Origin of the sequence: Clostridium beijerinckii (assembly GCF_018223745.1) — a bacterium.
Taxonomy (GTDB): Bacteria; Bacillota; Clostridia; order Clostridiales; family Clostridiaceae; genus Clostridium; species Clostridium beijerinckii.
Genome location: NZ_CP073653.1, coordinates 2,872,744 through 3,103,429, shown reverse-complemented (window position 1 = coordinate 3,103,429; position 230,686 = coordinate 2,872,744). Strand labels below are relative to the sequence as shown.

At 29.9% G+C, this 230,686-nt stretch carries 195 protein-coding genes, 1 pseudogene and 1 other annotated feature (2 of these 197 running past the window's edge); of the genes and pseudogenes, 149 read left to right on the top strand and 47 right to left on the bottom strand.

Annotated elements, in window-relative coordinates; translation table 11 throughout:
• From KEC93_RS14045 to accC, 7 genes are all read left to right on the top strand, one after another.
• Nucleotides 1–579, top strand: partial view of a putative hydro-lyase gene (locus KEC93_RS14045; RefSeq protein ID WP_077867969.1) — the 3' portion only. 210 nt of this gene lie to the left of the window's left edge; only the last 579 of its 789 coding nucleotides appear in the window; its start codon lies off the left edge, out of view; its stop codon occupies nucleotides 577–579.
• Nucleotides 580–615: 36 nt separating this feature from the next.
• Entirely contained in the window at nucleotides 616–1,383 is a 768-nt protein-coding gene (locus tag KEC93_RS14040) for a LamB/YcsF family protein (protein ID WP_012058965.1), read from the top strand.
• A gap of 22 nt (nucleotides 1,384–1,405) precedes the next feature.
• Nucleotides 1,406–2,536: an alanine racemase gene (alr, locus tag KEC93_RS14035; protein ID WP_012058964.1), complete on the top strand. Its 1,131-nt coding sequence runs from the start codon at nucleotides 1,406–1,408 to the stop codon at nucleotides 2,534–2,536.
• A gap of 67 nt (nucleotides 2,537–2,603) precedes the next feature.
• The gene (gene pxpB / locus KEC93_RS14030; protein ID WP_031275989.1) at nucleotides 2,604–3,314 is read left to right on the top strand and encodes a 5-oxoprolinase subunit PxpB; all 711 of its coding nucleotides are present in this window, start codon (nucleotides 2,604–2,606) and stop codon (nucleotides 3,312–3,314) included.
• Nucleotides 3,314–4,315: a 5-oxoprolinase subunit C family protein gene (locus KEC93_RS14025; protein ID WP_077867970.1), complete on the top strand. Its 1,002-nt coding sequence runs from the start codon at nucleotides 3,314–3,316 to the stop codon at nucleotides 4,313–4,315. The genes pxpB and KEC93_RS14025 overlap by 1 nt, the downstream gene beginning before the upstream one ends.
• 14 nt (nucleotides 4,316–4,329) lie before the next feature.
• The gene (locus tag KEC93_RS14020; RefSeq protein WP_077867971.1) at nucleotides 4,330–4,791 is read left to right on the top strand and encodes an acetyl-CoA carboxylase biotin carboxyl carrier protein; all 462 of its coding nucleotides are present in this window, start codon (nucleotides 4,330–4,332) and stop codon (nucleotides 4,789–4,791) included.
• A 22-nt stretch (nucleotides 4,792–4,813) separates the two neighbouring features.
• Nucleotides 4,814–6,157, top strand: a complete 1,344-nt coding sequence (gene accC / locus KEC93_RS14015; protein ID WP_077867972.1) for an acetyl-CoA carboxylase biotin carboxylase subunit — start codon at nucleotides 4,814–4,816, stop codon at nucleotides 6,155–6,157.
• A 402-nt stretch (nucleotides 6,158–6,559) separates the two neighbouring features.
• On the opposite strand, the gene KEC93_RS14010 is transcribed toward accC, so the two are convergent.
• Nucleotides 6,560–7,651, bottom strand: a complete 1,092-nt coding sequence (locus tag KEC93_RS14010) for a glycerol dehydrogenase (RefSeq protein ID WP_077867973.1) — start codon at nucleotides 7,649–7,651, stop codon at nucleotides 6,560–6,562.
• A 456-nt stretch (nucleotides 7,652–8,107) separates the two neighbouring features.
• On the opposite strand from KEC93_RS14010, the gene KEC93_RS14005 reads away from it, so the two are divergent.
• The 10 genes from KEC93_RS14005 to KEC93_RS13960 all read left to right on the top strand — a co-directional run bounded on the left by KEC93_RS14005 (nucleotide 8,108) and on the right by KEC93_RS13960 (nucleotide 23,135).
• Entirely contained in the window at nucleotides 8,108–11,503 is a 3,396-nt protein-coding gene (locus KEC93_RS14005; protein ID WP_077867974.1) for a DUF4132 domain-containing protein, read from the top strand.
• A 34-nt stretch (nucleotides 11,504–11,537) separates the two neighbouring features.
• On the top strand, nucleotides 11,538–11,780 hold the full coding sequence (locus KEC93_RS14000; protein ID WP_238892897.1) for a hypothetical protein: 243 nt from the start codon (nucleotides 11,538–11,540) through the stop codon (nucleotides 11,778–11,780).
• Nucleotides 11,781–11,786: 6 nt separating this feature from the next.
• Entirely contained in the window at nucleotides 11,787–11,924 is a 138-nt protein-coding gene (locus KEC93_RS13995; protein WP_172462716.1) for a hypothetical protein, read from the top strand.
• Between the two features lie 173 nt (nucleotides 11,925–12,097).
• Nucleotides 12,098–15,604 (top strand): DUF4132 domain-containing protein, encoded by a 3,507-nt coding sequence (locus tag KEC93_RS13990; protein ID WP_077867975.1) that lies wholly within the window; start codon nucleotides 12,098–12,100, stop codon nucleotides 15,602–15,604.
• Nucleotides 15,605–15,614: 10 nt separating this feature from the next.
• Nucleotides 15,615–16,418 carry a DUF2262 domain-containing protein gene (locus tag KEC93_RS13985; RefSeq protein ID WP_077867976.1) on the top strand — a complete coding sequence of 268 codons (804 nt, stop codon included), beginning with the start codon at nucleotides 15,615–15,617 and terminating at the stop codon, nucleotides 16,416–16,418.
• Between the two features lie 24 nt (nucleotides 16,419–16,442).
• On the top strand, nucleotides 16,443–17,288 hold the full coding sequence (locus KEC93_RS13980) for an ATP-binding protein (RefSeq protein WP_077867977.1): 846 nt from the start codon (nucleotides 16,443–16,445) through the stop codon (nucleotides 17,286–17,288).
• A complete protein-coding gene (locus KEC93_RS13975) occupies nucleotides 17,263–19,710 on the top strand; it encodes a DUF5682 family protein (protein ID WP_077867978.1) in 2,448 nt (815 codons plus the stop codon). Before KEC93_RS13980 ends, KEC93_RS13975 begins: the two co-directional genes overlap by 26 nt.
• Nucleotides 19,711–19,847: 137 nt before the next feature.
• On the top strand, nucleotides 19,848–20,978 hold the full coding sequence (locus KEC93_RS13970) for a VWA domain-containing protein (protein ID WP_077867979.1): 1,131 nt from the start codon (nucleotides 19,848–19,850) through the stop codon (nucleotides 20,976–20,978).
• Nucleotides 20,954–22,720 (top strand): SWIM zinc finger family protein, encoded by a 1,767-nt coding sequence (locus KEC93_RS13965; protein ID WP_077867980.1) that lies wholly within the window; start codon nucleotides 20,954–20,956, stop codon nucleotides 22,718–22,720. The genes KEC93_RS13970 and KEC93_RS13965 overlap by 25 nt, the downstream gene beginning before the upstream one ends.
• 118 nt (nucleotides 22,721–22,838) lie before the next feature.
• Nucleotides 22,839–23,135, top strand: a complete 297-nt coding sequence (locus KEC93_RS13960; RefSeq protein WP_023975435.1) for a hypothetical protein — start codon at nucleotides 22,839–22,841, stop codon at nucleotides 23,133–23,135.
• A gap of 404 nt (nucleotides 23,136–23,539) precedes the next feature.
• Here the strand turns inward: KEC93_RS13960 and KEC93_RS13955 are convergent, their stop codons facing one another.
• Together KEC93_RS13955 and KEC93_RS13950 are read right to left on the bottom strand one after the other, a co-directional pair.
• Complete coding sequence (locus KEC93_RS13955; protein WP_023975434.1) at nucleotides 23,540–23,869, bottom strand: DUF3784 domain-containing protein; 330 nt, start codon at nucleotides 23,867–23,869, stop codon at nucleotides 23,540–23,542.
• A 141-nt stretch (nucleotides 23,870–24,010) separates the two neighbouring features.
• Nucleotides 24,011–24,499: a GNAT family N-acetyltransferase gene (locus KEC93_RS13950; protein WP_077867981.1), complete on the bottom strand. Its 489-nt coding sequence runs from the start codon at nucleotides 24,497–24,499 to the stop codon at nucleotides 24,011–24,013.
• 254 nt (nucleotides 24,500–24,753) lie between these two features.
• Between KEC93_RS13950 and KEC93_RS13945 the strand changes: the two genes are divergently transcribed.
• From KEC93_RS13945 to KEC93_RS13895, 11 genes and pseudogenes are all read left to right on the top strand, one after another.
• Nucleotides 24,754–25,470 carry a transaldolase gene (locus KEC93_RS13945; RefSeq protein WP_077867982.1) on the top strand — a complete coding sequence of 239 codons (717 nt, stop codon included), beginning with the start codon at nucleotides 24,754–24,756 and terminating at the stop codon, nucleotides 25,468–25,470.
• 22 nt (nucleotides 25,471–25,492) lie between these two features.
• Complete coding sequence (locus KEC93_RS13940) at nucleotides 25,493–25,942, top strand: PTS sugar transporter subunit IIA (protein ID WP_023975431.1); 450 nt, start codon at nucleotides 25,493–25,495, stop codon at nucleotides 25,940–25,942.
• Between the two features lie 45 nt (nucleotides 25,943–25,987).
• Complete coding sequence (locus KEC93_RS13935) at nucleotides 25,988–26,272, top strand: PTS sugar transporter subunit IIB (RefSeq protein ID WP_017210617.1); 285 nt, start codon at nucleotides 25,988–25,990, stop codon at nucleotides 26,270–26,272.
• 11 nt (nucleotides 26,273–26,283) lie between these two features.
• On the top strand, nucleotides 26,284–27,642 hold the full coding sequence (locus KEC93_RS13930; RefSeq protein WP_077867983.1) for a PTS ascorbate transporter subunit IIC: 1,359 nt from the start codon (nucleotides 26,284–26,286) through the stop codon (nucleotides 27,640–27,642).
• A 228-nt stretch (nucleotides 27,643–27,870) separates the two neighbouring features.
• Nucleotides 27,871–30,015 carry a BglG family transcription antiterminator gene (locus tag KEC93_RS13925; RefSeq protein ID WP_077867984.1) on the top strand — a complete coding sequence of 715 codons (2,145 nt, stop codon included), beginning with the start codon at nucleotides 27,871–27,873 and terminating at the stop codon, nucleotides 30,013–30,015.
• A gap of 309 nt (nucleotides 30,016–30,324) precedes the next feature.
• Nucleotides 30,325–31,476 carry an ABC transporter ATP-binding protein gene (locus tag KEC93_RS13920; RefSeq protein ID WP_077867985.1) on the top strand — a complete coding sequence of 384 codons (1,152 nt, stop codon included), beginning with the start codon at nucleotides 30,325–30,327 and terminating at the stop codon, nucleotides 31,474–31,476.
• A complete protein-coding gene (locus tag KEC93_RS13915) occupies nucleotides 31,469–32,332 on the top strand; it encodes a carbohydrate ABC transporter permease (RefSeq protein ID WP_077867986.1) in 864 nt (287 codons plus the stop codon). Before KEC93_RS13920 ends, KEC93_RS13915 begins: the two co-directional genes overlap by 8 nt.
• A gap of 59 nt (nucleotides 32,333–32,391) precedes the next feature.
• Nucleotides 32,392–33,231 carry a carbohydrate ABC transporter permease gene (locus KEC93_RS13910; protein WP_373866463.1) on the top strand — a complete coding sequence of 280 codons (840 nt, stop codon included), beginning with the start codon at nucleotides 32,392–32,394 and terminating at the stop codon, nucleotides 33,229–33,231.
• Between the two features lie 121 nt (nucleotides 33,232–33,352).
• Nucleotides 33,353–34,705 (top strand): ABC transporter substrate-binding protein, encoded by a 1,353-nt coding sequence (locus tag KEC93_RS13905; RefSeq protein WP_077867988.1) that lies wholly within the window; start codon nucleotides 33,353–33,355, stop codon nucleotides 34,703–34,705.
• Between the two features lie 297 nt (nucleotides 34,706–35,002).
• Nucleotides 35,003–35,734 (top strand): annotated as a pseudogene (locus KEC93_RS13900) (glycerophosphodiester phosphodiesterase).
• Nucleotides 35,735–36,303: 569 nt separating this feature from the next.
• Nucleotides 36,304–37,773: a leucyl aminopeptidase gene (locus tag KEC93_RS13895; protein WP_077867989.1), complete on the top strand. Its 1,470-nt coding sequence runs from the start codon at nucleotides 36,304–36,306 to the stop codon at nucleotides 37,771–37,773.
• 132 nt (nucleotides 37,774–37,905) lie between these two features.
• On the opposite strand, the gene KEC93_RS13890 is transcribed toward KEC93_RS13895, so the two are convergent.
• Nucleotides 37,906–39,027: an IS4 family transposase gene (locus KEC93_RS13890; protein WP_172462699.1), complete on the bottom strand. Its 1,122-nt coding sequence runs from the start codon at nucleotides 39,025–39,027 to the stop codon at nucleotides 37,906–37,908.
• A gap of 524 nt (nucleotides 39,028–39,551) precedes the next feature.
• Here KEC93_RS13890 and KEC93_RS13885 point away from each other — a divergent pair.
• Entirely contained in the window at nucleotides 39,552–41,585 is a 2,034-nt protein-coding gene (locus KEC93_RS13885) for a Na+/H+ antiporter (RefSeq protein ID WP_077870037.1), read from the top strand.
• 121 nt (nucleotides 41,586–41,706) lie between these two features.
• Here the strand turns inward: KEC93_RS13885 and KEC93_RS13880 are convergent, their stop codons facing one another.
• Nucleotides 41,707–42,957 (bottom strand): hypothetical protein, encoded by a 1,251-nt coding sequence (locus tag KEC93_RS13880; RefSeq protein ID WP_039768562.1) that lies wholly within the window; start codon nucleotides 42,955–42,957, stop codon nucleotides 41,707–41,709.
• Nucleotides 42,958–44,006: 1,049 nt separating this feature from the next.
• Here KEC93_RS13880 and KEC93_RS13875 point away from each other — a divergent pair.
• The 13 genes from KEC93_RS13875 to eno all read left to right on the top strand — a co-directional run bounded on the left by KEC93_RS13875 (nucleotide 44,007) and on the right by eno (nucleotide 61,851).
• Entirely contained in the window at nucleotides 44,007–45,446 is a 1,440-nt protein-coding gene (locus KEC93_RS13875; RefSeq protein ID WP_039768559.1) for an ATP-binding protein, read from the top strand.
• Nucleotides 45,447–45,571: 125 nt separating this feature from the next.
• Nucleotides 45,572–47,515, top strand: a complete 1,944-nt coding sequence (locus KEC93_RS13870) for an NAD(P)/FAD-dependent oxidoreductase (RefSeq protein ID WP_023975422.1) — start codon at nucleotides 45,572–45,574, stop codon at nucleotides 47,513–47,515.
• A gap of 119 nt (nucleotides 47,516–47,634) precedes the next feature.
• On the top strand, nucleotides 47,635–49,266 hold the full coding sequence (locus tag KEC93_RS13865) for a thiamine pyrophosphate-binding protein (protein WP_023975421.1): 1,632 nt from the start codon (nucleotides 47,635–47,637) through the stop codon (nucleotides 49,264–49,266).
• 4 nt (nucleotides 49,267–49,270) lie between these two features.
• The gene (locus KEC93_RS13860) at nucleotides 49,271–49,639 is read left to right on the top strand and encodes a carboxymuconolactone decarboxylase family protein (protein WP_077869885.1); all 369 of its coding nucleotides are present in this window, start codon (nucleotides 49,271–49,273) and stop codon (nucleotides 49,637–49,639) included.
• Between the two features lie 555 nt (nucleotides 49,640–50,194).
• Nucleotides 50,195–51,496 (top strand): PAS domain-containing sensor histidine kinase, encoded by a 1,302-nt coding sequence (locus KEC93_RS13855; protein WP_023975420.1) that lies wholly within the window; start codon nucleotides 50,195–50,197, stop codon nucleotides 51,494–51,496.
• Complete coding sequence (locus KEC93_RS13850) at nucleotides 51,489–52,664, top strand: HDOD domain-containing protein (protein ID WP_023975419.1); 1,176 nt, start codon at nucleotides 51,489–51,491, stop codon at nucleotides 52,662–52,664. The genes KEC93_RS13855 and KEC93_RS13850 overlap by 8 nt, the downstream gene beginning before the upstream one ends.
• A gap of 1 nt (nucleotide 52,665) precedes the next feature.
• Nucleotides 52,666–53,691, top strand: coding sequence for a response regulator (locus KEC93_RS13845; RefSeq protein ID WP_023975418.1), 1,026 nt, complete (start codon nucleotides 52,666–52,668; stop codon nucleotides 53,689–53,691).
• A gap of 12 nt (nucleotides 53,692–53,703) precedes the next feature.
• Nucleotides 53,704–54,975, top strand: coding sequence for a sensor histidine kinase (locus tag KEC93_RS13840; protein ID WP_077869884.1), 1,272 nt, complete (start codon nucleotides 53,704–53,706; stop codon nucleotides 54,973–54,975).
• A 35-nt stretch (nucleotides 54,976–55,010) separates the two neighbouring features.
• Complete coding sequence (locus KEC93_RS13835; RefSeq protein WP_077869883.1) at nucleotides 55,011–55,466, top strand: PAS domain-containing protein; 456 nt, start codon at nucleotides 55,011–55,013, stop codon at nucleotides 55,464–55,466.
• A gap of 81 nt (nucleotides 55,467–55,547) precedes the next feature.
• Nucleotides 55,548–56,870 carry an IS3 family transposase gene (locus KEC93_RS13830; protein ID WP_077870076.1) on the top strand — a complete coding sequence of 441 codons (1,323 nt, stop codon included), beginning with the start codon at nucleotides 55,548–55,550 and terminating at the stop codon, nucleotides 56,868–56,870.
• Between the two features lie 41 nt (nucleotides 56,871–56,911).
• Nucleotides 56,912–59,116, top strand: coding sequence for a PAS domain S-box protein (locus KEC93_RS13825; protein ID WP_077870051.1), 2,205 nt, complete (start codon nucleotides 56,912–56,914; stop codon nucleotides 59,114–59,116).
• Between the two features lie 147 nt (nucleotides 59,117–59,263).
• Nucleotides 59,264–60,181, top strand: a complete 918-nt coding sequence (locus tag KEC93_RS13820) for a 2-thiouracil desulfurase family protein (RefSeq protein WP_077870050.1) — start codon at nucleotides 59,264–59,266, stop codon at nucleotides 60,179–60,181.
• Nucleotides 60,182–60,558: 377 nt separating this feature from the next.
• Nucleotides 60,559–61,851, top strand: a complete 1,293-nt coding sequence (eno, locus tag KEC93_RS13815) for a phosphopyruvate hydratase (RefSeq protein WP_077870040.1) — start codon at nucleotides 60,559–60,561, stop codon at nucleotides 61,849–61,851.
• A 73-nt stretch (nucleotides 61,852–61,924) separates the two neighbouring features.
• Here the strand turns inward: eno and KEC93_RS13810 are convergent, their stop codons facing one another.
• Entirely contained in the window at nucleotides 61,925–63,250 is a 1,326-nt protein-coding gene (locus KEC93_RS13810; RefSeq protein ID WP_077870041.1) for a sensor domain-containing diguanylate cyclase, read from the bottom strand.
• 262 nt (nucleotides 63,251–63,512) lie between these two features.
• Here KEC93_RS13810 and KEC93_RS13805 point away from each other — a divergent pair, with 262 nt between their 5' ends.
• The 10 genes from KEC93_RS13805 (at nucleotide 63,513) to KEC93_RS13760 (ending at nucleotide 71,552) form a co-directional block, all read left to right on the top strand.
• On the top strand, nucleotides 63,513–64,055 hold the full coding sequence (locus tag KEC93_RS13805; RefSeq protein WP_077870042.1) for an NADH peroxidase: 543 nt from the start codon (nucleotides 63,513–63,515) through the stop codon (nucleotides 64,053–64,055).
• A gap of 264 nt (nucleotides 64,056–64,319) precedes the next feature.
• Nucleotides 64,320–64,535 carry a hypothetical protein gene (locus KEC93_RS13800; protein WP_023976407.1) on the top strand — a complete coding sequence of 72 codons (216 nt, stop codon included), beginning with the start codon at nucleotides 64,320–64,322 and terminating at the stop codon, nucleotides 64,533–64,535.
• Nucleotides 64,536–65,276: 741 nt separating this feature from the next.
• A complete protein-coding gene (locus KEC93_RS13795; protein ID WP_039768544.1) occupies nucleotides 65,277–66,308 on the top strand; it encodes a helix-turn-helix domain-containing protein in 1,032 nt (343 codons plus the stop codon).
• A gap of 158 nt (nucleotides 66,309–66,466) precedes the next feature.
• Nucleotides 66,467–66,829, top strand: a complete 363-nt coding sequence (locus KEC93_RS13790; protein ID WP_077869850.1) for a YkvA family protein — start codon at nucleotides 66,467–66,469, stop codon at nucleotides 66,827–66,829.
• Nucleotides 66,830–67,155: 326 nt separating this feature from the next.
• A complete protein-coding gene (locus KEC93_RS13785) occupies nucleotides 67,156–67,563 on the top strand; it encodes an EFR1 family ferrodoxin (RefSeq protein WP_241394818.1) in 408 nt (135 codons plus the stop codon).
• A gap of 74 nt (nucleotides 67,564–67,637) precedes the next feature.
• Nucleotides 67,638–68,258, top strand: coding sequence for a GyrI-like domain-containing protein (locus KEC93_RS13780; RefSeq protein WP_077869851.1), 621 nt, complete (start codon nucleotides 67,638–67,640; stop codon nucleotides 68,256–68,258).
• A 62-nt stretch (nucleotides 68,259–68,320) separates the two neighbouring features.
• Nucleotides 68,321–68,779, top strand: coding sequence for a hypothetical protein (locus KEC93_RS13775; RefSeq protein ID WP_023976402.1), 459 nt, complete (start codon nucleotides 68,321–68,323; stop codon nucleotides 68,777–68,779).
• Between the two features lie 85 nt (nucleotides 68,780–68,864).
• Nucleotides 68,865–69,320 carry an AraC family transcriptional regulator gene (locus tag KEC93_RS13770; RefSeq protein WP_023976401.1) on the top strand — a complete coding sequence of 152 codons (456 nt, stop codon included), beginning with the start codon at nucleotides 68,865–68,867 and terminating at the stop codon, nucleotides 69,318–69,320.
• A gap of 146 nt (nucleotides 69,321–69,466) precedes the next feature.
• The gene (locus KEC93_RS13765; protein ID WP_077869852.1) at nucleotides 69,467–69,754 is read left to right on the top strand and encodes a putative quinol monooxygenase; all 288 of its coding nucleotides are present in this window, start codon (nucleotides 69,467–69,469) and stop codon (nucleotides 69,752–69,754) included.
• Between the two features lie 352 nt (nucleotides 69,755–70,106).
• A complete protein-coding gene (locus KEC93_RS13760; RefSeq protein ID WP_039768537.1) occupies nucleotides 70,107–71,552 on the top strand; it encodes a lipase family alpha/beta hydrolase in 1,446 nt (481 codons plus the stop codon).
• 206 nt (nucleotides 71,553–71,758) lie between these two features.
• On the opposite strand, the gene KEC93_RS13755 is transcribed toward KEC93_RS13760, so the two are convergent.
• The gene (locus KEC93_RS13755) at nucleotides 71,759–71,965 is read right to left on the bottom strand and encodes a DUF5808 domain-containing protein (protein WP_039768535.1); all 207 of its coding nucleotides are present in this window, start codon (nucleotides 71,963–71,965) and stop codon (nucleotides 71,759–71,761) included.
• 326 nt (nucleotides 71,966–72,291) lie between these two features.
• Entirely contained in the window at nucleotides 72,292–73,452 is a 1,161-nt protein-coding gene (fliB, locus tag KEC93_RS13750; RefSeq protein WP_077869853.1) for a flagellin lysine-N-methylase, read from the bottom strand.
• 491 nt (nucleotides 73,453–73,943) lie between these two features.
• Here fliB and KEC93_RS13745 point away from each other — a divergent pair, with 491 nt between their 5' ends.
• The 27 genes from KEC93_RS13745 to KEC93_RS13610 all read left to right on the top strand — a co-directional run bounded on the left by KEC93_RS13745 (nucleotide 73,944) and on the right by KEC93_RS13610 (nucleotide 103,947).
• Nucleotides 73,944–75,851 (top strand): BglG family transcription antiterminator, encoded by a 1,908-nt coding sequence (locus tag KEC93_RS13745; protein WP_077869854.1) that lies wholly within the window; start codon nucleotides 73,944–73,946, stop codon nucleotides 75,849–75,851.
• Nucleotides 75,844–76,905, top strand: coding sequence for an aminopeptidase (ypdE, locus tag KEC93_RS13740; RefSeq protein ID WP_077869855.1), 1,062 nt, complete (start codon nucleotides 75,844–75,846; stop codon nucleotides 76,903–76,905). The genes KEC93_RS13745 and ypdE overlap by 8 nt, the downstream gene beginning before the upstream one ends.
• A complete protein-coding gene (locus tag KEC93_RS13735; RefSeq protein WP_077869856.1) occupies nucleotides 76,898–77,221 on the top strand; it encodes a PTS sugar transporter subunit IIA in 324 nt (107 codons plus the stop codon). Before ypdE ends, KEC93_RS13735 begins: the two co-directional genes overlap by 8 nt.
• Nucleotide 77,222: 1 nt before the next feature.
• Entirely contained in the window at nucleotides 77,223–77,561 is a 339-nt protein-coding gene (locus tag KEC93_RS13730; protein WP_077869857.1) for a PTS sugar transporter subunit IIB, read from the top strand.
• Between the two features lie 12 nt (nucleotides 77,562–77,573).
• Entirely contained in the window at nucleotides 77,574–78,893 is a 1,320-nt protein-coding gene (locus KEC93_RS13725) for a PTS sugar transporter subunit IIC (protein WP_077869411.1), read from the top strand.
• A 289-nt stretch (nucleotides 78,894–79,182) separates the two neighbouring features.
• Complete coding sequence (locus tag KEC93_RS13720; protein ID WP_077869410.1) at nucleotides 79,183–80,271, top strand: M24 family metallopeptidase; 1,089 nt, start codon at nucleotides 79,183–79,185, stop codon at nucleotides 80,269–80,271.
• Entirely contained in the window at nucleotides 80,272–81,453 is a 1,182-nt protein-coding gene (locus KEC93_RS13715; protein ID WP_077869409.1) for a MalY/PatB family protein, read from the top strand. It begins immediately after the preceding gene.
• Between the two features lie 12 nt (nucleotides 81,454–81,465).
• Nucleotides 81,466–82,065 carry an RDD family protein gene (locus tag KEC93_RS13710; protein ID WP_077869408.1) on the top strand — a complete coding sequence of 200 codons (600 nt, stop codon included), beginning with the start codon at nucleotides 81,466–81,468 and terminating at the stop codon, nucleotides 82,063–82,065.
• Nucleotides 82,066–82,807: 742 nt separating this feature from the next.
• Nucleotides 82,808–85,981: an efflux RND transporter permease subunit gene (locus tag KEC93_RS13705; RefSeq protein ID WP_077869407.1), complete on the top strand. Its 3,174-nt coding sequence runs from the start codon at nucleotides 82,808–82,810 to the stop codon at nucleotides 85,979–85,981.
• Nucleotides 85,971–87,227, top strand: a complete 1,257-nt coding sequence (locus tag KEC93_RS13700; protein ID WP_077869406.1) for an efflux RND transporter periplasmic adaptor subunit — start codon at nucleotides 85,971–85,973, stop codon at nucleotides 87,225–87,227. Before KEC93_RS13705 ends, KEC93_RS13700 begins: the two co-directional genes overlap by 11 nt.
• Nucleotides 87,228–87,699: 472 nt before the next feature.
• Nucleotides 87,700–88,866, top strand: a complete 1,167-nt coding sequence (locus KEC93_RS13695) for a stalk domain-containing protein (protein WP_077869405.1) — start codon at nucleotides 87,700–87,702, stop codon at nucleotides 88,864–88,866.
• A 695-nt stretch (nucleotides 88,867–89,561) separates the two neighbouring features.
• The gene (locus tag KEC93_RS13690) at nucleotides 89,562–90,053 is read left to right on the top strand and encodes an RNA polymerase sigma factor (RefSeq protein WP_017210572.1); all 492 of its coding nucleotides are present in this window, start codon (nucleotides 89,562–89,564) and stop codon (nucleotides 90,051–90,053) included.
• Entirely contained in the window at nucleotides 90,040–91,203 is a 1,164-nt protein-coding gene (locus tag KEC93_RS13685) for a hypothetical protein (protein WP_077869404.1), read from the top strand. The genes KEC93_RS13690 and KEC93_RS13685 overlap by 14 nt, the downstream gene beginning before the upstream one ends.
• A gap of 258 nt (nucleotides 91,204–91,461) precedes the next feature.
• Nucleotides 91,462–91,956 carry a kinase gene (locus tag KEC93_RS13680; protein ID WP_077869403.1) on the top strand — a complete coding sequence of 165 codons (495 nt, stop codon included), beginning with the start codon at nucleotides 91,462–91,464 and terminating at the stop codon, nucleotides 91,954–91,956.
• Nucleotides 91,957–92,111: 155 nt separating this feature from the next.
• Nucleotides 92,112–92,504, top strand: a complete 393-nt coding sequence (locus KEC93_RS13670; protein WP_077869402.1) for a cytidine deaminase family protein — start codon at nucleotides 92,112–92,114, stop codon at nucleotides 92,502–92,504.
• A 78-nt stretch (nucleotides 92,505–92,582) separates the two neighbouring features.
• Nucleotides 92,583–93,059: a hypothetical protein gene (locus KEC93_RS13665; protein ID WP_077869401.1), complete on the top strand. Its 477-nt coding sequence runs from the start codon at nucleotides 92,583–92,585 to the stop codon at nucleotides 93,057–93,059.
• 173 nt (nucleotides 93,060–93,232) lie between these two features.
• Complete coding sequence (locus tag KEC93_RS13660) at nucleotides 93,233–93,466, top strand: hypothetical protein (RefSeq protein ID WP_077869400.1); 234 nt, start codon at nucleotides 93,233–93,235, stop codon at nucleotides 93,464–93,466.
• 13 nt (nucleotides 93,467–93,479) lie between these two features.
• Nucleotides 93,480–93,743 (top strand): hypothetical protein, encoded by a 264-nt coding sequence (locus tag KEC93_RS13655; RefSeq protein WP_023976378.1) that lies wholly within the window; start codon nucleotides 93,480–93,482, stop codon nucleotides 93,741–93,743.
• A 157-nt stretch (nucleotides 93,744–93,900) separates the two neighbouring features.
• Entirely contained in the window at nucleotides 93,901–94,833 is a 933-nt protein-coding gene (locus KEC93_RS13650; protein WP_077869399.1) for a homocysteine S-methyltransferase family protein, read from the top strand.
• A complete protein-coding gene (locus KEC93_RS13645) occupies nucleotides 94,830–95,522 on the top strand; it encodes a GNAT family N-acetyltransferase (protein ID WP_077829498.1) in 693 nt (230 codons plus the stop codon). The genes KEC93_RS13650 and KEC93_RS13645 overlap by 4 nt, the downstream gene beginning before the upstream one ends.
• Before the next feature lie 111 nt (nucleotides 95,523–95,633).
• On the top strand, nucleotides 95,634–95,981 hold the full coding sequence (locus KEC93_RS13640; protein ID WP_012058897.1) for a TIGR04076 family protein: 348 nt from the start codon (nucleotides 95,634–95,636) through the stop codon (nucleotides 95,979–95,981).
• Nucleotides 95,982–96,175: 194 nt separating this feature from the next.
• Nucleotides 96,176–96,691, top strand: coding sequence for a GNAT family N-acetyltransferase (locus tag KEC93_RS13635; RefSeq protein WP_077829499.1), 516 nt, complete (start codon nucleotides 96,176–96,178; stop codon nucleotides 96,689–96,691).
• A gap of 253 nt (nucleotides 96,692–96,944) precedes the next feature.
• Nucleotides 96,945–97,421: a hypothetical protein gene (locus KEC93_RS13630; protein WP_236897929.1), complete on the top strand. Its 477-nt coding sequence runs from the start codon at nucleotides 96,945–96,947 to the stop codon at nucleotides 97,419–97,421.
• A gap of 121 nt (nucleotides 97,422–97,542) precedes the next feature.
• Nucleotides 97,543–98,361 carry a MerR family transcriptional regulator gene (locus tag KEC93_RS13625; RefSeq protein WP_077829500.1) on the top strand — a complete coding sequence of 273 codons (819 nt, stop codon included), beginning with the start codon at nucleotides 97,543–97,545 and terminating at the stop codon, nucleotides 98,359–98,361.
• 882 nt (nucleotides 98,362–99,243) lie between these two features.
• Nucleotides 99,244–99,873 (top strand): HD domain-containing protein, encoded by a 630-nt coding sequence (locus KEC93_RS13620; RefSeq protein WP_077841049.1) that lies wholly within the window; start codon nucleotides 99,244–99,246, stop codon nucleotides 99,871–99,873.
• Nucleotides 99,852–100,547, top strand: coding sequence for an alpha/beta hydrolase (locus tag KEC93_RS13615; protein ID WP_077869398.1), 696 nt, complete (start codon nucleotides 99,852–99,854; stop codon nucleotides 100,545–100,547). The genes KEC93_RS13620 and KEC93_RS13615 overlap by 22 nt, the downstream gene beginning before the upstream one ends.
• Nucleotides 100,548–100,584: 37 nt before the next feature.
• Nucleotides 100,585–103,947, top strand: coding sequence for a HEAT repeat domain-containing protein (locus KEC93_RS13610; protein WP_077869397.1), 3,363 nt, complete (start codon nucleotides 100,585–100,587; stop codon nucleotides 103,945–103,947).
• A 213-nt stretch (nucleotides 103,948–104,160) separates the two neighbouring features.
• On the opposite strand, the gene KEC93_RS13605 is transcribed toward KEC93_RS13610, so the two are convergent.
• Nucleotides 104,161–104,712 carry a DUF5662 family protein gene (locus KEC93_RS13605; protein ID WP_077869396.1) on the bottom strand — a complete coding sequence of 184 codons (552 nt, stop codon included), beginning with the start codon at nucleotides 104,710–104,712 and terminating at the stop codon, nucleotides 104,161–104,163.
• Nucleotides 104,713–105,306: 594 nt separating this feature from the next.
• On the opposite strand from KEC93_RS13605, the gene trxB reads away from it, so the two are divergent.
• Together trxB and tpx are read left to right on the top strand one after the other, a co-directional pair.
• Nucleotides 105,307–106,215, top strand: coding sequence for a thioredoxin-disulfide reductase (gene trxB, locus KEC93_RS13600; RefSeq protein WP_077829505.1), 909 nt, complete (start codon nucleotides 105,307–105,309; stop codon nucleotides 106,213–106,215).
• Nucleotides 106,216–106,260: 45 nt separating this feature from the next.
• Complete coding sequence (tpx, locus tag KEC93_RS13595) at nucleotides 106,261–106,746, top strand: thiol peroxidase (RefSeq protein ID WP_077829506.1); 486 nt, start codon at nucleotides 106,261–106,263, stop codon at nucleotides 106,744–106,746.
• Nucleotides 106,747–106,950: 204 nt separating this feature from the next.
• On the opposite strand, the gene KEC93_RS13590 is transcribed toward tpx, so the two are convergent.
• A complete protein-coding gene (locus tag KEC93_RS13590; RefSeq protein WP_077829507.1) occupies nucleotides 106,951–107,550 on the bottom strand; it encodes an acetate uptake transporter family protein in 600 nt (199 codons plus the stop codon).
• A gap of 694 nt (nucleotides 107,551–108,244) precedes the next feature.
• Between KEC93_RS13590 and KEC93_RS13585 the strand changes: the two genes are divergently transcribed.
• On the top strand, nucleotides 108,245–109,261 hold the full coding sequence (locus KEC93_RS13585) for a pirin family protein (protein WP_077829508.1): 1,017 nt from the start codon (nucleotides 108,245–108,247) through the stop codon (nucleotides 109,259–109,261).
• Between the two features lie 126 nt (nucleotides 109,262–109,387).
• On the opposite strand, the gene KEC93_RS13580 is transcribed toward KEC93_RS13585, so the two are convergent.
• Entirely contained in the window at nucleotides 109,388–110,005 is a 618-nt protein-coding gene (locus KEC93_RS13580) for a DUF2238 domain-containing protein (protein ID WP_077869888.1), read from the bottom strand.
• Nucleotides 110,006–110,300: 295 nt separating this feature from the next.
• Here KEC93_RS13580 and KEC93_RS13575 point away from each other — a divergent pair, with 295 nt between their 5' ends.
• The 5 genes from KEC93_RS13575 (at nucleotide 110,301) to KEC93_RS13555 (ending at nucleotide 116,435) form a co-directional block, all read left to right on the top strand.
• Nucleotides 110,301–111,509 carry an aldo/keto reductase gene (locus KEC93_RS13575; protein WP_077829510.1) on the top strand — a complete coding sequence of 403 codons (1,209 nt, stop codon included), beginning with the start codon at nucleotides 110,301–110,303 and terminating at the stop codon, nucleotides 111,507–111,509.
• A 725-nt stretch (nucleotides 111,510–112,234) separates the two neighbouring features.
• The gene (locus tag KEC93_RS13570; RefSeq protein WP_077869887.1) at nucleotides 112,235–114,502 is read left to right on the top strand and encodes a discoidin domain-containing protein; all 2,268 of its coding nucleotides are present in this window, start codon (nucleotides 112,235–112,237) and stop codon (nucleotides 114,500–114,502) included.
• Nucleotides 114,503–114,928: 426 nt separating this feature from the next.
• On the top strand, nucleotides 114,929–115,105 hold the full coding sequence (rpsU, locus tag KEC93_RS13565) for a 30S ribosomal protein S21 (RefSeq protein WP_012058882.1): 177 nt from the start codon (nucleotides 114,929–114,931) through the stop codon (nucleotides 115,103–115,105).
• 252 nt (nucleotides 115,106–115,357) lie between these two features.
• Entirely contained in the window at nucleotides 115,358–115,990 is a 633-nt protein-coding gene (locus tag KEC93_RS13560) for a YkgJ family cysteine cluster protein (protein WP_077869886.1), read from the top strand.
• 196 nt (nucleotides 115,991–116,186) lie between these two features.
• Entirely contained in the window at nucleotides 116,187–116,435 is a 249-nt protein-coding gene (locus KEC93_RS13555; protein WP_023975607.1) for a hypothetical protein, read from the top strand.
• Nucleotides 116,436–116,595: 160 nt separating this feature from the next.
• On the opposite strand, the gene KEC93_RS13550 is transcribed toward KEC93_RS13555, so the two are convergent.
• Nucleotides 116,596–116,733 carry a hypothetical protein gene (locus tag KEC93_RS13550; protein ID WP_023975606.1) on the bottom strand — a complete coding sequence of 46 codons (138 nt, stop codon included), beginning with the start codon at nucleotides 116,731–116,733 and terminating at the stop codon, nucleotides 116,596–116,598.
• A gap of 675 nt (nucleotides 116,734–117,408) precedes the next feature.
• On the bottom strand, nucleotides 117,409–119,664 hold the full coding sequence (locus tag KEC93_RS13545) for an SPFH domain-containing protein (protein WP_077869530.1): 2,256 nt from the start codon (nucleotides 119,662–119,664) through the stop codon (nucleotides 117,409–117,411).
• A gap of 559 nt (nucleotides 119,665–120,223) precedes the next feature.
• Here KEC93_RS13545 and KEC93_RS13540 point away from each other — a divergent pair.
• Together KEC93_RS13540 and KEC93_RS13535 are read left to right on the top strand one after the other, a co-directional pair.
• Nucleotides 120,224–121,144, top strand: a complete 921-nt coding sequence (locus KEC93_RS13540; RefSeq protein ID WP_077869531.1) for an ATP-binding cassette domain-containing protein — start codon at nucleotides 120,224–120,226, stop codon at nucleotides 121,142–121,144.
• A complete protein-coding gene (locus KEC93_RS13535; RefSeq protein WP_077306963.1) occupies nucleotides 121,141–121,866 on the top strand; it encodes an ABC transporter permease in 726 nt (241 codons plus the stop codon). The genes KEC93_RS13540 and KEC93_RS13535 overlap by 4 nt, the downstream gene beginning before the upstream one ends.
• A gap of 994 nt (nucleotides 121,867–122,860) precedes the next feature.
• Here KEC93_RS13535 and desB read toward each other — a convergent pair.
• Nucleotides 122,861–123,907 (bottom strand): Delta(10) desaturase DesB, encoded by a 1,047-nt coding sequence (gene desB / locus KEC93_RS13530; RefSeq protein ID WP_077869532.1) that lies wholly within the window; start codon nucleotides 123,905–123,907, stop codon nucleotides 122,861–122,863.
• 315 nt (nucleotides 123,908–124,222) lie between these two features.
• Here desB and KEC93_RS13525 point away from each other — a divergent pair, with 315 nt between their 5' ends.
• From KEC93_RS13525 to KEC93_RS13485, 9 genes are all read left to right on the top strand, one after another.
• The gene (locus KEC93_RS13525; protein ID WP_077830808.1) at nucleotides 124,223–124,531 is read left to right on the top strand and encodes a PTS sugar transporter subunit IIB; all 309 of its coding nucleotides are present in this window, start codon (nucleotides 124,223–124,225) and stop codon (nucleotides 124,529–124,531) included.
• 28 nt (nucleotides 124,532–124,559) lie between these two features.
• Nucleotides 124,560–125,810, top strand: coding sequence for a PTS sugar transporter subunit IIC (locus KEC93_RS13520; RefSeq protein WP_077869533.1), 1,251 nt, complete (start codon nucleotides 124,560–124,562; stop codon nucleotides 125,808–125,810).
• An 80-nt stretch (nucleotides 125,811–125,890) separates the two neighbouring features.
• Nucleotides 125,891–127,201 (top strand): 6-phospho-beta-glucosidase, encoded by a 1,311-nt coding sequence (locus KEC93_RS13515; RefSeq protein ID WP_077869534.1) that lies wholly within the window; start codon nucleotides 125,891–125,893, stop codon nucleotides 127,199–127,201.
• A gap of 18 nt (nucleotides 127,202–127,219) precedes the next feature.
• Nucleotides 127,220–127,525, top strand: coding sequence for a PTS lactose/cellobiose transporter subunit IIA (locus tag KEC93_RS13510; RefSeq protein WP_012058871.1), 306 nt, complete (start codon nucleotides 127,220–127,222; stop codon nucleotides 127,523–127,525).
• 111 nt (nucleotides 127,526–127,636) lie between these two features.
• Complete coding sequence (locus tag KEC93_RS13505; protein WP_077869535.1) at nucleotides 127,637–128,731, top strand: N-acetylmuramoyl-L-alanine amidase; 1,095 nt, start codon at nucleotides 127,637–127,639, stop codon at nucleotides 128,729–128,731.
• Between the two features lie 24 nt (nucleotides 128,732–128,755).
• Nucleotides 128,756–130,162: a DUF5050 domain-containing protein gene (locus KEC93_RS13500; protein WP_077869536.1), complete on the top strand. Its 1,407-nt coding sequence runs from the start codon at nucleotides 128,756–128,758 to the stop codon at nucleotides 130,160–130,162.
• A 177-nt stretch (nucleotides 130,163–130,339) separates the two neighbouring features.
• Nucleotides 130,340–131,425, top strand: coding sequence for a DUF871 domain-containing protein (locus tag KEC93_RS13495; protein WP_077869537.1), 1,086 nt, complete (start codon nucleotides 130,340–130,342; stop codon nucleotides 131,423–131,425).
• A gap of 238 nt (nucleotides 131,426–131,663) precedes the next feature.
• Nucleotides 131,664–132,449: a pseudouridine synthase gene (locus KEC93_RS13490; protein WP_077869538.1), complete on the top strand. Its 786-nt coding sequence runs from the start codon at nucleotides 131,664–131,666 to the stop codon at nucleotides 132,447–132,449.
• Between the two features lie 306 nt (nucleotides 132,450–132,755).
• The gene (locus KEC93_RS13485) at nucleotides 132,756–133,094 is read left to right on the top strand and encodes a DUF2500 domain-containing protein (RefSeq protein WP_077869539.1); all 339 of its coding nucleotides are present in this window, start codon (nucleotides 132,756–132,758) and stop codon (nucleotides 133,092–133,094) included.
• A gap of 2 nt (nucleotides 133,095–133,096) precedes the next feature.
• Here KEC93_RS13485 and KEC93_RS13480 read toward each other — a convergent pair whose 3' ends face one another.
• A complete protein-coding gene (locus KEC93_RS13480) occupies nucleotides 133,097–133,888 on the bottom strand; it encodes an AraC family transcriptional regulator (protein ID WP_077869540.1) in 792 nt (263 codons plus the stop codon).
• A gap of 254 nt (nucleotides 133,889–134,142) precedes the next feature.
• On the opposite strand from KEC93_RS13480, the gene KEC93_RS13475 reads away from it, so the two are divergent.
• From KEC93_RS13475 to KEC93_RS13445, 7 genes are all read left to right on the top strand, one after another.
• Nucleotides 134,143–135,537 (top strand): MATE family efflux transporter, encoded by a 1,395-nt coding sequence (locus tag KEC93_RS13475; protein WP_077869541.1) that lies wholly within the window; start codon nucleotides 134,143–134,145, stop codon nucleotides 135,535–135,537.
• Between the two features lie 309 nt (nucleotides 135,538–135,846).
• A complete protein-coding gene (locus KEC93_RS13470) occupies nucleotides 135,847–137,481 on the top strand; it encodes a tetratricopeptide repeat protein (protein ID WP_077869542.1) in 1,635 nt (544 codons plus the stop codon).
• Between the two features lie 358 nt (nucleotides 137,482–137,839).
• Nucleotides 137,840–138,556 carry a CoA transferase subunit A gene (locus tag KEC93_RS13465; RefSeq protein ID WP_077869543.1) on the top strand — a complete coding sequence of 239 codons (717 nt, stop codon included), beginning with the start codon at nucleotides 137,840–137,842 and terminating at the stop codon, nucleotides 138,554–138,556.
• Between the two features lie 11 nt (nucleotides 138,557–138,567).
• Nucleotides 138,568–139,221: a 3-oxoacid CoA-transferase subunit B gene (locus KEC93_RS13460; RefSeq protein WP_077856355.1), complete on the top strand. Its 654-nt coding sequence runs from the start codon at nucleotides 138,568–138,570 to the stop codon at nucleotides 139,219–139,221.
• Nucleotides 139,222–139,736: 515 nt separating this feature from the next.
• Nucleotides 139,737–140,453, top strand: a complete 717-nt coding sequence (locus KEC93_RS13455; RefSeq protein ID WP_039771031.1) for a ferric reductase-like transmembrane domain-containing protein — start codon at nucleotides 139,737–139,739, stop codon at nucleotides 140,451–140,453.
• A gap of 520 nt (nucleotides 140,454–140,973) precedes the next feature.
• Nucleotides 140,974–141,123, top strand: a complete 150-nt coding sequence (locus KEC93_RS13450) for a hypothetical protein (protein ID WP_172462774.1) — start codon at nucleotides 140,974–140,976, stop codon at nucleotides 141,121–141,123.
• Nucleotides 141,116–141,346, top strand: a complete 231-nt coding sequence (locus KEC93_RS13445; RefSeq protein ID WP_111944729.1) for a hypothetical protein — start codon at nucleotides 141,116–141,118, stop codon at nucleotides 141,344–141,346. Before KEC93_RS13450 ends, KEC93_RS13445 begins: the two co-directional genes overlap by 8 nt.
• Nucleotides 141,347–141,512: 166 nt before the next feature.
• Here KEC93_RS13445 and ilvN read toward each other — a convergent pair whose 3' ends face one another.
• Nucleotides 141,513–141,818 (bottom strand): acetolactate synthase small subunit, encoded by a 306-nt coding sequence (gene ilvN, locus KEC93_RS13440; protein ID WP_012058856.1) that lies wholly within the window; start codon nucleotides 141,816–141,818, stop codon nucleotides 141,513–141,515.
• Nucleotides 141,811–143,493, bottom strand: a complete 1,683-nt coding sequence (gene ilvB / locus KEC93_RS13435; RefSeq protein ID WP_065416724.1) for a biosynthetic-type acetolactate synthase large subunit — start codon at nucleotides 143,491–143,493, stop codon at nucleotides 141,811–141,813. Before ilvB ends, ilvN begins: the two co-directional genes overlap by 8 nt.
• Before the next feature lie 145 nt (nucleotides 143,494–143,638).
• Nucleotides 143,639–143,898, bottom strand: a binding site (T-box leader).
• Between the two features lie 491 nt (nucleotides 143,899–144,389).
• Between ilvB and KEC93_RS13430 the strand changes: the two genes are divergently transcribed.
• The 8 genes from KEC93_RS13430 to panD all read left to right on the top strand — a co-directional run bounded on the left by KEC93_RS13430 (nucleotide 144,390) and on the right by panD (nucleotide 154,551).
• Nucleotides 144,390–146,330: an ABC-F family ATP-binding cassette domain-containing protein gene (locus KEC93_RS13430; protein WP_077831481.1), complete on the top strand. Its 1,941-nt coding sequence runs from the start codon at nucleotides 144,390–144,392 to the stop codon at nucleotides 146,328–146,330.
• Between the two features lie 69 nt (nucleotides 146,331–146,399).
• Nucleotides 146,400–146,609 (top strand): hypothetical protein, encoded by a 210-nt coding sequence (locus KEC93_RS13425; protein WP_012058853.1) that lies wholly within the window; start codon nucleotides 146,400–146,402, stop codon nucleotides 146,607–146,609.
• A complete protein-coding gene (locus KEC93_RS13420) occupies nucleotides 146,606–149,863 on the top strand; it encodes a DEAD/DEAH box helicase (protein WP_077868960.1) in 3,258 nt (1,085 codons plus the stop codon). The genes KEC93_RS13425 and KEC93_RS13420 overlap by 4 nt, the downstream gene beginning before the upstream one ends.
• A 33-nt stretch (nucleotides 149,864–149,896) precedes the next feature.
• The gene (locus tag KEC93_RS13415; RefSeq protein WP_077868959.1) at nucleotides 149,897–150,604 is read left to right on the top strand and encodes an MgtC/SapB family protein; all 708 of its coding nucleotides are present in this window, start codon (nucleotides 149,897–149,899) and stop codon (nucleotides 150,602–150,604) included.
• 369 nt (nucleotides 150,605–150,973) lie between these two features.
• Complete coding sequence (locus KEC93_RS13410; protein ID WP_077868958.1) at nucleotides 150,974–151,963, top strand: Rossmann-like and DUF2520 domain-containing protein; 990 nt, start codon at nucleotides 150,974–150,976, stop codon at nucleotides 151,961–151,963.
• Entirely contained in the window at nucleotides 151,963–152,790 is an 828-nt protein-coding gene (gene panB, locus KEC93_RS13405) for a 3-methyl-2-oxobutanoate hydroxymethyltransferase (RefSeq protein WP_017210511.1), read from the top strand. The genes KEC93_RS13410 and panB overlap by 1 nt, the downstream gene beginning before the upstream one ends.
• Nucleotides 152,791–152,965: 175 nt before the next feature.
• The gene (gene panC, locus KEC93_RS13400; RefSeq protein WP_012058820.1) at nucleotides 152,966–153,808 is read left to right on the top strand and encodes a pantoate--beta-alanine ligase; all 843 of its coding nucleotides are present in this window, start codon (nucleotides 152,966–152,968) and stop codon (nucleotides 153,806–153,808) included.
• Nucleotides 153,809–154,176: 368 nt separating this feature from the next.
• Nucleotides 154,177–154,551, top strand: a complete 375-nt coding sequence (gene panD / locus KEC93_RS13395; protein ID WP_012058819.1) for an aspartate 1-decarboxylase — start codon at nucleotides 154,177–154,179, stop codon at nucleotides 154,549–154,551.
• A 55-nt stretch (nucleotides 154,552–154,606) separates the two neighbouring features.
• Here the strand turns inward: panD and KEC93_RS13390 are convergent, their stop codons facing one another.
• On the bottom strand, nucleotides 154,607–154,936 hold the full coding sequence (locus KEC93_RS13390; RefSeq protein ID WP_077868957.1) for a hypothetical protein: 330 nt from the start codon (nucleotides 154,934–154,936) through the stop codon (nucleotides 154,607–154,609).
• 451 nt (nucleotides 154,937–155,387) lie between these two features.
• Between KEC93_RS13390 and KEC93_RS13385 the strand changes: the two genes are divergently transcribed.
• From KEC93_RS13385 to KEC93_RS13375, 3 genes are all read left to right on the top strand, one after another.
• Nucleotides 155,388–155,909 carry a hypothetical protein gene (locus KEC93_RS13385; protein ID WP_077868956.1) on the top strand — a complete coding sequence of 174 codons (522 nt, stop codon included), beginning with the start codon at nucleotides 155,388–155,390 and terminating at the stop codon, nucleotides 155,907–155,909.
• Between the two features lie 187 nt (nucleotides 155,910–156,096).
• Entirely contained in the window at nucleotides 156,097–156,537 is a 441-nt protein-coding gene (locus KEC93_RS13380; RefSeq protein ID WP_012058816.1) for a hypothetical protein, read from the top strand.
• A gap of 468 nt (nucleotides 156,538–157,005) precedes the next feature.
• On the top strand, nucleotides 157,006–158,538 hold the full coding sequence (locus tag KEC93_RS13375; protein ID WP_077868955.1) for a glycosyltransferase: 1,533 nt from the start codon (nucleotides 157,006–157,008) through the stop codon (nucleotides 158,536–158,538).
• 127 nt (nucleotides 158,539–158,665) lie between these two features.
• Here KEC93_RS13375 and KEC93_RS13370 read toward each other — a convergent pair whose 3' ends face one another.
• On the bottom strand, nucleotides 158,666–160,759 hold the full coding sequence (locus tag KEC93_RS13370) for a collagen-like domain-containing protein (protein WP_077868954.1): 2,094 nt from the start codon (nucleotides 160,757–160,759) through the stop codon (nucleotides 158,666–158,668).
• Between the two features lie 224 nt (nucleotides 160,760–160,983).
• Between KEC93_RS13370 and rfbA the strand changes: the two genes are divergently transcribed.
• The 5 genes from rfbA (at nucleotide 160,984) to KEC93_RS13345 (ending at nucleotide 167,009) form a co-directional block, all read left to right on the top strand.
• Nucleotides 160,984–161,898 (top strand): glucose-1-phosphate thymidylyltransferase RfbA, encoded by a 915-nt coding sequence (rfbA, locus tag KEC93_RS13365; protein WP_077868952.1) that lies wholly within the window; start codon nucleotides 160,984–160,986, stop codon nucleotides 161,896–161,898.
• Between the two features lie 2 nt (nucleotides 161,899–161,900).
• Nucleotides 161,901–162,476, top strand: coding sequence for a dTDP-4-dehydrorhamnose 3,5-epimerase (rfbC, locus tag KEC93_RS13360; RefSeq protein WP_039771014.1), 576 nt, complete (start codon nucleotides 161,901–161,903; stop codon nucleotides 162,474–162,476).
• A 422-nt stretch (nucleotides 162,477–162,898) separates the two neighbouring features.
• On the top strand, nucleotides 162,899–163,672 hold the full coding sequence (locus tag KEC93_RS13355) for a hypothetical protein (protein ID WP_077868951.1): 774 nt from the start codon (nucleotides 162,899–162,901) through the stop codon (nucleotides 163,670–163,672).
• A 394-nt stretch (nucleotides 163,673–164,066) separates the two neighbouring features.
• Nucleotides 164,067–165,206 carry an aminotransferase class V-fold PLP-dependent enzyme gene (locus KEC93_RS13350; RefSeq protein WP_077868950.1) on the top strand — a complete coding sequence of 380 codons (1,140 nt, stop codon included), beginning with the start codon at nucleotides 164,067–164,069 and terminating at the stop codon, nucleotides 165,204–165,206.
• Between the two features lie 66 nt (nucleotides 165,207–165,272).
• Complete coding sequence (locus KEC93_RS13345; protein WP_039771008.1) at nucleotides 165,273–167,009, top strand: flavin monoamine oxidase family protein; 1,737 nt, start codon at nucleotides 165,273–165,275, stop codon at nucleotides 167,007–167,009.
• 95 nt (nucleotides 167,010–167,104) lie between these two features.
• Here the strand turns inward: KEC93_RS13345 and KEC93_RS13340 are convergent, their stop codons facing one another.
• Together KEC93_RS13340 and KEC93_RS13335 are read right to left on the bottom strand one after the other, a co-directional pair.
• A complete protein-coding gene (locus tag KEC93_RS13340) occupies nucleotides 167,105–168,199 on the bottom strand; it encodes a DegT/DnrJ/EryC1/StrS family aminotransferase (protein WP_077868949.1) in 1,095 nt (364 codons plus the stop codon).
• Nucleotides 168,200–168,210: 11 nt separating this feature from the next.
• A complete protein-coding gene (locus KEC93_RS13335) occupies nucleotides 168,211–168,618 on the bottom strand; it encodes a sugar 3,4-ketoisomerase (protein ID WP_077306898.1) in 408 nt (135 codons plus the stop codon).
• A 321-nt stretch (nucleotides 168,619–168,939) separates the two neighbouring features.
• On the opposite strand from KEC93_RS13335, the gene KEC93_RS13330 reads away from it, so the two are divergent.
• Genes KEC93_RS13330 through KEC93_RS13315 form a run of 4 tightly spaced genes read left to right on the top strand, consistent with a single transcriptional unit; the run spans nucleotide 168,940 to nucleotide 172,248 of the window.
• Nucleotides 168,940–169,695: a class I SAM-dependent methyltransferase gene (locus KEC93_RS13330; RefSeq protein ID WP_065416741.1), complete on the top strand. Its 756-nt coding sequence runs from the start codon at nucleotides 168,940–168,942 to the stop codon at nucleotides 169,693–169,695.
• A 16-nt stretch (nucleotides 169,696–169,711) separates the two neighbouring features.
• Nucleotides 169,712–170,389, top strand: a complete 678-nt coding sequence (locus tag KEC93_RS13325) for an acetyltransferase (RefSeq protein ID WP_065416742.1) — start codon at nucleotides 169,712–169,714, stop codon at nucleotides 170,387–170,389.
• A 4-nt stretch (nucleotides 170,390–170,393) separates the two neighbouring features.
• Nucleotides 170,394–171,305 carry a glycoside hydrolase family protein gene (locus tag KEC93_RS13320; RefSeq protein ID WP_077868948.1) on the top strand — a complete coding sequence of 304 codons (912 nt, stop codon included), beginning with the start codon at nucleotides 170,394–170,396 and terminating at the stop codon, nucleotides 171,303–171,305.
• Between the two features lie 7 nt (nucleotides 171,306–171,312).
• Nucleotides 171,313–172,248 (top strand): GNAT family N-acetyltransferase, encoded by a 936-nt coding sequence (locus tag KEC93_RS13315; protein WP_077868947.1) that lies wholly within the window; start codon nucleotides 171,313–171,315, stop codon nucleotides 172,246–172,248.
• 194 nt (nucleotides 172,249–172,442) lie between these two features.
• On the opposite strand, the gene KEC93_RS13310 is transcribed toward KEC93_RS13315, so the two are convergent.
• From KEC93_RS13310 to KEC93_RS13270, 10 genes are all read right to left on the bottom strand, one after another.
• Nucleotides 172,443–174,068, bottom strand: coding sequence for a glycosyltransferase (locus tag KEC93_RS13310; protein WP_012058802.1), 1,626 nt, complete (start codon nucleotides 174,066–174,068; stop codon nucleotides 172,443–172,445).
• 75 nt (nucleotides 174,069–174,143) lie between these two features.
• The gene (locus KEC93_RS13305; protein WP_077868946.1) at nucleotides 174,144–175,283 is read right to left on the bottom strand and encodes a glycosyltransferase family 61 protein; all 1,140 of its coding nucleotides are present in this window, start codon (nucleotides 175,281–175,283) and stop codon (nucleotides 174,144–174,146) included.
• Nucleotides 175,284–175,506: 223 nt separating this feature from the next.
• The gene (locus KEC93_RS13300; protein WP_023976830.1) at nucleotides 175,507–176,559 is read right to left on the bottom strand and encodes a glycosyltransferase; all 1,053 of its coding nucleotides are present in this window, start codon (nucleotides 176,557–176,559) and stop codon (nucleotides 175,507–175,509) included.
• Between the two features lie 265 nt (nucleotides 176,560–176,824).
• Entirely contained in the window at nucleotides 176,825–179,737 is a 2,913-nt protein-coding gene (locus KEC93_RS13295) for a DNRLRE domain-containing protein (protein ID WP_077868945.1), read from the bottom strand.
• Between the two features lie 730 nt (nucleotides 179,738–180,467).
• On the bottom strand, nucleotides 180,468–180,716 hold the full coding sequence (locus tag KEC93_RS26520; protein WP_238953652.1) for a hypothetical protein: 249 nt from the start codon (nucleotides 180,714–180,716) through the stop codon (nucleotides 180,468–180,470).
• Between the two features lie 180 nt (nucleotides 180,717–180,896).
• The gene (gene ltrA, locus KEC93_RS13290; RefSeq protein WP_012059836.1) at nucleotides 180,897–181,811 is read right to left on the bottom strand and encodes a group II intron reverse transcriptase/maturase; all 915 of its coding nucleotides are present in this window, start codon (nucleotides 181,809–181,811) and stop codon (nucleotides 180,897–180,899) included.
• A 556-nt stretch (nucleotides 181,812–182,367) separates the two neighbouring features.
• Entirely contained in the window at nucleotides 182,368–183,780 is a 1,413-nt protein-coding gene (locus KEC93_RS13285) for a glycosyltransferase (RefSeq protein WP_012058797.1), read from the bottom strand.
• A gap of 150 nt (nucleotides 183,781–183,930) precedes the next feature.
• On the bottom strand, nucleotides 183,931–184,989 hold the full coding sequence (locus KEC93_RS13280) for a glycosyltransferase (RefSeq protein WP_012058796.1): 1,059 nt from the start codon (nucleotides 184,987–184,989) through the stop codon (nucleotides 183,931–183,933).
• 184 nt (nucleotides 184,990–185,173) lie between these two features.
• Nucleotides 185,174–185,674: a DUF4489 domain-containing protein gene (locus KEC93_RS13275; protein ID WP_012058795.1), complete on the bottom strand. Its 501-nt coding sequence runs from the start codon at nucleotides 185,672–185,674 to the stop codon at nucleotides 185,174–185,176.
• A gap of 267 nt (nucleotides 185,675–185,941) precedes the next feature.
• A complete protein-coding gene (locus KEC93_RS13270; protein WP_012058794.1) occupies nucleotides 185,942–186,706 on the bottom strand; it encodes a hypothetical protein in 765 nt (254 codons plus the stop codon).
• Between the two features lie 172 nt (nucleotides 186,707–186,878).
• Between KEC93_RS13270 and KEC93_RS13265 the strand changes: the two genes are divergently transcribed.
• The 5 genes from KEC93_RS13265 to rfbB all read left to right on the top strand — a co-directional run bounded on the left by KEC93_RS13265 (nucleotide 186,879) and on the right by rfbB (nucleotide 192,615).
• Nucleotides 186,879–188,381, top strand: a complete 1,503-nt coding sequence (locus KEC93_RS13265) for a hypothetical protein (RefSeq protein ID WP_077869116.1) — start codon at nucleotides 186,879–186,881, stop codon at nucleotides 188,379–188,381.
• A gap of 86 nt (nucleotides 188,382–188,467) precedes the next feature.
• Nucleotides 188,468–188,737 carry a putative Se/S carrier protein gene (locus tag KEC93_RS13260; RefSeq protein ID WP_012058792.1) on the top strand — a complete coding sequence of 90 codons (270 nt, stop codon included), beginning with the start codon at nucleotides 188,468–188,470 and terminating at the stop codon, nucleotides 188,735–188,737.
• A 99-nt stretch (nucleotides 188,738–188,836) separates the two neighbouring features.
• On the top strand, nucleotides 188,837–190,336 hold the full coding sequence (locus KEC93_RS13255) for a YncE family protein (protein ID WP_012058791.1): 1,500 nt from the start codon (nucleotides 188,837–188,839) through the stop codon (nucleotides 190,334–190,336).
• 329 nt (nucleotides 190,337–190,665) lie between these two features.
• Nucleotides 190,666–191,547: a dTDP-4-dehydrorhamnose reductase gene (gene rfbD / locus KEC93_RS13250; protein ID WP_077869115.1), complete on the top strand. Its 882-nt coding sequence runs from the start codon at nucleotides 190,666–190,668 to the stop codon at nucleotides 191,545–191,547.
• A gap of 18 nt (nucleotides 191,548–191,565) precedes the next feature.
• Nucleotides 191,566–192,615 carry a dTDP-glucose 4,6-dehydratase gene (rfbB, locus tag KEC93_RS13245; protein WP_077869114.1) on the top strand — a complete coding sequence of 350 codons (1,050 nt, stop codon included), beginning with the start codon at nucleotides 191,566–191,568 and terminating at the stop codon, nucleotides 192,613–192,615.
• A gap of 203 nt (nucleotides 192,616–192,818) precedes the next feature.
• On the opposite strand, the gene KEC93_RS13240 is transcribed toward rfbB, so the two are convergent.
• Together KEC93_RS13240 and KEC93_RS13235 are read right to left on the bottom strand one after the other, a co-directional pair.
• Nucleotides 192,819–193,961, bottom strand: a complete 1,143-nt coding sequence (locus KEC93_RS13240; protein WP_077869113.1) for a DNRLRE domain-containing protein — start codon at nucleotides 193,959–193,961, stop codon at nucleotides 192,819–192,821.
• 201 nt (nucleotides 193,962–194,162) lie between these two features.
• Entirely contained in the window at nucleotides 194,163–194,951 is a 789-nt protein-coding gene (locus KEC93_RS13235) for a Cof-type HAD-IIB family hydrolase (RefSeq protein ID WP_012058787.1), read from the bottom strand.
• Nucleotides 194,952–195,204: 253 nt separating this feature from the next.
• Here KEC93_RS13235 and lexA (KEC93_RS13230) point away from each other — a divergent pair, with 253 nt between their 5' ends.
• From lexA (KEC93_RS13230) to KEC93_RS13190, 9 genes are all read left to right on the top strand, one after another.
• Nucleotides 195,205–196,743, top strand: coding sequence for a transcriptional repressor LexA (gene lexA / locus KEC93_RS13230; protein WP_077869112.1), 1,539 nt, complete (start codon nucleotides 195,205–195,207; stop codon nucleotides 196,741–196,743).
• A gap of 138 nt (nucleotides 196,744–196,881) precedes the next feature.
• Nucleotides 196,882–197,517, top strand: coding sequence for an ABC transporter ATP-binding protein (locus KEC93_RS13225; RefSeq protein WP_077869111.1), 636 nt, complete (start codon nucleotides 196,882–196,884; stop codon nucleotides 197,515–197,517).
• Nucleotides 197,510–198,289, top strand: coding sequence for an ABC transporter permease (locus KEC93_RS13220; protein ID WP_077869110.1), 780 nt, complete (start codon nucleotides 197,510–197,512; stop codon nucleotides 198,287–198,289). The genes KEC93_RS13225 and KEC93_RS13220 overlap by 8 nt, the downstream gene beginning before the upstream one ends.
• Before the next feature lie 268 nt (nucleotides 198,290–198,557).
• A complete protein-coding gene (locus KEC93_RS13215) occupies nucleotides 198,558–200,018 on the top strand; it encodes an NADP-dependent glyceraldehyde-3-phosphate dehydrogenase (protein ID WP_077869109.1) in 1,461 nt (486 codons plus the stop codon).
• A 433-nt stretch (nucleotides 200,019–200,451) separates the two neighbouring features.
• Entirely contained in the window at nucleotides 200,452–201,453 is a 1,002-nt protein-coding gene (locus KEC93_RS13210; protein WP_077869108.1) for an acyltransferase family protein, read from the top strand.
• A gap of 182 nt (nucleotides 201,454–201,635) precedes the next feature.
• Complete coding sequence (gene mutS / locus KEC93_RS13205; protein ID WP_077869107.1) at nucleotides 201,636–204,422, top strand: DNA mismatch repair protein MutS; 2,787 nt, start codon at nucleotides 201,636–201,638, stop codon at nucleotides 204,420–204,422.
• 166 nt (nucleotides 204,423–204,588) lie between these two features.
• Complete coding sequence (locus KEC93_RS13200) at nucleotides 204,589–205,446, top strand: pentapeptide repeat-containing protein (protein ID WP_077869106.1); 858 nt, start codon at nucleotides 204,589–204,591, stop codon at nucleotides 205,444–205,446.
• A gap of 165 nt (nucleotides 205,447–205,611) precedes the next feature.
• Entirely contained in the window at nucleotides 205,612–206,262 is a 651-nt protein-coding gene (gene aat / locus KEC93_RS13195; RefSeq protein ID WP_077869105.1) for a leucyl/phenylalanyl-tRNA--protein transferase, read from the top strand.
• A 161-nt stretch (nucleotides 206,263–206,423) separates the two neighbouring features.
• On the top strand, nucleotides 206,424–207,587 hold the full coding sequence (locus KEC93_RS13190) for a class I SAM-dependent methyltransferase (RefSeq protein ID WP_077869104.1): 1,164 nt from the start codon (nucleotides 206,424–206,426) through the stop codon (nucleotides 207,585–207,587).
• Nucleotides 207,588–207,636: 49 nt separating this feature from the next.
• On the opposite strand, the gene KEC93_RS13185 is transcribed toward KEC93_RS13190, so the two are convergent.
• Entirely contained in the window at nucleotides 207,637–207,792 is a 156-nt protein-coding gene (locus KEC93_RS13185; RefSeq protein WP_172462776.1) for a hypothetical protein, read from the bottom strand.
• 381 nt (nucleotides 207,793–208,173) lie between these two features.
• Here KEC93_RS13185 and mutL point away from each other — a divergent pair, with 381 nt between their 5' ends.
• The 4 genes from mutL (at nucleotide 208,174) to KEC93_RS13165 (ending at nucleotide 212,805) form a co-directional block, all read left to right on the top strand.
• On the top strand, nucleotides 208,174–210,168 hold the full coding sequence (mutL, locus tag KEC93_RS13180) for a DNA mismatch repair endonuclease MutL (protein WP_077869103.1): 1,995 nt from the start codon (nucleotides 208,174–208,176) through the stop codon (nucleotides 210,166–210,168).
• A 60-nt stretch (nucleotides 210,169–210,228) separates the two neighbouring features.
• Nucleotides 210,229–211,158, top strand: coding sequence for a tRNA (adenosine(37)-N6)-dimethylallyltransferase MiaA (miaA, locus tag KEC93_RS13175; protein ID WP_077869102.1), 930 nt, complete (start codon nucleotides 210,229–210,231; stop codon nucleotides 211,156–211,158).
• Nucleotides 211,159–211,202: 44 nt separating this feature from the next.
• Nucleotides 211,203–211,448, top strand: a complete 246-nt coding sequence (gene hfq / locus KEC93_RS13170; RefSeq protein ID WP_012058774.1) for an RNA chaperone Hfq — start codon at nucleotides 211,203–211,205, stop codon at nucleotides 211,446–211,448.
• 64 nt (nucleotides 211,449–211,512) lie between these two features.
• Complete coding sequence (locus KEC93_RS13165; RefSeq protein WP_077869101.1) at nucleotides 211,513–212,805, top strand: methionine gamma-lyase family protein; 1,293 nt, start codon at nucleotides 211,513–211,515, stop codon at nucleotides 212,803–212,805.
• Between the two features lie 147 nt (nucleotides 212,806–212,952).
• Here the strand turns inward: KEC93_RS13165 and lexA (KEC93_RS13160) are convergent, their stop codons facing one another.
• A complete protein-coding gene (gene lexA / locus KEC93_RS13160) occupies nucleotides 212,953–213,558 on the bottom strand; it encodes a transcriptional repressor LexA (RefSeq protein WP_039768911.1) in 606 nt (201 codons plus the stop codon).
• A gap of 239 nt (nucleotides 213,559–213,797) precedes the next feature.
• Here lexA (KEC93_RS13160) and KEC93_RS13155 point away from each other — a divergent pair, with 239 nt between their 5' ends.
• The 3 genes from KEC93_RS13155 (at nucleotide 213,798) to KEC93_RS13145 (ending at nucleotide 215,687) form a co-directional block, all read left to right on the top strand.
• Entirely contained in the window at nucleotides 213,798–214,301 is a 504-nt protein-coding gene (locus KEC93_RS13155) for a free L-methionine (R)-S-oxide reductase MsrC (protein ID WP_017211607.1), read from the top strand.
• Nucleotides 214,302–214,448: 147 nt separating this feature from the next.
• Entirely contained in the window at nucleotides 214,449–214,883 is a 435-nt protein-coding gene (locus KEC93_RS13150; RefSeq protein WP_012058770.1) for a hypothetical protein, read from the top strand.
• A gap of 96 nt (nucleotides 214,884–214,979) precedes the next feature.
• Nucleotides 214,980–215,687: a hypothetical protein gene (locus KEC93_RS13145; RefSeq protein WP_077869100.1), complete on the top strand. Its 708-nt coding sequence runs from the start codon at nucleotides 214,980–214,982 to the stop codon at nucleotides 215,685–215,687.
• Nucleotides 215,688–215,819: 132 nt separating this feature from the next.
• Here the strand turns inward: KEC93_RS13145 and KEC93_RS13140 are convergent, their stop codons facing one another.
• Nucleotides 215,820–216,809: a tyrosine recombinase XerC gene (locus KEC93_RS13140; RefSeq protein ID WP_077869099.1), complete on the bottom strand. Its 990-nt coding sequence runs from the start codon at nucleotides 216,807–216,809 to the stop codon at nucleotides 215,820–215,822.
• 800 nt (nucleotides 216,810–217,609) lie between these two features.
• Between KEC93_RS13140 and ybaK the strand changes: the two genes are divergently transcribed.
• Nucleotides 217,610–218,095 carry a Cys-tRNA(Pro) deacylase gene (gene ybaK, locus KEC93_RS13135; protein WP_023976155.1) on the top strand — a complete coding sequence of 162 codons (486 nt, stop codon included), beginning with the start codon at nucleotides 217,610–217,612 and terminating at the stop codon, nucleotides 218,093–218,095.
• A gap of 535 nt (nucleotides 218,096–218,630) precedes the next feature.
• On the opposite strand, the gene miaB is transcribed toward ybaK, so the two are convergent.
• The 7 genes from miaB to KEC93_RS13100 form a co-directional block, all read right to left on the bottom strand.
• On the bottom strand, nucleotides 218,631–219,998 hold the full coding sequence (gene miaB / locus KEC93_RS13130; RefSeq protein WP_012058766.1) for a tRNA (N6-isopentenyl adenosine(37)-C2)-methylthiotransferase MiaB: 1,368 nt from the start codon (nucleotides 219,996–219,998) through the stop codon (nucleotides 218,631–218,633).
• 120 nt (nucleotides 219,999–220,118) lie between these two features.
• Nucleotides 220,119–220,988 (bottom strand): GNAT family N-acetyltransferase, encoded by an 870-nt coding sequence (locus tag KEC93_RS13125; protein WP_039768923.1) that lies wholly within the window; start codon nucleotides 220,986–220,988, stop codon nucleotides 220,119–220,121.
• A gap of 291 nt (nucleotides 220,989–221,279) precedes the next feature.
• Nucleotides 221,280–221,450, bottom strand: coding sequence for a hypothetical protein (locus tag KEC93_RS13120; RefSeq protein ID WP_012058764.1), 171 nt, complete (start codon nucleotides 221,448–221,450; stop codon nucleotides 221,280–221,282).
• A 48-nt stretch (nucleotides 221,451–221,498) separates the two neighbouring features.
• Nucleotides 221,499–221,720 carry a hypothetical protein gene (locus KEC93_RS13115; protein WP_077869985.1) on the bottom strand — a complete coding sequence of 74 codons (222 nt, stop codon included), beginning with the start codon at nucleotides 221,718–221,720 and terminating at the stop codon, nucleotides 221,499–221,501.
• Between the two features lie 70 nt (nucleotides 221,721–221,790).
• The gene (locus KEC93_RS13110) at nucleotides 221,791–222,282 is read right to left on the bottom strand and encodes a hypothetical protein (RefSeq protein WP_039770945.1); all 492 of its coding nucleotides are present in this window, start codon (nucleotides 222,280–222,282) and stop codon (nucleotides 221,791–221,793) included.
• Nucleotides 222,283–222,476: 194 nt separating this feature from the next.
• The gene (locus KEC93_RS13105) at nucleotides 222,477–223,115 is read right to left on the bottom strand and encodes a pentapeptide repeat-containing protein (RefSeq protein ID WP_023977070.1); all 639 of its coding nucleotides are present in this window, start codon (nucleotides 223,113–223,115) and stop codon (nucleotides 222,477–222,479) included.
• A gap of 264 nt (nucleotides 223,116–223,379) precedes the next feature.
• Nucleotides 223,380–223,523, bottom strand: coding sequence for a hypothetical protein (locus KEC93_RS13100; protein ID WP_172462777.1), 144 nt, complete (start codon nucleotides 223,521–223,523; stop codon nucleotides 223,380–223,382).
• 223 nt (nucleotides 223,524–223,746) lie between these two features.
• Between KEC93_RS13100 and KEC93_RS13095 the strand changes: the two genes are divergently transcribed.
• Entirely contained in the window at nucleotides 223,747–224,262 is a 516-nt protein-coding gene (locus KEC93_RS13095; protein ID WP_023977072.1) for a ferritin, read from the top strand.
• 112 nt (nucleotides 224,263–224,374) lie between these two features.
• Here KEC93_RS13095 and KEC93_RS13090 read toward each other — a convergent pair whose 3' ends face one another.
• Nucleotides 224,375–225,694 (bottom strand): ATP-binding protein, encoded by a 1,320-nt coding sequence (locus tag KEC93_RS13090; RefSeq protein ID WP_077869986.1) that lies wholly within the window; start codon nucleotides 225,692–225,694, stop codon nucleotides 224,375–224,377.
• 300 nt (nucleotides 225,695–225,994) lie between these two features.
• Between KEC93_RS13090 and KEC93_RS13085 the strand changes: the two genes are divergently transcribed.
• Nucleotides 225,995–227,287 (top strand): NCS2 family permease, encoded by a 1,293-nt coding sequence (locus tag KEC93_RS13085; protein WP_023977074.1) that lies wholly within the window; start codon nucleotides 225,995–225,997, stop codon nucleotides 227,285–227,287.
• A gap of 156 nt (nucleotides 227,288–227,443) precedes the next feature.
• On the opposite strand, the gene KEC93_RS13080 is transcribed toward KEC93_RS13085, so the two are convergent.
• The 3 genes from KEC93_RS13080 to KEC93_RS13070 form a co-directional block, all read right to left on the bottom strand.
• Entirely contained in the window at nucleotides 227,444–228,052 is a 609-nt protein-coding gene (locus KEC93_RS13080; RefSeq protein ID WP_023976905.1) for an NUDIX hydrolase, read from the bottom strand.
• 348 nt (nucleotides 228,053–228,400) lie between these two features.
• Complete coding sequence (locus KEC93_RS13075; protein ID WP_207717939.1) at nucleotides 228,401–230,011, bottom strand: IS1182 family transposase; 1,611 nt, start codon at nucleotides 230,009–230,011, stop codon at nucleotides 228,401–228,403.
• A 112-nt stretch (nucleotides 230,012–230,123) separates the two neighbouring features.
• Nucleotides 230,124–230,686 carry the end of a bifunctional 4-hydroxy-3-methylbut-2-enyl diphosphate reductase/30S ribosomal protein S1 gene (locus KEC93_RS13070; protein ID WP_039770935.1) on the bottom strand. It continues 1,345 nt past the right edge of the window, so the window shows 563 of its 1,908 coding nt (coding positions 1,346–1,908); the start codon falls outside the window, past its right edge; it ends in the stop codon at nucleotides 230,124–230,126.

Sequence of the window (230,686 nt, the reverse complement as noted above, 5' to 3'; positions counted from 1 at the left end):
TTAAGATATATTGCAGAAGATGCAGATATAGCTAAGGATATACCTAAATATAGAGTTTATGAAGATGGAATATTAACTGGTGAATATACTAGTGTTGATCATTTATGGAGAGATGATTTTGTGAGCTTTTTAATAGGTTGCAGCTTTTCATTTGAATCAGAGCTTTTAGAGGCTGGAGTACCTGTAAGGCATATAGAAGAAAACTGTAACGTGCCAATGTTTATAACCAATATAGAGTGTGAACCAGCGGGGATCTTTAATGGAAAAATGGTTGTAAGCATGAGACCTATTCCCTATAATCAAATTGTTAAATCAGTAATGGTCACTGGAGCAATGCCAAAGGTTCATGGAACACCAATTCATATAGGAGAACCTTCTGTTATTGGAATTTCAGACATTAGCAAGCCTGATTTTGGAGATAGTGTTAAAATAAAAGAAGGAGAAGTTCCAGTATTTTGGCCTTGTGGTGTGACACCACAATCTGTGGTTATGAATGTTAAACCTAAAATAGTGATTACACATTCTCCTGGCCATATGCTTATAACGGATACTAAAAATATAGACATTAAATTCAGTTAAGAGGCTTAACTCATAACTGATCAAACGGGGGTAATTATGTATAAAGTAGATTTAAATTGTGATTTAGGAGAAAGCTTTGGAAGCTATAAACTTGGTTTGGATGAAGAAGTGATTTCATATATATCTTCTGCTAACATAGCCTGTGGATTTCATGCAGCAGATCCGCTTGTAATGGACTATACAGTAAAACTAGCTAAGGCAGCTGGCGTTAGCGTTGGTGCTCATCCTGGCTTTCCTGATTTAGTGGGCTTTGGAAGAAGAAATATGAATGTATCTCCAAAAGAAGCTAAAGCTATGGTGCAATATCAAATTGGTGCTTTAGATTCTTTTTGTAGAGCCCAAGGAATTAAAATGCAGCATGTAAAACCACATGGAGCTTTATATAATATGGCGGGAAAGGATTTAAAACTTGCTGAAGCTATTTGTGAAGGTATATATGAAGTGAATCCTGAACTGATTTTACTTGCCTTATCTGGAAGTGAAATGATAAATGCCGCACAAAATATTGGATTAAAAGTAGCAAGAGAGGCCTTTGCTGATCGTGCTTATGAAGAAGATGGATCTTTGGTTGCGAGGACTAAAGAAGGAGCGATGATTACAGATGAAGAAGTTGCTATTAAAAGAGTTATTAAGATGATAAAAGAAAACAAGGTTACATCTATTACAGGTAAAGATATACCAATTAAAGTGGATTCTATATGTGTCCATGGAGATGGAGCTAAGGCATTGGAATTTGTAAAAAAAATTAAGCTTAGCCTTGAAGAAGAAAATATAGAAATCATTCCACTACACAAAATATATTAATATATAATAAAGAAGGCTTTTTATGGGAGAATATTTTAGAACTTATGCAAAAATAGATTTAGAGGCTATTTTGCATAATATAAATGAAGCAAAAAAACGAATAGAAAGAAATGTGAAGATTATGGCAATAATTAAGGCTGATGGATATGGACATGGCGCTGCTGAATTAGGTGATTTTCTTAAGAGTGAAGTGGATTATTATGGTGTAGCTACTTTAGAGGAAGCTCTAGAGTTACGTAAATCTGGAATAGAATTACCTATATTAATTCTCGGATATACCTCACCTAGTCAATATATAGAAGTAGTCAAAAATAATATTACCCAAACTGTGTATAATACTGAAATGGCTAAGGAAATGTCAAAGGCAGGAGCAATATGCAAAAAAGAAGCAAAAGTTCATATTGCTCTAGATACTGGTATGACTAGAATAGGTTTTGATGCAAATGAAGATGGAATAGCAGAAGTTCAGGAGATTTTAACTTTTTCAAATTTAGTAGTTGAAGGTTTGTTTACCCATTTTGCTACAGCAGATGAAGCTGATAAAAGTTATAGTAAATTGCAAATAAGCAAATATGATAAATTTGTAGCTTTACTAGAAGAAAGAGATATAAATATTCCTATTAAGCATATGTGTAATAGTGCTGGAATTATGGAATTTGATCATCATCGCTTTGATATGGTGAGGTGTGGAATAATTACTTATGGATTATATCCATCTGAAGAAGTTAATAAAAATGCTATTACATTAAAACCAGCGCTTCAATGGAAAACTCATGTGATAAATGTAAATATAGTTGATGCAGGTCATGGAGTAAGTTATGGGAAAACTTATATTACAAAAAATGAAACAAAGATAGCAACTCTTTCTGTAGGATATGCTGATGGATATCCTAGAGCTCTTTCTTCAAAGGGAAGAGTATTGATACATGGTAAATATGCACCAATTATAGGAAGGATTTGCATGGATCAAATGATGGTGGATGTTACACATATAGATAATGTGAAGATTGAAGATGAAGTAACTTTAGTTGGGAAAGATGGAGAAAATATTATTTATGTTGAGGAATTAGCTAATATGGCTGGAAGCTTTAATTATGAGTTTGTCTGCGGTATAGGGAAAAGAGTTCAAAGACTTTACAGAGAATTAGCTTAAATATTATATAGGGATAATGAAAAATAAATAAAATTAGGAAAAAGGTCTAAAGGGGTGAAACATGGATATGGAAAAAAGCAATTTTAAAGCTAAAATTTCTCAAATAAGTGAAACAGCAGCTTTGGTTGAGTTCGGAAGAAAAATTAGTGAGGATATAAATAAAAAAGTAAGAACCTTTTGTACTTATCTTGATGAGAAACCTTTTTATGGAATGGTGGAGTATGTACCAGCTTTTACAAGTGTTTCTGTCATTTATAATCCATTGGATATGAAGAGTGAATCCCCTTATGAAGTGGTAAAAGTTATTTTGGATAATATAATATCTAAACTTGATTTTTCTTTAGAAGATGAAGAACATATAGTTGAAATTCCAGTGTGCTATGGCGGTGAATTTGGACAAGATATTGAGCAAGTTGCAAAAATAAATAATATTACTGTAGATGAGGTTATAAAAATTCATTCTGAAGGAAAATATCTAGTTTATATGATTGGTTTTGCTCCAGGATTTCCATACTTAGGTGGAATGTCTGAAAAAATTGCGGCTCCAAGGCGTGAATCTCCAAGAATAGCAATACCAGCAGGTTCAGTTGGTATTGCTGGAATGCAGACAGGGGTATATCCTATAGAAACTCCTGGGGGCTGGCAGCTTATAGGAAAGACACCATTAAAATTATTTGATTTAAAGAGAAATTCTAAAAGCCTTTTAAAGGCAGGAGATATAGTTAAGTTTTATCCTATTTCTTATGAAGAATATGTACAGTTAAAGGAGGAAGAATAGTGAGTATATCTGTTTTAAATCCAGGACTGCAGTCAACTATTCAAGATTTAGGAAGACATGGATATCAAAAATATGGGGTTATAGTTAGCGGTGCTATGGATGTTTATGCTATGAAAATTGCAAACATTGCAGTTGGAAATGATGAAAATGAAGGTGTTTTGGAAATTACAATGATTGGTCCCTCATTAGAGTTAGAAAAGGGAGCCTTAATTTCTATAACAGGTGGAAATATTTCACCTACTATTAATGGAAAGAAAATTCCAATGGGAAGACCAGTTTATTTAAAGGAAGACTGTGTATTAAATTTTGGAGCGTGTATAGCTGGATGTCGTTCTTATTTAGCTATAGCAGGCGGCTTTGCCGTTCCAGAAGTTATGGAAAGTAAAAGTACATATTTAAGAGCACAATTTGGAGGCTTTAATGGAAGACCTTTGAAAAAGGGAGATATATTAAATATTGGTACTAAAAGTGTAGCAGCTATTAAAATAATAGAAAAGCTGCAAGAGATAACTCAAAAAGGTGAGTTTGTAGCTCCCAGTTGGTATATTGGGGATTCAACAGTAGAAAATATCAATAGCACAATTATTAGAGTTTTTAAAGACAGGCAATTTGATAATATTTCTGATGAAAGTATAAATAAATTTTTTAATTCAGAGTTTAATGTAGACAATAAATCAGATAGAATGGGATATCGTTTATGTGGAGAAAAAATAGAACTTAAAGAAAGATTGGAAATGATATCTGAAGAAGTTTCTGTTGGGACTATTCAAATTCCACCTGACGGTAACCCTATTATTTTATTAGCAGATAGGCAAACTACAGGAGGATATCCTAAAATAGCTCACGTAATTTCTGTAGATATTCAAAAAATAGTTCAACTTAAACCTAATGGTAAAATTAAATTTAATCTAATTACATTAAAGGAAGCTGAAATGCTGTACTTTGAAAGAGAAAAATATATTGATGAACTAAAAAAAGCAATAAGACTTACAATATTGTAATAGGAAGTGAAATTATGATTAATATAGAGGATATAGAAAAAATCATGCAAGTTGTTGATAAATTTGAGGTTTCTCACTTTGAATTTCAACATGAAGATAGCAAGATAATAATAGATAAGAATAAGATATGTGAAGGTTTAGCTGGTACTAATACGTTTACTAAAGGCGAAATTAAAGCTGCTCAGTCTAAAATTGAGAAAAGTATCAATGAGGACGTTGAGTCAGAAATTACAGAGAAGGAATATATTAAAGCCGCTTTTGCAGGGAGTTTCTATTCTTCCAAAGAAAAAAATGAACAAGCCTTCGTTAAAGTTAATGATGAGGTAGAATGTGACACTGTTGTTGGGTTGATTGAAGTAATGAAATTATTTAATGAAGTTGAAGCTGGAGTTCAAGGAACTATAGTTGATATATTAGTTAAGGATGGAGAGTTTGTAGAATACGGCCAACCACTATTTGAGATAAAAAGTAAGTAAGTGATTTGAAAAGGAGAAAGATATGTTTAAGAAAATTCTTATAGCTAATAGAGGCGAAATTGCTGTTAGAATTATACGTGCTTGCAGAGAGCTTGGAATTTCAACAGTTGCTATTTATTCAGAAACTGATAAAGATGCATTGCATGTAAAAATTTCTGATGAAGCTTATTGTATTGGTAAAACATTTGTAAAGGATAGTTATCTTAATGTGCAAAATATATTGAGTGTCGCTATACATGCTAAAGTAGATGCTATTCATCCAGGTTATGGTTTCCTTTCAGAAAATAGAAATTTTGCTCAAATGTGTGAGGAATTTGGAATTAAATTTATAGGTCCATGTCCTGGAATTATAAGTTTAATGGGTGATAAATCTAATGCAAGAGATACAATGAAGCGAGCCGGAGTGCCTACTGTTCCTGGGACAGATGGAGAAATACAAAATATTAATGAAGCAATAGCAATTGCAAAAGAAATAGGATATCCAGTTATAGTTAAAGCATCAGCAGGAGGCGGAGGTAAAGGAATGAGAGTGGTTAATTCTGAAGATGAATTAATAAGCTCCATTGAAACTGCCAAAAAGGAAGCACAAAACTATTTCGGAAATCCTATGGTTTATTTGGAGAAATATTTAGAGTATACTAGACATGTAGAAATTCAAATAATTGGAGATAATTATGGAAATGTAGTTCATTTAGGTGAAAGAGATTGTTCAATACAAAGACGTCATCAAAAGCTTGTAGAAGAATCACCATCACCAGCATTAAATGAAGATTTAAGAAATGCTATGGGTGAAGCGGCTGTAAAAGTAGCTAAAGCTGTAAAGTATAATAGTGTAGGAACTGTTGAATTTCTTTTAAATGAGGATAATGATTTTTATTTTATGGAAATGAATACAAGAATACAAGTTGAGCATGGTGTCACTGAAATGATAACTGGCATTGATCTTATGAAAGAACAAATATTAGTAGCAAGTGGTGAAAAATTATCTTTTACTCAAGAAGATGTTAAGATAAATGGATGCGCTTTAGAATGTAGAATAAATGCGGAAGATCCATCTAGAAACTTTATTCCTTGTCCAGGAAAGGTTGAAAATTATTTATCACCTGGGGGAATTGGTTTAAGAATAGATAGTGCAGTTTATCCAGGATACGTTATTTCACCATTTTATGATTCAATGGTATCAAAAGTGATTGCTTGGGGAAGAGATAGAGATGAAGCAATTTTAAGAATGAAAAGAGCATTAAATGAATTTGTTATTGAAGGAGTTAAAACAACAATTCCTTTTCACAAAAAATTAATGGATAATGAAACTTTTAGAAAAGGAAACTTTAATACAAAATTTTTGGAAATACATAAAATCTGTTAATAAATTCTTATGATTTAATTAGACTGCATATTGGGCATGGATGTTTTAGATACTCTTGGTGAAGATATTAATATTAAAGATTACACATTAATATTTTCAATATAGAGGGTTACAGAACTAAAAAAATTCATCTTTACTATAAATCCATATGAAATTAAGACTTTTAGAATAATTTAATATATAGTTATCATTAAATATATAAAATTTCTGGAAAATGTGTTTATGCTAATATAAAGAAGACTTAAAGTGAGCAAATATTTACTTACTTTAAGCCTTTTTTAGTCTTTAGGAACTTTTATTCCAGTAAACTGTGCAGACAACTTTAAAAAATTAATTGAATAGTTTTTATATTCTAAAAGGAACAAAAAAAGAAATTTTATCTGCCTGCAAATTTTTTACTTATTACATATATTCTTGTCCTAATCTGTTAGCTGTTAAAATAGCAGCGTAGACATCTTCAGGGGTAACTTCAAATGGCATATTATGTGCAGTATCTTCTTTTGAAGTAGCAGCCTTTGCAACTTCCATAATTTCTTCTGGCTTTATTTCATCGATACCTAATTGTTTTAAAGTAACAGGAAGACCGACTCTAGTACAGAAATCTAATACTTCTTCAATTTCATCCATTGGAGCATTTTCAAGAACTAATTGAGCTAATGTACCAAATGCAACTTTTTCTCCATGGTACATATGATGACAAGCTGGCAATACAGTTAAACCATTATGGATAGCATGAGCCGCTGCAATACCACCGCTTTCAAATCCAAGACCACTAAGAAGAGTATTAGCTTCAACTATTTTTTCTACTGATTTTGTACAAACTCCTTCTTCTACAGCAAGTTTTGCCTTATATCCTTCAGTAATTAATGTATCATAGCATAGTCTAGCTAATGCTTGAGCTGTAATAGTAGTAGTACCAAAAGCACATGTTCCAGCATTAGACTTTTCACAAGCTCTTGCTTCAAAATATGTCGCTAAGGCATCACCCATACCAGATACTAAAAGACGAACTGGAGCTTTTGCAATAATACCAGTATCAACCAAAACTATATTAGGATTTTGCTTTAAGAATAAGTATTTATCAAAGACGCCATCATCAGTGTATAAAACTGACAAAGCACTGCATGGAGCATCTGTAGCAGCTATGGTAGGTACAATCACAACAGGAAGATTTGCATAGTATCCAACAGCCTTAATAGTATCAATAATTTTTCCACCGCCAATACCAATGAGAACAGTTAATTGATTTTCATCACAAATTTTGATAATACGATTTACTTCAGTTATAGAGCATTCTCCGTTAAATAAATCATATTTTACACCTATATTTTTAGCCTCAAAACTTTTATCTATAGTATCTTTTACCCTTTTTAAGCCACTTTCACTAATCAAGCATAATGCTTTTTCACCAAGTACAGATACGTATTCTGCAATATTTTTCAATTCTCCATTACCTTGAATGTATTTACTTGGTGCAATCATAATTTTTGCCATAAAAAACTCCCCCTTAACTCTTTAACAATGTATATTAATTATTATGTCTTAAATTATACCAGTTTTATCAGTTATGGTAAAGTTTACATGCATCAAAAGGAAGTAATTAAAGTAATGTTACATAATACAACCATTGATGATCAAATATTTGGTGATGATGAAGCTTTGAGTGAGTAACACAATGCACATTTATATTATAAAATTTACGGAACACACTTTAGATATATAATTTTTCAACAAGACAAACTATATAGGAATTTATAGAAAAACCATTGAGAATTTAAGAAAGAACAATTTAACATATTTTAGTTTAAACTACAATTATTATGATAAATAGAAAGGTATGGTATAATTTTATTCATATAAATATCTCAGATTAAACTTGAACTTGTGAATATAGATCGCTGAAATAAGATTTATTTTAAATTTTAGAATATATAAATGGGGGAAAAATAAATGGATGAATTATTAAATTTACTAAAGGTTAAACTTTGTAACTGTACTATAAAAGATGAAGAAATTATAAAGATTAAAGCTTACATTGAAAGTGGAGAAAATTCTTTAAACTTAGAAGAATTTAATAAATATAATATGGAAAAGGCTCTTAGAAGTCACTATAACATAAGAGCAGATTTTTGGAAGCTAATGGACGGTTTTATAGAGAAAGAAGAAATTTTTAAAAGAATAATAAATGTATTCTTTGCTATAGGAGGAGAGAGCTTCTTTCAAATAATAAATGGAAGATTTTATTCTGTATCTAAAACTGTAAATTATTTAAAACCTATGGAACATAAAGAAAAGCTTCTATTATGGCTTATAAAAAATTGTCTTTATCGCAGAAATGTAATAGAAGTAATTACAATCGTTGAAGAAATGGTATCAGAAGACAAGGAAATATTATCAAAAACTTTTTTAGAAGCAGAAGACGAGTTTACTAAATTGTCATTAGCAGCCTTAGCAATTAAAAATGGCTGTAGTTTACCAGAGAATGAAGAAGAATTTATAAAACATAATTTTGAAGATGCAGATAATATAAATAAATATTTAAAGGATAAGCAAACAGCTTTAGTTGATTTTTTCTCTTATGCTTGCGATAAAAGTGATGAGTTAAAGGAAGTTGTAAGCAATATCATTAGTAAAAGCACTAATAGAAAAATGTTATTTTACGAATTAGTAGAATTTATTTGTTTTTATGATAAAACAGCACAAAGTTATGATATTGCAAATAGATTTAATATTGATAAAAAGCTATATGTACATAGATTAATAAGTATATATGTTAGAGAAGAAAATAAGAAGATACGTGAAGAGATAGAAGAAAGGATAAAAGAAATACCTTTAGTTTTTAGAGAAACTTTTGAAGCTCTAAAGAAAAAGAAGCTTGGTCAAGATAATTTTCATGATTTAGAAGTATTCTTACTTGCTTATTTTATTTATAGCTACTCTAAGGAAGAAGTAGATCTTGAAAACTTAAAAAATGCTATAGGAATAATTTTGAATCTTTTCATATGTTCTGATAGAACATTAGAAGTTTTAGAGAGAAAAGAAAAAGCTAAAATACTAGAGTATGTATTAGAAGGCAAAAATGAAGATTTATTAGAGGACTTTTTTCATAGGACTGAGAAATTTGATGGACATAGTGGCTATATATGGCGATATCATGGTCTTTGTTTTCAATTAATGTATTCTATAGAGGAAATTAGAGATATTATACATAGATTTATATATATATCAGTTAATATTGGAGAATATGCCTTAGTAGCTTCAGTTATATCATATGTGACTGGATATAATGATATAAGTTACATAAGTTTTGCAAAAAAACTTTTAAGTGAAGGTATAATTGAAAAGCACTTGATTCTAGTTGCTGATGCAGTTTTAAATCCAAAAGCCAAGGAATATTTAAAAATGTTATGTAATGAAGAAAATACTGAGATTATAAATATTGCAGAGGATTTAAAAGGTGAGTCAAAAGAAGTTGTACTTGAGGCTTTATTTAAAACTAATAAGGAAAAATATTCTGAACTTTTAGTTAGAAGTTTATCAGATAATTCAAAGTTTATTAGAGATAAAATTGCAGGACTTCTAAGTTCTTATGAAGGATGCAAAAAGCAAGTTTTAGGGATTTTAGCAAGCAAAAAGACTGCAACTAGAGAAATTGCTGCTAAAATCTTAATGAATTTTGATATGAGAGAATTTAAAGCAGAAATCGAAAAATTTGCGGAGAAAGAAAAAAATGAAAAAGTTAAGATTTTACTTTTAAACATTGTAAATGCAGATTATTTAGACACCGAAATACTTGAAAGTGCTAATAGTATAAGTAGTTACTGCAGTGAGAGGCTCAAGAAAACTTCGTATACTGCACCAGAATGGACGGTTGTAGAAGGATTCACAGACGTAAAGTATGAAGATGGAAATGTTTTGTCAAAGGATGTAATAACTTATATTATAAGTAAATACTCTCTTGAAAATGTGGTAGAAAGAAATCTTACAGCAGAAAAGGTAATAGAAAGGTGCAATAAGGCTGATTTAGACGCCATTGGAAGTGAAATTCTAAATCTTTGGATTAATAATGGTGCAGATACAAAACAAAAATGGGTACTAGCTCTAGTTTCAGCAATTGGAGGCTTCAATGTAGTAAATACATTAAAAACTCAAATAGATGTTTGGTCAAAAACTTCAAGAGGAGCTATCGCTTGTGAGGCAGTAAAAGCTTTAGCTTTAAATGGCAGTGATGATGCCTTGATAATAATAGATAGTATAGCTAGAAAATTTAAGCATAAACAGATTAAAAAAGCAGCAGCAGAAGCTTTTGTGTCAGCAGCAAAGATGTTTAATTTAACTGAAGATGATTTAGCAGATAAAATAATACCAGATTTAGGTTTTAATAAAAGAGGAGAAAGAATATTTGATTTTGGAAGCAGAAGTTTTACTGTAAGTTTCGGATTAGATTTCTCTTTAAAGATTACTGATAATACTGGAAAAGTAATTAAGACTATGCCAAAACCAAATAAATCTGATGATGAGCTAAAAGCTAAAGAGGCAGCAAATGAATTCAAAGCTTTAAAGAAACAGATGAAAACTATTGTTTCGGCCCAAAGCTTAAGACTAGAAATGGCTCTTGCAGTAAACAGACTATGGAAGAAAAAAGATTGGGAAAAACTTTTTGTAGAAAATCCCATTATGCATAATTTTTCTCTTGGCTTGGTATGGGGGATTTATGAAGATGGAGAACTAAAGGATACCTTTAGATATATGGAAGATGGTAGTTTTAATACAGTTGATGAGGAAGAATATAATCTTATAGACAATTCTTTTATAGGAGTTGTGCATCCTTTAGAACTTGAAACAGAAATGTTAGAAGGTTGGAAGCAGCAATTCGAAGATTATGAAATAGTACAGCCTTTCCCGCAACTACAAAGGAAGGTTTATACTGTGACTGAAGAAGAGAAAGAAATGAAGAATATAGAACGTTTTGCCGGAACTAAGATTAATGGGCTTTCACTTGTAGGTAAGCTTACTAAAATGGGATGGTATAGAGGTTCAATACAAGACGCAGGATGCTATTATCAGTTTTATAAGGAAGATGAAAAAATAGGAATAGGTGCAGAGCTTCAATTTGAGTATCTTGGAGTTGGTTATGAAGATGAAGAAACTACTATTTATGAACTTGTTTTTTACAAAGCAAGTACGGTCGAAAGAGGAAGCTATGTTTATGATGAAGTAACTGATGAGAATACAATTGTACCAATAAAGGTTCCAAAAAGATTCTTTAGCGAAATACTTTATGATGTGGACAGGACGTTAGAGGCTAAGACTGGCTTTACAGCTAATTGGAAAATGGATAGGTAAAAATTATGAGACGGTTGAGGTAACAGAAGATTGGTTGCGTGCTAAAGAATACTTCACTAAAGGAAAAGAAGTAGAAGGAATATTGAAAGTGTTTTGCCCTCAAGGAGTGATTATAGAATTAGAGAACAAAACAATTGATATTGCTGATTATGAAGAATGTGCCAGAAACTCAGAAGCAAAGAACTTATACCCTAATCACTTAGTATCTGCAAAGGTAAAAGATTATGATGAAAAAAATATGTGGATAATCCTTGAGGATGCAAGAGTGCAATTATAGACGGCAATGAAAATAATATACAGTTTTGGAATGGAGTATTATTTAGCTTTAAAGAATGGTGTTCTGACTAATTTGTATAAAGGTGTAGCATGGAAGTTATCAATCATGACAATTTATAGTGATGTAACAAATAATGATATTTAAAAGATATGTTCTAAAATACTGAATTGATTTTAATCATAATTATCAATATTTCAGAAGAAGCTCAAAAAATAAGAGATAGACAATACATAATTGTTAAGTAGGGAAAGTAAGATGAAGATAGAAGGTATAAAAATTATTAATGAATTATAGGTATAGGAGGAGTGTTAAGTAAAATGGGATTGGAACAGCATTTAACAGAAAAAATAAGTAATGTGTTTTTAGATTTAGGCTTAACGTATGAAGTTATTGATGATTTTAAAGAATATGTGGAAGGCAGCATCAAAGAAGAGGATTTCTTTAATAATCTTCCTAGTATAGATATGAAACAGTTAAAGAGTGATGCGGTAGAGGCAGTGGTTAGTGTATATCATTCTTTAGTCAAGCATAAAGCTAATGATTATTTGTCAAAATACTTAAGAATACTATTTCAAATGGGCAAGTCTTCTTTATTTTTTGTCTTAGATAAGACAAGTTATTATAAACCAACTTCTTATTATAAAGAGTTTTTAAAATACGGTTTAAGTCCAGTCTTTGTTATAGCTTATTATGCCACGTCTATCACTGAGCAGGAAAGAACTTTAGATCGTGGATTTATTTTGTTTTATGATAGTCTTTATGAAAAGTATAGAGATTCATTTTTAGAAGCTATTAAGATAAGCGAAATAAATGAAAAAGCTATAATAATAACTTATTTAGCTTACAAGGAAAAAGATAAAGAATATTTCCAGTGGTTAGAAAATGACATGATTGAATCCATAGGAAATTTATTTAATAATAGTATATCTGAAATGCAGAAAGACGCATTAATTGAATATTTAAAGGAAGGAACTTCCAATCTGCAAGACATAGTGGAAAATTTAAAGAATGATAGCAGATTAGTAGTAAACCTTAATAAGTATATTTTTAGGTTTTTGATAGGAACTAGTTGTACTATATGCATTGAATCTGAAATATCAAGAAGATTTACTAAATTTGCTGCAGAATTTGATTATAAAGAGTTCTTTTACGATTTACATAATTATCTAAAATATAACAGATATAATGTAATATCAAACCTTGTGGATGCGCTTCAAATTAAAAGAGAATCATACATCGCATGGCTTGGAGCGTCTAACAATTTAAATTATAACTATACCTATGGAAAAGAATTAAAGGAAGAAGCAGATAAACACATAGAAGAATTTAAAAAAGCTACAGAAATGTGTTTTGGCATGAATAAAGCTTATATGGCCTTCCTTCTTTGGAAAAAAGGAGAAGGTAAGGAATTTCTAAATGATGCAGAAGATGCTTTTATACATGAATTTTCTACGTTTATGGACAAGAATGGTATTGAAAGAGAGGTTTACGAAGATTTTATACAATACTTAGAAGGAAATATCTCTTTTAGTGACATAGATAAGTCTTTAGAAGGCTTATTTGGAAAAAGAGATATGTACATGCCTTCATTTAATTTTTCTAAAATTCTGTTTTGGTTAAAGGATCAATCTTCGATGTTTTCAAGGGCTATGGATATATTTATTACCACAGGAAATCCAGACATATTAAGAAATATGTATAATGATTATCTAAAGTACGAGGGGAAAAAGGCATCAGAAGATGATTTGAATTCTTACATTGAACTACTTGTAAGTTGTGGAGCATCTATTAAAAACTATATATGTTATTTAGGACATTGTGCATTTGGTAATTACGTCAGAAATAGCTTAAGCAGCCAAGCAGTTAAAATTATAGAAAAGTTAATTGAAACAAATGAAGAAGAGGTAATAGAAAATATCACTAATTGTGATGCTGAAAGTAGAAAGGGAATTTTAGAAACTTTAAATAAAACTCTTGAGGAGACTAAAAGTGCAAAAATTCTTATAGAGTATTTAGGCGATTCATCTAAAGTCGTAAAGGAAACAGTAATAAAGCTTTTAAGCTCAAGCAAGATAAATCAGCAGATGGTGATAACTAACTTAAGTTCAAAAAAACAGGCAGTTAGGGAATCGGCAGTAAAGGTGCTTTTAAAGAGCGGTGATGAAAAAGTTATGGAAGCCTTAAACAAAGCCTTAGAAGTAGAAAAAAGTGAAAAGATAAAAGCGCTTATAAGGGAAGCTTTAAATCTAGAAAGTGCTTTGGAAGAAAAAAATGAAGAATTAGATATTTTAAAATACTGTAAGCAGGGTTTAAAAGGTAATAAAGCAGCAACTCTAAGATGGCTGAATTGTGATACTTTGACAAAGATAAAGTTTAAGGATAGTGAAGCTTATGCAGAAAGTGAAATTATAAAATATATGCTTGTATGTTATGCTTCCTGTATTGAAATTGGATTAAGTAGTGAAGCTTTAAAGGTAGGAGAACTTTTAGATAAAAGGGACTTATCTAAACTTGCCTTAGAAGTTCTACAAAGGTGGCTGGATGCAGGTGCAGAAAGTAAGAAAAAATGGGTACTACCATTTGCTTCAGTTTATGGAGACTATGAAGTGATAAGTTTAATTAAAAAGAATATAGAAGAGTGGCCTAAGAATTCAAGAGGTGCAATAGCTAGTGAAGCAGTTAAGGCTCTTGCTCTAAATGGAAGTAATGAGGCTTTGATAATAGTAGACAATATATCAAGAAAGTTTAAATTTAAGCAAGTTAAAAATGCAGCAGCTTCAGCTCTTAAATTTGCAGCAGAGCAAATGGGAATAGACATAGAAGAGCTTTCTGATAGGATAGTTCCAAATTTAGGCTTTGATGTAAGAGGAGAAAGAATTTTTGATTATGGAGATAGAAAATTTATTGCATCACTTACTCCAGAGCTCACTTTAGAAGTAACTGATGAAAGTGGCAAAAAGCTTAAAAGCCTGCCAACTCCAGCTAAGAAGGATGATGAAGTTAAGGCAAAGGAAGCTTCTGCAGAATTTAAAAATTTAAAGAAGCAGTTAAAAACAGTTGCTAATATACAAGCGATTCGTTTAGAAATGGCCTTATCTAGCAATAGAAAATGGACAAAAGAATCTTGGATAAAACTTTTTGTTGAAAATCCTATTATGCATAAGTTTGCTATAGGTCTTGTCTGGGGGATTTATAAAGATGATGTTTTAACTGATAGCTTTAGATATATGGAAGATGGCAGCTTTAATACTAAGGATGAAGAAGAGTATGAATTAGAAGATGGAATGATAATAGGAATTGTTCACCCTATTGAATTAAATAATGAGGACATGGCTTTGTGGACAGAACAATTTGAAAACTATGAAATCAAACAGCCATTTGAACAGTTAAATAGAGAAATATTTACTGTTACAGAAGAAGAAAGAAATAGAAATACTGTAGAGCGCTTTGGTGGAGTCATGTTAAATGGTTTATCCTTACTTGGTAAATTAACGGACTTTGGATGGATTAGAGGAGCCATTGGCGATGGTGGTGGTTATTATGCTTTTTATAAAGAAGACAATAATCATAAAGTGGAAGTAGGACTAAATTTCAGCGGTGTATCTGTAGGCTATGAAAGTGAAGAGGTAACAGTATATGATTTGTGTTTTTATAAATTAGGAACCATGTCTAAGTATGCGTATATAAATGAGAAAACACAGAAACAAAATACTATATCCATAGGTACACTGCCTGAGAGATTCTTTAGTGAAATTCTTTATCAAGTGAGTAGAGCTTTGGTTTCTAAAACAGGAAACAATGATAAGTGGAGAGAAGAGAAATAAGGAGGAAACTATGAGTAAAAATGAAGAGATAAAAACCTTTGATAGCAGATTCAAAGAGGAGATATTTGAGGTAGCTGCTGTAACATCATCTCTAGGAGTTGGTGCAGGCAAAGGAGGAAAAGAAGAGTTATGGAGGGCTTCTATAAACCTTATTACTTGGAAGGATTTAAACAGCAATGAGCCATCAGTAAAAGAGGAGATTAATTTATCGTGGCTTACTGATAACGAAGGCTTAAAGGAATGGCAAAAGACTATTAAAGGAAATTCTATAATTAAACTTAAACTTAGAAAAGGCGAAAAATCCTTCATGCTTGTGGAGCTAATGGATGCAAACTACAAGGATGAGGAGCTTCAGGATATATTAGCAGAAGAACTTAAACCAGTATTTTATGAAGATGAAATCTTTGGAAAATTTCAATTAGATAAAGGTATCAAGACTTTTCAGAATGATATCATTTGGGCAGGAGAAGAAGGACGATTATATTTTGATCTAGATGAGGAAGAAAGAATGAAAGATTCTCTTAAAACTGCTCATGAGCTTTTCAAAAATCAAAAAGATTGGAGCGATAGAATTAGAGCTTATGCTGCAAGTGAACTTTTAGAACTTGCCAATGATTGGATTGATGAAGAGGATGAAATTGACGAAGTTACAGAAGAAATGTTTATTAAATCTATAGAGTTGGATACCATAAGTGTTTATCCTGAAGGTGAGTTTGAGATTTTCTTTTTTGATGGAGACTTGTTTGCAGGACACTGCATTATAGTCAGCGGAAATATAAATGGTAGTTTTGAGTCAGCAGACATCGCGGGCTAAAAGGAAGAATAAAGGAGAGTATATATGAGTGAAATAAAAGCATTAAAACCTACCGTTGAAATATTATATGCAGAGGAATTAGCTGCATTAGAAGCTAACGATGACGGGCCTAAACCAGAAAACTGGAGATTATCTCCTAAGGCTGTAAGGACTTTTATTTTAGGAAGCAGTAAGCCTTTAAAGCTAAAAAGAAAGAATGTTAATATTACAAAGAAATTTTATGGAGATGATGCTCTTATTGAGAGATGTATTATAACTTTAGCTGGAAATAGAGGACTTATGCTGGTTGGAGAGCCTGGAACAGCTAAAACCATGTTAAGTGAGCTTTTATCTGCTGCTATTTGTGGATATAGTACAAACACTATACAAGGAACTGCAGGAACAACAGAGGATATGATTAAGTATACTTGGAATTATGCTTTGCTTTTAGCTAAAGGACCAGTTAAAGAAGCATTAGTGCCTTCTCCTTTGTATATAGGCATGAAAAAAGGAACTATAACTAGATTTGAGGAAATCACTAGATGCCCAGCAGAGGTGCAAGATAGTTTAATCAGTATACTTAGTGATAAAGTATTAAATATACCAGAGTTTGGAGAAGAAGGACTGCTTTGTGCATCTCCTGGTTTCAATGTTATAGCTACTGCTAATACTAGAGACCGTGGAGTTAATGAAATGAGCAGCTTTTACTATGGAGATTCTAAAATTGATATGAGTACTATGGTACAAAACATACTAGGTTCTGTCCTTAAGGAAAGCCGTGAAGATGTGGATAAACTAAGGAGTTATTTTAACATTGTAGTTAAAGGTAAAAGTGCAAAAATGGGTGGTAACTGGAAGGATTTCTATGAAGCTAAAAAGTGGATTAAATAAAGGTGGAACTAGCATGGGTAAAAATATAGACAATCAGAATATAGATAATAGAATAAAAAACTATGTGAAAAAAGCTTACAATTTAGAAAGCAAAGTAATGTTTTTCCCAGTAAGACACCATAGTCCTGCTTGTAGTTTTCATCTGAAAAAGGTAATAGAGAGTTATAATCCTGAGATTATATTAATTGAAGGACCTGCAGAGGCAAATAAAGTAATAAAGTATATAGCTCATGAGGAAACAAAAGCCCCTGTATGTATTTACTATAGTTATTTTGATAGAAATTCATTTATAGAAGAAAATAAAGAAAAGTATAGGTGCTATTATCCCTTTTTAGATTTTTCGCCAGAGCTTTTAGCATTAAGAGAAGGAAAAAAGAAAAATATTGCCTGCGAGTTCATAGATTTATCATATGCTGAAATACTTATAAACAGCAAAAAACTAGAGGTTATGGGAAAAGCTCAGGAGAAAAATACCTATAATGATGATTATTTAATGAAGGAAAGTATTTTTATTAAAACCCTTTGTGAAAAGGAAGGCTGCAGAAATTATAATGAGCTTTGGGAAAAATTATTCGAAATAGATGGACTTAAGATAAGTACTGAGAAGTTTATAGAAAATATGATATTTTCCTGCTATCTTTCTAGGGAAAGCTATAATGAAGAAATGCTTAAAGAAGATGGATGTCTTTCTAGAGAAAAGTTTATGAGTATGAAAATAAGAGAAGCTGTTAAAAAATACAATAAAGTTCTTGTAGTAAGCGGAGGATTTCATACTTCTGCTCTTATTGATGGACTTGAATCTAATGAGGAAATAACTCTTCATAATATAGCACAAGAGGATACAGGAGTATATGCCATGTCCTATTCTTTTGAGGAAAGTGATCAATTAAATGGTTATGCCAGCGGAATGCCTCATCCTGCTTTTTATCAACGAGTTTTTGAAAATATTCAAAAAAAGATGGATAAGCCTTACGAAGAAGCAGTTCTTAATTATATTGTACACTGCGGGAAACTTATAAGAAAAAATCATGGAAATCTTTCCACAGCAGATGAAATTGAGGCCTTTAATATGGCAAAGGGACTTAAATCTCTAAGGAACAAGTATGAATGTGGAGTTTATGAGCTTAAGGATGGCATAACATCTTCTTTTGTAAAAGGTGAAATGGATGCAGAGGCACAGGTTTCTTTAAAATATTTGAGAGACCTGCTTACAGGAAATAAAATAGGTAAGCTATGCGCATTATCAGAAATGCCACCTATAGTACAAGATTTTAATGAATTGTGCAGAAAGTTTAACATAAAAACTACTACTTTAGAAAATGAAGTGCCATTAAGTATTTATAAGAGTAAAAAGCATAGGGAGCAAAGTAAGTTTTTTCATATAATGAAGTTCTTAAATACTAACTTTTGCTTCATGGAAAAGGGACCTGATTTTATTAAAAGGAAAAATACCAATTTAGTAAGAGAAGTATGGAAGTATAAATGGACTACTAAACTTCAAAGTACACTTATAGAACTTTCAGTGCATGGCGGGAGTTTAAAGGAGGCAGCGAGTTCTATACTTACAAAGAGGTTTATCTCTTGTGAAAATGTATCTGGAGAAGCTTCACTACTTTTAATAGAAGCTGCACTTATGGGCGTTGAAAGCAGTTTTCAGGGACTTCTTCCTTCCTTTGGTGAAATCTTAAATGACGATGAAGATTTTATTTCAGTTACAAATTCTTGTTACAATCTAAATTTTTTATGTAATTCAGAGGATTTGCTTAACATTACTATGAATGAAAAGCTTAAAGAATTCTTTACTGCTGCCTATAATAAAGCTGTGTCTCAAATAACAAGTTTAAGCACTGTAGATTATGACAATGAAAATGAAGTTATATCTAAGCTAAAAGATATTTATCATATTTCTAATAAAGCTGATTTTGATAGTGAAACCTTAATCGACAGCTTAAAACTGCTTATTAATAAGAAGAATCTAAACAGCGCAGTTGAAGGAGCAGCATTAGGTATATTATACGGATTAAATTCTATTAATTCTAAGGAAGTAACAGATAAGGCAATGCAGTATCTTTATGGAACTGGGGAAAAACTTATGAAGTCAGGAAGCTTTTTAAAAGGACTATTTTCTACAGCTAAAGACTTATTACTTATTGAAGAGGATTTACTTAATGGAATAGATAGCTTTATGAGAAACATAGAAGAGGAGCAGTTCATGGTACTTCTTCCAGATTTGAGATTTAGTTTTACATTCTTTAATCCTTTTGAAATTGACAGTATTGCTAAAGAGGCAGCAAAAGTGTACAGCACTGATGATATTAATATTCTATATGAAAAGGCATTAAAAGAAGAGGATATAAACCTAGCAGTATCATTAGATAAATATGCAATGGAGATTTTGAAGAAGTGGAATATACATCAATAAAACACCATATGTAAGATTCTAGATAAAGTGCAGATTAAATAACTTATATTATGGGAATTGGTTTGAGTTAACAGTTATATGATGTGAAATAATATTTGCTAAGTGTAAGTTTTACTTTAAAAGAGAAAGGGTAAGGTATGAATGAAGATTTAATTGGTTTAAATAGATGGCGATTAGTACTTGGAAAGTTTGCAGATGATAGAATAGGCTTTTCGGAAGATAGCAGCAATTACTCAGAGCTTAGTGATTTGCTAGAGTTCTTATATGATAGGGATTATGATGAAGAAAGAGGAATAAGAGTAGATGACCCAAGAGGAGGAAGAGGAAGCTCTAAGTTTACAGTGCCTTCTTGGATAACAAAGGTTAGAAGCTTATTTCCTAAAGAAACAGTGGAAATATTAGAAAAGCATGCTCTAGAAAAATATAACATGAAGGAGCTTTTAACAGATAAAAAAGTGCTAGAGGCCATGGAGCCTAATGCAGAACTTTTAAAAAATATATTGCAGATGAAACATTTAATGAAGGGCGAAGTTTTAGATACTGCAAGAAAAATAGTTAAAAAAGTAGTCGATGAAATAACTAAAAGTCTAGAAAATGAAGTAAAGCTTACTATTATGGGAAAAGTGGACAGGAACAAAAGAAGTGCTGTGAAGTCTGCTAGAAACATAGATTTTAAAAGAACTATAAGAGCTAATTTAAAAAATTATGATAAAGAAGAAGAGAGAATAATTGTAGATAAAGTTTATTTTTATGGCAGAGTAAGAAAATATAATCCTTGGAACATAGTTGTTGCTGTAGATGAAAGTGGCAGTATGCTCTCTTCTGTCATTCACAGTGCTATAATGGCAGGCATATTTTCAAAGCTCCCTATGTTAAAAACCAGCCTTTTTATTTTTGATACAGAAATAGTGGACTTAACTTCTTATGTGGATGATGCAGTTCAAACACTTATGAGTGTTCAGCTGGGAGGAGGGACTAATATAGGAAAGGCTTTAAGTTATGCAGAAAAATTAGTAGAAAGTCCTTTAAGAACTATGGTGGTAATGGTGACCGATCTTTATGACGGTTATAATTACAACATAATGTATGCAAGGGCTAAGGCAATAATTGAAACTGGAGCTAAGCTTATAATTCTTACAGCTTTGGATGATAAGGCGAATGGCTTCTATGATAAGAAGGCTGCAGCTAAAATGACTGCACTTGGAGCAGATGTTGCAGCAATGACGCCAGGAGGGTTAGCGAAATGGATAGCAAAGATAATTTCTTAAGTAAGTTAAAATCGTATATTCTTTCTATTAATGATGAGTATCTTATTGGAGTTACTAATAAAGGTATATTTAATAGAGCTTCAAAGGATTTAAGCTCTGGTGCTGGTGTTAAAATTACAGTGGAAGAAGCATCTATAAAATGTGAACTGCCAGATGGAAATTCATGCAGCGTAAATGAATATATCCAAGCCTTTAAGTGCAGCTGTCCATCAAGGAGTATTTGTAAGCATGCTGTAATGAGTTATTTATATATAAAAAATCATATAGAAGAAATCTTTGGAGAGTCCTCTTCTTTAAATGGGGATTCTAGTGAAGAAATGGAAATATCAAAACAACATGAAGAATTTAGTCCAGATTATTCAGAACTTTTAAATATAAACTTAAAGAGTATAAAAACTGCTTTGGGTGACAGAGAATTTGGAAATATTGTTAAGAGAATGGAGTTTGGATTAAGAGCAGATATAAAAGAAGATGCCCTTCTTCAGGTGGAATTTGCAGGAGAAGAAACTATAAAGTTTATTTCTGTGAATGGCGAAAAAAAGAAAGATATATCCATAAAGGATAGCAGTATAGTTAATAATGCTTTGTGCAGCTGCAAGAGTAAAGCGCTTTGTAGACATAAGGCAGAGTCAGTAATTCACTATGGTCTTTACAAAGGTACGTTAAAGAAAGAAGAAGTTATTTATTTAATTGCTAAGGATAAAATTGTAAGTAAGGAAACTTTAGAAAGCTGTATAAAAGAAGTTAGAAAAACTCTAGAGGAAATATATTTTACAGGTCTTGCAAGAATTCCTGAAAGCTTTTTAGATAAGTTGGAACAAGTATCAATTATTTGTCATAATAGCGATATTCCAAGTATTGAGAAGAAGATAAAAGCACTTCAAGGAAAACTTAGATTATATATTAATAAAAATGCTTCTTTTTCTGTAGAAAGTTTTAGGTATTTGTTACAAAGTATTTATATATTAACTATGGCTATGGAAAATTACAGCGACGAAAAAACTTTAGGAGAATTAATGGGAGAGCATAAAAGTTCTTATTATGAAATTCCTCCTATAGAACTTGCAGCAGTAGGAGCTAGCAAGTGGATAACAGAGTCAGGCTATGAAGGAACTACATTTTATTTTACAGTAGAAGGCTTTAACAAATGGTTTACTTACACTATATCTAGAAATTCATCCTACAACAATAAAAACAGCTATAGCAGAGAAAGCTGTCCTTGGGGGGTTGCTTCTGATATAGAAAGTTTCTCTAAAGCTAGAGTAAAGCTTATTAATGGAAAAATAAATGGAGATTTTAGGTTATCTTCTAGTGAAAATAGCAAAGGGGAAATTATAGGTACCACAGATATTCAAAGTATTTATCTTAAGGACAAGACCTTTAATTCTTGGAAGGATTTATTTTCAGCAGTTTCTAATAACTCAGGATTATATTTTAATGAAAGAGAAGAAAATTATGATTTATTTCTTATAAAGCCATTGAAGTTTGGAGAAAGCAGCTTTGATAAAATACAGCAGCTCTTCAAAATGCCATTATATGACGAAAAAGAAGAATGTGTAACCATTAAGGTTAAGTATTCTAGTAATAATAAAAGTCTTATAGAAAAGCTGGAGAGAATGGAAAGAATGAAAAACTATCCGTTTATGCTCTTGACTAAAGTATACCTTAACGAAACTGGATTTACTGCAGTCCCTATAACAGCTTATTATAAAAATGGTACATTAGTGAATTTGACTATGTAGATAGTAATTGAGTTAGCTTGCCTTGTCTTCTTATCTTACAGAAAAGATAGGTAATATTATAGCTATCAATATGTATACGGTAGTTTATTTAATTCAATTACATAAAGGATGTGATTTTATGGAAAATAATCAAGACTTGAAAATTATGGTTGATGACATAGAAATGCTTTTGGATGGAATTTTATTAAGTGGAGTAAGTGTAACTTTAGACGGCACTTTAAGAGAAGTTAATAGACTCGCAGTAAGTTGTGATAAGTTTGGATTAAAGGAAGGAGCATCAATGCTTTTTAAGCTGGAGGAAGCTCTAAAAATGAAAAGACACTCTTTGAATTTTGATCTGGATGAAGTGGTGAAAATTCTTGCGGTGTTTGGAAGTTATGTTAGCTTGATTAAGGATAAGATGAAAAAGCTTTAAGTTTATAAACCACCGAAATCATAAATATTTTGATTCCGAAAAACTATGAAAATATCGCTGAAGGTTCTAAGCAGCAGGTTGTATCCACTTTAGCATGCTCCAACTTTCAGTTTGACAAGCTAAAATGGAACAACCTACAGCTAAAAACCTTTAACAGCTTCATTTTCAAATGTTTTCTCCACAAATATATTTATGATTTCTAGTGAAAATATGAACTTAAAGTCTTAGAAAACTTGTAAATTTGTTTATCTATATAGTTAATACTCTGAAATATATCTAAACTAGAAATAAGAATTATGCTTTTGTGAAATGTTTCATTAGAAACCGGAACAACATCATAATCATTGTTTCGGTGATCTATATGCATAGATTCAGGTCTAAATTAAGTATCCATATAGAATATTTTATATCTTAAATTTTTCATCAAATTTCTTATAGCGTATATAAATGTGATATACTAGGGCAATTATTAAAAGTAAGAATGCAAGTTTCATTTCAGTTCCATGATAGAAGTAATCCACAAGAGCTCTTATGATAAAGAAAATTGACCATATGAAAATTGTTTTTCCAAAGTAGTTACAGATCTTTACTTCGTCATAGTTTTTTCTTTCTTCTGGAGATGCAAGGTTATATCCTGAAATAAAATAACAACATTTCCCATTGGATTTTATAAATAATACACTCATAATTACAAATGCAGCTGCAATTAATAAATCAATTGAAATATATGTCATTGCGTCACCTCCCTATAGTACAATAGTTATACACAACATAATTATAAATATTCAAGTATTTTCATAGATAAATATATAATGTTTATCTAAATTTAGAGTCATTTAATTATAGATAAGGATATTTAAGCATATTCTTATTTTTTATAGATTTAGAAATTTTTCATATCTAATTTGATCTCTATTATCAATAAATACTCTGTCTACCATCTTAAAACCATTGCTTTCGTAAAAGTTTCTCAGCCTATCTCTAAATGTACCACAATTCAACCTTAACCATTTTACATTATGCTCTTTGCAAATTAATTCAACAGATTGTATCAGTTTGTGTCCATATCCCTTTTTCACACTTTCTCTACAAACAGCTAACTTGTGCATTATTCCAGATTCATTCTTCTGTAAGTTTGCCCAAAATAGAGGATCATACCATTGCAAAATATATACTCCGATTAAGTTTCCTTTCTCGTAGCATAATTTCATATCCTCAATACTATATTTCTTTAGCAATTCCTCACTTGTTATATCTTCATACTTCCACATTGGCTGATTAATAGAATTAAGCCATGTGGCAGAGTCATTTAAAACCTTTGAAAAAATATCGATACTTTTGTGGGTTGCATTTACTACTTCCAAATATATTCCTCTTTTCTATATAGTTTTTAATTTACTTCATTATATAAATTTTGAAAAATCATATTATCCATTAGATTATAGCTTGATATAATAATTATTATATCATTACCAAATGAGACAAGCTTATAAAAATAGATTATTAAAAACTACAAAATTGCCACAATCGAAATGAAATATATTGAGCTTTACTGGTGGTTACTTGGAATATATAATTGGGTTATAAAGTAAAACAAGTAATTTGATGGAGGAGATAAATGGATTTTAGGGATTTAAATATTAAAATATTTGCAGATGGGGCAAATTTAAATGAAATGTTGGAGGTTTATAAGGGAGGTATTGTTAAAGGCTTTACTACAAATCCCTCGCTTATGAAAAAGGCAGGAATTGATGATTATAAGAAATTTGCCAAAAATGTTTTAGAAGAAATTAAAGATTTACCAGTATCTTTCGAAGTTTTCTCAGATGATTTCGAGACTATGGAAAGGGAATCAGACGTTTTATCTGAACTAGGTGAAAACGTTTATGTAAAGATACCTATCATGAACACTAAGGGAGAATCTTCAATTCCGCTAATTAAAAAGTTATCGGAAAAAGGATACCATCTTAATGTTACTGCAATTTTCACTTTGGATCAGGTTAAAGATGTGGTAACTGCGTTAAATCCAGAAGTTAAGAGTATTGTGTCCGTATTTGCCGGAAGAATAGCAGATGCTGGAACTAATCCAATGAAGATTATGATGACTAGCAGCAAGCTATGTAAAGCAAATAAAGGTGTAGAGCTTTTATGGGCAAGCTGTAGGGAATTATACAATATTGTTGAAGCAGATGAATGTGGTTGTGAAATAATTACTGTAACTAATGATATATTAAAGAAACTCCCTACTATGGGAAAAGATTTATACGAATATTCTTTGGAAACTGTACGAAGTTTTTATAAGGATGCATCAAGTTTAGGATTTTCTATTTTGTAGCATTAAGGAAGGTGGCAAGGCTATGATTGAAAAGTTATTTAATAAAGAAACAATTGAATTAAATGTTGAAGTAAATGATTGGATAGATGCTATAAGATTTTGTGGAAGTCTATTTGTTAAGAATGGAAATACTGAAGCAAAATATACTGATGCAATGATAAATACAGTAAAAAATATGGGACAATACATTGTTATTGAAAATGGAATAGCTATGCCGCATGCAAGACCAGAGGATGGAGTCAAGAAAATTGGTATGGGGCTTATAAAACTTAAGAAGCCTATAGAATTCGGTAATGAAGAATATGATCCTGTTGATATATTGATTTTTATATGTGCGATAGATAAGACTTCACATTTGAAAGCCTTGGCCGAACTTATGACACTTATTGAGGATAATGAATTTTTAAGCATTGTAAGAAATTCATCTTCAAAAGAAGATGTTCTTAGCTATATTAATTCAAAAAGCTTTTAAATTAGCTTAAATGACTTTTAGTAATATTATAAAGGAGATAGAAAAATGGAAATATTAACGGTTTGTGGCAATGGAATTGGAAGCAGTTTAATGTTAGCTATGAAGATTGAGGAAATATGCAGGGAAAACAATATAAAAGCTAATGTTGAATCAACTGATTTTAATTCAGCACAAGGGAAGAAGGCAGATTTGATAATTACTGTCAAGGAACTTGCTCAGCAGTTTGATAATAGAGATGTTGCAGTAGTGAGAAGTTATATAAATAAAAAGAAGATAACAGAGGATGTTTTGGAAATTATTAGAAAGAAGTATATGGAATTAAATAAATAGGGGGTAAGTATATGTCAGTTCTTGAGTTTTTTAGAGACGTATTGAAACAGCCGGCTTTATTAATGGGAATTATGTCATTCGTTGGACTTATTGCACTTAAGAAACCTGGTCATAAAATTATGACAGGAACTTTAAAACCTATACTTGGTTACTTGATGCTTGGTGCTGGAGCAGATTTTATCACCTCTAACCTAGATCCTCTTGGAAAAATGATACAAGAGGGATTTCATATAAATGGAGTTGTTCCAAATAATGAAGCTATTGTTTCTGTTGCCCAAAAAGTATTAGGCGTAGAGACAATGACAATTTTAATTGTAGGACTTTTAATTAATTTATTGATAGCAAGATTTACAAAATTTAAATACGTATTTTTAACAGGCCATCATAGTTTTTTTATGGCTTGCCTTTTATCAGCAGTTCTTGGAACAACAGGTATGAGTGGAACAGAATTAATATTATTTGGTGGATTCTTACTTGGAGCATGGAGTTCAATATCTCCTGCGATAGGGCAAAGATTTACTAGAAAAGTAACTGATGGCGACGATATCGCACTAGGTCACTTTGGTAGTTTAGCGTACTATATTTCAGCATGGGTAGGATCTAAGGTAGGAAAACCAGAAGAAAGTACTGAGAAAATTGAAATACCAGAGAAATGGGGATTTTTAAGAGATACAACCATTTCTACTGCATTAACAATGATGATATTTTATTTAATTGCAGCAATAGCGGCAGGTCCAACTTTTGTAGCAACTATTTCAGATGGTACTTCACCTATATTATTTGCGCTTATGGCAGGATTAAAATTTGCAGTTGGAGTAACAATTGTTTACAGTGGTGTTAGAATGATTCTTGGTGATCTTATTCCAGCATTCCAAGGTATTGCAACTAGAATTATCCCTGATGCTGTTCCAGCTGTTGACTGTGCAGTGTTCTTTACTTATGCACCTACAGCTGTTGTTATAGGATTTGTATCTTCTTTCATTGGTGGTGTTATTGGCATGATTCTTTTAGGATTTGCCGGAGGAGTATTGATAATTCCAGGACTAGTACCTCACTTTTTCTGTGGAGCAACTGCTGGAATATTTGGTAATGCAACTGGTGGTCGTAAAGGCGCTATAGTAGGTTCATTTGTAAACGGGCTTTTGATTACTTTTGCACCAGCATTACTTTTACCTGTACTTGGTTCATTAGGATTCCAAAACACAACTTTTGGTGATTTTGATTTTGGAGTTTTAGGTATTATACTTGGTAAAGCATCAGAATTAGTGGGAAAATTTGGTATTATAGCTATTGTTGTTATATTACTAGTAGTTTTAATTGTTCCTAATTTCATAAAAACTAAATCAAAAGCAATTAATAATCTAGATTGATACTTCTAATAAATTAAAGGAATTTATCTTGATGACATAATATCCCTTCTCTTCAATATAAATAATATAGTGAGTTGAAAGTAAATTAAGCTTTCAACTCATTTGCTTAAATTAATGAATATTTATGGCATTATCAAAAGAATAGCAAGTCAATGTTATATCTAAGGTTGTTATTTTCTTTCATATGCCTTAAAAAGTGAGTGATATTATTAAAAGCAGGTGTATAATATGCTAAATAGCAGGTGTTCAGATATACTAAAAATCATAGCAAACAGCAGTGTACCTATAACTATAAAGGATATTGCTCTTAAGTTTAAAATAAGTTCTAGAAGTATAAGATATGATTTAGATAGAATAGATGAATATTTAAAAGAAATAAATTTAAACCCATTAGTTAGGAAACCTAATGAGGGAATATCAATAGATTTAAGGCAAGATGAGAATAAGAGACTTTTAAACTTAATGGAATCCATAAACAGCTATGATTATGTTATGTCTCAAAAGGAAAGAATAATTTATATAATCTATAAGTTATTAGAAAAAAATAGCTATCTAACAATAAACAGCCTGGCTGAAAATATGTTCGTCAGCAGGGGAACTATTAATAATGACCTTAAAGAAGTAAGAAAATTACTTGAAGGTAATAATATAAAGCTTCAAAGTGAAAAATCCAAAGGAATAAAAGCTATTGGAGATGAGAAAGATCTTAGAAAAGTTGTTTCGAATCTTATGCTTGAAAATGTAGCTGACTCAGATTTGATTGGTGTTAATTTTAAAAAGTTATTTAAGGATATGGATATAGAATTTATTGGTAATGTAATAAAGACTGCAGAAGATCAATTAGAAAGTACATTATCTGATTATTCATTTAACAATTTATTAATTCATATTGCAATTGCCATAAAGAGGATTGAACTTGCTAAAGATATTGTGATGGATGATAATGAGCTTAAAAATTTAAGTAAAACTTGTGAATTTTCTATAGCTTCTGCAATGGCAAAAATGCTGGAGGATAGATATGATATAAAAATACCTAAAAGTGAAATTGGGTATATGACAATACATCTTCTTGGAAGTAACGTAATGTTAAAAGAAGAAAAAAATGATGATCTAGTATATATACAGCTTATTTCCGCTACATTGATAAGTGAATTTGGAAAAAGAACAAAGTATAATTTTGAAGCGGATGAGCATCTTTTAGAAGGATTAATTCAGCATATAAGGCCAATGGTTTATAGATTAAAACATGGAGTCAGTATAAATAATCCTCTTCTTGATGAAATTATATATAAATATAAGGAAGTTTTTACTTTAGTAGAAGAAAGCCTGATATTTTTGGAAAAGGATTTGAATGCAGAAATAAGCAAAGAAGAAATTGGCTATATAACTTTGCACTTTATGGCATCTTTAGAGAGGATAAAGAATTTAAACAAGATAAAGCCTAGAGTTTTAGTGGTATGTGCTACTGGAGCTGGTACATCAAAATTTGTATCAACAAAGCTTAAATCAATATTTGACATAAACATAATAGATACAGTTTCAAGCCACGATATTGAAAGGATAGCAAAAAGAGAACCTATAGATTTAATTATAACAACAATCCCAATTAGTATAATAGGTATAAGATGTATTTTAGTAAGTCCATTTTTGACAGAAAAAAATATAAGTGAGTTAAGCCTATTCTTTTCAAAATATTCGCAAGCACTTGATGATATTGAAAATAAGAAAGAGTTTGAAAGTGAAAAAAGTTTTTCTAAATGTTTTAATGAAGATGATGAATATTATAATATGAATTTGGAAGCCAAAAGAAGTGTCATAAAAAATATACTAAATATAGTTGATAAGAACTGCATAATAAATAACTACTCAAATTTAGAAAAAGAAATAGTGACATGCTTAAGTTCATACAAAGAAATAATCCAGCCTTCATTGAGTGAAATAATAAATGATAAATACATTAAACTAAATGAAGAAGCAGAAAACTGGAAAGAAGCAATAGTAAAAGGTGGACAAATCCTTAAAAGAAACAGTTGCATAAATGACTCTTATATTGATGCAATGATAAATAATGTTGAAAAATTGGGCTCGTATATAGTTATTTTACCAGGAATAGCAATGCCTCATGCAAGGCCAGAAGATGGAGTATATAAAATTGGCTTTAGTATTATGACATTAAAATATCCAATTAAATTTGGAAACCTTGAAAATGATCCGGTAAAGGTAATAATAACTATGTCAGTAATAGATAATAAAAGTCACATGAAGGCTTTGAAGGAATTAATGAAAATAATAGAACAAGATGATTTTATAGATGAAATGAATAGAACTAATTCTGTAGAAGAGGTTTTGAGAATATTTAATTTATCTAGATAAAAAGATAAATGACGATGAGAAGTTCTATATTGATGACAAAAGCAAGTAAGCGTGATTCTTTAAAGCTCAACAGTATAATTGAATAAAACTATTTTTAATATGTAAGCATTGTGCTAAATCGATATATTTAGTGCAGTGCTTTTTTGTTAAATTAAGGTAAAGGTATAGGCATATAACTGTAAAGCTTAGGTTAATACTATGTAAATACTTGTGTTAAACGTTTGCTGCAAATTGACTTTGAATTTTCACAATGATAATATTCAAATTGTTGGAAGAATTGTTAAAAGTAATGTTTAAGGAGGAAAACTGGTGTCAAAATTATTGCTCAAAAACGTATGTAAAAAATATGATGATGAATCATATGCAGTTAAAAATGTCAATTTAGAAGTTGATGATAAAGATTTTTTGATTTTAGTTGGGCCATCAGGCTGTGGTAAATCAACAACACTTAGAATGATAGCTGGCCTTGAAGAAATAAGCGAAGGTGAAATGTGGCTAGATGGACAGTTTGCAAATTATCTTACTCACAAAGAAAGAGATTTAAGCATGGTATTTCAAAATTACGCACTATATCCAATGATGTCAGTTTATGATAATATAGCATTTTCTTTAAAGGTGAGAAAAGTTGATAAAGCTACTATAAAAGAAAAAGTAAATAAAGTTGCAGAAATCTTGGGAATACAAGAATTATTAAAGAGAATGCCAAAAGAATTATCTGGGGGTCAGAAGCAAAGAGTTGCAATTGCAAGTGCAATAATTAGAAACCCTAAAATTTTGCTTATGGATGAGCCTTTATCAAATTTAGATGCAAAATTAAGAAATCATATGAGAGTTGAAATGTCAAAACTTCATAAAAAATTAAACAATACAATTATATATGTAACGCACGATCAAACTGAGGCAATGACACTTGGTACCAAAATAGTTGTATTAAAAGATGGAATAGTGCATCAAGTAGATACTCCAGAGGAATTATATAATAATCCAATCAATAAATTTGTTGCAGGTTTTATAGGATCACCGTCAATGAATTTTATAAAATGCCAATTAAAACAGGAAAATGATGAAATGCATTTTATATTCGGTAATGAAAAAGTGTATTTACCTAAAAGTAAAAGTAAGCTATTGATAAAAAAATCTTATGAAAATAAAAATGTAATTATTGGTATAAGGCCAGAGCATATTACACAAAGTGCAGATATAAAGGACGAAGATAAAGAACATGTATCTTCGGTAATTAATATTAAGGTAGAATTAAGCGAAATGCTTGGAGAAAAGACAAATGTTTATTTTAAAATTGGAAATAGTGAGCTGACAGCAATTTTTAAAGATAGCGTTAACTTAAGCACAGGAGATGAGGCTCAGATTCTAATAAATACAAAAAATATTTGTATTTTTGATGAAACAACAGGAAAGAATATTCTGTATGATGAAGTTAAAGGAGGCCTATGTGATGAATAAAATAAAAAAAACTGAAATTGGACCATATTTGTTTATTATACCAAGTCTTATAATTTTTATATTATTTTTATTTTATCCATTTTTTAAAACAGTATATTTAAGTTTATATAAAACAGATAAAATGGGACAGGCTAAATTATTTGCAGGATTTGAGAATTATACAGATTTATTTTCATCATCATCATTTTATAACAGCCTAATGGTTACATTTATTTTTGTGGCAATAGTTGTTTTAGTAAGCATAGCTTTAGGACTTATAACAGCCTTATTATGTAATAAAACCTTTCCAGGAATACGAATTTTTAGCACTGCGTATGCTCTTCCAATGGCAATTGCATCTACATCAGCATCAATGATATTTAAAATTATTCTTCACCCATCTGTAGGTATTGTAAATAAAATTCTCAATGTTAATATAAATTGGTTAACAGATCCTAAGTATGCATTAATTTGTGTTGCAGTATTAACTGCATGGCTTAACAGCGGTATTAATTTTCTATATTTTTCGGCTGGGTTAAGCAATATTGATGAATCTATATATGAAAGAGCATCAATTGATGGGGCAAGCTCACTTCATAAATTCTTCAAATTAACTTTACCTGGACTTAGTCCAATTCTATTCTATACGTTCGTAGTAAATATTATCCAAGCCTTTCAAGCGTTTGGACAAGTTAAAATATTAACTCAAGGAGGACCAGGGGAGTCAACAAATCTCCTTGTTTATTCAATTTATAGGGATGCATTTTTCAATTATCGATTTGGTAGCGCAGCCGCACAATCAGTTGTACTTTTTGCAATAATAATAATACTTACATTAATAATGTTCAGAGTAGAAAAGAAAGGAGTTAAGTATTAATGGAAGCTGTAATTAATGAAAATATAACGAAAAAGGAAATAGAAGATATTCAAACTAAGATGAGAAGAAGATATAAAAATAGAAAAAGAATTAACTATTCTTTGAGACTATTAATTAATTTAATTGTTGTCTTAATTGTACTTCTACCTCTTTTATATGCTTTAAGCATTGCATTTATGGAATCAAGTGAGGTATTTTCAGCAGATTTAAATTTGATACCTAAAAATCCTACATTATCAAACTTTTTAGATGTATTAAAAAAAGTTCCATTATTTAAATTTGTATTTAACTCATTTTTAGTAGCAGGATTAATAACAATTGGACAAATAGTATCGTCTTCACTAGCGGCATTTTCATTTTCATTCTTAAATTTTAAAGGTAAGGAATTATTGTTTATGATTGTTATGTCAACAATGATGATACCAGGAGAAGCAACGATCATTTCAAATTATTTAACAGTAAGTTCATGGAATTGGCTGGATTCATATCAAGTACTTATAGTTCCATATTTGGCATCAGCAATGGGAATATTTTTATTTAGGCAATTTTATTTGTCTTTTCCAATTGCACTTTATGAATCAGCAAAGATTGATGGATGCTCAAATATAAAGTTCATATGTAAAATTTTAATGCCTCTTACAAAATCATCGATAGGTGCAATGGCAGTTTATACATTTATAAATGCTTGGAATATGTACATGTGGCCACTTCTAGTAACTGGATCTGATAAAATGAGAACAGTTCAAATTGGTATAAGTATGCTCAATAGTATTGATTCACAGTCCATAACAATGATGATTGCAGGCGTTGTAATGGTAATAATACCATCACTATTAATCTTTGTTGCAGGGCAAAAACAACTTATAAGAGGTATGTTCTCTGGTGCTGTTAAAGGCTAAATCGAACAGTAAGATTTATTAAAGTACAGCTAATGGTTAAAAAACAGCATTTAATTAAAAAATATAAGCTGTTTAAATATAGGAATATTATGATTTTCAAAATTGAAGGGAGAAAATAAAAATGAAATTTAAAAAATTCTTGCCACTTGTTTTAACGGCTACAATGGCCTTGACTTTACTTGCAGGGTGTGGTGGTGCTAGTAAGGAAACTGGGAATAACTCGTCAAATGGTGATGATAAAGGAAAAACAACAATAACGTTTTGGCACTCTATGGGAGGAGTAAATGGAGAAGCTCTTACTCATTTAGTAGATAAATTTAACAGCGAAAATGATAAAGGAATTCATGTAGATGCACAATATCAAGGAGAATACGATGATTCAATAAATAAGCTTAAAAGTGCACAGCTTGGAAACATGGGAGCAGATTTAGTACAAATTTATGACATTGGAACTCGCTTTATGATAGATTCGGGATATATAGTTCCGATGCAGGAATTAATTGATAAGGATAATTATGATATTTCAAAAATAGAACCTAATATAGCGGCTTATTATACTGTAGATAAGAAATTATATTCAATGCCATTTAATTCATCAACACCAATACTATATTATAATAAAGATATGTTTGCTAAGGCTGGCATTAAAGATGTGCCCCAAAGTTTTTCTCAAATTGAAAGCATTTCAGACGATTTAAACTCTAAAGGTGGAGCTGCTAATGCAATTTCTCTTGGTATTTATGGCTGGTTCTTTGAAGAATTTATTGCTAAACAAGGACTTAAATATGCAGATAACGGAAATGGTAGACAAGGTGCAGCAACTGCAGTTGACTTCGACAAAAATGGTGCGGCTTTAAGTATTTTAAATTCATGGAAGAGTTTATATGATAAGGGATGTACAGCTAATGTAGGACGTGGTGGAGATGCAGGACTTGCAGATTTCTCAGCAGGAAAATCTGCGATGACATTAGGTTCAACAGCTTCATTAAAACAAATATTAACTGATGTTAATGGTAAATTTGAAGTTGGCACTGCATATTTTCCAACAGCTGTTGATGGTTCAAAAGGCGGAGTTTCAATTGGAGGTGCTTCTTTATGGGCATTAGATAATAAAGATGACGCTAAAAAGAAGGCTACATGGGAATTTGTAAAATTCTTAATCTCTCCAGAATCACAAGCTTATTGGAATGCTAACACTGGATATTTCCCTGTTACAACTGATGCTCAAAATGAACAAGTATATAAAGACAATATTAATAAATTTCCACAATTTAAGACAGCAGTTGATCAGCTTCACAGCTCATCACCAGAGTATGCAGGAGCACTGTTAAGCGTATTCCCAGAAGCTAGGCAAACAGTTGAAACTGAAATTGAAAATATGCTTAATGGAAAACAAACTCCTGAAGAAACTGTAAAAGCTATGGCAGATAGTATTAATAAGTCAATTGGCGAATATAACAAGATTAATAAGTAGTATGATTCATGTGACAATTATTATAGATATTGAACTCTAAAACTAAATTTATGTGGTAACTACCGAAATCACAAATATATTTATGATTTCTAGTGAAGATATGAACTTAAGTCTTGGCAACTTTGTAAATAATGTTCATCTAATAAGTCTAATTCTTAAGTTGTTTACCTATAAGTAATTGATTTGCAAAAAAGTTTTATAGTTTTATAAAATAGTTTAAATCTAGAAAGGGTATCAATAGTAATTAAATACTTGGTACTCTTTTGTAATATTAAATTATGTGGAAGGTGATAAAGTATGGGTGATACAAAGATATGGGCACATAGAGGCGCTTCAGGATATGCGCCAGAGAACACTTTAGAAGCATTTGAACTTGCAGTTGCCCAAGGGGCAGATGGTGTTGAATTAGATGTGCAACTTACAAAAGATGGAGAATTAGTAGTAATACATGATGAAACAATTGATAGAACAAGTAATTGAAGGGGTAATGTAATAGAATATACGTTAAAGGAGCTTAAGAATTTTAACTTTAATTGCTCTAATCCAAATTATGTTTATGCTGAAATTCCTACTCTTAAGGAAGTTTATGAGCTTTTAAAACCAACCAATTTAATTATAAATGTGGAACTTAAAACTGGAATTATATTTTATGAAGGAATTGAAGAAAAGGTATTAAAGTTATCAAAAGATATGGATTTTGAAGATAGAGTAATATATTCATCATTCAATCATTATACAATAAAGAAAATTAAAGAACTTAATAATAAAGCAAGAACTGGATTATTATATTGTGATGGATGGATAGGTATTTTAGAATATGCTAAAAAATTAGGTGTAACTGCATTACATCCCTGTAGTTACAATCTTCAGTATGAAAATCTAATAGAAGAATGTAAGAAGGAAAATATACGACTTCATGTTTGGACTGTTAATGAAGGAGATGAAATGAACTTTTTATACAAAAACAAGGTTGATTCAATAATAACTAATTATCCAGATGTAGCAAGGGGAATAAGAAACAATTTGTAAATCTAAAACTTGTAAACTAAATTTGTTATATATAAGCATTGTGCTAAATTCATATATTTAGTGCAGTGCTTTTTCTTCTTTAGGAACTACCTATTAAGGCAAAGATTTCAGAAAGTATAATAAAAATAGCTTTATCTTGTAGTAAATTATAATTTTGTTAAGTCCGTCGCTGACATACACTATTTGAAGTTATAACTTATATAATATGATTTTCAATTGGTTTGAAAAGAATCAAAAGTATAAAGATGGAAAAAAGTATTCATATTCGTATTATATGGTATAATAACTACAATAAAAGCGTAACATTAATGATAGATGTTAAGGCTTAAACAAATTATATCTATACTGTTTACAATTTTAATACGCATGTTGGAATCAAGTTTCTACATTCCAGGCTTAAGTAAGCATTTAGTTCAGATTTATTATTTCAATATAGATAACATATAAAGAGTTTATGATTGAAATAATAAACTATAAAGGAATGAAATATTTCTAGTGTTTGTACACGCAGTGAACAGTAGATATAAAATTATGAATATAAACTAATTTTTATAAATGGAGGGAATAGTATGGAATTTAAAATTAATACAATTAAAGCTAATGAAGCTGACTTGGTTATGCTTCCGGTTTATAGTGAAAATAAAGATTTGCAAGATGAAAAGCTTACAGTGATATATAAGCATTTTAAAGAAAGCAATAAATTTAAAGGTAATGCTGGAGAAATATGTGTGGCTACCAATGTAGTTGAAAGTGGAGTTCAAGACATAATATTTATTGGACTTGGAAGCAAGGATGAGTTGACAACAGAAATTATAAGAGGTTCTTTTGGAAAGGCAATAAAAAAGGCAATTGAATTAAAAGCTAAAAAAATAGCATTAAATATGACATCTAATAAGAAGTTATCAGTTGAAGATATTACGAAGTCTATGGTTGAAGGAATTGGTTTTGGAGAATATAGATTTGACAAATACAAGACTGAAGCTAATGAAAATTCGGAAATTGAAGTAAGTATCTGTACTGATGAAAATGGAAAGCCAAACTCAATAGATGAATATATAGATGAAGCTTTGATACTTGTTGAAACAACTAAATTTGCAAGGGATTTAGTTAATGAACCAGCTAATGTACTATATCCAGAAACTCTTGCAGAAAAGGTTATTGGCTCTGGAAACAAATATGGATTTGAAGTTGAAGTATTCGATGAAAAGAAAATTAATGAACTTGGAATGGAATCTTTCCTATCAGTAGCTAAAGGATCAGAACTTTCTCCTAGACTTATTGTAATGAGATATTTTGGAGATGAAAGCAAAAAGGACGACATATTAGGTCTAGTTGGAAAGGGAGTCACTTATGATTCAGGTGGATATTCTATCAAGCCAACTAGCAGCATGGATTCAATGAAATCAGACATGGGTGGAGCTGCATCAGTTATTGGAGCAATAAGTGCTATAGCAAAGAAAAAGCTAAAGATAAATGTTGTAGGAGTAATTGCTGCATGTGAAAATTTAATATCTGGCAAAGCATATAAACCAGGAGATATAATTGGTTCTATGGCTGGTAAATACATTGAAGTTTTAAATACAGATGCAGAAGGAAGACTTACTCTTATAGATGCGGTACATTATATAATTGAAAAGGAAAAAGTTAATAAGGTTATAGATTTAGCTACATTAACAGGAGCTGCCTTAGTTGCACTTGGAGTTACTACAACAGCTGTAGTATCTAATAACGATGAGTTTTATAAAGAGTTAGAAAGCGCATCACTTAAAGCTGATGAAAAAGTTTGGAGATTACCTGACTTTGATGATTATAAAAAACTTATTAAGTCCGATATAGCAGATTTAAAAAATACTGGAGGCAGGCATGCAGGTACTATTACTGCTGGATTATTTATAGGCGAATTTGTACAAAATAAGCCTTGGTTACATTTAGATATTGCAGGTACAGCATGGACTGAAAAGGAAAGTAGCTATTGTTCTAAAGGTGGTACAGGAGTTGGTGTAAGGACTCTTTACTATTTAGCAAAGAATAGGTATTAAGATCAGTAAAAGCGCTCTAACAGTTTTTATTAAATTTCTTCTAGAAAATAGAACTTATTAGCTTCTAAAAAGCTAGTAAGTTTTTTATTCTTTAGGTATTTATCACAAGTGTTGATTAACCAAATTTTTACTTTAAATTATTAACTTATTTTTGATATTTTTCAAAAATAAGTTAATAGATATATAGACTTCGACCTTAAGACTTTTTTTAAGCAATTTTCTTACAAATTGAATTAGTGATAATTTAACATATTTTAAATTTTTAGTCGTTTCAACATAAGTAAATTGAAGCAAAACATAAGCTATCAATGATATGAAAAGTTGATTATAGACAGCATTTTCAGTTGTTCCAAATATTCTTTTTACATTCAAGTTTTGTTTTATAAATTTAAAGAAGGTTTCAATTTTCCAACGTTCCTTGTATATTTCTGCTATTTTTTCTGGAGTAATGTTCATTAGGTCAGTGCACACTTTTACTGATTTACCATAATAATCAGTAAATTCAACTACTCTAAATCTATTTTGAGTTTTTTTAGTCTCTTTTCCTAAATAACATGTAACATCTCGAATTACAGAAGAATTTTCTACTACTCCTAAACTTCTCAATTTCTTTGGTTTTGAAAGTATTGTATTATTTTTTATTCTTATAACAAAAGATTGTTTTATTTCTTTAAACATATCAAATCTCTCATGATTTTCATAAGCCCTATCTTCAACTAAAATAGAGTGTACATCTATTAAACCTTCACCTATCGGTCCATCATGCTTTTTAGCAATAGTTTCAATAACTTTTTGTGGTGTAAAGTCATTAATATTTAAAGATATATGAAGTTTTATTCCAGATTTCTTCCCATTAAATTTTGCCCATTTAAGACGGTTTTCACCTACGGTCACGGTAGTTGAATCAATTGCTATTAATTGTTTTGGCAAATTTAGAATTCTTCGCATTCTACGATTACATTTAGAAACAATAATCTCAAATAAAGTTTTAGAAATTTTGTAATCTACCTTAGAGGCTTTTTTAGAAATAGTTGAATAATCAACTGGTGTTAGCCCTACTGATTCCATATGCTCAACGCCATCCCTATAACTCTTATATTCATTCGTAGCTGCTGCAATAAAGAATTTTATTAAATCATATAATGTGAATTTTCTTGCAGTATCAACATATTCTAAAATTTTACTAAATTTTTCAACTTCCTTTTCACTTAAAAATGTTTGAAATATATCAAATATAGTGGTAGTATTTTTCATGAGGGCATTCTCCTTAAGTATTATTTTGGTTCGCACTTTAATATTACTACAGAATGACCTCATTTTTTATATATTTTCACTTCTATTTTTTGGTTAATCAACACATATGGGTATTTATATTCCAGTAAGATCTGTGGGCAACTTAAAAAAGGTTACTTGGATAGTTTTGGCATTTTAAAAAGAAATCTTATTCGCCTGTATAAAATGTTCTTATATGCAGCGGAGCTGCTATTTCTGATGTGCGGATTTTTCTCACATGCATTCAAAAAGGCAGATGCGTGAAAAAAATCTACACATATGAAAAGAGTGCGAAGCACAATACGGAACTTAAATGAAAAGAGTGCGAAGCACAATACGGAACTTAACCACAGTCGCCTGTGATTTTTTTATATTTATAGGGCAAACTAGAAATGTGATACATACCTAAAATACTAATTTATAAAAAAATGTTATTGTTGAGCAATTTTATCATGTATAATAGTAATAACATATAAGTTAAAATAGACCAGAGGAGGGGATATGAAGTGGATTTACTAATGACGATATTATTGTTGATGGGATGTTTATTGATTTCAAATATTATTAGTCACTATGTTCCATCTATACCTACAGCTTTGACACAAATTGTTTTGGGTGTAATTATTGCATTTGCATTTAAACATACTTCTTTTGAATTAGAAGAAGAATGGTTTTTTCTCTTATTCGTAGCGCCGATTTTATATAATGATGGGAAATACTTTCCAAGAGAAGAGCTATGGAAAATGAGGCGTTCAATATTCGGAAATTCTTTAATATTAGTTTTATTAACAACTATAGGTGGAGGATATTTCATTCATTGGATGATACCAGGAATTCCTCTTGCAGCTGCCTTTGCATTAGCAGCTATTTTATCACCAACTGATCCAGTGGCTGTAAATGGTATAGCAAAGAGAATTCATATACCTGAAAAAGTACTAAATCTTGTTAAAGGAGAGTCTTTGATAAATGATGCATCAGGTATAGTAGCCTTTAATTACGCTATAACTGCTGTAGTAACAGGCTATTTCTCATTAAAAGATGCAATTTTAAATTTTTCATATTTATTTTTAGCAGGGGCAGTCTTAGGTGTGATTTTTGCCTTGATCTTGACATTAATAAGATTTAATTTGCGTAAAGAGGGAATAAATGATGTTGTCTTTCACTCCCTTCTGCAGATATTAGCTCCATTTGTAATATTTATAATCACTGAGGAATTTTTACACGCATCAGGAGTAATTGCTGTGGTGGTTGCAGGTATTGTTCATTCACTTATCAGCAGAAGATTTGAAACTAGCATAGCGGAAGAGCAGGTACTTACAGAAAATATATGGTCCATTATTTTATTTGTATTAAATGGAATTGTATTCTTATTATTAGGATTAAATATTCCCTTATCAATGAGTGAAACAATAGCTGATCCCAATATAGGAAATTTAAAGGCCATTGGATATGTTATTGCAATTGGATTTGTTATTTTGGCAATTCGTTTTATTTGGTCTTATATTTCAGCTTTCTATGAATATCTCCTAAGCAAAAGTAAAAATATAGAAGTGCCTAATGTAAAAATAGCGCTATTAACTAGTTTAACAGGTGTTAGAGGTACGGTTACAATGGCTGGAGTTCTATCAATGCCTTTTTTCTTGGATAACGGAGATACATTTCCAGAACGCTCACTGATACTTTTTTTAACTGCTGGCGTAATATTATTCACATTAATATGCGCAACAATATTTCTACCGTTTTTATGTAAAGGTGAATTAGAAGAAGACAAACAGATTGGGGATAAAAACCTAATTGAAGCCAAAAATAAACTTTTACTTGCTGGTATTAAAGCTGTTGAGTCAGAAATAAATGATGAAAATGAATCAGTAGCTTATGAATTAATTCATGAATATAAACGTATATCTCAAAATCTTAGATTTGAGCAAACCTCAAGCGCAGTCGAGAAAAATTTTAATCATCAAGAAATGGTTGAAATACAATTAATAGCATTAAAGGCAGAACGAAAATATATTAATGAATTAATGGGTAAAAGTGAGATTGATGAACAAGTATTTAAAGCACTTGATAAATCTTTAGATTATAGAGAAGAAGTCTTTCTAAGAAATCCTAGTCAAGATACTATGTTTCTTGTAAGAAAATTAACGAGAGCAACGAAGATTTTTTACAAAAAGTTCAAAAAGAGGAAAGAAATCAAGCTAAATAATTTGAAATTAGTAAAAGATATTCAATTAAAATCCTTTCAAGCTGCAATTGAAGCCTTAGAGGAATATCTAAGAAGTCATGAAGGATCAAACGCTGCACAAGACGTAATTCTATATTACAGAACCATGATTAATAGATTTAAAGGAAACGTAGTTAAATATAATGAGGAAAGCATAAAACAAAAGGAAGAACTAAGAATTAAAGCCATGGATATAGAGCGTTCAGCAGTTCGTAATATGTATGAATCAGGAGAAATTACTAGAGAAGAATCAAATGAATTAAGAAGGTATATAAATTATATTGAAAGTGTGATTTTGTATAAGCATGCAGAATAATTCATATAGATAAAGCAGTTTTTTATGATATGCAATTGCATTATACGTTTTAATGTTAAAGAGAACAGTGAAACGGAGAATAGAGCAGTAGCTTGATTAGCTACTGCTTTATTTCAGTATTTTATTTAGAAATTTGTATTTCACTTCCTAGATTATATCTATCTATTTGTTCTATATTATCTCTAGAAATTATATCTAATGCCTTATCTTTTTCTACATTATTAAACTCTACGATATATCCAAGAGCAACATTTGGATCTTTATAGAAACTCATATTTTTATCGCTATCATAATTAGAGTAATAAACTTGACCTTCTGTAAAATGATAATACATGCTCATGCTACTTGCCATTAATAAACTTGCCTTTTCTGAACTTCCCTTACAATATACTTTTACAGTATTATCATTTCTTTCAATATTATATATTTCCCCTTTACTTCCATCAGAGAAATCGAAAGATTTTGAATAGGTTACATTATTAGTTGTTTCTTTATTTGTATCTTCTTCTTTATTACCATTTTCATGTGTTTTTCTAAATTCGTCCCAAGTTATATTACAAGTTAAAGGTATTAGGCTTATATCTTTTTGGTCTTTAAGAATATCATAAGTAGCTGTCTTTGATTCATATCTTCCTTTTATTACTTTATCATCTGAAGAGCTTCCAGAGGATCTTAACTTATACATTTTATCTCCAACCTTTAAGATCATTGAAGAATCCATATACCTATCATCATGGTCTTTTTGAGGTTCACTATAAGTAACTGTTGTTCCTAAAACATCAGATTCTAATTTATCTAAAGTCCTGTCAGACCCAGAAATTTTTGTTGATAAATCTTTTTCGATTATATTATTAAATAATCCTGAAAAATCTGCGTTTGCATCCATTCCTATGTTAACTTTATAATTTGGAAATACTACATCGAGCCTTAAATCACCGCTTTTAGGAAATTCTTCATCATGAGTATCTTGATCTATAGTAATTAATAGAGTTTTATCATCTATAAAATCAGTTGACATGCTTTCGCCGCCTCGTTGAGTTTCACCATAAAGTAATTGAATTATCGAATTATCATTTTTAGTTTTATCAAAAGGTTGTATGCTTTCTACTTTAATTACTGCATTTAATTTATGCTTTGTTACCGTTGCCTTTACTAATGTTACTTTTAATCCATTTTGAATAACGCTCTTATTTATATCAACTGAATAATCTTTATAAGTAGCAGCAGCCGAAGTTGTACTACTTGTGTAAGAAGAAATTGCTTGTACATTATCAGCTGCTAAAGCTGGCATTTCTAATGCACTCATGGTTAACATGAATCCCATAATTCCAAAAACTGGTCCTAATAATTTACTAACTTTTTTGTTTATCATTGATAATTTTCCCCCTAACTAAATACTTAATAAGTGATAAGTGATAAGTGATAAGTGAGAGTCCAAATTTTACATTTGGTTTCTCGAACTTAGCTGACAACCGCAGGATGTCAGCCTCCTTTGAAGTTGATATTTGGTTTTTAGAACTTAGTTAAGTTGCTTAGCGACTTAACCTCCTTTACTATATTCGGTTACTCGTATTTAGCTAACAACCTCAGAGATTCAGTCTCCTTTGAAATTGATTTTGCTTGCTACAACTTAGTTAAGTCGAGTAAGTGACTTAATTTCATTTATCACATTTGGTTCTTTGAACTTAGCCAAGAATAGTATGGTATTAGCTTTATTTGTAGTTCCTTTGGTATATGAAACTTAGATAATAATATTTAAATTCGACTAAGTTTGTCTTTTTTATCATACAATTAATTATATCCCTATAATGGAAAACAATCAATTAATTTACATAATATTCATTTTACTATTATACAAAATTAATATATTCAACCATTAATTAAGAAATTGATTAGCATTTACACTTATTTTATTTGTGATTGATGGATTAAGTTAAATAATAGTAATATTTTTATATGATAAATCAAAGCGTTTAAAAGCAAGTCACAAATAAATGTTTTTTTGAACGAACATTTTTTAAAATAAAACTTTTTTACAATTTAAAAAGGAAAAAAGTTAAGAAGTTAGAAACAAAAGAAGTTAACAATGTAACAATTTTTATTAGATATAGGGTTAAGATGCATTAAAAGATTTTCTAAAAGACAATTATTATGAATTATGAAAATAGTAAAGATAGCTGAAAAATTATTTCTGCTAATTTGAATAATTTTTATGTAATATTGGTTACAATTTTACATTTTTTTGCGATTTTAAAAACGTGAAATATAAAATGTATATGAATTAATTGTAAATTATGAAATTAATTAGAATAAATATTCCGATAATAGAAACTTAGTGATATAATAGTTGGGTAAATTATGTAAAAAAGTGAATCGATATACATAAATTACTAAAGTTTTCTTTTGAGGAGGCAATATACGTTGCAAGATATAGATGAACAAGAAGCCGATTATATTATAGAATCAAAAAAGAAGTGTAGAAAATTAGGATTAGATCCCAACAAACCTAGAGTGTCTCCTAATGCTATATCAGAATTAGAATTAGCTAAAAAGAAAGATATATATAAAGAAGTTTTAGATGTTGTTAAATTTTTTGGCAATAAAATGATTAAATCTTTAGAAGGTACTCCTATATTAGTTACTATTACTGATGAGAACGGGTATTTATTAGAAATTCTTGGGGACGAAGCTATAGGAGAAACAATGTTTGAATTTGGAGTTAAGCCAGGTATTCAATTTCGCGAGGAGGATATGGGAACAAATGTTGTTAGTTTGACTCTTAAGCAAAATCATCCAATACAGATAATAGGAAAGGATCATTATCATAATTCTTTACAGAAGAGCGCATGTTATGGAGTACCATTTCACTATTCAGATGATGATAATTTACTTGGAACTATATGTATAATGACGGCTGTTATACTTCATAATCCATTTTTTCTAATGACATTAACTACTGTAGTTGATGCCATAGAACGAGAACTATTGCTTAGAAAACAAAATCGTAAGCTTAATAAGCAAAAAGAACTATTATATGAATCGGAAAAAAAGCAAAGGGAGCTTTTAGAAAAAGACCTTGTGATGAAAGATGAATTTATAACCCTTATTACTCATGAATTTAAAACACCAATAAATGTAATTTATTCAGCTATTCAATTGATTGAACAGGTATATATTAATCAGATTCCTCAATCAGTCAAAAACTTAATAGGAAGCATAAAGCGAAATGCTTTCAGGCAGTTGAGGCTTGTAAATAACTTGTTAGATATTACCAAGTTAAAAGCAGATCAATTTAAATTAAACCAAAAGAACATAGATATTGTATTTATAACACAATTGATTGCAGAATCTATAAAAATATATGCAGATCAAAAAAAGATTATGTTTGGATTTAAAACTAATACATATAGCATAAATACTTCAATAGATGATGAAAAATATGAACGCATAATTTTGAATCTTTTATCAAATGCAATAAAATTCACACCAGAAGGTGGAAGGATAACTGTTGAGATTACAGAAAATATGAAGAATAAAACAGTATCAATTGCTGTGATTGATACTGGGGTAGGGATTCCAGAAGATAAACGTGAAGTGATTTTTGAACGATTTGGACAAGTTGATAATAATCTTTCAAGACAGGCAGAAGGTAGTGGGATTGGTTTAGCATTAGTAAAGATGTTGGTAGAAATATTAGAAGGAAGCATTGAGGTAGAAAGTGAATTAGGAATTGGCAGTAAATTCACAATAACGCTACCTATTAAAGAAGTTACATTTGAGGAGAAAAATAGAGCATTTATATCTTCAGATAATGGATTAGTAAATGCCATTAATGTTGAATTTTCTGATATTTATTTTTAAAGGGATATTTATAAAAGTAATATATGAAAAAATTTTATAGACTGAGCTATTTAAGTATTGAGTTATTTATTTAATGTATCTATATAGATTTTGATAGGTATCGAGAAGGGAATGACAGAGTTATTATGGACTATAAGAAGTTATTTACACCATTTAAAATTGGAAACATGGAGGTTAAAAATAGAATAGTTTTTTCGCCTATAGGAATTAATGCATCCAATAGTGATGGTACTATTTCAAATGATGAAATTGATTATTATGAGGAACGTGCAAGAGGCGGAGCTGGACTTATAATTATGGGCGCTCAGTTTATCTCACATGATATAGCACAAGGGCCTCTTTCAGGTATATTAGAGCATACGTATGTAATACCAAAACTTACTACTCTTTGTGAAACTGTGCAAAGATACGGGGCAAGAATAGCTGCCCAATTATGTTGTGGTACAGGACGTAATGCACTTCCAAACGAATATGGAGAGCCACCGATGTCAGCATCACCTATACCAGCAGCATATAATAGAAAAGTTAATTGTAGGCCTATGAGTCATTACGATATAAAAGAAATTATTAAAAAATTTGCATATTCTGCCAAAAATGTTAAAAATGCAGGTTTTGATGCGATTGAGATACATGGACATGCTGGAGATTTAATAGATCAATTTATGTCTCCAATATGGAATAAACGTGAGGATGAGTATGGTGGAACAGATGAAAAACGCGCTCGATTTCCTATGGAAATTGTTCGTTCAATAAGAAATGCTGTTGGACCAGATATGCCAATATTATTTCGTATGTCACTTGATCATCGTTTTGAAGGTGGGCGTACTATAGAAGACAGCATGCATCTTATTAAACTACTAGAAGAGGTAGGAGTTGATGCCATAGATATAGATGCAGGATCGTCTGAAGCAATTGAATATGTTTTTCCACCTTCATATTTGGGAGATGCATGTATGGAATATTTATGTGAGCCTACACGCAAAGCTGTTAATCTTCCAATACTTAATTCGGGAAATCATACGCCCGAAACAGCAGTTAGGTTAATAGAATCTGGAAATGCTGATCTTGTCATGTTTGGACGTCCTCTAATAGCAGATCCAGAACTACCAAATAAGCTTATGTGTGGTAATCGTGAAGATATAAGACCATGCATTCGCTGTAATGAGGGATGTATAGGACGTATTGCAGCTAGATTTACTAAGTTAAGTTGTTCTGTAAATCCGCAAGCTTGTAATGAAAAGCGTTTTAATATTAAGCATACTAAAATTCCACAAAATGTCGTAGTTATAGGAGCGGGGCCAGCAGGGTTAGAGGCAGCACGTGTTGCTGCAATTGAGGGACATAAGGTTACTCTATTTGAAAAAGAAAAAGTAATTGGGGGCCAGATTGCAGCAGTTTCGACACCTGCTTTTAAGAATAAGTTATGCAGATTAATAGATTGGTATGGTGTTCAGCTTAAGAAATTGAATGTTAAAATTCAACTAGACACAGAAGTTACTGCTGCTGATGAGATATTAGCAAAGTGCGATAAAATCATCGTAGGAACAGGCGCAGTTCCAGCTAATCCTCAAATTCCTGGTATCGACGGTTTAAATATTATTAATTTAATTGAGGTACATAAAAATAAAGAATTATTAAAAGGTGAAAATATTGTTATATGTGGGGGCGGATTATCAGGCTGTGATAGTGCTTTGGAACTAGCTACTGAATATGGTAAGAAAGTTACGATTATTGAAATGTCAGATTCAGTTGCAAAGGATGCTTTGTTTGCTAATGCAGCATCATTAATACCTATGCTTTATAAATCTGGAGTGAAAATTCATACAAATAGCAAAGTTACATCAATTGATAGTAACGGTGTTTATATAGAAACACATGATGGTTCATCTGAATTTATAAAAGCTGATAGTATGATTAATGCCTTGGGCATGGTAATGAACAATAAACTGGCAGAGGCAATAAAAGCAAAATATTATACAAAAACTAGGTTTATAGGCGATTGTGAAAAAGTTGGGAACGTTGGTACAGCTGTGCGTATGGGATTCTATGCAGCAATTAGTTTGGAATAAGGTAAAACTTGATTCAGGAAGCATATAAGTGTTAGTGTAGCTGGGCATCAGATAAGATGATTAATATTCTAAAATTACTTTTTAGAATATTAATATTAATTATAAAAGGAGAGATACATATGAGAAACATAGCATCTATTTTAGTATCCAATTTTAGGAAATGGGGGATTAATAATGTTTTTGGAGTACCAGGAAGACCTCTTGCTTCTTTGATTATGGAATTGGATAGACAAGATATTAATTTTATTTTAAGTAAACATGAAAGTGGCGCTGGTTATGCAGCAGCAGGTTACTCATTAATTAACAAGAAATTGGGTGTTGCTCTTGTAACTTCTGGACCTGGAGGCACAAACGCATTAACTGCTGCAGGACAGGCTAAAGCTTACCATGTACCAGTACTATTTATTACTGGGCAGCAATCTATGCATAATATTGGGAAAGCTATAGGACAAGATTCAACAATTTTTGGTACAGATTTAGTTAGGATGTTTGAATCAGTTACTAAATTTAGTGCTAGAGTCGAAAGAGCTGATCAGTTTCAAATATTATTAAAACATGCATTAGAAAAAGCTTATTCAGGTGTCAAAGGGCCAGTTCATTTATCAATACCTCTTGACATACTTGATGAAGAAATAGATGAATTTGAACTTGATTTACCTAACAATATGGATAAACTAATATCCTCGAGATTAGATGAATTTGTTAGTAAACTAAATAATGCTAGAAAACCTGTTATATTGGCAGGCAAAGGAGTACATTCAAGTCTAGCTTACGAAGAAATTAAAAACATAGCTGAAATTTGGGACATACCAGTTATGACGACTCCAGGAGGAAAAGGAACATTTTCTGAGAACCATCCTTTATCACTTGGCGCATTAGGCTTAGGCGGTACAGATAAATCAAGTGAATATATTAAGAAAGATACAGACTTAATGATAGTCATAGGAAGTAAACTATCTGATATGTCTTTAGTAGGAATATCACCAGACAATTATCCTAAAGAAGTAGTTCATTTAGATTATGATAATACATTCATAGAAAAAGCATTACCAGTTAAAACTCTACCTATTATTGGCGATATCAAAGCTAATCTACAGCTAGTATTAGATAAAGCTAAAGATAAGAGAAGAAAAGAATATACTTTATTAGAAAAGATTTATGAATTTAAAAATAATATTAAAGAAAACAATAAGTATCTTTCATCTGCTCATGCTATGGAAATAATAAGAAAAGTATTACCAGATGATGCTGTCGTTTTTGGCGATGATGGTAGTCATTCTTTTTATGCAATAAGATATTTTAATATCAGAAAACCAGGTACATTCTTTTTTGATGACGTATTTGGAGCTATGGGACATGCCATAGGTTACTCAATTGGAGCACAACTAGCAAACTATAATTCTAGAATTGTTTGCATAACTGGTGATGGATGTACCTTTATGCAGGGAGCTGAAATTTCAACAGCAGCAAATTATAATATTCCAGTTACCTTTATAGTAATAAATAATGGAAGATTAGATATGCCAGAAAAAGCTATGATAAAGTTTTTTGGAAAGACAGTAGGGACCAATTATAATGTACCATTAGATGGTAAAAAATTTGGTGAATCACTTGGTGTAAAATCATATAGATGCTGCAATGAACTTGAATTAAAAGAAGCATTAGAAATTTCAAATTTACATAAGGAAGCAATTCTAATAGAAGTTATGGTTGATCCAAATGAAATACCACCAACTATGAAAAGGGGATAGTAAAATGAATAAAGATTATGAAAACGGAATTAATACGTTAAAACAAATGACAGATGAAAATGGTGAACAGATGATAAATTCTGTAGGAGAGATATTTCCAGACTTTTTGGATAAAATGATTTCTTTTGGATTTGGTCAAATATATGCAAGACCAAATTTGGATTTAAAAACAAGAGAAATTGTAACAATAACTGCCCTTATAACACAAGGCGCATTTGAACAATTAGATTTTCATATAAAAGGTGCTCTTAAAGCTGGATTAAAACAAGAAGAGATCTTAGAAATTATTTTGCAATGTGCAGCATATGTAGGATTCCCTAAAGCTTGTAGCGCATTAGGAATTGCAGGAAAAATTTTCGCTGGAAAGCTCTAAATTGAGGATTGCCTTCCATAGCTTCATGTTTCTACTTTTAGTGTGACAAGTACTAAATTAAATAAGCTCTAGCAGAAAATTTACTCGCGTTTGTTCGCTGATTAAGTTATTATCACACAATCAAAAATTGGAGTTATATACTTGGGAGCGTTTAAATACAACATATTTTTGCGTACTTCTAAGCCATTAATATAAGTACCAAGTTAAACAACTGCTTACTAATAAATTTAAGTGGTCAAATTTCAAATGATTATTTCTTGAAATTAAAAAATGCATATGATATCTGATTAGGATAAACAAAAAGTGTAATAGAAAATTAGTTGAGCTGAGGATTTCTAGTATTTAGAAAGTCTCAGCTTTATTTATTTTATATAAGTTTTTAGGTTTAAGTTGCTTTTATTTGACAAGAAATAGAAAAAGTAAATGAATTTTTAAAGATAGAATATAATTTATTGTGTAATAAGTTATAAATAAATGTAAAGTTGAAGGATTTTGGTATTTGATGTAGAAATTATAGTAATATAAAAGAATATTTAAAAATGGGGTTGAGTTTTTATGGAAATGAAATATTTATTTGAGACTATAATCAAAAATATCAAGCAATCCTTACTAATTACCGATTCTAATGGAAAGTTAGAATTCTTTAATGCTTCAACTGAAAAAATGTGGAATTATTCTGAGGAAGAGCTTAAAAATATGAATATTAATAATTTATTTTATTTTGAAAGTAGTTATGCAGAAGATAATAAGATACGTCAAATAAGCGATCTATTTCTATTTGAAAATTGGAATGGTGAAATTTATGCTAAAAATAAAGAAAATTCTGTATTTTGTCTAAAGGTATCTATATGCCAAATTTTTGAGGAAAATTCAAATGTTAAGAAATATCTTATTATTTCTGAAAATATTGAAGAAAAGGTAAACCTCCTAAGTCAATTGAAACTTAAAGATGAAGAATTGCAAAGGAGCATTAAAAATTTAGAAAATGCTCAATTTATGATGATTGAAGAAGATAAATTGGCAAACTTAGGTCATCTATCTGCTGGAATAGCTCATGAAATTAATAATCCTTTAGGCTTTATCATAAGTAATTTTGGAACTTTAAAAAAATATGTTGAAAAGCTTAATGAGATAATATTGCTATATAAAAGTTTACTGGCTAATTCAAAAGAAGGAATGTGCTTGGTTAAAGATGAAGTGGCAAATGTTGAGAATCTAGAAAGAAAATATAATTTAGATTTTATAATGGATGACATTGATGAGTTATTAAAGGATACAGAAGGTGGAATTGAAAGAGTTCAGAAGATAATAGCCGCAATGAGAAATTTTGCTCATTCATCTGTAGAAAAGAATTTTGAACAATATGATTTAAACTATGGAATAACAAATACTCTGGTTATAGCTAAAAATGAAATTAAATATAACTCTAATATTGAAATTGAACTAGATGAAATACCACAAGTGGAAGCAATTCCTAGTGAAATAAACCAAGTTATATTAAATCTTATTATTAATTCTTCTCACGCTATAAAGGAAAAACAAGAGAAGGCAGATTTAGACTATTTTGGATTATTAAAAATTCATACTTTTAGTGATGATTTATTTGTAAGTTGTGTTATAGAAGATAATGGGACAGGTATACCTAAAGAAAACTTAGATAAAATATTTGAACCTTTTTTTACAACAAAACCTATAGGTAAAGGTACTGGACTTGGTTTAAGTATTGCATATGATATTATAAAAAATACTCATAAGGGAGATTTGATTGTTGACAGTGTTTTAGGAGAAGGTACAAAGATTACTATAAAACTTCCTACTAGACATGAAGAACAGGAAGAGGTGACCCAAAATGAGTAAGTCTATTTTATTTGTAGATGATGAAAAAGCTATTTTAAATTCAATCAGAAGAGAATTTTTTGACAGTCCTTATGACGTATATATTGCAAACGGTGGAAGAGAAGCTTTAGATATTCTTGAAAAAAACCATATTGATCTAATAGTAAGTGATATGAGAATGCCCGAAATGGATGGGTATGAATTATTAAAAAGGGTTAAATTAGTATACCCTGAGGTAACAAGATTAATATTAAGTGGCTTTACAGATGAAAAAACGGTTTTTAAATCTATCTATAATAATTTGGCAAAGCTATTTATAACTAAGCCTTGGAAAAAGGATGATTTTAGAAGGGCTATTGATGAGGTTTTTAAAACTGAGGAATTATTACATAATAATATATCCTTAAATCATATAAAAGAAATGGGCAAGCTTCCGACAATTCCCTCTGTACTACAAGAAATAAACGATGTTGTTGAACATGATGATCACAATATAGATAGGATAGTAAGATTAATTGAGGCTGATATAACTTTAAGTTCTGAAGTCCTAAGAATTATAAATTCAGCCTTTTATGGGATAAAGACAGCTTCAATAAAGACAGCAGTATTAAGCCTTGGGCTGGTAAATTTAAAGGCAATCATGGCTACAGCAGAAGTCTTTAAATCAGAAAATGATTTTTATAATAAAAATGAAATATGGGAGCATTCAAACTTAACTAATAAAATACTAATAGAGCTATATAACAAAGCTTTAGGTAAAAAGATCCCTGATTATTACGGTACAGCAGGTCTTCTTCATGATATAGGAAAAGTAGCTTTCTTTAAGATATATGATAAGGAGTATGATGAGCTTTACAAATTAGCATCTTATAAATCATTAAATGAAATAAATAGTTTAGAGAAGGAAAAATTTAAAATTGATCATGAAGAATTAGGAGGATATCTATTACAATGGTGGGATATACCTTATGCAGTAGTAGAAAGTGCATTATATCATCATGATCCTATGTCAAGTAGTGAGGTAAATAGAGAGCTGGTATCAATGATTCACATAGCAGATTATTATTCTTGGAAAATAATAAAACCAAGTTATGCACCAAAGCTTTATCTAGAGATTTTGCAAAATTACGGAATAAATGAACAAAGATGCGAACAGATAGTAAAAAACTTATTGGAAAGGAAGAGTTAATATGGACAGATTTAATGTACTTTTTGTAGATGATGAAACTAATATATTAAATTCAATAAAGAGAATAACTATTCAAGAAGATTTTAAATCACTTTTTGCAGCTAGTGGCGAAAAGGCATTAGAACAATTTCAAGAAAATGAAATAGCTGTAATAGTTACAGATATGAGAATGCCGAAGATGAATGGTTTAGAGCTTTTAGAAAAAGTTAAAGAAATATCTCCTAACACTGTTAGAATGGTACTCTCTGGATATGCTCAAATATCTCAGGTAATAGTTACAGTAAATAAAGTAGGCGTTTTTAAGTATATTACAAAGCCATGGAATAATGAAGAGGAATTTCTTCCAGCTATTCATGAAGCTTTAGAGTATTATAAATTAGTAAAGGAAAATGAAATATTTAAAGTTCAAATAGAAGAAAAAAATAAGTTATACAAAAAGATTCTTGATAGTAATAACAATTTAGTAAAGAATAGTCAAAAGGATATTAATTATATTAAAGTGGTTTCAAAAATAATCTTTGATTTAAAAAATAATATGTATGACAATTCAAAGGATGAGTGCTCTAGGCAGAAATATATAAATCAGCTGATAGATAAAGTATATTTTCAATATTTAGAGACTATTCCAAGTATTTCTGAAACCTTCACTTTAAACTCTTTACAGTCCAAGTTTGATGAATTAAAAAGCAGAAATTTACCCATAATTTATGATAATAATAATACTGCTCAAATTAATTATTTAGGTAACAAGAGAGTATTTGAGTTAATATTTAATAATGTTTTAGAAGTTATTACTTGGGATTCGAAAGAAGACGAAATATTATTAAACTTCACACATAAAACTACTTTAAATATCAATTTCTTCATTAGAAATAAGAATAATTTCTTAAAGACTATTAGTAAGACAGAAGCTAAATTAATATTAAATTTCTTAGATAATTTGGGTAAAATGTTTGGAGGTAAGATTATTATAGTTCCTGATAAGTTCTTAATAAACATTAATACAGGTCTAAAAATTGCAGATTAGGAGTTGGGAATTATGAATATTTTAATCGTTGATGATACAAAGTTTAATATAATTACTGCGAAAGAAGTAATTAAAATCAGTGAAATTAAATGCAATATTATAACAGCAGCATCAGGAGAAGAAGCTATTGAAATTATGAATACTCAGAATATAGATATTATACTATTAGATATAGTTATGCCTAAGTTATCTGGAATAGAAACCTTGGAGATTATAAGAAGAAACAATAAGAATGTGATTATTTTGATGTTTACGTCGCTAACAGATAAAAAATACTTAGAAAAGAGTTTTGAATTTGGAGCTAATGACTACATTAATAAGCCAATCGAGCCTATTGAATTCACATCAAGATTAAAATCAGCAATAAAGATGAGGGAATATCAAAATGCTTTGATGGAATCTTATAATAATCTAAAAAATACTAATGCTCAACTTAAGGAGTCAAATGCAAAGCTCAAAACAACACAAATTGAATTAGTAAATAGGGAAAAATTATCTACTATAGGAAGGTTTTCAGCAGGAATTGCTCATGAGATTAATACACCTTTAGGGTATGTTACTTCTAATATATATACAATTCAAAGTTATGCTAAAACTCTAAAAGAATATTTAGATAAATATTTAACTTTTATTAAGGAAAATGAAGAGTGTTTTTTTGATAATAAAGAACTTAAAGAATTAGCTGATTCCAGTAGCAAATTAGAATTTATATTGTCAGACTTTGAACCAGTTATAACTGAGACTAATGAAGGTCTTGAAAAGATAAGCAGCATAATTAAAAATATTATTAGATTTTCTAATGAAGATGCTTATGATAACTTAGAAATGAATAAGATCAGTGAATTAATAGAAGAATCTATGAAAATTTTAAAAATGGAACTTAAAGAATACAAGCTTGATGATTTATTTGACTTAAAACTAGACTTAATTGAGGATGACTATATTAAGTGTAACAGGTTTCAAATTGAACAAGTTATTTTTAATATTATAAAAAACTCTATTTATTATATAGGAATTAAAGATAGAAAAGGCAATATAAATATCAAGACTTATAAGGAAGATGAGTATTTTTGTTTAGAGATAAGTGATAATGGAATCGGTATTGAAGAGGAAAATATAAATAAAATATTTGATCCTTTCTTTACTACAAGGGAACCAGGGGAAGGAACTGGTTTAGGTTTAAGCATTTGTTATGATATTGTTGTAGTCAAACACAAGGGTCATTTGTTAGCCAAAAGTGTATATGGTGAAGGATCAACCATCATCATGAAATTGCCCATTTAATAAAGAGAATTATAGTATTTTGGAGGGCACTGAGGATGAGTATATTTAAAGAAAATAAAGACTTAAAAAAAATACATTTTAATGAAGAATTTGATGATAAGATATTTAATTTAATTCCAAATCCAATGTTTTATAAAGATGTATATGGAAAATATTTGTGGTGTAATACAGCATTTGAAAAAGCAATAGGAGTAAAAAGAAAATTTATAGTGGGGAATACGGATTATGAAATTACAACCAAACAGGTAGCAGATCTATTTGCAAGCTTGGATAATCAAGTGATTAATACTAAGAAAGCTAACAATTATGAGACAACCATTTCTCATGCAGATGGGTTAATGTATGATACTATTGTAAGTCGAACGCCTAATTTGGATGAGAGTAATAAAGTATTAGGGATAATAGGGATAGTTACTGATATTACAGAGCAAAAAAGAATACACAATAAATTAAAAGAAAGTCAGTTAAATAAAATGGAACCTATGAAATAGACACTAAAAAAAGACTATTTCAATAGGTTCTTTTTTTGTACAATAAAAGATAAGAAGAAATATAGTAAGGTTGTGAAAAGAATGAGTAAAAAATTATTTTCAGATGAAGAAATTAAAAGTTTATCAAAAAATAGATATGTTAAATCTGTAAGTAAACGTGGAATTACATATACAGATGAATTTAAAATATTGTTTATCGCTGAGCGTAGCAAGGGAAAACTACCTATTCATATTTTTCAAGATGCTGAATTTGATATAGATGTTATTGGAAATAATAGAATTTGGTGTGCAAGTAAAAGATGGCGTAATGCTTATAATGAATCAGGAGAGCTTGGTCTAAGAGATTCTAGAAAATTAAACAGTGGTCGTCCACTTAAACGTGAACTAACCGTTGAAGAAATAATAGCCAAAAAGGATGCAGAAATTGCTTATTGGAAAGCTGAGGCAGAACTATTAAAAAAAATCGAGCTGCAAGAAAGGCAGGTGAAAAATAGTAAACTAAGTGCATCATCAATCTTTGTAATAATACAACATATAATTTTGACATATAACTATAAAAATATGGTTTCACATTTATGCGAAGTAGCTTTAGTATCTAGATCAGGCTATTATAATTATTTAAAATCAACAGGCAAACGTAATCGTAGAGAAGAAAAGGATTTAGAATTGAAGGATATCATTCTTAAAGCATTTAATCATAGGGGCTACAAGAAAGGTTCTCGTTCTATAAAAATGGTGTTAGAGAATGAATTTAATCTTATAATAAATCGAAAATGTATACAACGAATCATGAGAAAATATAATATTGAGTGCCCAATTAGAAAAGCTAACCCTTATCGTAGAATGATGAAAGCTACTCATGAGCATACTGTTGTACCTAATATTTTAAATAGAGAATTCAAGCAAGATTTGGTCGGAAAAGTTTTATTAACAGATATAACTTATTTAACATATGGAGCATCCAATAGGGCTTATTTGTCAACTATTAAAGATGCTTCAACAAATGAAATTCTTTCATATCAGCTTTCCAATAGCCTTACATTAGATATAGCTACCGAAACTATTAAAAAGTTGATGAAAAATCACAAAAATTTACTAAATAAAGATGCCTTTATTCATTCGGATCAAGGAGTTCATTATACTAGTCCTAGATTTCAAAAACTTCTTAAAAAATATAAAATTGGTCAGTCTATGTCTAGGCGCGGAAATTGTTGGGATAATGCCCCGCAGGAATCATTTTTTGGTCATATGAAAGATGAAATTGACTTAAAAAGTTGTTCAACATTTGAAGAATTAGAAGCTTCAATTGATAACTATATGGAGTATTATAATAATTATAGATATCAGTGGGGACTTAAAAAGCTGGCTCCTGTACAATACAGAAACCAGCTCATAGCTGCCTAGCCTTTTTCAAAATGTCCTTGACATAGGAACCATTTTAAAAAATGAGCAGCCTAATTAAAAATAGACAAGCAGCAGAAAAAAAGTTCTATGAAAAATTATATTTTGAAGAAAGATTACTAGAGATTTCTACACGTTGTGTTCTAGAAAAATTTGATTCGAAAGTTATCAATAAGGCATTAGAAGATATGGGGAAATTAAGCGATGCTGACAGAGTATATATCTTCGTAAATGATTATAAAAAGCAAACTACAAGTAATATTTTTGAATGGTGTGCTGAAGCGATAGAAGCTCAAATAGAATCGCTTCAAGACATACCTTTTGAATCTATACCATGGTGGATGAATGAAATCACTAATGGTAAGGCTATAAATATTAGAGATATTTCTTTAATGCCAATAGAAGCAGAGAAAGAAAAAGAGATTTTGGAAGCTCAGGATATTAAGGCTATATTAGTACTGCCAATGTATAGTAATAAAAAAGTCATTGGATTTATTGGCTTTGACAGCGTAAAACAAAGCAAAATATGGGAAGAAAGCAATTTATATTTATTAAAGATAAGTTCAGAGATTATTGGGAATGCTTTTGAAAGAGAAGAAAATGAAAAATCACTGATGAGGAGTGAAGAAAAGTATAGAGAACTCTTTAATAATGTTAATAGCTGCATTTTTGTAAATAAGTTTTCAGAAGGCGAAGGTATAGGAGAATTTTTGGAAGTTAATAATTTAGCTTGTGAAAAATTAGGATATACTAAAGATCAGTTTAGAGAACTGTCATTTCTTGATTTGTTAGAAGAAAAAATCAGAAACAACTACATTGACAAAATAAATAGAGCTATTATGAAAAATAGAAATATGATTGAAGTAAATATTAAGACAAAAAGTGGTTTTATTATTCCATTTGAAGTGAATTTACATATATTTAATCTTCAGGAGCAAAAGGTAATTCTTTCAGTTGCAAATGATATTAGTTCAAGGAAACAGGCATATGAAAAAATTAAAGAACTATCTTTGGCGGTTGAAAACAGTCCAAGCAGTGTTGTTATTACTAATATTAAAGGAGAGATAGAGTATATCAATCCTAAGTTTACAGATATGACTGGCTATACTAATGAAGAATTAAAAGGAAAAAATATAAGTATATTAAAATCAGGTTTTCATGAAAAAACTTATTATATAGATTTGTGGAGAAGCGTACTTCTAGGAGATGAGTGGAGAGGTGAATTTTATAATAAACGAAAAGATGGAAGTAATTATTGGGAATATACGAGTATTGCACCACTTAAGAGTGAAGAGGGAGATATTACTCATTTTATATCAGTAAGAGAGGATATTACTTCAAGAAAGCTTATGGAAGAGGAGCTAAAGAAAAATAATAAAGAATTGAAAGAAGCCATAAGCAAACTTAAAATTACTCAAGCTCAATTGATTCAACAAGAAAAGTTGGCAGGAATTGGACAGCTTGCAGCTGGGGTTGCTCACGAAATTAACAATCCTTTAGGTTTTGTATCGAGTAATTTTGAAATGTTGAAAAGTTATACGAAAAATTTGAAAAGTCTAATATATGCATATAAAGAATTAATATTAAAAGCTGAGCAAAAGGATATTGGTTTAATTGAAAGAGAATTAGATAAAATTAAAGAATTGGGAAAATCTAAAAAGATAGACTACATATTAATGGACTTAGATAATCTATTTGATGAGTCAGAAGATGGTATAGAGCGTTTGAGTACAATAGTAAAAGGACTGAAATGGTTCGCGCATGAAGATCAATCAAATCAATTTGAAATGTATGATCTTAATCTTGGAATAAAGAATACTTTAATTGTTGCTAGAAATGAAATTAAGTTTATAGCAAATGTGATTGAAGAATATGAGGATATCCCACTAATTCAAGCCAGCAGGCAAAAAATAAATCAGGTTATATTAAATATTATCTTAAATTCCGTGTATGCTATTAAGGAAAAAGAGAGCGATGAATTTGGACTTATAGCAATTAAGACATATATGGATGAGAAATATGTGTACTGCGAAATAAAAGATAATGGAATTGGTATAAGAGAAGACGCGCTAAATAAATTATTTGAACCATTCTACACAACTAAACCAGCAGGAAAAGGAACAGGACTTGGACTTAATATTGCCTACGATGTTATTGTAAATATCCATAAAGGAAATATTGAAGGAAAAAATAATCCTGAAGGTGGTGCGTGCTTCATTATAAAAATTCCTAAAAAGCAGGATGTTTAAGTTTATAATTAGTGAAATGTTGCAATTTCAAAAGTAACGCAATTAAATTTGTGCGTAGATTAAAGTATTATAACTTAATCTATGCACAGATTTAAATTTAAAGGTTTAAGAGTGTGTTACGTAAAAAGTTTCAAAAGAGGTGTTTATATGGAGACAGTACTGAAAAGAAAGATAAAAGTTGGAATTAGTGAATGTTGTTTTGGCTCAAAGGTAAGATATAACGGTAAAGGATTTGATTATGTTAAAAATTTTGGCAGAGAAAAAGAACAATTTATATTTTATCCTTTGTGTCCAGAATGCCTTGCTGGGTTAGGAGTTCCAAGAACACCTATAAGCATAAAAGGTGGGAGTGGAGAAGATGTTTTACAAGGAACAGCTAAGATTAAAAATAGAAAAGGAGAAGATGTTACAGATAAACTCATAAAAGCTTGTGAATATTCATTAGAATTATTAAAGCGTGAAGGAATATACATATATATGTACAAAGAAGGTAGTCCAAGCTGTGGCGTATATAGAACAACTTTAAAGGATAAGAGACTTGGTAATCCGCCAGAAATATTTGGCGCTATGTTACTTAATGAAGGATTTTTCTTGGTATGTGCAGATGATTTAGAAAGTCCAATAAAAAGATGGGATATAGTAAGAAGAGTAAACGCGTTTACTTGGATAAAAGAAGCAGAAATAGAAAATAAAAATCAACTCTATGAAGTATGGCATATAGTAAAATTTTTATGCCAAGAACTAGATGAAAAAACATCAAGAAGTTTAGGACATGAATTATCTATTTTAGATAATATTCAAAAAGAAGATATAGAAAAATATAGAAAAACCATACTAGAGATTATTAGAAAACCATCAACTCTAAAAAAAATAAAAGGATGGATGTGGAAAAATTATAGTTATTATAGAAAGAATAAGGGTATTGAGCTTGATATAGTGAAAGAACCAACAGATTTAAGATCAAATACAATTTTAGCTGAAGAACTAATTAAGTTAGAAATTAAATTATATGGAGAAGGTTATTCATTTGGATCTAGTCCGATTCTTAACAGAGCTAAAAAATAAGAAATACTGAAAATATATTGTAAAAACTAAATGGTTATAATGTATATCTGTTTTTTTTGAATAAGATTAAATTGTTTGATTAAAATAGTGAAATTTAAAATGTGAATATTTACTTCTTTTAGAAAAATATAAGATAATATAGATAAAATTACAATATAATGATATAATTTAAACATAAATTTAATTATTTATATAAAAAATAGGTATAAAAGAAGTATTATTTTGTGATGAATATCAATTAGGAAAAAGTATTCTTAATTTAAGTAAGTATTGCTAAAATCTTTGAGTAAAATTTAATAAATTTTAACGATTAAGAAGTGGGATTAGATTTATTGATAATTATCAATTGAATAGACTATTTGGGAGGTAATGTAAAAATGAAAGATTATTTAGAAATTGTAGACGTACTTGCAAGGCAAATTTTGGACTCAAGATGTTTTCCTACAGTGGAGGTAGAAATATATTTAGAAGATGGAACTACAGGACGTGCAGCTGTGCCATCAGGTGCATCAACTGGAATGTACGAAGCAGTGGAATTAAGAGATGGTGATAAAGATAAATTTTTAGGAAAAGGCGTTTTAAATGCAATTAAAAATGTAAATGAAATTATTGCAGAAGAATTAATTGGATGCAATGTATTTGAACAAACTTACATTGATAAAATGCTAATTAAATTAGATGGAACAAACAATAAGAGTAAGCTTGGTGCTAATGCTATATTAGGAGTTTCATTAGCTGTTGCAAATGCAGCTGCAAATTCATTAGATATGCCTTTATATAGATATATCGGTGGAGTTAATTCAAAAGTATTGCCAGTCCCTATGATGAACATATTAAATGGTGGATCACATGCTGATAACTCTGTAGATTTACAAGAATTTATGATCATGCCAGCTGGAGCGCCTACATTTAGTGAAGCACTAAGAATGTGTGCTGAAGTTTATCATACATTAAAGAAAATTTTAAATGATAAAGGTTATGCTACAGGTATTGGCGATGAGGGAGGATTTGCTCCTAACTTAAAATCAAATCAAGAAGCTCTTGATGTAATAATCGAAGCTATAGGAAAAGCTGGATACAAAGCTGGAGAAGAGATCTTTATAGCAATCGATGCAGCTTCATCAGAATATTATAAAGATGGTAAATATGTATTAGAATATGAAGGAAGAACATTAACATCAGCAGAAATGGTTGATTTCTTCGAAGAATGGGTTAATAAGTATCCAATTATTTCAATCGAAGATGGTATGGCAGAAGAAGATTGGGAAGGCTGGAAGCTTATTACTGAAAAATTAGGAAAGAGAGTTCAATTAGTTGGTGATGACTTATTTGTTACTAATACTGAAAGACTTGAAAAAGGTATTAATCTTGGTGTAGCTAACTCAATTCTTATTAAGTTAAATCAAATAGGTACATTAACAGAAACATTAAATGCTATAGAAATGGCAAATAGAGCTGGATATACTGCTGTAGTTTCACATAGATCAGGAGAAACTGAAGATACAACTATAGCTGATTTAGTTGTAGCTGTAAATGCAGGACAAATAAAGACTGGAGCACCAGCAAGATCTGAAAGAGTTGCAAAATATAATCAGTTATTAAGAATTGAAGAAGAATTAGATGATGCTGCTGAATATAGAGGCAAAAAAGCTTTCTTTAACTTAAAATAATATATAGAATAAATAAGAAAGAAGCATAGACTTACAATTTACAATTGTAGCTATGCTTTTTTTGTAGAAAATATTATTTGATTGAATTGTAAAATATTTTATAATTATTTCTTCCTTTTTCTTTCGCTTTATATAATGCTATATCAGCATTTTTTATAAGAGTATCATCATCTAAGCCATTTTCGTAAAAAGCAATACCAATACTTGAAGTAGTAAAAAATTCATATTCTCCAATTAACCATTTATCTTGTAGAGCTTTTAAAATTCTTTTAGCAATATTTTCAGCATTCTCTCTTTCGCTAATTAATAATAACGCGCAGAATTCATCCCCTCCAAAACGTGCTAAAATATCATTTTTTCTTAAACATTCCTTTACTCTTTGAGAAAACTGGCATAAAAGCTCATCTCCAATATCATGCCCAAGTGTATCATTTACTATTTTGAATTTATCAATATCCATAAACATAACACAAATATCTTGTCCTAATCTCTCTTTTTCATTTAAGGCCTGAAGTAAATTTGCTTTGAAAAGTCTACGATTTGGTAATCCGGTTAAAGTATCATGATATGCCATATGTTTAAGTTTTTTTTCAAGCAACTTTCTTTTAGTTATGTCTCTAGCAAGCATAAGAACATGAGAAACATTTTTATGTTCATCTAAAACAGCAGAAGCTTTTGCTTCTACCCAAACCCAATTTCCATTAACATGTTTATGACGAAATTCTACAGTTGCAACATTTTTATTTTTAATTAAATCAAAAAACTTTTCTTTAATATTTTCTACTTCATCAAAATAAACAAAATCTAAAATGGATTTGCCAATATAGGTATCAATAGGATATCCTAAAACAAATTCATAAGAAGGAGATACATATTTTATAAATCCATTAGTGTCTATAATGCTAATTAAGTCAGTCATATTATCTGCGATTAATCTATATTTTTCTTCACTCTCTTTTAATGCCTGTTCAGCTAGTTTTCTATCTGTTATATCACGTACAATAGCAATTATATGTGTACATTCACTATTGTTATTTAAGATTGGTGTAACCTTAGTTTCAAAATGTTTAAACTCACTAGAAGAGTAGGGGAATTCTTCTAAATTTGTATACCATTTAACTAAATTATCTTCATAAGTTACGCAAGCTTTTTTATTAATAGCTTCTTTATATTGTTTTGTAATTAAATCGGCCACATTTTTAGGCATTATTTCATAAATAGTTTTTCCGATTGGACTTTCTTTTAAATGTATATATTTTTTAGCTTGTTTATTTATAAACAGATATCTAAAAATGTTCTCATTATCTATCTTAATAAAGAAAACTAAGTCAGATATGCTATTAAAAATCTCCATAAATAGATCAAGATCATTATAAATATTTAAATCTTTATCAAGCATTAATATCACTCCTTTAAGCAACAAGATAATTAGTTTATATTTTAATTATATTTGTAAATCAATATAAAATCCAACAAGAAATATTTATAATAGAACCATATTTTCAAAAAAACAAATAATATACTAAAATTATATTGATAAATAGAGAAAAAGATTAAGAAATTAAGTGAAAAATAAAAGGAAATTGTATATAAATGTAGAATATATATAATTGGGTAATTAACCAGATATATACTAATTAAAATTTAGGAGGAGAGAATTTATGAAAAAATTTGTTTGTTCAGTTTGTGGTTACGTTTATGAAGGAGAAGAAGCACCAGATAAATGTCCGGTGTGTGGAGTAGGAACAGAAAAATTCATTGAACAAAATGGCCAATTATCTTTTGCTGATGAACACATAATTGGAGTTGCTAAAGGTGTAGATAAAGAAGTAATCGATGGATTACAAGCAAACTTTGTTGGAGAATGCACAGAAGTTGGTATGTACCTAGCTATGTCAAGACAAGCTGATAGAGAAGGATATCCAGAAGTTGCAGAAGCTTATAAGAGAATAGCTTTTGAAGAAGCAGAGCATGCTTCAAAATTTGCAGAATTATTAGGTGAAATAGTAGAAGCAGATACAAAAGCTAACTTACAAGCTAGAGTTGATGCAGAACATGGAGCATGTCAAGGTAAGAAAGACTTAGCAACACTTGCTAAGAAATTAAACTTAGATGCCATACACGATACAGTACATGAAATGTGTAAAGATGAGGCAAGACATGGAAAGGCTTTCAAGGGGTTATTGGATAGATATTTTAAATAGAAATAGTTAGTTATAAATTAGACAAACTATAAACAAAGGTACATTTAATTTTTTTGTTATTGAAGATATAAAACATATTTTATTATTAGCAGTTCCACATGTTATAAGAGAAACTCGAGAAGATTATTTAAAAGAAGTTTCAGATATAATTAAAGAGAATTTATAATAAATTATAAATTAGATGGAATTTCATGATTTATTTTATTTTTGAGATTTTGTAATTTACATGATGATAAAATATTATAAAGCAGGAGTGGATAGCTTATGAATCAGAATGATCCTATTATAGAAGTTGTAAATAAAAAATTAATTAGAAATTCTAATTTTGAATTTATTGCTGAATTAAAAGATTTAACTTTATCCGATATTGACTATATTGAGAAATTTTCTAATATTAAAAATATCAAATCAAAGTTTACTTATCAAATTGTAGATAATATTTATATAAAAATTACTTTTCAATATAACAATGAGGTATAGATATGGAATATATTATAAAAATAGTTTTAAGAAAAACTAAAATAAAAGATGAAACTAAAGAAAAGGATAACAATAAATTGAAATAGAAGGTTTAAATTTTTAGAACGTAAATCAAGAATTTAGGCTAAATATAACAAATAAAAAATAGTATTTAATTGATATTTTAACTAATGAACTATAAAAGTTTATTTTTATAGAATAAGTACAATATTGAATACGGATATCATTATTCTTAACGTGTTTAATAGGAAGACCAATAGAGGAGAAGATAGATTAAATTAAGCTGAGACTTTCTTATAATTAGGAAGTCTCAGCTTTTTTATAACTAATATATAAAATTATTAAGTAGATACAAAATCGATGCATCATAAGAAAAATAAATAAAATAAAAGAAATACTTTCTTCTCCCTAAAATTTGATGATTAGTAGATAAGTTTTACGCCTATGAATATAAGCAACTAAACAGATGAATTAAAAATAGTATGACTGACATCTCATACTAATAGTTAAAATGGTGATATTATAAAAAATTAACTATTGGTTAATTTTTATGAATAAAAGATGAAAAGTCTTCAATTGCTCAAATTATGTAGCTTTGATATCATTTAATTATAAAGTTCCGCGGTGAGAATCAAATTTATGTGGATATAGCCGAAATTGAAATATTTCAAATTTTCAATGAGGAACTCAATAATGTTTTATTTAATCAATAAGGACATAATAAATAGAGGAGTTAATTTTATGATTATAAGTGAAGTTATTAGGCATTATAGAAAAAAGGAAAATCTTACTCAAGAGCAGGTTGCTGATTATTTAAATGTAAGTACTCCAGCAGTAAATAAGTGGGAAAATGGAGTTTCATATCCAGATATAACATTGCTGCCACCTCTTGCACGTGTCTTAAAAATAGATGTTAACACTTTATTGACATTTAATGAGGAATTAACAGATACGGAAGTAAAAAAACTTACAAAAGAGGTAGGTGAAACTGCATCAAGAGAGGGAATTAAAAAAGCTTTTGAGAAAGGCAATGATTTGATTAAACAATATCCAGGTTGTGATGAATTAATATTAATGATATCAGAAGTGCTAAGAATATATTTGTTAGGACCTCAAATTGAGGAAAAAGAAAAATATGAAAGAAAAATTATTGCTTGGCTTGAAATTGTAGTAGCTGGTAATAAGGAAAAAACAGCTTCTATGGCAAAATTAGATTTAGCAGCAATTTATAGGGAGAAAAAAGAATATGAAAAGGCTCAGGAAGTATTAGATAAAATTCCAGAAGTAGACGTAGATAAAAAAATTCAACAAGCAATATTATTTGAAAGTATGGATAAAATAGATGAGGCTTATGGTATTTATGAAGATAAGTTAAGAAAAAATGGTGACGAAACATTTGCTGTATTATCTCTTATAATAAGGCTATTGTATAAGGAAAGGAAATTTAGAGAGGCAGCAGAATACATAGATCGTGCTAAAAAGATTGCTGAGGTATTTGATTTAGGAGCGTACCATAAATATGAATTAGATTTATCTTTGGCAATAGAAAAAAAAGATAAAGAAAAAACTATAGAGATGGTTATAAATATGGTAAATGAAGCAAGTACAATGGATGACTCTATTAAATCAAAATTATATAAGCATATGAAATTTGATGTGACTAATAATTGGACCAAAGATAAATATAAAGATTTAGTAAAAAGGGTATTAAGAAAAAGAAAGAATATTGATTTTGTTAAAGATGATCCAAGAATAAAGTCTCTGTTGGAATAAACAATATTAAGTCTATTTTATTTTAAGATTAGAAATAAAATAGATTTAATATTTATCTAAGTGATTTTTAATTTTGCATAAATTTAAGGATATTGCAGCATACATAATATAAAGTCAAAAAGAATTGTAAAAACAATCTTATTAAAGGAGATTTAAATTTGGGACTAAAAGACAGAGCGAGAAAATTAAAATCAGATATACCTGCCGTATATATATCATTAAGAAAGAAGGAAACACCAGTAATTGCAAAAGTTTTTGCTATGATTACAATTATATATGCGTTATCACCAATTGATCTTATACCTGATTTTATACCAGTTATAGGTTTGCTAGATGATATAATTTTACTTCCAATACTTATTGCAATAACAATAAAATTTATACCAGAAGAAGTACTTAGCAAATGTAAAATTGAAGCAGAAAACTTATGGATTAGCGGAAAACCTAAAAGGTGGTATTTTGCCATACCGATTTTATTAGTATGGATAGCGTTAATATTTCTAACATTAAAACTTATTTAAATGAAACCTTATTAAAAATAAATGAATGTTCAATGTTTCAATTAAATATTCTTTTAAAGAAACATTGTTTTAAATAAAACTTTTTTACAATTTAAAATGTAAATTATCCAGCCATGTTTAGTAATAGAAAAGAGTTTAGAAATTTAGTATTTAACTTTTTGATGTAAATTACAAGAATATTTGGTGGTTAAGATGATATTCCTATATTATAATATTAGGTTAATTAAACCCCAATATGCATAAATCGATATGCCACATTATTCATAATGAGTTTTGTGGCATTTTTTGCAATGCTAATAATATTTTTGCCTTTGGATCAATTTCTATTGAAAAACAAAATTTTCCAAAAAGAAAAATATAAAGTAAAACATATAGCTAATATAGTTACAAAACACGAAAACTACAAATGTGAAGTTAGCCCATTGATATTTGATACATTAATTGATAGGATTTTTATCAAAACTACTGACAAGATAGTGAAAAACCTACATCTAAGAGATAAAGATTTTTGGGTTAATGATAATTGTAATGGCTGCAGATTATGTGAAAAAATTTGCCCTGTTAATAACATACAATTTAATATTAATAAGCCAGTATGGAAACATAATTGCGAGCAGTGTGCAGCTTGTATTCAATACTGTCCAAAAGAAGCAATTCAATGGAAAACGAAAACTAAGAAAAGAAGAAGATATAGAAATCCTAATATAAGTATTAATGAACTTATATGGTGTTAGTATTAAGATTTATTTATAATATGACAGCATGTTGTCATATTTAGCAATTTATAATGATTATGGAGGTGTTGATTTTGAAATATGAATGGAGAAAAGAGGAAAAAGAGATCTATCTGCCAAGAGAAAAACCAGCTTTAGTTAAAATTCCTAAAGCAAAATATTTCTGTATTAAGGGAAAAGGGAATTCGAATAATGGGGATTTTTCTAATAGAATTGCTGTATTATACTCTCTTGCTTATGCAGTAAGAATGATGCCTAAAAGTGGTTTTATACCTAATGGATATTTTGAATATACTGTTTATCCGTTAGAAGGATTATGGGATATGACTGAAAGCGGTAAGAGTAGTAAGGTATTTAATAAAGATGAACTGATATATACAATAATGATAAAACAACCATATTTTGTAAACGAAGAAGTAACAGAGAAAGCCTTTGAAATTGTTAATAAGAAGAAGCCAGATAAATTATTAGAAGAAGTTTATTTTGATGAAATAGAAGATGGATTATCAGTTCAAATGCTACACATAGGTTCTTATGATGCTGAACCAGAAACTTTTAGTAAGATGAAAGACTATATTAACGAAAATAATTTGAAGATTAGAAGCTTAGTTCATAGAGAAATATATTTATCAGACGCTAGAAAAGTTGAAAGAGATAAATTAAAAACAGTATTAAGATATACGGTAACTAAATAATAAACTTAAATTTGTACAAGAGGTAAAATCAATAATTATTTATACAATAAAGGAGAAATACTATGGCATATAAATTGAAAGATATAACAATAAGAACAAATAATTCTGATGAGGGAATAAAAATGATTGATGAACTATGGGGGGATATTGTAAGTGGTAAATTACCTCTTCTTTTTGATAGTGAACATATACTTCAAAAAGATGCTTCTCCAATTTCAAAATATAGCAACTATTCTAGTGATGAAAGAGGGGATTATGACCTTACAATAATGAATGTAACACCTGATTTTTTTGAGAAAATGGAAATGAAAGTGAGAACAGGCCTATATAAAAAATATGATGAAAGAGATGAGGATGGGAAAATAGATGTGTGTGCAAAAAAAGCATGGGAAAAGGTATGGAGTGAGCAAAAATTAGGAGATATAAAGAGGGCATTTTCGGAGGATTATGAAATCACTGTTCCTAGTGAATACGCAAAAGATGGAAATGCACATTGTTATTTATATATTTCTGTTCAGTAAAATAAAAAATAAGTTGAAATACATTTTAAAGCATTATATTATGAATTCAGGCACCGGTGTACATTATTAATAAAGAAGGTAAAGTATGGACATTAATATTGAAATGATACCAGAATATGAAATTGCTTATATAAGGAAAGTAGGTCCTTATGGTTTAGAAAATGTGCAAGTAATGGAAAAATTGAAAAGCTGGGCTGAAGAAAATAGCTTATTTAATGAAAGGTCAATAATCCTAGGAATAACTCAAGATAATCCTGAGATTACAGAACCTGCAGATTGCCGCTATGATGCATGTCTAGTTGTTTCTGATGAATTTGATTTTGAAAGTAAGAATATTAACATTGGAAAAACTATTGGTGGAAAATATTGTGTGTTTAAAATAAATCATACAGTAGATGCTATACAAAAAGCATGGCTTGAAATATTTTCGGAGTTATCAAAAAGAAATTATAAAATTGATGATAAAAGAAAGATTATTGAACGTTATACCATGCAAATGATAAGTAACCATTATTGCGAGATTTGTGTGCCTATATTATAAAAAAATATTCAGTGAATAAGCAGTCTATAAAGTTAGAAAATGCTGTATATAATATACATCTATCTGTAGTCAATAATGAAATACTTACCTAATATGCTATAATTAGTTTATTAAAATTTTATTTTGCATATAAAGGGGGATTAATTATGATAGTAAAAAGTGTAACAATTTATGTAAAACAAGGTCACATAGAAGAGTTTATTAAAGCAACTAAGGAAAATAAAAATAATTCATTGAAAGAAAAAGGAATTATATGCTTTGATTTTTTTCAATGCAAAGATGATTCAACTAGGTTTTTACTTTACGAAGGCTATAAATCAGAAGACGATGTGAACAAACATATGGAAACCGAACACTTTAAAAAATGGATAAATACAGTTGAACAGTTGTTTTCAGCTCCGAGAGATAAAGCTACATACATTCCTGTTCCTTAAATAGTAGAAACGTTAAATGTAGAATGGTTGCTCTATTTTGTATTAATAGATAAAAATTTATATTAAATATACTCCTAGGCATTGAGACGTAGTAAGAATAAATTAAGCTAAGATTTTCTTGAATTTAGAAAATCTTAGCTTTAAATATGTTACCTCAAATATCAATAGAATTCAAATCTATTTCAATATTATCATAAATATTAAACTGATTCTTATAACTAAAATAATATCATTAAAAATGCTTTTGTAATCATTTCATATACATATCCTTCTTAAAATTATAGGGTTTTATCACATAATATGGTAAAATTGAAATGTTTAATAAGAATTATAATTAAAGAAAGGAGAAAATATGACCGAAATTATAGTGATTTTTGCATTAACACTAATAACGCTTAGCGCCATATTCTTGGATATCACGAAAAAATTAAATTTGCTACATAAGATTTTAATGTATATATATTTTATATTTGCGCCACATATTGTTGCGTTAGGATATTTTTTAATCCAACATAGCAAATTTGGACAAGATAATGCTATATACAGATGGACTATTTTAACGGAGATAATTATTTTTATTCTATATATTTTTATAAAAATAAACATAATTCCAAATAATAAAAAGCAAATAGTAAACTTTAGATTAAGAATAATGTTAGGCGGAAGATGTCTTGTTTTATATGGATTATATACAGCATTTGTTCAAATTATTATATATTTAATAGGAAATACAATAATGCAAAGATTAGCAATTCCAGAACATATATTAGTAATTGATAGTATTATTGTTATGTTAAACATTATTATTTTAATTATCAATGGAATGCTAAGAATTTTATGTACTTCAAGAAGATTAAATATTGTAAAAAGACTTATAGTAGGCTTTTGGAGTCTTATTCCAATCGTAAATATTTTTGTGATGTTATATGCTTGTCACATTGCAGCAATAGAATATGATCATGAGTGTTATAAAGTAATTAATCATGAAGCGCGTGTTGATTCAGAAGTATGTAAAACAAAATATCCTCTTGTATTAGTTCATGGTGTAGGTTTTAGAGATTTAAAATATATTAATTACTGGGGCAGGATACCTAAAGAGTTAATTCGTAATGGAGCCACAGTTTATTATGGAAATCAGGAAGCTTGGGGAACAGTTGAGTATAATGCAGAAGATATAAAAAATAAAATATTAGGTATATTGAAAGAAACAGGATGTGAAAAGGTAAATATTATTGCACACTCAAAAGGTGGACTAGATTCACGTTATATGATTAGCAAATTAAAAATGGGAGATTACGTTGCATCATTAACTATGATATCATCTCCACACAGAGGATGTAAGTTTGTTGATCTTGCTTGCAAAATTCCTGATAGAATTTATAAATCCATTGCAAGATTTTTTGATAAGCGTTATAGATTTCTAGGTGATAAGAATCCTGACTTTTATACTGCAAGCAGACAGTTTTCAACGTATCATAGTAAAAAATTCAATGAAGAGGTAAAAGACGTAGATGGGGTGTATTATCAAAGTTACACATCTGTAGTTAGAAATATATTTAGTGATTATGTTGTTGTAATACCATATATTTTAGTAAAGTTAACAGAAGGTGAAAATGATGGTCTGGTATCTATTGAATCTGCTAAATGGGGAGAATTTAAAGGGGTATTGAGAAATAAACGAAGGCGTGGAATCTCTCATGGAGATATTATAGATCTAAGAAGAGATGACTATAAAGACTTTGATGTAATAGAAAAATATGTGGAAATTGTATCAGATCTTAAAAATAAGGGTTTTTAGGTAGTATTATAAAATTTATATGAAGCATTATAGCTTATAAATAAAGGATTAAAAATACTAAGGCAGGTTTAATTAACTTCGCTTAATATTTTTAATCCTTTATATTTTAAACATTTTTATTTTATCGCCTAAAACCAATATTTATTACTTCTTAAACGTGTCATTTTACAAGTATATTCTGATTCAAACTTTAAAATTTTGTATTATTAAAAAAATCTAAAAGCAGCAAATACTAATAATATTATTATAACTGGAATAGACAAAATAGATGCCATTATACGTCTACCAATTTTACTTCCAAAATTAATAGTGCTTCCTATACCATTTCTCTTATCAACAGATTCAGATGGATTATCTGGATTATAGTAGAAAACTCCAAGTTTCCAATGTCTAGGGTCATCATCTTTATTCACTAGAAATACATCTCCTTATATTTATATACAAATAGTTAATTTTATATTTTTTTAATTATATACCTTTAATTGTAAATATTCAAATGTCTAATGTATCTACATATAAATTTTGAATATTGATTTTGAAAACAGGATGCAAAGCTAAAAATATACTAATTTCATAGTGTATTTACCAAAAAGACTCTGTAGAGATTATTCTATAACTAATAATACTGTACAAGGTTTTAAAATTTTGATGAACAATTATTAATAGTCAAAAATGAGAGTATAGCACCAATACTAGGCGTTACTGTGAAATATAAGTATTCCGTATACTCTCATTATTTCTAATTCATTATTAAAATAAGTAATCGTTCTAAATCAAATATTCTGCTCGTATTAAACATTTCCTCAAGGTCATAAAGGGTTTTTTCTGAATTTTCAACTTCCTTAGAATACATATGCATTATGTCTATTTGATCATTTATATCAAAGTTATAATTATTATCAATCCAGCGTACTACATTTAACTCTTTAATAATGAGATAACTCATGACAGCTAGTGTAACTTTAGAGCATAATTCTTCATCAAAAATAGCTTTCATAAAATATTGGAATATAAAATATACCATTAAGTGTTCATATTCATAGGTTCTAGTTTTATAATATTCATTAAAAGCATCATATTGTTTTTTATAAAAAGTAACATTGTCTATTTTATAAAAACAGTCAATAGCATGATCTAGTATTTGTGGCCAGTTATCATTAATAGGATTGAGATTTTTATACACATTCATACATTTAAGCATATTTTTATACTTATAAGATTGTTTTGCTTTATACTTATCAAACTTATTAAGAAGCTCTTTCTTATAAGATCCGCTAGAATATCTATTTACTATATTTTTAATTTTTGATAGTTCATTTTTATTTATTTCTTCTTGAATATCATGAGCAAAATTAATTACTAATGCAATCCTATGATTTAAATCTATAGATCGGTCTTGTAGAATATCTAAGGCCATTTTCCTAGCTGATATTAGCTGCATGGAAATATCAAAATTTATATCATCATATGGGTTTTCCTCTTCATAATCGTCTGAAACTTCAAAAGTAATTGGCTTAGGACCTTGAAGAATTAATCTTGCAGCCTCAGGACAGGACAAAGATACCCCCATCTCACGTAAATTACTGTATTCCTCTATTAACCTTGGGTATGTCTTGCATGTATAACATAAGCTTTTTTCTCCAAGTTCAGTATAGATATCACAAAGGTTATTTTTATTTAAAAACGGGCAGTTATTATTTTGTAATACAAAACCAGGCTCTCCATCTTCATATAATATTAAATTTGATCTTAATCTTTCACCAAATTCACCACTTACATTGTTATAATTCTTATATGTTTCATCATCAATTATAATTTCCCACCCAGCACAACAAGTATCAGTACATTTTGAAGCGATGCATTTAAAATCTTTATAATAATGGGGTACTATTGTTTTCATGTAAATTACCTCTTATGTTTATTAATTAGGGCATATAGAAGAAAATAGACACATATAAAAAGAGTAGCTATGATACAATACGGAACTTTTCTGATATAAGAACATCCCATAGTGTCATTGACTTGTTATTTACTTGAATATGCCCGAGTTCCATTATAATATACCACTTAATTGAGTATTGAGAAAAGTATTTTAATGAGAGAACAATGTTTTGTGGAATAATACTTGTTTGATTATATGGATAATTTTTTAACTGCAAAGAATAAAAGGATAAATGAAATTACTTTTGATTTTCATAAAATGTCCCTTAGAGATAAAATAGTGGAGAGTGCAGTATTTTTGAATAATGATTGATATTTAGAGAAGTATTGTATTGTGGGTTAGCTACATATTAGGAAAATTATTGCATTTTTATATGCAAAAGGTCTCCTTTTATCTAGCAGATTATTTTTATATAATAATAATATAAGAAATAGGAGAGTGGAGTTCAGATGAGATTTAGTCAGATAATGAGTGACTTCATAGACAATGAAGATTACTGTTCAATTGAATATTTTATTCATAAATACAAAGTATCTAAAAGAACAATTCAAAGTGACATTTCATATCTCATGAGAATTTCGGCAAGCAAAGGATTTGAAATACATACAAAAAGGGGAGTGGGGTATTTATTAGAGGTTAAAGACGATGAATTATTCGAGAAATTTCTTAAAACTTTAGATGAAAACATTGTTTTTAAGATAAAAGAAAGACCATCTCAAATACTGGCATTTTTATCAGTCCAAAATGAATACATTTCAATGGATAAAGTTGCAGACACTTTTCAAGTTTCTAAAACACTGATCAAGCATGATGTTAAAGAGGTAGAGGAACTAGCTAAAGGTTATCATCTGGCTTTGGAAAAAAAGAGCCATCATGGAATAAGAATAGTTTCTTCAGATAGAAATCTTAAAAAATACTTATGCCAGGAATATCAAACTAAAAACGTATTTGTTAGAATGGCAGTTGACGGTGTTGTAATGGACTTTTCACATGTTGAGTCCCAATTGATAAGACAGATGAACAAAGAAAAATTAAATATTAATTATAATGAGCTATTAAATATGATAGTTTATCTAAAGTCCATGATATATATTTCACTAAAAGGAAATAAACAACCTGTCCAAGATTATGAATTTCATGAATCTAATCCTATTGAAAAAATTGTTGAATCATTAATTCATACAATGGAAAAGAAATATAAGGTATGCTTTGATAAGGATAGCGTTGAGGAATTGATAGAAGTTATGCAGAAAAATATCCATAGGAAAGATACCTATGTTTCTTTCACTGACAATTTGATTGATGATATAGAAGTTTTTTTGAAAAAAACAGATGAAACTTATGATACTCATTTTTTTGAAGATCAGGACTTGAAACGGCTTTTACTTTCGCATATATCCTTATTAGTAGACAGGCTTCACAATAAAATTTCATATAAAAATGCTCTGGCAAATGAGCTAAGTATCACATATCCCATGATATTTAATATAGCAATACAATTTTGTGATATTCTCCATGAAAAATATAATGTAGAATTTACCTTTGATGAGATAGGGTTTGTAGCTATGCATTTTGCAGCACATATGGTAAAGGAGAAACAGCTAAAGCTTCAATCTTACAATAAAATCTGCGTAGTATGCTCTTCTGGCGGTGGAAGCGCATATATGATTAAAATGCAGCTTGAATCCGTATTCCCAAAGGCAGAAGTCAAAACCTTCTCTTTTTTGCAGCAGGATGAGATGATCAGCTATAAACCAGATATTATTTTTACAGTTATACCAATATCTTATGATGCCCACATACCTATCATTTATATAAAAGAGCTCTTGGATGACAAAGATCTATATAGAATTAGGCAGATTCTTGAGTGTGATGATTATGATGCCTATACATTCATAAATGAAAATCCAATATACTATTCCTATTTCTCAAAAGAATTTTTCAATATAGCAGAAGATGATGATTATGAACATCTTATTAGAGATATGGCAGAAGACATTGAAAAGAAAGAATATGGCAAGGAAGAATATGCAGACTTAGTTATGGAACGGGAGGCATTTGCAAGTACCGTTTATTTAAACGGCGTATGCATACCTCATCCAATTGAAACAGATGCTTTAAGAAATGTAATATCAGTCAGTATATTAAAGAAGCCTTTTCTATGGCGGGAAAAAGAAGTAAGGATTGTTTTTATGATTTGTTTAAAAAAGGAACAGGTAGAAGTCTATAAAGATATTACTAAAAAGTTATATCAGCTTATGCAGGAGCCAAAATACTTGGAAAGAGTGATTCGTGTTAGATCTTTTGAAGAGCTTATGGCGGTGATGAAAGAGATGGGAGGTGCTAATTATGAATGATATTTTATTAAAAGCATTAAGTGATGCGGATAGTATAGCTTCAAATGAAAATGAAGTCAGGAAAATTTTATACAAGGAACTTGAAAAATATAGTGATGAGGTTTTTTGCGATAATATCGGAAGCGTTATATTTTATAAAAAAGGGAAAGGTGAGAAGCCACTGAAAATTATGTTCTGTGCCCATATGGATGAAGTGGGCTTTATAGTCCGCAGTATTTCTGATATCGGTTTTATCTATCTTATGGCTGTCGGCGGGGTGCAGGATAAAAGCAAAGAAATGCAGGTAGTTAGGTTAACAACCTTTACTGGCAAAAAAATAGAGGGACTGTTAAATGTTACGAAAGATAGTGAAGGAAATGTAAAAGATATGTACGTTGACATTGGATGCGACACTTTTGATGAAGTTAAATCATTGGGTGTAGAGATAGGAAATATGGTTTGCTTCGCAAGTGGTGCTAGACAATTATCAAATGAAAAGGTTTATATGGGAAAAGCAATGGATGACAGGGCTGGCTGCTATGTTATTGCCGAGGTCATGAAGAAGATGAAAGATGATTTGGAAAACGATATTTATTTCGTTGGCACAAGCAGTGAGGAAGTAGGAATCCGAGGAGGGAAAACTTCAACCTATATAATCAATCCAGACATAGTATTTGCTTTAGATGTAGCAAATAATCCAGAACTTACAAAAAATTATACAAATCATCGTCTTATTGGAAAGGGACCAATGATTGTGCATTATGATAAGACAATGTCCCCGAATATAAAGCTCCTAAGGTATGTCATGAATATGGCGGATGAAAAAGGAATTCCATATCAATGCGATATGTTTAGCGGAGGAGGAACTGATGCTGGAAATGCCCATTTAGATCGAGGAGGAAAACTATCATTGGTCTTAGGAATACCATTAAGATATTGCCATGGCGCATATTCTTTTGTCCATAGTGATGATTTGGAAAATTTAATTAAACTTGTATATGAGCTGTGTTATCGTTTAAAACATGAAAATTACGAAAAATTTATGGATTTTTTAGGAGGATATGAAAATGACTGAAGTAGAACAAAGCATTATTATGGAGATGATTTCTTCCGCAGGTGAAAGTAAGGTAAAATCTTTTGAAGCATTAAAAAAGGTAAAGACAAGAGAGTATGATGAGGCTCGTAAATTATTAAATGAAGCCAGAGAGGCAGATTTGGCTGCTCATCAAATTCAAACAAAGATTATAACTGCTGAATTGTCAAATATCGAAAATAAACCTGAAGTTGGGTTATTAATGGTACATGCACAAGACCATTATATGACTGCTCAATTAGCCAGAGATCTAATTGAGGCGTTAATAAATGTATTTGAAGAAAGGGAGGAAAAATAAAATGAAAATTGTATTATGCTGTGCAGGAGGTTTTTCAACAACTATGCTTATGGATAGTATGAAAAACACCATTAAAAAAAGTGAAAAACTTAAAGAGGAGGACTTTATATTCACTGCAATTCCTGTAGATGTTCTTGAAAGTGAAGTAGAAGGGTGTGATGCGGTTGTTGTAGGACCACAAATTGCACATAAGTTGGATTATATTAAATCAATTATTGATCCACATGAGATTCCTTATGTTGTTGTAGATAAGGAGACTTATGGCAAGATGGATGGAGCAACAGTATTAAAAAAAGTTCTTATAGAACGTAAAAAAGCTGATATGAAAAAAATAAAGTAAGGAGGTTGAATAATGTTTAACAAGTTTGAAGCTTTTATGAGCAAGTACTTAGCGCCACTTGCTAACAAGATGGATAAAGAAATTCATTTAAGTGCCATTAAAAAAGCCATGGTAGCTTTAATGCCTTTGTTAATTATTGGTAGTTTTTGTTTGATTCCAGAAGCCATCCCTAATATGATTGGTGAGAATAATCCAATATCTCAATGGATATTAGCTAATATTGATATTATTTATATTCCTTACAACGTAGGTATGGCACTGATGGCCTTATACGCTACAGCTTTTATGGCCTATCATCTTGCCAATTCCTACAAGCTGGATGTACCAGGGTGTATTAGTATGGCGGTTATTTCTTTCCTTATGATGACTGTTGATTATACAAAAGATGGTGGAATTATAACTAAATATTTAGGACCAAAAGGTCTGTTTGCAGCAATGTTTGCAGCAATTATTGCAGTGGAATTATATCGCTGGTGTAAAAAGAAGAAATTCACAATTAAAATGCCTGATTCAGTACCAGATTTTGTTTCAAGATCTTTTGAAATGATTCCAATATCAATTATTATTATTGGTTTCTTCTTAATTATACGTATTGTGTGTGTGAATGTGTTTAATATTATGCCGCCATTGATTTTTACAAGCATATTTGCACCATTAGTAGGGTCTATGGACAATCCGTTGTCTTATACATTCTTAAAGATGTTGCAATGTTTATTATTCTTCTTTGGAATTCATCCTTCTGTATTGAGCCCAATTACAACTCCAATTTCTACTCAATTCTTAGCAGAAAATATAGCTAACTATAAAGCTGGATTAGCCATGACCCATTTCTTCGCCCCAGGTCCAGAGTCTGCATTTGGTAACTTTACAGGAACAGGTATAACATTTGGTCTAGTATTCTGGTGCTTATTATCTAAATCAAAGGCCTTAAAGCAGATAGGACGTGTTGCATTAATTCCTGCGTTATTTGGAATAAACGAACCAATATTATTTGGTGCTCCAATTGTATTAAATCCTATATTTTTTATTCCATACGTTATTTGCGGTGGAATTATAGGGACTATCCCTGGTTGGATGATGAAATTTGGAATGTTAAGCTGTTCATTCTTTACACCTCCTTATGTGGGTGTTTTCTTAGAGGGATATCTTACTAATATGGATCCAATGTCCATTGTTGCTAATGGAATTCAATTAATCTTATCACTTGTTGTATGGTATCCATTTTTTAAGATATATGAAAAACGTTATCAACAAAAGGAAAAGGAAAATGATAAGAATAACATGTCTAAAGAAGATGAAGAAATCTTAAAGGATCTCGATTTGGACTTCTAAAAAGAAGGAGCTGTAGCACAAAGAATAAGGCACAATCAAAAAAATAACAAGTCAATTTGCTAGCCTATTTTCCATAATACTGCGTCGTCAAATTGCCCTAATAGGCCTGCTATGAGACCAATTTATCTCCTTGTCTGATGAAAAATATTCACAGCAACTTTAGACTTGTTATTTATTTTCATGTGCCTAAAATCACGATATATTGGATTAGATTTTTAAATCTTAAGACAACATATTGTAGTTAAATTTCTTAATGTGACAGCTCCTCATTTTTAAGGATGGTGATAATATGGCTAAAAGGATAGAAAAAATACATGAGTTCATGAATGATAATAATATTGATGCTCTGCTTATTAAAAGCAAAACTATGAAAAAATGGTTATCGACTATGACAGGCAGCGGATGCAATGTCTTAATCACTAAAAATAAAGGGTTCCTTATATTAGATGGGAGATATTTGACTGAGGCTAAAGAAAAAGAACATGATCTTGAAATCATTCTTCACTCATCTCATGGAATGGGATGTAATTATCTATCGGCAGCTCAAGATATATTGAAGAAAGAACATTGCCACAATTTAGGGGTTGAAGCTTCTCAGATGTTAGTTAAAGAATACAGAGATGTTGAAAAGATTGGTGTTCCGATTATTCTGCTAGATGAAGAAATAGACAATTTACGTATTGTTAAACAGCAGGAAGAAATAGATATCATGCAAGAGGCAGTTGATATAACAGACGATATTTATAAAAAAGTGCTCGCAAATATTCATGTAGGAATGGCAGAGTATGAAATAAGCGCTTTGGTCCAATATTATTCAATTGCACAAGGAGCGCAGCAAATGTCTTTTGATACAATTGTAGCAACTGGGGAGAGAACTGCTTTTCCACATGGCAGGCCAACTGGACGCAGAGTCAAGGCTCATGAACCAATTATGATTGATTTTGGGATTCAATATAAAAATTATCAGTCAGATATGACGCGCATGTGCTTTATCGGAGAGCCTGAACCTAAGATTAAAGAAATTTACGATATAGTTTTGAAAGCACAGCTGGTAGGATTGAACGCTATTAATGCGGGAGTTATTACTAGTGATGTGGATAAGGCTGCCAGGGATGTTACTACGAAAAATGGATATGGGCAGTATTTCAATCATGGCCTGGGTCACGGACTTGGAATCGGTGATGGCTGTGAATTGCCAATTTTGAATTCTACAAGTAAGACCATTTTAAAGGAACATATGATGATGTCCTGTGAGCCTGGAATCTATGTACCGAATATCGGGGGCGTTCGTATTGAAGATGATGTGGTTATCATTGATGGCAGAGGTGTTCCACTAAATAAAACTACAAAGGATTATATAATTTTGGAGGTGAAATAAATGAAATATAATTTTGATGAGGTTCATAATCGCTTGGGAACTTATTCTACACAATGGGATTATATTGAAGATCGCTTTCATAAGAAAGATTTAATACCATTTTCAATTTCAGATACCGATTTTATTATTCCAAAACCAATTACTGAAAAAATTCTTCAAGTTGCCAGCCATCAGATATATGGATATACCAGGTGGAATCATCATGATTTCAAATCCTCTATAACAGAACATTATAAGAGAAGATTTAATACATGTATTGAAGAAGATTGGATCTTATATAGTACAAGTGTTATGTATTCAGTATCATTATTAATCAGGCTGTTAAGTTCTCCAAAAGATAAGATTTTGACATTTAATCCTATGTATGATTCGTTTTTTACAGTTATAGAGGATAATGATCGCATATTGGTATCAAATGATTTAATTCATAAAGACGGTGTATTTGAAATTGATTTTGATTTGTTTGAGAAACAGGTACAGGACTGCAGAATATTGCTTTTATGCTCTCCACATAATCCAACAGGTATGATATGGTCAAAAGATGATATGAAGCGCATGATATTATTGTGTAAAAAATATAATACAAAGATAATTTCGGATGAGATACATATGGATATACAGATTGGACAAAAGAAACAAATACCGCTTTTATCTCATATCTATGATTATGATGAGTTATATACAGCATCTTCTTCCAGTAAAATATTTAATACTCCTGGTTTGATTGGTTCATATGTGATAATACCAAATGAGACGGTGAGAAATGATTTTTTATATCATACTAGGAAGAGAGATTTTTTGAATTCTGCAAGTATATTTGGAATGTATGCCACAATGGTAGGGTATATGCAATGCGATGATTATATCGATGAGTTAAATGACTATATTCGTGGTAATATGAAGCTGGTGGAGGACTTTATTAAGAGTGAGCTGCCAGACTTCAAATTTAAAAAACCAGATGCCACTTATTTGGCATGGATAGATGGAAGGGGAGTTCCATTCACATCTGAACAGATTCAGGATGCGCTAGTAAATGTGGGTGGAGTTGCTATTATGAAGGGCGAAACCTATGGGAAGAATGGTGCAAAATATTTGAGGATGAATTTAGGATGTAGTCGCTCAAAGGTTGAAGATGGGGTAAAGCGATTTAAAAAAGCCATGGATTATTTGTATTCAAAATAGGAGGAATGTTTTATGCATAAATCATGGAGAAAAGTAACATCATGGGTGGATAGGAAGCCGTCTAATGTGAGCATATCAAAACGGCTACTGGCTTACATCATAGATTGGTGTTTGGGAGGAATTATCTCAGGATTCCCTGCGGTCTTAATTTATAGAGCGGTGACAAAGAAAGGAGATATGTTTAGCAATCTCTATGTGTTTGCGAGTCTGGGATATTCAAACGGATGGGCATATTTAGCTGGTGGCCTATGTTTTATTGTAGCTCTAATTTATTATGTATATATCCCTTATAAAAAGTACCATGGTCAGACAATTGGAAAGCATTTTGTTAAGATTAAAATCGTAAAAACGGATTATTCAGAAGTAGATTTAAAAACCCTTTTAATAAGACAAATTGTAGGGATCATGGTGATAGAGGGAGCTGCAATTGTTATAACAAGTTATTTAATACAGCTACTTACTCTTGTGACCGGTTTTTATTTTGAATACTATCTTGGAATAGCAGCCAGAATTTTAACAATTGTGTCCGGAATCTTGGTTTTAAGTACGCTATCACATAGGGCTATTCATGATTATATTTCTGGAACAACGGTTGTATCAGAAAACGATTAGTATGTTTATGCTATTAATCTTTATCAAGTGAAACTTGATTCAGGTGAGGGGAAATATCAAGCTGAATCTTAGTTGAACTTATCTAGACATCATATGATGCACTTTTGGCAGCAGATCTTCTTTGAAAAGAAATATTAGGTTAAAAATGGAGATACAGAGGATATAATAAATTTATGAGAGTTTATGTGTAGTAAGCTCTCTTTTTTAGCAGTAAAATGTACAGAATTTATATTAAGTATCAAAATTATTAAAAATATTGGAATATGAAATACAACATTAAATGTTTATATTTAAGAAGAAAGCTATTCTAATTTGGGTACATGCAGCATACATGTAAGAATCAGTATTATTTAGAACATAACTGTTTTCATGTTAAATATATGGGAAATATTCCTTAGTTTGCTAGATAATGATATACTGAGAATAAGCGAGATGATGAGTAAAAATTTATCTTATAGCTAGCATCCGTAATACTCTCCAATATATGAAGATCCTCTTCCTTGCGTCAGATTAGGAAGTGATTCACACTAAATCAATTTTTGATGAGGTTAACTCATGAATGAGTTAACTAAGTGACCAAATTGTAAATTTGGACTTTCACTTATCTGCTTAAGTGTGAGATAACGGCTGCATGCTCCTGGATAAGTTCAACTAAATTCAGATGGAGTTTACCATAAAGGGGCACCAAGAAAACTCCACATGAAAAGTTTCACTTTATGAACATAGAGTTAGGGGGAGAGAAATGAGTATAACTGAAATATCAGTAAAAAGACCAGCAGCCATGTGGATGGCAGTAATCTTATTTATTGGACTTGGAATCATGGGTTATAAAAGCATGGGGGCAGATTTAATGCCATCTATGAATATTCCTGTTATATCAATAATGACAACTTATAATGGTGCTAGTGCAGAAGATATTAAGAAAGATATTGTAAAACCAATTGAAGATGCAGTTTCTGGAATAAGCGGTGTTGATGTTTTAAATTCAACTTCTGGAGAAGGCTATGGTACTGTTACAATAACCTTTAAAATGAGTGCAAATATAAATACCGCATATTTAGATGTCCAAAAGGCAGTTGAACTTGCCTCTGCAAGACTTCCTAAAGCCGCAGATAAGCCTATTTTATATAAAATGGATATGAGTTCCATACCTATGATGATAGTTTCAATAAATGGGGATGCCAGTTATGAGGAACTTTATAATCAATCTGATATCTTAAAGCAAAGATTAGAAAAAGTACCTGGGGTGGGAAGTATTTCATTGCTAGGTGCTGATAAGAAGCAATTGATGATAAAAATTGATAAAGCAACTATGGAGTATTATGGAGTGAACATTGATACTTTAATGGGCACACTGCAGGCGTCCAACGTTAATGTACCAGCTGGAGATATTAAACAAGAAGGCTTGGATCAATCTGTTAGAATTATTGGGCAGTTTAGTAGCGTTGATGCAGTTAGAAATCTATTAATACCAACAGGTAATGGAGTGACAATTCGCCTTGGTGATATTGCAAAAGTTGACTTAGAAGTTCCAGATCCTACCGTAGTAACAAGATTTGGTGGTAATAAGACTATAGCAATGATGCTAGGAAAGCAAAGTGATTCAAACGTAGTAGACGTTGCTGATTCTGTAAAAAAGGAATTAGAAGATGTAAAAAAGACACTTCCAAAAGGAACGGAAGTAAATATTTTAATGGATACTACTACGTTTATTAATTCTTCACTTACTCAAATAAAACATAATCTTGCAGAAGGTATCATAACTACTGCATTTGTACTTTATTTATTCTTCCGTAGTTTCCGTTCTTCACTAGTAGTTTTAATTGCAATTCCAACATCGCTGGTTGCTACATTTTTTATGATGTATCAGATGCACTTTACCTTAAACATGCTGTCTTTGATGGGCTTATCTCTTGTTGTAGGTACCCTGGTGGATGATTCTATAGTTGTTATAGAAAATATACAGCGGCATATGGATATGGGGAAAAATCCTATAGCTGCAGCCATTGAAGGACGTAAGGAAGTAGGAATGGCAGCAATAGCTATAACTTTATGCGATGTTGTCGTATTTGCCCCTGTTTCACTTGTGTCAGGTTTAGTTGGGCAGATGTTTAGAGAATTTGGACTTACAATAGTTGCAGCTACAATGTTTTCTCTAATTGTATCTTTTACAATTACACCAATGCTTTCTTCAAGGCTATTAAAAAATGAAAGCCTTAAAGAGGTGTTAGTAAAAAAAGAAAAATCTAAATTTTTAAGTAAAATAAATTTTAAATTTATTAAAATAATAAGTTCTAAATTCAGTAGAATAAATGCTAAAACAGAAGGCTCTTTTGAAAAACTAGTAGAAACCTATAGAAAAGCTTTAATATGGTCTTTAGATAATAGGAAAAAAGTTTTAGCTATAGTTGTTGCAGGAGTTGTGTTTAGTGTCATGCTTATTCCAATGGGGGCAATAAAGTCAGAGTTTATACCTATGGCGGATCAGAGTTCTCTTCAAATTAATGTGAAGCTTGCACCGGGATCAACTTTAAAACAAACGGATGAAAAGGTCTCTGAACTAGAAAAATATTTGCAAGAAACAAAAGAAGTAAAAAATTATTTTTCGCTTATTGGACATGATGGAGAAGCAACTGCAGATAAATCCATTGCTCAGATTTTCATTAACCTAGTTCCTAAGGATGAACGTAAAAAAAGTCAAAGTGAACTTGCAAGTGAGATTCGCAGATTTGGTAAAAATATGTCTGGAGTAGATTTAAATGTAGCAGAGTCATCTTCGTCTGGTGGTAGTGGTAAGCCTGTATCAATTAAAATAAAAGGAAATGATTCAGATACTATAAGAGATTTATCCAATGAAGTTGAAAAGTTACTAAATACAGTACCAGGAATCACTGATATAAGTAATTCTACAAGTTCAAGAAGCAGTGAACTTAGGGTGAATATAGATAACCTTGCGGCTACTCAGTACAATATTTCTACTACAAATATAGGAAGTGTTGTTAGAATGGCTCTTGCAGGAACCAATGTTGGAGTATACAGATCAAAGAATGAGGAAAATGATATAACACTTAAATTTGAAAACGGACAAATAAAGAGTGCTGAAGATCTTAAGTCTTTGAAAATTACAAATTCCTTAGGGCAGCAAATTCCACTTAGTCAAGTTGCTTCTATTCAAAAAATAGATAGTGCCCCTTCTATATCTAGAGAAGATAAACAGGATATGGTTACTGTTGAAGCTAATATTCAAGGAAGGGTTCTTGGAGAAGTTACCGATGATATTAATGCTAAACTAAAGGCTCTTTCGGTTCCTGATGGATATAGTATAAGCTTTGGAGGAAATCAAAAACAGATGGCGGAAAGTTTTTCTTCTCTTGGACTTGCTTTATGTGCATCCTTAGCTCTTGTTTATATGATTTTAGTAGTGCTTTATGAGTCCTTCTTAACTCCATTTATAAGAATGATGGCACTACCTTGTGCTATTATAGGAGCTTTTGGTTTACTGGCTCTAACTGGACAGACTTTAAATTTAATGTCAATAATTGGATTAATTATGTTAGAAGGATTAGCATCTAAAAATGGTACATTACTTATAGATTATACTAATACCCTTATGAAGAGAGGAATGAATTTAAGAGATGCTCTTATAGAATCTGGTGCTACTAGATTAAGACCGATAATCATGACAAGTGCTACCATGATTGTTTCTATGTTACCAGTTGCTTTATCCATGGGTGAAGGAACTGAAATGAAAAAGAGTATGGCTATAGTAATCATTGGAGGAATGGTTGCATCAACAATACTTTCACCAATTGTATTACCAATTATTTATACATTAATGGATGATTTAAAAGGAGTAGTATCTTTTAAAAAGAAGAAAAATCAAAACCTAGAGGGGGGCAGCACCTATGAAGTTTAAGGGTTTAAAGAAAAATAAAAAGCTTTTAATAATAGGGATAGTTTTAGTGATTATTGTGGCCATAATTATTTCTATCCTTGCCAAAAAGAAACCTGTAGAAGTAATGCAGGATGTTAAAAATGTAAAAACTCAAAAGATAACAACTGGAACTATTTCTACAATTGTAGAATATGCAAGTAACCTAAAGCCAGCAAAAGAGGTAATGGTTTTGCCGAAAGCAGGAGGAAGAGTTGCGACTGTGGATGTAAAGGTGGGATATAAAGTTAGTGTAGGTCAAACATTATTTACCTTGGATACAACAGATTATGCAGCACAACTTGAGCAGGCAGAGGCTGGAGTGAGTGCAGCTAGTGCTAACTTAGAAAGAACAAGCGACTCCGGGTTTACACAGCAATTATTGCAAGCGGAACAGTTGGTAGGAAAGTTACAAATCCAATATAATAGTGTAAAAGACAGTTATGACAGAGCACAAACTTTGTATTCAGCACAAGCAGTAGCTAAAAAGGATTTGGATGACGCAAAAGCTCAATATGATGCAATAGCTATAGACTTAAAAAATGCACAAGATAGCTTAGAGCTATTAAAGAGCAAGTCAGGGCCTCAAGCTACAAAAGCTGCTGAAGCACAGCTTGAACAAGCACAAGCAGGAGTGAGTGCCGTGCAAAATCAAATAAGTAACGCTACCGTTACTGCACCAATAGATGGAGTTGTGTCAGAAAAAGCTGTAGAAGTAGGACAACTTGCAAGTGCGCAATCAGGATCAGTTACTCTTATAGATTATAATAGTCTAAGTGCAGAAATAAATGTTCCTGATAAGATGCTTGAGAAAATTAAAGTAGGTCTATCTGTACCAGTTACTATAAATGCATTACCAGATTCAAAAATAGTTGGAGTAATAGATAATATCAGCCCAAATACAAGTTCTAAAAATAATTTCTACATTGTGAAGGTTAAAATTGATAATACTAATAACAATATACAGGCAGGTATGTTTGCTAAAATATCATTACCAGCTGAAAATAAGGACAACATCCTGATGGTTCCAAATGAAACAATCAAAATGGAGAATGGTGTAAATTATCTTTATGCAGTTGATAATGGCGTGGTTAAAAAGATATCAGTTGAAACAGGAATTTCAAATGAAAAATTTACAGAAGTAACAGGCAAAGTGCAAGATGGCATAGATGTCATTACTGAAGGCCAAAATTTATTAAGTGATGGAGAAAAGGTAAATATAGTACAATAGGAAAATGTGAATTTAATCAAAGATAGTTATAAAAATGAAAAGAGGTTATGTAGGATGCTGATATATTAATAAGGATAAACTTATGAATTTCTTTTCTTATGTTTGTAAACTGAGAGTTTTTTGTATTATATTTTAAATATAAGTTATGTTTTTTTATGATTCCAAGATTTTTTATAAAAATTTTTATTTTTTTGCAACACTTCTCTAAGTTGGATTGTATTACTAATATAAAGGCAATCAAAAAAATAACTAGTCCATCTGCCAGTCTATATTCAATCATGCTTTTTAGGCAGATAACACTAATATGTCCGGTCCACTATGAGTGATATCCGCTTTCTTGGCGAATGATATACCATGGCAATTTTGGACTTGTTATTTTCTTTCAAGTGCCTAAAATGAAAAATTAAGATGCAAGCACATAAAAATAAATACAATATTAGATTGTGGGAGCTTAGAAGGAGAAGATAAGATTATGAAAAAATTAATGATAGGTTTATTAACAGCAGTAACAATTGTGGGGATGTCAGCTCAAGCATTTGCAGCAGATGATATATCAAGACACAAATCTAATCCAGCGAATATTATTGATGATACTGTTCCAATATCAAACTATGCACCTAAGGATGTTGACATCAACAAGGTAGCAATATGTGGAAAAAATATTGAAATTGGAAGAAACGGAGTTTCAATATATAAGGGAAAAATTATGGTTCCGCTAAAATTTACGGCAGAGAGTCTTGGGTTTAAAGTTGAGCCAGATAAGGATAATAAAGTTATAAGCTTAGATAATGGTACAATTAAGACAAATGTTTATGTGGGACAAGATAGTTATTATTACTCAAGCAGCAAAGCAATAGGATTAACTATGATGCATGAATTAGGTGCAGAACCTATAATAGAGGATAATATGGTGTATGTTCCAATTAATTTTTATAATTTTCTATTCAGTAATCAAAAAACAGTAGGAAGCTTTTTTGTAAGAGATAAAGATGGACAATGGATTTATTCAGCTAATGGGGAGTTAGCAGTAGGATGGAAATTAATAAATAATAAGTGGTATTTCATGAATAATAATGGCATAATGCAAAGAGGATGGGTTCAAACTAATGGCAATTGGTACTATTTATTAAATAATGGAGAAATGGCTGCAGGCACAGTAACCCCAGATGGATATAAAGTAGATGAAAATGGAAAATGGGATGGTAAACCAGCTGCTACTGTAGTAAATAAACCTGAAGATGCAGATGATATAATAAGTCCTATTGAGAGATTTGATACTATAGACGAAGCACAAAAAGCATTAAAATTTAAGATTACAGTGCCAAAAGAATTATTAGGTAAATACAATATAAAATATATAAATACTATATCAAGAGATTTATTTCAAATATGCTATGTAAACAAACAAAATGACATCATATTTAGAATGGGACAAGGAACTTATGATATAAGTGGTGATTATAACAACTACAAAATCAATAATACTGTAAATATAAACGGAATCAATGTAAAAGTAAAAGGAGATGACAATCTTATTAAAGTTGCCGTTTGGAGCGTAAATAATATGTCATATTCTATCTCACTAAATGATGGTATGAAACAAGAGGATATTATTAATATTATAAAAAGTACTTTTTAGTTATACAGAAAATCAACACAAAGACCTAATTTGTGCCTCAAATGATAGAAATTCAATACATATTTCTTCATATGGATTGATGAAATTTTTACTGGAATGTTCGAAGAAGAAGGTTTTATCTATTTATGCATATGTCATAAACAAGTTTTAGAGATGCAATATCTAGGACAACCTCTATCTAAGGATATTTATTAAGATAAATTTCAAGTAACACCATAGCAAATATGTATCTGGTTTCTATCTAGAGGTACAAAACAGGTTTTGTAAAAAAATATAGATACATATTAACCAAGTTTTTGATTATATATTCTAGCAAATAATTTTTATTACATATTATTACAACAATTACAATTTAATAAATTAAGTTAATTAAAACTTGTATTAGAAAGAGATTTAAATAACAAGTAACATAAGTAGAGACATGAATAATAAGGAAGAGTTAATTTTGGGACTATGGATAAACAGTTTGAAATATAGATTTAAGCAATACTATAACGTTTCATATGGTATTTATTAGATAAAGATATTTAGTTGCTAAAATGGTGAAATCTACACCTTAGAATCTTCGGCGATATTTTCATAGCTTTTCGGAACAAAATATTTATGATTTCGGTAAGTTACCACATAAATTTAGTTTTAAAGTTGAATATCTACAATACATTGTTGTGCTACTGGATGGAAGGATGAGTTTTTTAATGAAAGATGTTTCATTGCGTACGGATGAAATTATTTCACAAGATTTAGATCATTATGGAGATATGCTGCTGAGGCTTGCATATTCATATATGAAAAATATATACGATGCAGAAGATGCTGTTCAAGATGTTTTTGTACAATTGCTTAAAAATATAGAGATATTTGAAAGCGACGATCACAAAAAGCATTGGCTTATTTGTGTTACCAGAAATATATGCAAAAATAAGTTGAAATCAGTATGGTTTAAAAAGCATGTAGAGTTAACTGATATGCCCTATTATGATGAATATAAAGATAACAATGTTTTAAATCAGGTTATGAAACTTCCACTGAAATATAGAGAAATTATTCATTTATATTATTATGAAGGCTATACTACGGTTGAAATATCAAATATAGTAAATAAGAAAGAAGCTACAGTAAGATCATTACTTAGCAGAGGAAGAAATATGTTAAAAATAGAGCTGAAGGAGGAGTATGATTTTGAGTAAGAAATATAAAGAAGAACTAAATAAAATAGTGATGAATGATGATATAAAAAAAAGAATACTCCAAAATGTTTTGGCTGAAAATAAAAATGATAACAATGAAGAAAAAGAAATAAAAGTTGAAACTACTATGCCAAAAGTAAAGAAATATAATGTTAAAAGAAATATGCAAATGGCGGCAGCCTGTGGTGCAATACTTATATGTTTAAGTGTAGCTAAAAGTTATCCTATGCTCTTCAAACATTCGTCTAATGATTTAGAACAGACTGAAGTGGAAGAAAATCATGAGGATAAGAATAATGACTTAAAATCTAGTGATGATAGTGAATTGATCTATAATAATGATAGTAAAGAAGCATCTGATAATGATCATAAAGAAGAGATAGCTGTAAATCAAAATAATAGAAATAATAATAAAAATGATAATAACTATAATAATGGCAGTAATCATGTGAACAAAAATACCAATAATGTCTCAAAAGCTGGACAGGAAAGAAAAGATAGCTCACAATCTAACTCAGGATCAGAGGAAAAGAAGAGGCAGACACCCGAGAATAAAAATAATGATAATAAAGCTACTGATAATAAGGCTATAGAAAATTCAAATACTTCTTCAAAAACAAATCATAACGATGATATTAATAATAAAGAAGAAAGAAATCCAACAAGCGTAGATCAAAAAACAGCTCCAGAAGATGTAAAAGAAAATAAAATATCAGAAGATAATACAGATGATAGTGTCTCTAGTACATCGGTTGTAATGGACAAAAATGTAGGTTATAGTCAAGAATATAAGACATTAGATGAAGCGGAAAAAGCATTGAATTTGAAAGTGAGTCAATTAAAAACATTGCCTACTGGATTTAAAGTAGAAAGTGTAAGTGTTATATCAAATGAACTGATACAAGTAGATTATAACAATGGTAATAGCAATATGGTTTTCAGAGCAGGTAAAAGCACTGATAATATAAGTGGAGATTATAATACCTACCAAGTCAAGACTACAGTAAAAGTAAATGGGATAGACGTAACTCTTCAAGGAAACAAAAATGAAGAGTATAACTTAGCAACATGGAAAGAGGATGATATATCATATTCAATTTCAACTGAAGATGGTATTAATGAAAAGACAATGTTAGATATGATAGTTTAACAACACTATTTTTTAAAGATTATGAAACCATGAGGTATCTTATAATGATACTTCATGGTTTTAATTTGCTTTGTAATGGACAACACTAATTTTTTTAGATATTTAGTGTTGTTATTTTTATAAAAAAATAAATTAGAACTGATTGTCGTTAATATTTAATTAGTATTCCATTTACATAATATGCTATAATTAGTTACATATGGTCGCTATTTTGATTAACTTAAAACGGAAAGACACTGGGGAATGGAGTGGTAAAGAGTGGCGAAGTTAATAATTCTAAGAGGCAATTCTGGAAGTGGTAAGACTACTACAGGAAAAGCTTTGCAGAAAAAATTCGGACAAAACACAATGCTAATTTCGCAAGATGTTGTTAGAAGGGACATCCTATTTGCAAAAGATGGATCCAATCAAAAAGTAGGTGAATTAATATTTGAACTTGTACTATATGGAAAGAGTCATTGTAATATAGTAATTTTAGAAGGAATTTTAAATTCAAAGTGGTATAAAAAATTATTTCAAGATTTATCAGATGAATTTAATAATCAAATCTTTGCATATTATTTTGATATACCATTTGAGGAAACTTTAAATCGTCATAAGCAAAAGTCCAATTCACATGAATTTGGAGAGAAAGAAATGAGAGAATGGTGGAACGAAAAAGATTTATCGGATGCTATTTCAGAAGTGTGCTTACATAAAGAATTAAGCTTAAATGAAATAGTTAATATAATCTATCGAGACGTTATAAAGTAAAGTAGAAATTAAAATTTATAGGAGTGATTGAAGAATGGAAGATTTTCCTGAGTTTATGAAAAGAGAAAAGAATAAAGTTCCATCGGAACAGCAGAATACGAGAGATATTGAAGGGTATTATTATAAATACTAAATTAAAGATTAAGGAGAGCAATATGGAACAAATATGGAAAAAGCTTTATAAAGAAGCTATGAATGTAATAAGTCCACATGAAATTTCAAGTACTATGTGGGTTGGAAGCGTTGCTTCAGCTGTGCTAACAAAAAAAGGAAATATTTATACAGGAATTTGTATTGATACAAATAGTTCATTAGGAATGTGCGCAGAGAGAAATGCTTTATCAACAATGCTCACACATGGAGAAAACGAAGTAGATAAAGTCGTTTCTGTTTATAAGGATGGTAAAGTTATACCTTCTTGTGGCGCATGCAGAGAATTTATGATGCATCTTGGAAAAGATTCAGATAACATTGAAATATTACTTGATAATCAAGGAAGGTCAGTAAAGCTAATTGACTTACTGCCAGAATATCCAAGATATAAATAGTTTTATGATATTTGAATTATAGATTCTAATTTAATGCTGAATATTATAAATAGTAATTTGTAGAGGAGAAAGAATAAAATGAACTATCCTATTCCTAGTCATATTAAAGAGTCTTTTCAATTAGCTGATTCCAATAACAGCGAATATAAAGTAAAAGGGAAATTAAAATGTTCTTGTGGTACTGAGAACTTTAATGTTTATCAAAGTAACAACAAAATGATTGTAAAGGCAACATGCCAAAAATGTAATAAAGAAATTAGTATTTTTGATGCCGGAAAGCATGGATGGAACGGTTTTGTATGTAAGTATGATTCTTTAGATAGAATCCAATTATTTAAGAAAGTAATTTGTGAAAAATGTAAAGAAGATGCTTTCGTAATATCAATGGAAATTTATTCGCAAGGAAAACAGGATTTTATCGACGAATGTGTCAGTAACGATGATTCTTTTTCAGAAGAAGATTGGGTTAATGGTTTTGAATGGATATGCATTTCGCTAAGTTGCGCAGAATGTAGTAATCATAGTGAGAATTGGATGGAACATGAGACGATGTAATATAATAGTTTTTGACAAATGGAGGTAAGAGATGATTTTCTTTGATATAGATGATACATTATTAGATCATAAAAGTTCTGAATTACTTGGGATAGAATAATTTTATGAAGAGTATAAGCATTACTTTAAGCTTGAAAAAATAAGAATACTATTTAGATAAAAGGGGGAAAAGAATGATAAAATTAGGAAATGTAATCATCATTTTAGCATTTATAGCCACTTTATTTTTTGCTGTTATTGCAATAATTAGAGGATATAAAGGGATGAAGATGAGTAAACGCTTTGATACATCAGATAAAAAAGTAAAAGTTAGTTATTGGTTACTTTCTGCTATACACATGTGGGTTGGCATTTTGATAACATTGTGTTATTTGATTGCAGGAGTATTCATTTTAAATAAATTATAGGAGAGGTGATATAATGGGATTTATAATTTTCTTTCCATTCTTTGCAGCTATAATTGGAATTATCATTGCTCTTATCTGTTTTATAGGAACAGGTTTGATAATTATCGGTGGCACAGGCATAGCGATGAATAAAATATACTTGAAACAGATGAAAACAAAAGACAGTACAGTAAATTTTTCATTTAATATAGGTTCAATAATTTTAGGAAGCATATTTATATTATTTCCTTTAGGATGTGTTTTATATGGTATTATTTTTTCATTAGCATCAAAATAAGCGTATAAGCAGTGTTTATATAATAAATATAATCAGTAGTAGACTTAATATAAAATATTCTATTGTTATATATGAAATTTAATGAGTGGCTGTAAGTTAAATATCTAGTCAATAGCGTGAAAAATTTTAAAAAGAGTAAATGTAAAGAGGAGTATATATGGACTTTCAAACTTGCTTTGATAAATCTTCATCTATTTTAATGGAGGGAGCTTTAGGAGAAAGATTAAAAAGAGAATTTAATATTATATTTGATGATAAGGTTGGGATGGCTGGTTTAGTTTATGATTCTGATTCAAGACAAGCCATGTGTAGTATTTATACAGAATATCTGAAAACTGCTGAAAAATATGAATTTCCCTTTATTGTAACAACACCTACAAGAAGAGCCAATAAAAATCGTGTCTTAGAATCTGAATTTACTGAAAAAATAATAGAAGATAATGTGAGATTCCTACAAAAAATAAGGAGTAATGCAAAAATAGATATGTTTGTAGGCGGTTTAATGGGATGTAAAGGAGATGCATATAAAGCTAGTGATGTCTTATCAATAGATGACGCACAGGAATTCCATTCATGGCAGGCAAATTTATTTAAAGAATCGGGAGTAGATTTTCTATTTGCTGGTATTATGCCTGCGTTGTCTGAAGCTACTGGAATGGCAAAGGCTATGGAAAGTACGGAATTGCCATATATAATTAGTTTTATGATTAGGGATGATGGGCGACTAATAGATGGAACTACCATTAATGATGCAATTTTACATATGGATAATGCTACAATTAAAAAGCCGATTTGCTATATGGTAAACTGTGTTCATCCAGTAATATTAAAAAAATCTTTATCTTATTCTTTCAATAAAACAAAATTAGTTAAAGAAAGATTTCATGGAATACAAGCAAACACTTCGCCATTATCCCCAGAAGAATTAGATAATTCTTCTGATTTGAAATTTTCTGATGGTGTTAGTCTTGCTGATGATATGATGGTGTTATATAAATATTTTGTTCCTAAAATTTTAGGAGGTTGTTGTGGAACTGATAATACTCATATAGAAGAAATAGCGAAAAGGTTAAAGGGTAAAGAAGTATGAAATCTGCTGCAATTAAATATTTAATAAAAAATCCATTGTTACATATGGGAATGATTGAGCCGATACGTAGAGATACGGCAGAAATTTTGTATGCTGAAATAGATGGGGTACTGATAAAAGAGCAAAAAAGTAATGCATATATGATATCTGTAGACAATTTTGAAAAAGGACAAGAACTAATAAATGGAATATCCAATTGCAATTTAATCGTTGTACATCAAAAATTTATAACCAATTATATATTAAGTAAGTTTGGGTTAAACGAAGAACTTGAATGTTTTCAAGCAGTATATATTGATAAAGCAAAGATCGATATAAAATCAGAGCTAGAACTAAGAGAATTAAAACAGAATCAAATAGAAATTATCTTAAGACATTATAATAAATTATCTAATAATGAAATTGAAAAACTGTTAAAAGGTAGGAATATATTTGGAGGATATAAGAACAACGTGCTCATAGGATTTATAGGAAATCATTTAGAAGGGAGCATAGGACTATTAGAGATATTTCCTGAATACAGACGTTTAGGATATGGAACAATACTTGAAAGTTATATGGTAAACAAAACACTTGAGAATGGTTTAGTACCATTTTCACAAGTTGAAGTAGAAAATAAAAAATCAATAGCTTTACAAAAGAAACTTGGATTTAAAATATCAAAAGATAAATTGTATTGGTTGTTTTAGTAAGTTTAATTATGCACGTAAATGAAGAGGGCGTCTAATATCTTCTGATTCAAAAATGGCAAATAAGTGTTAAATAATAATAAACATATAAGTTATATTTGGAGGGTAATTATGAAAAAATGGTATGATGAAGAGTACGAATGGGAAATTGAGGTGACAGGATTTCTTCGAAGTGACCACACAGAAAGGTATTGCCGAAATGGCGAGGAAGTTGGTGATAAGTATACTTGCACCTATGGTTGTCCTATAAATAAGGATGGACAAGGTATCTGTTCAAAAGTAATGATGATTATGTTCCCAATCATGGAGGCCGTCAGAAGTGGTGGAGATTTAGAGAATATTGGTGGAGATAGCAAGTATAGCAAAGATGTTGTATGCCCAGATGGCTGCGTTATATTTAGAATGACGGCTAAGAAACTTGAAAATGAGAATTTTTATAAAGGGAAGTTTTTCGATTAGCTAAATTTATATTGTGTTAAGTTTAAAAATAGTCCAAATATATAAATTTCAGTTTGGTAATCTGGAAAACAGGAGTTAAAATTTGAAATTTGTTCTATATATAGGGTGACAGAATGGAAAATGTACCGTTGAATACTGATTTTGTAAACATTTAATATTGAACATTATAAATAGTCATTTGGAGGTGAATTGATATGAATTTAAGATTGGCTAATTTAAATGATTTACCAAAACTCAAAGCTGTGTATGGAAACATAATTGATGATATGGACAGAAACAACATACCAATTTGGGACGAAATATATCCGTGTGAGTTTTTCAGCAAGGATATTGAAAATAATCGCCTTTATTTGCTAATTGAGAAAGATAATAATATAGTTGGCTCCTTTGCATTATGTGAATCAAATGCTGGAGAAAGTTGTGTAAAATGGGGGAATCCAAACTCTAAAGCATTATATATTGAACGTTTTGGAGTTAATGTTGATTATTCAAGACAAGGAATTGGCAGTATAATGCTTAAGCATGCCATTACACTAACTAAGCATATGAACGTTAAATATTTAAGACTTTTTGTTGTCAATATAAATAAACCAGCCATAAATTTATACCTAAAAAACGGATTTATGCAAGTAGATGGAATCTATGAAGAAATAATCGATGCAAACCTTACATTTCATGAATATGGATTTGAAATAGACTTATTAAGATAACACAAGTTTCAATTTCTCTAAGCAGGCAAAGCTAGACTATTATTATGTTATTAATAGATTTTCTTAAAAGGATTAGAATTATTATAGCTCTATTAGTGACATAATGCATTCATAAGTATTTTATTTCTAAAACTTATGGAGGTTGTTGTGAAACTTAAAATGTTCATATAGAAGAAATAGCGAAAAGATTAGATTTGCCGGATTAATTTTAAAATGGGAAAAAATAAGATATACGGCATACAAAGAATTTTCTATGAGGTATGAACAAAGAGACTTAGCTAAAGAACTTTTACTTCAAGGCATTTTTGAATATTATAAAGAATTAAAAGAAATCACAGAAAATGAAACAGGTTTCTATAATGATTTAAAACAAGAACTTAAAAATTATAATGGTTATCAAGCTAAGAGTATTTTTCTTCAGATAATATTAGAAGAAAATGATTTGGATGAACTAATTGAATATGTAATAGAGAATCCTACAAGTAGAGATAGTTATGCAGAAATTTTAATTGGTAAGTTTAAAGATGAAGTTATAGAAATTTATAAAAAATACATAATGTTTGAAGCAAGTCGTGCTACAAATAGAAGTCATTATAAAAATGTATGCAGAATAATTAAAAAATATAAAAAGATTGCAGGAAAGCAAAGTCAAATCCCAATAGTTAATGAATTAATAGCTTTATATAGAAAGAAACCAGCATTTTTAGATGAACTTAGTAGAATTAAATAAAGAATTAAGACAATATTTTTTCGTAAGATAAAATTAAAATATAAATAATAAAATTACCTCTTGACTTTAACCTTAACAGGAAGGTTTATACTATGATTGTCGATAGGAAGGAGAATTAATTGTGTACACAATTGGACAGTTTTCTAAAATTGGGAGAGTTTCAACTAAGACACTTCGTTATTATGATGAGATTAATCTGTTAAAACCTATGTATGTGGACAGAGATACTCAGTACAGATATTATGCATATGAACAGGTTTTAAAACTTCTTTCTATATCTGAATTAAAAGAATATGGATTGAAGTTAGAAGAAATTAAAGCCATTATGGATAAGGAAGATGCTGACTTGCTTAAAAAGTTTTTACAGGACAAAATTGCTGAGATTAATAAGGAAGTTCAAAACAGCTTGAAACTTAAGAATTCTATTGAACAAAAAATTAAGAAGATTGAGTTAGGAGGTAATATTATGGAAGCTAAGAAGGATTTAAAAGTTGAATTGAAGGACAGAAAGTCGTTAATTGTTATCAGCAGGAGAACAATAACAAGTATGAGCAATATAAGTAGTGTTATAGGAAAGGTATTTGAGGACATCTTCAGGATGAATCTTAAGCCATCGGGGCCAGTAATGACAATTTATCATGATAAGCAGGAATTTGATGTGGAAAATGCAGATTGTGAAGTTTGTGTTCCCGTAAATAGCAGGGTGAATACAGAGAAAAATGAAAATATAAAAGAACTTGCAGGAGGCCTGGTTGCATCCACAACTTTTATTGGGCCTTATTCAAGGCTTGGAGAAGCTTATGCTAAAGTTGTAAAATGGATTGAAGATAATGGCTATAAATATAATGGAGCACCCTTCGATATCTATTTGAATGGACCTCAAAGCGTTAAAAGTCCAGAAGAATTTGTTACTGAGGTTTGCTTTCCAATTAGTAAATAGAATCTACTTTGAATGTTATTCTATATAAAAAAATAAACATATTTGTAATCAATAAACAATTATAGTAAAATGTAGTATATTAGTGCAAAAACTTAAAAAGTTGATATATGTTTTTAATATCACATTATTCAAAACAATATATGAATAGTGTGATATTTTCTTGTTATGGAGGTATAACATGATCTTATAATAATTTTTATATTTACCATTCTAAGCACAATCTATATAGATAGATTAGTAAGCATTAAGTTTCGAGATGAAAGAAGATCTGTATGGAAAGCGATACATATAGTTGCTTATATAATAATATTTATTCCTTTGCTGTGTATAGCATACTTAGTATCTGACGGAAACTTAATTGAAATTGGAATATTGTTTCTTAGCATATTATTATATTTAAGCTTTAAAAATATAATACGACCGGGATTTAATTATATGGTATATCATAATTTAAACCTTGTTAAAAATAAAGAAATTTTTAAAGCTTCCATTAAACATTCTTTTAAAGGAACATAGTTTCAAATAAAACTTTTTTACAATTTAAAAATGAACGAAGTTAAGAATAAAAAAAGTTAACAATTTATAGGAAACATCGGGGCTCAGAGATGTTGAAAAGCTTTTGAGAAATAATATAATCTAAAAATTTAGAGGATTAAATATTTATTTTTGGTGTATTTAGCGATAAATATAAATGATCTAATTAATATTTGATGCAGTAAATAAAAAATGTACTACTAGAAAACATAATAGTATAACATTTACAAAACATGCTATAATTTACTTATAAACAAACATAATATTCATAGAGTATTAAATAGTGATTTAAGCAATTGAAATAAGGATAATAAATTAGAATTTATATGATACATTTAGGAGGATAATATGTTTCCAAGTAGAGAAGTGGCTGAAAAAGAATTAGAAATAGCAGGACAATTAAATCAAGGACCATGGACAGAGCATTCTATAAATGTTGGATTAGCAGCGCAAATGATTGCTGAAAAATGTAGTAATCTTAATCCAGACAAAGCTTATGTGTTAGGACTTCTTCATGATATAGGTAGAAGATACGGCATAAGTGCAAGAAGACATGGCATTGACGGATATAAATTTATGTTGGAAAAGGGTTGGGATGAAGTAGGAAGAATTTGTTTGACACATTCATTTCCGATTCCTGATTTTGATAAAGAAATAGGACAAAATGATATGAGTGATGAAGAAAGTGAATTTGTTAGAAAATATATTAATGATTTAACTTATGATGACTATGATAGATTATTAATTCTTTGTGATTCACTTGCTGACGCTCAAGGATTTTGTATGTTAGAAAAGCGATTTGTTAATACGACAAGACGCTATGGAACATTTCCATTTACAGTAGAACGTTGGAATGCAACATTTGAAATGAAAGAATATTTTGAAAAGCAGATGAATTGCTCCATATATGATATTCTTCCTAATATAAAAGAAACTACATTTATGGAGGCGCCATTATGGAAACCACCAGTAAAATAGAAATAGATAATATTCCAGCGATCTTATGGGGAGAACCTTCAGACAAAATATATATATTTGTTCATGGAAAAATGTCTAGCAAAGAAAGTGCACATGAGTTTTCACAGATAGCATCAGAAAGAGGATATCAGGTTCTAAGTTTTGATCTCCCAGAACATGGTGAAAGGAAAAATAAAAATTATCTATGCAATGTTTGGAATGGAGTACATGATCTCGAAAAAATTGGAGCATATGTACAAGAAAATTGGAAAGAAATAAACTTATTTGCGTGCAGTCTTGGCGCGTATTTCAGTTTGCACGCATATAAGAACCTTCCAATAAAGAAATGCATATTTCAATCACCAATTGTTGATATGGAGCATCTTATATGCAAAATGTTCAAATGGTTCAATGTTACAGAAGAGTTACTTAGAGAAAAAAAGGAGATATCTACTCCTATTGAAACCCTTTCATGGGATTATTACAGATATGTAAAAGAGCACCCAATTGATAAATGGAATATACCTACTGCAATTATTTATGGATCGGAAGATAATTTGCAAAGTCATGAGGTTATAGATAATTTTTCAAAAAAATTTAATAGTGATTTAACCGTATCAATTGGTAGTGAACATGACTTTCATACAGAGGAACAATCACAAGCTATCAAACAGTGGTTAAAAAAATACATCTAAAAGTAGGATGTGATTAAAGAATAAAAAGAGGTGACTTATGTTTTTTAGTAAAGATATTATGGATAAAAAGAATTTACTTAACGAATTGGATTCACTAGGATATTCAGATAGAGCAAATAGAATTGCAACATTAGGCCGAGATAATGAATCAAAACAATATTCAAAATTGCTTTATTCACTATTAGAAGGAGGCGCTTATGAAGCAAGCCTTGCATTAGTTGGAGCTGGTGTAATAAAGGAGTCTAAGATTATATTATTAGCATTAAAGCATCCTGCACCTAATATTAGAAATAAGGCGGTAGGGCTTTTAGCAAAATTAGCATCAGATAGCGATATTGAAGGTGAAATTGTAGATTTATCTTACGATTGCCGTCGCAAATTATTGCATAGTGTTACAGCCATAAATCGCCAAGGGGTGGCAGAAAAATTATTACCTTTTGTGTATTCAAAATGGGGAGCCAAAGAAGCGGCTATTTTATTACCAGCGTGTTCTGAAGAAACCGTTACTAAGTGGATTTCAGATATAGGATATGCAGTAGTTAATTGGTACAAATTGGCGGTTCGTCATTCGGATATAGTTTTAGAATATTTTAAGTCATCTTTAGAGAAAGCACCAACTGAGAAAAGGATTTATGTTTGGTATAGATTTGCATCTGCAATTGAAACATTATGTATATCAAAAGCAGATTTTATATTAGATTGTGCAATAAACCTAGGTCCAACGAATGTAATATATTTAGGATTAAAAAGAGAGTTAGGTACGTTAATTCGTATAAATCCTGATAAGGTATATATGTTACTGACTACAAATGAAACAAGAAAAGAACTGCTTTCCAATGGCGTACCAGCTAGTATTTTGAAAAGAAAAAATTATTTATCAAACAACCAATGGATTGGAATTGCAAAATTGCTAGCTGATAGTCCTTCACATATAGCAAAATTGCTTCATTATATGGCACCTTCAAATAGGAAAGAAATTTTTGAAGCTGTATACGAAGAAGATAAGCGCAGAGTACGAACTTTTTCAGAAGCTGTACTATATGAACTACCAAATGAATTACGTGATAAGGAAGCATCTAGGATGCTGGGTCTTCGAGAAATATATGATAACAAGGAAAGGACCATTATGATTACTGCATGTCGTCATATTGATACTTCAAGGAAGATTCTTCAAAAAGCGGCGCAATCATCAAGTGCAGATGAACGTACAAGAGCACTTGTACAGCTAATTAAGAGTACAGCATTATCAAGAAAAGGTGTAAATGATACATTAATGTTTTTAAGTCATATTAGAAATGATCAAGATCCTGTGCGAAATGCTACTTTTAGTGAACTTTCTAATTGCCCTCCTTCTATTTTTAAAGATGATAATACAAAAGAACTCACTTTACTTGTTGATAGTATCATTGAAGCTAGAGATACTTCATTTGGAACACTTTCAGCAGCACAAAAATTAGCATTTAATCTTATGAAATACAATGCATCAAATCCTCAGAGTGAGATTTTTAAATTCTCTATAAGTACAATTATAAAGAGGGCTAAAAAGACAGGACAGCTTACGTTACCAGCACTTGATAAAAATTTACCTAAAGGTGTAGAAAAAATACTCTTTGAAGAACTTTATACGTTAGCTGTTGAAGCCAATAAAAGAGAAAATTACAGCTTTGTGATTTCTTTAGCAACTTCATTAGGGAAAAGGGGATGGAACATAGTAAAACTCCAAGGTTTGTTAAAGGATGCAATAATGGCAAAACCAGGGTCTATAGCAGTGCAAGCAGTAAAGCATTGGCTCGCAAATAAAAAAACACGTGATAAAAGAGTTAAAGAATTGCTGTCTTTAGATAAATCAGCTATTACAATAAATGAAGTATTTTTACATTTACACTATAGACGTCAGGAATGGCTAGACCCATTTATTTCTGGATGTGTTATTAAAGGCAGGTTTTTAACTGGTAAAACAATTTATGTTGTACCAGCTGAGAATGGATTTAATAGGTGGCTTCCTCGTCAACAAAATGCTTTAGGAATTATGCTAGAAAAAATTGTATTTGATTCTAAACGTGGTATTTGGGAGCGTTCAAGAGCCATAAGAATAATTGCAGGAATGCCTGATTTTACTTCAAATAAAATAGTTGAATTTTTACAGGATAAAGAAGTGGCAATAATAGAAGCGGCACTTCATGGATTATCACTTACACAAGAGCCTGAAAAGGCACTTTCAATTCTATTGGAAAATTTAGATGGGGATAGAGCTCGTGTAGCAATGTATTCTATACCTAGATGCATTCGTAAAATGAATCCAGAATTAGTTACTTCAATGCTTAAGGAGCTTTTAAAAAGAGAGACGCTTAAAATTACTGTTAGAAAAGAAGCTATTAGATTACTTGGGACTTGTAAGACTGGTGAGAGTATTTTACTGCTTATAAATGAGTTTGAAAAAAGTAATTTGCATAAAGATGTGATAATTGCTATAGGACATGCAGCGAGACAATTTTTAGATGATGAACGTGGGTGGAATATTTTAAGTGCAATGACATCTTCATCTCAAGGTGATGTTGTAAAAAGTCTGTTACATCAATTGCCTTATGAACTCCCCGAAGAATATAGGTCTCGATATTTAGAACTCATAATTAAAATAGCGAATCATATAGATGCAGAGGTTGGAAGAGACGCTTTTAGTGCTATGAGAAACTGGACAGATGGAAATGAAGATATAATTGCTGTTACTGCTTCAAAGGCTATTACTAATCTTGAGGATACTACCAGATGGAAGGCAGCAATGAATGTTTTGATAGAAACATGTCGTGATGGTGAAGTTAATAAATTTATTGTAGACATATTTAAGGAGTTATCTAGTGCAATAATAAGTGATGATTGGAATGCTGATAACGAAAGAGATTTACCACACAGGCAGCGTTTAATGAAATTAGCGGATAGACTTATAGCTTTACCAAACCTTACACGAATAAAACTTACTGACTTATATATGGGAATTATCGACTGCCTTGCATCCAATGAAACACTAAAATGTGTTTTAGCAAGATTTTATCTAGCAGCTATTGATTGGAATAATGTAGATGAATCTATTGTCTATATAAACAATATTGCAAATTGTATTAAAGAGCAACCATATTTTATGAATAACGTATATAAAGAAATTTTAAAAAATCTAAAAGATTCTAAAGGGTATTGCAATCCAGAGACAATGTTACAAATTGTAGATGCAATATGGTCTGAAAACTGCTATGAAGCCCAATATCTTGCTCTTTCTTTACTTGAAGTCGCTGGAAGCACTTTATTGTGGAGAGATGACTGTACACATCGTTTAAGATTATATAGGGGTCATACTAATATTAATATTCGTTCACTTGCGTTAGATATTTGGACAATAATAGATTAATATAAATATGATAAGCATAGATAAGATGTTAATCAAGTGAATGCTCAAAAAATCAAATATAGAATAGTATTCCATATAACACTAGAAAAAAACAACCTGAAGTAAGCTGAGGATTTATAATTATTATAAAAACTCAGCTTAAAGTAATTATTAATATGTATATTACAGGAAGGTTTTATAAAAACTTTTGTTACAGCTAGAAGGGCAGTTCGGTTATTTATTACAAAATTTTTCTGTATTTTTCAGAATGTTGTTTTTAACATATAAAAAAGTTTTATTCTCTCCTTCATTGGCAAGTTTATTAAGCAGAGTTTCCAAAAGAGCACGTACATCTTCATGTAATATATAATAATGTTTTCTGTTTTCGTAATAACTAAGAGGACTTTCATCAGTATACTTTTCTTTTAAATAATTTTTTGAAGCACAAACCCTGTCTATAAACATTTCTACAACATAATTAACAGGCATTTTCATTCCTTTAAGACCTTCTGCTTCATTTACTCCATAATCAATCCAATACTCGAAATGATGCTTATTCCTACCTTTATGATGTAGCCATGCTGATGAATATCCTTCAACAGCTTTTTGAACACCATTAGGACTTGCATACCCCTTATAATACTTTATCCCAGCTGAAAACTCCACTAATGAGTACTTTGACAAATCATGAAGAAATCCTTGTTTATATAAACCTACTTTAAAACAATATTTCATAACTAATAGTTTATGGTTAGTTATAGTTTTAAAATGATTAATAAAATTCATAATTCTTATTTTCTCCTATCTGAAACTAGGCTTATGTTTAAATCTAATGAAGTAATGAATATTTTTACTACGAAATACCATTAAAATATTTATCACAAAATTATATTACTAATTTCTGTGAGTTATATGTATAGGCCTAGGCTAAAGTTTTGTTATATATTTTGCAATGCACATTTCATAATTCAAAATTACGGATAAAATTATTGTAATATTTTTAGAATTATGATGAAGTATTATTTTTTCAATATATATATTATATATTTTTTGTGTTTAAACTTAAAGAGATAAAACTCAGAATAAGAATAATGAAAATATCTAAGAATTAACTATAGATATCAAATTTAAGAGTGTGATTTACAAATGCATCTGATTTAAATAAGCAATAATTTTTTAATAAATATTAAATTTTTTATTGCAAAATAGTTGACTAATTATATTATTAAAGCTAATATAATATTATAAAATAAAGTGTAATAAAATTTAATTGAATAAAATTAAATTAAATTATTAAATTTAGAACAACTTATTGGAATTTTTATAAATTATATATTATCAAAGAATATAAAAATGATTAGTAGGAGAGGTGTTGGTAATATGAAAGATATTATTATAATTGGAGGAGGACCAGCTGCCCTTACAGCAGCATTATATGCAGGTAGAGCTGGATTAGATGCATTAATGCTTGAAAAACAATATGAAGGTGGCCAGATAGTTACTACAAATGAAGTGGAAAATTATCCTGGTTTTCGCAGCATAACAGGGCCAGAACTTGCCAATACTATGTATGAACATGCAAAAGATTTTGGAAGTATTATGAAATATGAAGAAGTAATAGATATAAAGATCGATGGAGATATAAAAAAAGTTGTAACTGGTGTGAATACTTATGAAAGTAAGGTCATAATCTTATCAATGGGTGCAAAACCTAAAAAAATAGGAATTGATAGGGAAGAGGAACTTACAGGTAAAGGTGTATCATACTGTGCTACTTGTGATGGCGGCTTCTTTAGAAAGAAAATAGTGGCTGTTATAGGCGGTGGAGATACAGCAGTAGAGGATGCACTTCATCTTTCAAGAATTGCTGAAAAGGTATATGTAATTGTCAGAAGAGATTCACTTAGAGCAAATAAATCTGCTCAAAAAAAGTTATTTGAAACAGATAATATAGAAATAATCTGGAATAGTGGAGTTACAAAACTTAATGGAGAAGAAAGATTAAGTGGTATAGAAATTAAGAATAATAAAGATGGTAAGATAGATAATTTAGAAGTTAATGGTGTTTTTGTAGCAATTGGAAGTGATCCATCGTCAGAATTAGTTAAAGATTTAGTTGCTTTAGATAAAAATGGTTATATTATTGCTGATGAAAGCTGTAAAACAAACGTAGATGGTATATTTGCCATAGGAGATATTCGAACAAAAGAAGTTAGGCAAGTACTTACTGCTGCTGCTGATGGAGCCGTTAGTATATATGGGGCAGAAAAATATTTGATAAACCACTAAGAAAATAGTTAAAATATAATATTAATAATTTAGGAGGAATGAATTATGAAAGTTAAATTTCAAGGAAATGAAGTAACATTAGAAGGAAGAGAAATTAAAGTTGGTGATACTGCACCAGACTTCGTAGTAACAGATAATGGTTTAAATGCTGTTAATTCGAAAGATTTTACAGGAAAGAGAGCATATGTAAGTGTTCCATCAATAGATACACCAGTATGTGATTTAGAAGTAAGAAAATTTAATGAAGAAGCTGCAAAATTAAACAATGTAAAGATATATGTAATATCAATGGATCTACCTTTTGCACAAGGAAGATGGTGCGGAAATCAAGGTATTGATGCAGTACAAACATTATCAGATTATAAGGATAGGAGCTTTGGTAAGGAATTCGGAACTTACATTAAAGAATTAGGTCTGCTAACAAGAGCAGTATTTGTAGTTGATGAAAATAACAAGGTTACTTATGTTGAATATTGCGAGGAAGTAACATCAGAACCAAATTATGAAGCTGCTTTAAATGCATTAAAATAAAGTGAATTTTATTTGTACACACAAATGTTATTATAACTTTGAATCTTTTGTGTACCTATGAGATATCCTATAATGATGAAAACCTAATAAAGACTAAAATTCTCTGATATATAAATAATATTAGAGAATTTTAGTCTTTATTTTTATTCTATGTATACATTTACTTTTTTGATAAATAGGGTAGTATAGTTAAAGTGACGATATCTATTTAATAATTGGACCTGGTGAAGGGTAGATTGGTCTACCAAAAGCGGTATTAACAATAATTGCAGCTGCAAGATAAATTCCTAAAATACCTGCTATTAATAATCCAAAGGCAGGTATATTTGAAAAAATCTTTGGTAATACTCCTAAATCAATTAGAGAAATACAGAGTGAAGATAGATCTAAAGCTAAAATGATTAGCGACAACACTAATGGTGTTTTGAGGAATGCGGGTGTCCACATAATAAGTGAAATACTAAGTACTAACCATGCCCAACCATCAATACGCGTATCTAGGGAAATTCCGTTAGTTACCGCATTAAATTTAATGAGCATTTCAATTCCACCCGTTAACATAAAAAATGCACTAAAGAATAAAAATGTGTTTCCACCAGTAGTATTACCGCCTTTTAAATCAATTAAGGCAACTACAACTTGTACTACAAATCCTCCAATAAGCCAACATCCAAGAAGTGGTAAGGCTCCGCTTGTTACTCTTCCTGATAATAAGGCAAAAAAGCAGAAACTTGCTACTGCTAAAGCAACTAGGCCTGCGGGACTAGGATTAGACCATTCTTTCGTTCCGTTTACCTGGTTCAATATGAGACCCTCACTTTCATAATATTATTTTAAAGTTTGGAGAAAAGATTATTTTTCCATCCTTTAAAGATAATTATATAGGATACAGTACAATTAATCAACGTTTTTCGAGCAATTTTGTTAATTATTTATCACCTTTAATAACCTTTTTTTACTTTATAAGTTAATAAGATAATATTAGTATTGAAAAATACTAATATATGAGTTTCACCGCCATTTCATTAAAATTTAGAAGGAAAAATTAATAATATGTAATATAAAATAATTCTATAATAATATTGTTCATTTACGATATTGCATAAAAAGCGTGAAATTCATTGTTAAAGTTTTCTCAATTCATTTTATTAAATATAAATGGCTCAATATCTCAGATAGAATTACGGACTTTGCAAAGAATATATACACAGTAAAGAAATTTTTCTTATATACTACGTATTAATAAAATGCAATAAATTATTAGAATCAATATACAAATCATGAAAGCTATGCTATAATTTTGTTAATAAATAATAATCATTATCAATTAATTACTTTTATAAATCTCATTGGATTTATAAAAGTAACACATAATAAAATGGAGAAAATTTAATCAATATATTTTTTTAAAATTAGATAATTCTAACTTGATTGATATTATAGGGGAATTATTAAAGATTATTTATAAATTATATGAAGTATCAAGGGAGGTTACGAAATGGGAAAAAATAATATACTTAAAATAAGCAAGCTAAGTTCACAGTGGCAGACAAGTGATCCTTTTATATTTTGTGCACATCATAAGGATGCTTATCCAAAGGGTAATAGTGAGATGGGACCAGATGCTTCTTTGTATGGGAGAACTATTGGCAACGACTTTAGAGGAATTGATGGATGGAATATGTATCATGGGGATACCATTCCAGGATTCCCTCAGCATCCTCACAGAGGGTTTGAAACAGTCACAATAGTTCTAGATGGATATGTTGATCATGCTGATTCAGCTGGTGCTACAGGACGCTATGGAGCTAATGATGTGCAGTGGCTGACTGCAGGTAGAGGCTGTAATCATACAGAAATGTTCCCTTTAGTTAATACTGAAAAGGAAAATCCACTAGAATTATTTCAAATCTGGCTCAATCTGCCTAAGAAAGATAAATTCGTTGAACCACATTATAAAATGCTTTGGGCAGAGGATATACCAGTTATAAACTCAAAAGACAATAATGGAAAAACAAGTACTGTAAGAATTATCTCAGGTACTTATAATGGTACTAAGAGCCTAGAACCTTCGCCTAATTCATGGGCAAGTAAAGATAATAATCATGTAAGAATATGTATTATACGTATAGAACCTGAAGCAAGTATAGAACTTCAAAAGGTATCTTCAACATTAAATAGAACTATTTATTTCTATGATGGAGAGACAATAAGGATTGAAGGAACTGATATTGATGTTTATAATAGTGTAAAACTTGCAGGTGATGAAGTTGTAAAAATAGAAAATGGCGCTAAGGAAAGCTGTATTCTGCTTTTAGAAGGAGAACCTATTGGAGAGCCAGTTGTAAGTTATGGACCTTTTGTTATGACATCAGATAAAGAAATTATGGATGCTTTTGCAGACTATAAGAGCACTGGTTTTGGGGGCTGGCCATGGGAACGTGACGATTTTGTTCACCCAAGAGAAAAAGGAAGATTTGCACAATATCCTGATGGAACAACAGAATTTAGATAATATTTTTAAAATAAAATATTAATAATAATCTATAAGAAAAAATTAAAGGCGTCTAAATTTACTAGACGCCTTTAATTAATGTGCAAATATATACCATTTATCTTAAAGATATAATTAAAATCTATTTTATAAGTTGTCAGAATCACCAATAACTTCTGATGAAACTTTAAAGTTTACTTTTAAATTTTTGTAAGCGTAAATGCTAGTAAATAGGGCTCCAATACTTCCGCAGATAATGTCACCCATAGTATCCACTAGACTGTTATTTTGGCTTCTAAGACCAAATAATCTATCAGTTGTAAACTCGTAAATCTCCCAAACTCCAGCCATAGCTATTGCAAAGAAAAGGCTAAAAAGGATAATTGTTTTTATATTAAGCTTATTTGTTTCATTTTTATTTATAAGCTCCAATATTAACGAACCTATATAGAAGAGTATAACCCCTGACGACAAATGTTCTATTTTATCAAGATAAGGTATAAATGAATAACCTTTAAATTCGTTAGCAAAAAACATAGTAACAAAAATGAATGCTAAAACAGAAAATCTTAAACCAGTCGAAATTGGAATTCTACTTTTCTTTATTAATGCTTTTATAACAGTTAACACTAGGATTATTAATATGGGTTGAAGTGTTCTTTGCATATCGCCTCTAATAAGAAAATAGATAGAACAAATTACAGCAAGAGCATATAAAAACAACTCAAAATAGTCATTAAAACCATAGTTTCTTTTAGTTCTCATTTTCTATTCTCCTGTCTTAGAAATTTTTATTTATATTTTATAGTAATTAGATTTTTACATCTTAATCTGAACTCAGCATTTGCGTTACTATGATTTCAAATATATATTTATCATTAAAGCAATTTACTGAGCGGTAACAACAATATTAGACTAAAATTAATTAACAATCAATCATATTTTAGAGTCAGAATTACCATATTCTTCTTAATGAAATAATATCAGATCTGCTATTGGCAAAAAGTTCAATCTGTTATAATATACATATATTATATAAATTGTTGATGAGGTGGTTATAATGATGGATTCTGTGGAGGAATCTTCAAAAATGAAATATAGAGAAGATAAAAATGGAAATAAGCTATCAATATTAGGTTATGGATGTATGCGTTTTACTAGAAAAGGGGCCAGCATTGATATAGATAAAGCAGAAAAAGAAATTATGGAAGCGATAAATAACGGTGTGAATTACTTTGATACGGCTTATGTTTATCCAGGTAGTGAGGCTACACTTGGGGAAATTTTAAAAAGAAATAAATGTAGAGAGAAAATATTTATTGCAACAAAGCTCCCACATTTTATGGTTAAGTCAAAGAAGGATTTAGAAAAATATTTTAAAGAACAATTAAAAAGGTTGCAAACAGATTATGTTGATTATTACCTTATGCATATGCTTACTGATGTGCAGACTTGGAACAGATTAAAAGCATTAGGCGCAGACGATTGGTTAAAAGAGAAAGTTCAAAATGGGCAAATTCGTAATGTTGGCTTTTCCTATCATGGAAATACAGAAACTTTTCTTCAGTTACTGGAGGTTTATGATTGGGACTTTTGCCAGATTCAATATAATTATTTAGATGAACATAGCCAGGCAGGAAAAAGAGGATTAAAGGCTGCTAATAAAAAAGGTCTTCCTGTAATTATAATGGAGCCATTACGTGGTGGAAGATTAGTTAATTTATTACCTGAAAAAGCTAAGAACATAATAAAGGAAAATTCAAAGAAACGTACTCCAGCAGAATGGGCATTTAGATGGCTTTGGAATCAGCCTGAGGTTACGTGCGTATTATCAGGAATGAACTCCCTTGAAATGCTTCGGGAAAATATAGATATTGCAAGTAATGTGGAGGTTGGTGAATTCACCAAAGAAGATTTTGACTTAATAGAACAGATTAAAAATGAGCTAAATAGAAATATTAAAGTTGGCTGCACAGGTTGTGGATATTGTATGCCATGTCCTAAGGGGGTAGATATACCAGGAACTTTTCATTCGTACAATCTCATGTATTCTGAGAATAAAAAGTCAGGCAGGCATAATTACCTAATGTGTACTGCAGTGCGTAAAAATCCAAGCAGCGCTTCACAATGTGTTGAATGTGGTAAATGTGAAAAGCATTGTCCACAGCACATAGAAATTCGAAAAGAACTTAAGAATGCAAGCAGAGAGCTTGAAACACCTGTATATAAAATTGCAAAAACAGCAGTAAAATTATTTAAGCTATATTAATTCTATAGAAAGTCATCCAGTGAAATGGATGGCTTTTGCATTTTTATAAGAATTAAACGCACATTTTTAAGAATAAAAGGAATATTTATAAAAAGATATATTGAATATTTGCGTTTTGTTCTAAAATATGAATGTTTAAAGAAATTGGTGTTTACTTTGGTTTTTTATCAGAGTATTATCAAGGTATAAAGTAAAGCATACACATCGCAAGCAGCATATCATAAAAATAGTCCTTTACATAACTATAAAATTCTCGTTTATAATGAAATCACCAATGAATAAAGCAATATTATTGATAGCTCATTTTCAAATGTTTTCTCCATATTATGACTCTTGTGGTTACAAATATATTTATAATTTCTAGTGAAGATATTAACTTAAAGTTTCAGCAACTTTGTAAATATAGTCATCTAATAAGCAAATTCTTGTTGTTTAGTAAATGGAAGCACTTTATGTATACGTTTTAATTAAGTTCTCTACATAAAACCTACTTCCAGTTACTAATTAAATAAATTCAGTTAAATAATATGATATTTATCTTCATCATGCTTAATTCTAAAGCGCTTTAGTATTAGGTATTAGTGAAGTAAAATATAAAACTTAACCTCAAAACAGTTAAGTAAATTAATGTCTTTGTTGCAACAAAACAAGTAGAGTATTTTTAATTAAGAAGCTAATTATTCAAAATATAAGGTTAAATTGTATTTTTAGGAGGTAGTTTAATAATGATTAGGAGAAATAAAAGAATTTTATCATTAACTCTTTCAATGGCTGTCTTTACTACTATGTTTATGTCAACTTCATTTATCACAAAGGCTGAAACTGTAAGTTTAGGAGCAAACAGTGAAATTACCTCAAATGCATCTACACAAAGTGCAGCTGTAGCAACTAATATTGCGTTAAATAAGTCGGCAACTTCATCTTCAGTTACAGGTGGAAATACTGCTTCTTTAGCTGTTGATGAAAATGCAGGAACTAGGTGGGAGTCTACTCAAGGCAGTGATCCTCAATGGATATGTATTGACTTAGGTGGAAATTATAATATCTCAGGAGTAAAACTAAATTGGGAAACTGCTGCTGCAAAAGATTATAAGATACAAGTATCAACTGATAATAAAAATTGGATAGATGCTTATACAAAAACAGGAGGAACAGGAGGAGTAGAAAACATAACTTTTAATTCTACTGCAACCGGAAGATATATAAGAATGCTTGGAACATCAAGAACTACACAATATGGGTACTCTCTATGGGAATTTGAAGTATACGGTACTCCAGATGGTAATACAGCTAACAATGTAGATTTAGGTCCAAATGTTAAAATATTTGATCCATCAATGCCAAGTTCTGATATTCAAAATACTGTTGATAGCGTATTTAGTAAGATGGAGACAAATCAGTTTGGAAATGAAAGATATGCCTTTTTGTTTAAGCCAGGTTCATATAACGTAAATGTAAATGTAGGTTTCTTTACGTCTGTATTAGGACTTGGAAAGACACCAGATGCAGTTAATATAACTGGTGCAGTACGTTGTGAAGCAGATTGGATGGGAGGAAATGCGACTTGTAACTTCTGGAGATCGGTTGAAAATGTTGCCGTCACTCCAACTTATTCTTCTAATAATTTAGCGCCAGCAGGAACCTTAACTTGGGCAGTATCACAAGCTGCACCAATGAGACGTGTTCACATTAAAGGTGGATTGTCTTTATGGGATCCACTTGGAACTAATTACGATGGAGCTTGGTCTAGTGGTGGATTTATAGCTGATTCAAAGATTGATAATTCAATTACTTCCGGATCACAACAACAATTCTTTACTAGAAACAGTCAAATGGGATCTTGGAATGGTGCAAACTGGAACATGGTGTTTGTGGGGAACAATGGAGCACCTACAGATGACAATGCATATCCATCAACACCAGATACAGTAGTCAGTCAAACACCAGCTATTAGAGAAAAACCATTTCTTTATATTGATGATAGTGGAAATTACCAAGTTTTTGTTCCTGATCTTAGGAAGAATTCTCAAGGAATAACTTGGGCAAATGGTCTAGGACAAGGTACATCATTACCTATAGATCAGTTCTATATAGCAAAACCAGATACATCTACAGCTGAAAGCATAAATGCAGCCCTTAGCCAAGGAAAGAACATTATATTTACTCCTGGAGTATATCATCTTAGTGATTCTATAAATGTAACAAAGTCTAATACAGTTATATTAGGTCTTGGACTTGCAACTTTGATCCCAGACAATGGTACTGCCGCAATGAATATTTCAGATGTTGACGGAGTAAAAGTTTCTGGTGTTCTTTTTGATGCTGGAGCAAAGAATTCACCAGTATTATTGAAAGTTGGACAAGATGGAAGTTCTGCTGATCACTCAGCTAATCCTACAAGTCTTAGTGATTTATTCTTTAGAATTGGTGGGGCAGCAGTAGGAAATGCTGATACAAGTCTAAAAATAAATAGTAATAATGTTATAGGCGATGATTTCTGGGTATGGCGTGCAGATCACGGTACAGGAGTAGGCTGGACAGTTAACAATGCAAAAAATGGTGTTATTGTAAATGGTAATAATGTTACATTATATGGATTGTTTGTAGAGCACTTTAAGGAATATCAAACAATATGGAATGGTAATGGTGGAAAAGTATACTTCTATCAAAGTGAATTACCATATGATGTTCCAAATCAAGCATCTTGGATGAGCAATAATGGTACTCAAAACGGATATGCTTCTTACAAAGTGGCTGATTCAGTTACTTCTCATCAGCTTTTTGGATCAGGAATTTACTCATACTTTAGGGATGCTGTAGTATCAGAAAATAATGGAATAGAGGTTCCAAATGCATCTGGAGTTAAAGTACACCATGCATGTTCAGTATTTTTATCTGGTAATGGTGAGATAACACACGTAGTAAATAATATGGGCAATACAGCAAAATCTGGTAATATGAAGCAATCAGTTACTGACTATCCTAATTCTTAAAATTAAAAGCATATAAATTTCTTGATTTTCGATTCGTAAAAAGAACTCTCATTTTATGTGGGAGTTCTTTTTCTATTTTAGGAACTACCTATGAAGGAAAAGTCTTTACAAAGTATAATAATTTTATTTTCGTAGAAAAATATAATGTAATTAAATCTGTAGGCAAATTATAAAACAATATTTTCAAATGATCTTGAATGCAATCACGAGAATAAAAAAATAAATTCACCTGTCAGATTTTTTTTATATACATTAAAAAGTGCAGAGGACCACAGAATATCTAGCTTAGAAGTGTCATAAGACTTTATTACTAAACTATTAAGGCATTGACAGCATTTTAGTAAATAATGTATAGTATATTATGAGTTTATATTTGTAAACTATTAATGTGGTTTACAATACAGCGCCGGAGGGAGGGATAAAAGTATGTCAGAAATTAAAGTAGGAGAAAATGAATCTCTAGAGCAAGCATTGAGAAGATTTAAAAAGAAATGTTCAATGTCTGGAATCCTTTCAGAGGCAAAAAAGAGACAACACTATGAAAAGCCAAGCGTAAAAAGAAAGAAAAAGTCAGAAGAAGCTAGAAAGAGAAAGTTTAAGTAATAAATTATAGCGTTACTAATAGTATTAACTATTATAATATAAAACTATTTTACTTACAAAAAAGCGACTTCCACATTTTGTGTCTCGGAAGCATTCTTGGGGAAATTAAAAATTTACAGGTAGTTATTATTTAACTACCTGAATATTAACAGACTAAAAATTTTAGCCTAAAGTTGAAAGTATTTTTTTAAAATTTTCTGCTTTAGGCTCTTTTTATTAAGAAAAAATAATTTGAAATAGAGGAACTATAAAATGAAATTACTATTTGATGGCGAAGGAAAAGTAAATTATGACAAAATTGCTAAAAATACAACAGTTAAAGATGTGTTAGATGCAATTGATATATTTTTAAATAATAATCCTCTTGATTGTAATGGATGTGAGGAGAGCTGCTGCAAAAAGTCTTGGTCTGTTGAAATGGATAATGTATGTGTGAATAAACTAAGTAATTGGGATAATGAAGCTGCTTCGAATTTTGTGCAAGAAAAGTTAGTTAAAAAGAGAAATTACTATAGGGATTTTGATCAGTATGTATTAGATAAGAAAACTGACTGTAATTTCATAACAGAAACAAATCTATGCACTATATATGAAGAGAGACCAGTAATATGTAGGCTTTATATCTGTAGCGCGAGAAGTTATAGGTATAATGTGATTAGAGAACTGATAGGAAGTACATATTTAAAAGCACTTGTGCTTGAAGAGAAGATTAGAAAGAACGATTTCCCTGAACAAACGATTGATAAATATAAAAGAAATCCAGCAGTTTTTGCTAAAGAATACGATATACTTCTAGAAGAAATATTTGATTATGCAGAAGATGAAGGCTGGCTTTACTCAGATGAAAGAGATGAATTGTACGAAGAAATACCCCTAAATCTTTAACATAATTTTCGGTATAAAAGCATTGTGCTAAAGTCATATACGCGCAGTGCTTTCTTATAGTCCAGATTTTTCTCAAATGTAATTACAAATAAGATGAATAAAAAATAACCATAAAAATGTAACTTTAGTGGAAATTAATTGAATAGAGGTATACAATAGTAATGTACATAAAAAATAAATAAAAGGACTTGATAAAATGGAATATCTATATTCAATATCTACAGTATTAAGCTACATATTTCTAGTATTATTTTTTATCAGAGTATTTATAAATAAGAAAGAAATCGACTTTAAAAGTAATAAACTTGAATGGCAGGTGCTTGCGAGTCTAATAATTTTAAGTATTGTACCAATGGCAAACACATTCTTAACTGGTTCAAGCATTTACTTTTCAATACTAATGAAACATGATGACTTTATAAAGCTTATGAACAGAGAGCTTTAGAAGAGTTTCAGACTATCTATTATATATAGATAGTAACCCAGCTATTCCGACTTCAGAAGTATCAGTAAGATCTTGTTGAAGAAAGAATAACTGAACTTTCTATATGAAGTTAAAGTAAATTTATTTCAATTTACATTACCTTCCTTAGAATAATAATGTTTTATTGAGTTGTTTTTCCATTATCTAGTAACATTCGGCCAATAACCTTCTTAGGTCTTTTATTATTTTTAGTGTTATTTCCCTTTTGTTTCTTTTCTTCTATTAATTTCTTCATCATTTCTATTTGTTTCTCATTCATGTTTATCCCTCCAGTGTAAAGCCTATTCATAAAATAACAAGTCGTAACTCTCGTATATTTTCTTTCATATGCCTATAATAAATCATATAATCCAAATGATTTTACAATTTTATAATTGATTGTATCATAGATTCAAAAGTTTATAAACTAAAACAATTATATATATTGCAAAAATAATATTTCATAATAATTCAAAGAAATATTATAAAATATTTAACCATAACTGTGAATTGTGAAATGTGCATTGTGAATTCCAACAAATACATTCTACTTATTTCTAGGGCTTATAAAAAAATGTATCCAAATAACTTCAAAAGTTACTTAGATACATCTCGTTTTTATAGATATGAAATTTAAAGATTTGGCTTATTAGATAAACACATATTTATAAAGTTGTTAAGAATTTAAATTCGTATCTCAACTAGAAATCATAAATATATTTGTGTAGAAAACATTTGAAAATGAGCTGTTAAAGGTTCTTAGCTGTAGGTTGTTCCATTTTAGCTTGTCAAACTGAAAGTTGGAGCATGCTAAAATGGATACAACCTGCGGCTTAGAAGCTTCAGCGATATTTTCATAGCTTTTCGGAACAAAATATTTATGATTTTGGTAAGTTACCACATAAATTTAGTTTTAGAGTTGGATATCTATATAATACTAGAAGTAAAAATAGGTTTATACTTCAGGTTCCTTGGCTGAAATATTATCTTTCTTTTTAGCTATCTTTGATTCTTTAGAAGAACTATTCTCTGATTGATTAGTTATATCAGAATGTGCAGTAGTAATAGTATTTACTATTGATCCATTAGCACTAGCCATGTTAGCTAAAATCATGCTTAAAATTCCTTCCATAGCATTAGGAGTTTTTCCATCAGCCCCACCCATAATTACTGTTTGTGGTACAAGAGGGGATTTGCTTATCTTTAATGCTTCTGCAAAAGCAGTTAATACGCTTTGTTGTACTTGTAATTCAGGACCGCCATAAGCATCAACTAAGGCTTTAGCAGCAGTACCTTTTGCAAGACCAACCTTTGTTTCTTGTTCTGCAGTAGCTTCTGCAACAGCTTTGATATTTAAAGCTTGAGCTGCACCGACTTTTTCAAGTTTGAAAGCTTCAGCTCCAGCTTGTAATTCTACTTGTTTAGCATTAGCAGCTGCATTAAGTTCAGTAGCTTTAGCGTTAGCGGCAGCTTCAGCTTCTTTTGTATATCTTAAAGCATCAGCTTCTTGAGTTCTCTTGTACTTATCAGCTTCAGCAAGTTTTTGAGTCTTTAAAGCTAATTGTTCAGCAAGTTTTAATTCAGATTTACCTTTGTTATCAGCAACTTCTATATCGATACTTGATTGAGTAAGAGCCGCTTGAGCTGCACTTTTAGCAATTGCTTCATTAAGTTCTCTTTGTTTTTCTGCTGACTTTTGTTTTGCTTCATTTGTTTTAATTTCTTCCAATGCAACTTGTCTATCTCTAAGTTGTGCAAGGATTAGATCAATTCTCTTATCTGTTGAAGAAGCAGCAGGTGTACCAATTAATACTTCCTGTAATTCTAAATCATATAATTTGAATTTTTCCTTCATTTCTTTAGAAGCTTGTTCTTGAATAGCGCTTCTATCCTGTACCAATTCAATTAAAGTCTTAGTTTGTCCAATATTCTTAAAGTAACCTGCAACCATAGGATCTAGTGATTGTTCAATAAGAAGTTTAATATCACCAAATCTTTGGATTACTGAAGAGGCTTTTCTATAATCAATATTAAACACTACAGTAAGTGGGAGATTAGGTTCAAAAGCATCCTTAGTTATAAGATTAATTTCTTTTAAATTATCATCTAGTTTATGATCTCCAACCTGACCGCTAATCCATTTTAATATAACATTAGTAGTAGGAACTGGAATGATTTTACCTGCATAAGTATTAAATGGATACTTACCTGGCATCATACATTCTCTCCAAATACCTTTCTTGCCTTGCTCAACAAGTTCTCCATGAGAGTAATCTGATCCAGATACATCTTCACCTTTTTCACCAAAGTAACTAACAACAACACCTACATAACCAATATCTATAATACTTTTTGGAACTATGTCCACATTAGCAAATAACCTATTAATAAAGTAAACACCATCTGTCAATACCTGCATCTGCTTACCTTTTCTACCACCAGCAGCTAAGAATTTTTCGGGTTCTTGGAAGTTACTATGGTAATATTCATTTGTAATACCATCACCAACTATTGGAGCGATTATAGCTCCGTTATCTGGAGTAGGTCCTTCATTAACAGTTACTATACCAATTGTATCTTTAGTTTTAATATTGTTTCCAAATTCATCTTGTTCAAGATTTTTTGAGCTCGAGATAACTACAGGAATGAATCCATTAACTCTAAGCAAGTCACTTCTCATAGTTTCTATTTGCTCTGATTCATCCTTTGAAGTAAATATTGAATGTACTTTATCCTTTGTAATTATGATAAACTGAGCTAGATTAAATGCATAAGTACCTTCACGAAGAATTTGCCTTTGAGGACCTTTTTGCCCTCTATTATTTAAAAAAGCTACTACATCCTGAAAGGATTTACACTCAGGAATAACTTTTCCTAAAGTTTGTCCATCTGCAAGACTTTCTCCTGATCTTGCAAATACATAACCTATCTGTCCTTGTGGAATTGTTACAAGTCTTACTTTCTTAACCTTGTACTTAAAAGGAGTTTTAAAATGCACTCCAGCTCTTAGAACGTGTGGCTGATAACCAGCTTCACCCTTCAATGCAATTAAACCATCAGCAGGCACAGATCCTTTTAAGCTCCACCATTTTTCTACTATACCTACCTCATCAGTTCCGATACTTGTAAATCCTATGCCATAGAGTAATATAAATAGCGCTAAGATTCCAATACCCACATAAATTAAAATTGATATTGTTCCTGAATTCATAAAATTCCCTCCATAAATTTATTGTCTTTTTCTAAGACATTTTCTTGTTTAATTGGTATAGATAGTAATATATTATATTAGGCATTAATTGTAAATGTCCAAATTAGTCAGATTTCCTCATTAGATTTGTTGCCGTTACCAATTAGAATAAACTAAACTTTGTTATCTCTCGGAATATCATTCAATCGCTTTAAATCTACCTCCGATATATTTACTTTTTAAGAATATTTCAATGCACCCTGATTTATGAGCACTTTTTAGTAATTGAGCTATCAGAAATCACTATTATTAAATTTTTTTAATGTTATGTTTGCATAAACTAATACAATTGTATCACTTGCTTTTAAATGAATATCTCTTAGGGATAAATGGCTTTTATCTATAGGAATTGTATAAGTTTCAACAATGATAATATAGATTGTATGAATCCAATAAATTAAGGCTTATAAATTTTTATTACAATATTTTATTATTTAGGGGTATAATGGGAGTGGGCATGTTGAGAAACAGCTTCTATTTTACTTAGGAATATTTAAGACAAATTGAAGGGAATATTAATATGAATTATATATTGAAAACTGATAATCTAACAAAACAGTATGGAACACAATTGAGTGTAAGTAACTTATGTATTAACATCGAGGAAAATGATATATATGGGTTTATAGGAAGAAATGGAGCAGGAAAAACAACTACTTTGAAGATGATCTTAGGATTGATTCCTGCAACTAGTGGTAAAATAACGGTTTTGGGAAAGGAAGTTAATAAAAAGAATATTTCTTATTTAAGAAATATAGGATCTATTATAGAATTTCCATCGTCTTATGAAAACCTAACTGCTTATGAGAATTTAAAACTTCATTCTAATTATATGGGGGTGGAAGATAAGGGAATAATAGACGAGTGCTTAGAAAAAGTTGATCTTTTAAATGATAAGAATAAAAAAGTTAAAGAGCACTCATTAGGTATGAAACAAAGGCTTGGTATAGCGCGTGCAATTCTTCATAAGCCAAAGCTTTTAATTTTAGATGAGCCTACTAATGGATTAGATCCACTAGGAATAAGAGATCTTAGAAATTTCATACTAAGACTTGCTAATGAGGACAATATGACTTTTATAATATCAAGTCATATATTAAGTGAACTAGAACTTACAGTGACTAAGCTTGGGATTATAGAAAAAGGAATCTTATTAAAAGAAGCTTCAATGAATGAGATTAATGATAGTTACGAGGAATATGTTGATGTTAAAGTTGACGATGTGAAAAAAGCGCAAAAAGTATTAAATGAAAATTTGAACTTAGATAGTTCATTAATTGATGACAACTATTTAAGACTTAATATAAAAAGAAAAGAAATGAAAACAAACTATATAAGCAAAGCACTAGTAAATAATAGTGTGGAGTTATTTGAATTAATTAAACATAAGGAAGGTTTGGAGGATTATTTTGTAAGGATTTCAGGAGGAATAAGGTTATGATGAAATATGTTTTAGCAGAGATTTTTAAGTATAGAAAGGCAAAGATCAAATTCTGTACAATAGTGCTATTTATTCCAACTGTTATTTCATTTATAATATATGGCTTTAATAAAAAATATAATTCATTACTTTTATGGGAAGGTTATTTAAATGTGATATTTTCTTTCCTAAATGATATTGTAGCACCTATAGTTTATGGAATAATAGCTGCTTATATCTTTGGACATGAATATGAAACCAAAACTATGAACGTAATGTTTACTTATCCTATTAATAGAATGAAGCTTTTATTTTCTAAGCTTGCATGCATTCTTTATATTATAGCAATTACTTTAATATTAGTATTCTTCACTTCAATAATTTTAGGATTTTTACTAAAGCATGAAAGCTTAAATATGGATTTACTTATATATTATTTCATATCACTTTTAAAGATGATAGTATATCACTTTATGCTTGTTTGCATAACTTGTGCAGTTGCTATCTACTCAAAAAATGTATTGCCAGGCATAATATTTGTTATCTCAGCTACTTTCGCAAATATAGTAATAGTAAATACACAGTTATCAGCATTTTATCCATGGAGTGCACCAGTCTTGCTAAGTCCACATGAAGGAGTTGGAAGAATCTTTATTCCATATACTTTAAGCATGATATCTCTAGTAGTTATTTTTTTAATTGGGCTCGCTATATCAATTAGAAAATATAGATATGTTGAGTAAAGATGTAGCATAAATCTAAATTTATGTGGTAACTTACTGAAATCATAAATATTTTGGCTTCGAAAAGCTATGAAAATATATTTATCTAATAACTCAAATTTTTAATTTAGATATCTATAAATGATAAAAACAAAGACTTAAAGTAACTAACAGATACTTTAAGTCTTTGGTTTTATAAAAATCTAATATTTATGACGAATTAAATCTTAATAATTTATATAGATAACCCAACTAGAAATAAGAATTATGCTTTTGTGAAATGTTTCATTAGAAATTTGATGGCTTTTAATCTTAGAATCACCCATCATAATTACCCAGAAACTGGAACAAAAGTATATTATTCATTTCGGCGAGTTGTATGCATAAATTTAAGTCTCACTTGGTTTATCTATAGATATCCAAATTTAAAACTAAACTTATGTGATAACTTACCGAAATCATAAATATTTTGTTCCGAAAAGCTATGAAAATATCGCTAAAATTTCTAAGCAGCAAGTTGTATCCAATTTAGCATGCTCCACCTTTCAGTTTGACAAGCTAAATTGGAACAACCTACAGCTAAGAACCTTTAACAGCTCATTTTCAAATGTTTTCTCCACAAATATATTTATGATTTCTAGTGATGATATGAACTTAAAGTTTTAGCAAATTTGCAAATACATTCATCTAATAAGTTGAATTCTTAAATTGGATATCTATATAGATAAACAACTTAGGAATTTGATTTATACTTCGCAATAAATACCGTACTAGAAAGTAGAAACATTTTTATGCAGCGGGCATTGAAAATGAGCTGTTAAAAGCTTTTAATTGCAGGTTGTTCAATTAATGCTTGTCACAATGAAATTGGGAGCAAGCATTAGTTGTGCAACCTGCAATTTAGAACTTTCAGCGAAATTTTCATAGTCCTGTGAAATAACAATGTTTCTACTTTCGGTGGATTATTGCATAAGTATAAGTTATATATTGTTTATCTATATATCTCTAATTCTATTTATAGATTATGATAAGAAATTTTATTAGGTTTTAATCCTTTTTCTAGTGAAGTATATATGCGTTTGTTTCTTGGATCTATTAATTCCTCGTTATTATAATAGATTCTAGGAGTTTTCCAGAGAAGCTTCAAAGCGCTGCTAAGAGGCATTTGATGATATCTATCTGGCCATAATTTTAATATTTCTTCCTTTACTAGAGAATAGTATTTAGGATTCATTCCTGGAAATAGATGATGCTCTGTGTGGTAAGAAAAATTAAAATGTAGAACATCAAGCCACTTTGGAACTGTTACTGAGAGACTATTAACTAAAGGATCATTTATAGGTACAAGAGGATTTAATCTATGATTACTTGATATATAACACATTACAATGAAATTTCCTATAAGGAATGGAAGTAAATATGAGAAAATCCATTTATCAGTTTCAACTAAGAAGAATAAACCTATCCATATAATCCAAGGGAGTATAAACTGAATCCATAGTTTTATGCTTTTTTGTCTTTTAAATTCTTTAACATATATAAAGAACATGCGAGTTCCATGAAGAGTAAAGGAAATACTTAATGCTGAGAAACTAAATAGTGAGCGAAACCACAAAGGAAGTTTATAAATGTACTTTATAAAAGATCTATTGCTAAATTGCTCAAAGCTCATCCAAGCATCTGGATCATTTATTTCATGTTGAGTGTTAGCATGATGACTCATATTGTGCCACTTAATCCAAAGGTTTGGACCTATGCTTAAGGGCAAAAAAGCCATACCTCCAAGCAAGTTTTTTAACCAATGTGTTTTTACAACAGTGCCATGTAAAATTTCATGCCCAAGAAAGCCTATGGATGCAAAACTAAAGCCTAAAACTAAAGATATTAAAAAGTTTATAATGTTATTAAATCTACATAGAGTAATTGTGAGTATTCCACAAATTATAATAATTGTATATGCAAGTCCTCCAAACAGCCTCGAAGGTACTGGTTTAAATGCATTTTTAGGTAGTTTGGGGGATATCTTATTAGCATACCACCCTATATTATGAAGTTCTTTCATCGATTTTACCGCCTTTCGTGATCCATAAAGTATCAATAATATTTATCTAATCAACGTACATGGATTTAAAATATAATTTCCAAAGTACTTAATTCATGTTAACAATAATCATTATCAGTTGTCAATAATTATTTGTTAATATTTCTTCGCAAATCTTAATTTTGCTAATTGATGAAACAAAATTTCAATCATAAGAGTTTTTTATGAAACTTTATTAAATTAAAACCAAAAGCGGGTAATAATACGGATAGTACTAAAATACATATATTGTAAAGCAGCATTTAAATATATTGCTAATTGAAGGGGGATATTGTTATGAAAGTTTTAATGGTTTGCTCCGGGGGAATGTCTAGTGCAATTGTTGTACAAGCGATAAAAAAGGAAGCTGATAAAGAAGGATTTGATCTAGAAATCAAAGCGGTAGGAACTAGCGATTTTGAGGATGAAATTCAGCAAAATAAATATGATTTAGTTTTAGTTGCACCTCAGGTAAGACATAGGCTAAATGGCTTTAAAGATCAAGCTAAGGAATATAGTCTTGAAGTAATTGCTATTGAACCAATGGGATATACGCCTCTTGGTGGAGCAAGAGTTCTTAAGCAAATAAAGAGCTATTGTAAGTAAAAACCATAATAAATGATAAGGAGGAAGTATGAATAAATTTTTTAATTGGCTAGAAAAGTACTTATTGCCACCAATGACTAAATTATCTGAGCAGAGGCACTTAAAAGCTATTAGGGATGGTATAGTATCTACTATTCCACTTATAATAATTGGAAGTTTTTTTCTCGTAATTGCAGTTCCGCCAAATGACTGGCTAAAGCAATTAGTGGCTCCATATGTTAATCAGATAATGTTTCCATATCGCTTAAGTATGGGCATAATGGCCTTATATGCATCTTTTGGAATAGCATATAATCTAGCAAAGTCATATAAGCTAGATCCTTTATCTGGTGGAAGCTTAGGTCTTGCAGCATTCTTGCTTACAAATGTTCCATTAAATATTGATCCTAACGGCTGGATGTTATCGTTATCTAGTTTAGGCGGATCTGGTATGTTTACTGCTATTATAATGTCTATTTTTGCTGTAGAAATCTTTAGAGTATGCAAAGAAAAAAATCTAACTATTAAGATGCCAAAAGAAGTCCCAACATCAGTTGCTAATTCTTTTGCAGCTCTTATTCCAGCAGCTTTTATTATAGTACCAATATGGATCATAAGAGATTTATTAAATTTTGATATTCAAAAATTTGTGCTAAGTATATTTACACCTTTGGTAACTGCAGGTAATTCACTTCCTGGAATATTAGTTCCAATCTTGCTTATTACACTTTTATGGGGATGCGGAATACATGGAGATTCTGTTGTAGGTACTGTTGCAAGGCCAATATGGCTTGCAATGCTTGATGCTAATGTAGCAGCTCAAGCAGCTGGACAGCCTATTCCTAATATAGCACCAGAGCCATTTTTTCAATGGTTTGTATGGATTGGAGGGTCAGGAGCAACAATAGGACTTGTAATATTAATGCTAGGCTCTAAATCAAGATACTTAAAAGATATCGCTAGAGCAAGTTTAATCCCAGGAATCTGTAATATTAATGAGCCGGTCATATTTGGAGCTCCAATTATGTTAAATCCATTATTAATAATACCATTTATTCTTGGGCCATTAATTTGCGGGTGTGTATCATACTTTGCTATGACTTTAAATTTAGTATCTAAACCAGTTATTTTGGCACCATGGACATTGCCAGCACCTATTGGCGCTTATCTAGCAACTGGTGGAGACTGGAGAGCAATAATTTTAGTATTAATAAATATAGCTATTGTAACTGCTTTATATTTTCCATTCTTAAAAGCATATGAAAAGAAATTAATTAAAGAGGGTATGGAGAATAATTAATAAAGATTGATTGTAGTTTTAAATTTGTTATGCAGTTATTGCACAAATACTGCATAACAAAATCAAGTTGGAGGCGCAAGATGAATGAGTTGAAAATTGTAATAATTGGTGGAGGCAGCAGCTATACTCCAGAAATAATAGAAGGATTTATAAAGAGAAAAGACGAACTTCCAGTTAAGGAAATAGTCTTAGTCGATATAGAAGAAGGTAAAGAAAAGCTTAATATAGTAGGAGCTCTAGCAAAGCGAATGTGTGAAAAGGCTAATTTAGACATTAGAATTTCTCTCACATTAGATAGAAGAGAGGCTCTAAGTGATACTGATTTTGTAGTTACACAATTTAGAGTTGGAGGATTAGATGCAAGGGCACGAGACGAGAGATTCCCTTTAAAGTATAACGTATTAGGTCAGGAAACAGTTGGTCCAGGAGGTTTTGCAAAAGCTCTTAGGACAATTCCTGTAATTCTAGATATTTCAAGAGATATGAAGGAATTATGCCCTAATGCATGGCTTATTAATTTTACTAATCCATCAGGAATTATAACAGAAGCTGTATTAAAATATACAAATATTAAATGTATAGGCCTATGTAATGTTCCAATACACATGAAGATGGATGTAGTTTCAATGTTAGATGTGAGCAGTAAGGATGTTTTTATAGAATATGTAGGACTTAATCACTTAGTATGGGGACGAAATGTATGGTATAAAGGCATAAATGTAACTGATAGAGTTATAGAAAAATTAAAAGATGGCGCAGAACTTACAATGAAAAATATATCAGATTTAAAATGGCCAAAGAAATTTCTAGATGCTTTAGGAATGATACCATGTCCGTATCATAGGTATTACTATATGACAGATAGATTGTTGAAGGAAGAAAAAGATGCAGCCAAAACTATTGGGACACGAGCAGAACAGGTAAAGAAAATTGAAGCAAGCTTATTTGAAAAATATAAGGATAAAAATTTAGACGTTAAACCACCTGAGTTAGAAAAAAGAGGTGGAGCATATTATTCGGATGCAGCTGTATCACTTATAAGTTCGATATACAATGATAAAAAAGACATTCATACAATAAATGTTAAAAATAATGGGACTATTAAAGGAATTCCAGACGACTCCGTTGTTGAAGTTAACTGTTTAGTAGATAAGAGAGGTGCAACTCCACTATCTTTGACACGACCTGTAGAAGAAAAAGTTTTAGGCCTTATTCACAGTGTGAAATTTTATGAGATATCAACAATAGAAGCTGGAGTACATGGAAATACAAATCAAGCTATAATGGCACTAGCTAATAATCCACTAGTCCCATCAGTAGATATTGCAATTAAGCTATTTGAGGACTTGTGTTCGTTAAACAAAGGGTATTTGCCACAATTTAATAAATAATATTAGGAGATGAACTATATGGAGCAAGAAATATTTGAAATAATATCACACGCAGGCGACTCAAGAGCATATGCATTTGAAGCTCTAGATGAAGCTGAAAATAAAAACTACGATAAAGCAGAAGAATTTTTAAAAAAGGCTAGAGAAGAACTCAAACTAGCTCATAGCACTCAGACGAAATTGATTCAAGCTGAGATAAATGGAAAAGGAATTAAAATAACGTTACTTATGGTTCATGCGCAAGATCAATTAATGACTGCCATGTCTGAAAATGTTCTAATTGAGAAAATGGTAAGAATGTATAAGATTATGAATGAAAAGTAAAATAAATTAAATATTATGTAATTAAATGAATAGTCTATACAAATTTATGAAAAAATAGAATGAAAAAAAATCTATACAGGATATAAAAAAATGTAGTGGAGGTAAGTATTTATGAAAAAATTTAAATGTATAGTCTTTGGAATTTTACTAGTCTGTACTTTCATATTACCTGTTTCTTATTGTAATGCAGAAGAAACTACTACTACGACTGAATCTAGCAATAGCAAAGTTTATGACTTACAACAAGATGCTTTTAAATATTATCAAGTCGAACATAAAGGAGCTTTAGGAATTCCAGTATCCTACTCATGTACAGAATCTGAGGCTGGAGATATTAGAAAATATACCGTGGAGCCTAAGTATTCTGAAAGAATTGATGGAAATAAAGTTGAAATACTTATTTCACAGGTTAATGTTACTGGTGAATCTGATAACTTCTATTCAGTTTTAAAAGATAATAAGTATATAAAGAATATTAAGCTAGATAAGCTTGATAATAATACAGCAAAAGTTGATATTGAGACTTCTGAAAAACTTAATGTTAAAATAAATCCTGTAAAAAGGAGATATTCTTCATTAGGGGACAATAAATATGAGTTTAAGACATTTATAGATGTTACATTTGAAGAAAAGGTTAAAGATAACTCGAAAATAATAATTATTGACCCTGGTCATGGAGGATCAGAACTTGGAGCAACAGCCAATTTCACTTATGAAAAGCAGTTAAATTTGGATATATCTAAAAGAGTTAAAGAAAACCTTGAAAGAGCAGGATATCGTATATATATAACTAGAGATGATGATAGCAATGTAGGATTATTAGATAGAACAGATCCAGCAAATCTTTTGAATGCAGATTTATTTTTCTGTATACACAATAATTCACTTCCATTAGATGTTAATATGCAATCTGTTTATATGTTTAGGGGAACTACTGTATTATATAATTCTACTGCTCCAAAACCAGGAAGAGAATTTGCAACAATACTCATGAGAGAAGTGTCTAGCACCATAAAAACTAACACATATCCACTTCAAGATAGACCAAATCTCGCAGTGTTATCATCAGCATGGTGCCCCGCAGTGCTTATGGAAACGACTGTTGAGTGCGATGATGGTGACGCAAAGATGATGATGCATAGACTTAACAGCCAGAAAGTTGCAGATGCATCACTTAGAGCTGTCAATAAATATTTTATAAAATAAAAAGAATCAGGGGTGGATGTATAGATGTCAAAAAAAGTTATTAATAGATTATTCTCAGTCATTACTATTACATCATTGATTTTTATGACATGTAGTACAAGTGCAAAAGCTGATACAACAGAAACTGATTTCTCACATACGGATTTTGGTACAATTTCAGGTTTATCAATTGAAAAGCAAAATCCATATGTCGAATATGCAGGAGTTGATCATTATCCAGTGCTAAGTGGTGACACTATTAAAATAAATATGAGTTCCAAGTATGATGGAGATTATTCTGACTACAGCAATTATGATCCAGTGCAGTATAGAGTATTTATAGCTAGGAGTGAAAATGAAGATTACACAGAATTAACTGATGGATATTCAAATCCAATACCCGCATATAATGAATTTACAATAGAAGATAATAATGCATTAACTGAAGGTAAATATAAAGTTATGATTTTTGTAAAAAGGTCTTCATCTAATGGAGCAGATCAAAATTCATATGGAGCTTATGATAAAATATATAATTTCAATTTTACTTGCTACAATAGCTTAGATGTGCCTAAAAATGACGATTCAAAAATTTCTAATTCATCAGGCAATATTGTAAATGATGGAATGGCTGTAGAAGATAATGATTATATATATTATATAAATAGGGTAGGAGATGTCTACGGAGCAGCTCCTGATTATTTGTACAAAATAAGGAAAAATGATCCGCCTAGAAAGGATATATGTGATTTAAGTTACAATACACAATTAATTCCAAATAGAGTATGGAATCTTAATCTTGTAGACGACTGGATTTACTATAGCAATTGGAAAGATGCTTTTCATCACAGTATAAATAAAGTTAAAACAGATGGAACAGAGGACACATGCATAGCAAATGAAGCAGTAGGAAATATGTTTGTAGAAGGAAATTGGATATATTATGTTAAAAGAACTAATTCACATTCAATTGATTTAAATAATATATACAAAATATCTTTAGATGGCAGTTGTAGAATTAGACTTAATTCATCTGCTACAGAGGATATGACTGCAAGCAATGGATGGATATATTACACTAATATATCTGATGGATATAAAATTTACAGAATGAGATTAGATGGAAGTGAGAATACAAAAGTATGTGATGATGAAACTTTATTTATTACTGTTTGTGGAGATACAGTTTTTTATAGCAACAAATCAGATAGTGATAAGTTATATAAAGTAAATGGAGATGGAACAGGAAAAGCTAAGTTATCTAATGACAAAGCTACTTTTATAAATGCAAGCAAAGATTATGTCTATTATGTGAATTATTCAGATAATGAAAATCTTTATAAAATTCCAGTTGGAGGAGGAAGATCTGAAAAGATTACTAACGAATATGGAGCTAATATAACAATTTTAGAAGATAAAATATTTTTTAATGGTATGTTTTATGATAAATAAATCATATCAATTAAATAGAGAAACACTATATTTAAAATACTTGTTAGTGAAAAGCTATAAGAAAATATAGATAGACCAAGTGAGACATGAATCTATGCATATAACGCTCCGAAATAAGGAGTATGCTTTATATGTTGTTTATCTATAACAAAAATTTTAATTAAGGGAGAATTTTTAATGAGAAGGCTAGGAATATCAGTTTATCCTATGCACAGTAGTGCAAATGAAATAGAAGATTATATAAAATTGGCATATAAATATAATTTTAAAAGAATTTTTACATGTCTTTTATCTTTTGATGGAAGTAAAGAAGTAATAATCAATAATTTCAAGAAAATAATACAATGTGCAAATGAAAATGATATGGAAGTAATAGCAGATATAAGTCCTAAAGTATTCGATGAACTTGGAATTGATTATAAGAATTTAGATTTTTTTAAGGAGCTAGGACTCTATGGTATAAGACTTGATCTTGGATTTACTGGTTTAGAGGAATCTATTATGTCATTTACAAGTAAGAAATTGAAAATAGAATTAAACATGAGCAATGGGACAAAATATATAGATAATATATTCTCTTATATGCCAAATGCAGATAATATATTAGGCTGTCATAATTTTTATCCACACAGATATACAGGATTAAGCTATGAACATTTTATAAAAACCAGCAAGCAGTTCAAATCGTTAGGAATTAGAACAGCAGCATTTATTTCATCTCACAGTGCAGATCATGGTCCATGGCCTGTAAACGAGGGATTATGCACTCTTGAAATTCATAGAGAGCTTCCAATAACAATTCAAGCAAAGCATTTATGGACATCTGACTTAATAGATGATGTAATTATTGCAAATGCCTTTGCTAGTGAAGAAGAATTAAAAGCATTAAGTGAAATAGATCCTTATGTTTTGACTTTAAATTGTGAGATAAATAAAAATGCACCTGAAACAGAGAAGAAAATAGTGCTTGAAGAATTTCATTTTAACAGAGGAGATGTATCTGATTATTTAATAAGATCAACTCAAAGCAGAGTTAAATATAAAGACCACAATTTTGAAGTATTTAATACTCCAGATATAAGAAGAGGAGATATTATTATAGAAAGTTCATTATATGGACATTATGCAGGAGAAATGCAGATAGCTAAAAAGCCTATGAAAAACTCTGGCAAATCAAATGTAGTAGGAAGAATTGCAGAGGAAGAACTGTTTTTGATTGATACTATAGCTCCATGGCAAAAATTTAAATTAGTAAATAATTAATGAAAAAGATGTTATAATCTATATGGATCAAATTGAAATAAAAGATGTATATGTTTCAAAAAGTTTATTTGATTCAGATTTACTTTAAACTATGGGTATCCAAATTAATAATTATATTTGCAGAATAGAGTTTATGATTTAGATTTATTAAATAACAAGTTGACATTAGGGACAAGTTTCAAGTGATAAGTTAATTAAAATTTTTTGAGTTTTTACAAAGGAAGAGATGTGACGATATATGCGATTAGATAAATTTCTAGCAGAGGCGGCTGTTGGAAGCAGAAAAAATGTCAGAATTTATATTAAAGAAGGCATGGTAAAGGTAAATAAAGAGCTGGTAACAGAGCCTTCAATGGAAATTGATGAAAACTGTGATGTCATTGAGTATCTTAATGAGATAGTCAGCTATGCTGGAAAATTATATTACATGTTTAACAAACCAGCAGGTTGTATTACTGCAAAAACTGATGAGATTCATAAGACCGTATTTGATTTTTTAGGCGAAGCTGGTACGAAAGGAATATTTCATGTTGGAAGGTTAGACAAGGATACAGAAGGATTATTGTTATTTACAAATGATGGAGAATTTGAACATAAGGTCATGTATCCAGAAAAGCATGTTGAAAAAACTTATTTCTTTTGGGCATTAGGTTCTTTAAGCGAAGAAGATAAGAACCAATTAGAGCAGGGAACTTATATTGGACAAGGTAAAATATTAACTAAGCCTGCAAGAATAGAAGTAGATAAGTTTGGCGTATATGAAGATCTTAAACATGAAATGGCCACCAATAATGTGAACAATATAAACTCAAATCATCATACGCAGCCAGTCGTTTCTGGATATCTTACTATTTCAGAAGGACGCAAGCATCAAGTAAAGCGTATGTTAAAGTCCGTAGGCTGCTACGTTATATATTTAAAGAGAATTTCAATTGGTGGACTAGCTTTAGACAAATCACTAGAGAAAGGCCAGTATAGGTCTTTGACAGAGTTAGAAATTCAAAAGGTGCTAGGAAATTTATAAAGTAGCTGATAATTAATAAGCTAAGATTTTTTGCATTTAAAAAAATCTTAGCTTTAATTTTTAAGAAAATATGTATTATAAATAGAAGTCTAATTCATTAAAATTTATTTCGAAAATTTCTTAAATATTGACTTTATTTTAGCATAAATAACGCTTAATAGGTTAATTAATGTAAATTTATGATATAATATGTATAAAATAGATAAGTATTAAATAAATAAGTTATCAAAATCAAGTTAAAATAAATAAAATGTAGAATTTAAGCTAAAGTAATAGAATTTTAGAAAGATAGGAAGTGGGTTAATCATGATTGGATTTCAGCTAATATTTTTTGTTTTCGTAGCTTTTATAATTTTTATAAACATCAGTAAATATATTAAAAATGAAAACTCACCAATTATATCCACTAGGGCAAAATTAATTAAGAAAAAAAGAGAAACGTGCACAAATACAGACAGCAATGGAGTTATGACAACTACTGAAAAGTTAATTTTAGAATTTGAGTTAGACACTGGGAGTGAAATGAAATTTATAGTTGGAAGACGTGTCTTCAAAAATGTTCCAGAACATGAATGGGGAACATTAACTTTTCAAGGAACACGCTTTTTAAAGTTTAACTCATCAAATGGGGTTGTTGAAAAATAGCATCATATACCTGTTCTAAATTTTGTAGGAGTAAGAGCTGTTAGTTCTTTAAAAATTCTGTTAAAATTTCTCTGACTTTCAAATCCACATTCCAAAGCTATAACCGTAACTGGAAGGTCTGTTTCGCTAAGGAGTTTTTGAGCTTTATTTATTCTCAATCTATTTATGTAATCATTAAATTGGTAGCCAATCTTATTTGAAAAAATTCTTGAGAGATAAAACTTACTAAAACCTAAATCTTTAGCTATACTATCTAGTGAAATTTTCTCATGGTAATGAATTTCAATATATTTAAGTAGATTTTGCATTGTACTGTTATAAAAAGTGCTGCTTTTTTTAAATGAAAAATGCGAATCAAGCTTTCCAAGTATGGTGTATAAAAGCCCTTTAATAACATATTTATTATTAGAACTTGTATATTCGTCATGGAGCATATATAAAAGAGAACTTACCCCATCATCGACAATATTTTTTGACATAAATGGATTCTCCAGTGTTTTGTCCATTCGTATACCAAAGAAGCTACGTGTAAGATCTGGTGAGAAAATAAATAGAATAATTTTTGAAAATCCGTCACTATTAAAAGTATGTATATCATTAGGGAAGCAGATAGAAACTTCACCAGCTTTAAGGCAGCATGGAGTATCGTTTATTGTAACTTCTATAGATCCTTCAATAACATAAGCTATTTCTACATATGGATGTAAATGTGGAGGAAAACTGAAATTTTCTAATATTTTTGAACTAAAAAAGTTTTGATCGCCAGATTTATTTGCTTCAAAAAATGGATACATATAAGACCTCCAAATATTTAATATATATAATTAGTATGTAGATAATTCAATGGTATTACAAGATATTGATAGAAACACAATCCTTGCAAAATTCTAAGAAGACCGATTGTAAATAATGTACACTTAAATTAAATTTAACATAAAAAATATAACATGCACTGCAATATATGTCTATATTGGGTTAATATATTGCCAGCTTAATTTATTAAATCCATGTAATATTGAAGTAAACAAAAGAAGGAGAGTTTTAAATTATGTCTGTAAAATATGTACATGATATGACTGAAGGTAATGAAGTTTCCCATATTATAAAATTCACTTGGCCAATGCTTATAGGCAATGTATTTCAGCAGTTTTATAACTTGATTGATTCAATAGTTGTAGGAAAGTTTGTTGGTGCTAATGCTTTAGCCGCAGTAGGTGCTTGTGGATCTCTAAGTTTTCTTTTTTTCTCTGTATGCTTGGGATTGTCTGTTGGTATAGGTATAATCATTTCTCAATATTTTGGAGCCAAGAAGGAAGAACAAGTAAAGAGAGCCATTGCCAATTCAACTTATGTGATTGGTGCATCTGGTGTTGTTATGAGTATATTAGGAGTTGTTTTTGCTCGTCAAGTTTTACAACTTTTGAATACACCACCTGAAATTTTAAATGATTCTGTAGCTTTTTTAAGAATAGCATCAGGAGGAATGATCGCTGTAGCATCCTATAATGCTATAGCAGCAATACTTAGAGCATTAGGTGACTCCAGTACACCTTTAGTTTTTCTAATTATTTCTTGCGCAATTAATGTTGTATTAGATTTAATCTTTGTGCTAAAATTTGGATTTGGTGTATCAGGTACTGCCTATGCTACTGTTATTTCTCAGGCATGTGCTGCAATTGGCTGCTTGGTATTTGCCCTGATCAAGAATCCATATTTTAAATTAAAGAAAGAACACTGGAAAATGAGTGAATCAATCATAACTAAATGTATAAGGATTGGAGTACCTGTAGCAGCTCAGAATTCACTGATTGCTGTTTCATTAGTAGCGCTTCAGAGTGTAGTAAATGGATTTGGAGAGACAGCTGTTGCAGCATTTACAGCTACTAGTAGAGTAGAACAGCTAATACAGCAGCCGTTCAATTCATTAGGGGCAGCTATGTCTACATTTGCAGGTCAAAATATGGGAGCTAATAAACTTGATAGGGTAAAAAAAGGATATCACAAAAGCATTTTAATAGTAGCTGGATTTAGCCTTTTAGCATTTATTGCAGCTCAATTTGGAGGTCAGGCTATAATGGAAGTGTTTGTTAAAGATGAATCAGTAATAAATCTTGGAGATAAAGCAATAAGAATTACAAGTTGTGCATACTTTCCTCTTGGAATGATTTACGTTACAAGAGGTGTACTAAATGGTACAGGAGATGCATTTTATGCTATGGTTAACGGTTTTGTTGAAGTGGCTGGAAGAGTTGGATTTTCAAGTGGACTAGCTATACTTCCTTTCCTAGGAGTTTGGAGTGTGTGGGTAACCAGTGGACTAACTTGGACTATTACAGCTATAGCAAGCGTAATACGTTACAGGCAAGGTAAGTGGCAAGATAAATCCATAGTTAAACCAGTTGAAAAAACTATAGAGTACAAAAAGTATGCTGAGAGCAAGTAAATGAATATCTTATAAAGTGCTGTAAGCAAAAGAAAAACAAATTAAAATAATTTTAGGGCAAATATTGACTATAAAAAGGCTGTGTTTTTACGTAGCCTCTTTATTTTCTATGAATTAATAAAACATTAAGTTCATATTTTCATGCTTTTCGGAAGAAAAGTATATTACTCATTTCGGTTAGGTATACTCATAAGTATAGCTTATAGTTAGTTTATCTATATACATAAACTAATTAGAATAGTATAATCATTCTGTTAATGATATTTTAGTAAAAGTAATTTTTAACTTTACTTTTAGGGAGGAATTGTTTTGTCAGAAAAAAATAAAAAATATAATATCACTAAGGCTTCAAATTCGAAAGTTAACGAGAGTTCTGGAGCTGTAGTTGAAGCTGGAAAGCCTTTATCACAGTCAATGTTATGGAAATTGCAGACAGAATTTTTTGCAAACCAAGGTCCAGAGGCTTGGATTAAAGGTATTGTACCACAATATATAACAACCAATCCGTATATCGCAAATCAATACGCTAAAACTGTCTTTGGATATTTGCGAGACTATGTTGGAAGAGAAGATGTAGATAAAAATACTGTTATATATATTATGGAGCTTGCAGCAGGAGTTGGACGATTTACTTATACGTTTCTAAAAAGATTTTTACATATGATTGAAAATTCTTCGTTAAAAGATATAAAGTTTAAATACATAGTAACGGATTTTGCTGAAAGAAATATTGAATATTGGCAGAATCATAGCTTTTTAAGTCCTTATTTCGAAGCTGGAATACTTGATTGTGCAACTTTTGATATATCTAAGGATGATGAAATTAAACTTAGACATAGTGGTGAAGTATTATCAAAAGGGAAAATGAAGAATCCTTTAATTTTATTTGCTAATTATACTTTTGACAGTCTTCCACAAGACACTTTTTATGTTAATAACGGAGAGATTTATGAAGGAGTAATAACAATAACTTCTCCAGACGAAAAAGGAGATCCTAATGATAAATCAATTCTTGCAGGATTAGATTATTATTATACAGATAAAAAAATTGATGGGAATAGTTATTACGAAGATAAGAATTTAAATGATGTTTTGATGCATTACAAAAATTCTTTAGAGGACACAGCATTCTATATGCCTATAATTGGATTAAGATGTATTTCAAGATTAAGAAAGTTGTTTAATGATGATGTGATTTTGATATCTGCTGATAAAGGTTATAAGAATGAAGAAAGCATGGATAAAAATTATCATCCATTTTTATCAAAGCATGGATGTATTTCTATGACGGTAAATTTTCATGCTATAGAGTTATATTTTAAAGAACTCGGCGGAAAAGCAATACATAGTATATATGAACACGAAAACATAAATGTGTCTCTATTTATGGTAAGTAATAGTGATAATGATTTTATTGAAACTTCAATGGCTTACAATGAAATTATAGAAAGTGTAGGTCCAGATGATTTCTATATAATGAAAAAAGCAATTATGCCTTTGAGTAACTCCTTGACCACTAAGGAACTTTTGACTTTTCTAAGATTTACATTATGGGATTCAAGAACTTTGCTTGAGTTATACAATATTTTAATTGAAAGAATAGAAAATGAAGAAAACTTCCCTAAAGATGAACTTGCTGATGATATCAATAAAGTTTGGGAATACTATTTCCCTATTGGTGAAGAAGGCGACTTAGGATATTATTTTGGTTCTATATTAGGTTATCTTGGCTATGATAATGATGCACTAAAGCTTCTAGAATCTTCACTAGAGTTTTATGGTGAATGCCCAGAAACAAATTACGAAATTGCACTTTGTTATTATAATTTACAGCAAATTGATAAAGCCTTAGAGTATACAGAGAAATCTATTGGATTAGATTCAGATTTTGAACAGGGTAAAAACTTAAAAAATATAATTGAAGATATATTAAGCGATAACTAAAATTTTAATTAAAATAAAAACAGATGTGAATTAGGGAAAATTATTCTAATTCACATCTATTTTTTTACTCAAGAGCTCAGTGAAATTCAAATCAATTATTTTATTTAATAAACTTATAACTCATTATGTCATATAAATTGAAAATAGTAATTCTTATATACTTCCATATGTTACAAAATAATTTATAAAAACTTATTAGACGTTATGCTTTCAATTTTTGGATTTAATTGGAATATAAATTCATCAATAATAATATTATTATAACAGTTAAATTTCTAAAAGGGATAATTGGTCTTAAATAATAATTTTTCTTTAATAATCGATAGCATATTATTAAAATCTGGAGGTGTATAGAGAAATGACAAAGATTAAGACAGTACAGGAAGCAGTAAAAAATATTAAAGATGGCATGAAGATAATGACAGCAGGTTTTTTAGGAGTGGGTGCTCCATTAAAGATGATAGAGGAGCTAGCGAATACAAATATTAAGGATCTTACACTTATTCAAGCTGTATCAGCTCAACCAGGGGAGACTCATGATGTTGGTATGCTCATAGCAAATAAACAAATAAAAAAATTTGTAGGTGCACATATTGGGACTTGCCCTGAAGCACAAGAACAATATAATGCAGGCACATTAGAAGTAGAATTTATACCTATGGGAACCATAGTTGAATGTATACGAGCTGGTGGAGCTGGACTTGGCGCAGTTATAACACCAACTGGGCTTGGTACAGAAATTGAGAATGGAAGAGATAAACTTATTGTAGATGGAAAGGAATATTTAGTATTTCCAGCTATAAAAGCAGACGTTGCATTAATTAAAGGCTGTAAGGCTGATAAGTTCGGAAATATTTTATATAGAGGAACAACAAAAGGAACAAATACAAGTATGGCACTTGCTGCTGATTTAGTTATAGCCGAAGTGGATGAAATCGTTGATGTGGGTGAAATCCCTCCTGATAGTGTTGGAACACCGGGTATATTAGTAGATATAATAGTTCAAGGTGATTCTTTTGAAGATAGAAGAAAATATTTTGAAGATTTATGGACAAGAACTAATAAAATGAGATAGGGGTGAAAATGATGAATGGTAAAGAGATAATTGCAAGAAGAATCGCAAAAGAATTTAAAGAAGGAATGGTTGCTAATTTAGGATTCGGTATACCTAATATGGCTGCCAATTATTTACCAAAGGGAATGGAAATAACACTACAATGTGAAAATGGCGCATTGAAGTTTGGCGCAACTCCAAAGATAGGAGAATCTGACCCAGATCTAGCTAATTCAGGTGGATCTCCAATCACTTTACTACCAGGATCATCAACCTTTGATATGGATTTATCTTTTGCAATAATAAGAGGTGGACATGTTGACATAACTGCATTGGGCGCTTTAGAGGTAGATCAAGAAGGAAATATTGCAAATTGGAAAATACCTGGTATTTTTTCGCCTGGTATGGGAGGCGCAATGGATCTTTTAGTGGGAGCTAAATATGTAATAGCTGCATTAAGCCATAATGATAAAAAAGGGAACTCAAAAGTATTAAAAAAATGTACATTGCCTTTATCGGCTGCCAAATGTGTCAATCTAATAATTACAGATAAAGCGGTTATGAAAGTTACAGATAAAGGATTAGTTCTAATAGAAGTAGCACCAGGTTTAACTGTTGATGAAGTGTTGAAAACAACGGATGCCGATTTGATAATAGATGATAATGTTAAGGAAATGGAAATATAAATATAAATATGAAGTAAAAGTTGTCCCTATCTTTGTTTGCTATGAGATTCCTTTCGTGCATTTAGAGATGGTCTGTTAATCAGTTACTAGAATTTTATAATTATCTATAAAGACGGTTTTGCAGACTTACCAACAAAACCAGGTCTATGACTTATTATTGAAGAGAATAAAGTAAGAGAAGTTAATATGAAAGGTCTTAACTAATCTAATCCAAATTAGAGAAATTATGATGGAACAAAAGCTGAATGGTAGAATAATATAAACTATATAGGAAATAAGATTAAGGGATAACTATAATAATTATGGTTATCTCTTTTTCAATGTAATATTGACCAACATATACCAACATATACCAATATTAAAGCAATATACAAGAAAAGTGATTATAATTCCATTCTACTTTATTTCCTGGCCATTAGATAAAATAAAGATTTCTAAATCTTGACGTAATAGGCATGATAAAATATAATTGTTAGTGATATTCATTATCAATAATAATTATAAGGAGTAGAAATATGATCTTTATTTGCACATTAATTCTAGTAACGATTTTATCATTACTTTTAACATCATCTATTAAGAAAAATTATTATCTTTATTATTCGCTGGCAACGGGTATTGCGATAATCACATCATTTTATGAAATACTACGAATAACATCTAACGCAAAGCTTGAAGGGGTTATTCTAACCCTTGAAAAAACTTCAATAAGAGGATTGATATCAGTATCATTTTTTATATTAGTAATGTATGCAGGGGCTTTAAATCAAAAATGGACAATAACAAAGAAATTACGCAGCATTAGAGCAGAATTAGCTATTATAGGTGCAATCATGCTGTTACCCCATGGAATAGTATATTTTATTCGTTTTATAATACTAAAGCTTCCTAGAATCATTAATGAAGGTTCGCTTCCTGTATTATACTTAAGCTATATAGCAGTTGGACTCATTGGATTTATTATAATGATACCATTATTTATAACCTCATTTAAGAAAATAAGGCGTAAAATGCAAGGAAAGCAATGGAAGAGGCTTCAAAGATGGGCATATTTGTTTTACTTTTTAACATATTTTCATATTTTACTTATACTTTTAAATGAAAAGGAAATAGATTGGGTAAGGTTAATCAGCTACACCATAGTTTTTATTAACTATATGGCTTTAAAGTTATTAAAAAATAAAGAAATCAATATAGCAAAATCATTTAAATTAAGTAAAATGAACAACTAATATTCAATATAAAATTTATGAAGTTAAAATATCAATTTCTCGCTAATCGAGTTTGTGATATTTTCTTATCATATTTAGAAAACAGCAACAAACATGAGAGTATTCAATTTAATTATATAATCAATTATTTATCTTTATTGCAATAATTTTAATATTCTATATAATAATTAAATAAATGTTTCTTGTATATTAGTTTATAGCTTACTTATTTTCGAACAAACTCTTTATATGGATAAATATGTAGAAAAATAAGTGATATTAACTTGAAGTTCTTTTCACATAAAGACAATAAGTTACAAGCAAATAAGTTATAATGTCAAATGGGAAAATACAATAGGCTATTTGCATAATAAGTTTATCCCTATTTGGAGCTAATTTAACTTTTTGTAATATTATATTAAGGAATTATTAACATAATCTAAAGATAATAAACAGAGATTTATAGTAACATATAAACATGAAAAAGCTGTACTCTAAGAGATTTAGAAATAAAATAATATTAAGGCGGTGATTTTATTTTATGAAAGATGTAAATGTAGATACAATCAAAGAAACAATAAAATATCTTCCTGAAGATGAGCAAGAGATAATATTACATTTGACAGAAATATTTGAAGGCGAAGAAGAAAATATTAATGAATATGTTAAAGATGAATTAATAGGTGAATAAATTAAATATTAGTAAAACTAAGAATCCAGAAAATAAAGAATTGTACATACGTGAAAATTCTGAATACGCAGAGTATGTGCTATCTAGAAAAGAATCATCTGAAGGAGAGAATGATGATTCTAGTGAAATTAAAAAAGTAACCCCATTGCGCTTATCGCTGGCTGGAGTATTAGTAGCTATTTTTATTTTTTTGGGTATGTATTTATTAGGTTCATTTAATTAAAATAGAAATAGAAGAACTAAACTAGATAATTACAAACTTTCTTATAGAGCGGTTCATTTAATGAGGATAATAAACAGTAGAGATATTGTTTATTATCCTTATTTTTATTTCTGAATTAAAACTAAGTTTTATTTATTATTCTAAGCTTAAGTTATAGAATCAAATCTCAAATATCCTCTTGTTTAAGTTTTAGTACTTTGTTTAAGTTTTCAAATACAGATTGATCATAATCTTGGTGTACTGAAACTTCGATAACATCATAGAGTTTTTCTAATTGCTTTATTATTTGATCAAGCACAGAATCATTTTTGACAAGTAAATACATTTTACTTGTAGAACCATCACCTATTTGTGCACATAAAATTCCTTCTAAATTAAATGCACGTCTTGCAAAAAGCCCAGTTATGTGGCTCATAACACCAGAATGGTTTCTAACATGTAGCTCTATAAGATAAAATTTAGTATTAATCATTTAAATTTTCACCACCAATCATATCTATATTTGATTTACCAGGAGGAACCATAGGAAGTACATTTTCAGTTTCTTCAATAGGTATATTAATTACACATGGTCCATCTGTAGTTAACAATTCTTTTAATTTTTCTAAAGGTTTTTCCTCATTACATAAATCACAAGATTGTATTCCAAAGCCTTCTGCTATCATTTTGAAGTTAGGATTTGATATAAATTTTGATGCTATATAGTGCTCATTATAAAACAACTGTTGCTGCTGACGTACTAGGCCTAAATGATGATTATTTAAAATAATTACTTTTATATTCAAATTAAAGTCAGCAAGGGTAGCTAGTTCCTGAATATTCATTAAAATAGATCCATCACCACAGAAAGAGATTATAGTCTTATCTTTATTGGCCAATGCAGCACCTATGGCTACTGGAAGTCCAAATCCCATAGTTCCAAGACCACTAGAAGTTAGTAAAGCCTTTGGTAATTTAAAAGGGTATCTTTGAGCTACCCACATTTGATGCTGCCCAACATCAGTAGTAATAACTGCATCACTAGGAACTATGTTTCCTACAAAAGGAATTATATTAGCAGGATGCAGTATGTTTTTATAAGAAGGGAGTGGATATTTAGATTTAAAGCATTTAACTCTTTCCCTCCAAGTGTTTCGACTTTTACTTTCAATATGTGGAAGTATATCTTCTAAGAAGTCATCAACATTTGCAATCATAGATAAACTACTGGTTTTAACTTTATTTATTTCAGAAGGATCAATATCAATATGGATTATAGAAGCGTTAGGACAAAACTTTTCTATATTACCTGTTGCTCTATCATCAAACCTTACTCCTAGGGCCAAAATTAAGTCAGCTTCGTTTAGAAGATAATTTGTATATGGTGCACCATGCATTCCAAGCATTCCAATACTCAATTCATCATCACAAGGAAAAGCACCAAGTCCCATAAGACTTAAAGAAACTGGTATATTATTTTTCTTTGCAATTTTATATAAGTTAGATGAAGCATTTGAATTCACTACACCTCCACCTGCATAAATTATAGGCTTCTTTGAATCATTGATTAATTCAGCTATGCAATAAAGCGTAGAGCTTTTTATTGAATCTCTTTTAGGCAAATTTTCAGATGCAATTTCAGAAGGAAAGTCTTCTAAGTCTATAAATTCATTCTGAATATTCTTAGGAATATCAACAAGTACTGGTCCAGGTCTTCCTTCTAAAGCTATTTTGAAAGCTTCTTTTATAACTGTAAAAAGTTCATGTATGTTCCTAATTAAGAAATTGTGCTTAGTAATTGGAATTGTTAATCCATAAGCATCAACTTCTTGAAAAGCATCAGTACCTATTGCTGATAGAGGAACCTGGCCTGTTATAGCAACAAGAGGAATTGAATCAAGTTTAGCATCTGCAATGGCAGTTAGAAGATTAGTTACTCCTGGGCCAGAAGTTGCAAAGCATACTCCAACTTTATTTGTACTTCTTGAAATGCCTTGTGCAATAAATCCAGCGCCTTGTTCGTGACGTGCTAATATATGTTTGATTTTTTTGCTTTTGTATAAAGCATCATAAAGTGGGAGATTGAATCCTCCTGGAATGCCTGATATATATTCTACTCCTTCGTTCTCTAATAATTTAATAACTATTTCAGCACCATTATATTTCAAAGAAATCACTCCTTACATAAATATCTTAGAATATTTCATTAACGTTTATTGATTAGATAAAAAGTTCGATTTTACTATTTTTTAATATTTGATATAAGAATAAATATTATTTTTGTGTAAAAAAAAACTCCCAATCCTATAAATAATATAGGACGAAGAGATAATCACCGCGGTACCACCTAATTTTGTATAATCAAATACACACTTATTAATAATACGGGTTAAATAACCGATATTATTGCCCTTTTAACGGTGGACAATCCGTTTAATTCTACTCTCTAACAATTAAGATTTCGATTAAAAACTCCAAGGCTACATTCCATATATACATCATGAGAATTTCCAGCAAATATTCTCTCTCTTTATTTCAATAATATATGTACTCTTCCTTTTCACAGTTTTTAAATTATATAGGTTTATATAAATTATAGTCAAAAGATATAAGCTTTGTCAATAATTTTTTGAAAATTCTGCAAAATCATAAATTAAGAAAATAGTAATCAAGAAATTGATGTAAATAGAAATAAAAAAAAACAAAATAGTATATCGTTTACATACGAATTGTGCTATAATAAATATATAATCAAATCCATATTAAAGGGGGAATAATTATGCTAGGAATAGTAATTTTTGTTTGTGCTTTATTGATTGGTTGTAATGCTTTTTATAATACAGAAGATAATGAAGAAAGATATGAAATCTCAAGTCAAAATCTAAAAAAAAATAAGTGAATCATTAATATATACAGTAATTATTCGAAACAAGATATGTTACTTTTAGACTATCTATATTATAATAGGTAGTCTTTTTTTGTTTAAATTCAATCTAAATTTCTGTTTATGAGCATCCTATGTTAAAATAGTATGTATATAATCACATAAAGGAGTTTAAAATTAATGAATATAATTACTTTGGAAAATATAAGCAAAAATTATAGTGATAAAATATTATTAAATAATGTTTCACTAGGAATTAATGATGGAGATAAAATTGGTTTAATTGGAATAAATGGTGCTGGTAAATCAACATTTTTAAAAGTGGTTTCTGGCCGAGAGGAATTTTTTGATGGAAATATAGTAAAGGGTAAAAATGTTAGAATTGAATATCTTGATCAGAATCCTTTATTTGATGAAGATGCAACTGTTTTAGAACAAATTTTTAAAGGTGACACTAAAGAAATGAAACTTTTAAAAAGATATGAGGAGTTATTAGATAAGATTAATAGTTGCAGTGGTGAAAACTTTGATTCTTTAAATAATGAATTACTTAAGGTTCAAAGTGAAATTGACTCCTTAAGCTTATGGGATATGGAGAGTGACGCAAAGACAATTTTAAATAAACTTGGAATAAAGAATTATTCAGAAAAGGTTGGAAACTTATCTGGAGGACAAAAGAAAAGAATAGCACTTGCTTGTTCACTTATAACACCATGTGATCTTCTTATATTAGATGAGCCTACCAATCATCTAGATTCAGATTCCATTGAATGGCTTGAAGAATTCTTAAATTCTAGGAAAGGCGCTCTTTTAATGATTACTCATGATAGATATTTCTTAGACAGAGTTACAAATAGAATTATTGAATTGGACAGAGGTAATTTATATACTTATCCTGGAAATTATACTGCCTTCCTTGAAAAAAAGATTGAAAGAATTGAAGTAGAACAATCACAAGAAGAAAAGAAAAACGCTCTTATAAGGAACGAATTAAAGTGGGTTAGACGTGGTGCTAAAGCCAGAACTACTAAGCAAAAGGCAAGACTTCAAAGATTTGACGAGTTAGTAAGCGAAGAAAGCATTAAAAGACAGGAAGATGTAGATATATCATTTGTTGGTTCTAGGCTGGGGAAAAAAGTAGTTGAATTATACGATATCTCTAAGTCATTTGGAAATAAAGTTATAATTAAAGACTTTAACTATATATTTTTGAGAAATGATAGAATTGGTATCATTGGAGAAAATGGTGCTGGAAAAACAACTTTAGTTAATATTCTTAGAAATAAACTTCCAATAGACAGCGGAAAAATTGAAATTGGTGATACAGTTAAAATAGGATGTTTTGCACAAGATAATAGTAACATGGATCCTAAACTAAGAGTAATTGATTATGTTAAAGAAGGCGGAGAATATATACCAGTAGAAGATGGAACTAAGATAATGGCTTCTACTATGTGTGAAAGATTTCTATTCGATAGCACTATGCAGTATACTCCGATTGAAAAATTATCTGGTGGGGAAAGAAGAAGACTTCATCTTTTAAGAGTGTTAATGGAATCACCTAACTTTTTGATATTAGATGAGCCTACTAATGATTTAGATATCGAAACCTTAAAAATATTAGAAGACTTTTTAGATAAATTTATGGGTGTAATCATTGTTGTATCCCATGATAGATATTTCTTAGATAGAATTTGTACGAAGATATTCTCTTACGAAGGAAATGGGTATATCAAAGAGTATAACGGTAACTATAGCGACTTTTTGATTTCAAAAGAAATTGAGAAAATTAAATCTGTTGAGTCAAGTGAGAAAAGTAGCAATGAATTTGCAGCAGATAAAGGGAAGGGAGTTAAAGAAAAAACTAAAGACAATAAACCTAAGTTTACTTTTAAAGAACAAAAAGAATATGAAACTATAGATGAAGATATTGCTAAGCTTGAAGAAAAAATCAATTCTTTAGAAAAGGAAATGGCAAAGAACTCTTCAAACTATGGGAAACTAAATGAATTGATGCATGAAAAAGAAGACGTACAAAGTGAACTAGATAATAAATACGAACGATGGGAATATCTAAATGAAATTGCTGAAGCAATTGAAGAATTCAAAAATAATAACTAAATATAATTTTAAAAGGAGGATATTGGGATTATATTTAAATTACTAATTTAAATAATCTCACCTAATGAAATGGAAATACATATATATTTAAAAGGAAAAAATGAACCTACTATATTTAATGCTGAAAGAATTGATATATTAGATATAAATATTGAAGGCCGTGACTATAAGCAAATAAGATATTTTAGAAAAGGGGTTTCTAAATCCCAATATATCAGTGTAGATTTAATTAAAAGAATTAAAGAAGTTAAAAATAAAAATGCAGGTGATAAACATTGATAAAACAAATTTTACTAGAGGGTTTTAATAAGAACATAACAAATTCATCTCTTACAAAAGGTCAACGTGTTCTAAAAAATGATTTGTTAAGAGAAATAAATGTTAAAGTAGATAAAGATTATATAAAAATAAACTCAACTGTAGTTTCAGAAAGCCTTCTAAGTGAATATTCGTGTAAGCTTGAAATTGATAATATGACTAAAGAAATTATAGGAACCCATTGTAGTTGTCTAGACTTTGAGAAAAACGAATTTTCTCGTGATAATTACTGTTGTAAACATATAATAGCTACTTTTTATACATTCTTAAGAAATATTGATGAAGATGAAGAGTTAAGAACCAAGTTAAATAATAATTTATCTCTTAAAGATAATAAAGCTAGAATTAAGGAGAATTCTAATGATGATTTATTATCTTTACTTGTTGGGGATACGGATAAGGAAAAGCTAAAATTCGAAGTTATTATTAATAAAAACAATTGGTCCTCTAAACTTCAAATCGAGTTTAAAATAGGATTAAGAAAAAGCAATAAAATGTATATAGTTAAAGATATTAATCAATTTTTGACATGCGTTTATAATAAAGTACCAATTAAGTACGGGAAAGAATTTATTTTTGATATAAAAACTCAAAGTCTTTCTTATGAAGATAGAAGATTAATAAAATTCATGAATAATATAAAAAATTTAGCAGATCATGATAGAAATTTTAGACGTTATCAGGATAAGTTAATAGAAGGAAAGACCCTTACAATTCCTGATATGATGTTTAAAGAATTTTTATACATTATAAAAAAGAATAGAGTTTTTTTAGGCGATGGATTCTTTTATAGAATATTAGAATCTGAAATAATAGAAGGGGATATGCCTATTCCATTTGCTTTATTGAGTAAGAATAACAATATAATTTTAGAAGCTCCTAATGGAATACCAGAATCATTAACTCAAGATGAAGATGTATTCTTATTTGGTACTTCCATATACATTCCATCAATAGAACAATGTGAGAGATTATCGCCATATTTAAAAATATTTAATGCTACTAACAAAGTTAGTTTCAATAAGATCAATGAAAGTAGAATTTTAAAAGAATTAATACCTTCGATTCAAAAAGTAACAAATGATTTAGTTTTATCTAAGGATATTAGAGAAAAAGTTGTAATCGCGCCTGTAATCTTCAGGTTTTATTTTGATAAAGATAAGGACATTTCGTTGTTATTTAAGGTATCATATGAAGGACATGAATTTAATTTTTTTGAAGAATACAAAGATAAAATTATTTACAGAGATACTAATAAAGAATATGAAGTTTTAGGAGTATTAAAAAGTCTTGGATTTGAAGAAGTCAATGGAAGATTATTCTTTTTAAGAGATGATGATGAGGCTTTTAAATTCTTTAAATATGAAATAGAAAAGCTCCAAAGATATGGTGAGGTATTTTATTCTGAGAGATTTAAGGGAATAAAAGATATTAAGAAATCAGATTTTGTTGGAGAAGTTAGAAAAGGTAAATTCAACTATTTTGAGTTTGAATTTAAAATTTCTGATATATCTCCAGAAGAAACTGCAAAAATACTTAGAAGCTTTAGAGATAACTTGAAATATTATAAGCTTGAGAATGGAGAATTCTTAGACCTAGAAGATGAAGTATTGAAAGAATCATTGACCCTTATAGATAATTTACTTTTAGAAGAGAAATTAAATGAGAATCTCATTAATGTTCCAATTAACAAGGGAGCTTATCTTGAAGATTATTTAGAAGACAAAGAGTTAAGGTATATAAATAGTTGTGATGAAATTAAGGATCTTAAAGAAAGATTAAGTAACATTAAAGATAAAGCCTTTCAACCTCCATATGGACTTCAAGCTAAACTTAGAAAGTATCAAAAAGAAGGCTATAATTGGCTTAGAACTTTAGATTACTTAGGGTTTGGTGGAATACTTGGTGATGAAATGGGACTTGGAAAGACACTGCAAACAATAACATTATTGCTTTCAAAGCCAGATTCAAAAACTCTTATTATTGCACCTACTTCTTTAATCTATAATTGGAAAAATGAATTTAATAAATTTGCTCCATCAATGAAAATTGCTATTTGCAATGGGGTAAAAGAAGAAAGAGAAGAATTGATTAATAACTATAAAGAATATGATGTAATCTTGACTACCTATAATTTATTGAGACGTGACATAGAATTATATAATATGAATTTTGATTACTGTATCTTAGATGAGGCTCAAAACATAAAGAATCAATCTTCTTTAAGTTCTAAGTCAGTCAAGGAAATAAAAGCAAGAATAAGATTTGCGTTGACTGGAACACCAATAGAAAATTCATTAATGGAATTATGGTCAATATTTGATTTTATAATGCCAGGGTATTTATATAATGAGAAGAAATTTGTAACTAGATATCATAGGAGGCTTGAAGAAGGACCAGAAATTCTTGAAGAGTTAAATAGACTTGTAAAACCATTTATTCTTAGAAGGTATAAGAAGAATGTAATTAAAGAATTACCTGATAAAATTGAAAAAAGACTTCTTGTTCCTTTAAGTGATGAGCAAAAAGTCGTATATGAAACCTATGCTAACTATACTAAAGATTTAATTCAAAAGAAAGTCGAAGATTTTGAGTTTAGTAAGAGCAAAATAGAAATTTTGGCTTATATAACTAAGCTTCGTCAGATATGTTTAGATCCGTCTGTAACTATGGATAATTACTTAGGAAGTAGTGGAAAAATTGATGCATTAATTGAATTATTGGAACAAAGTATAGATGAGGGACATAAAATATTAGTATTCTCGCAATTTACTTCTGTATTAAAGAATATAAGCAAAATACTTAAAGAAAAAAATTTCTTATTTTCATATTTAGATGGATCAGTTTCATCAATCAATAGAATGAAGATGGTCGACGAATTTAATAATGGTGAAAACACTGTATTCTTAGTATCCTTGAAAGCTGGTGGTACGGGGCTGAATTTAACAAGCGCGGATATAGTGATACATTTTGATCCATGGTGGAATCCTGCTGTTGAAGATCAAGCAACTGATAGAGCACATAGAATTGGTCAAAAAAATGTGGTAGAAGTGATTAAGTTAATTGCCCAAGGAACTATAGAAGAAAAAATAGTGGAATTACAGGATTCCAAAAGAGAGCTAATAAATAAGATTTTAGGTGATGATTTATCCGTAGGAGAATTCATACATTCGTTAAATGAAAATGAAATTTTAGAATTATTTAATTATAATTAACAATAAGATACCAGCAATTATGAAGGTGGTTATATGGATAATACAATAAATGAACTGACAAACTACTTGAGGGAAGTTAATACTGCATCTATAATTTTAAGGCTTACTCTTGCTACAATTTGTGCAGGGATTATTGGGCTTGAAAGAGGAAGAAAAAAAAGGCCGGCTGGTCTTAGAACTCATATATTAGTTTGTATTGGTGCAACTTTAATTATGATAACAGGACAATACATGAGAGATATATTACACATTCAGGATGATGTAAGCAGAATGGGTGCTCAAGTTATAAGTGGTATTGGATTCCTAGGAGCAGGTACTATTATCGTAGTTGGGCGTAATGAAGTTAAAGGCCTTACAACTGCCGCAGGTCTTTGGGCCTGCGCATGTATGGGACTTGCCATTGGAATTGGTTTTTATGAAGGCGCTATTATTTCATGCTTTTTCTTATTAGGTGTATTAACAGTACTTCATAAAGCAGATTTACATTATAGGGCTAAGTCTAACGAATTGGATATATATGCTGAACTCAAGCATATAGCAGGCGTTACGAACTTTATGAATGCAATAAAATTAGATGGAACAAAAATTTCTAATCTAGAACTTAAGAAAGCGAAAGAGCTTGACAATCATATAATTGGGCTTAAAATGACTTTAACATTACCTGAAAAAATTAATCATTCAGAGTACATTTTAAAGCTTCATAGCCTTGAAAATGTAATTACAATAGAGGAAATTATGTAAATTTTTATAAAAATACGAGAAAGCAAGAATTAAAAAGTAATCTTGCTTTTTTTTGTATTTAAATAAAAAAATCGCAGGCGACTGTGGAGCAGGAGATTTTTTTCACGCATCTGCCTTTTCGAATGCATGTGAGAAAAATCTGGCAGGCGAATAAGATTTTCTTTTTATTCTTTTTTAAATACTCAAACTATCCAATCAACCTTTTTTAAGTTACCCATAGATTTTACAGGAATATAAATTCCTAAAGAATAAAAAAATTTATCATTGTTAAAATCAAAACATAGTGGTAGAATATCAGTGGGTAGTATCGAAAAAGAGTTACACCAAATTTTTTAGCATTAATTATATATAATACAACTCATATCTATAATGAATGAGATTGAAATTAGGATGTTGTATCACTCACACGTATATGGAGGTGATACCATTAAAATTGGATTTATTGGTCCAGGGAAGGTAGGCGTGAGTTTAGGACGCTACTTTACTCATAAAGGGATAGAATTAAGCGGCTTTTATGGAAAAGATGACTTAAATACCATAGATGCAGCAAATATTACAAAATCTAAATTTTATAACAACATTCAAGATATTATTAAAGATAGTGATATATTATTTATTACAACTCCTGATGACATCATTTCAATTATAGATATTGAATTATCAAAATTTGATCTAAATAACAAATCTATTTGCCACACAAGTGGTTCACTCAAATCAAATGTATTATGTAATGCGAAACATTCTGGTGCAATGATTTATTCTCTACATCCAATATTTGCATTCTCTAGTAAAGAAACAAAATTAAAAGAATTGGAAGATATATATTTTTCAATTGAAGGTGATATTTTAGAAGATTCATCTATTATTAGTGTACTTAAGCTTATTGGAAATAAGTACTTTGTTAGAAAAGCAGAAGATTCCTCAACATATCATTTAGCTAGCGTTTTTGTATCTAATTTGGCATTATCTTTGCTTGATATAGGAACGAGTTATTTAAAAAAACTTGGGTTAGATGATGAAGAAGCTTTAAATGCTTTAAAACCTTTAATAAAGGGTAATATTGATAGTATTTATGCAAAAGGGTTTGTTAATTCTTTAACAGGTCCTATAGCAAGGGGAGATATTACAACAATTGAGAAGCATATTTCTGTTTTAGAGGACAAAGATAAAGATTTATATAAGATATTATCTTTTAATCTATTAAAACTTGTGGCTTTGAGAGATAAAAATAATGCAGATATTACAGAAAATATAGAAGAATGTTTCTATAGCATGGAAAATAAGAGTCAAATAGAAAATGTATTAAGTAATTCAAAAAAGCATTTGGAAATTTATAAGTTTTTAGGAGGCGTAAATTAGTGAAAAATACAGTATTAACTTTTAAGCAAGCCAAAGAACAAAAAAGCAAATTAAGTATGCTTACAGCATATGATTACTCAATGGCAAAAATCATTGATGAGAGTGGTGTTAACGGGATTTTAATTGGAGATTCTCTTGGCATGGTTATTAAAGGTGAAGAAGATACATTAGCTGTTACTATGGATGAAATCATTTATCATACAAAAGCTGTTAAGAGAGGTGCTAAAAATGCTCTTATTGTAAGTGATATGCCTTTCTTATCTTATCATGTATCTATCGAACAAGCAGTTTTAAATGCAGGAAGATTAATTAAAGAAGGTGGAGCTAATGCTGTTAAACTTGAGGGTGGAGCTAATGTTGCAGCTCAAATTAAAGCTATTGTAGATGCTCAAATACCAGTTATGGGACACATAGGATTAACTCCTCAATCAGTAAATGCTTTTGGAGGATTTAAAGTTCAAGGGAAGAGTGAAGCAGCGGCAAAACAGCTTATAAATGATGCTGTACTTATTGAGAAAGCAGGGGCATTTTCAATTGTTCTTGAGGGAATTCCAGAAAAAGTTGCAGAGCTTATAACAAATGCAGTTTCAATTCCAACAATAGGAATAGGAGCCGGAAAATATTGCGATGGTCAAATTTTAGTTTATCAAGATATGTTAGGCATGTTTAATGACTTTGTGCCAAAATTCGTAAAACAATATGCAAATGTAGGTACGGTTATGAGAGATGCAATTAGCTCCTATGTTAAAGAAGTACAAGCTGGAGATTTCCCAGAAGAAAAACACACTTTTAAAATAGATGAAAATGAATTAAAGAAATTGTACTAAATCTTAGATTTATGCGATAACTCACGAAATGAATAATATACTTTTGTTTGGAAGATATTTCATGATCTAAGTATAGTTTAAGATTGTAGTATCTATATAGATATTCAACTGTAAGTTTATACTTATGTGATAATGAACCTAAATTTTAGTATTAGGATGAGAAGGGGGATCAGTAATGTTAGTTAAAGAGATTAAAGAGCTTAGAAGCTTGATTAAGGCATGGAAGAGAGAGGGGCTTTCTGTAGGGTATGTTCCAACAATGGGAGCTTTGCATGAAGGTCATGAGAGTCTTATAAAAAGAGCTGTTGAAGAAAATGATAAGGTCGTTGTAAGCGTATTTGTAAATCCAACACAATTTGGTCCAAATGAAGATTTTGATAGTTACCCAAGAAACATAAATAAAGATTTGGAACTTTGTATTAATGCAGGCGCAGCAATAGTGTTCAATCCAGAACCAAGTGAAATGTATTATGGAGATAAATCTACAAGTGTTAGTGTATCGGGTCTTACAAGTGTACTTTGCGGTGCTAAAAGACCAGGGCATTTCGATGGAGTATGTTTAGTTGTTTCAAAATTTTTAAATATAGTTACTCCGGACAAAGCTTATTTTGGAGAAAAAGATGCTCAACAAGTGGCTGTTATAAAAAGAATGGTTAGAGATTTAAATATTGATGTAGAAATAGTTGCTTGTCCTATAATTCGTGAAGAAGACGGACTAGCAAAAAGTTCAAGGAATACTTATCTTTCTAAAGATGAAAGAAAAGCAGCATTAGTATTAAGTAGAAGTTTAGAAATAGCTAAAGATGCATTAAGAAAAGGTGAAAGAAATGCTAATAATATTAAAAATTCAATAAAAGAGGTACTAAATTCAGAACCATTAGCAAAAATAGATTATGTAGAAATCGTAGATAGTGATTCACTAAAAAGCGTTGAAATCATTGAGAGAAATGTATTGATTCCAATTGCAGTTTATATAGGAAAAACAAGATTAATAGATAATTTTACATTTGAAATATAATAATATAGATATCTGAGGTGAAAATGTACTTATGCGTAAAATCCACCGAAATAAAGATCATGCATTTGTTCAGGTTACTGAGGATTAAGCTGTGAATTTCTAATAGCAGGAGTTGCACCATTTCTGCATGATCCTGAAACGAGTTCAGGACAAGCAAAAATGGAACAACTTCCACTAAAGAAATATCTACAGCTAAATCCTCTAATGTAACGCTTCCACAAAAGCATGACCTTCATTTCTGATATGGAATATACTTCAAAAGATAAGTTCAATTTAATGAGAGTATCTATGAAGATACCGAAAAGGAATATATACTAATTTGATTATTATGAACAGATAAATAAACAGATTTTCAGGAGGAAATTTTAATGATACTTACAATGTTAAAAGGAAAAATACACAGAGCTACAGTTACACAGGCAGAATTAAATTATGTAGGAAGCATTACAATAGACAAAACATTAATGGAAGCAGCAGGTATCTTAGAAAACGAAAAAGTTCAAATAGTTGATATAAATAATGGTGCAAGGCTTGAAACATATGTGATTCCGGGTAAAAGGGAATCAGGAGTTATTTGTTTAAATGGTGCTGCAGCAAGGTTAGTACAACCTGGTGATAAAGTTATTATAATAGCTTACGCACAAATGAATGAGGATGAAGCTAGAAAATATAAGCCTTCAGTTGTTTTTATGAATGATGATAATACAATAAAAGAAATAACTAATTATGAATCAAATGAATAAAATTTTATTTATATCTTTGTAGTTAAAGAGTGAGATTAATTTAAAATCTCACTCTTTAATTTATTACACGAATTATGATATTTTCTATATGGCTTCCACCAAACTCATCTTCAATCAGTACTTGTATTAAATCATAACCACAAAATCCAGCTGTTGGCTTATATACAAGAATAGAGGGTTCAACTGAATATAGCTTACCATTGTGAGGACATGATTTTATCCTTAAACGGCTTTTAGCACTATAACAATCTAATACTTGTAAGTCTAAAAAAATATAATTTCGTGAGTGTACATAAAAAGGCTTTATTTCTTTAATATTAACTTTGAAGTTACAAGGATGTACATTAAATTCATAATTTTCTTTTTTAGTTTCGTTATCCTTCAAAATCCCACTTCCTTTCACTAAAGAAAATAAATCGCTACTAAATATTAATTCTATAAATTTAAAATTAATTTAGTCTACAATGTAATAAAAAGTTTTATTTTAATACATATTATGTTTTTATATTACCTTTTGTACCATTTCTAATAATATTTAATACATTATTATATAAGAGAATATAATAAAATCGCAGGCGACTGCATGCAGTAAGTCTTTAATTGCCTTAATGCTCTTTTAATAGGCGAATTGATATTAATTGCACTTCGTGTTCTTTTTATAGGTGAATTGATATTAATTACACTTCGTGCTCTTTTTATAGGTGTATATTTTTTATTCTCTTTCTGTACAGAACCTAATTAAGTATCCTTTTTTATAAGTGTCCACAGATTTTACTTTATTATAAATTTCTAAAGAATAAGCTAAATCATTAATACCAGTAATTGGAGGAAGTAGAATGGATAATGAAAAAGAGACATACAATAAAAATGAATCTAAAAAAATATGTGATGACGAGAATTTTGTAGATGATGATTTTTTTGATATAGAATGTGACTATTGTTTGAACGAAAAAGAAAATGTAGAAAATTGGGGGAAAGAGGAAAATAAAAAACATGACACTTGTTGCCAAGGAAGCGAACCTAAGATTTATGCTAGTTGTAATCTAAAAGTGGATTTCGATACAATAAATAAAATGCTTTATTTAGTTCCAGGCGAATCTCAATTTTTTACAGTTGATGTATCAAAATGTTGTGGAGATGTAACTATTAGATATAATGGATGTTCTTCAAATAATGGAATTCGTGGAAATCTTGCAGTATATAAAATAGTGCACTCTGGGATTATAGCTGAAACTTATTCCAAATTAGATCCTAAAAAAAAAGATATCTTACATTTCACAGCCACAGATAAGTGTAGTCATGAGTCTTATGATTTTGTTGCAATATTCTCGTGTAATTTATGTAGACGTTATTGTTAAAAAACCTAAATTTAAATGAAATTATTAAAATCCAATGAGCAGTTTATAACAAAGTAGATTGATTAAGTGTAACAATTAAAAAAATTGTTTATATAATAAAATATAACAGTTATAAATAAAGTGATGAAATTAGGAAAAACAATTTATAGAAATAAACAGTTATACTCTAAGTTCTAGGAGGAAAATTATGGGTATTGAAGAAAAAGAGATTATTGAAGAGAAAGAAACTGATAAATCATGTGATAATAAGTGTGAAGCTCCAGTAATGAAAATAAATTGTAATCTAGAAGCTAGCATTGGAAATGAAAATAAAATAATTTATGTTTATCCAAACAAATTACAATATTTCACAGCTAGTGCAATATGTTCTTCAAACTGTGATACACTTGAAATAATATACACTGGCTGCAATAAAAAATGTATTTGTGATGAAGTTTTTATTTGTGGACGCCTAGGATATTATAAAGTAGTTAGTTCAGGTATAATATTTATGCCAAAACACAATCTAAAAAAGTTGCTTAATTGTGGTTATCCATCTGATATCTTACATTTTAAGGCTATAAATAAATGTGGAGATAAAATTGAATTTGTTGTAGTGTTTACACTAGGCTCAATCTGCTACAAATAATAACTGTAAAAATACAATTAAGTATATACGTTTTAGAAATATCTAATATAATTATATGACTTTTCTTATATAAGAATATCATGCGATTATTATTATAATAACGCAATTGAATAGTCTGTGTACTTTATGAAAGATAATTATAAAAGATTATCCTAATAGAATATACATAGACTATTTTTGTGTTTAATATTAATAAGAAATACAACGATGCTGTAACTTATTCATAAAAATATAATATTATATAATTAATTGAATTCTTAAGCAAAATAATATAACAGAATCCCTTTACATTGATAAAAGCAAGTAGTAATTATTATATAATCTGGAAACAAATCATTTAAAATAGATGTCTTAATAAAAATGTATTGAATTTTGTTTGATTAACATAAGTCTAAATATACGTTGGATATCTATAAATTCACAAAAGATCTTGGCAAGTTTAACTTAATAAATAAAAGGAGGATAAAAATGCACTTTAATGATGTTCCATTATTAACAGTCCATATGTTTGTTGATAAAAAAATTTCATTAGATGAACTTGAAAAAATGTTGAAAGAAATTATTGAAAGTGGAATAAAAGTTGAATTATACAAAGTAGAAAATACAACCTTAAAAATAAACCCTAAAGCCCCACGTGTATATGTTTCAATAGGAGGCGATGCAGACCAGTTTACAACACTATATGCATTACCATATCATGAAAGAAAACGCTGGCTGCATTATGATTCAATAAAGGATATTCAACCATCTCATTTATTCTATTGCTGGCTAAAATGTACAGATCTCCTTCCAGAAAATAAAAAAATACCAATTACTAAGTTTTCTTCTGATGTTCCATTAGTATCAATTTTTACAGCCGCATATAAATCTAAGGATAAAATTAAACGCGTATATAACTCACTTCTGAATCAAACCTATTCAAATTGGGAATGGATAATTGTAGACGATTCTGGTGATAATGATACCACTTACAATCAGGACTTACTAATTCTAGATGATCCTCGTGTAAGAAGATATAGGCAAGATCACCGCAATGGTTATATAGGTGCCACAAAACGCTATGCTGCTGGTATATGCACTGGTGAGATCTTATTAGAAGTAGATCATGATGATGAATTAACACATGATTGCTTAGAAAAAATTGTAGCTGCATTTAAACGTCATCCTGATTGTGGATTTGTATATGGAGATTGCACTGAACCATATGTCGGAAGCAATATCTCAAATTGGTATGGATGGGATTGTGGATATGGATATGGTGTATATTATCGAGTCTGGGTTCATGAAATGCACAGATGGCAAAATGTATTAAGAAATACAGTAATAAATGGAACAACCATACTTCATTTAGCTGGATTACCAAATCATCCTCGGGCATGGACCAAAGACTGCTATCACATGCTTGGAGGGCATAGAGAAGAACTATTAGTTGCAGATGATTACGATATATTAGTTCGAACATTTCTTTGCACAAAATATATATGTATTCCTGATTTGCTATATATACAATATAGAAATGAAAATGGAGATAATTCAACTTTTACCAGAAACAAACAGATTCAAATTTTAATAGGAGAACTGTATAAATATTATAGTGAGAGAATTCACAAAAGAGTTGAAGAGCTTGGATTACAGGAATTTATATCATATAATCGTGTATGGGAGAGGGAAGAAGGAGACTTAGCTTTAAAATCAGCGAATATAATTGATGAGAATTCTAATAAACTTTCAATAATCTTTCCAATTCCATACTCATCTCCTGTAAATGTAAATAAAAAATTGATAGATACACTAAAAAAAGGATTAGAAACTAACTTTAAAGATATTGAGGTATTGGTTGTCGGGCGTATTCCTGAGGAAATTGAGCTTTTTGCTTCTAAGGCACCTATGGGATCAATTCGTTGGTGGCCTATGGAACCAACGGATTCGCTGGAAACATGTATTAAGTACGCAAAATTTTGCTCCTCATGCAACGAGAAATTGGTTGTAATTCCAGAATAATAAAATTATCTGCAAAATTAGCAGAGCTACTTAGTACATTGTTTTTTGTCCCTAAATTAAACAATTAAGAATAGAGTGTTGATTTTATTATCAACACTCTATTTTTAATTAATTAGGACTTTGATATTTATGGTAAAGTTAATATAATAGTAGCTGTAACTCCGTTAATTAAATCAGCAGTGTTACCAACTCTAGAAATTCTAACACTTAATAAATCGCATTGATTTACAGATAAATTAGCAGGGACAGATGCACAACAATTTGTAGGATTTGGTCCTGTTACTGTTGCTATGATTCCTGTTGCTGTAGAATTAACACCACAATTTGTGCTTCTATATATCTCTGCACTTACAGATTGATTTAAATCCAAAGGCTCATTCCTAATACTAAAAATTAGCCCAGTAATTGTAGCGTTTTGAGGTACAACTACACTGCTTGCTTGGAAATCAATCGAGTCTATACCTATTCCAAAGAAATAATTATTAGGAATTGATTGTTGTGAACTAAGATAAATATTAATTACTCTCGAGCCTTGAGGTCCTTGAGCACCTTGGAATCCTTGAGGTCCTTGAGTTCCTTGTAATCCTTGAGGCCCTTGAGGTCCTTGAGCACCTTGAAGTCCTTGAGTTCCTTGTGGTCCTTGAGCTCCTTGGAATCCTTGAGGTCCCTGAGTTCCTTGTAATCCTTGTCCACCTTGTGGTCCTTGAGCTCCTTGAGCTCCTTGAGTTCCTTGTGGTCCTTGAGCTCCTTGTGATCCTTGAGCACCTTGAGGTCCTTGGAATCCTTGAGCACCTTGTGATCCCTGTGGTCCTTGTGCGCCTTGGAATCCTTGAGGTCCCTGAGTTCCTTGTAATCCTTGTCCACCTTGTGGTCCTTGAGCTCCTTGAGTACCTTGAAGTCCTTGAGTTCCTTGTAATCCCTGAGTACCTTGTGGTCCTTGAGCACCTTGAGCACCTTGTGGCCCTTGTGGTCCTTGAGCACCTTGGAATCCTCGTGGTCCTTGAGTTCCTTGTAATCCTTGAGATCCTTGAGGTCCTTGTGCACCTTGAGTCCCTTGTGGTCCTTGAGATCCTTGAGCACCTTGAGTACCTTGAGCTCCTTGTGCACCTTGAGCTCCTTGTGCGCCTTGAGCACCTTGAGGTCCTTGAGATCCTTGTGGTCCTTGGAATCCTTGAGCACCTTGAGGTCCTTGAGTACCTTGAAGTCCTTGAGCTCCTTGTGATCCTTGAGCCCCTTGAGCTCCTTGAGTACCTTGAGCTCCCTGAGCACCTTGTGCACCTTGAGGTCCTTGAGCTCCTTGTGATCCCTGAGCACCTTGTGCGCCTTGAGCCCCTTGAGCTCCCTGAACTCCTTGTGCACCTTGAGCACCTTGAGGTCCTTGAGTACCTTGTGGTCCTTGGAATCCTTGAGCTCCTTGAGCACCTTGTGGTCCTTGGAATCCTTGAGCACCTTGAGTACCTTGAGCTCCTTGAGTACCTTGAGCTCCCTGAGCACCTTGTGCACCTTGAGGTCCTTGAGCTCCTTGTGATCCCTGAGCACCTTGTGCACCTTGTGCGCCTTGAGCACCTTGAGCTCCCTGAACTCCTTGTGCACCTTGAGCACCTTGAGGTCCTTGAGTACCTTGTGGTCCTTGGAATCCTTGAGCTCCTTGAGCACCTTGAACTCCTTGAGCACCTTGAACTCCTTGAGCACCTTGAGGTCCTTGGAATCCTTGAGCACCTTGAGTACCTTGAGCACCTTGAGTACCTTGAGATCCCTGAGCACCTTGTGCACCTTGAGGTCCTTGAGTACCTTGTGGTCCTTGGAATCCTTGAGCACCTTGAGCTCCTTGAGCACCTTGTGGTCCTTGGAATCCTTGAGCACCTTGAGATCCCTGAGCTCCTTGTGCACCTTGAGGTCCTTGAGATCCCTGAGCACCTTGTGCGCCTTGAGATCCTTGTGCACCTTGAGCACCTTGAGCTCCTTGTGGTCCTTGGAATCCTCGTGGTCCTTGAGCTCCTTGTGCTCCTTGTGGTCCTTGGAATCCTCGTGGTCCTTGAGCTCCTTGTGCGCCTTGAGCACCTTGTGGTCCTTGTGGCCCTTGAGGTCCTCTCTTACAGTTATCAAAATCTATTAATCCCATTAAGCATTCTAAGTCATATCTATCGTCATTTTTTTTATCAATAGAAGAATATTTTCTTTTGTTATCTATATTCTCATCAAAAAAATCATCGTATCCCACAATTTTTTTAACCCCCTTTATAAACAAACATAGCATTGTATGCCATGCTATTACATAGTATGATTTGTATTATATTTTGTTACAAATGGGGGATATTGCATTAATTACAACTTAAATTTTATGATTTTAGAAAGTAACTATATAATATACTTTTTCATAACATAATTAATAAACGAATTTATTCTGAAGTTAGACAATTAATCAGAATATTATGGGGGATTAAAATGAAAGGAATTATTTTAGCAGGCGGTTCTGGGACTCGTCTCTATCCAGTGACAAAATCGATATCTAAACAAATGGTGCCAATATATGACAAACCAATGATTTATTATCCAATGTCAGTATTAATGCTTTCGGGAATTAAAGACATTTTAATTATATCAACTCCAAGAGATATAAAAAATTTTAGAGAATTATTTAATGATGGAAAAGAATTAGGATTAAATATTGATTATGCTATTCAAGAAAAACCCAATGGCCTTGCAGAGGCATTCATTATCGGTGAAAAGTTTATTGGTAATGATAATGTAGCAATGATACTTGGAGATAATATTTTCTATGGACAAAGCTTTTCAGAACATTTAATGAAAGCGGCTAATCTAGATAGTGGAGCATATATATTTGGTTACTATGTTCAAAATCCAAAGGCCTTTGGAGTGGTTGAATTTGATGCTAACGGCAAAGTCATTTCATTAGAAGAAAAACCAGAAAATCCAAAATCAAAATATGCTGTACCAGGTCTCTATTTTTATGATAATACAGTAGTCAAAAAGGCTAAAGAGTTAGAACCTTCTGCCAGAGGAGAACTAGAAATAACAGATCTAAATAAAGCCTATATGAATGAAGGAAAATTGAAAGTTGATCTACTAGGAAGAGGAATGGCTTGGCTAGACACAGGAACACATTCATCTATGCTTCAAGCATCTAATTTCGTTGATGCAATTCAGAATACCCAAGGAATATATATAGCGTGTCTTGAAGAAATTGCTTATAGAAAAGGCTGGATAACATCAGAAAAAGTTATAGAACTTGCTAAATCATTAATGAAGACAGGATATGGAAAATATTTAATGGATATGGTAGAGGAAGGCGAAGTTCATGAATATAATAACAAGTGTATTACAAAGTTAGAGGTGTGAATATGGGAAATTTCAGTTTTTACGAAAGCAAAATAAAAGGCCTTTATATAATAGAGCCTAAAGTTTTTGGGGACAATAGAGGTTACTTTATGGAAAATTACAATAAAAAACAATTTGAAGCAGCTGGCTTTAATATGAATTTTGTTCAAGATAATGAATCTAAGTCAGTTAAAGGGGTTCTAAGAGGGCTTCATTTTCAAAGAGAGCATAGTCAAGGTAAGCTTATAAGAGTAACAAAAGGTGAAGTTTTTGATGTGGCCGTTGATTTAAGAAATGGCTCCAAAACTTATGGTAACTGGGAAGGAATCGTTTTGAGTGAAGAAAACAAGAAACAGTTCTATGTTCCAGAAGGTTTTGCCCATGGTTTTTTAGTAATTTCCAACGAAGCTATATTAAATTATAAATGTACAGATTATTATGCAAAAGAGTATGAATGCGGAATTATGTGGAACGATCCGGATATAAATGTTAATTGGCCTTTAGAAAATATAGAAAATGTGATTTTATCTGAAAAGGATAAAGCTAATTCAATGTTAAATGAGTTAGACTTGAGTAAATATCCAGATTATAATATATGATTTAAAGAGGTATAATTTAAACTTATATATATTGCAAAAATAATTCTTCAGGATAATTATAAAAATATTGCAAGAATTTTAGCCGTAATTGTGAGATGTGTATTATGCATTGCGGCATATATATATGTAATTTAAGAATAATACTCATTTTTGAACTTACCGAAATTATAAATATTTTTATTCTGAAAAAATATTTATAATTTCTAGTGAAGATATTAACTTAAAGCCACTGCATAGCCCTAAGTTATATATCTTTTATCTATATCAGATGATTAAATAGTTATTTTTATATGAGTAATGTTATTAATTAAATGAAAAAAATTTTTTTTTAAATGTCACCACTTTTATGTTCACACATATGATGTACTATAAATACTAAATAAATTTACATTTATCATAATCTTTCAAGAGGAGGAAAATTTATGTCCATTAACTTCAAAAAATTCTCACCACGTCCTGGTATTGTAAATAAACAAGGACGTTTACCAGATCCTTCTGAGTTAGTTTGCGTTGAAATACCTAAAATCTTTGATCAATGCTTAATAAAAAGATGTCTTGTATACTGCGAAGGTCCTGATACAAATACTACAGATTGCGAATTAAGAAGCGATCCACTAATAGATCCAAAGAGATATATTGGAAGTAGAGACTTCAATGTAAAATTAATATCGGTAGATAAGATTCCAATTAAAGGAAAACCTGGCTTTAAGAAAATAGTCATTTCTTACATTATTTCTTTTTATGCAGATTATATTGACTGCAATGGTGTGAACAAAAGTGAATTATATGAAATTAATAGAACGGATGTAATTGGTAAGTTCTATTGTCCTGATTCTGTAGCACAAATTTCTGCAAGTTATGTACCAGTTATAGATGCACAAGATTTAGATTCTAATATAATAAAACTTGAAATGGTTGCTCAAGCTTTAAATGGTGAAATAGTTGAAGATGAAAATTGTGACAGTGTTTTAGATATAACTTTAGGTTACTACATTGTTGTAAAATGTGAACTTATTGTACAACTTCTCATTCCTGCTTATGATTATTGTCCAGTACCAAAAGAGCCATGTAAAGAAGAACCAGAGGAAGACCCATGTGAAAAATTTGTACGAGCTCCAATTCCTAAGTTCTATCCTGATCAAAACTTAGAGCCATTGTTCCCAGATTGTGATGATAATGCTGACGAGAACAATTAGCAAATATTTCTTTTAAATGATAATCTTCTAAAAGTTTCTTTTAGCTCTATTAAACCTTGTTCTATAACAAATATTAGAAAATAGACCTTTTAAGTTCTTTTAAAGAAAATTAAATTGTGATTTTCAGAATCATTTGTAAGAGCTTTGTCTACAAGGATGATTGTTATTATTTCGAAATTAGAAATTTTACTTTTAGATGTTTCTTCTATTTTGTATAGAACTATGCATTATTACATTATACAAATGATTACTTAATATAAAGTAAACTCTAAAATTTCAATCATCCTTTTTATTATTGAGTCTAATTTCATTACAATTTATTGTGTTAAATATTAATAGAGTCTATTAGAACAATTGAATTGGTATAACACTTATATTTAATAAGGAGCTTTATATGATTTATTTAGATAATGCGGCTACGTCATTTCCAAAACCATCAGAAGTTTATAATGAAGTACTAAAATGTATGAAAAGCTATGCTGCTAATCCTGGAAGAAGTTCATATGACATGGCTATAAAAGCGGCTTCGAAAATTATGGAAACAAGAGAAGAAATATGTAAGTTATTTAATATGCCTAGTCCATTTAATTTGATTTTCACAAGCAATGCAACAGAAGCTTTAAATATAGGAATTAAAGGAGTTTTAGAAAAAGGAGATCATGTTATAAGCACAGTGATCGAACATAATTCCGTTTTAAGGCCACTGCACTCTCTAAGTGAAAATGGGGTTGAAGTAACATTAGTAAGTGCTGATAAAGCTGGTTATGTTAATATTAGGGATATTAAAGAGGTGATAAATAAAAATACAAAAATGGTCATTATTAATCATGTATCCAATGTACTTGGGAGTGTTCAAGATATCAAAAACATAGGAAACCTTTTAAAGTCAAAAGGAATTATATTTATGCTAGACGCATCTCAAAGTGTTGGAGCCATTCCAATTGATGTAGAAGAAAATAATATTGATTTATTGGCTTTTTCAGGACATAAGGGATTGTTGGGACCTCAAGGAACAGGCGGCCTATTTATAAGAGAAGGAATAAAATTAAAAAATTTTAAAGAAGGTGGAACAGGAAGCAATTCTCATTTTATGATTCAACCAGACTTCATGCCAGATCAGTTTGAAAGTGGAACATTAAATACACCTGGTATTGCTGGTCTTGGAGAAGGTATTAAATTCATTAATCGAATTGGAATAGATAACATACAAAAATCTGAAAAGGAATTAATATCATACTTATTGGAAGAACTGAAAAAACTTTCTTATATAAAGATCTATGGAAGTGATTCTGTAAAGAGAAGAGGATCAGTAATTTCATTCAATATAGATGGAATTGATGCTTCTATTGTTGGTGACCAATTGAATGAAGAGGGAATTGCTGTACGAACAGGTTACCATTGCGCACCATTAATACATGAACTTATTGGTACAGAATATGCCGGCACAGTAAGAGTTAGTCCTGGATATTTTAATACATTTGATGATATAGAAAAACTATTAGTGGCAATAATGAGAATTTATAAAACAGGATAACATCAGACTAAAGAAGCGGTACATATATAATTATATATGTAATAAAGATATTAGGATGTGAAAGTTATGAATTCTTATAATAATTCAAACTCTCCTTACCAAATAGATAATCCTGGTGAGTGCGAAAGACATACCATGCTTGAATATATACTCAAGTTACAAAATAGATTAGATGATCTAGAGAATATAATTGATTTAATGAGCCCTCCAGAAGAGATAACAAATATTTGTCCAATAGGAATAGCTAAAGATACAAAGGTAGCAGTAATTGGTGCTGGAGAAGCTGGTTTAGCTGCTGCCTTTGAACTTAGAAAGACAGGATGTAACATTACTTTATTTGAAGCAAGTCAGAGGATAGGAGGAAGAGTATACACCCATTATTTTGATAGAAATAAAAAATATTATGGTGAATTAGGGCCAATGAGTATACCTATATCTCATGAAACTACTTGGCATTATATAAATCTCTTTAAACTTCATACAAGTCCCTTTGTAAATAATAATGATAATGCTTTGTTATATGTTAGAAATGAACGAGCAGTAAATGATGCTAAAGGAAAAAGTGTAGAAAATAATATATATTCTAAATTTAATCTGAGTGAAACAGAGAAAAAACAAATATGGTTTGAATTTTATGGAAAGATATATGAAAAATATTTGAAATCGCTCCCTACAGAAGTAAGAAGGGAATTAATTCAAGTAAAAGCAGAATACTCAGATAGTATAATAGACATAGATAAATTAAGTTATAGAAATGCGTGTAAGAATATGGATGTCAGTCAGGATTTTATAACAATGCTTGGCTGCTTGGGAGGTAAAGAACAATTTTTTAATTTAAGTCTTACTGAGATGCTTCAGCAATATTATACAGCTGATTTTGAATATAATTATCGTATTACTGAAGGAATGATAAATTTACCTCATTCTTTATATGAAGCGCTTTGTGATAGAAATGAAGAAGCTTATAATGGCATTAGTAAAGAACAATTAGGGAAAATTGAAATAAAAATGGGATTCCCTATTTGTGGAATATATAATGATTCTACAAAAGATAAAATTATACTTAAATATATAGATAATAGAGATAATAGAAAAACATCTGAAGAATTTGATTATGTAATATGTGCAATACCATTTTCTAGCTTAAGAAGAATTGAAATAGAACCTCTTTTTACAACAAAAAAAATACAAGCTATAAATGAAATGAACAATGAGACATCACATAAGATATATCTATTTCTTAAGGAAAGATTTTGGGAAATGGGAAATGCATCAAAAAAGATAATAGGAGGATGCTCGTTTACCGATCTTCCATTAACTTCAATTTACTATCCTTCTGATCACTCTAAAGCTGTAGTTAATAAATATGGTAAATGGGTATTAAAACCTGGAGTAACTCCAAATGAAGAAGGCGTATTATTAGCTAGTTATACTTGGTGTCAGGAAGCAATGAGACTTGGAAATGAAAGTCCAGAACTATTAATTGATGATGTAATAAGGTATATAGAAAAAGTTCATGGCCTTACTCCTCATTACCTTGATGACAAAGTAATTGATTACAAATCATTGATTTGGTCAGATGTACAGTATATATGGACGGCAGGAGCATTATCAAAGCCTGAAGACAAAACACTGTTTTCTTATGATGTAACGGTTCCTGAAATGGAAAATCGAGTATTTTTTGCAGGGGAGCATATATCACAAAAGCATGTAAGTCAACAAGGTGCCCTTCAAACTGGTATGATTGCTGCAAATGAAATCGCAAAACAAATAAAAGGTAAATTAAATAAAGAAAATAATTAAGTATTTATATAAAAGGATCTACAAAATAAAAATGTAGGTCCTTTTGAGCATTTGCTAGTATATTACTAAAGAAAAAAATTTTATTCTCGCGATATTTACCACTTGTTTAAAGTATCTATTATATAATTAATTTCATTTTTATTCATTCCATACCACAAAGGCAAGCTTAATTCGGTATTTGATATATCTTCTGCCACTTTAAAATCGCCTGGTTTATATCCTAAATCTTTATAGGCCTTTTGAAGATGAATAGGTACTGGATAATGAATTAAAGTGCCAATTCCATTAGTTTTCAAATAACTTTGTAGATCATCTCTAAATTCTGTTCTTATAGGAAAGACATGCCATATGGATTCTTGAACAGAGTCTACATATGGAAGAATTATTTTATTATTATTAATTCCCTCTAAATAAAGTTTAGCAGTTTTTTGCCTATCAAAATTCCATTTATCAAGATACTTAAGCTTTATGCTCAAAAATCCAGCTTGTATTTCATCTAGCCTGGAATTAACTCCTTTATATTCGTTATAATATTTAATTGTTGATCCATAATTTCTTATAGCTTGGACCTTCTTAGCCAAAATATCATCATTTGTTAAGATAGCTCCACCATCACCTAATGCACCTAAATTTTTTCCGGGATAGAAACTAAAACCAGCTGCATCACCAAGATTGCCTGCCTTCTTTCCACCATATATAGCACCATGAGCCTGAGCAGCATCTTCAATTAGCTTTAAGTTGTATTTCTCGCATAATAATTTTATTTTATCTGTTTCTGCAGGTCTACCATATAAGTGAACTGCAATAACTGCTTTCGTTCTTGAAGTAATAGCAGCTTCAATTTTATTTACATCGATATTAAAGGTTTTAATATCAGGTTCTACCAGAACAACTTTAGCACCAACATAAGAAACAGCAAGTGAAGTTGCAATGTAAGTGTTAGAAGGTACAATAATTTCATCACCTTCTCCAATATCATATCCTTGTAAAATTATTGAAAGTGCATCTAATCCATTTCCACAACTTATACAATGGGCGACATTGCAGTATTTAGCAAATTCTCTTTCAAAAGCAGTTACACTATCTCCTAAAATAAAGATATTTTTATCATATATTTTTTCGAAAGCAGATAAAATTTCATTTCTTATTTCAGCATGCATTTGTTCAAGTTTTAAAAAAGGTATTTTCATAAAATCACTTCCTAATATCTAGTTGCAGCTTCATTCATATAAAAATCAATATTTCGTATATAATCATTTTCATTATAATAATCAGATGCAAGTACTAAGAGAATCGCACCCTCACTAAAATCATACATTTCTCTCCAAACGTAAGGACCAATATATAATCCATCAGATGAGTCGTTTAATATAACTTCTGATTCTTCCTTAGGATTTTTTAATTTTATTTTTACAGAGCCGTTTATACATATGAGCACCTGATGAAGTCTTCTATGAGCATGAAAACCTCTTGATACACCATGTGGGACATTAGTAATATAATAAATTCGTTTTATGTCAAAAGGAACATCAAATACCTCCTCAATAGGCGTTAGATTTCCATAGTTGCTATTTATACTTAAAAATTTAAACATGGAACAATTATACATTTATTCATCTCCATATCATAAAAAAATTAGCTCATCTATATATTCTATGCTGATAGTAAGAAAGTGTACTTAAAGCTTACATAGAATAAATTTAAAAGCAAATTTTAGAATATAAACTTGTTTTTTATTTGATTTTATATTAATAGCATTTTTAATAAAAAATTATTGGATGGTCTATAATTGTGATAAAAAACATAAATTAGAAAGTATGATATATATGTTGCAATTCACAATCACGACTAAAATTCTTGAAATACATTTAATATTATGATGAAGAATCATTTTTGCAATATATGATAAATATTTAAGGAGAGGTATAATGTGGACTTAAAATCAGATATATTTGAGGATTTGAGTTATGAAAAATTTAAGGAATTAGCCCAAAATGATAAATTAAATGATATTGAAAAAGTTGGTTTTCCAATTGAATATAGACAGAATAAGGAAAAAATTATATTTGATGACATAATAACTAAACTTGGAATGGAAGATGAAAAAAATAAAACAATTTTAGATATTGGATGCGGTTGTAGTAACTTAACTTTAATGTTAATTGAATACTGCAAGACAAATAAGCATAAGTTAATACTCATTGATTCAGAAGAAATGCTGAATCATCTGCCGGAATATGATTTTATATTAAAAGTCAAAGGATATTATCCTAAATCATGTGAAAAATTTATAGAAAATTATATAGGAAAAATTGATTGTATTATAACTTACAGCGTAATTCAATATGCATTTACTGAACAAAGTATATTCAATTTTATTGATACTTCACTTACTCTTTTAAAAGAATTAGGAGTAATGCTTATTGGAGATATCCCTAATATATCAAAAAGAAAAAGATTTTTTTCTTCAAATCAAGGTATAAAGTATCATCAAAATTTCACAGGTACTAAAGAGCAACCTATAGTAAAATTCAACAATATTGAGGCAAAAAATATGGATGACTCAGTTGTAATGTCAATTATTCAAAGGTGTAGGCTAGCAGGATTTGACAGTTATATACTTCCTCAGGATAAAAAGCTTCCAATGGCAAACAGGAGAGAAGATATATTAATTATAAAACCTTAATTAGGAGGATAAATAAATGGATAAAAATAAAAAATTAATAATTATTGGTGATAGCGCATTTGCGCAAATAGCATATGAATATTTTACTTATGATTCTGATTATGAGGTTGTAGCCTTTTCTGTTGAAAAAAATTATTTAAAAGATAAAGAAATGCTTGGATTACCAGTTATTCCTCTTGAAGATATAGAAAAGTTGTATGACCCAGAGAATCACTATGTTTTTGTTGCGACAGTCTATAAGAAATTAAATAGATTAAGGACGAGGTTAATGAAGGAATGCAAGAATAAAGGATATAAATTAGCTTCATATATTAGTTCACATGCTTTTGTATGGAAAAATGTAAAGATGGGAGAACACTGCTTTATATTTGAAAATAATGTGGTGCAGCCATTTGTTGAATTGGGGAATAATACTGTCTTATGGAGTGGAAATCATATTGGCCATCATTCAAGGTTTGGAGATAATTGCTTTGTAGCATCTCATGCAGTTGTATCCGGATTTTGCAATATAGGCGATAATTGTTTTATAGGGGTTAATGCAACGATAATAAATAATATTAATATAGGAAGTGACTGTATTATTGGGGCAGGTGCTTTAGTTTTAAAGGATATTGAGAGTGGTAAAATTGTAAAAGGTAAAGCATCTGATGTGGAATTTTTATCTGAAAGAACAAAGAATTCTTTAAAGGAATGATTTTATGAAATGGAATAAGCAAGGGTTAATATTTTCACCTAAAGGTGAATTTGAGTGGATGCAGAGCTATGCACTCATACCAACTGCAGATATTATAAGTAATGACACTATAAGAATTTATTTTGCCACACTGGATAGAAAAATGTATGGTAGAATCGGTTATATTGATGTGGACATGTTAAACTTAAAAAATATAAAAAATATAAGTGAGAAGCCAGTCTTAGATATAGGAGATATTGGGACCTTTGACGATTCTGGGGTTAATCCATCCTGCATCTTAACAGTGGATAACAAAAAATATTTATATTATTATGGGTGGCAAAGATGTGAAAGAGTACCGTATATGCTTTTTGCAGGTTTAGCTACAAGCGAAGATGGGGAGAATTTTACTAAAGCCTCTATGGTACCCGTTCTTGATAGAACGAAAGAAGAACCGTATTTGCGTTCTGCAACCAGCATAATAGTAGAAGATAATATTTTTAAATGCTGGTATGTTTCTGCTATAAACTGGATTCTAGTAAATGATAAAAGCTATCCTAAATATGTTATAAAATATGCCTATTCATATGATGGAATTGAATGGATTAGTGAAAATCATACATGTATAAGCTTCAAGAATGAATATGAATATGGTTTCGGAAGGCCATGGGTTATAAAGGAAAATGATATGTATAAAATGTGGTATTCAATAAGAAGCACCAATGAACCATATAAAATTGGATTTGCAACATCAAAAAATGGGCTTGATTGGACAAGGCTAGATGAAGAAGCAGGAATTGAAAAATCGGAAAGTGGCTGGGATTCAGAAATGATTTGTTATCCTAATATAGTAAAATTCAATAATAAAACTTACATGTTTTATAATGGAAACAGGCATGGTAAGACAGGCTTTGGCTATGCAATTTTGGAGGCGTAATTATTTAATGGATTTAGAAGTGTATAGTGAAGATAAAAAAAGCATTTGGAATGAATTTGTAAGGAAAAGTAAAAACGCTACATTTCTTATTATGAGAGAATATATGGATTATCATAAAGATAGATTTACTGATATGTCTCTTATGTTTTACGACAATAAGAAAAATTTGATAGGGATACTTCCAGCAAATATAGAAGGTAATGAGCTTATAAGCCATGAAGGGTTAACCTATGGTGGCTTTATATTAGATAAGAAAATGAAAACAACTACTATGTTAGAAATGTTCAATTTATTAATTGATTTTTGTAAAGGGAAAAATATTAAAACAGTCCTATATAAGCCTATTCCGTATATTTATCACGAGATTCCTTCACAGGAGGATCTATATGCATTATTTATAAATAATGCTAAACTGCATATTAGAAATATTTCATCTTCAATAAAATTAGATAGAAGGAATGATTATGAAACCAGAAGGAAAAGACAGATAAATAAGGCCTTAAAAAATAATATAATTTTTTTAGAAACTAAGGACTATGATAAATATTGGGTGATTTTAGAGCAGAATCTCATGGAAAAACATGAATCAAGACCTGTTCATACAGTAAATGAAATTAAAAGTCTTGCTAGTATCTTTCCTAATAATATAAAGTTGTTTTGTTCTTACAAATATAATACTTTATTAGGCGGAGTAGTAGTTTATGAAAATAAGGAAAATGTTCATGTTCAATATATATCGGCATCAGAAGATGGTAAAGCAATAGGTGCTTTAGATATTATTTTTGATAAGTTAATTAATGAAATTTATAAGGACAAAGAATATTTTGATTTTGGTATATCAAATGAAAACAAGGGAAGATATCTAAATGAAGGATTAATAAATCAAAAGGAAGGTTTCGGTGCATCAGCTGTGGCATATGATCAATATATACTTTATTTATAAGATAAAATTACCTATCAATATAAATAATTTAAACAATTATTGGACTTAAGCTTATATCAAAACATTGAAGTAAGGCACTATCAAATAAATAACGAGTCCCAAATAGCCTTGCAAGTGGACTTGTTATTTATTATTTGATAGTATCTTATATTAAACTTCGATTGATATAAGCTTAAGTTTAGTAAATGATGCAATTACTCTAATAATATATTTATAAATTTAGTGTAACAACGTATATATTCATCTTTAAGTTTCATTACTTCTTCATTATTTTCAGCTTCATTATTATATTGTTCAATAAATCTAATGAGGTCTCCATTATATTCTTTATACCATGCTAAAAGACTTTGTAGAAGCTCTCTTTTATCTTTAAGAAAAAATCCATCTTCATATGAAGAAATAATCAGCTTAAAAAAATCAAGTGAAGCCCAGAAAGCTAAAGTGGTATCTTGAATGCTCTGAGAATTATGAATTCTAAAATTACTTAAAGGTTCAGAAATATACATCATATTTCCTTTTTGCAATAATTTAAGCCACAAGGATATATCACCTAAACAGTATATTTGGTATTTATCATAGTCGATTAAATTATGGTTTTCACAGTCAAATTCCAAGGCTTTTCTTTTAAACATAGCAGTAGTCAGTTCACCAATATAGTTAATCATTGATAAAAGAAGTTTTTTCCCAGCTTCTTCTCCGGTTAAGAGAGTATCATAAGAATATTGACAGACAGTTCTAAAATTATCGTTATAATAATTACCATTCTCATCAATCATTTTTCTATAACTTGTTACTAGAGAGAGGGTATCATCATAAAGAAAATAATCAATCATTTTAGCTATTTTATTAAAGTCCCAAAGATCATCGTGTAATAAATAGTTTATATATTCACCTGATGACTCTCTAAAACACTTATTAACGTTAAGCTTACCTCTATGACCAAGTGGACCGCCATTATTAAAATACTTAATTTTATTGTTTTTTAACATATATTGTTCAATCAAAGCTTGTACATCATTGGTAGTACTATCATCACATATAATAATTTCAGTATTTCGGTATGTTTGGTTTAGTGCGGAGTCAAGTGCAGACTTTAGATATTTAGTCTGATTGTAAGCAGGAATTAATATGCTGACTAAAGGAAATATGTCTTTAGAGTAAGTATCCAAGAACTTATTGCGATATTCTTCAAAGCCGTTTGTTGTATTTACAATTCCGCAATCATGAATGCACCACGGAAATTTTTGATTAGGAACTACTACCTTAAAGCCCTTTTTTATAAATTCAATGCTCTGTGAGGCATCATAAAAATGCCATCCATCAAAAATATCTTCTATCCAGAGAAGATCATATTGTGTTATCATCATAAATCCATCTATTCCTTTTACTTCGGAATATAAATCATTAATTTCATTAAAAATTAATAAGTCCATGGTTCCACTATGACTGTCGTAGACTTTTCCTACTTTTTTTGAATCCTCCCACCATATTCCTGATACTGGAATGATTTTTGCTCCAACCATACCAATAAGCCCTATATTTGAATCTTTTTTAAATATATTTAATATTTCATTTATAAAATTGCTATTTTGTATATAAACATCTTGATGAAGATAAACCTTATATTTAGAGTCACTTTTTTGAATTGCTTCATTATATGCAGAAGCTATACTTTTGGCATTTCTTATGGCTATTATTTCAATTTCAATACCACTAGGTACTGGAAGTTTATTAACATACGATAGACTTCTTTCATATGAAGCTTCATCATCTACGCACGTAATAAATGCGATTTTATTTTCATTTATATTTATTACCATTTGATACTGCACCTTCCCTAACAGCTTAGTTACTTAAAACTACTTTTATCATATTAATATAATAAAAGAGTTTATCTAGTTAGTTTTTAAGAGAGTGTTTAGAAAATTTCTTAAATATTCTTCATTTAATATAAAAGTACCTTGATAATATGGCATATTGGAGTGCCCTGAAAGACCTCCATCTAGAAAATAGTATTTTAATTCAGATATACCAGCTATAGTTGAGTACCATGGTGATTGAATGTTTTTTGGCTGTATAAATATTATATTTGCATTTTTATTTGCAAATATTACATTTGTAAGTCCAGCACCAGATGCACCAGCTATGAATTCTGCTTCAGAAAAAGTCTGCAATTGATCATGAAAAGACATATCTTGAGGAAATATAATTTCGAAACCAAAGGATTTAAAAATATTTTCCACTTCAATTTGATTTTCTAACCTTGGTATGGGAGATTTTCTTCTTGAAATATATAATTTTCTATGAAGATTATTATTTTGCATTGATAAATTTTTATTTAGAGGTTTAATAGCCAGATCATCAATGATAATATCTTCATATTTTACTAAAAAGCCCGGTTTTAGATTTAAGGGATAAATCGCTAAATCCGAAACGTATATTAGTTTATTTACTTTATAACTATAACCGCTAATTAAAGGGATAATCTCTCTTCCTTGCTTATTTAACATTTCCAATTCTTCTTTTAACTGAGGTATAGTAAGACAAATCGCATCAACTAATATTGGAATGTGGTTATATTCGGAAATTTCATTTACAAGTAATAATTTAGAAGCTACTTCAATTTGAAAGTGGGAATAATTAGAAGAGGCACTGGAAGTAAGCATTATTCCTTCCTTAATAATTTTAGATGATTCAGTATAACCAATAAAAGCTTGACGATTTCTCATGTCAAAAATGTTATTGCCTCTAAAATCAAATTTATTCTCATGATTCTTAAATGCTAAATCATAGATACAAAAATTTTTATCATCAAAAATTATAGGGTTAGCACCAATTAAATTTACATTAGATAATTCAGCTGTATAAATTTCAGGAAATTTACTATCTATAGACGCAATCTCTTCGGTATTATCACTATAATTTGGCAAGTATATTTTCTGAGGATGTGCTTCTTTTATAACAGAATATTTATAATTATGAGAAGTACAATATTCTTTACAAGTAATATTTGTTAAAACTTTTTGGACATGCATTAACCATAAGCCACCTTTCAATTTGGCAATAATAACTTAAATTCATTTGTTTTTTTATTACATCTGTAGCAGCTATTTATAATATTAAATAGGTTCTTTAAAATATTCGGTTTATTTATAATAGACAATTTAAAATTAATATATTTTATGAATTTCATAATGCTATTGTTACTTGAAGTTTAATAAAAAAGTACAGAGTAACATAAAGATACTCTGTACTTTTTTAACCAATTCCTATACTTTTAAAATAGTTTCTATTGTATAGTATGCGTGAATCATTAGGCCTAAATTTGGCAGCAATTTCATTATGCTCATATGCTAAGTTGTGATCTCCAAGTCTATCATAGCAAACACATAGTTGTAAATGAGGTAACCATGTCCAACATGCATCATTGAAAAATCCCCAGCTGTCTTTTGGTTTTTCTAGTTTTGTAGCCTGTTCGTACCAAAAAGCTGACTGCTTATACTTCTTTTCATGTAAAAAAGAAAAGCCTATTTTACAGCAAGCTTCAGCTCTAGGAGTGTCATATTCGAAGCTCCTAAATGCATATCTTCTCCCATCTTCTACCTTATCTATTGATTGATAATAATCACATATTTTTTCACAGACTCTGATATTATCTTCAAACCAGCCTTGCTTTGAATCCAAAAATTTATTATAGTATTGCAATGCTTCATCAAACATTCTATGGTCATATAATTCATTACCGTAGTAGAGAATATCTCTTGGTGTAAATACAACTCCTTCTTTTAATTTATTCTGATAAATTTCTAGATTTCGTTTTGGAGTTTGTTTTAACTTCCTATGAGTTATTGCAATTTCACTATTGATTATATTTCCCCCAACTGCTAGATATTCATGAACGAAGCCAAACCATTGAAAATTATTACTCCTCTTAACTAGGCGATTACGCCTGTAACTTGCAGTGACATTTCCGTATTCATCAAATGCTGTATTATACTTGGCAGTTACAGAATCAACAGTAGGATCTAAAGTTTCTTTTAAATCTTTGAATTTCTCGCCATCTTCAGGCAATACAACATCATCAGCATCTAACCAAAGAATATAATCTTTGGTAGCTTTACTAAAAGCAAAATTTCTTGCGGCAGAAAAATCATCAATCCATTTAAAATCATAAATTTTATCTGTATATCTTTTAACAATTTTTTTTGTCTTATCATCAGAGCCAGTATCAACAATTATCATTTCATCGACTATATCTTTTACTGATTCCAAGCAGTTTGCAATTACATCTTCTTCATTTTTAACTATCATACAGAGACTAATAGTTATCAAATAACCACCTTCTTTAAAGTTTTACACTATATAATATGGTAGTAAAAATATTTTGATACAGATTGAATTGCTAATAAAGAGTCTAATTTTACTTTTTGGTCAGCAGTAGTAGTTAATCTACCTTGCTTTAATATATGTGAAATAATATATTTCTATATAAAAGGAAAAAAGATTCTGTTTTATTAAAAAACAAACAGAGGAAAGGATGCTCAAGAAGAGCATCCTTATAAAAATTAAAAAATCATTAGAAAGCTATACAGTTTAAATATCTATTAATTGCAGTGGCAGAAGCGACATTAGTAGCTGTTAGAAAAACAAGTCTTACGTCATAGGTCGTTGTTCCTGTTGTCGTTGCTGTGTCAACGTAAGTGTTACTAACAGGGAAACGCTGAGTTCCAGCACTTGAAATTACTCGCTCAACTTCTCTGGACGCAACCAAAGTACCATTACTGTATAGTCTTAATTGGAAGACTATGGAAGAATTTGCAGTAGTAACTACCTGAATGCCAACTGCAAAATCAACTTTAACATTCTGACCAGTTGTCGTACTTATATTTGTACTTACTACTGAGGTTTCAGTGCCAATAGTAATAGAAGCAGCAAGTGTACCGCCAGCATCGGTGAAGGCTAGTTGCGGTGCGCCAGTAGGTCCAGTTACACCGGTAACTCCAGTAGCTCCGGTTGCGCCAGTAGATCCGGTAGAACCTGTAACTCCGGTAGCTCCGGTTGCACCAGTAGATCCAGTGGAACCTGTAATTCCGGTAGCTCCGGTTGCGCCAGTAGATCCAGTGGAACCTGTAACTCCAGTAGCTCCAGTTGCGCCAGTAGATCCAGTGGAACCTGTAATTCCGGTAGCTCCGGTTGCACCAGTAGATCCGGTTATTCCAGTCGCACCAGTAGAACCTGTGACTCCAGTTACTCCGGTGTCGCCTGTAGGTCCGGTTATTCCAGTGTCACCTGTAGTTCCGGTTGCTCCTGTGTTGCCGGTAGGTCCTGTTACTCCGGTATCACCTGTAGGGCCTGTTGCTCCTGTGTCTCCAGTAGATCCTGTTACACCAGTATCGCCAGTAGGTCCTGTTACTCCTGTGTCACCTGTAGATCCAGTTACTCCAGTATCGCCAGTAGGTCCAGTAACTCCAGTGTCTCCAGTAGGTCCGGTTATTCCAGTCGCACCAGTAGAACCTGTGACTCCAGTATCACCTGTAGCTCCAGTAACTCCGGTGTCGCCTGTAGGTCCAGTAACTCCTGTAGCTCCAGTTATTCCAGTATCACCAGTAGGTCCTGTTACTCCGGTATCACCTGTAGATCCTGTTGCTCCAGTATCGCCAGTAGGACCGGTAACTCCAGTATCACCTGTAGCTCCAGTTACTCCTGTGTCTCCAGTAGGTCCGGTTATTCCAGTATCTCCTGTAGCTCCGGTAATTCCAGTCGTACCAGTAGATCCTGTTACTCCGGTATCACCAGTAGGTCCGGTTGCTCCTGTGTCTCCAGTAGGTCCGGTAACTCCAGTATCACCTGTAGGTCCAGTAAGTCCAGTATCGCCGGTTGCTCCGGTATCACCGGTAGGTCCGGTAACTCCAGTATCACCGGTAGGTCCGGTAACTCCAGTATCGCCAGTAGGACCGGTTATTCCAGTGTCACCTGTAGGGCCTGTTGCTCCAGTATCGCCAGTAGGACCGGTAATTCCAGTATCACCTGTAGTTCCTGTTGCTCCAGTGTCTCCAGTAGGGCCGGTAATTCCAGTATCACCTGTAGTTCCTGTTACTCCAGTATCGCCAGTAGGACCAGTAACTCCAGTATCACCTGTAGCTCCAGTAACTCCTGTGTCGCCTGTAGGTCCAGTAACTCCGGTGTCTCCAGTAGATCCTGTTACTCCGGTATCTCCTGTAGGTCCGGTTATTCCAGTCGCACCAGTAGAACCTGTAACTCCAGTGTCACCTGTAGGTCCTGTTACTCCAGTATCGCCAGTAGGTCCTGTTACGCCAGTATCACCTGTAGGTCCTGTGACTCCAGTAGCTCCTGTAGCTCCAGTTATTCCAGTATCACCAGTAGGTCCTGTTACTCCTGTGTCTCCAGTAGGGCCGGTAATTCCAGTCTCTCCAGTAGATCCTGTAACTCCAGTGTCACCTGTAGGTCCGGTAATTCCAATGCCTCCAGTAGGGCCGGTAATTCCAGTCGCACCAGTAGAACCTGTGACTCCAGTGTCACCTGTAGATCCAGTTACTCCAGTATCACCGGTAACTCCAGTATCACCTGTAGCTCCAGTTACTCCTGTGTCTCCAGTAGATCCTGTTACTCCAGTGTCTCCAGTAGGTCCAGTTACACCAGTATCGCCAGTAGGTCCTGTTGCTCCAGTGTCTCCAGTAGGTCCTGTAACGCCAGTATCACCTGTAGGTCCAGTAACGCCAGTATCACCAGTAGGTCCAGTTACACCAGTATCGCCAGTAGGTCCGGTTACACCAGTATCACCTGTAGGTCCGGTGGCGCCAGTAACTGCGCTGCCAGTATTTCCTGCAGGTCCAGTTTCTCCAGTGGCACCAGTAGGTCCAGTAGGTCCAGTAGGTCCAGTAGGTCCAGTAGGGCCTGTAGGACCTGTAGCACCAGTAGCGCCAGTTCCTCCAGATGAGAATTCTATGCTAAGGAATGGTCTTTGTGTTTCAACTGCCCACTCTTTTGAGAAGTAACCTATAATTGTATCAATTACATTTTCAATACCAGTTAATGTTACACCAAAATTTGTTGCTGGGTTGTTTGCCCAATCTATTACTAAATTAGTTATATCAATACTTATATACATACCAATATCTGCATCAGTTACATTTATAGAATAAATTGTCGGATTTATTGCCGGTGCATTATTCCACGTAACTGTATTTTCAGAAAAGTCGCTTGCATTTGTAAATACGCTGACAGTCTGTGGAGACAAAACAGCATCAGGAAGATCTTTTCTAAAAACAAATAAATTTAAAGAAGCATTTGCTATAGAACTTCCGGATGGAACAGAACCAGTTAAATCAAATTTTAATAAACTTCTAAATAGGTCATTAGGCTGAACAAATCTTCCTGTAAATAAAAGACTTGAGAATCCAAAGTTCGTGTTTGGATTTAACAATGATATATATGCATCCGCAATTGGACTAAGAATTACACTAGGCATTTTGTCATCTCCTTAATTTTCTTTTGTTTTCAAATGACTTAACTATTATTATAGTTATCTAATATAATATATGTTGAATCATTAAAGCTGCTACAATTATGATAAATGACTATAATATTCATATTATTATTATCACTTTTATTTTATAAGTGTTATATATGGACAGTTTAATCTATAATTTTCTTAGATTAAATATACTTAAAATAAATGCTTTAAATCCTCATGTTCTTCAAACCCGCATGTTTCCTATAAATATTTTTATATTTAAATATTTAAATATGTTTATATAAAACTAGATACCTATAAATATATATTTCTATATAAATATTTTTCTATGTATTGATTCTAGTATAGTTTTATGGACACATTCCTGAAATAAATTATAATTAAAGTAAGAGAGGCGTGTCTGAATGAGAGGGAAGAGTTATGCATAAGATTTTAAGCAAATGATAATCGAGGTATATAACACTAAAAAAAATGAAAAAATAGAAATAGAATTTGTGTGAAAATTTCCAATTTAGCTTGTAACGCAAAAAGCGGTGACATGCTAAATTGGATACAACTTGCAACTTAGGGATTTCAGCTATGTTTCCATAGTCTTCCGAATTATTATGACCCTTGGGGTTACAGAAATATTTATTGTTTGGTAAGTAGACTAGGGAATCACTTCCCTAACCCCTCTCAGAACCGTACGTGCGGATTTCCCGCATACGGCTCCCCACATTATAATTCACAGTATATATGATATATCTTCTTTTAAGTTGAAAATATTAACATATATTTTAGCTTTAGGTATTTTGAAGCACTCAAACATAGTGTCAAAACTTCTCCAGTTATAACTTCTTTTCTGACTTCTTTTGTTTAGCCATTTAAAAGTTAGTTTTCTTACTAAATATCTGAAAGTTGCGAGACTTAAACTGTTGTCAGTGATTCCGTAATACCTATAATATCCTATTAGTCTCTGTGTCAGTTTCTCCATTAATAATGTGAGCGGCACTGTTCTATTATTCTTTAACCATTCATTCAATCTCTTTATGCTAGCTCCAAATTTCTTTGAGCTAGTCTTCCTCTTAACTCTAAAACTTCCATTCTTTCTGCAACTGCAGAAGTGTGTAAATCCTAGAAAATCAAAAGTTCTATCTTTATATGATTCTAACTTTCATGCTCTCTTGAATTTTCTATCATAGTAGGCATTCTTACCGAAATATAATATTTTAGTTTTATCTTCAGCTACCTGCAAGTTAAATTTGTCTAATCTGTTTTTCAATGCTTCATAGAAAGCTTTCGCTTCGTCTTCATACTGAAAACAGCAAACAAAATCATCCGCATAGCGTACTATGTACGCCTGTCCTTTACACTTCTTTTTGATAAAGTTATTAAACCATATATCTAAAACATAATGTAAATAAATGTTTGCTAATGTTGGAGATATTATTCCCCCTTGTGGAGTTCCTTCATATACTTTATAAAACTTTCCGTTTTCCATTATTCCAGTTTTCAAAAATCTACCTATATATCTAAGTAAGTTCTTGTCTGCAATCCTGTGTTCAAGAAATTTCATCAACCACTTGTGGTCAACATTATCAAAGAATCCTTTAATATCAGCATCTACAACATAATTCACATTCTTTTCAGATAAATATACATTTAAGATTTTAAGAGCATCATGACAACTTCTATTTTGTCTAAACCCAAAAGAACTATCAATGAAATCTTGTTCATATATTGATTTTAATATTTTATTAATGGCTAATTGTACAACTTTGTCTTCATATGCCGGTATACCTAGAGGTCTTTTCTTGTTTGAACCAGACTTATCTATGTATACTCTCCTTACAGGCTGCGGTCTATATTTAAAAGTCTTCATTCTAATTAGTAGATTATCAATATTATTCTCTAAGTTAGTTTCATATTCTTCCTTTGTTACCTTATCCACTCCTGTAGCCTTATTTCCGCTCAGTTCATAATGGCATAAAATTAGCATTTCCTTGTTAACTAAATGCATTAGTGATGTAAATTTCTCTTTAGGATTATTTCCAGCTATTTCTGCTATCCTCTCAAGTTTTGTGTACATTTTTTTTTCCTCCTCTGTGTGAGAATTTCTGTTTCTCTTTTCAAGGTCTATAATATGTTACACCCTTCCCTCCATGGTCATTACTCATTTCTTCAGTACTATGGTGTAATCCGACTACTCATTATCATTTGAATACCTCTGATTTCTAATCATTGTTTTCCATACTCTGAAGTCAGAGAATAATGAGTCCTCCCAAGTTGACGTACTATATCAATGTATACCATGCTACACCTTAAAACCACGAGAAAGCACAGATATTCTTGCAATAATGATTATCTATGTTCTGACTTCTAATTTACCGATATTATCGTCCTTTCTGACTTTGTGATAATTTCGTGGCTAGTAGTTTCAGCATTCGCTTGCGGCCTGGTACCTTGTTTGTCTACACTTAACTTATTACATCGCCATAATAAGCCCAAGACTAACTAATGACTGGTTGATGGCCTTTGTCATGCAGGATTCCCACCTGCTATATAGTAATAATGAGGAAGGTTAGCCCTCATTATCTTTTACGCCCTTGCTTGGCGTACCGGTAAGATACCACATAAGTCTGAATTCAGATTTGAGTATCTATAAAAGTATTGTTTTGAAACTTAGCTACATACTGGTAGGATATAAAAAAGCCTTTCATATTACTTCCAACAATATCACATATTTGATCTAAAAAATTATCATCTTCTTGTGATATTTCTCTAGAGTAATGAAATATATATGGATTTATATATCCACATTCCTCGAATATTTTTTGTATATCTGGTAATGTGAAAAATTTTGTGCACTTTGGATTTAATATGGAATCGTGATTATAGATAAAAGTTCCCTTTAATAAACCTTTTATAACAGAATAATGCATTAAATTTGGTATTGTGGCAATTATATATCCATCAGGCTTTAAATATTTTTTTAACTCAGTTAGTAATTTCCATGGATCCTTACTAAATTGAAGTTTATTCCCAATAATTATATAATCAAAAAAGTTAGTTTTGCTTTCTTTGAAGTTCATAGTATAGTTTTCTTCAAAATCCCCAGTCATTGTTTCTATTATTTTTTCACATATTTTGGCTACATTTCTATTTGGCTCTATACCATACAGCATTGCATTAGGATATATATATTTTAATTTAAGTAGGGTAGACCCCAGACCACAATTAAATTCAAGAATATTTAATTTTTTTTCTATTGGTTCATTTATACGGTTTATAATATCAAACTTTAATAAACTTTCTGAATTAGAATTGAAGCCCCATTTTTCTTCAAACTTATGAGCATTTGTTTTTAGAATATTATTAAATTTAGCATAATCACTCTTAAAAGATGTGCTTCCAAAATGGTGTATGAAACTATCATTACAAACCATGAGTTTATATCCAGCATCCACAATTCTCATGCATAAATCATCATCTTCAAAATTTCCAGGAGTAAACCGCTCATCAAAGGTTCCGACTTTATTAATAACTTCTCTTTTAATTAACATGCAGAAGGCTACCAATCTGGATTTTTCTTCCCACATCTCTGAATTAGAAATATTGTTTTTGTCTGCAAAATCGATCATATCTTCTATATCTGTATATGGAACATTTATTGCTTGATAGTTAGAACAATTATTAGTAATTGCTGCTACAGCACCAATTTTTTCATTGCTGTATAGACAGGCTTTAAGGTTATCAAGCCATCTTGGTGTAACTTTTGTATCATTGTTTAGAACTAAAATATCGTTATCTTTTTCAGCTGCATTTATTCCAAGATTGCAGCCTTTTGGAAAACCCAAATTATCATCATTTAAAATGAGTTTAATATCAGTTTGTTCTTTAAGCCATTCTCTAGTTCCATCACTAGAATTGTTATCTACAATGATTATTTCATAGGTGCCTAAAGTAGTGTATTTTCTTATACTTTCAAGGCATATTTGATTATAATTAATATTATTATAGGTTAGGATTATTATTGAAGTTTTTTTGTTTTGAAACATTATTTTAATATCTCCTGTAATAGATTAATATAGTAATTGTTTATTTATAAACAACCATACTAAAAATCATACTAATGCTTTATTGTATTTTATGAAAATTAGCAAAAAGCGTGAAAAATAGAGTTTAAAATATCTTAATTTTGCCATATTCTAAAAGAAAGAGTTTATTTTTTTGCAGATTTTTATCCACTCAAAATTATCTCGTGTATTAATTTGAATATCATTGCACACCTGTTCAAGTAGCTTTTCGTTTGAGCATGTTGAAATCAATTTCTTTGAAAGTTCCTCAAAGTTATTTATTTGAAAGATATCTCCATATTTTTTATCATCTGTAATATCTATTGCGCCCTCTACATCAGAGGATATAATATAATTTCCATTAAAAGCAGCTTCACCAAATACTTGAGCAAAAGCCTCAACCCGCGAAGTCAAACAAAATACTTTTGACTTCTTGTATTCTTCCATGAGTAACTTTCTATCATAAATAGGGCCTGTAAAAATAACTCTGCCTTGTAACTTAGGATAGTACTTATACAAGTAGTTATTAATATATTCATTAAAGCCTGGTTCAATGGGTCCTACTAATTTTAATTTCCAGTCAGGAAGTTTTTCTGACGCTATTTTAAAGGCTTCCATTATAATTTCAGTAGCTTTTTCATAAGAACCTAGCCTGCCAACTGTTAATATGATATTTTCCTTATCCTTGTAATTTATCAATGGACTATCAAAGAAATCATAAAATCCATTAGGTATATGCTCAACCTTTATCGGCCAGGTATCATCAATTATTTTTTTTAGATTTTTTGATTCTACGGAAACCAAACTGTTATTACTTAGCAAATTAATGCTTCGATCATTAAAAGTTATTCTATTTAGCCAATATCTATTTAAATCTAGTTTTAAGTAAATCTTGCCATTGGGATTTACTGATTTAAATCTTTCTATCATATTTAAATTAAAATCATATAAGCCAATAAACATAAGGATATCGGTTTTTTGCAATAAGGATGTCACTGAAGCTTCGTCGTCCATAAAATTAAGAGTAATGTTTTTTGTAAATACTTCATCATAATGTTCTTCATTTTTGCCACATAAAATAGAAACCTCATAATTTAAATGCTTTTGAAAGACATAAGGGATTAAACCTACATCTTTTGTAAGATGAAAATTTTGAAGTCCAGGCCAATATAAAGTAAAATATTTTTTCATAGTTCCTCCTATTTTTTTATATAGAAAAACTCAAGGCATTAACCTCGAGTTTAAACTATTTTTAATTCTAGATTTTACAACTAATTAAAGAATAATTTATATTAGATTTTATAAAATTTTGAATACAATTCAATATCCAAATTAATATTTAAATCTAAAGACTTAAGCAATTTAGATTTTACTATTAGCAGCATGAACTTGATCCACAAGCTGCTATTGCACCTAAAGTTGCATTATTAATACTTAAAGTACCAACAGTAACAGCACTAGTAATAGTTGCAGTTACTGTATAAGTGCAACACTCATCACAGCAGAAATCGCCACAGTCACAAACAAAGAAAGATAATGTTTGTGAGCTTAATAATGCTACTAAGTTAAAAGTGTATGCAGGTCCAACTGGAACAGGAGTAGATTGATTTCTACAAACTTTAAATACTTGGAAATTTATTGTTCCTGTGAATGCAACTGCAGCAACAAGATTACTTGCAAACTCTAACTTTACACAAGGATTTTTAAGGCAAGAAGTGTCTAAAGTAAGAGCAGTAAGAGGAAATGCAGTACCTAAAACAGTAGCTGGTGGAACTGTTACTGAACCTGCTTGACTACATTTTATAATTGTTGGACATAAATCTTTTTCTTTCCTGCAATTATCATGATTATCATGACATTTTGACATTGAATTCATAAATAGAATCCTCCTTTTAATTTAGATAAATTTTTATAAAAATTTCTATATGGATAATTTAGAGTTCTTTGGTTCTTCTACTATAATATATGAACTTTATCAAAGAAGGTGATGATAATACTTGAATTTTATAATTGAATATAATAATTCAATAAAAGGATATCATCACATCTTTATATCTATTTTTAGTAAAAGACCTATATCTATTTATCTACAGAAATTCTAATAATCCTTGGAATTATAATGTTAATTATTTTGTTAATAATACTATTGATCATTATCATCACAGTCTGAGAATAATGGCTCTAAGTTTTGATCAGGATAGAATTTAGGAATTGGAGCCTTTTCAAATCTCTCGCATGGGTCTTCCTCTGGTTCCTCTTCACATGGTTCTTTTGGAACAGGACAATAATCATAAGCTGGTATAAGAAGTTGAACAATAAGCTCACATTTTACAACAATATAGTAACCTAAAGTTATATCTAAAACGTCGTTTCCTTCTTCATCTTCTAATAATTCACCTGCCAAAGCTTGAGCAACCATTTCAAGTTTTATTATATTAGAATCCAAATCAGCTGCATCTTGAACAGGAACAAAGCTAGCAGAAATTTGAGCTATAGATTCAGGGCAATAAAATTTTCCTATTACATCGGTTCTATTAACTTCGAACAGTTCGCTTTGATTTACACCATTTGCATCTATATAATCTGCATAGAAAGTAATTCTATAGGAAATAACTATTTTTTTGAAGCCAGGTCTGCCTGCAAGTGGAATCTTATCCACAGAAATTAATGTTAAATTAAAATCTCTACTACCAATATATCTTTTAGGATCTGTTAGTGGATTGCTTCTTAATTCAGAATCTGTTGTATTTGTGTCAGGACCATCGCCATATACAAGACATCTTTTTATTAGGCATTGATCAAAAATCTTTGGTACTTCAATGCAAACTAATTCAGAAGGATCTGGTAAATGTCCTTGTTTATTTACAAGGCCAGGACGTGGCGAAAATTTCTTGAAGTTAATGGGCATATATTTTCCTCCTCTTCAAAAAGTTTATTGAACATAAGTTTATTCAACATTTACAATACATTATATGAAATTACATTATGCTGGTGATAATAAAAGTTAAATTAAAATAAGTTTTACAAAAAAGCATAATAAACTTCTATTAAAAATATAATTTTATTAAGGAGGGAGTGGCATGAATAGTATATATGTTGATTATACTGATAACATATGGAAATTTTTCCGAAATGATAATAGAGAATTGTGTTATAAAATTATGTATGAAGAAGGAAAATGGACTAAAGAAAATTTGATTAATAATGAAGTATTGGGGTTTGCTGTTTATGTTGAGGGGGATGAGAGAATACATATAGTATACAGCAATATTAAGGGTGAATTGAAATATTGCACAATGAAGGATAAACATTGGGTCGGAAAAACTCTATATCAAATGGATTTTGATGAGTTTCAAATAGAGCATTTAAAGATTGAAATTATTGGAGAAGAAATGCATATATTTTTTTTGCTCATAAGCAATGATGGCAGTGATCACGGTGTGTTAATGCATTGCGCCTGGAATGGAAAAGAGACGAAATTTTTCTCGCTGCAAGATATCGTCTTGGTACCTAACTTAAAGGAATATTATTTAGTAAACACAAATGAACAAAGTGGTCTTGAAGTATTTTTCATCACAGATGAAGGAGATGAAGTCTCACTAAACTATTGTAACTTTGAAAATCGTAAATGGTCTTCTGCTAAAAGACTTTATGGGATTCAAGGAGATGATATATCTTTTGAAGTGTTAAGGGACCAACAACAGGATGTTCATATATTAAACAAATCTAGAGAAGATTTATTGTATTTTATTGATCACGTTTGTATAGATATTAGTGGTAATATACAAGTTTACAGAGTTCGTGAAAGTAATATGAAATTAATCGATCCAATATTATTTATTGGAAATAACGAATTATGTGCCTGTTGGATAGAACAAAATAAGATATTTTATTCATTTTTTAATAATGAGCAATGGGAAAGCCCTATATATTTTGATAAAGGTAATGAATTTACAGTAATGAGATACCATTGTTTTATGCATTATAACAGAGATAATTCCGTTAAATTACTAGAGACTTACGGAACAGATGAACCGGATTTAAATCTATATATTCCAAATAGATTTACTATGAATAATTCATTGAAACATGAGACGAATCAAGTTAATAATGAAATTTCATTTAATGAAAATGAGGAAATTCAAAATTTAAAACTCGAATTATCTAAAGTGAAGTTAGAAAAGAAAAATTTGGATAGGAAAATTGATTCATTAAATATGCAATTGCAAAAAAAACAAAGATTCATGGATGATTATGAAGAGAGAATTGCAATAATATTAGAACAAAAACGTAAGACAGATGAGAATTATAATGTATTTATAGAGTTACAACAAAATCTTCAAAAGGAATTTGATGATACAAAAAAGCAGCTGGATGATGCAAAAGATCAATTACTAAAAGAAAAAGATATTAGGATAAGTATAGAAAAAAAATTATTAGAACTTGAAAATGAAAATCTAATAATTAGACAGAAAGTCATGACAATAAATGAAGAAAAGAATAAATTATATGAAGACCTTGAATTTGAAAGGAATCAATCTATTATGGAACGTTTATTAAGAAAGAAACCAAGTGGAATATAGAATCACTTCTAAAATTTTAGAACATACAATAAGGTAGAAATATCTTATAAATAATATTAGGATAACACCAGATAGAGGCGATTTATATGAAAGCAGAAAAGTATGATTATATAATGGTATTTACTTGTCATCAGAGAGCACTATATATATATGAGCATTTAACTAAAAGAAATATTAAAACAAAATTAGTTAGCGCTCCTAATAAAATTAATATTAGCTGCACTCAGGCAGTCAAATTCAAAGACATAGACATGGAAATTGTTCAAACAGAATTATATAAGAATAATATTTATCCAACCGCAATGTATAAGATTTTAGGAGAAGGAAAAAATGAAACTTATGAATTAGTTGAATAAGATCTGGTTAAACCAGGTCTTTTCATGTTTTTGTTGCATAATAACGAAGAACAAAGCATAAATTTTAATATAAGAAAATGATGGGGTGACAGCAAACTTATGATTGATAAACTAGAGAAGATGATTTATTATGTATCAAATATAGGCACAGGTAGAGTATCTATCATTGATGGTGATACTTATCGCATTATAAAAGAAGTTGAAATCGGTCCAAGGCCTCAAAATATAGTTATAGACGAAAAAAACAATATATATATAGCTAGTGATAGAAATAATAAAGTTACTCTTATTCATGATTTGTTTAATTCTGATAAAACATGGAATATCCCCAATAATGGTAATATAAAAGTGGATTCCAATAATAAAAAGATATATGCATGCGATACGGAAGAGGTATGCATTTATAATTTAGAAACTAGTGAAAAGATTGGTTCTTTGAAAGGCTTTATAGCAGCAAATTGCTTGGAACTTGATAAATCCAAGAGAAGATTATTTGTATTGGATATTTTACAGAATGAAATTAAGGTATATGATACATCAGATTTTCATTTAATCAATCTATATAAAGAAGTTGGCATTTTACCAAACTATATTATTATAGAAAAAAATGAGAAATGTATCTATATCGCTAACAAAGGAGCAAATAAAGGAAATTATAAAGGAAATGTCTCTATACTTAATCTTGAAAGTGGAGATATTTCATATATAAGCCTACAAATAGGTTCTATAATTACAGCTCTAGAACAGAATGAAACTTTTTTGTATGCAGCTAATAGTGGCTTACATAGAATTGAAGTTATAGACTTGCTAAAGAAAGAATGCATAACAAATATAAAAACTACTCTTCCAAAAATACAAAGGCTTCGATTATCTCCAGATAAAAAAATACTCTTAGTAACAAGTCGAAGTGATGATGGGAGAGGAGTAATTGATAGAATTGACACTTCAAATAATACTATTATTGATACATTTAATTTTGAACAAAATAATAGTCTTCCATATGATATTGGGATAGTAACTAAAAGTAAACTTCAAGTACAAGATGAATTTCCTAATTTAATAGATTCAGAAGAAAAATTAAAACAGGAAAATAGTATTACTATAATCGCAAAAAAAGTGCTATCTACTTATCAAGAAAAAATAATTTTCTCTGAAATTTCAATTAGATTACCCTTAAATAAGGATGCAATTATAAACCTAGAATATATTAAATTTAAAAAATGTGAAGTTATAAATGAAACAAAAAATGTAACTATTGTAGATACTCGAAAAGATTATTCAATATTACAATATAATTTTTACATACCATATATCGTGGAGTTTAAAGGTAAGGATGAAGAAAAATATATTGTAGAAGGAAAGATTGAAGGAATGCAGAAAGCAAGGTTATATATACCGGTTTATGCAGAACAACAAGGAGTAGAGTTTGTAGTAAATTCTTTTGCTACAATAACAAGCAATCCAGTTGTTGCAAATGAAAAAATGAAGTTTGAAGTTAGTGTTTTGATTTCTACAAAAGCAATTGTAGATGAAATGATATCCATACCTATATACAATAACTATAATCTATGGAATATTAGAGGAGAGCAAAAGAATTGAAAATAATAACGAATATATTTGCAGCATTCCTCTAATTTTTACATATCATTATATAATAAAGCTTATTTTATATTCCGTAAGATTTTTCATATTGATTTTTAGTACTTTATGATGAAGCTATATTTAATTATAAAGGTACAGATTTTTATGCACTTTAGTACAGGGAATGAATTAAGAGGAATGATAATAATTAAACGTTGCATAACTTTTATAGAAAGTTATTAAGGTAATTTTATCAGAAAATGATAAAGTTAATGTAGGAATAAATGAAATTTTTTAAGGTAATATCCAGATTATAATATATAGTTAAAAGAGGTGCTTATTTTATAATGAAGATATTAATAACTGGAGCAAAAGGACAGTTAGGTAGAGAGATTACTGAAATAATAAAAATCGGAAGAGCTGATATAGGAGAAATATCGGAGAGTATAAAAGTATCTGAAGTTATTGGCTTTGACGTAGATAGGCTAGATATAACAAATTTAGTCAAGGTTAAAGAGGTACTGAGTTATTTAAAGCCAGAGGTAGTAATAAACTGCGCTGCAGCCACCAATGTTGATAGATGCGAAATTGATGAAGATTTTGCGTTTAGAGTTAACTCAATAGGACCAAGAAATCTTGCTATAGCTTGTGACTCAATAGGCGCTAAACTAGTACAAGTTTCTACCGATTATGTGTTTAACGAAAATACTCATAAGCCATTAAAAGAATATGATTTAGCTGCGCCATCTAGTGTATATGGTAAAACTAAATTTCTAGGAGAGCAGTATGTACAGCTATTATGTTCAAATCATTTTATTGTAAGAACAGCGTGGCTTTATGGTTATGTAGGAAGTAATTTTGTTTATACCATAATGAAACTTTCTAAAGAAAAAAACTATATTAATGTTGTAAATGATCAAATGGGAAATCCTACTTATGCTAATGATTTAGCATATCATATCTTGAAGCTAATAGAAACAGAAGATTATGGAATATATCATTGTACCAATAATGGAGAGTGTACATGGTATGAATTTGCTAAAAGAATTGTTAAATTATCTGGAGAAGAATGTGAAGTAAGACCTTGTACGTCTGAAGAGTATAAGACTCAGGCAAAAAGGCCTAAATATTCGTCTCTCGATAATGCGATGTTAAGAAATACTGTTGGCGATGAAATGAGAGATTGGAAAGATGCAATAGAAGCGTTTATAAGTAAATTAGGCAAGTGAAATGAAGGAGTTGTAGTCATGAAAACTTATTTAGTTACAGGTGGAGCTGGATTTATAGGGTCAAATTTTATTTTATATATGCTAAATAAATACGAAGATATTAATATAATAAATTTAGATAAGTTAACTTATGCAGGGAATTTAGAAAATCTTAAATCAATAGAGAATGATAAAAGATATGAATTTGTTGAAGGAGATATTTGTGATAAAGAATTAGTTTCAATACTTTTTAAGAAATATCATATAAATTATGTTGTCCATTTTGCAGCAGAATCCCATGTTGATAGAAGTATAAAAGAACCTGAAGTATTTGCTAAAACAAATATACTTGGTACTGTTAATATCCTCAATTGCGCAAAAAATGCTTGGGAAAATGAACAAGGATTTGAGGAAGGCGTTAAATTTCTTCAAGTATCAACAGATGAAGTTTATGGCTCATTAGGCTCTAAAGGCTTTTTTAAAGAGACTACCCCTTTAGATCCTCATAGTCCATATTCTTCAAGTAAAGCAGGGGCAGATTTGATAGTTAAAGCTTATTATGATACGTACAAAATGCCTATAAATATAACAAGGTGCTCAAATAATTATGGACCTTTTCAATTTCCAGAAAAGTTAATTCCTTTATTAATAAATAATTGTTTAAATCATAAGAGGCTTCCTGTCTATGGAGATGGAATGAATATAAGAGACTGGCTTTTTGTAGAAGATCATGTAAAAGCTATTGATATGGTAATTAATAATGGCAGGATAGGAGAAATATATAATATTGGTGGTCATAACGAAAGAACTAATATACAAATTGTTAAAACCGTTATTTCTTATATTAACGAAAATGTAGATAAGAATGTAAGTGAAAGCTTAATAAAATATGTTGAGGATAGAAAAGGACATGATAGAAGATATGGCATAGCACCAGACAAAATAAAAAAAGAATTGGGGTGGTACCCAGAAACTGCTTTTGAAGTTGGAATAAAACAAACAATAAAGTGGTATTTAGATAATAAAGAATGGATGAAAAATGTAACCTCTGGTGATTATCAAAAATATTATAAAAACATGTATAAATAATATAATTAATAAAAAGGCTCTAAACTATATTCCTAATGAAGACTGTATGTTTGAGCAAGAACCTTTAATAAGTCTCGTTAAAGATAGACAAGTGTTAATCAATAATAGAGCATATAATTAAAGTTCTTGCTCAAATAATTTTACTATTACCTGAACAAGAACTTTAATTATACAATACATATTGAATGATTTTTTATTGTAGTCTAGTTTACGGGCTCAGCTTTTATGGAACAAATCAATTTCGTTAATGAATTCAAATTTGACGATACTTCTAATAATTGAGAGCTTATAGAGTTCAAATTAGAAAAATCAAGTTTCCCTGACTTAGTAAATTCATTAATTGTCTCTTTTAGATTCTCAATATTTACACTTAAATTAGGTAATAGAGCTTTTAATTCCAATAGCTGATTATTTAATGATGACATATTTATATTTAACGTTTCAATATCATTTTGTTTTAAATTAGTAGAATTTTCATCTAATGAAGATATTTTATCACCGATATCTGCAACTTTGTTTGATAGGCTGTTTATTTCTTGGCCTAAAGATTCACTGTAAGAGTTCAGAGAATTTAGTTTCAAATCTTGATTTACTAAGATCTCCATAACTTTATTAAGCAAATGATTAATTAATGTAATATCTTCTTGATCCTTTACACTATCTCTTTCAACATTTGAAGATTCCTTTGATGCAGAAATATCCTCAGAATTATTAGTCTCAGTCTCCTCATCATCGTAAGTATTATCTTCAACAGGTTCTTCAATATAAGTTTCAATATTAAGTTCTTCTGATAAATCTATATTATTTGTCGAATCTGTATTATATGTTATTATATCTAAATATGGAGGATATTTTGACTCGAATGAAGATAATTTAATAATTGAATTAGAATCCTGATTTTGAGGAAGTAAAAATATATTATAGCTTTCGTTATGTGTTGCTAAAGATCTAATTAATGAAGTAACATTAATTTTTAAATAATGTCCTATATTATATCCATGTACTATATGATTTAATAACTTTGTATAATCCTTTTGGGGCAAGCTCGACCAATCAATAGCAGCTATATCTATATTGCTATAATTACCTAAAATACCAAAGCTAAAGGAATTCTTATAATCTGGTTTAATATCTTGAATAAACAAATATAAATATGCTTTCTTTACAGAGTTAGGATGTAATTCAGATAGTTGAAAGTTTAATAAAGAAATATAGCGATTATTGCCTAGTGACCTATTGTTTATGGACCCAACGAGTAATGAATCATTACTTGAAAAGTTTGTATTCGAATGATATTTATCCAAGTATGTTGAAGTATTGCAAATAGCTTTAATTGAATTTTCCACTTTTACTACTCCTTAAATTTTAAAGGTTTCCTATTATACTATGAAATTTTATATTATTAGGTGCTTTTTGCTTATATACCAATATAAATTTATTTTTTGAGTCCTAGTATTTTCCTCCTAAAAGATTTCTTCTACTATGTATATTTAGCGACAGGCTATTTTATACATTTCTTTTAGGAGGAACTAAAAATAAATAATTTTCTATATAATATTGTAGTGTTTTAAAGCATATTTAATTCCATCATCCTCAATATCCTTTGTTACAAATGATACTAAGTCAAATAATAATGGAGTACTATTTCCCATAGCAATACTGTTTTTCACATATTTAAGCATAGATAGATCATTTGTACTATCACCAATAGCATATGTGTTTTCGTGATGAATGTCTAAATAATTTATTAAGTATTCTATACCTGATGCTTTAGAGAATCCTAAAGGAACTAATTCATAAAAGCCTTCACCACGATGGATAAATTCAAATAAACTTTTGAATTCGTTATGAAAGCTTTCAAAATCACTATTTTCATTAGTCCAAATTACAAATTTATCAAAGTTAATTTCAGTATCATCAAAAGTTTTACCTTTATAAAATCCTTCCCTTATGTGACGTTCTTTGATTCTAAGAACTTCTTTAGAATGTATATTAGTATCGTAATAAATGTCATTCTTACCCTCTAATATAGCATCGATATTATATTTGCGAAGCTTGGCTACAATTTCTTTTGATAAATCTATTCCAAGATTTCTATGTAGTATTTCTTTATTTTTAAATTCTATGTAAGTTCCACATCCACAAACATAACCATCAAAATTTAGTTCTTTGACACAATCATCTATGCCTATAATTGTTCTCCCTGTATTAATGAAGATTAGATGTCCATTTTCTTGTGCTTTTTTTAGAGCCGCCTTAGCACTGTTAGGGACTGTATAAGTCTTTTCATTAAATAATGTTCCATCAATATCAAAAAATATAATATTGGATTCCATTATGTCACCTTCCTTTTTCGTTTGTATATCCATATTTAAATTGCCTTATTTTACTTTGTTTATTATAACTATTTTATAAGATTAATACAATGTTTGACCAGCTAATTAAAGATTTTTCGATAATCGACAAACAAATTTACGTTACTTCTCTAAACTTTACATACAGCTATTAAGTATAGTATAATTACAAAATAATTAAGAATTCATGTTCGATTTATAAAGTGAAATTCAATGAAAAAAGGAGGGGAGAAATATGGAATTTGGCAAAAAACAAAAAAAGATAATTAATAATAAGCCAAATGGTCATCTATTAATAAAAGGTCCAAAAGGTTCTGGAAAGACTACTGCATTTATACATAAGATTCCATCACTACTTAATAATTATTGTATATCTAAGGATGATAAAATACTTGTCGCAGCTTGTAACGAAGAATATTATGATTATTTTTATTCTGTCTATAGAAATATTGAAGGTGAAAAATATCATCAAAATAGCTTCTTTGATGAAGATAATAGTGATAAATTAGAAATAAGGACAATAGATTCTTTAGTCTCTTATTATTTAAATAAATATGTAAAAAATAATAATATAAATCTTACTTTGGCATCTTTTGAAGAACGTGAAGCTGAGCTTAAAGATGCAATACTTATAGTGTCAAAAGGATACGAAAAGAAAAAACCGAATATATTAAATTTAGATCATATTGAATTCATAAAAGACGAGATTAAATGGATTAAATCATGTAATTATTTAAAACTTGAAGAGTATCAAAGCGCTAATAGAGTTGGTAGAATTAATAATTTGAACACTGAGATATCTAAAATTCTTAGAAGAAACTCTAAGCAAAGACAAGCTATCTTTGAAGTTTTAGAAGAATATACTAATAACTTAAGAAAACTTAATAAAGTAGATGCTCAAGACATGGAACTTTTAGCTTTAAATGAAGCAAAAAAAGCTCCAATAATTAATTATACCCATATATTCATAGATAATAGCCAACAACTTACGAAAGTTCAATTAGAATTAGTTAAATCAATATATAATGAAAAATCTTATTCTAGTATAACATTTATTATGGATACTTTTGAAACCGCTATTCCTAATGCTTGGCTTGTAAAGGGACGCCACTTTTCTAGTTTAGGATATGATATGAAGGGAAAATGTATTTCTTTGAATGAATCTTACAAGGAAATAGAAGTTGAAGATATCGAAAAATTTGTAGATAGCAGTGATAAGTTGATTCAAAAAAATGAGACTAATAAGAATTCATTACAAAGTTCATCTCTTACATTAGGGTCTATAGAATATATAGATTTAAAGAGAAATATATCTCATAGATTTATAAAAGATTCAGGATCAGTAGATGAAATATATGTAGATTATAACAATTTTGAAGAAAAAGTAGACGACGTAGTAAATATTCCTGTATTTAATGAGATTGCAGCGGGTAATCCAATTTTAATTAATGAATATATTGAGGATAGCTACTCATTACCAAAGGATTGGATAAGAACTTCAAAAGATGTTTTTATGCTTAAAGTTAAAGGTGATTCCATGATAAATAAAAATATTTATGATGGAGATTATGTAGTAATAAGTAAGCAGAATATGCCACGTATTAAGGATATTGTTGCTGTTGATATTGAAGGTGAAGCAACGCTTAAGACGTATAAAGTTATTGATGGTAAAATTGCTCTTATACCTGAGAACGACAAATATCAGCCAATTATTATAGATGATCAACAATTTAACGTTTTAGGTGTAGCTATTGGGCTTATTAAAAATTCATAGATTTAGTGAAAAACCTTGTAATTATTGGTATAATTGTTACAAGGTTTTTTTACTTATACTAAGTTTATGTCATCAATCAATTTGAATGATATGTGCAGAAATGATTACAAAAGCTATATAGTTAGGAAGTGAATTAATATGTTTGAAATTAGAAATATAAAATTTAGAAATATATTAGATATCAAATTTCTAAATATAGATAAACCAATTACATGTGTTGTAGGGCCTTCTGGTAGTGGAAAGACAACTTTACTTCGCATGTTAAACCGTCTAAATGTACCCGATGATGGAGTTATACTTTATAATAATAAAGATATTTCTAAAATTGATACAATAATATTACGTAGAAATGTAGTTATGTTAGGTCAAACTCCAGTTATTTATAGTGGTAATATAGAAGACAATCTCCAAATTGGATTGGAATTTTCAAAAAAACTTCCTGCATCAAAGAGTAGAATGAAAGAAATTCTTGAAAGAGTGGAACTTAATAAAAAACTCACTGATGGATGTGGTAACCTTTCTGGAGGAGAGAAACAACGACTATGCCTAGCTAGAGTAATGTTAATGGATGCTGATACATATTTGTTAGACGAGCCTTCAGCTGCACTAGACAAAGATACTGAGCAATTTATAATAGATAATTTTTCAAAGTTTGTGTTAGAAAACAATAAGGAACTTATAATGATCACTCATTCAGAGCAAATAGCGCAGAAATATAACAATTCAATAGTTAGGATTGAAAATGGAGAGGTTGTGAAATCTTATTATGAATAATGCAGTAATGAATCTATCAGTCTTCCAACTTTCAATTGCTTATGTTTTTGTACTAATAATGCTTATTATTTTTAAATCAAGAGGCATCAAAAGAGAAAAACAAATATTGATTGCTTCAACTAGAATGACAATACAACTTACTATAATGGGCTATGTTCTCATGTTCGTATTTAATAATCCAAGTTGGTGGTTAACTTCTTTTATGATTATAATTATGATTTCTTTTGCAATTTATAATTCAATAAAAAGAGTTAAAGTTCAAATGTCAAAGGAATTAAAAAGTATAATTGCTATTTCAATGACCTTTGGAGCTCTTTTGACTGCAGCTTTCTTTATAATAGTTGTTCTTAGTGTTCGCCCATGGTTCAATCCTCAATATTTTATTCCTATTTCAGGTATGATTGTTGGTAACAGCATGACAGGTATTGCACTAGGTGCAAATAAACTATGTAGTGATTTTGAAGATAAAAGAATTGAAATAGAAAATTCGTTAATGCTTGGTGCAAGCACACTTGATGCCACTAGACAAATTGTTAATAATGCTTTCGATAGCGCCATACTTCCAACTATGAATAATATGCTAACTATGGGAATTGTATCTCTACCAGGAATGATGACAGGACAGATTCTTTCTGGAACATTTCCTATCACTGCAATAAAATATCAAATTGGTATAATGCTTGCTATATTAGGCAGTACCGCTGTGTCCACTGTCTTGTTTGTAACCCTTGGATATAGAACATTTTTTACTAAAGATAACAGGTTAAAATAACTATTTTCTATAGGCTTTATACCAAAAGGCATTAGATATTCTTAAAGTTTTAATTAATATGAATTTTAATCTTAAATTTTTCATAAAATTCATAAGAAGTAATTTTTTATATTCCATACTTTATAACACTAAGCTGTATTTTCAAGAAGAAAAATATATTAATTATTAAATTTTATTAATTTATCTGGATATAATATAAGAATTAGTATATTATATTATTAAATGATAATTAATATTAATTAGTAAATTGTATTAAAGAGGTGAAGGAATGTTTAATTGTATAAAATGCGAAAATAATAACTTTAAAAATTTAATAAATGGTGAATGGGTTGGTAGTAAAGATAACAAAGTAATTGAAATCTATTCGCCACTTGATAATTCATTAATTGGCACAGTTCCTGCTATGACAAAGGAAGATGTTGATAATGTAATAAGTATTGCAAAAGAGGGCCAAAAAAAATGGAGTAAAGTTCCAATGAGTGAAAGAGCCGAGATTTTATATAAAGCTGCTGATATTTTAGTTGAAAGAACTGATGAAATTGTTGATATTATGGTCAGAGAAATTGGTAAAGACAGAAAGAGCTCAAAGTCTGAAATTCATAGAACAGCAGATTTTATAAGATTCACTGCTGATACAGCTAAGAATATGTCTGGTGAAAGTATACCAGGCGATACTTTCCCTGGATTTAAAAGAAATAAAATCTCAGTTGTAAATAGAGAGCCATTAGGAGTAGTTCTTGCAATATCTCCATTTAATTACCCAATAAACCTATCAGCATCAAAGATAGCGCCTGCAATAATTGTAGGAAACTCATTAGTATTAAAGCCTGCTACTCAAGGTAGCCTATGTGGTTTATACTTAGCAAAAGTTTTTCAAGAAGCAGGAGTACCAAATGGGGTATTAAATACAATCACAGGTAGAGGAAGCGAAATAGGAGATTACGCAGTTACTCATAAAGGCGTAAACTTTATTAATTTCACTGGAAGTACAGACGTTGGTGTTAGAATTTCAAAACTAACTAGCATGGTACCACTTTTAATGGAGTTAGGTGGAAAAGATGCCGCTATAGTTTTAGAAGATGCGGACTTAGAGCTTGCAGCCAATAATATTGTAGCAGGTGGTTACTCATACTCAGGCCAAAGATGTACTGCAGTAAAAAGAATTTTAGTATTAGAAAAAGTTGCTGATAAATTAATTTCTAAAGTTAAAGAGAAAATGAATAAACTTGTGGTCGGAAATCCATTAGAAAAAGATGTAGATATTGTACCATTAATTAGTACTAAAGCGGCTGATTATGTTATGGAATTAATAGATGATGCTAAAGATAAAGGTGCAGATCTAATTGTTGGTGGAAATAGAGAAGGTAATTTAATATACCCAACACTTTTTGATAATGTTACTACTGATATGAGGCTTGCATGGGAAGAGCCTTTTGGACCAGTTCTTCCAATAATAAGAGTAAAAGACAAAGATGAAGCTATTGAGATAGCGAATAAATCAGAATACGGACTTCAAAGTGCAGTATTTACAGAAAATATTGATGATGCATTTTATGTAGCTGACAGATTAGAGGTAGGTACAGTACAAGTAAATAATAAAACAGAGAGAGGTCCAGACCATTTCCCATTCCTAGGAGTTAAAGCTTCTGGAATAGGAACTCAAGGAATAAGATATTCAATTGAATCTATGTCTAGACCTAAAGCAACAGTAATAAATTTAGTAAGATAGACACATAAAGTTTCAACAAATTATTAGCTACTTTTAATTATTTGAGATTTGTTGCGTTGATATAAAATAAAATGATAAAATCTTATAACAATCACTATATAGAGAAAATGCACCACGTTGAATTCAGATTTCTTGGATTTAACTTGGTGTATTTTTTATATTAATATAATTTTTTGTTGTCACGGTATTAGGATATATACTTTTCTCTAATTTAGCTTAAGTGACGTTTGAGCTTTAAAAGTGTATAATTCAGAGGTTTTATGTAACTAAGGCTTATTACTTGTACTACTATATTTATATAAGTAAGTAGGAGGTAAAAAAATGAGCAATCAAGAAGATGCATATGTAATTTATGATGATTTTAATGAGTAGGCATTTAAAATTCTAAGTGCCTACTCTAAAATATTAATATATTCAGGGAGAGTGTTGTGATATGGAATCAAAAAATGATATTCATTATGGAATGGTTGATGTATTACGTTTAGTTTTTGCAATTGCAGTTGTATCAATTCATACAATGGCTTTCAAATCCATAAATGATGACTTATGGATTGCTACTAGTATGGGTATTGCTAGACTCGCTGTGCCATTTTTCTTTATGGTTTCGGGTTACTTTTTATATAATAGAATTGGTTCTGAAAAAGAGCCTAAATCAACTATTAAGCATTTATTACGTATCTATTTTTTATGGGTGCTTATTGAGATTATAGCTTTATTTCCACTTGTCTTAAGCAGTTTAAGTGCTCCACCTATTTTAATTATTGAGAGATTATTATTTGCAGGGGTCACTGGAAGCCTTTGGTATATATCTTCGTTAATTATTACTATCTTTATAATTTCTCCATTATTAAAAAGAGACAAGTTGTTTTTCTTGTTTATAATTGGATTTGTATTATATCTATTTGGGACAACTGGAGACACCTATTATGGGTTGTTTGAAAAAACTATTATAAATCCATTAATCAACGGATATACTTCAATATTTATGCTTCCACAAATAGGCATTACCGAATCAATTCTTTTTGTATCTTTAGGTGCAATCGTTAGCAAATATAAATTAAATGAAAAAATACAAAAGTCAGGATTATTAAGTATACTTTCAATTATATTACTTTTAATTGAAACCTTTGTGTTAAATAAAACTGGAATTGCTAAGGACGCTAATATGTATCTATCATCAATAATTGCAGCCCCTTTAATCTTAATTTGGGCAATTAATTCCACAAAAAATATTTCTACTAAGGTTTCTAAAGCCTGTAGGGAATATAGCTTAGGAATATATTGTTCTCATCAAATAGTTATGATATGGCTTGCAATGTTTATACCAGTACTTTTTGCAAATACACTTCTTAGGTTTATCTGTTCTTTATTATTGTCTGCATTAATAATTACAATTTTAAGAAAAACTAAAATTAGAAAAATCCTTTTAAGATAAATATTTATATCTATTTTCAGTTAAATAAAATATTAATGAAAATCTCTAAGATAATTGTTATAATTGTTCTAGGGATTTTTAGATGTATAATGAAATTTATATAAATATTACTTTAAATTAAATATATAAATCTAGGTCGAGAAATAATTTAACCTAGCTACATAAAAAGGAGGAAATTAATTATGGCTTTAACGCCAATGATGGTTGAATATATGAAAACAAAGGAGGAATACAGTGATTGTATTCTATTTTATAGATTAGGTGATTTTTACGAAATGTTCTTTGATGATGCAATAACTGTATCTAGAGAACTTGAGTTAGTTCTTACAGGAAAAAATTGTGGTCTTGAGGAAAGAGCTCCTATGTGTGGAATACCACATCATGCAGCAGCAGCATATATACCAAGGCTTGTTAATAAGGGGTATAAGGTAGCAATATGTGAACAGCTTGAAGATCCAAAGGAAGCAAAAGGAATTGTAAAAAGAGGTGTTGTAAAAATAATTACACCAGGAACATTCATAGATGCTAATAGTTCTCTAGAAAATGATAATACATATTTAATGACTATATATGAAAGCGATGAAAAAATAGGTTTAGCAGTTTCGGATATAAGTACTGGCGAATTTAAAACAACTTCCTTTGATAATATAAAGATAACCTTATTAGACGAGATTTCAAAGGTTGCACCTAAAGAAATTTTAGTAGATAAAAACATTAGCCAATCTTTAATAGATGATATAAAGGGTATAACTACTGCACTTATTACAGAGAAAGACTTTAATGAATTTATCGTATCAAAAGAAGAAATTATAGATCAATTTTCGGATTTAGAGGTTTCCGGATTAGTAAATGAAAGAGAAATTTCAAGTAGAGTACTACTTAAATACATATATGAAACTCAAAAAATGAGTTTAACTAATATAAATTTGCTAGAACAATATGAAATAATTAATTACATGACAATCGACGGAAATTCAAGAAGGAATTTAGAACTTACTGAAAGTATACGAGAGAAAAGCAAAAAAGGGTCTCTTTTATGGGTTCTTGATAAAAGTGCTACATCTATGGGTGGTAGAACAATTAGAAAATGGATTGAAGAACCGTTAATTATTAAATCTGAAATAGAAAAAAGACTAAGTGGTGTTAGCGAAGCATTTAGTTCAATTAGTTTTAATGAGGATTTAAGAAGCTCTTTAAAAGATATTTATGATATAGAAAGAATTGTCGGTAAAATTTCAAATAAAAATGTGAATGCAAAAGATATGTTATCTCTTAAAGCTTCATTAGATAAATTACCATCTATAAAAGAACTTTTAGGAACTGCTAATTCAGAACTGCTAAAAGAATATTATGAAAATTTAGATGAACTATCAGACATAAGAGAATTACTTGAATCCTCCATTAAAGAAGAGCCCTCTTTAAGTATAAAAGAAGGAAATATAATTAAAGATGGTTATAATTCTGAAGTTGATGAATTAAGACAGTCAAAGCTTCATGGTAAGGAATGGATTGCGGCTCTAGAAAATCGTGAAAGAGAATTTACCGGAATCAAATCTTTAAAGGTAGGTTATAACAAAGTATTTGGATATTACATAGAAATTTCAAAATCAAATTATAATTCTATTCCAGAAGGTAGGTATGTGAGAAAGCAAACTCTTGCAAACGCTGAGAGATATATAACAGAAGAACTTAAAATTATGGAAGATAAAATTCTAGGCGCAGAAGAGAAGCTTATAAACTTAGAATATTCTTTATTCACTGATATAAGAGATTCCATTGAGAAGGAAATTGCAAGACTAAAAAAAAGTGCTAGAATAATTTCTAATCTAGATGGTATTTCCACCTTGGCATTAATCGCTCTTGAAAATGATTATATAAAACCTGAAATCAATGAAGATGGAATTATCAAAATAGTAGATGGCAGGCACCCAGTTGTTGAAAAGGTAATTGGAAGAGGTGAATTTGTTTCCAACAATACTACCTTGAATCAAAGTGATAAGGAATTGCTATTAATAACTGGGCCTAACATGGCAGGTAAATCAACCTACATGAGACAGGTTGCCCTTATTACGTTAATGGCCCAAATAGGATCTTTCGTACCAGCTTCTAGCGCTAATATTTCAATTTGCGATAAGATATTCACTAGAATTGGAGCTTCTGATGATTTAGCTGGTGGTAAATCCACATTTATGGTTGAAATGTGGGAAGTATCAAATATACTTAAGAATGCAACTTCTAAAAGTCTAGTATTATTAGATGAAGTAGGGCGTGGAACATCAACTTATGATGGACTTTCGATAGCTTGGTCTGTCATTGAATACATAACTGGTAATGAAAATTTAAGATGCAAAACTTTATTTGCAACACACTATCATGAATTAGTAAAACTTGAAGGAGTTTTACCTGGTGTTAAGAATTACTCTGTAGCTGTTAAGAAAATGAAAGATAGTGTAATCTTCTTAAGAAAGATAGTCGAAGGCGGTGCGGATGAGTCATACGGTATAGAAGTTGCAAAACTTGCCGGTCTTCCTGATGATGTTATTAATAGAGCAAAAGAAATTCTTCTAGGACTTGAAGGCGAAAATAATTTTGATATACACAAAGTAACAAACACTGAAATCATAGAAAATGAGGTTGCTGTAGATATAAATCAAGCCAATAATGTAGTTACTATTACTGAAAAAGCCTGTGAAAGTAAGAGTGAATATATAGAAAAAGTTGAAGCAAAAGACTCTTTTGATAAAGCAGAAAGTAATAAAGATGATCATAGAATTGATGAAAAGACTGAAAATTCATCTAAAAAACATAAGAATAAGGACTCTTCTAACAATATGCAATTAGATTTTACTTTTATAGAAAAAGAGGCATTTCTAAAAGAAGTTAGCGAAGTTGATATATTAAGTTTAAATCCTATGGAAGCTATGAACACTCTATATAGATTAGTTGCTGAAGCTAAAAAATTAAAATAAAAACTTTCTAATCCTATTAAAGTAGTTTAATAGTTCCAATTATGTTAAAATAATTCTAAATGCAGTTGGAACATAAGTTTTTAAATACATAATACAATATTTTAATACTAAATTACTTGCTATAAGTTATGACTGCGTTATATATAATATTACGGGGTGAGTTACTTTGACATATATAAACGAAAATACATTTGAAGAAGAATTATTTGAAGATCTAAAAATTAATTGCCAAAAATGCTTTGGTTTTTGTTGTGTTGCATTATATTTTTCGGCTTCAGACGGATTTCCAAACAATAAAATCGCTGGAAAGCCTTGCTTAAATTTGCAATCAGATTTTGGTTGCTCTATTCATAAGGATTTGAGAAAAAAAGGACTTAAAGGTTGTACAACTTACGACTGTTTTGGTGCTGGACAAAAGGTTGCTCAAATTACATATGCTGGACATAATTGGAGAGAAAATCCTGAATTATCCGATAAAATGTATGAAGTCTTTTTGATTATGAGACAGCTTCATGAAATGTTGTGGTATCTAAAACAAGCTTTATCATTTCAAACTAATGAAAAGATAAAAAATAAAATAAATGATCTAATAACTGAAACAGAAGATATTACTAAATCAGCACCCGACCTCCTTATGATTTTAGATATAGAGGTGCATAGAGATAATGTTAATGCGCTACTCAGGCAAACAAGCGAATTTGTTAGGGCCAAAGCGCTTGGTAACGGTAAAACTAACTTAAAACGTAAAAAAACAATTGCTGGCAGATTGGATTGCATTGGTGCAGATCTTAAAAAGATTAATCTTAAAGGCGCGGACCTAAGAGGGGCATTTCTCATAGCAGCAGATCTTAGAGGAAATGATTTGAGTTATGCGGATCTTATTGGAGTTGACTTACGTGATGCAGATATTAGAGGTGCTAATCTTAAAGATAGCTTATTCATTACGCAATCTCAGATTAATTCAGCGAAAGGAGATTCTAATACAATCTTACCAAAGTCAATAATGCGTCCAACTTCTTGGTAAAGGAATCAATGTTAGATTTTTATAAAATGTTATAATCATAAAGTATTTTGCATTTTTAACAAAAATAAGCTTTTACAAGCTTATTTTTTTGCAAAGAATTATTTAAGTATTAGAATATGATAGAATAATTTAAAAGAAGAATTAAAATACAAGGAAGTGAATATAATGCCTATATTTAGACTAACAAATGAGATATTATTTCCTAATCCTGAGCTTTCAGAAAAAGATGGACTTTTGGCAATTGGAGGAGATTTATCATTAGAAAGACTGCTATTAGCTTATTGTAATGGTATATTTCCATGGTATAACGAAGGTGAACCGATTCTTTGGTGGTGTCCCAAGCCAAGATTTATATTAATACCAGATGAAGTTAAAATTTCTAAATCAATGAAGAAAATTATAAAAAAAGAGATGTTTCATGTAACTTTCAACAAAGATTTTTATGGTGTAATTAGTAATTGCAAGGATATACGAGAAGAAAATAATGAGGGAACTTGGATTAATAGTGATATGAAGGAAGCATATGTAAATTTGTTTAATAAAGGCTATGCAATGAGTGTTGAGACATACATAAATGGAGAGCTAGTGGGAGGCTTATATGGCGTCAAAATAGGAAAATGCTTCTTCGGAGAGAGTATGTTTTCTAAGGTAAGTAATGCATCTAAAATAGCATTAATAAAGCTTGCAGAAAAACTAAAAAACGAAAATTTCATATTTATAGATTGCCAGATGCATACAAAACATTTGGAAAGTATGGGTGGAAAATTTGTAGAATGGGATACTTTCAAGGAATTATTAAAAAAAGGTATACTGTAGTTGCAAGATTGACCTAACTAAAAAATTTTCAAGTCTGAAATTATCTATAAATAATCATAGTATTATAGATAAAATTAATATAAAATATAAAAATAGGTTTAAAAACTAATATATTAATACTGTTAGTAAACAAGATTATTGAATATAAGGTGAGTTGAAGTATGGAAGAGTTAAAAAAAGCGATTAAAGAAATAATAGAAGACAATGTTATAAAGCTAGTTATTAGCAATAAAACAAATAAAAATTTTGAATATAATAAAATAGTTATATATCTCAAAGAAAATAATAAAAGAACGTACTATCAAATAGAAAAATATACTGATAAGCAAGTGTTCCATGAAAACATTGATACAGATATTTTGGAAGATAGAATTATAGAGTATGTGGAACCAAATTATAAGCAAATTTCTGCATGGTCAAATTCGGCTAGCTTTGAGGTGAAAATATCAAAAAAGGGTAAGGTTCTATTAAGTAAGAAAAAAAGTGATAATCAAAAAACACTTAGCAAAGCGCATAATAAAGAAAAAAATTATATATTAAAAGAGGGTATGATTATTGATCCATTAATAGATTTAGGTGTATTTACAAAAGAGGGAAAAGTAGTTAACTCAAAGTATGATAAATACAAGCAAATTAATCGTTTTGTTGAAATTATTGATGATGAAATCAAGAAAAATGATTATAAAGAACTTACTGTTTTAGATTTTGGTTGTGGAAAATCTTACTTAACTTTTGTATTGTATTATTACCTTGTAGAAATAAAGAATATTAAAGTAAAGATGATTGGATTAGATCTTAAAGCCGATGTTATAAAAAAATGTAATGATATAGCCCAAAGTTATAACTATGAAAATTTACACTTTGAACTTGGAGATATAAATGGATTTAAATATAATAATAAAGTTGATATGGTAATAACATTACATGCATGTGATACTGCTACTGATTACGCATTATATAATGCTATAAAATGGAATGCCAAATTAATATTCTCTGTCCCTTGTTGTCAGCATGAATTTAACGCCCAAATGAAGACAGATTCACTGTCAATACTAACAAAGTATGGAATAGTTCAAGAAAGAATTGCAGCACTTATGACTGATTCTGTTAGAGCTAACCTTTTAGAAAGCATAGGATACAAAACACAACTTTTAGAATTTATTGATATTGCACATTCTCCTAAAAACATATTGATTAGAGCCTCTAAGTCTAATATATCTAAGGATAAAAAAGAAAAAGCGTTATTAGAAGTTGAAAATTTAATTGGTCAATTTAATTTTAATCCTACATTATATAATCTGTTGAAAGATGATAATTTAATTTAAAATCCATAAATCCACGACATTATTTAATTTTTGTCGTGGATTTATGATTTTAGTGTCTTTTCTTTTTAAATTCAGTATGAGAAGAAGGCTCAGCTTCCCCAAATGGACTTTCTTGATGTGCTTTTTCTTTTACTACCTTATTATAATTTTGTGATGCTGGATCAGATACACTTTTATTTGAATTATAAAAATCTTTATCATTCATATTAAAGCCTCCTTATAGAAAATATTTAATTTCTAATATTAGCTTAACCATATTAACAGCAAATATTATTTATTGTAAATATATTTTGTGTTTAGATTGTTACTTATATGTAAATTAAATATAATCTTGTTCTAATGGAAATATTAATAGAAATACTAAAATCATTTAGAGTATAAAATAAAAAGCATAGTTAAAAAGATATATTCGAATTATAACTCATTCCTATACCAGTATTTCAATATTATTGAATATATTAAACAAGTATGTAATAATAACAATGTATTAGAAATAAGTTCATGTGTTCATTAGGAAGGCTTATTGGGAAGTGATTTTCTCATTTGCATTTTACGCCCATAAGCATTGAAAGGAGGAAAGGACATCTTGAAGAGAATAAATATATTAAATGAAGACACAGCAAATAAAATTGCAGCAGGAGAAGTTGTAGAAAGACCAGCGTCAGTAGTCAAAGAGTTGATTGAAAATTCAATTGATGCAAATTCTAAAAACATAATCATTGAAATAGAAGAAGGTGGAATTTCTCTTATTAGAATAATAGATGATGGAGACGGAATCTATAAAGATGATATAGCGAAAGCATTTCTTCCGCATGCTACAAGCAAGATACAAGCGTCAGAAGATATTTATAATATACATACTCTTGGATTCAGAGGAGAAGCACTGCCATCTATAGCATCTGTAGGTAAAGTTAATTTAAAGTCTAAGCAGGATGAAGAAGCCTTTGGGTATGAAATATCTATTGAAGGCGGTAAAGCATCAGAAGTAACAGAGTGTGGAATAAATAAAGGTACCATACTAGAAGTGCAAGATCTATTCTTTAATGTTCCTGCTAGGAAGAAGTTCTTAAAATCTGTATCAAAAGAGAGTTCATTAATAAATGATATAGTAACAAGATTATCACTTGCAAATCCTAAAATAAGTTTTAAATTGTATAACAATCATAAAAAAGTATTACATACCTTTGGTAATGGAGATCTTAAGGATGTAATAAGAACTATATATGGTAAGTCTATAACAGATAATATACTTTACTTTAGTGATAGTTCCGATTTAATAACTGTTTATGGTTATGTAGGAACTGAGGAAATAGCTAGAGGATCAAGAAATAATCAAAGTATTTTCGTAAATAGAAGATACATAAAAAATAGGGCGTTAGCAATAGCTGTAGAGCAAGCATTTAAGTCATTTTCAACAGTAAATAAATTTCCGTTCTTTATATTATTTATAGAAGTATATCCTGAATATGTAGATGTTAATATTCATCCAACAAAGGCTGAAATAAAATTTAATGATGAAAGAATGATATTCAAAAAGATTTTTGGAGCAGTTCATACTGCATTAAAAAATGAAGTTTTTGAGACTTTTGCGATAAAAGAAGAAGAAAATACAAAAAAAGAACCACTACCAACATTTGAGGAGATTACTTTTAAAATAAAAGAAGAAGAAGAAAAGGTTAAATTTGCAAGTTCTGCAGCAAAGACTTTAATGTCTCAAGGAAAAGACCTTAAGGCTAATAACGAGAGTAGCTTTAAAAGTGTATATGATCCAAGCTTGAATAATATTAATAAAACAATAGTTGAGGAAAGCACTGATTATAACAAGGAAAATGAAGAGCCTATAAGTATTCCTGTAGATCTTAAACCTAATTCATATATAGAAAATTTGGTGGATGAGTATAATGATAATGCAGAAGATGAAATAAAATCTAATTCTGAACCTATAGAAAACGTAATTACAGAAAACAAATACGAAAATATTAAGCCAAATCCTATTGCTAAGTTTCCACCAATTACTATAATAGGTCAATATAATAAAACTTATATATTAGGAGAGTATGACGGTACCTTATACATGATTGATCAGCATGCTGCTCATGAAAAAATATTATTTGAAAAATATCTTAAAGAAATTGAAGAAGGTACTATTATAATTCAACCTCTTATTGTTCCAAGTATAATTGACTTGAGTATTGATGATTATTCTTATTTTGAAGAGAATAAAGACATATTTAGAGAAGCTGGTTTTTTATTAGAAGAGTTTGGTGGAAGTTCATTATCTTTAAAAGAAGTTCCGTACTTCTTAGGACGACTTAATCCTAAAAACTTGTTCCTAGATATACTTGATAATTTAAAAAATTTAGGAAACGGCAAAACAAGTGAAGTAAAACATAATGCTATTGCAACTAAAGCATGTAAAGCAGCTATTAAAGGAAATGATAAATTAGAAATGAATGAGATGATTAAATTAATTGAAGATTTAAGATATATAGATGATCCTTTTCACTGTCCACACGGTAGGCCTGTAATAATAAAATTTACAAGTATAGACATTGATAAGAAATTTAAAAGAATAATATAATGCTTTTATATTATTCTAAATGAATATAAACTTTAAAATTATTAACGAAGGGATAAAATAATGAAGCAAAAATTATTAGTTATTGGTGGCCCTACTGCAGTAGGAAAAACTGATCTTTCAATAAAATTAGCCAAAAATTTAAATGGAGAAATTATTTCAGCTGATTCTATGCAAATCTATAAATATATGGATATAGGTTCTGCAAAAGTAACTAAAGATGAAATGAACGGGATAAAGCATCATTTAATTGATGCAATAGAACCTGATACTCCTTTTTCAGTAGCAGATTTTAAGCAACTAGGTGAAGAAGCATTAGAAAAAATTATATGTAACGGAAAATTCCCAATAATATCAGGAGGAACGGGTTTATATATTAATTCATTAACTTGCAATATGACCTTTACAGAAGCAGAAAAAGATGAAATTTATAGAGAATATCTAGAAAATTTAGCATTAGAAAAGGGTAATGAATATATACATGAAATGCTTAAAGATATTGATCCTATAAGTTACAAAGAAATTCATGCTAACAATAGAAAAAGAGTTATCAGAGCGTTAGAGGTTTTTAAACTTACTAATAAGCCTTTTAGCTCATATAATGTTGGATTGGATTTTTACAATAGTGAATATGATGTATATTATTACGTACTAACTATGAATAGAGAAAAATTATATGATAGAATCAATAAAAGAGTTGATTTAATGATGGAAAAGGGCTTGCTAAATGAATGCATAAGATTAAAAGAAATGGGATATAATTCAGATATTCAATCTATGCAGGGGATAGGATACAAAGAGATATTATATTATCTAGAAGGTAAAATAACTCTAGATAAAGCAATAGATATGATAAAACAAGGATCTCGAAATTATGCTAAAAGGCAACTTACATGGTTTAGACGTGATAAAAGATGTATATTTTTAGACAAGGATATTATGAGTGATGATGAAATTTTAGATAAAGTTATTAATGACATAATAAAGAACTAGCGTTATAATATTAGTAATAAAATCACTTATGGAGGTGTTATATTTTGGTCAATAAGCAACAAAACAACCTACAAGATATATTTCTAAATAATGCGAGAAAAAATAAAATACAAATAATAATACACTTAGTAAATGGATTTCAGTTAAAAGGTACTGTAAAGGGTTTTGATAATTTCACTGTTATTTTGGATTGCGATAATAAGCAAATGCTTATATATAAGCATGCAATATCAACTATAACGCCAACTAAACCAATTTTATTTGCAGATAACGAATACGAAACTACTTAGTAAATAGGCATTTTTGCCTATTTATTTTTGAGTATTTCTAAACTTTGGAGGATGAGACTTAGATATGTTAAAAAAGACAGAAGAATTTTTAATTAAGAATTATAATATTAGCGAAAGGACATTTGAAATATATAGACAGGCTTTATCTGATACTGAAGCTCAATTTAAAGAATATGATGAAATTAGAGAATTTAATCAACTTAAAGTACTGAAAGCATTTCAATTAGAAAAAATTAGCGACTCTCACTTTACAAATACTACAGGTTATGGACTTGATGATTTAGGGCGTGACTCATTAGATAAAGTATATGCTAATATCTTTAATACTGAAGCCGGACTTGTCCGTCCACATTTTGTTAGTGGTACACACGCTATTGGATGCGCTATTGCGGGTAATGTTAGGCCTGGAGATAAGATCTTATGTGTTTCAGGACTTCCTTATGATACTTTGCTTGGGGTTCTTGGACTATCAGAGAAGAAAAACGCCGGTTCATTAGATCAATATGGAATTAAAACCGATATAGTAGATTTAGATAATAAAGGTAAATTTCAATTTGATAAAATTCAAGAAGCATTGAGAAATGATCCAAGTATTAGACTTATACATATTCAAAGAAGCACTGGTTATGCTTCAAGAAAATCTTTTCTAGTTTCTGAAATAGCTGAAGTTATTAGACATATAAGAGAAATACGAGAAGATGTAATTATATTTGTAGATAATTGTTATGGAGAATTTATTGAACCTGTAGAACCTACAGAATATGGTGCAGATATAATGGCTGGATCACTTATGAAGAATATAGGTGGAGGTATTGCTCCAGGTGGAGGATATATCGTTGGAAAGAGACAGTATGTTGATGCAGCTGCTAACAGAATGACTGTACCAGGTGTAGGAGGCGAATATGGCGCTACATATGGACTTATGAGAAGTTTATATCAAGGATTGTTCTCCGCTCCTCACGTAGCCATAGAAGCTGTAAAAACAGCAATATTCTGCGCTCGTGTAATGGAAATTGCAGGATTTAAGGTATTTCCTTCATCAACAGATAAAAGAACTGATATAATTCAAGCAATTGAATTTGGCGATGCTAAAAAATTAATTAATTTTTGTAGTGGTATTCAAGCCGGATCTCCTATAGATGCATTTGCAGTGTGTGAGCCATGGGCAATGCCTGGATATGATAGTGAAATTGTAATGGCTGCTGGCTCATTTATCTCAGGTTCAACAATCGAATTATCAGCTGATGGACCGGTTAGAGAGCCATATATAGCATATATTCAAGGTGGATTAAACTTTGATCACGGAAAAATTGGAATACTTATTGGTTTAAGCAAAGTGTTAGAAGTAGATAGATAATATCACAAATTTATCACTAGCTTCCCAATATGTAAGTAGGGATTAAATTTAAAATAGACTATTAAATTTTATAGATCATAAAATTTAATAGTCTATTAATTTACTATCTTATAATATAATTTCGAAATCAATAACAAAGTAATTTGTTTAAAATGATCTGAATATACCTACAAGTTTTCCTAAAATCATGCAATCATCTACTATTATAGGATCCATAGCATCATTTTCTGGTTGAAGTCTAATATGGTCTTTTTCTTTAAAAAATCTTTTTATTGTAGCACTATCTTCTATTAAAGCTACTACTATATCACCATTTATGGCTGCTTGTGCACTTTCTATAATAGCTAAATCATTATCTCTAATACCTGCATTAACCATGCTTTCGCCAGAAACACGCAGCATAAACAATTCTCTATCATGTTTTATAAAATCCAACGGAAGCGTAAATGTGTCTTCTATGTTTTCAGTTGCAAGTATTGGAGAACCTGCTGTAATTTTGCCTATAATAGGAATGTTAATCATTTCTTTTTTCGGCATTGAAAGTTCTGCTATTTCTAAAGCCCTTGGTTTAGAAGGATCTCTTTTAATCATTCCCTTTTTTTCTAATCTTTTTAAATGTCCATGAACAGTTGAAGTTGACCTTAAAGAGACTGCTTCGCAAATTTCTCTTACTGAAGGCGGATAACCTTTGCTCTCTGTATAACTTTTTAAAAATTCATATATCTCTGATTGCTTATCTTTTTCGTCTGACATTACAAACACCTCACTATTCTTCTAATAATTATAACATATACTATATAACATAGCAAACTTGTGTTCTAAAGTGTTTATAGGTAGTATGTATTTGGTTTAGATACAACACTAAATTGGAATACAATATATTAACTAAGTATTCCAATTAATTAAAAATGGTAGTATTATTTTATAGTAGAATAACTAAAGTTATAAAATTTTTTTTGGGACGATAGTTTCAAAGTGAGGCGGTAGTAAATATGTTTGATATTAAAATTTTTGAAGGCATGAGTACAGAAAGTAAATTAGACAACATGCTTATAATGCTTGAAGGTTTGATTCAAGGAGATGAAGATTCTCCAATAACAAAGCTTTGTAATGCATCAGCATTAATTAATGCACTTATAGATCGAATAAATTGGTGTGGATTCTATTTGGTTAAAAATAATACTCTTGTATTAGGGCCGTTCCAAGGAATGCCTGCTTGTACAAAAATTGAAATAGGGAAGGGTGTTTGCGGAAAAGCTGCATTAGAAAAAGAAACTTTACTTGTTAAAGATGTACATAATTTCGAGGGACATATAGCGTGTGATGCTGCCTCAAATTCAGAAATAGTCATTCCTATAATTAAAGAAGGAAATCTTATTGGAGTTTTAGACTTGGATAGTGAAGAATTCGAAAGATTTACTGAAGTAGAAAAGACTTACCTAGAAAAGGCTGTTGTTATACTTAGTAAATATATAGAATGGAATGATATAATTTAGATTAAATAATTAGATTGAATTTAATAATTTATCTACGTTAAATTATCTTATTCTTTATTTGATATTCTATCTTCGATAAAAAATTTGATTTAATTTATTGTTTTTGGTATAATTAAGTTTCCATAATAAAAAAATGAGGTGTTTTAAATGACATATAAATATACTGATGATGATTATTGCGATATCTATGAAAATAAAATATGTGATAATTGTGGTAAGTGTTTGCAAATCAACGGCATAGATACAAAAGCCATTAAAATAGAAGACATTGCGAAAACACAAGAAGAGAACGAATTACTAGAAGAAGAATTTTTAAATGACTTAAAAGCATCCTTAAGTGAAGATGAATTACATGAAATTAACGAAGATAAATTAGATTTAAAATCTATATATAATAAGTTTGCAAAAACATCAAATGACATTGACGTAAATGACTTTAATCTTGAAGACAGCGCTTACGAAGATGCTTTTGATCATATTGAATATTTAGATGAGATCAGTTTAGATGATGATCTGATCCTCGATGAAATGACAGAAGAAGTATATCCTGGAGTTAGAAGATTAAAAAAATCAATTGAATAAAAGAAGCTTGTAGACTACAATAAAGAAATGCATAGATTTTCGCTTTATTTCACATAATAATTTCGTAGAAGATTTCACAAGAAAGGATGAATTATTATGAAGCGAAAATCTATTTTAGCGTTGAATTTGACAGCAATTCTTTTGGTTTCAATATCTTTGTTTGGGTGTGGTACAAGAACAAATAATGATGTCACTAGACAAAACGACATAACAAACGATGGCATTAGAAGTGGAAGTGTAGATGGAACAGGTACTGGCGCTAATAATGCTCAAAATGGTACTGACGGAAACATGCAAGGTGGAACTAGCGGAAATATGCAAGGCGCAGCAGGAAATGGAACTGTAGGAGGGAATACCAATCAAAATAATGCAGTAGGGGATACTAATCAAAACAATGTAGCCGGATCGACTTCAGATACTACGAGGGATAGAACAGGTCTAACTACTAATGATACAACATACAGAGCCGCTGATTTTAAAAACGATTTCACAAATGCCGGATATGATATTAAAGAATCAACTAACACTAATAAAAATGATTATTTTAAAGGAAATGAAACAGATTATTTATTAGGTGGAGATGTAGTTAGAATATACGAGTATAATTCTCCAACAGAGCTAGAATGGGCCATCAATAGAATCGTACCAAATGGAATGAATGCTAGTAGCAATAATGCAAATAACAATGCGAGTCCTTATTATTATAGAAAGGGAAATACTCTTATCGTTTATGAAGGAAAAGAACCTGCATATGTTGACGAGTTTGGAAAAATGTACGGAAACACACTAAGACCACAACACTAAAAATATTTATATTAAGCACAAAAAGGTTACGATAGAAAATAAAGTAACCTTTTATTTTTTTAATTTAAACAATACCAAAGCATAGTAGGAGAGTAGTAGAAATCTTTTATTATAAATTTTAATAATAAAACTTTACAATTTTGAAAGAGGGTTTGATTTTACAGCATCTCTCAACGAATCATCATCAACATGCGTATAAATTTGAGTAGTCGAAATATTTGTATGACCCAATATACTTTGCAAACTTCTTATATCTACGTTTCCGTACTTATACATAAGAGTTGCAGCAGTGTGCCTCAACTTGTGTGGAGTATATTTATCATCAGTTAACCCAGCATTCGTTATATGTTTTTTTATCATTATCTCAACCGTACGTTTATTTATAGGAACATTTCTAGATGATAAAAATAAAAACTTTTTATTTTCCGATAAAGCCTTAGAGTCATCTCGAACATTTAAATAATTTGCTAAAGCTTTAAGGCATGCGTCATTTAAATAAACAGTTCTTTCTTTATTTCCTTTACCTATGATAGTAAGAGTATCATCTCTGATTTTATCAATTTGAATACTGCAAAGTTCCGAAAGCCTCATTCCGCAATTCAGAAAGAACATCAAAATACAATAGTCTCTGGAGTAATTTTTATCATTTTTGTTTAATGATTCTAATAGATGGATGCTTTGATTTAGGGTAAGGTATACAGGATGACGCTTATTTATTTTGGGCGATTCCAACTCTAAAGCCGGATTCTCTGTGATCACTTTAGCTTTCCCAAAAAGAAACTTAAAAAAAGACTTTAGAGTAGCAACTTTTCTAGCTCTAGCATATGAACTGTTATCTCTATATTTCTCTGTGAAAGAAAGGAACGCATACAAATCTCTAAGTTTTATACCTCTTAAAAACTCATCATCAATAACGCTTATATCTATATCTTCAAACTCAACAGAGTCAGAATTTACTTTCCCTTTATAAATCATCATAAATCTAAAAAATATAGTCAAATCTATTCTATACCCATCAATTGTGTTTATAGATGTACTTTTAATCGTTTCTAAATAATTTAAAAAATCAACTAAACTTTCTGGAAGATTATTATTCTTAAGAACCTGAATATCGTATTTCATTTTTTCACCTGCAACATTTATAAATTTCTTATTAATTAAGTTACAATACTAATAATTTAAATTATCATTGATAAAATTTATTCTAATAAAGTAATTTTATACTAAGTTAAAAATATTATATCAAATATCATAAATTTATGCAATTATTTCGCTAAATGTATATTTAGCGAAATAATTATTAGCTATTTTTATAATAATTTAGTTGATTTTATTATAATTTTAGTCTTTGCATTTAAATGAATATCAGAATTATCCCTGTGCTTTCTTATTAAAAGCCATTTATAATCAATACTTTATAATAGACTTTTATAATTCAGTTCTTCAAATATCATAGGTTATTAAAACTCAATCCAAATTTATAACTTCAATCATAAATTCTAAAAGAATATTTTTTAATCTTATTTGAAATAAAAAACAAATTATTTTTCATATAAAAAAACATTAATTTTAAACACTATCAATTTTTTCTTTTATTTACATATTGATAATAATTATCACTGTACTGTTTTCTCTCGCAATTTTACGATTATATCTCCATTAAATAGCATTCGATTCTGATAAAAAAATAAATTCGAACGTTATTCAATACTATATTTTATACATTTAACGAAAGTTCAAATTCATAATAACCAAACTCAGTTTTTGATCAAATTAAGATAATTTTTGTATCTAAAATTCACATATAGAAATAATCTCAAAATAAAAAACTATATCTGCTTTTATGATATAATTTAAATAAACAATGTTATTAATCATTAGTAATGAATATAAACTAAAACTTACGGAGGAATGTTGAAATTATGGCTCAAGGAAAAGGAAAAACTAATGCTATGAGAATTCTAGATAATAATAAAATAAATTACATAACTCACAGCTACGAAAATAATGATGGTAAGATAGATGGTGTTGCAGTTGCACACAAAATAGAAAAAGACGTTAATCAAGTTTTTAAAACTTTAGTAACTCAAGGTCATTCTAAAGAATTTTATGTTTTTGTTATTCCAGTTGCTGAAGAATTAGATATGAAAAAAGCCAGCAAAATCGCAGGCGAAAAAAATATAGAAATGATTCATGTTAAAGATATAAACAAAGTAACAGGATACATTAGAGGTGGCTGTTCCCCACTCGGTATGAAAAAAATATTTAAAACTTTTATTCAAGAAAACGCATTATTATTTGATACAATTGTATTTAGCGGAGGAAAAATAGGTTCTCAAATAGAAATGAATCCAAATGATCTAAAAAAAGCAATAGAATGTTCATTTGTAGATATAATCAAAAACTAATTAAACAATTGTCACAATCAAAAGATAAGTTCTTTATAGATATCCAACTCTAAAACTAAATTTATGTGATAACTTACCGAAATCATAAATATTTTGTTCCGAAAAGCTATGAAAATATCGCTTAAGGTTCTAAGCAGCAGGTTGTAGCCACTTTAGCACGTTCCAACTTTCAGTTTGACAAGCTAAGCTGGAACGACCTACAGCTAAGAACCTTTAAAAGCTCATTTTCAAAGGTTTTCTCCACAAATATATTTATGATTTCTTGTGAATATACAAACTTAAAGTCTTAGTAAATTTGAAAATATATTCATCTAATAAATCTAATCCTTAAGCTGTTTATCTATATATTTAAAAAAATAACAAATTAATTCTTATATTTTACAGAACAAATGTTCGTATCTACTTATATTTTTTTATTTTAACCAACTAAAGAAAATAGTCTGTATGATCATTAGGGAAAGTTATAACACCTCTCCTATTAAGAATCTATACAGACTATTTTAAATTCATTTTATTTAAATCATAAATTTATTTTTTACTTTTCAACTTCTCCAATTAAAGAGAACGAATTAGCTTTAATTATTTTTACATTAACCAATTTCCCTATTAGGTCTTCCCCACCCTCAAAGTTAACTAGTCTTCCATTCCTCGTTCTACCTGTTAGTTTTGCTTCATCATTTTTGCTATAACCTTCAACTAAGACTTCATATATCTTTCCTTCTGCATCCTTATTTCCTTTAGCTATGCCCGTATTAACTATCTCAACTAATCTGTTGAAACGTTCATGTTTAATTTCATCTGGTATCTGATTCTCCATTTTATCCGCCGGAGTATGATTTCTTCTCGAATAAATAAATGTGAAAGCAGCATCATATCGAACTTCTTTAGCTAGCTCTAATGTTTCACTAAAATCTTCTTCAGTTTCTCCAGGGAAACCAACGATTATATCAGTAGAAAATGTTACATCTGGAATTTCAGCTCTTATCTTTTTTGCTAACGTGATGTATTGTTCCTTTGTATAATGTCTATTCATTTCTTTTAAAATTCTATCAGAACCACTTTGCACTGGTAAATGAATTTGCTCGCATACTTTATCACAATCTCTTATAGCATATACAACATCTAAAGTTAAATCTTTTGGATGAGAAGTCATAAATCTAATTCTTTCAAGTCCCTCTATTTCATTAACTTTTCTTAGAAGGTCTGCAAAAGTAATATTTTCTTCCAATCCTTTTCCATATGAATTAACATTTTGTCCTAAAAGAGTTACTTCCTTATACCCTCTTGTTACCATATCTTTTATTTCATTTACTATATCTTCTGGCTTTCTACTTCTTTCTCTACCTCTAACATAAGGAACTATACAATATGTACAAAAGTTATTACACCCATACATAATAGTTACAAAGCCCTTAATATCGCTTTTTCGATCTATAGGTATCCCCTCTACTATTTCAGTTTCCTTATCAATAATCTCTTTAATTTGAACACCTTCTGTTTTAACTCTATTTAAATATTCAGGAAACTTATACGAGTTATGAGTTCCAAATATTATGTTTACATATGGAAATCTCTTTAATATATCGTCAGCCATCCCTTTTTGCTGCATCATACATCCACATATTCCAATAACTAAATCAGGATTCTTTTCCTTTTGCTTTTTTAAAGCGCCAAGATTTCCAAAAACCTTATTTTCTGCATTTTCTCTAACACAGCAGGTATTAAATATAATTATAGATGCTTCATCTCTATTCTCAGTATTTTCATACCCCATCCTTTTAAGCATACCTGAAAGTTTCTCTGAATCTTCTTCATTCATTTGACAACCATAAGTTTGTATAAAGAATAATTTTTTTTCATCACTAGCCATTTGGCTATCTAGTTTTTCTATATCAAAGTTCATTATTGTTCCTCCGTATAAATTACAATTTCTATAGTATTATAACAAATAATAATTCTAAATAAAAGACTATAATTATGCATAATTAAAGGAGTTATACTCATAGACAACTCCTAACGCTAATTAATTAATTTTTTTATACCAACTAATAAAAGATTGATATTCCCTAAATCCAATTTTAGTGTACAAAGATAAGGCTTTTAAATTATTCTTTTCTACTCTTATATAAACAGTTTTTATAGAATTTCTATAACATAAATCTATAAGATATCTAACCAATAACTCTCCATACCCATGTTTTCTGTACTCTTCTAATATTCCTAAATTAACAATAGTATAAAATCCTCTATTGAAAATAATTTGACCATATCCGACAACTTGTCCATTATTGTTACATATAAAAACACCAAAATCTTTTATATAATAGTCTTCCTCTTCTTCCCTATATATATCTTCAATCGTTAAAGGAACTCTATTTTTTTCATTAAAAACCGAATTTTGAATTCTGCATCTTAATTCTTCATCTTGTCCTTCTTTAAAGTGTTTAAAAAATATTCTATTTTCACAAAAATTATTTTTAATATTGCTTGTCCTTATCTTCATTAAAATGTTATTAGAATTAACATCAAAATTTAATTTTTTCATTATAAAAGAAGCCTTTGAGTTTGCTAACATATCGAATCTGAAGGCACTAGCATTAAAAAATGATAAGATTTTAGAATTAATTAAATGTATATATTCATCTTTCAAATATATAGAATATATATTACTAAAACCATTATACGAAGGATATTCGTACCATATATATCCCACATATTCACTATTAACTCTAAAAAGTCTAATTTGTTTACGAATTATATATTTTACTATAAAAGATTCATCATTATAAATTTCAAAAAAGCTTTTATCGCACGAATATGCATCTTCACTCCTATTATATAATCTCCTGAAATGATTCATATTGAATAAAGATAATTTTTCTAAAAAAACCATAAAAATTCCTCATTTCCCCTTTAATAAATAAATTATAAATCTTACAAAAATTATAGTCAACTTTTGATAGACTTAAACAATGTGTTAATATATAGAATAATATATAAATAAATATATATTAGGATATTTTCAATTTAAAAGTTTAAGTAATTAAAAATATAATATCGTAGTTTATTGATAATAGTATGATTCATAAAAATCGTTTCCTTCATATAGGTAACAGCAAATCTATATGAAGGAAACTTTAAGTATTTTATATTAATATATATACTTAATTTATATTTTTATTCATTAACACCATTTACTATTTGATAATTGCTTATCTTTTATTTTACCTTCAAATCCTTTTACAGTATAATGCTCTGTTAAAACTTCAGGGTCATAAGAAATATATCCACCTTGATAATCATAATAACCATCATTCATTTTATCAGACTCACGTTTTTTATTTTCTTCACTCATAATATCCACTCCCTCTTTATTTAAAGTAGTATTTATTACAGTAAATTCTTACTTAGATGTAGATGTCCATTGATTATTAGTAGCAGTTTTTTCATGTTTATGTGTAGACTCTTCTTTGTCATAAGTACGTGGTACAGAATCCCATTGATTACACCCTGCACTTTTTTGTTCTCTAAGTTCTTCTTTGCTAGATAAATTAGAATCACTAGTGCCACCTGTACTAGAAAAGTTTTGAAGATTGTTTGATTTTGATTTTGATTCATTACTCATTATAAACACTTCCTTTCTACAAGAATATATTGTGCACTATTGTAGACTTTTATCCTTATTTTAATTATCCTCATTTTTCATTTTTATCATATTCTAGATTATTTAATACTTCTAAAAACATATTATACATTTCTACCTTACTATCTTCATTTGAAAGAATTTTGAGCCCAAATACTAAAATCAATACAATATATATACCCAAGAAAGTCGGACTAAGTTTCTTTATATAATTATCTATATAAGAAAAAATGCCACTTGCTGTTAATCCTGCTAAAATTGATGCACCTATTCCACATCCTCCAAAGGTATATGAGTCTAACTTCGATTTAATATAAATTCTTTCAATGCTAATATCTAGATAACTTTCTTGAGAATAGTAATTATAAATCTTTCTATATAGCAGGAATTTTGCCTTGACTTTATCCTCATTAATTTTTAATAATCTTCTTTGGCAATCCTTATACTTTTCTATCATTTCAGGAGTATATATCTTGAAATTATTTGAATTTACTTTTTTTGAAGATTTATTATATTTTAGTTTAATTAAATTATTTTTTTCCATCTATATTCTTCCTTCAAAAATAATAACATCATCATTTTTTATTACTATATAGATATTCAATAAATATATATTAATTGCAAAATAATAGGTTCATAAAAAAAGTATTTTTGCATATCTATTATTATTATTAACTCCTTTTTTAAGAATTCAAAAAAGGAGCTTTCATTTAAAACGAAATACTCCTTTTCTACCATTTACATATTTTCTATAAGCCTAATAACATAACTTAATGTATAAAAATCTCTATCAATCTCATATCTAATATAATGTAGACCTTCTAAAAGTGTTGATTCATCAAATTTTTCTTTTAGAATTAATAAAGATAACGTATTTATTTTTCCATCTTTAGTATCAAAAACCCTTGATTTTTTTATAAATTCATTTTCCATCACATTTGAAATCAACTTTTCTAATTCATCGCTTATTTCAACTTCTGGCATTGTATCAAAAATTCTGATGTTCTTGTTATCTTCACTTATATTCTTAGCCTTAGTCACATCACAGTTTACAAATATTGTGTTTTTGAATTTAGCATCTTCAAAATTTACTCCATCTAAATTTGCTCCTTCAAATACTGTGTCTTCAAATTTAGCTTCTCTAAACTTACATCCTTTTAAATTCGACCCTATAAACTCTGCTCCTTTAAAACTACATCTAAAAAAATTACACTTCTTAAAATGAGCCCCTCTTAAGCTAGCAAAATCAAAATTTGAGTTTGAAAAATTACAGTTATAACATTTACTTCTTTTAAGATTTTTATAAATAAAATTTTTATTAGTTTTCTCCGCATTGTCATAATAAAAATTTTCTGGTGCACTTCTGTTTATCGACATTTTATCTATCCTTCCGTATTACAAATAAATATTTTTAGTAGTTTACAATAACAATGTATTATATATTAATAAAATAATAATAACTTTTTTATAACTTGTCCTCCTTAATTCTTTCTATATTTATCTAATTCTATCATATAAAACTAGATAAATCTTTATAATAGGAAAATTTCTATCTCAAAATATATGTAAGTAAATTTAGTAGAATGGAATTCTACTAAATTTCTATTAATTTTTACTTAATATTTTGAGATAGATTAAATTTTAATGTTTTTGATTAATTGTAATATCTCTCCCCCTAGATACCACCTTGTTTGTTGTTTCTTCTCTCTCAACAAAAGATTTAACTTTAGATTGCGACATATCTCCAGTTTTTTGTATCGATTTTCCCTTCTTTTTATATGTCAATTATATCATCTCCTCTCTTATTTATATTATTAGTTTTGCAATAATACTTATGTAACATAATAATAAATATTATTTGATAAATTATGTTATATGATGTAATATATTAATATATAGTTAAAAATTTCAGAATATAAAGTTAAACTTTTATGCTATAGGGTATAGTTTTTCTGGATTTTTTAAAATTATGTTAATGATAATATTTTTATTTATGGGAGGTATTAGTATGTTAAGTGAAAAACTGATCGCAAAGCTAAATGAACAAGTTAATTTTGAAATTTATTCAGCCTATACTTATTTATCAATGGCTTCTTACTGCGAATCTATTGATCTAAGTGGGTTTGCTAATTTCTTTAAAGTTCAATCTCAGGAGGAATTATTTCATGCCATGAAATTCTATGATTACATATTTCAGAAAAATGGAACTGTAACTTTAGAACAAATTGAAAAACCACATTCTGATTTTGGCAATATCCTAAATGTCTTTGAGGCAGGTTATGAACATGAGCAAATGGTTACTAGCAGGCTATATAAAATTGCAGATATAGCTACTGAGGAAAAAGAACATTCAACAATCGGTTTACTTAATTGGTTTATTAACGAGCAAGTTGAAGAAGAAAATACATTTAACACTATAATCAAAAAGATTAGGAGATGCGAAAATAACTCTGCAGCATTGTATATGTTAGACGACGAACTTGCTACAAGAGTATATACGCCCCCTACAACAACTAATGCTTAAATTATTATAAAAAATACAGAGCTAGTAAAGAATTCTTTACTAGCTCTTATCACTTTATTAGCTAAAAAGTTATAGAATATTCCAAAACAAATCACAAACTTTTAATATAAAGTTACTGTTTCAATGTGCCCTCTAGCCAATTTATAAATTGAATTGCTGTTCGTGGTGAACGAGCATTATACCATCTTACCCATTTCAATGCTTCTGCATGCAAATATTCCTTCTCAACTTTAATCCCTCTTGCTTCTGCTACTCCATCTATTATCTTTAAGAATTCTTTCTGATCAGGCGAATAGAACGATACAGTCATACCAAATCTATCTGCTAGAGAAAGTTTTTCTTCAATTGTGTCATTAGCATGCACATCATCACCAGATCTTTCGCTAAATGTTTCTTTTACTAGGTGTTTTCGATTGGTTGTTGCATAAATTAGAATATTGTTTGATCTATTCTCTACTCCACCTTCTAATATTGTCTTTAAAGCTGAATAACTAGCTTCTCCTTCTTCAAATACTAAATCATCAACAAAAATTATAAATTTTAAATTCTTACTTTTAAGTATCCTAATTATCTTCGTAAAATCGCATAATTTATTTTTATCAACTTCAATAAGCCTTAAGCCATCATTGTAATACTCATTTATAATAGCTTTTACAGTTGAAGATTTACCAGTTCCTCTTGATCCATATAGTAGCATATTATTCGCTTGATATCCATTTAAAAACTGTTTTGTATTATCTATTATAATCTCTTTTTGATATTCATACCCTACTAAGTTTTCTAGCCTAACTGGATCTGGTGATTCAATACCTCTAAGATAAGGTGCTCCATCTTCGTGTTCCCATACAAACGCTCTATACTCCCCAAATATGCCAGTCCCATATTGCTTGTAGAATTCTACAACGCTCTCCAATGCATCTCCCCAATTATCACACTTTAATATATTTACCTTTAACTTATCAATAGCTTTGCTTGAGATATTACATTCCAAGTCAGAATCAAAATCCATAAGCGACTTAACTATACCTATTTCAAACTCTTTAACGTTTCCTTTAATAATTATAGCATCTTTAATCGCAGAAGATTCTATACTAGATATGTACTGCAAAGCATTTAACTCATAATGCACTTGATTAAAAAGTTTATCACATGAATTTTGTTCGTCAATTATTTTAGTAAATGGATTATTATCGAGAAAAATCATATCAATTATATACTTTTTTAATGATTTTCCATCAGCTTTGTTTAATAGTTCATAAATAAAATCAGTATATAATTCAATGCCCTCTTCCACTGATATATCCTTACTATTAAGGTACTTTAGTAGCGTCTTATATTTTAATAAAACACTGTCATCTTTTAGATTCTTAAAAATACATAATGAATTTATCATTATGCTTGCTTTGTTTATTTGTTCAAATTCTGTATACATACTTGTATGCCCCCTTTATAAAATACGTATAGTAATATATTACTACTCTTAGTGTTGTTTTACTATTCTTTTCTTATTTAAATCACAATGTGTATACGTAAGGATCGATTATAAATATATTCTTCAAAATTTGTGATTAAATATTATTTTATTATTCTCATGCAATACTATGGAGTATAAATGAATTGTATAAGATTTCAAGCTATATATAAAAGTTGACATAAATGATAATGATGTTATAATTAATATGCGCATTTTAGCGTGGGAGGGTGAGGGAGTTATGAAAGATAGGTTGAAAGGATGGAAAGATTTTTTAAATTAAAAGAAAACAATGTTACAATTAAAAGCGAAACTATAGCAGCGCTGACTTCTTTTGTTGCTGCAGTTTACATCATTATCGTCAATGCCAGTATATTAAGTGATGGTGGCATTTCTATGGAGCCTCTAATCATCGCTACAGCAATATCATCAGCTGTAGGTTGCTTGTTAATTGCTTTAATAAGTAATACTCCACTTATAATTATGCCTGGTATGGGAATTAATGCATTATTCACATATACAATAGTTCATACTCTAGGCTTAAATTATTGCCAAGCATTAGCTTCAGTTTTTGTCTCAGGATTAATATTTGTACTTATAGCAACAACTCCATTATCAAAGTTTATTATTGAAGCTATTCCTCAAAATTTAAAAGAATCTATTACAGTAGGAATTGGTTTATTTATAACTTTTGTTGGATTTCAAAAATCTAAAATTATAGTATCTGATTCTTCTACTATGTTAAAACTTGGAGATATTACAAGTATTCAAGTACTAGCCTTTATATTCATAATGATTCTAACATTAATTTTATTCCTTAAAAATATACCTGGAAGCTTTTTAATTTCAATTATAGTCGGAACTATATTTTGCATAAAGCTTGGTATCGTTGAAACACAAGGTATAAGTTATACTATGCCAAATTTTAATGAATATAGTAATATACTTTTCAAATTAGATTTTAGTGGAATAAATACAATTAAATTTTGGGTTGGAACATTTTCATTAACTTTAGTACTTGTTTTTGAGAATATTGGGATACTTCATAGCCAGGTTTCAGGAATACTAAAAAAATCAGACAAAACCTCTAACGCTATGATAGCAGTATCATTATCTACAATTGGATGTGCACTTTTTGGTTCAAGCCCTTCTGTATCAACAGTTGAAGGAACTGCAGGAATAACAGCTGGAGGACGAACAGGTTTAGTTTCATTAATTTCTGGTATACTATTTCTTCTATCAATTTTTTTTATACCGTTTATTTCTATCATACCAGATGTAGCTTTAGCTCCTATTTTAATTATAATAGGCTGTTTAATGAGTCAGAACTTAAAGAATTTGAACTTTAATGATTTAAGCGAACTATTCCCTAGTTTTATGACAATAATATTAATTCCATTAACATATAGCATTGTTGATGGTATAGCATTAGGCTTTATATTGTATCCTATTTGCAAGCTGTGTTATAAAAAAGGAAAAGAAGTATCTATTCTGATGTATTTTACATCATTTATTTTCTTATTATATTTCGGTTTAAATTCAGTAATTAAATAATATTAAAATATATGAATCCATATATTTTAATTAATTTTCTACACTCTAAACTTAATTAAAGACTCTGTTTATTAGATCTTTAAGCGTAAATTTATTATCTACAAAAACTTATAATAAAAAACTGGTCTACACAAAAAAGTGTAGACCAGTTTTTTATTATTGAAATACTTTTTTTCCTAGCAAAGCAAAACTTTGAAGGAGCAAAAAACATTTAATGTCAAATTTCTCCTTACTCTGTATAAGTTCTTTAGCTTCATCTTGAGATATTAGAAGTGCCTCAATACATTCATCGTCTTCAAGGTGTTCATCACTTATTTCGCCTTCACAAGTACAATAAACCATAGCTAACGATTCATCTGTCATTCCTGCAGAAACATACACCTTATCAAGACTCTTATTATTGATAACTTCAACTAACCTAAGACCTGTCTCTTCCATTAGCTCTCTTTTTATTGTACTAATAGAATCTTCCCCTGGATCGATGAGACCTGCTGGTAATTCATAAACATAATCATTAAGTGGTATTCTAAATTGTCTTATTATAACAATCTTATTTTCATCTTTATGGTATGCTGCAATTATTGCACCATCTGCCGTATCTTCTTTATTTCCAAAAAACTGTTTTTGTATAGTTTCATTATTTTTTCTGGATGCTATTGTCCACGTTCTTATATTTCCAACTTTATTTTCATACTCTGCTTCATATAAACTCAAAAACTTAGTCTCTACTAAAGATTTTACTTTAGTAACTTTATTTTGTTTCATAAGTATATAGCCTCCTAACAATTAAAATTTAAATATTACGAACTTTAGATATCCAATAATCATTACGCATAGTAATATTATACTTCAATTCTTTACCTTATGCATATAATTAAAATCTACGTATGCCTTACCTATTTCTAGAGTTAAAATAATTTCATAAAAATTATTTTAACTCTACATAAAAAACAAAAAAGGGAGTGTCGCAAAATGATTAAATTTCAATCAGGAGCGATACTCCTTTTCGGTTTAAACTAGCAAACTTCTAAATATTTGAAATACAATATTAATTATTTAATGATTTCTGATTTTTAAGCGCACTAAAATAAGCCTAGTTAATTTATTCCATAATTAGGCAGTAGGTTTCAATTCATGAAGATGATTCTGGGTTTTTTCATTTTGTATTTTTGAATGTAATTTGTTAATGTTATAACCAAAACAAAGCAAAATAAATTCAGTTTGAACGCTATTTTTTCCACGTGTTAAAAATCTATTGAATTCATAATCACTTTTTAGAACTCCAAATGCTCCTTCGACCTGAATAGATCTATTCATTCTTAATTTAGTTCCAAATTCAGTTGTAATATTTTTATAGGATATTTCACGCTTTTCCACAAAAGTTTTTGAAACCTGCATTTTTCTATTTCCTTTTGCTTTTGTGCATTTTACTTTGTAATCGCAATTATCACAATTTTCGCATTCATACACAGTTACTTCTGATTTGTATCCACTTGCGGATTTTCTATAAATAATAGAAGTCGGTATTAATTTTCTATTGTTATGACAAATATAAAAATCCGATTCAGCGTCATATTTCATATTTTCGCGCTTACTTATATCATTTTTAAAACTTCTTTTTTTCCACTTCTCATAAGTTTGTGGTTTTATATAAGGAGTTTGCTTATTTGATTCTAAGAATAAATAATTTTCTTCGCTTTCATAACCTGAGTCTGCAATTATATTAAGATATTTACGACCGATTTTTTCTTTCATATTATTAAGCATAGGTATTAATGTTGCTATGTCATTTCTATTATCAAATATTCCGACACCGGTTACGTATTCACTTTCAACTGCGATTTGCACATTATATGCAGGTTTTAATTGACTATTTCTCATATGATCATCTTTCATATGCATGAAAGTTGCGTCTGGATCAGTTTTAGAATAACTATTTCTTTTTGAAAATATTTTTTTACTCAAATTATATTTTTCTTGTCTCTCTTTATATTCATATAGTTGTTCTGTCCACTTTTGAATTTTAGTTTTTCTTTTACCAATTCCATGAACAAACTCTATGTTTCTTTTCTTTTTTTCATATTCAAGCCATTGAAGAATTTTATCAATATCATCTATTAATGTTTCTTTCTGAACAGTAAATTTTTTTAATTCTCCAAGGTTAATATTTTCTAAAAGAACAAGAATTTTATCAAACATTTTTTCTTCATTTTTTAAAATAGTTTTTTTCCAAACAAATGTATAACGATTAGCATTCGCTTCGATTTTAGTACCATCAATAAATGCATTTTCAAATAGTATTTCATTTTGATTTGCTAAATAATTAACTTGTTGATAAAATAAATCTTCAATTACCTCATTTGAAATATAGTCTTTGCGAAATCTACTAATTGTAGCATGATCCGGTGCCTTATAACATTGAAGTAACCATTTGAAATTTATATCTCTTTTACATGCTTTTTCGATTTTTCTGCTTGAATAAATATTTTGAGAATAAGCATATGATATTATTTTGAACATGATTTTAGGTTCCACTGCCGGTTTTCTTCCAACGGAAGAGTACGCCTTATACAACTTCGTGTAATCTAATCCCTCCAATACATGGCTTAGCAAGCGGACTGAATCATCTGATGGTATTAAATTTTCTAGATTTAATGGTAATATAAGTTGAAAATTATCATTAATCTCAGTATAATCTTTATTGTGTAATTTGGTTTTTAGCATAAGTAAATTATACAATGAATGTGAGTTCTTCGGAATTCACATTTTTTATATCTAAAAAAATTAGCCGCTACAAAACTAACTATGTTAGTTTTGCAACAGCCCCTTTTTTGTTTTATACATCTTTTATACTTAAGCTTATTCTTTTATTTTCTTCATCAACACTTAATATCTTAGCTTTAATTTCTTCACCAATTTTTAAAACTTCAGAAGGGTGCTCTATTCTATTATGAGATATCTTTGATATATGAACTAACCCATCTACTCCTGGCTCCAATTCTACAAAAGCACCAAAATCATTTAATCTAACTACTTTACCAAGTACAATAGACCCTTCTGGATATTTTTCTTTAGCATTATCCCAAGGCTTAGCTACAAGTTCTTTAATGCTTAAAGATAGCTTTTTAGCTTCCTTATCAAGACCAATAATCTTAACATCAATAATTTGACCTTCTTTTAATACATCACTTACCTTTTTGATATGATTCCAAGAAATTTGTGATAAATGTAATAATCCATCTATACCATTGACTTCCACAAAAGCTCCAAAGTCTGTAAATCTTTTTACTTCACCTTTTATAACATCCCCAAGATTAAAACTCTCCCAAGCTTTTGCGTCTTCAGAATTCTTGCTTTCTTCTAATAAAACTCTTCTTGAAGCAACTAATTTTACAGGAT

What these genes read in the sequence shown, in the direction of transcription:
- miaA (WP_077869102.1), top strand. Translation starts at nt 210,229, where the DNA reads ATGAAGCAAAAATTATTAGTTATTGGTGGCCCTACTGCAGTAGGAAAA.
- KEC93_RS13630 (WP_236897929.1), top strand. Translation starts at nt 96,945, where the DNA reads ATGAGGTATGAACAAAGAGACTTAGCTAAAGAACTTTTACTTCAAGGC.
- ltrA (WP_012059836.1), bottom strand. Translation starts at nt 181,811, where the DNA reads ATGTACACAAAACTTGAGAGGATAGCAGAAATAGCTGGAAATAATCCT.
- trxB (WP_077829505.1), top strand. Translation starts at nt 105,307, where the DNA reads ATGAAAGATATTATTATAATTGGAGGAGGACCAGCTGCCCTTACAGCA.
- KEC93_RS13725 (WP_077869411.1), top strand. Translation starts at nt 77,574, where the DNA reads ATGTTTAACAAGTTTGAAGCTTTTATGAGCAAGTACTTAGCGCCACTT.
- KEC93_RS13835 (WP_077869883.1), top strand. Translation starts at nt 55,011, where the DNA reads ATGAGTATATTTAAAGAAAATAAAGACTTAAAAAAAATACATTTTAAT.
- KEC93_RS13640 (WP_012058897.1), top strand. Translation starts at nt 95,634, where the DNA reads ATGAAAAAATGGTATGATGAAGAGTACGAATGGGAAATTGAGGTGACA.
- KEC93_RS13475 (WP_077869541.1), top strand. Translation starts at nt 134,143, where the DNA reads ATGTCTGTAAAATATGTACATGATATGACTGAAGGTAATGAAGTTTCC.
- KEC93_RS13125 (WP_039768923.1), bottom strand. Translation starts at nt 220,988, where the DNA reads ATGGTTTTTTTAGAAAAATTATCTTTATTCAATATGAATCATTTCAGG.
- KEC93_RS13980 (WP_077867977.1), top strand. Translation starts at nt 16,443, where the DNA reads ATGAGTGAAATAAAAGCATTAAAACCTACCGTTGAAATATTATATGCA.
- KEC93_RS13710 (WP_077869408.1), top strand. Translation starts at nt 81,466, where the DNA reads ATGCATAAATCATGGAGAAAAGTAACATCATGGGTGGATAGGAAGCCG.
- KEC93_RS13585 (WP_077829508.1), top strand. Translation starts at nt 108,245, where the DNA reads ATGGGAAAAAATAATATACTTAAAATAAGCAAGCTAAGTTCACAGTGG.
- KEC93_RS13090 (WP_077869986.1), bottom strand. Translation starts at nt 225,694, where the DNA reads ATGTATACAGAATTTGAACAAATAAACAAAGCAAGCATAATGATAAAT.
- KEC93_RS13580 (WP_077869888.1), bottom strand. Translation starts at nt 110,005, where the DNA reads ATGAGAACTAAAAGAAACTATGGTTTTAATGACTATTTTGAGTTGTTT.
- KEC93_RS13545 (WP_077869530.1), bottom strand. Translation starts at nt 119,664, where the DNA reads ATGAATTCAGGAACAATATCAATTTTAATTTATGTGGGTATTGGAATC.
- KEC93_RS13215 (WP_077869109.1), top strand. Translation starts at nt 198,558, where the DNA reads ATGTTTAATTGTATAAAATGCGAAAATAATAACTTTAAAAATTTAATA.
- KEC93_RS13410 (WP_077868958.1), top strand. Translation starts at nt 150,974, where the DNA reads ATGAATGAGATTGAAATTAGGATGTTGTATCACTCACACGTATATGGA.
- accC (WP_077867972.1), top strand. Translation starts at nt 4,814, where the DNA reads ATGTTTAAGAAAATTCTTATAGCTAATAGAGGCGAAATTGCTGTTAGA.
- KEC93_RS13375 (WP_077868955.1), top strand. Translation starts at nt 157,006, where the DNA reads ATGCACTTTAATGATGTTCCATTATTAACAGTCCATATGTTTGTTGAT.
- KEC93_RS13345 (WP_039771008.1), top strand. Translation starts at nt 165,273, where the DNA reads ATGAATTCTTATAATAATTCAAACTCTCCTTACCAAATAGATAATCCT.
- KEC93_RS13895 (WP_077867989.1), top strand. Translation starts at nt 36,304, where the DNA reads ATGGAATTTAAAATTAATACAATTAAAGCTAATGAAGCTGACTTGGTT.
- KEC93_RS13550 (WP_023975606.1), bottom strand. Translation starts at nt 116,733, where the DNA reads ATGAATGAGAAACAAATAGAAATGATGAAGAAATTAATAGAAGAAAAG.
- KEC93_RS13140 (WP_077869099.1), bottom strand. Translation starts at nt 216,809, where the DNA reads ATGAAATACGATATTCAGGTTCTTAAGAATAATAATCTTCCAGAAAGT.
- KEC93_RS13340 (WP_077868949.1), bottom strand. Translation starts at nt 168,199, where the DNA reads ATGAAAATACCTTTTTTAAAACTTGAACAAATGCATGCTGAAATAAGA.
- KEC93_RS13210 (WP_077869108.1), top strand. Translation starts at nt 200,452, where the DNA reads ATGGAATCAAAAAATGATATTCATTATGGAATGGTTGATGTATTACGT.
- panC (WP_012058820.1), top strand. Translation starts at nt 152,966, where the DNA reads ATGTTAGTTAAAGAGATTAAAGAGCTTAGAAGCTTGATTAAGGCATGG.
- KEC93_RS14005 (WP_077867974.1), top strand. Translation starts at nt 8,108, where the DNA reads ATGGATGAATTATTAAATTTACTAAAGGTTAAACTTTGTAACTGTACT.
- KEC93_RS13165 (WP_077869101.1), top strand. Translation starts at nt 211,513, where the DNA reads ATGTTAAAAAAGACAGAAGAATTTTTAATTAAGAATTATAATATTAGC.
- KEC93_RS13335 (WP_077306898.1), bottom strand. Translation starts at nt 168,618, where the DNA reads ATGTATAATTGTTCCATGTTTAAATTTTTAAGTATAAATAGCAACTAT.
- panD (WP_012058819.1), top strand. Translation starts at nt 154,177, where the DNA reads ATGATACTTACAATGTTAAAAGGAAAAATACACAGAGCTACAGTTACA.
- KEC93_RS14020 (WP_077867971.1), top strand. Translation starts at nt 4,330, where the DNA reads ATGATTAATATAGAGGATATAGAAAAAATCATGCAAGTTGTTGATAAA.
- KEC93_RS13735 (WP_077869856.1), top strand. Translation starts at nt 76,898, where the DNA reads ATGACTGAAGTAGAACAAAGCATTATTATGGAGATGATTTCTTCCGCA.
- KEC93_RS13635 (WP_077829499.1), top strand. Translation starts at nt 96,176, where the DNA reads ATGAATTTAAGATTGGCTAATTTAAATGATTTACCAAAACTCAAAGCT.
- KEC93_RS13115 (WP_077869985.1), bottom strand. Translation starts at nt 221,720, where the DNA reads ATGAGTAATGAATCAAAATCAAAATCAAACAATCTTCAAAACTTTTCT.
- eno (WP_077870040.1), top strand. Translation starts at nt 60,559, where the DNA reads ATGAAAGATTATTTAGAAATTGTAGACGTACTTGCAAGGCAAATTTTG.
- KEC93_RS13940 (WP_023975431.1), top strand. Translation starts at nt 25,493, where the DNA reads ATGATTGAAAAGTTATTTAATAAAGAAACAATTGAATTAAATGTTGAA.
- KEC93_RS13300 (WP_023976830.1), bottom strand. Translation starts at nt 176,559, where the DNA reads ATGATAGTTAAAAATGAAGAAGATGTAATTGCAAACTGCTTGGAATCA.
- rpsU (WP_012058882.1), top strand. Translation starts at nt 114,929, where the DNA reads ATGTCAGAAATTAAAGTAGGAGAAAATGAATCTCTAGAGCAAGCATTG.
- KEC93_RS13730 (WP_077869857.1), top strand. Translation starts at nt 77,223, where the DNA reads ATGAAAATTGTATTATGCTGTGCAGGAGGTTTTTCAACAACTATGCTT.
- KEC93_RS13840 (WP_077869884.1), top strand. Translation starts at nt 53,704, where the DNA reads ATGAATATTTTAATCGTTGATGATACAAAGTTTAATATAATTACTGCG.
- KEC93_RS13850 (WP_023975419.1), top strand. Translation starts at nt 51,489, where the DNA reads ATGAGTAAGTCTATTTTATTTGTAGATGATGAAAAAGCTATTTTAAAT.
- KEC93_RS13255 (WP_012058791.1), top strand. Translation starts at nt 188,837, where the DNA reads ATGATTGATAAACTAGAGAAGATGATTTATTATGTATCAAATATAGGC.
- KEC93_RS13695 (WP_077869405.1), top strand. Translation starts at nt 87,700, where the DNA reads ATGAAAAAATTAATGATAGGTTTATTAACAGCAGTAACAATTGTGGGG.
- KEC93_RS13285 (WP_012058797.1), bottom strand. Translation starts at nt 183,780, where the DNA reads ATGTTTCAAAACAAAAAAACTTCAATAATAATCCTAACCTATAATAAT.
- KEC93_RS13605 (WP_077869396.1), bottom strand. Translation starts at nt 104,712, where the DNA reads ATGAATTTTATTAATCATTTTAAAACTATAACTAACCATAAACTATTA.
- rfbD (WP_077869115.1), top strand. Translation starts at nt 190,666, where the DNA reads ATGAAGATATTAATAACTGGAGCAAAAGGACAGTTAGGTAGAGAGATT.
- KEC93_RS13660 (WP_077869400.1), top strand. Translation starts at nt 93,233, where the DNA reads ATGATAAAATTAGGAAATGTAATCATCATTTTAGCATTTATAGCCACT.
- KEC93_RS13075 (WP_207717939.1), bottom strand. Translation starts at nt 230,011, where the DNA reads ATGCTAAAAACCAAATTACACAATAAAGATTATACTGAGATTAATGAT.
- KEC93_RS13615 (WP_077869398.1), top strand. Translation starts at nt 99,852, where the DNA reads ATGGAAACCACCAGTAAAATAGAAATAGATAATATTCCAGCGATCTTA.
- aat (WP_077869105.1), top strand. Translation starts at nt 205,612, where the DNA reads ATGCCTATATTTAGACTAACAAATGAGATATTATTTCCTAATCCTGAG.
- KEC93_RS13430 (WP_077831481.1), top strand. Translation starts at nt 144,390, where the DNA reads ATGAATATAATTACTTTGGAAAATATAAGCAAAAATTATAGTGATAAA.
- KEC93_RS13925 (WP_077867984.1), top strand. Translation starts at nt 27,871, where the DNA reads ATGCTAAATAGCAGGTGTTCAGATATACTAAAAATCATAGCAAACAGC.
- ypdE (WP_077869855.1), top strand. Translation starts at nt 75,844, where the DNA reads ATGAATGATATTTTATTAAAAGCATTAAGTGATGCGGATAGTATAGCT.
- KEC93_RS13995 (WP_172462716.1), top strand. Translation starts at nt 11,787, where the DNA reads ATGAAAATAATATACAGTTTTGGAATGGAGTATTATTTAGCTTTAAAG.
- KEC93_RS13865 (WP_023975421.1), top strand. Translation starts at nt 47,635, where the DNA reads ATGAGAAACATAGCATCTATTTTAGTATCCAATTTTAGGAAATGGGGG.
- KEC93_RS13975 (WP_077867978.1), top strand. Translation starts at nt 17,263, where the DNA reads ATGAAGCTAAAAAGTGGATTAAATAAAGGTGGAACTAGCATGGGTAAA.
- KEC93_RS13555 (WP_023975607.1), top strand. Translation starts at nt 116,187, where the DNA reads ATGGAATATCTATATTCAATATCTACAGTATTAAGCTACATATTTCTA.
- KEC93_RS13500 (WP_077869536.1), top strand. Translation starts at nt 128,756, where the DNA reads ATGTCAAAAAAAGTTATTAATAGATTATTCTCAGTCATTACTATTACA.
- KEC93_RS13120 (WP_012058764.1), bottom strand. Translation starts at nt 221,450, where the DNA reads ATGAGTGAAGAAAATAAAAAACGTGAGTCTGATAAAATGAATGATGGT.
- KEC93_RS13235 (WP_012058787.1), bottom strand. Translation starts at nt 194,951, where the DNA reads ATGGAATCCAATATTATATTTTTTGATATTGATGGAACATTATTTAAT.
- KEC93_RS13535 (WP_077306963.1), top strand. Translation starts at nt 121,141, where the DNA reads ATGATGAAATATGTTTTAGCAGAGATTTTTAAGTATAGAAAGGCAAAG.
- KEC93_RS13270 (WP_012058794.1), bottom strand. Translation starts at nt 186,706, where the DNA reads ATGCCCATTAACTTCAAGAAATTTTCGCCACGTCCTGGCCTTGTAAAT.
- KEC93_RS13150 (WP_012058770.1), top strand. Translation starts at nt 214,449, where the DNA reads ATGACATATAAATATACTGATGATGATTATTGCGATATCTATGAAAAT.
- KEC93_RS13145 (WP_077869100.1), top strand. Translation starts at nt 214,980, where the DNA reads ATGAAGCGAAAATCTATTTTAGCGTTGAATTTGACAGCAATTCTTTTG.
- KEC93_RS13705 (WP_077869407.1), top strand. Translation starts at nt 82,808, where the DNA reads ATGAGTATAACTGAAATATCAGTAAAAAGACCAGCAGCCATGTGGATG.
- tpx (WP_077829506.1), top strand. Translation starts at nt 106,261, where the DNA reads ATGAAAGTTAAATTTCAAGGAAATGAAGTAACATTAGAAGGAAGAGAA.
- rfbB (WP_077869114.1), top strand. Translation starts at nt 191,566, where the DNA reads ATGAAAACTTATTTAGTTACAGGTGGAGCTGGATTTATAGGGTCAAAT.
- KEC93_RS13915 (WP_077867986.1), top strand. Translation starts at nt 31,469, where the DNA reads ATGAATAAAATAAAAAAAACTGAAATTGGACCATATTTGTTTATTATA.
- KEC93_RS13495 (WP_077869537.1), top strand. Translation starts at nt 130,340, where the DNA reads ATGAGAAGGCTAGGAATATCAGTTTATCCTATGCACAGTAGTGCAAAT.
- KEC93_RS13990 (WP_077867975.1), top strand. Translation starts at nt 12,098, where the DNA reads ATGGGATTGGAACAGCATTTAACAGAAAAAATAAGTAATGTGTTTTTA.
- KEC93_RS13325 (WP_065416742.1), top strand. Translation starts at nt 169,712, where the DNA reads ATGGATAAAAATAAAAAATTAATAATTATTGGTGATAGCGCATTTGCG.
- KEC93_RS13485 (WP_077869539.1), top strand. Translation starts at nt 132,756, where the DNA reads ATGATTGGATTTCAGCTAATATTTTTTGTTTTCGTAGCTTTTATAATT.
- KEC93_RS13460 (WP_077856355.1), top strand. Translation starts at nt 138,568, where the DNA reads ATGAATGGTAAAGAGATAATTGCAAGAAGAATCGCAAAAGAATTTAAA.
- KEC93_RS13080 (WP_023976905.1), bottom strand. Translation starts at nt 228,052, where the DNA reads ATGAAACAAAATAAAGTTACTAAAGTAAAATCTTTAGTAGAGACTAAG.
- KEC93_RS13505 (WP_077869535.1), top strand. Translation starts at nt 127,637, where the DNA reads ATGAAAAAATTTAAATGTATAGTCTTTGGAATTTTACTAGTCTGTACT.
- KEC93_RS13685 (WP_077869404.1), top strand. Translation starts at nt 90,040, where the DNA reads ATGATTTTGAGTAAGAAATATAAAGAAGAACTAAATAAAATAGTGATG.
- KEC93_RS13480 (WP_077869540.1), bottom strand. Translation starts at nt 133,888, where the DNA reads ATGTATCCATTTTTTGAAGCAAATAAATCTGGCGATCAAAACTTTTTT.
- KEC93_RS13515 (WP_077869534.1), top strand. Translation starts at nt 125,891, where the DNA reads ATGAATGAGTTGAAAATTGTAATAATTGGTGGAGGCAGCAGCTATACT.
- KEC93_RS13670 (WP_077869402.1), top strand. Translation starts at nt 92,112, where the DNA reads ATGGAACAAATATGGAAAAAGCTTTATAAAGAAGCTATGAATGTAATA.
- KEC93_RS13720 (WP_077869410.1), top strand. Translation starts at nt 79,183, where the DNA reads ATGGCTAAAAGGATAGAAAAAATACATGAGTTCATGAATGATAATAAT.
- KEC93_RS13190 (WP_077869104.1), top strand. Translation starts at nt 206,424, where the DNA reads ATGGAAGAGTTAAAAAAAGCGATTAAAGAAATAATAGAAGACAATGTT.
- KEC93_RS13380 (WP_012058816.1), top strand. Translation starts at nt 156,097, where the DNA reads ATGGGTATTGAAGAAAAAGAGATTATTGAAGAGAAAGAAACTGATAAA.
- rfbA (WP_077868952.1), top strand. Translation starts at nt 160,984, where the DNA reads ATGAAAGGAATTATTTTAGCAGGCGGTTCTGGGACTCGTCTCTATCCA.
- KEC93_RS13830 (WP_077870076.1), top strand. Translation starts at nt 55,548, where the DNA reads ATGAGTAAAAAATTATTTTCAGATGAAGAAATTAAAAGTTTATCAAAA.
- KEC93_RS13465 (WP_077869543.1), top strand. Translation starts at nt 137,840, where the DNA reads ATGACAAAGATTAAGACAGTACAGGAAGCAGTAAAAAATATTAAAGAT.
- mutS (WP_077869107.1), top strand. Translation starts at nt 201,636, where the DNA reads ATGGCTTTAACGCCAATGATGGTTGAATATATGAAAACAAAGGAGGAA.
- KEC93_RS13805 (WP_077870042.1), top strand. Translation starts at nt 63,513, where the DNA reads ATGAAAAAATTTGTTTGTTCAGTTTGTGGTTACGTTTATGAAGGAGAA.
- KEC93_RS13225 (WP_077869111.1), top strand. Translation starts at nt 196,882, where the DNA reads ATGTTTGAAATTAGAAATATAAAATTTAGAAATATATTAGATATCAAA.
- ilvN (WP_012058856.1), bottom strand. Translation starts at nt 141,818, where the DNA reads ATGATTAATACTAAATTTTATCTTATAGAGCTACATGTTAGAAACCAT.
- desB (WP_077869532.1), bottom strand. Translation starts at nt 123,907, where the DNA reads ATGAAAGAACTTCATAATATAGGGTGGTATGCTAATAAGATATCCCCC.
- KEC93_RS13845 (WP_023975418.1), top strand. Translation starts at nt 52,666, where the DNA reads ATGGACAGATTTAATGTACTTTTTGTAGATGATGAAACTAATATATTA.
- KEC93_RS13525 (WP_077830808.1), top strand. Translation starts at nt 124,223, where the DNA reads ATGAAAGTTTTAATGGTTTGCTCCGGGGGAATGTCTAGTGCAATTGTT.
- KEC93_RS13910 (WP_373866463.1), top strand. Translation starts at nt 32,392, where the DNA reads ATGAGAAGAAGATATAAAAATAGAAAAAGAATTAACTATTCTTTGAGA.
- KEC93_RS13350 (WP_077868950.1), top strand. Translation starts at nt 164,067, where the DNA reads ATGATTTATTTAGATAATGCGGCTACGTCATTTCCAAAACCATCAGAA.
- KEC93_RS13305 (WP_077868946.1), bottom strand. Translation starts at nt 175,283, where the DNA reads ATGCATGTCCAAAAAGTTTTAACAAATATTACTTGTAAAGAATATTGT.
- pxpB (WP_031275989.1), top strand. Translation starts at nt 2,604, where the DNA reads ATGGAAAAAAGCAATTTTAAAGCTAAAATTTCTCAAATAAGTGAAACA.
- KEC93_RS13385 (WP_077868956.1), top strand. Translation starts at nt 155,388, where the DNA reads ATGGATAATGAAAAAGAGACATACAATAAAAATGAATCTAAAAAAATA.
- KEC93_RS13760 (WP_039768537.1), top strand. Translation starts at nt 70,107, where the DNA reads ATGACCGAAATTATAGTGATTTTTGCATTAACACTAATAACGCTTAGC.
- KEC93_RS13945 (WP_077867982.1), top strand. Translation starts at nt 24,754, where the DNA reads ATGGATTTTAGGGATTTAAATATTAAAATATTTGCAGATGGGGCAAAT.
- KEC93_RS13810 (WP_077870041.1), bottom strand. Translation starts at nt 63,250, where the DNA reads ATGCTTGATAAAGATTTAAATATTTATAATGATCTTGATCTATTTATG.
- KEC93_RS13490 (WP_077869538.1), top strand. Translation starts at nt 131,664, where the DNA reads ATGCGATTAGATAAATTTCTAGCAGAGGCGGCTGTTGGAAGCAGAAAA.
- KEC93_RS13220 (WP_077869110.1), top strand. Translation starts at nt 197,510, where the DNA reads ATGAATAATGCAGTAATGAATCTATCAGTCTTCCAACTTTCAATTGCT.
- KEC93_RS13770 (WP_023976401.1), top strand. Translation starts at nt 68,865, where the DNA reads ATGGACATTAATATTGAAATGATACCAGAATATGAAATTGCTTATATA.
- KEC93_RS13610 (WP_077869397.1), top strand. Translation starts at nt 100,585, where the DNA reads ATGTTTTTTAGTAAAGATATTATGGATAAAAAGAATTTACTTAACGAA.
- KEC93_RS13745 (WP_077869854.1), top strand. Translation starts at nt 73,944, where the DNA reads ATGAGATTTAGTCAGATAATGAGTGACTTCATAGACAATGAAGATTAC.
- KEC93_RS13095 (WP_023977072.1), top strand. Translation starts at nt 223,747, where the DNA reads ATGTTAAGTGAAAAACTGATCGCAAAGCTAAATGAACAAGTTAATTTT.
- rfbC (WP_039771014.1), top strand. Translation starts at nt 161,901, where the DNA reads ATGGGAAATTTCAGTTTTTACGAAAGCAAAATAAAAGGCCTTTATATA.
- KEC93_RS13560 (WP_077869886.1), top strand. Translation starts at nt 115,358, where the DNA reads ATGAAATTACTATTTGATGGCGAAGGAAAAGTAAATTATGACAAAATT.
- KEC93_RS13295 (WP_077868945.1), bottom strand. Translation starts at nt 179,737, where the DNA reads ATGCCTAGTGTAATTCTTAGTCCAATTGCGGATGCATATATATCATTG.
- KEC93_RS13275 (WP_012058795.1), bottom strand. Translation starts at nt 185,674, where the DNA reads ATGAATTCAATGTCAAAATGTCATGATAATCATGATAATTGCAGGAAA.
- KEC93_RS13185 (WP_172462776.1), bottom strand. Translation starts at nt 207,792, where the DNA reads ATGAATGATAAAGATTTTTATAATTCAAATAAAAGTGTATCTGATCCA.
- KEC93_RS13700 (WP_077869406.1), top strand. Translation starts at nt 85,971, where the DNA reads ATGAAGTTTAAGGGTTTAAAGAAAAATAAAAAGCTTTTAATAATAGGG.
- KEC93_RS13870 (WP_023975422.1), top strand. Translation starts at nt 45,572, where the DNA reads ATGGACTATAAGAAGTTATTTACACCATTTAAAATTGGAAACATGGAG.
- miaB (WP_012058766.1), bottom strand. Translation starts at nt 219,998, where the DNA reads ATGAACTTTGATATAGAAAAACTAGATAGCCAAATGGCTAGTGATGAA.
- KEC93_RS13800 (WP_023976407.1), top strand. Translation starts at nt 64,320, where the DNA reads ATGAATCAGAATGATCCTATTATAGAAGTTGTAAATAAAAAATTAATT.
- KEC93_RS13265 (WP_077869116.1), top strand. Translation starts at nt 186,879, where the DNA reads ATGAATAGTATATATGTTGATTATACTGATAACATATGGAAATTTTTC.
- KEC93_RS13960 (WP_023975435.1), top strand. Translation starts at nt 22,839, where the DNA reads ATGGAAAATAATCAAGACTTGAAAATTATGGTTGATGACATAGAAATG.
- KEC93_RS13280 (WP_012058796.1), bottom strand. Translation starts at nt 184,989, where the DNA reads ATGAAAAAATATTTTACTTTATATTGGCCTGGACTTCAAAATTTTCAT.
- KEC93_RS13085 (WP_023977074.1), top strand. Translation starts at nt 225,995, where the DNA reads ATGGAAAGATTTTTTAAATTAAAAGAAAACAATGTTACAATTAAAAGC.
- KEC93_RS13795 (WP_039768544.1), top strand. Translation starts at nt 65,277, where the DNA reads ATGATTATAAGTGAAGTTATTAGGCATTATAGAAAAAAGGAAAATCTT.
- KEC93_RS13450 (WP_172462774.1), top strand. Translation starts at nt 140,974, where the DNA reads ATGAAAGATGTAAATGTAGATACAATCAAAGAAACAATAAAATATCTT.
- KEC93_RS13860 (WP_077869885.1), top strand. Translation starts at nt 49,271, where the DNA reads ATGAATAAAGATTATGAAAACGGAATTAATACGTTAAAACAAATGACA.
- KEC93_RS13510 (WP_012058871.1), top strand. Translation starts at nt 127,220, where the DNA reads ATGGAGCAAGAAATATTTGAAATAATATCACACGCAGGCGACTCAAGA.
- KEC93_RS13570 (WP_077869887.1), top strand. Translation starts at nt 112,235, where the DNA reads ATGATTAGGAGAAATAAAAGAATTTTATCATTAACTCTTTCAATGGCT.
- fliB (WP_077869853.1), bottom strand. Translation starts at nt 73,452, where the DNA reads ATGAAAACAATAGTACCCCATTATTATAAAGATTTTAAATGCATCGCT.
- KEC93_RS13310 (WP_012058802.1), bottom strand. Translation starts at nt 174,068, where the DNA reads ATGGTAATAAATATAAATGAAAATAAAATCGCATTTATTACGTGCGTA.
- KEC93_RS13655 (WP_023976378.1), top strand. Translation starts at nt 93,480, where the DNA reads ATGGGATTTATAATTTTCTTTCCATTCTTTGCAGCTATAATTGGAATT.
- alr (WP_012058964.1), top strand. Translation starts at nt 1,406, where the DNA reads ATGGGAGAATATTTTAGAACTTATGCAAAAATAGATTTAGAGGCTATT.
- KEC93_RS13355 (WP_077868951.1), top strand. Translation starts at nt 162,899, where the DNA reads ATGTCCATTAACTTCAAAAAATTCTCACCACGTCCTGGTATTGTAAAT.
- KEC93_RS13880 (WP_039768562.1), bottom strand. Translation starts at nt 42,957, where the DNA reads ATGATAAACAAAAAAGTTAGTAAATTATTAGGACCAGTTTTTGGAATT.
- KEC93_RS13985 (WP_077867976.1), top strand. Translation starts at nt 15,615, where the DNA reads ATGAGTAAAAATGAAGAGATAAAAACCTTTGATAGCAGATTCAAAGAG.
- ybaK (WP_023976155.1), top strand. Translation starts at nt 217,610, where the DNA reads ATGGCTCAAGGAAAAGGAAAAACTAATGCTATGAGAATTCTAGATAAT.
- KEC93_RS14010 (WP_077867973.1), bottom strand. Translation starts at nt 7,651, where the DNA reads ATGGCAAAAATTATGATTGCACCAAGTAAATACATTCAAGGTAATGGA.
- KEC93_RS13105 (WP_023977070.1), bottom strand. Translation starts at nt 223,115, where the DNA reads ATGTCGATAAACAGAAGTGCACCAGAAAATTTTTATTATGACAATGCG.
- KEC93_RS13905 (WP_077867988.1), top strand. Translation starts at nt 33,353, where the DNA reads ATGAAATTTAAAAAATTCTTGCCACTTGTTTTAACGGCTACAATGGCC.
- KEC93_RS13455 (WP_039771031.1), top strand. Translation starts at nt 139,737, where the DNA reads ATGATCTTTATTTGCACATTAATTCTAGTAACGATTTTATCATTACTT.
- KEC93_RS13315 (WP_077868947.1), top strand. Translation starts at nt 171,313, where the DNA reads ATGGATTTAGAAGTGTATAGTGAAGATAAAAAAAGCATTTGGAATGAA.
- KEC93_RS13820 (WP_077870050.1), top strand. Translation starts at nt 59,264, where the DNA reads ATGGAGACAGTACTGAAAAGAAAGATAAAAGTTGGAATTAGTGAATGT.
- KEC93_RS13650 (WP_077869399.1), top strand. Translation starts at nt 93,901, where the DNA reads ATGGACTTTCAAACTTGCTTTGATAAATCTTCATCTATTTTAATGGAG.
- KEC93_RS13890 (WP_172462699.1), bottom strand. Translation starts at nt 39,027, where the DNA reads ATGAAAAATACTACCACTATATTTGATATATTTCAAACATTTTTAAGT.
- lexA (WP_077869112.1), top strand. Translation starts at nt 195,205, where the DNA reads ATGGAATTTGGCAAAAAACAAAAAAAGATAATTAATAATAAGCCAAAT.
- KEC93_RS13955 (WP_023975434.1), bottom strand. Translation starts at nt 23,869, where the DNA reads ATGACATATATTTCAATTGATTTATTAATTGCAGCTGCATTTGTAATT.
- KEC93_RS13520 (WP_077869533.1), top strand. Translation starts at nt 124,560, where the DNA reads ATGAATAAATTTTTTAATTGGCTAGAAAAGTACTTATTGCCACCAATG.
- KEC93_RS26520 (WP_238953652.1), bottom strand. Translation starts at nt 180,716, where the DNA reads ATGGAGAAACTGACACAGAGACTAATAGGATATTATAGGTATTACGGA.
- KEC93_RS13260 (WP_012058792.1), top strand. Translation starts at nt 188,468, where the DNA reads ATGAAAGCAGAAAAGTATGATTATATAATGGTATTTACTTGTCATCAG.
- KEC93_RS13620 (WP_077841049.1), top strand. Translation starts at nt 99,244, where the DNA reads ATGTTTCCAAGTAGAGAAGTGGCTGAAAAAGAATTAGAAATAGCAGGA.
- KEC93_RS13575 (WP_077829510.1), top strand. Translation starts at nt 110,301, where the DNA reads ATGATGGATTCTGTGGAGGAATCTTCAAAAATGAAATATAGAGAAGAT.
- KEC93_RS13155 (WP_017211607.1), top strand. Translation starts at nt 213,798, where the DNA reads ATGTTTGATATTAAAATTTTTGAAGGCATGAGTACAGAAAGTAAATTA.
- KEC93_RS13715 (WP_077869409.1), top strand. Translation starts at nt 80,272, where the DNA reads ATGAAATATAATTTTGATGAGGTTCATAATCGCTTGGGAACTTATTCT.
- KEC93_RS13320 (WP_077868948.1), top strand. Translation starts at nt 170,394, where the DNA reads ATGAAATGGAATAAGCAAGGGTTAATATTTTCACCTAAAGGTGAATTT.
- KEC93_RS13775 (WP_023976402.1), top strand. Translation starts at nt 68,321, where the DNA reads ATGGCATATAAATTGAAAGATATAACAATAAGAACAAATAATTCTGAT.
- KEC93_RS13540 (WP_077869531.1), top strand. Translation starts at nt 120,224, where the DNA reads ATGAATTATATATTGAAAACTGATAATCTAACAAAACAGTATGGAACA.
- KEC93_RS14040 (WP_012058965.1), top strand. Translation starts at nt 616, where the DNA reads ATGTATAAAGTAGATTTAAATTGTGATTTAGGAGAAAGCTTTGGAAGC.
- lexA (WP_039768911.1), bottom strand. Translation starts at nt 213,558, where the DNA reads ATGTCAGACGAAAAAGATAAGCAATCAGAGATATATGAATTTTTAAAA.
- KEC93_RS13415 (WP_077868959.1), top strand. Translation starts at nt 149,897, where the DNA reads ATGGATAATACAATAAATGAACTGACAAACTACTTGAGGGAAGTTAAT.
- KEC93_RS13110 (WP_039770945.1), bottom strand. Translation starts at nt 222,282, where the DNA reads ATGGAAAAAAATAATTTAATTAAACTAAAATATAATAAATCTTCAAAA.
- KEC93_RS13855 (WP_023975420.1), top strand. Translation starts at nt 50,195, where the DNA reads ATGGAAATGAAATATTTATTTGAGACTATAATCAAAAATATCAAGCAA.
- KEC93_RS13425 (WP_012058853.1), top strand. Translation starts at nt 146,400, where the DNA reads ATGGAAATACATATATATTTAAAAGGAAAAAATGAACCTACTATATTT.
- KEC93_RS13825 (WP_077870051.1), top strand. Translation starts at nt 56,912, where the DNA reads ATGAGCAGCCTAATTAAAAATAGACAAGCAGCAGAAAAAAAGTTCTAT.
- KEC93_RS13645 (WP_077829498.1), top strand. Translation starts at nt 94,830, where the DNA reads ATGAAATCTGCTGCAATTAAATATTTAATAAAAAATCCATTGTTACAT.
- KEC93_RS13690 (WP_017210572.1), top strand. Translation starts at nt 89,562, where the DNA reads ATGAAAGATGTTTCATTGCGTACGGATGAAATTATTTCACAAGATTTA.
- KEC93_RS13970 (WP_077867979.1), top strand. Translation starts at nt 19,848, where the DNA reads ATGAATGAAGATTTAATTGGTTTAAATAGATGGCGATTAGTACTTGGA.
- KEC93_RS13930 (WP_077867983.1), top strand. Translation starts at nt 26,284, where the DNA reads ATGTCAGTTCTTGAGTTTTTTAGAGACGTATTGAAACAGCCGGCTTTA.
- KEC93_RS13965 (WP_077867980.1), top strand. Translation starts at nt 20,954, where the DNA reads ATGGATAGCAAAGATAATTTCTTAAGTAAGTTAAAATCGTATATTCTT.
- KEC93_RS13935 (WP_017210617.1), top strand. Translation starts at nt 25,988, where the DNA reads ATGGAAATATTAACGGTTTGTGGCAATGGAATTGGAAGCAGTTTAATG.
- KEC93_RS13665 (WP_077869401.1), top strand. Translation starts at nt 92,583, where the DNA reads ATGAACTATCCTATTCCTAGTCATATTAAAGAGTCTTTTCAATTAGCT.
- KEC93_RS13765 (WP_077869852.1), top strand. Translation starts at nt 69,467, where the DNA reads ATGATAGTAAAAAGTGTAACAATTTATGTAAAACAAGGTCACATAGAA.